Origin of the sequence: Corynebacterium sp. HMSC05D08 (genome assembly GCF_001807215.1) — a bacterium.
Classification (GTDB): domain Bacteria; phylum Actinomycetota; class Actinomycetes; order Mycobacteriales; family Mycobacteriaceae; genus Corynebacterium; species Corynebacterium striatum.
The window spans coordinates 1-228,903 of sequence record NZ_KV788340.1; the positions used below are offsets into that span (position 1 = coordinate 1).

Annotated in this window: 211 protein-coding genes, 1 pseudogene and 1 riboswitch (1 of these 213 only partly in view); of the genes and pseudogenes, 76 read left to right on the forward strand and 136 right to left on the reverse strand. The window is 59.7% G+C overall.

The genetic code is table 11. From position 1 onward, the window contains the following. Nucleotides 1-241 precede the first annotated feature (241 nt). Entirely contained in the window at nucleotides 242-550 is a 309-nt protein-coding gene (locus tag HMPREF3148_RS14240) for a helix-turn-helix domain-containing protein (RefSeq protein WP_370876357.1), read from the forward strand. Nucleotides 551-608: 58 nt separating this feature from the next. Beyond that, a complete protein-coding gene (locus HMPREF3148_RS07670) occupies nucleotides 609-1,757 on the forward strand; it encodes an ATP-binding protein (protein WP_070508963.1) in 1,149 nt (382 codons plus the stop codon). 201 nt (nucleotides 1,758-1,958) lie between these two features. Here the strand turns inward: HMPREF3148_RS07670 and HMPREF3148_RS07675 are convergent, their stop codons facing one another. Beyond that, complete coding sequence (locus HMPREF3148_RS07675) at nucleotides 1,959-3,503, reverse strand: helix-turn-helix domain-containing protein (protein WP_246818807.1); 1,545 nt, start codon at nucleotides 3,501-3,503, stop codon at nucleotides 1,959-1,961. A gap of 130 nt (nucleotides 3,504-3,633) precedes the next feature. Between HMPREF3148_RS07675 and gabT the strand changes: the two genes are divergently transcribed. The 4 genes from gabT to HMPREF3148_RS07695 all read left to right on the forward strand — a co-directional run bounded on the left by gabT (nucleotide 3,634) and on the right by HMPREF3148_RS07695 (nucleotide 8,910). Then, on the forward strand, nucleotides 3,634-4,959 hold the full coding sequence (gene gabT / locus HMPREF3148_RS07680) for a 4-aminobutyrate--2-oxoglutarate transaminase (protein WP_070508965.1): 1,326 nt from the start codon (nucleotides 3,634-3,636) through the stop codon (nucleotides 4,957-4,959). 35 nt (nucleotides 4,960-4,994) lie between these two features. Beyond that, nucleotides 4,995-6,455 carry a flavin-containing monooxygenase gene (locus HMPREF3148_RS07685; RefSeq protein WP_070508966.1) on the forward strand — a complete coding sequence of 487 codons (1,461 nt, stop codon included), beginning with the start codon at nucleotides 4,995-4,997 and terminating at the stop codon, nucleotides 6,453-6,455. Next, nucleotides 6,455-7,441: an alpha/beta hydrolase gene (locus HMPREF3148_RS07690; RefSeq protein WP_049145312.1), complete on the forward strand. Its 987-nt coding sequence runs from the start codon at nucleotides 6,455-6,457 to the stop codon at nucleotides 7,439-7,441. Before HMPREF3148_RS07685 ends, HMPREF3148_RS07690 begins: the two co-directional genes overlap by 1 nt. 116 nt (nucleotides 7,442-7,557) lie before the next feature. Continuing rightward, nucleotides 7,558-8,910 (forward strand): YkvI family membrane protein, encoded by a 1,353-nt coding sequence (locus HMPREF3148_RS07695; protein ID WP_046645345.1) that lies wholly within the window; start codon nucleotides 7,558-7,560, stop codon nucleotides 8,908-8,910. Nucleotides 8,911-9,250: 340 nt separating this feature from the next. Here the strand turns inward: HMPREF3148_RS07695 and HMPREF3148_RS07700 are convergent, their stop codons facing one another. From HMPREF3148_RS07700 to HMPREF3148_RS07735, 9 genes and pseudogenes are all read right to left on the reverse strand, one after another. Then, a complete protein-coding gene (locus tag HMPREF3148_RS07700) occupies nucleotides 9,251-10,816 on the reverse strand; it encodes a hypothetical protein (protein WP_049063028.1) in 1,566 nt (521 codons plus the stop codon). A 96-nt stretch (nucleotides 10,817-10,912) separates the two neighbouring features. Then, complete coding sequence (locus tag HMPREF3148_RS07705; protein ID WP_005529092.1) at nucleotides 10,913-12,031, reverse strand: alcohol dehydrogenase catalytic domain-containing protein; 1,119 nt, start codon at nucleotides 12,029-12,031, stop codon at nucleotides 10,913-10,915. A gap of 113 nt (nucleotides 12,032-12,144) precedes the next feature. Continuing rightward, nucleotides 12,145-13,959 (reverse strand): helix-turn-helix domain-containing protein, encoded by a 1,815-nt coding sequence (locus tag HMPREF3148_RS07710; RefSeq protein ID WP_070508967.1) that lies wholly within the window; start codon nucleotides 13,957-13,959, stop codon nucleotides 12,145-12,147. A gap of 278 nt (nucleotides 13,960-14,237) precedes the next feature. Then, a pseudogene (locus tag HMPREF3148_RS14245) lies at nucleotides 14,238-14,354 on the reverse strand (FAD-binding oxidoreductase); the annotation flags it as partial. Nucleotides 14,355-14,640: 286 nt separating this feature from the next. Further along, the gene (locus tag HMPREF3148_RS07715) at nucleotides 14,641-15,978 is read right to left on the reverse strand and encodes a GntP family transporter (protein ID WP_049151855.1); all 1,338 of its coding nucleotides are present in this window, start codon (nucleotides 15,976-15,978) and stop codon (nucleotides 14,641-14,643) included. A gap of 2 nt (nucleotides 15,979-15,980) precedes the next feature. Further along, nucleotides 15,981-16,877, reverse strand: a complete 897-nt coding sequence (locus HMPREF3148_RS07720; RefSeq protein ID WP_070508969.1) for an NAD(P)-dependent oxidoreductase — start codon at nucleotides 16,875-16,877, stop codon at nucleotides 15,981-15,983. 68 nt (nucleotides 16,878-16,945) lie between these two features. Then, a complete protein-coding gene (locus tag HMPREF3148_RS07725; RefSeq protein ID WP_070508971.1) occupies nucleotides 16,946-18,397 on the reverse strand; it encodes a four-carbon acid sugar kinase family protein in 1,452 nt (483 codons plus the stop codon). Nucleotides 18,398-18,598: 201 nt separating this feature from the next. Next, nucleotides 18,599-19,297, reverse strand: coding sequence for a FadR/GntR family transcriptional regulator (locus HMPREF3148_RS07730; protein WP_070508972.1), 699 nt, complete (start codon nucleotides 19,295-19,297; stop codon nucleotides 18,599-18,601). A 344-nt stretch (nucleotides 19,298-19,641) separates the two neighbouring features. Then, nucleotides 19,642-20,871 (reverse strand): NAD(P)/FAD-dependent oxidoreductase, encoded by a 1,230-nt coding sequence (locus HMPREF3148_RS07735; protein WP_083287746.1) that lies wholly within the window; start codon nucleotides 20,869-20,871, stop codon nucleotides 19,642-19,644. 311 nt (nucleotides 20,872-21,182) lie between these two features. Here HMPREF3148_RS07735 and HMPREF3148_RS13700 point away from each other — a divergent pair, with 311 nt between their 5' ends. After that, nucleotides 21,183-21,338, forward strand: coding sequence for a hypothetical protein (locus HMPREF3148_RS13700; protein ID WP_160296073.1), 156 nt, complete (start codon nucleotides 21,183-21,185; stop codon nucleotides 21,336-21,338). Here the strand turns inward: HMPREF3148_RS13700 and HMPREF3148_RS07740 are convergent. The 5 genes from HMPREF3148_RS07740 to HMPREF3148_RS07760 all read right to left on the reverse strand — a co-directional run bounded on the left by HMPREF3148_RS07740 (nucleotide 21,325) and on the right by HMPREF3148_RS07760 (nucleotide 26,309). After that, nucleotides 21,325-22,530, reverse strand: coding sequence for an aminotransferase class I/II-fold pyridoxal phosphate-dependent enzyme (locus HMPREF3148_RS07740; protein WP_070508973.1), 1,206 nt, complete (start codon nucleotides 22,528-22,530; stop codon nucleotides 21,325-21,327). The genes HMPREF3148_RS13700 and HMPREF3148_RS07740 overlap by 14 nt on opposite strands. Then, nucleotides 22,527-23,264 carry a 6-carboxyhexanoate--CoA ligase gene (locus HMPREF3148_RS07745; RefSeq protein WP_239662678.1) on the reverse strand — a complete coding sequence of 246 codons (738 nt, stop codon included), beginning with the start codon at nucleotides 23,262-23,264 and terminating at the stop codon, nucleotides 22,527-22,529. The genes HMPREF3148_RS07740 and HMPREF3148_RS07745 overlap by 4 nt, the downstream gene beginning before the upstream one ends. 209 nt (nucleotides 23,265-23,473) lie before the next feature. Continuing rightward, the gene (locus tag HMPREF3148_RS07750) at nucleotides 23,474-24,064 is read right to left on the reverse strand and encodes a stage III sporulation AC/AD family protein (RefSeq protein WP_049063021.1); all 591 of its coding nucleotides are present in this window, start codon (nucleotides 24,062-24,064) and stop codon (nucleotides 23,474-23,476) included. Nucleotides 24,065-24,255: 191 nt separating this feature from the next. Then, a complete protein-coding gene (locus HMPREF3148_RS07755) occupies nucleotides 24,256-26,037 on the reverse strand; it encodes a DEAD/DEAH box helicase (RefSeq protein ID WP_049063036.1) in 1,782 nt (593 codons plus the stop codon). A gap of 20 nt (nucleotides 26,038-26,057) precedes the next feature. Next, nucleotides 26,058-26,309: a DUF3039 domain-containing protein gene (locus HMPREF3148_RS07760; RefSeq protein ID WP_005529078.1), complete on the reverse strand. Its 252-nt coding sequence runs from the start codon at nucleotides 26,307-26,309 to the stop codon at nucleotides 26,058-26,060. 51 nt (nucleotides 26,310-26,360) lie between these two features. Here HMPREF3148_RS07760 and HMPREF3148_RS07765 point away from each other — a divergent pair, with 51 nt between their 5' ends. The 9 genes from HMPREF3148_RS07765 (at nucleotide 26,361) to galE (ending at nucleotide 36,173) form a co-directional block, all read left to right on the forward strand. Beyond that, nucleotides 26,361-26,840, forward strand: coding sequence for a DUF3099 domain-containing protein (locus tag HMPREF3148_RS07765; RefSeq protein WP_168712801.1), 480 nt, complete (start codon nucleotides 26,361-26,363; stop codon nucleotides 26,838-26,840). Continuing rightward, a complete protein-coding gene (locus HMPREF3148_RS07770; protein WP_049063020.1) occupies nucleotides 26,837-28,498 on the forward strand; it encodes a DUF7782 domain-containing protein in 1,662 nt (553 codons plus the stop codon). Before HMPREF3148_RS07765 ends, HMPREF3148_RS07770 begins: the two co-directional genes overlap by 4 nt. Next, a complete protein-coding gene (dtd, locus tag HMPREF3148_RS07775) occupies nucleotides 28,498-28,953 on the forward strand; it encodes a D-aminoacyl-tRNA deacylase (RefSeq protein WP_049063019.1) in 456 nt (151 codons plus the stop codon). Before HMPREF3148_RS07770 ends, dtd begins: the two co-directional genes overlap by 1 nt. A 420-nt stretch (nucleotides 28,954-29,373) precedes the next feature. Further along, nucleotides 29,374-30,729 (forward strand): SLC5/6 family protein, encoded by a 1,356-nt coding sequence (locus HMPREF3148_RS07780; RefSeq protein ID WP_236081456.1) that lies wholly within the window; start codon nucleotides 29,374-29,376, stop codon nucleotides 30,727-30,729. A gap of 51 nt (nucleotides 30,730-30,780) precedes the next feature. After that, entirely contained in the window at nucleotides 30,781-32,157 is a 1,377-nt protein-coding gene (locus HMPREF3148_RS07785) for an L-serine ammonia-lyase (protein WP_049063017.1), read from the forward strand. A gap of 113 nt (nucleotides 32,158-32,270) precedes the next feature. Continuing rightward, on the forward strand, nucleotides 32,271-33,023 hold the full coding sequence (locus HMPREF3148_RS07790) for a helix-turn-helix transcriptional regulator (protein WP_049063016.1): 753 nt from the start codon (nucleotides 32,271-32,273) through the stop codon (nucleotides 33,021-33,023). Between the two features lie 178 nt (nucleotides 33,024-33,201). Then, nucleotides 33,202-34,215: a sigma-70 family RNA polymerase sigma factor gene (locus HMPREF3148_RS07795; protein ID WP_005529064.1), complete on the forward strand. Its 1,014-nt coding sequence runs from the start codon at nucleotides 33,202-33,204 to the stop codon at nucleotides 34,213-34,215. 290 nt (nucleotides 34,216-34,505) lie between these two features. Next, the gene (locus tag HMPREF3148_RS07800; RefSeq protein ID WP_049192095.1) at nucleotides 34,506-35,186 is read left to right on the forward strand and encodes a metal-dependent transcriptional regulator; all 681 of its coding nucleotides are present in this window, start codon (nucleotides 34,506-34,508) and stop codon (nucleotides 35,184-35,186) included. After that, nucleotides 35,187-36,173, forward strand: a complete 987-nt coding sequence (gene galE, locus HMPREF3148_RS07805) for a UDP-glucose 4-epimerase GalE (RefSeq protein ID WP_049063015.1) — start codon at nucleotides 35,187-35,189, stop codon at nucleotides 36,171-36,173. A gap of 1 nt (nucleotide 36,174) precedes the next feature. On the opposite strand, the gene HMPREF3148_RS07810 is transcribed toward galE, so the two are convergent. Continuing rightward, on the reverse strand, nucleotides 36,175-37,293 hold the full coding sequence (locus tag HMPREF3148_RS07810) for a DUF4192 domain-containing protein (protein ID WP_065420401.1): 1,119 nt from the start codon (nucleotides 37,291-37,293) through the stop codon (nucleotides 36,175-36,177). A gap of 339 nt (nucleotides 37,294-37,632) precedes the next feature. Between HMPREF3148_RS07810 and HMPREF3148_RS07815 the strand changes: the two genes are divergently transcribed. Next, nucleotides 37,633-38,727, forward strand: a complete 1,095-nt coding sequence (locus tag HMPREF3148_RS07815) for a PAC2 family protein (protein WP_070508977.1) — start codon at nucleotides 37,633-37,635, stop codon at nucleotides 38,725-38,727. A gap of 63 nt (nucleotides 38,728-38,790) precedes the next feature. After that, complete coding sequence (locus tag HMPREF3148_RS07820) at nucleotides 38,791-41,334, forward strand: DEAD/DEAH box helicase (protein WP_070508979.1); 2,544 nt, start codon at nucleotides 38,791-38,793, stop codon at nucleotides 41,332-41,334. 162 nt (nucleotides 41,335-41,496) lie between these two features. Here HMPREF3148_RS07820 and HMPREF3148_RS07825 read toward each other — a convergent pair whose 3' ends face one another. Then, nucleotides 41,497-42,021: an alkylhydroperoxidase, AhpD family gene (locus HMPREF3148_RS07825; RefSeq protein ID WP_005529058.1), complete on the reverse strand. Its 525-nt coding sequence runs from the start codon at nucleotides 42,019-42,021 to the stop codon at nucleotides 41,497-41,499. Nucleotides 42,022-42,156: 135 nt separating this feature from the next. Then, nucleotides 42,157-42,750, reverse strand: coding sequence for a peroxiredoxin (locus HMPREF3148_RS07830; protein ID WP_005529057.1), 594 nt, complete (start codon nucleotides 42,748-42,750; stop codon nucleotides 42,157-42,159). 158 nt (nucleotides 42,751-42,908) lie between these two features. Here HMPREF3148_RS07830 and HMPREF3148_RS07835 point away from each other — a divergent pair, with 158 nt between their 5' ends. After that, nucleotides 42,909-43,871, forward strand: a complete 963-nt coding sequence (locus HMPREF3148_RS07835; RefSeq protein ID WP_049063414.1) for a hydrogen peroxide-inducible genes activator — start codon at nucleotides 42,909-42,911, stop codon at nucleotides 43,869-43,871. Nucleotides 43,872-43,970: 99 nt separating this feature from the next. Here HMPREF3148_RS07835 and HMPREF3148_RS07840 read toward each other — a convergent pair whose 3' ends face one another. Beyond that, nucleotides 43,971-45,026 (reverse strand): hypothetical protein, encoded by a 1,056-nt coding sequence (locus tag HMPREF3148_RS07840; RefSeq protein WP_070508980.1) that lies wholly within the window; start codon nucleotides 45,024-45,026, stop codon nucleotides 43,971-43,973. Between the two features lie 120 nt (nucleotides 45,027-45,146). Between HMPREF3148_RS07840 and hrpA the strand changes: the two genes are divergently transcribed. Next, nucleotides 45,147-49,052: an ATP-dependent RNA helicase HrpA gene (hrpA, locus tag HMPREF3148_RS07845; protein ID WP_070508981.1), complete on the forward strand. Its 3,906-nt coding sequence runs from the start codon at nucleotides 45,147-45,149 to the stop codon at nucleotides 49,050-49,052. 17 nt (nucleotides 49,053-49,069) lie between these two features. Here hrpA and nrdR read toward each other — a convergent pair whose 3' ends face one another. Beyond that, nucleotides 49,070-49,528, reverse strand: a complete 459-nt coding sequence (gene nrdR, locus HMPREF3148_RS07850) for a transcriptional regulator NrdR (RefSeq protein ID WP_034656841.1) — start codon at nucleotides 49,526-49,528, stop codon at nucleotides 49,070-49,072. A gap of 156 nt (nucleotides 49,529-49,684) precedes the next feature. Next, entirely contained in the window at nucleotides 49,685-50,080 is a 396-nt protein-coding gene (locus HMPREF3148_RS07855; RefSeq protein WP_046645330.1) for a hypothetical protein, read from the reverse strand. Between the two features lie 286 nt (nucleotides 50,081-50,366). On the opposite strand from HMPREF3148_RS07855, the gene lexA reads away from it, so the two are divergent. Both lexA and HMPREF3148_RS07865 read left to right on the forward strand, forming a co-directional pair. Then, nucleotides 50,367-51,092 carry a transcriptional repressor LexA gene (gene lexA / locus HMPREF3148_RS07860; protein ID WP_049145084.1) on the forward strand — a complete coding sequence of 242 codons (726 nt, stop codon included), beginning with the start codon at nucleotides 50,367-50,369 and terminating at the stop codon, nucleotides 51,090-51,092. 308 nt (nucleotides 51,093-51,400) lie between these two features. Continuing rightward, the gene (locus HMPREF3148_RS07865) at nucleotides 51,401-52,186 is read left to right on the forward strand and encodes a DeoR/GlpR family DNA-binding transcription regulator (protein ID WP_034656840.1); all 786 of its coding nucleotides are present in this window, start codon (nucleotides 51,401-51,403) and stop codon (nucleotides 52,184-52,186) included. Nucleotides 52,187-52,317: 131 nt separating this feature from the next. On the opposite strand, the gene ptsP is transcribed toward HMPREF3148_RS07865, so the two are convergent. Beyond that, nucleotides 52,318-54,009 carry a phosphoenolpyruvate--protein phosphotransferase gene (ptsP, locus tag HMPREF3148_RS07870; protein ID WP_049063420.1) on the reverse strand — a complete coding sequence of 564 codons (1,692 nt, stop codon included), beginning with the start codon at nucleotides 54,007-54,009 and terminating at the stop codon, nucleotides 52,318-52,320. Between the two features lie 203 nt (nucleotides 54,010-54,212). On the opposite strand from ptsP, the gene HMPREF3148_RS07875 reads away from it, so the two are divergent. From HMPREF3148_RS07875 to HMPREF3148_RS07885, 3 genes are read left to right on the forward strand one after another with little or no spacing between them, the layout of a single operon-like run. Then, complete coding sequence (locus HMPREF3148_RS07875; protein WP_005529040.1) at nucleotides 54,213-55,175, forward strand: 1-phosphofructokinase family hexose kinase; 963 nt, start codon at nucleotides 54,213-54,215, stop codon at nucleotides 55,173-55,175. Nucleotides 55,176-55,210: 35 nt separating this feature from the next. Next, entirely contained in the window at nucleotides 55,211-57,310 is a 2,100-nt protein-coding gene (locus tag HMPREF3148_RS07880) for a PTS fructose transporter subunit IIABC (protein ID WP_070508982.1), read from the forward strand. Between the two features lie 51 nt (nucleotides 57,311-57,361). After that, complete coding sequence (locus tag HMPREF3148_RS07885) at nucleotides 57,362-57,631, forward strand: HPr family phosphocarrier protein (protein ID WP_005529038.1); 270 nt, start codon at nucleotides 57,362-57,364, stop codon at nucleotides 57,629-57,631. Between the two features lie 102 nt (nucleotides 57,632-57,733). On the opposite strand, the gene HMPREF3148_RS07890 is transcribed toward HMPREF3148_RS07885, so the two are convergent. Together HMPREF3148_RS07890 and hflX are read right to left on the reverse strand one after the other, a co-directional pair. After that, on the reverse strand, nucleotides 57,734-59,014 hold the full coding sequence (locus HMPREF3148_RS07890) for a uracil-xanthine permease family protein (protein ID WP_034656838.1): 1,281 nt from the start codon (nucleotides 59,012-59,014) through the stop codon (nucleotides 57,734-57,736). Between the two features lie 30 nt (nucleotides 59,015-59,044). After that, a complete protein-coding gene (gene hflX / locus HMPREF3148_RS07895; RefSeq protein ID WP_049063425.1) occupies nucleotides 59,045-60,505 on the reverse strand; it encodes a GTPase HflX in 1,461 nt (486 codons plus the stop codon). A 136-nt stretch (nucleotides 60,506-60,641) separates the two neighbouring features. Here hflX and HMPREF3148_RS07900 point away from each other — a divergent pair, with 136 nt between their 5' ends. Beyond that, on the forward strand, nucleotides 60,642-61,433 hold the full coding sequence (locus tag HMPREF3148_RS07900; protein ID WP_070508983.1) for a hypothetical protein: 792 nt from the start codon (nucleotides 60,642-60,644) through the stop codon (nucleotides 61,431-61,433). A gap of 23 nt (nucleotides 61,434-61,456) precedes the next feature. Further along, on the forward strand, nucleotides 61,457-62,053 hold the full coding sequence (locus tag HMPREF3148_RS07905; RefSeq protein WP_070508984.1) for a hypothetical protein: 597 nt from the start codon (nucleotides 61,457-61,459) through the stop codon (nucleotides 62,051-62,053). 54 nt (nucleotides 62,054-62,107) lie between these two features. On the opposite strand, the gene dapF is transcribed toward HMPREF3148_RS07905, so the two are convergent. The 3 genes from dapF to HMPREF3148_RS07920 are packed head-to-tail and all read right to left on the reverse strand — an operon-like array spanning nucleotide 62,108 to nucleotide 64,454. Continuing rightward, nucleotides 62,108-62,938 (reverse strand): diaminopimelate epimerase, encoded by an 831-nt coding sequence (dapF, locus tag HMPREF3148_RS07910; RefSeq protein ID WP_070508985.1) that lies wholly within the window; start codon nucleotides 62,936-62,938, stop codon nucleotides 62,108-62,110. Next, a complete protein-coding gene (gene miaA / locus HMPREF3148_RS07915; RefSeq protein ID WP_070508986.1) occupies nucleotides 62,935-63,837 on the reverse strand; it encodes a tRNA (adenosine(37)-N6)-dimethylallyltransferase MiaA in 903 nt (300 codons plus the stop codon). Before miaA ends, dapF begins: the two co-directional genes overlap by 4 nt. After that, nucleotides 63,831-64,454, reverse strand: a complete 624-nt coding sequence (locus HMPREF3148_RS07920) for a hypothetical protein (protein ID WP_005529024.1) — start codon at nucleotides 64,452-64,454, stop codon at nucleotides 63,831-63,833. Before HMPREF3148_RS07920 ends, miaA begins: the two co-directional genes overlap by 7 nt. 97 nt (nucleotides 64,455-64,551) lie before the next feature. Between HMPREF3148_RS07920 and HMPREF3148_RS07925 the strand changes: the two genes are divergently transcribed. Continuing rightward, complete coding sequence (locus tag HMPREF3148_RS07925; RefSeq protein ID WP_070508987.1) at nucleotides 64,552-65,859, forward strand: DUF349 domain-containing protein; 1,308 nt, start codon at nucleotides 64,552-64,554, stop codon at nucleotides 65,857-65,859. A gap of 62 nt (nucleotides 65,860-65,921) precedes the next feature. Then, entirely contained in the window at nucleotides 65,922-66,959 is a 1,038-nt protein-coding gene (locus HMPREF3148_RS07930; protein ID WP_246818808.1) for a GNAT family N-acetyltransferase, read from the forward strand. Here HMPREF3148_RS07930 and HMPREF3148_RS07935 read toward each other — a convergent pair. Then, nucleotides 66,956-67,567 carry an Rv2732c family membrane protein gene (locus tag HMPREF3148_RS07935; RefSeq protein WP_070508989.1) on the reverse strand — a complete coding sequence of 204 codons (612 nt, stop codon included), beginning with the start codon at nucleotides 67,565-67,567 and terminating at the stop codon, nucleotides 66,956-66,958. The genes HMPREF3148_RS07930 and HMPREF3148_RS07935 overlap by 4 nt on opposite strands. 19 nt (nucleotides 67,568-67,586) lie before the next feature. Then, nucleotides 67,587-69,200, reverse strand: coding sequence for a tRNA (N6-isopentenyl adenosine(37)-C2)-methylthiotransferase MiaB (miaB, locus tag HMPREF3148_RS07940; RefSeq protein ID WP_256364831.1), 1,614 nt, complete (start codon nucleotides 69,198-69,200; stop codon nucleotides 67,587-67,589). Between the two features lie 266 nt (nucleotides 69,201-69,466). On the opposite strand from miaB, the gene gluA reads away from it, so the two are divergent. From gluA to HMPREF3148_RS07960, 4 genes are all read left to right on the forward strand, one after another. Continuing rightward, nucleotides 69,467-70,195, forward strand: a complete 729-nt coding sequence (gene gluA, locus HMPREF3148_RS07945) for a glutamate ABC transporter ATP-binding protein GluA (protein WP_049145056.1) — start codon at nucleotides 69,467-69,469, stop codon at nucleotides 70,193-70,195. Nucleotides 70,196-70,223: 28 nt separating this feature from the next. Beyond that, nucleotides 70,224-71,111, forward strand: coding sequence for a glutamate ABC transporter substrate-binding protein (locus HMPREF3148_RS07950; RefSeq protein WP_070508990.1), 888 nt, complete (start codon nucleotides 70,224-70,226; stop codon nucleotides 71,109-71,111). Nucleotides 71,112-71,173: 62 nt separating this feature from the next. Further along, the gene (gene gluC / locus HMPREF3148_RS07955; protein ID WP_049063442.1) at nucleotides 71,174-71,860 is read left to right on the forward strand and encodes a glutamate ABC transporter permease GluC; all 687 of its coding nucleotides are present in this window, start codon (nucleotides 71,174-71,176) and stop codon (nucleotides 71,858-71,860) included. Further along, a complete protein-coding gene (locus tag HMPREF3148_RS07960) occupies nucleotides 71,860-72,798 on the forward strand; it encodes an amino acid ABC transporter permease (protein ID WP_005529012.1) in 939 nt (312 codons plus the stop codon). The genes gluC and HMPREF3148_RS07960 overlap by 1 nt, the downstream gene beginning before the upstream one ends. 45 nt (nucleotides 72,799-72,843) lie before the next feature. Here HMPREF3148_RS07960 and recX read toward each other — a convergent pair whose 3' ends face one another. From recX to HMPREF3148_RS07975, 3 genes are all read right to left on the reverse strand, one after another. Beyond that, nucleotides 72,844-73,443 carry a recombination regulator RecX gene (recX, locus tag HMPREF3148_RS07965; protein WP_049063444.1) on the reverse strand — a complete coding sequence of 200 codons (600 nt, stop codon included), beginning with the start codon at nucleotides 73,441-73,443 and terminating at the stop codon, nucleotides 72,844-72,846. Further along, nucleotides 73,444-74,577 (reverse strand): recombinase RecA, encoded by a 1,134-nt coding sequence (gene recA / locus HMPREF3148_RS07970; RefSeq protein WP_005529010.1) that lies wholly within the window; start codon nucleotides 74,575-74,577, stop codon nucleotides 73,444-73,446. Nucleotides 74,578-74,817: 240 nt separating this feature from the next. Next, nucleotides 74,818-75,033: a DUF3046 domain-containing protein gene (locus HMPREF3148_RS07975; RefSeq protein ID WP_049145047.1), complete on the reverse strand. Its 216-nt coding sequence runs from the start codon at nucleotides 75,031-75,033 to the stop codon at nucleotides 74,818-74,820. Nucleotides 75,034-75,179: 146 nt separating this feature from the next. Between HMPREF3148_RS07975 and HMPREF3148_RS07980 the strand changes: the two genes are divergently transcribed. From HMPREF3148_RS07980 to HMPREF3148_RS07990, 3 genes are all read left to right on the forward strand, one after another. Further along, nucleotides 75,180-75,770, forward strand: coding sequence for a biotin transporter BioY (locus tag HMPREF3148_RS07980; protein WP_046645313.1), 591 nt, complete (start codon nucleotides 75,180-75,182; stop codon nucleotides 75,768-75,770). A 5-nt stretch (nucleotides 75,771-75,775) separates the two neighbouring features. Then, a complete protein-coding gene (locus HMPREF3148_RS07985) occupies nucleotides 75,776-76,468 on the forward strand; it encodes an energy-coupling factor ABC transporter ATP-binding protein (protein ID WP_070508991.1) in 693 nt (230 codons plus the stop codon). 75 nt (nucleotides 76,469-76,543) lie between these two features. Beyond that, the gene (locus HMPREF3148_RS07990; protein WP_070508992.1) at nucleotides 76,544-77,158 is read left to right on the forward strand and encodes an energy-coupling factor transporter transmembrane component T family protein; all 615 of its coding nucleotides are present in this window, start codon (nucleotides 76,544-76,546) and stop codon (nucleotides 77,156-77,158) included. Between the two features lie 151 nt (nucleotides 77,159-77,309). Here the strand turns inward: HMPREF3148_RS07990 and HMPREF3148_RS07995 are convergent, their stop codons facing one another. From HMPREF3148_RS07995 to pgsA, 4 genes are all read right to left on the reverse strand, one after another. Beyond that, entirely contained in the window at nucleotides 77,310-78,170 is an 861-nt protein-coding gene (locus HMPREF3148_RS07995) for a PspA/IM30 family protein (protein WP_005529001.1), read from the reverse strand. Between the two features lie 141 nt (nucleotides 78,171-78,311). Further along, complete coding sequence (locus HMPREF3148_RS08000) at nucleotides 78,312-78,683, reverse strand: helix-turn-helix domain-containing protein (protein ID WP_034656969.1); 372 nt, start codon at nucleotides 78,681-78,683, stop codon at nucleotides 78,312-78,314. 44 nt (nucleotides 78,684-78,727) lie between these two features. Next, on the reverse strand, nucleotides 78,728-79,207 hold the full coding sequence (locus tag HMPREF3148_RS08005) for a nicotinamide-nucleotide amidohydrolase family protein (protein ID WP_005528999.1): 480 nt from the start codon (nucleotides 79,205-79,207) through the stop codon (nucleotides 78,728-78,730). Further along, nucleotides 79,207-79,809 carry a CDP-diacylglycerol--glycerol-3-phosphate 3-phosphatidyltransferase gene (gene pgsA, locus HMPREF3148_RS08010; RefSeq protein ID WP_172453515.1) on the reverse strand — a complete coding sequence of 201 codons (603 nt, stop codon included), beginning with the start codon at nucleotides 79,807-79,809 and terminating at the stop codon, nucleotides 79,207-79,209. The genes HMPREF3148_RS08005 and pgsA overlap by 1 nt, the downstream gene beginning before the upstream one ends. Nucleotides 79,810-79,856: 47 nt before the next feature. On the opposite strand from pgsA, the gene HMPREF3148_RS08015 reads away from it, so the two are divergent. Beyond that, nucleotides 79,857-80,150 carry a YciI family protein gene (locus HMPREF3148_RS08015; protein ID WP_046645309.1) on the forward strand — a complete coding sequence of 98 codons (294 nt, stop codon included), beginning with the start codon at nucleotides 79,857-79,859 and terminating at the stop codon, nucleotides 80,148-80,150. 108 nt (nucleotides 80,151-80,258) lie between these two features. On the opposite strand, the gene HMPREF3148_RS08020 is transcribed toward HMPREF3148_RS08015, so the two are convergent. The 7 genes from HMPREF3148_RS08020 to dapB form a co-directional block, all read right to left on the reverse strand. Then, nucleotides 80,259-81,377 carry a TerC family protein gene (locus HMPREF3148_RS08020; protein ID WP_049063452.1) on the reverse strand — a complete coding sequence of 373 codons (1,119 nt, stop codon included), beginning with the start codon at nucleotides 81,375-81,377 and terminating at the stop codon, nucleotides 80,259-80,261. A 235-nt stretch (nucleotides 81,378-81,612) separates the two neighbouring features. Continuing rightward, nucleotides 81,613-85,077, reverse strand: a complete 3,465-nt coding sequence (locus HMPREF3148_RS08025) for an FtsK/SpoIIIE family DNA translocase (protein ID WP_080970055.1) — start codon at nucleotides 85,075-85,077, stop codon at nucleotides 81,613-81,615. Nucleotides 85,078-85,240: 163 nt separating this feature from the next. After that, nucleotides 85,241-85,879, reverse strand: a complete 639-nt coding sequence (locus tag HMPREF3148_RS08030) for a TIGR03085 family metal-binding protein (RefSeq protein ID WP_049063453.1) — start codon at nucleotides 85,877-85,879, stop codon at nucleotides 85,241-85,243. Nucleotides 85,880-85,942: 63 nt separating this feature from the next. Beyond that, entirely contained in the window at nucleotides 85,943-88,087 is a 2,145-nt protein-coding gene (locus HMPREF3148_RS08035) for a ribonuclease J (protein WP_083287743.1), read from the reverse strand. 2 nt (nucleotides 88,088-88,089) lie between these two features. Then, complete coding sequence (gene dapA, locus HMPREF3148_RS08040) at nucleotides 88,090-88,998, reverse strand: 4-hydroxy-tetrahydrodipicolinate synthase (RefSeq protein ID WP_005528992.1); 909 nt, start codon at nucleotides 88,996-88,998, stop codon at nucleotides 88,090-88,092. Between the two features lie 87 nt (nucleotides 88,999-89,085). Then, complete coding sequence (thyX, locus tag HMPREF3148_RS08045; protein ID WP_005528990.1) at nucleotides 89,086-89,835, reverse strand: FAD-dependent thymidylate synthase; 750 nt, start codon at nucleotides 89,833-89,835, stop codon at nucleotides 89,086-89,088. A gap of 52 nt (nucleotides 89,836-89,887) precedes the next feature. Then, nucleotides 89,888-90,634, reverse strand: coding sequence for a 4-hydroxy-tetrahydrodipicolinate reductase (dapB, locus tag HMPREF3148_RS08050; RefSeq protein ID WP_049145034.1), 747 nt, complete (start codon nucleotides 90,632-90,634; stop codon nucleotides 89,888-89,890). Nucleotides 90,635-90,768: 134 nt separating this feature from the next. On the opposite strand from dapB, the gene HMPREF3148_RS13560 reads away from it, so the two are divergent. Both HMPREF3148_RS13560 and HMPREF3148_RS08055 read left to right on the forward strand, forming a co-directional pair. Next, the gene (locus tag HMPREF3148_RS13560; RefSeq protein ID WP_110301985.1) at nucleotides 90,769-90,906 is read left to right on the forward strand and encodes a VOC family protein; all 138 of its coding nucleotides are present in this window, start codon (nucleotides 90,769-90,771) and stop codon (nucleotides 90,904-90,906) included. An 81-nt stretch (nucleotides 90,907-90,987) separates the two neighbouring features. Next, nucleotides 90,988-91,701, forward strand: a complete 714-nt coding sequence (locus HMPREF3148_RS08055) for an AMIN-like domain-containing (lipo)protein (protein WP_049151828.1) — start codon at nucleotides 90,988-90,990, stop codon at nucleotides 91,699-91,701. 132 nt (nucleotides 91,702-91,833) lie between these two features. Here the strand turns inward: HMPREF3148_RS08055 and HMPREF3148_RS08060 are convergent, their stop codons facing one another. After that, nucleotides 91,834-94,074 (reverse strand): polyribonucleotide nucleotidyltransferase, encoded by a 2,241-nt coding sequence (locus HMPREF3148_RS08060; RefSeq protein WP_005528983.1) that lies wholly within the window; start codon nucleotides 94,072-94,074, stop codon nucleotides 91,834-91,836. A gap of 149 nt (nucleotides 94,075-94,223) precedes the next feature. On the opposite strand from HMPREF3148_RS08060, the gene HMPREF3148_RS08065 reads away from it, so the two are divergent. Continuing rightward, a complete protein-coding gene (locus tag HMPREF3148_RS08065; RefSeq protein WP_049145725.1) occupies nucleotides 94,224-94,736 on the forward strand; it encodes a CPBP family intramembrane glutamic endopeptidase in 513 nt (170 codons plus the stop codon). A 13-nt stretch (nucleotides 94,737-94,749) separates the two neighbouring features. On the opposite strand, the gene HMPREF3148_RS08070 is transcribed toward HMPREF3148_RS08065, so the two are convergent. From HMPREF3148_RS08070 to HMPREF3148_RS08085, 4 genes are all read right to left on the reverse strand, one after another. Beyond that, nucleotides 94,750-95,064, reverse strand: coding sequence for a DUF4288 domain-containing protein (locus HMPREF3148_RS08070; RefSeq protein ID WP_046645302.1), 315 nt, complete (start codon nucleotides 95,062-95,064; stop codon nucleotides 94,750-94,752). Between the two features lie 108 nt (nucleotides 95,065-95,172). Further along, nucleotides 95,173-95,442, reverse strand: a complete 270-nt coding sequence (gene rpsO / locus HMPREF3148_RS08075; protein WP_005528980.1) for a 30S ribosomal protein S15 — start codon at nucleotides 95,440-95,442, stop codon at nucleotides 95,173-95,175. Between the two features lie 166 nt (nucleotides 95,443-95,608). Continuing rightward, nucleotides 95,609-96,541, reverse strand: coding sequence for a nucleoside hydrolase (locus HMPREF3148_RS08080; protein ID WP_049151827.1), 933 nt, complete (start codon nucleotides 96,539-96,541; stop codon nucleotides 95,609-95,611). Next, the gene (locus HMPREF3148_RS08085) at nucleotides 96,542-97,567 is read right to left on the reverse strand and encodes a bifunctional riboflavin kinase/FAD synthetase (protein ID WP_005528978.1); all 1,026 of its coding nucleotides are present in this window, start codon (nucleotides 97,565-97,567) and stop codon (nucleotides 96,542-96,544) included. It lies immediately after the preceding gene. 37 nt (nucleotides 97,568-97,604) lie between these two features. On the opposite strand from HMPREF3148_RS08085, the gene truB reads away from it, so the two are divergent. Continuing rightward, the gene (truB, locus tag HMPREF3148_RS08090; RefSeq protein WP_049145720.1) at nucleotides 97,605-98,498 is read left to right on the forward strand and encodes a tRNA pseudouridine(55) synthase TruB; all 894 of its coding nucleotides are present in this window, start codon (nucleotides 97,605-97,607) and stop codon (nucleotides 98,496-98,498) included. Between the two features lie 30 nt (nucleotides 98,499-98,528). Here truB and HMPREF3148_RS08095 read toward each other — a convergent pair whose 3' ends face one another. From HMPREF3148_RS08095 to rimP, 9 genes are all read right to left on the reverse strand, one after another. After that, entirely contained in the window at nucleotides 98,529-99,197 is a 669-nt protein-coding gene (locus HMPREF3148_RS08095; RefSeq protein ID WP_005528976.1) for a 4'-phosphopantetheinyl transferase family protein, read from the reverse strand. After that, a complete protein-coding gene (locus HMPREF3148_RS08100; RefSeq protein ID WP_005528975.1) occupies nucleotides 99,197-100,024 on the reverse strand; it encodes a metallophosphoesterase family protein in 828 nt (275 codons plus the stop codon). The genes HMPREF3148_RS08095 and HMPREF3148_RS08100 overlap by 1 nt, the downstream gene beginning before the upstream one ends. A 30-nt stretch (nucleotides 100,025-100,054) precedes the next feature. Beyond that, the gene (locus tag HMPREF3148_RS08105) at nucleotides 100,055-101,329 is read right to left on the reverse strand and encodes an MATE family efflux transporter (RefSeq protein WP_049063465.1); all 1,275 of its coding nucleotides are present in this window, start codon (nucleotides 101,327-101,329) and stop codon (nucleotides 100,055-100,057) included. 77 nt (nucleotides 101,330-101,406) lie between these two features. After that, the gene (locus HMPREF3148_RS08110; RefSeq protein ID WP_005528972.1) at nucleotides 101,407-102,399 is read right to left on the reverse strand and encodes a DHH family phosphoesterase; all 993 of its coding nucleotides are present in this window, start codon (nucleotides 102,397-102,399) and stop codon (nucleotides 101,407-101,409) included. 1 nt (nucleotide 102,400) lies between these two features. Continuing rightward, entirely contained in the window at nucleotides 102,401-102,844 is a 444-nt protein-coding gene (gene rbfA / locus HMPREF3148_RS08115) for a 30S ribosome-binding factor RbfA (protein WP_034656829.1), read from the reverse strand. Between the two features lie 167 nt (nucleotides 102,845-103,011). Beyond that, on the reverse strand, nucleotides 103,012-105,837 hold the full coding sequence (gene infB / locus HMPREF3148_RS08120) for a translation initiation factor IF-2 (protein ID WP_049151826.1): 2,826 nt from the start codon (nucleotides 105,835-105,837) through the stop codon (nucleotides 103,012-103,014). Between the two features lie 162 nt (nucleotides 105,838-105,999). Next, nucleotides 106,000-106,299, reverse strand: a complete 300-nt coding sequence (locus tag HMPREF3148_RS13285) for a YlxR family protein (protein ID WP_005528961.1) — start codon at nucleotides 106,297-106,299, stop codon at nucleotides 106,000-106,002. 104 nt (nucleotides 106,300-106,403) lie between these two features. Beyond that, a complete protein-coding gene (nusA, locus tag HMPREF3148_RS08125) occupies nucleotides 106,404-107,420 on the reverse strand; it encodes a transcription termination factor NusA (RefSeq protein ID WP_005528959.1) in 1,017 nt (338 codons plus the stop codon). Beyond that, a complete protein-coding gene (rimP, locus tag HMPREF3148_RS08130; RefSeq protein WP_005528957.1) occupies nucleotides 107,417-107,983 on the reverse strand; it encodes a ribosome maturation factor RimP in 567 nt (188 codons plus the stop codon). Before rimP ends, nusA begins: the two co-directional genes overlap by 4 nt. A 50-nt stretch (nucleotides 107,984-108,033) precedes the next feature. Between rimP and HMPREF3148_RS08135 the strand changes: the two genes are divergently transcribed. The 3 genes from HMPREF3148_RS08135 to HMPREF3148_RS08145 all read left to right on the forward strand — a co-directional run bounded on the left by HMPREF3148_RS08135 (nucleotide 108,034) and on the right by HMPREF3148_RS08145 (nucleotide 111,509). Next, nucleotides 108,034-108,909, forward strand: coding sequence for a hypothetical protein (locus HMPREF3148_RS08135; protein WP_005528955.1), 876 nt, complete (start codon nucleotides 108,034-108,036; stop codon nucleotides 108,907-108,909). A 70-nt stretch (nucleotides 108,910-108,979) separates the two neighbouring features. Next, nucleotides 108,980-110,959 (forward strand): MMPL family transporter, encoded by a 1,980-nt coding sequence (locus HMPREF3148_RS08140; protein ID WP_005528953.1) that lies wholly within the window; start codon nucleotides 108,980-108,982, stop codon nucleotides 110,957-110,959. Nucleotides 110,960-111,173: 214 nt separating this feature from the next. After that, complete coding sequence (locus HMPREF3148_RS08145) at nucleotides 111,174-111,509, forward strand: transglycosylase family protein (protein ID WP_049063472.1); 336 nt, start codon at nucleotides 111,174-111,176, stop codon at nucleotides 111,507-111,509. Between the two features lie 440 nt (nucleotides 111,510-111,949). Here the strand turns inward: HMPREF3148_RS08145 and HMPREF3148_RS08150 are convergent, their stop codons facing one another. Then, nucleotides 111,950-113,725, reverse strand: coding sequence for a proline--tRNA ligase (locus HMPREF3148_RS08150; RefSeq protein WP_049151825.1), 1,776 nt, complete (start codon nucleotides 113,723-113,725; stop codon nucleotides 111,950-111,952). 31 nt (nucleotides 113,726-113,756) lie between these two features. Between HMPREF3148_RS08150 and yaaA the strand changes: the two genes are divergently transcribed. Continuing rightward, nucleotides 113,757-114,503: a peroxide stress protein YaaA gene (gene yaaA / locus HMPREF3148_RS08155; RefSeq protein WP_005528947.1), complete on the forward strand. Its 747-nt coding sequence runs from the start codon at nucleotides 113,757-113,759 to the stop codon at nucleotides 114,501-114,503. A gap of 15 nt (nucleotides 114,504-114,518) precedes the next feature. Here the strand turns inward: yaaA and HMPREF3148_RS08160 are convergent, their stop codons facing one another. Beyond that, on the reverse strand, nucleotides 114,519-115,838 hold the full coding sequence (locus HMPREF3148_RS08160) for a DUF4921 family protein (protein ID WP_188093099.1): 1,320 nt from the start codon (nucleotides 115,836-115,838) through the stop codon (nucleotides 114,519-114,521). 38 nt (nucleotides 115,839-115,876) lie between these two features. On the opposite strand from HMPREF3148_RS08160, the gene HMPREF3148_RS08165 reads away from it, so the two are divergent. Further along, nucleotides 115,877-116,692, forward strand: a complete 816-nt coding sequence (locus HMPREF3148_RS08165) for a PhzF family phenazine biosynthesis protein (RefSeq protein WP_049151863.1) — start codon at nucleotides 115,877-115,879, stop codon at nucleotides 116,690-116,692. Nucleotides 116,693-116,745: 53 nt separating this feature from the next. Next, nucleotides 116,746-118,065 carry a protein adenylyltransferase SelO family protein gene (locus HMPREF3148_RS08170; protein WP_049151862.1) on the forward strand — a complete coding sequence of 440 codons (1,320 nt, stop codon included), beginning with the start codon at nucleotides 116,746-116,748 and terminating at the stop codon, nucleotides 118,063-118,065. Nucleotides 118,066-118,148: 83 nt separating this feature from the next. On the opposite strand, the gene mqo is transcribed toward HMPREF3148_RS08170, so the two are convergent. Continuing rightward, on the reverse strand, nucleotides 118,149-119,651 hold the full coding sequence (gene mqo, locus HMPREF3148_RS08175) for a malate dehydrogenase (quinone) (protein WP_049063475.1): 1,503 nt from the start codon (nucleotides 119,649-119,651) through the stop codon (nucleotides 118,149-118,151). A 359-nt stretch (nucleotides 119,652-120,010) separates the two neighbouring features. Here mqo and HMPREF3148_RS08180 point away from each other — a divergent pair, with 359 nt between their 5' ends. Both HMPREF3148_RS08180 and mtr read left to right on the forward strand, forming a co-directional pair. Continuing rightward, the gene (locus HMPREF3148_RS08180) at nucleotides 120,011-120,997 is read left to right on the forward strand and encodes an alpha/beta hydrolase (RefSeq protein WP_034656964.1); all 987 of its coding nucleotides are present in this window, start codon (nucleotides 120,011-120,013) and stop codon (nucleotides 120,995-120,997) included. Nucleotides 120,998-121,052: 55 nt separating this feature from the next. After that, on the forward strand, nucleotides 121,053-122,444 hold the full coding sequence (gene mtr, locus HMPREF3148_RS08185; RefSeq protein WP_005528935.1) for a mycothione reductase: 1,392 nt from the start codon (nucleotides 121,053-121,055) through the stop codon (nucleotides 122,442-122,444). Nucleotides 122,445-122,743: 299 nt separating this feature from the next. On the opposite strand, the gene map is transcribed toward mtr, so the two are convergent. From map to dxr, 5 genes are all read right to left on the reverse strand, one after another. Then, the gene (map, locus tag HMPREF3148_RS08190) at nucleotides 122,744-123,613 is read right to left on the reverse strand and encodes a type I methionyl aminopeptidase (RefSeq protein ID WP_005528933.1); all 870 of its coding nucleotides are present in this window, start codon (nucleotides 123,611-123,613) and stop codon (nucleotides 122,744-122,746) included. 59 nt (nucleotides 123,614-123,672) lie between these two features. Continuing rightward, nucleotides 123,673-125,523, reverse strand: coding sequence for a penicillin-binding transpeptidase domain-containing protein (locus tag HMPREF3148_RS08195; protein WP_049151824.1), 1,851 nt, complete (start codon nucleotides 125,521-125,523; stop codon nucleotides 123,673-123,675). Between the two features lie 90 nt (nucleotides 125,524-125,613). Then, the gene (ispG, locus tag HMPREF3148_RS08200) at nucleotides 125,614-126,777 is read right to left on the reverse strand and encodes a flavodoxin-dependent (E)-4-hydroxy-3-methylbut-2-enyl-diphosphate synthase (RefSeq protein ID WP_049151823.1); all 1,164 of its coding nucleotides are present in this window, start codon (nucleotides 126,775-126,777) and stop codon (nucleotides 125,614-125,616) included. 87 nt (nucleotides 126,778-126,864) lie between these two features. Beyond that, nucleotides 126,865-128,073, reverse strand: coding sequence for a M50 family metallopeptidase (locus tag HMPREF3148_RS08205; protein ID WP_049151822.1), 1,209 nt, complete (start codon nucleotides 128,071-128,073; stop codon nucleotides 126,865-126,867). Between the two features lie 15 nt (nucleotides 128,074-128,088). After that, on the reverse strand, nucleotides 128,089-129,255 hold the full coding sequence (gene dxr, locus HMPREF3148_RS08210) for a 1-deoxy-D-xylulose-5-phosphate reductoisomerase (RefSeq protein WP_049151821.1): 1,167 nt from the start codon (nucleotides 129,253-129,255) through the stop codon (nucleotides 128,089-128,091). Nucleotides 129,256-129,412: 157 nt separating this feature from the next. Between dxr and HMPREF3148_RS08215 the strand changes: the two genes are divergently transcribed. Then, the gene (locus HMPREF3148_RS08215) at nucleotides 129,413-129,853 is read left to right on the forward strand and encodes a DUF2631 domain-containing protein (protein ID WP_034656824.1); all 441 of its coding nucleotides are present in this window, start codon (nucleotides 129,413-129,415) and stop codon (nucleotides 129,851-129,853) included. Between the two features lie 111 nt (nucleotides 129,854-129,964). Here the strand turns inward: HMPREF3148_RS08215 and rlmN are convergent, their stop codons facing one another. Then, the gene (gene rlmN / locus HMPREF3148_RS08220) at nucleotides 129,965-131,071 is read right to left on the reverse strand and encodes a dual-specificity RNA methyltransferase RlmN (protein ID WP_049063522.1); all 1,107 of its coding nucleotides are present in this window, start codon (nucleotides 131,069-131,071) and stop codon (nucleotides 129,965-129,967) included. Between the two features lie 94 nt (nucleotides 131,072-131,165). Between rlmN and HMPREF3148_RS08225 the strand changes: the two genes are divergently transcribed. Continuing rightward, a complete protein-coding gene (locus HMPREF3148_RS08225; RefSeq protein ID WP_005528917.1) occupies nucleotides 131,166-131,549 on the forward strand; it encodes a LapA family protein in 384 nt (127 codons plus the stop codon). Between the two features lie 78 nt (nucleotides 131,550-131,627). On the opposite strand, the gene HMPREF3148_RS08230 is transcribed toward HMPREF3148_RS08225, so the two are convergent. The 5 genes from HMPREF3148_RS08230 to rpsB form a co-directional block, all read right to left on the reverse strand. Beyond that, the gene (locus tag HMPREF3148_RS08230) at nucleotides 131,628-132,509 is read right to left on the reverse strand and encodes a phosphatidate cytidylyltransferase (RefSeq protein ID WP_172453512.1); all 882 of its coding nucleotides are present in this window, start codon (nucleotides 132,507-132,509) and stop codon (nucleotides 131,628-131,630) included. Nucleotides 132,510-132,592: 83 nt separating this feature from the next. Beyond that, nucleotides 132,593-133,150 carry a ribosome recycling factor gene (gene frr, locus HMPREF3148_RS08235; protein WP_005528913.1) on the reverse strand — a complete coding sequence of 186 codons (558 nt, stop codon included), beginning with the start codon at nucleotides 133,148-133,150 and terminating at the stop codon, nucleotides 132,593-132,595. A gap of 102 nt (nucleotides 133,151-133,252) precedes the next feature. Then, nucleotides 133,253-133,993 carry a UMP kinase gene (gene pyrH, locus HMPREF3148_RS08240; protein ID WP_049063482.1) on the reverse strand — a complete coding sequence of 247 codons (741 nt, stop codon included), beginning with the start codon at nucleotides 133,991-133,993 and terminating at the stop codon, nucleotides 133,253-133,255. 140 nt (nucleotides 133,994-134,133) lie between these two features. After that, nucleotides 134,134-134,946 carry a translation elongation factor Ts gene (gene tsf / locus HMPREF3148_RS08245; protein ID WP_005528911.1) on the reverse strand — a complete coding sequence of 271 codons (813 nt, stop codon included), beginning with the start codon at nucleotides 134,944-134,946 and terminating at the stop codon, nucleotides 134,134-134,136. A gap of 152 nt (nucleotides 134,947-135,098) precedes the next feature. Beyond that, nucleotides 135,099-135,905 (reverse strand): 30S ribosomal protein S2, encoded by an 807-nt coding sequence (rpsB, locus tag HMPREF3148_RS08250; RefSeq protein ID WP_049063486.1) that lies wholly within the window; start codon nucleotides 135,903-135,905, stop codon nucleotides 135,099-135,101. Between the two features lie 382 nt (nucleotides 135,906-136,287). On the opposite strand from rpsB, the gene HMPREF3148_RS08255 reads away from it, so the two are divergent. Next, a complete protein-coding gene (locus HMPREF3148_RS08255) occupies nucleotides 136,288-136,815 on the forward strand; it encodes a M23 family metallopeptidase (RefSeq protein WP_049063487.1) in 528 nt (175 codons plus the stop codon). Here the strand turns inward: HMPREF3148_RS08255 and HMPREF3148_RS08260 are convergent. From HMPREF3148_RS08260 to rplS, 9 genes are all read right to left on the reverse strand, one after another. Beyond that, entirely contained in the window at nucleotides 136,778-137,677 is a 900-nt protein-coding gene (locus HMPREF3148_RS08260; protein WP_049063490.1) for a tyrosine recombinase XerC, read from the reverse strand. The two genes, HMPREF3148_RS08255 and HMPREF3148_RS08260, sit on opposite strands and share 38 nt — an antisense overlap. 22 nt (nucleotides 137,678-137,699) lie before the next feature. Then, complete coding sequence (gene dprA, locus HMPREF3148_RS08265) at nucleotides 137,700-138,878, reverse strand: DNA-processing protein DprA (RefSeq protein WP_049063492.1); 1,179 nt, start codon at nucleotides 138,876-138,878, stop codon at nucleotides 137,700-137,702. Continuing rightward, nucleotides 138,875-140,395 carry a YifB family Mg chelatase-like AAA ATPase gene (locus HMPREF3148_RS08270; RefSeq protein WP_049151820.1) on the reverse strand — a complete coding sequence of 507 codons (1,521 nt, stop codon included), beginning with the start codon at nucleotides 140,393-140,395 and terminating at the stop codon, nucleotides 138,875-138,877. Before HMPREF3148_RS08270 ends, dprA begins: the two co-directional genes overlap by 4 nt. After that, a complete protein-coding gene (locus HMPREF3148_RS08275) occupies nucleotides 140,382-140,750 on the reverse strand; it encodes a YraN family protein (RefSeq protein WP_049151819.1) in 369 nt (122 codons plus the stop codon). Before HMPREF3148_RS08275 ends, HMPREF3148_RS08270 begins: the two co-directional genes overlap by 14 nt. 197 nt (nucleotides 140,751-140,947) lie before the next feature. Beyond that, the gene (locus HMPREF3148_RS08280) at nucleotides 140,948-141,253 is read right to left on the reverse strand and encodes a DUF2469 domain-containing protein (RefSeq protein ID WP_005528899.1); all 306 of its coding nucleotides are present in this window, start codon (nucleotides 141,251-141,253) and stop codon (nucleotides 140,948-140,950) included. A 63-nt stretch (nucleotides 141,254-141,316) separates the two neighbouring features. After that, a complete protein-coding gene (locus HMPREF3148_RS08285) occupies nucleotides 141,317-141,958 on the reverse strand; it encodes a ribonuclease HII (RefSeq protein WP_049063497.1) in 642 nt (213 codons plus the stop codon). Continuing rightward, nucleotides 141,945-142,637 (reverse strand): signal peptidase I, encoded by a 693-nt coding sequence (lepB, locus tag HMPREF3148_RS08290; protein WP_100621956.1) that lies wholly within the window; start codon nucleotides 142,635-142,637, stop codon nucleotides 141,945-141,947. The genes HMPREF3148_RS08285 and lepB (HMPREF3148_RS08290) overlap by 14 nt, the downstream gene beginning before the upstream one ends. 70 nt (nucleotides 142,638-142,707) lie before the next feature. Beyond that, on the reverse strand, nucleotides 142,708-143,403 hold the full coding sequence (gene lepB / locus HMPREF3148_RS08295; protein ID WP_046645404.1) for a signal peptidase I: 696 nt from the start codon (nucleotides 143,401-143,403) through the stop codon (nucleotides 142,708-142,710). A gap of 319 nt (nucleotides 143,404-143,722) precedes the next feature. Then, complete coding sequence (rplS, locus tag HMPREF3148_RS08300; protein WP_049063501.1) at nucleotides 143,723-144,067, reverse strand: 50S ribosomal protein L19; 345 nt, start codon at nucleotides 144,065-144,067, stop codon at nucleotides 143,723-143,725. 175 nt (nucleotides 144,068-144,242) lie between these two features. Then, nucleotides 144,243-144,358, forward strand: a riboswitch (TPP riboswitch). Between rplS and thiC the strand changes: the two genes are divergently transcribed. The 6 genes from thiC (at nucleotide 144,355) to HMPREF3148_RS08330 (ending at nucleotide 150,048) form a co-directional block, all read left to right on the forward strand. Next, nucleotides 144,355-146,112 carry a phosphomethylpyrimidine synthase ThiC gene (thiC, locus tag HMPREF3148_RS08305; RefSeq protein ID WP_049151817.1) on the forward strand — a complete coding sequence of 586 codons (1,758 nt, stop codon included), beginning with the start codon at nucleotides 144,355-144,357 and terminating at the stop codon, nucleotides 146,110-146,112. It overlaps the preceding riboswitch by 4 nt. Continuing rightward, on the forward strand, nucleotides 146,105-146,746 hold the full coding sequence (locus HMPREF3148_RS08310; protein WP_080970054.1) for a thiamine phosphate synthase: 642 nt from the start codon (nucleotides 146,105-146,107) through the stop codon (nucleotides 146,744-146,746). Before thiC ends, HMPREF3148_RS08310 begins: the two co-directional genes overlap by 8 nt. Further along, complete coding sequence (gene thiO / locus HMPREF3148_RS08315) at nucleotides 146,743-147,867, forward strand: glycine oxidase ThiO (RefSeq protein ID WP_049151816.1); 1,125 nt, start codon at nucleotides 146,743-146,745, stop codon at nucleotides 147,865-147,867. The genes HMPREF3148_RS08310 and thiO overlap by 4 nt, the downstream gene beginning before the upstream one ends. 45 nt (nucleotides 147,868-147,912) lie before the next feature. After that, nucleotides 147,913-148,110, forward strand: coding sequence for a sulfur carrier protein ThiS (thiS, locus tag HMPREF3148_RS08320; RefSeq protein ID WP_005528881.1), 198 nt, complete (start codon nucleotides 147,913-147,915; stop codon nucleotides 148,108-148,110). 4 nt (nucleotides 148,111-148,114) lie between these two features. Continuing rightward, nucleotides 148,115-148,894 carry a thiazole synthase gene (locus HMPREF3148_RS08325; protein ID WP_049063504.1) on the forward strand — a complete coding sequence of 260 codons (780 nt, stop codon included), beginning with the start codon at nucleotides 148,115-148,117 and terminating at the stop codon, nucleotides 148,892-148,894. Further along, entirely contained in the window at nucleotides 148,894-150,048 is a 1,155-nt protein-coding gene (locus HMPREF3148_RS08330; protein WP_049151815.1) for a ThiF family adenylyltransferase, read from the forward strand. The genes HMPREF3148_RS08325 and HMPREF3148_RS08330 overlap by 1 nt, the downstream gene beginning before the upstream one ends. Before the next feature lie 14 nt (nucleotides 150,049-150,062). Here the strand turns inward: HMPREF3148_RS08330 and HMPREF3148_RS08335 are convergent, their stop codons facing one another. From HMPREF3148_RS08335 to rimM, 6 genes are all read right to left on the reverse strand, one after another. After that, nucleotides 150,063-152,186, reverse strand: coding sequence for a YhgE/Pip family protein (locus HMPREF3148_RS08335; protein ID WP_100618701.1), 2,124 nt, complete (start codon nucleotides 152,184-152,186; stop codon nucleotides 150,063-150,065). Nucleotides 152,187-152,287: 101 nt separating this feature from the next. Then, a complete protein-coding gene (locus tag HMPREF3148_RS08340) occupies nucleotides 152,288-154,594 on the reverse strand; it encodes a Tex family protein (protein WP_049062758.1) in 2,307 nt (768 codons plus the stop codon). 182 nt (nucleotides 154,595-154,776) lie between these two features. Next, a complete protein-coding gene (locus tag HMPREF3148_RS08345; protein ID WP_049062759.1) occupies nucleotides 154,777-155,355 on the reverse strand; it encodes a hypothetical protein in 579 nt (192 codons plus the stop codon). Nucleotides 155,356-155,506: 151 nt separating this feature from the next. Next, complete coding sequence (locus HMPREF3148_RS08350; protein WP_049062760.1) at nucleotides 155,507-155,869, reverse strand: hypothetical protein; 363 nt, start codon at nucleotides 155,867-155,869, stop codon at nucleotides 155,507-155,509. After that, nucleotides 155,859-156,725, reverse strand: coding sequence for a tRNA (guanosine(37)-N1)-methyltransferase TrmD (trmD, locus tag HMPREF3148_RS08355; protein WP_049151814.1), 867 nt, complete (start codon nucleotides 156,723-156,725; stop codon nucleotides 155,859-155,861). The genes HMPREF3148_RS08350 and trmD overlap by 11 nt, the downstream gene beginning before the upstream one ends. Beyond that, nucleotides 156,722-157,222 (reverse strand): ribosome maturation factor RimM, encoded by a 501-nt coding sequence (gene rimM / locus HMPREF3148_RS08360; RefSeq protein ID WP_049062762.1) that lies wholly within the window; start codon nucleotides 157,220-157,222, stop codon nucleotides 156,722-156,724. The genes trmD and rimM overlap by 4 nt, the downstream gene beginning before the upstream one ends. Nucleotides 157,223-157,353: 131 nt before the next feature. Between rimM and HMPREF3148_RS08365 the strand changes: the two genes are divergently transcribed. Then, a complete protein-coding gene (locus HMPREF3148_RS08365) occupies nucleotides 157,354-157,764 on the forward strand; it encodes a cupin domain-containing protein (RefSeq protein WP_049062763.1) in 411 nt (136 codons plus the stop codon). Between the two features lie 95 nt (nucleotides 157,765-157,859). Here HMPREF3148_RS08365 and rpsP read toward each other — a convergent pair whose 3' ends face one another. Further along, on the reverse strand, nucleotides 157,860-158,357 hold the full coding sequence (gene rpsP, locus HMPREF3148_RS08370) for a 30S ribosomal protein S16 (RefSeq protein ID WP_005528863.1): 498 nt from the start codon (nucleotides 158,355-158,357) through the stop codon (nucleotides 157,860-157,862). Nucleotides 158,358-158,799: 442 nt separating this feature from the next. Between rpsP and HMPREF3148_RS08375 the strand changes: the two genes are divergently transcribed. Further along, a complete protein-coding gene (locus tag HMPREF3148_RS08375) occupies nucleotides 158,800-161,070 on the forward strand; it encodes an acyltransferase family protein (protein WP_049151813.1) in 2,271 nt (756 codons plus the stop codon). A 1-nt stretch (nucleotide 161,071) separates the two neighbouring features. On the opposite strand, the gene HMPREF3148_RS08380 is transcribed toward HMPREF3148_RS08375, so the two are convergent. The 18 genes from HMPREF3148_RS08380 to HMPREF3148_RS08465 form a co-directional block, all read right to left on the reverse strand. Further along, the gene (locus tag HMPREF3148_RS08380) at nucleotides 161,072-162,256 is read right to left on the reverse strand and encodes a TIGR04053 family radical SAM/SPASM domain-containing protein (protein WP_049151812.1); all 1,185 of its coding nucleotides are present in this window, start codon (nucleotides 162,254-162,256) and stop codon (nucleotides 161,072-161,074) included. 137 nt (nucleotides 162,257-162,393) lie between these two features. Then, nucleotides 162,394-164,019, reverse strand: a complete 1,626-nt coding sequence (ffh, locus tag HMPREF3148_RS08385; RefSeq protein ID WP_070508995.1) for a signal recognition particle protein — start codon at nucleotides 164,017-164,019, stop codon at nucleotides 162,394-162,396. 47 nt (nucleotides 164,020-164,066) lie between these two features. Then, the gene (locus HMPREF3148_RS08390) at nucleotides 164,067-166,178 is read right to left on the reverse strand and encodes a [protein-PII] uridylyltransferase (RefSeq protein WP_049151810.1); all 2,112 of its coding nucleotides are present in this window, start codon (nucleotides 166,176-166,178) and stop codon (nucleotides 164,067-164,069) included. Between the two features lies 1 nt (nucleotide 166,179). Next, complete coding sequence (locus HMPREF3148_RS08395) at nucleotides 166,180-166,518, reverse strand: P-II family nitrogen regulator (RefSeq protein WP_005528853.1); 339 nt, start codon at nucleotides 166,516-166,518, stop codon at nucleotides 166,180-166,182. Nucleotides 166,519-166,521: 3 nt separating this feature from the next. Then, complete coding sequence (locus HMPREF3148_RS08400; protein WP_049062768.1) at nucleotides 166,522-167,934, reverse strand: ammonium transporter; 1,413 nt, start codon at nucleotides 167,932-167,934, stop codon at nucleotides 166,522-166,524. Nucleotides 167,935-168,011: 77 nt separating this feature from the next. Further along, nucleotides 168,012-168,380 carry a Na+/H+ antiporter subunit G gene (locus tag HMPREF3148_RS08405; protein ID WP_049062769.1) on the reverse strand — a complete coding sequence of 123 codons (369 nt, stop codon included), beginning with the start codon at nucleotides 168,378-168,380 and terminating at the stop codon, nucleotides 168,012-168,014. 2 nt (nucleotides 168,381-168,382) lie between these two features. Then, nucleotides 168,383-168,673, reverse strand: a complete 291-nt coding sequence (locus HMPREF3148_RS08410) for a hypothetical protein (protein WP_005528847.1) — start codon at nucleotides 168,671-168,673, stop codon at nucleotides 168,383-168,385. After that, complete coding sequence (locus tag HMPREF3148_RS08415) at nucleotides 168,673-169,203, reverse strand: monovalent cation/H+ antiporter subunit E (RefSeq protein ID WP_005528845.1); 531 nt, start codon at nucleotides 169,201-169,203, stop codon at nucleotides 168,673-168,675. The genes HMPREF3148_RS08410 and HMPREF3148_RS08415 overlap by 1 nt, the downstream gene beginning before the upstream one ends. Then, nucleotides 169,204-170,745 carry a monovalent cation/H+ antiporter subunit D family protein gene (locus HMPREF3148_RS08420; RefSeq protein WP_049151809.1) on the reverse strand — a complete coding sequence of 514 codons (1,542 nt, stop codon included), beginning with the start codon at nucleotides 170,743-170,745 and terminating at the stop codon, nucleotides 169,204-169,206. Further along, entirely contained in the window at nucleotides 170,745-171,188 is a 444-nt protein-coding gene (locus HMPREF3148_RS08425) for a cation:proton antiporter subunit C (protein ID WP_005528840.1), read from the reverse strand. The genes HMPREF3148_RS08420 and HMPREF3148_RS08425 overlap by 1 nt, the downstream gene beginning before the upstream one ends. Further along, a complete protein-coding gene (locus HMPREF3148_RS08430) occupies nucleotides 171,188-174,166 on the reverse strand; it encodes a DUF4040 family protein (RefSeq protein ID WP_049145651.1) in 2,979 nt (992 codons plus the stop codon). The genes HMPREF3148_RS08425 and HMPREF3148_RS08430 overlap by 1 nt, the downstream gene beginning before the upstream one ends. A 285-nt stretch (nucleotides 174,167-174,451) precedes the next feature. After that, on the reverse strand, nucleotides 174,452-176,050 hold the full coding sequence (gene ftsY, locus HMPREF3148_RS08435; protein WP_070508997.1) for a signal recognition particle-docking protein FtsY: 1,599 nt from the start codon (nucleotides 176,048-176,050) through the stop codon (nucleotides 174,452-174,454). A gap of 49 nt (nucleotides 176,051-176,099) precedes the next feature. After that, nucleotides 176,100-179,642 carry a chromosome segregation protein SMC gene (gene smc / locus HMPREF3148_RS08440; RefSeq protein ID WP_049152203.1) on the reverse strand — a complete coding sequence of 1,181 codons (3,543 nt, stop codon included), beginning with the start codon at nucleotides 179,640-179,642 and terminating at the stop codon, nucleotides 176,100-176,102. A gap of 28 nt (nucleotides 179,643-179,670) precedes the next feature. Then, complete coding sequence (locus tag HMPREF3148_RS08445; RefSeq protein ID WP_005528834.1) at nucleotides 179,671-179,949, reverse strand: acylphosphatase; 279 nt, start codon at nucleotides 179,947-179,949, stop codon at nucleotides 179,671-179,673. Further along, entirely contained in the window at nucleotides 179,950-181,467 is a 1,518-nt protein-coding gene (locus HMPREF3148_RS08450; RefSeq protein ID WP_049152202.1) for an alanine/glycine:cation symporter family protein, read from the reverse strand. A 37-nt stretch (nucleotides 181,468-181,504) separates the two neighbouring features. Then, nucleotides 181,505-182,326 (reverse strand): bifunctional DNA-formamidopyrimidine glycosylase/DNA-(apurinic or apyrimidinic site) lyase, encoded by an 822-nt coding sequence (gene mutM / locus HMPREF3148_RS08455; RefSeq protein WP_049152201.1) that lies wholly within the window; start codon nucleotides 182,324-182,326, stop codon nucleotides 181,505-181,507. Continuing rightward, nucleotides 182,326-183,096: a ribonuclease III gene (gene rnc, locus HMPREF3148_RS08460; RefSeq protein ID WP_005528828.1), complete on the reverse strand. Its 771-nt coding sequence runs from the start codon at nucleotides 183,094-183,096 to the stop codon at nucleotides 182,326-182,328. Before rnc ends, mutM begins: the two co-directional genes overlap by 1 nt. Continuing rightward, on the reverse strand, nucleotides 183,093-183,647 hold the full coding sequence (locus HMPREF3148_RS08465) for a YceD family protein (RefSeq protein ID WP_236081488.1): 555 nt from the start codon (nucleotides 183,645-183,647) through the stop codon (nucleotides 183,093-183,095). Before HMPREF3148_RS08465 ends, rnc begins: the two co-directional genes overlap by 4 nt. 335 nt (nucleotides 183,648-183,982) lie before the next feature. Between HMPREF3148_RS08465 and HMPREF3148_RS08470 the strand changes: the two genes are divergently transcribed. Continuing rightward, nucleotides 183,983-184,390: a hypothetical protein gene (locus HMPREF3148_RS08470; RefSeq protein ID WP_049152200.1), complete on the forward strand. Its 408-nt coding sequence runs from the start codon at nucleotides 183,983-183,985 to the stop codon at nucleotides 184,388-184,390. Between the two features lie 9 nt (nucleotides 184,391-184,399). On the opposite strand, the gene HMPREF3148_RS08475 is transcribed toward HMPREF3148_RS08470, so the two are convergent. Both HMPREF3148_RS08475 and gdhA read right to left on the reverse strand, forming a co-directional pair. Then, the gene (locus tag HMPREF3148_RS08475) at nucleotides 184,400-185,095 is read right to left on the reverse strand and encodes a DivIVA domain-containing protein (protein WP_005528822.1); all 696 of its coding nucleotides are present in this window, start codon (nucleotides 185,093-185,095) and stop codon (nucleotides 184,400-184,402) included. A 138-nt stretch (nucleotides 185,096-185,233) separates the two neighbouring features. Next, nucleotides 185,234-186,580 carry an NADP-specific glutamate dehydrogenase gene (gene gdhA / locus HMPREF3148_RS08480; protein ID WP_049152199.1) on the reverse strand — a complete coding sequence of 449 codons (1,347 nt, stop codon included), beginning with the start codon at nucleotides 186,578-186,580 and terminating at the stop codon, nucleotides 185,234-185,236. Nucleotides 186,581-186,707: 127 nt separating this feature from the next. Here gdhA and HMPREF3148_RS08485 point away from each other — a divergent pair, with 127 nt between their 5' ends. Then, nucleotides 186,708-187,796 carry a glycerate kinase gene (locus HMPREF3148_RS08485; protein ID WP_049062406.1) on the forward strand — a complete coding sequence of 363 codons (1,089 nt, stop codon included), beginning with the start codon at nucleotides 186,708-186,710 and terminating at the stop codon, nucleotides 187,794-187,796. Here HMPREF3148_RS08485 and HMPREF3148_RS08490 read toward each other — a convergent pair. After that, complete coding sequence (locus tag HMPREF3148_RS08490; protein WP_070508998.1) at nucleotides 187,793-188,191, reverse strand: hypothetical protein; 399 nt, start codon at nucleotides 188,189-188,191, stop codon at nucleotides 187,793-187,795. The two genes, HMPREF3148_RS08485 and HMPREF3148_RS08490, sit on opposite strands and share 4 nt — an antisense overlap. A 36-nt stretch (nucleotides 188,192-188,227) precedes the next feature. Here HMPREF3148_RS08490 and HMPREF3148_RS08495 point away from each other — a divergent pair, with 36 nt between their 5' ends. Together HMPREF3148_RS08495 and HMPREF3148_RS08500 are read left to right on the forward strand one after the other, a co-directional pair. Further along, nucleotides 188,228-189,430: an amidohydrolase gene (locus tag HMPREF3148_RS08495; protein WP_005528816.1), complete on the forward strand. Its 1,203-nt coding sequence runs from the start codon at nucleotides 188,228-188,230 to the stop codon at nucleotides 189,428-189,430. Nucleotides 189,431-189,517: 87 nt separating this feature from the next. Further along, on the forward strand, nucleotides 189,518-191,905 hold the full coding sequence (locus HMPREF3148_RS08500; protein WP_049062407.1) for a glycogen/starch/alpha-glucan phosphorylase: 2,388 nt from the start codon (nucleotides 189,518-189,520) through the stop codon (nucleotides 191,903-191,905). A gap of 67 nt (nucleotides 191,906-191,972) precedes the next feature. Here the strand turns inward: HMPREF3148_RS08500 and HMPREF3148_RS08505 are convergent, their stop codons facing one another. The 15 genes from HMPREF3148_RS08505 to hisD form a co-directional block, all read right to left on the reverse strand. Then, nucleotides 191,973-193,010, reverse strand: coding sequence for an HNH endonuclease signature motif containing protein (locus tag HMPREF3148_RS08505; RefSeq protein ID WP_005528814.1), 1,038 nt, complete (start codon nucleotides 193,008-193,010; stop codon nucleotides 191,973-191,975). A 167-nt stretch (nucleotides 193,011-193,177) separates the two neighbouring features. After that, nucleotides 193,178-194,590 (reverse strand): pyruvate kinase, encoded by a 1,413-nt coding sequence (pyk, locus tag HMPREF3148_RS08510; protein ID WP_034656957.1) that lies wholly within the window; start codon nucleotides 194,588-194,590, stop codon nucleotides 193,178-193,180. A gap of 209 nt (nucleotides 194,591-194,799) precedes the next feature. Beyond that, nucleotides 194,800-195,696, reverse strand: coding sequence for a prolipoprotein diacylglyceryl transferase (gene lgt / locus HMPREF3148_RS08515; RefSeq protein ID WP_005528812.1), 897 nt, complete (start codon nucleotides 195,694-195,696; stop codon nucleotides 194,800-194,802). 29 nt (nucleotides 195,697-195,725) lie between these two features. Beyond that, nucleotides 195,726-196,556 carry an indole-3-glycerol phosphate synthase TrpC gene (locus tag HMPREF3148_RS08520; protein ID WP_005528811.1) on the reverse strand — a complete coding sequence of 277 codons (831 nt, stop codon included), beginning with the start codon at nucleotides 196,554-196,556 and terminating at the stop codon, nucleotides 195,726-195,728. A gap of 70 nt (nucleotides 196,557-196,626) precedes the next feature. Next, nucleotides 196,627-197,259, reverse strand: a complete 633-nt coding sequence (locus tag HMPREF3148_RS08525) for a TIGR02234 family membrane protein (protein WP_005528810.1) — start codon at nucleotides 197,257-197,259, stop codon at nucleotides 196,627-196,629. Beyond that, nucleotides 197,260-197,622 carry a phosphoribosyl-AMP cyclohydrolase gene (hisI, locus tag HMPREF3148_RS08530; protein ID WP_005528809.1) on the reverse strand — a complete coding sequence of 121 codons (363 nt, stop codon included), beginning with the start codon at nucleotides 197,620-197,622 and terminating at the stop codon, nucleotides 197,260-197,262. Beyond that, on the reverse strand, nucleotides 197,619-198,383 hold the full coding sequence (hisF, locus tag HMPREF3148_RS08535) for an imidazole glycerol phosphate synthase subunit HisF (protein WP_049152198.1): 765 nt from the start codon (nucleotides 198,381-198,383) through the stop codon (nucleotides 197,619-197,621). Before hisF ends, hisI begins: the two co-directional genes overlap by 4 nt. A 36-nt stretch (nucleotides 198,384-198,419) precedes the next feature. After that, entirely contained in the window at nucleotides 198,420-199,181 is a 762-nt protein-coding gene (locus tag HMPREF3148_RS08540) for an inositol monophosphatase family protein (protein WP_005528804.1), read from the reverse strand. A 3-nt stretch (nucleotides 199,182-199,184) separates the two neighbouring features. Beyond that, on the reverse strand, nucleotides 199,185-199,967 hold the full coding sequence (gene priA / locus HMPREF3148_RS13870; RefSeq protein WP_049152197.1) for a bifunctional 1-(5-phosphoribosyl)-5-((5-phosphoribosylamino)methylideneamino)imidazole-4-carboxamide isomerase/phosphoribosylanthranilate isomerase PriA: 783 nt from the start codon (nucleotides 199,965-199,967) through the stop codon (nucleotides 199,185-199,187). Nucleotides 199,968-199,982: 15 nt separating this feature from the next. Next, nucleotides 199,983-200,618, reverse strand: coding sequence for an imidazole glycerol phosphate synthase subunit HisH (gene hisH, locus HMPREF3148_RS13875; protein WP_070508999.1), 636 nt, complete (start codon nucleotides 200,616-200,618; stop codon nucleotides 199,983-199,985). 3 nt (nucleotides 200,619-200,621) lie between these two features. Beyond that, nucleotides 200,622-201,866, reverse strand: coding sequence for an MFS transporter (locus HMPREF3148_RS08555; protein WP_053085014.1), 1,245 nt, complete (start codon nucleotides 201,864-201,866; stop codon nucleotides 200,622-200,624). Beyond that, nucleotides 201,863-202,021: a hypothetical protein gene (locus tag HMPREF3148_RS13705; RefSeq protein ID WP_046645250.1), complete on the reverse strand. Its 159-nt coding sequence runs from the start codon at nucleotides 202,019-202,021 to the stop codon at nucleotides 201,863-201,865. The genes HMPREF3148_RS08555 and HMPREF3148_RS13705 overlap by 4 nt, the downstream gene beginning before the upstream one ends. 14 nt (nucleotides 202,022-202,035) lie before the next feature. Continuing rightward, nucleotides 202,036-202,638 (reverse strand): imidazoleglycerol-phosphate dehydratase HisB, encoded by a 603-nt coding sequence (gene hisB, locus HMPREF3148_RS08560; RefSeq protein ID WP_049062411.1) that lies wholly within the window; start codon nucleotides 202,636-202,638, stop codon nucleotides 202,036-202,038. Beyond that, nucleotides 202,638-203,768, reverse strand: a complete 1,131-nt coding sequence (locus HMPREF3148_RS08565; protein ID WP_049152195.1) for a histidinol-phosphate transaminase — start codon at nucleotides 203,766-203,768, stop codon at nucleotides 202,638-202,640. Before HMPREF3148_RS08565 ends, hisB begins: the two co-directional genes overlap by 1 nt. A gap of 4 nt (nucleotides 203,769-203,772) precedes the next feature. Next, nucleotides 203,773-205,098 (reverse strand): histidinol dehydrogenase, encoded by a 1,326-nt coding sequence (gene hisD / locus HMPREF3148_RS08570; RefSeq protein WP_049152194.1) that lies wholly within the window; start codon nucleotides 205,096-205,098, stop codon nucleotides 203,773-203,775. Nucleotides 205,099-205,317: 219 nt separating this feature from the next. On the opposite strand from hisD, the gene HMPREF3148_RS08575 reads away from it, so the two are divergent. Next, nucleotides 205,318-206,265, forward strand: coding sequence for a YbjN domain-containing protein (locus HMPREF3148_RS08575; protein WP_049152193.1), 948 nt, complete (start codon nucleotides 205,318-205,320; stop codon nucleotides 206,263-206,265). Nucleotides 206,266-206,455: 190 nt separating this feature from the next. Here the strand turns inward: HMPREF3148_RS08575 and HMPREF3148_RS08580 are convergent, their stop codons facing one another. Further along, nucleotides 206,456-207,010, reverse strand: a complete 555-nt coding sequence (locus HMPREF3148_RS08580; RefSeq protein ID WP_236081489.1) for a hypothetical protein — start codon at nucleotides 207,008-207,010, stop codon at nucleotides 206,456-206,458. Nucleotides 207,011-207,080: 70 nt separating this feature from the next. Next, entirely contained in the window at nucleotides 207,081-207,812 is a 732-nt protein-coding gene (locus HMPREF3148_RS08585; protein WP_236081490.1) for a hypothetical protein, read from the reverse strand. Between the two features lie 358 nt (nucleotides 207,813-208,170). Here HMPREF3148_RS08585 and HMPREF3148_RS08590 point away from each other — a divergent pair, with 358 nt between their 5' ends. The 5 genes from HMPREF3148_RS08590 (at nucleotide 208,171) to HMPREF3148_RS08610 (ending at nucleotide 214,322) form a co-directional block, all read left to right on the forward strand. Beyond that, nucleotides 208,171-208,710 carry a TetR family transcriptional regulator gene (locus HMPREF3148_RS08590; protein WP_005528780.1) on the forward strand — a complete coding sequence of 180 codons (540 nt, stop codon included), beginning with the start codon at nucleotides 208,171-208,173 and terminating at the stop codon, nucleotides 208,708-208,710. Nucleotides 208,711-208,808: 98 nt separating this feature from the next. Next, entirely contained in the window at nucleotides 208,809-211,028 is a 2,220-nt protein-coding gene (glgX, locus tag HMPREF3148_RS08595; protein WP_070509001.1) for a glycogen debranching protein GlgX, read from the forward strand. Between the two features lie 31 nt (nucleotides 211,029-211,059). Further along, nucleotides 211,060-212,415 (forward strand): exonuclease domain-containing protein, encoded by a 1,356-nt coding sequence (locus HMPREF3148_RS08600; RefSeq protein WP_049152190.1) that lies wholly within the window; start codon nucleotides 211,060-211,062, stop codon nucleotides 212,413-212,415. A gap of 116 nt (nucleotides 212,416-212,531) precedes the next feature. Beyond that, the gene (locus tag HMPREF3148_RS08605) at nucleotides 212,532-213,245 is read left to right on the forward strand and encodes a hypothetical protein (protein ID WP_005528774.1); all 714 of its coding nucleotides are present in this window, start codon (nucleotides 212,532-212,534) and stop codon (nucleotides 213,243-213,245) included. A 69-nt stretch (nucleotides 213,246-213,314) separates the two neighbouring features. Beyond that, on the forward strand, nucleotides 213,315-214,322 hold the full coding sequence (locus HMPREF3148_RS08610) for a GTP pyrophosphokinase (RefSeq protein WP_049152188.1): 1,008 nt from the start codon (nucleotides 213,315-213,317) through the stop codon (nucleotides 214,320-214,322). Here HMPREF3148_RS08610 and HMPREF3148_RS08615 read toward each other — a convergent pair. From HMPREF3148_RS08615 to ilvA, 4 genes are read right to left on the reverse strand one after another with little or no spacing between them, the layout of a single operon-like run. Continuing rightward, entirely contained in the window at nucleotides 214,319-214,705 is a 387-nt protein-coding gene (locus HMPREF3148_RS08615; RefSeq protein ID WP_005528770.1) for an RNA-binding S4 domain-containing protein, read from the reverse strand. The two genes, HMPREF3148_RS08610 and HMPREF3148_RS08615, sit on opposite strands and share 4 nt — an antisense overlap. A 19-nt stretch (nucleotides 214,706-214,724) precedes the next feature. After that, complete coding sequence (locus tag HMPREF3148_RS08620) at nucleotides 214,725-214,961, reverse strand: hypothetical protein (RefSeq protein ID WP_005528768.1); 237 nt, start codon at nucleotides 214,959-214,961, stop codon at nucleotides 214,725-214,727. A gap of 21 nt (nucleotides 214,962-214,982) precedes the next feature. Beyond that, nucleotides 214,983-215,624 (reverse strand): YigZ family protein, encoded by a 642-nt coding sequence (locus HMPREF3148_RS08625; RefSeq protein WP_049152187.1) that lies wholly within the window; start codon nucleotides 215,622-215,624, stop codon nucleotides 214,983-214,985. 15 nt (nucleotides 215,625-215,639) lie between these two features. Continuing rightward, nucleotides 215,640-216,923: a threonine ammonia-lyase IlvA gene (gene ilvA, locus HMPREF3148_RS08630; protein ID WP_049152186.1), complete on the reverse strand. Its 1,284-nt coding sequence runs from the start codon at nucleotides 216,921-216,923 to the stop codon at nucleotides 215,640-215,642. A 226-nt stretch (nucleotides 216,924-217,149) separates the two neighbouring features. Here ilvA and HMPREF3148_RS13710 point away from each other — a divergent pair, with 226 nt between their 5' ends. From HMPREF3148_RS13710 to HMPREF3148_RS08640, 3 genes are all read left to right on the forward strand, one after another. Continuing rightward, nucleotides 217,150-217,302, forward strand: a complete 153-nt coding sequence (locus HMPREF3148_RS13710; protein WP_157801682.1) for a hypothetical protein — start codon at nucleotides 217,150-217,152, stop codon at nucleotides 217,300-217,302. Nucleotides 217,303-217,501: 199 nt separating this feature from the next. Next, nucleotides 217,502-218,068: a choice-of-anchor I domain-containing protein gene (locus tag HMPREF3148_RS08635; protein WP_174775573.1), complete on the forward strand. Its 567-nt coding sequence runs from the start codon at nucleotides 217,502-217,504 to the stop codon at nucleotides 218,066-218,068. Between the two features lie 97 nt (nucleotides 218,069-218,165). Next, entirely contained in the window at nucleotides 218,166-218,666 is a 501-nt protein-coding gene (locus tag HMPREF3148_RS08640) for a hypothetical protein (RefSeq protein ID WP_049063117.1), read from the forward strand. A gap of 92 nt (nucleotides 218,667-218,758) precedes the next feature. Here HMPREF3148_RS08640 and HMPREF3148_RS08645 read toward each other — a convergent pair whose 3' ends face one another. After that, nucleotides 218,759-219,961, reverse strand: coding sequence for a cobalamin-independent methionine synthase II family protein (locus HMPREF3148_RS08645; RefSeq protein ID WP_070509003.1), 1,203 nt, complete (start codon nucleotides 219,959-219,961; stop codon nucleotides 218,759-218,761). A 225-nt stretch (nucleotides 219,962-220,186) separates the two neighbouring features. Continuing rightward, complete coding sequence (gene dnaE / locus HMPREF3148_RS08650) at nucleotides 220,187-223,759, reverse strand: DNA polymerase III subunit alpha (RefSeq protein ID WP_049063115.1); 3,573 nt, start codon at nucleotides 223,757-223,759, stop codon at nucleotides 220,187-220,189. Nucleotides 223,760-223,866: 107 nt separating this feature from the next. Between dnaE and rarD the strand changes: the two genes are divergently transcribed. Continuing rightward, on the forward strand, nucleotides 223,867-224,754 hold the full coding sequence (gene rarD / locus HMPREF3148_RS08655; protein ID WP_049063114.1) for an EamA family transporter RarD: 888 nt from the start codon (nucleotides 223,867-223,869) through the stop codon (nucleotides 224,752-224,754). Here the strand turns inward: rarD and HMPREF3148_RS08660 are convergent. From HMPREF3148_RS08660 to lspA, 4 genes are read right to left on the reverse strand one after another with little or no spacing between them, the layout of a single operon-like run. After that, nucleotides 224,751-225,014 carry a hypothetical protein gene (locus tag HMPREF3148_RS08660; protein ID WP_005528752.1) on the reverse strand — a complete coding sequence of 88 codons (264 nt, stop codon included), beginning with the start codon at nucleotides 225,012-225,014 and terminating at the stop codon, nucleotides 224,751-224,753. The two genes, rarD and HMPREF3148_RS08660, sit on opposite strands and share 4 nt — an antisense overlap. Before the next feature lie 2 nt (nucleotides 225,015-225,016). Further along, nucleotides 225,017-225,592 (reverse strand): hypothetical protein, encoded by a 576-nt coding sequence (locus HMPREF3148_RS08665; RefSeq protein WP_049063113.1) that lies wholly within the window; start codon nucleotides 225,590-225,592, stop codon nucleotides 225,017-225,019. After that, nucleotides 225,589-226,512: an RluA family pseudouridine synthase gene (locus tag HMPREF3148_RS08670; RefSeq protein WP_005528748.1), complete on the reverse strand. Its 924-nt coding sequence runs from the start codon at nucleotides 226,510-226,512 to the stop codon at nucleotides 225,589-225,591. The genes HMPREF3148_RS08665 and HMPREF3148_RS08670 overlap by 4 nt, the downstream gene beginning before the upstream one ends. Next, nucleotides 226,496-227,011: a signal peptidase II gene (gene lspA / locus HMPREF3148_RS08675; protein WP_049152181.1), complete on the reverse strand. Its 516-nt coding sequence runs from the start codon at nucleotides 227,009-227,011 to the stop codon at nucleotides 226,496-226,498. Before lspA ends, HMPREF3148_RS08670 begins: the two co-directional genes overlap by 17 nt. A 33-nt stretch (nucleotides 227,012-227,044) precedes the next feature. On the opposite strand from lspA, the gene HMPREF3148_RS08680 reads away from it, so the two are divergent. Continuing rightward, nucleotides 227,045-228,004, forward strand: a complete 960-nt coding sequence (locus HMPREF3148_RS08680; protein WP_049063110.1) for a hypothetical protein — start codon at nucleotides 227,045-227,047, stop codon at nucleotides 228,002-228,004. 119 nt (nucleotides 228,005-228,123) lie between these two features. Here HMPREF3148_RS08680 and HMPREF3148_RS08685 read toward each other — a convergent pair whose 3' ends face one another. Further along, nucleotides 228,124-228,735 carry a WKL family lipoprotein gene (locus HMPREF3148_RS08685; RefSeq protein ID WP_049063109.1) on the reverse strand — a complete coding sequence of 204 codons (612 nt, stop codon included), beginning with the start codon at nucleotides 228,733-228,735 and terminating at the stop codon, nucleotides 228,124-228,126. Nucleotides 228,736-228,875: 140 nt separating this feature from the next. On the opposite strand from HMPREF3148_RS08685, the gene HMPREF3148_RS08690 reads away from it, so the two are divergent. Further along, nucleotides 228,876-228,903, forward strand: partial view of an asparaginase gene (locus HMPREF3148_RS08690; RefSeq protein ID WP_005528740.1) — the beginning only. The gene runs 890 nt beyond the window's last position; 28 of the gene's 918 nt are visible here — the first part of the coding sequence; the start codon lies at nucleotides 228,876-228,878; the stop codon falls past the right edge of the window.

Consider the following 228,903-nt stretch of genomic DNA (forward strand, 5'->3'; position numbering starts at 1 on the left):
GTAAAAGAAGCGGAACTAAACCCAGGACGCTTCATTCCCTTCGGGACTGGAGAAACTAGTCGCTGGCTTCGGCATGGCTCTTATTCGCCCTGTTAAGAAAATGATCCGGGGGTGTTCCTATCTAGTTAGTCAAGTCCGCGGGTGGAGTTTTCAGGGGCGTCCGAGGTGCTTGACTAACTAGATAGGAACACCCCCTCCATTCATTAAGAGACACGACCTAGAAGGGGCACCGCTCCCCGGGATCGCCAGCCAAGCTCTCGCGGTAGAACTCTCCCTTCCTAAGAAGGATGTCGCCCCATTACTGGGCCCAACACTCGAATCTTTGTCCCGCGCGCTGCATCGCCTACACAAGACGGGCATCCTCGACCCACACGGAGCGACCATTGTCATCATGGTTCCCAGCGCGCTGGGGCAAGCTGCGGAAAGCTTACGGATAGCCGCACGGGCACAGCCAAATCTCCCGAAACACATATCGCGGCAGACGCAGCGAAGTGCAAAGAAGTACACCGGATTACATTGGATTACAGCGAAGTACATCAAAGTACAGTGAAGTACACTGAAGTACATCGAAGTACATTAGTTCTCGGTATAAACCAGTGGAGAAACTCATGGACCGAATTCGTAACCCATTCACCGCCGCCCTCGGCGTTAGTCCGGCAGTTCTTGCGGGCCGTGAGGAAGAGCTCGATCTCATCACCATGGCAATGCTCGACGGCCCTGGCGCCCACGAACGGGTCAGCGTCGTCAGTGGTGCTCGCGGCAGCGGCAAGACGGTCTTTCTCAACGCTGTCGAGGACCGTGCTTCCCAACTTGACTGGACCATCATCTCCGAAACAGCTACACAGGGCGTCGTCGAGCGCATTCGCAATACAGCCGAGCGCAATCTTCAGGAATTCTCCCCTGCGGACAAACGTCGCCTCTCCGGCATTTCAATCGCTGGTATTGGCTCCATCAATTGGGAAACTGATCCAATCTCCCCCACACAATCATCACTGCGTACCGCCCTTACCGCGTTGCTCGACGCTAAGGCACAACTCGATTCCATCACCGGTCAACCGCCCAGCGGCGTGCTGATCACCCTGGACGAGCTCCATTACACAAATCGCGACGAAATCATCGAATTCGCTACAACGATTCAGCATCTCCTCCGTGAGAATCGTGAAATCACAGTCATCATGGCGGGTATCCCCTCGGCTGTGAAGCCCTTGCTTTCTAGTCCGGACGGTTCCAATCCCATCACCTTCCTTCGCCGCGCTAACCGCATCGATCTCGGAGCAATCCCGGATCCCGATGTCAGTTCCGTTCTGGCTGACACTGCGAAAATTGCTAATTTCAGCTGGCACGAGTCAGCTCTGCGCACCGCAACTGAAGAAAGCGGCGGCTACCCCTTTTATTTCCAGCTGATTGGGCTGTGGTCCTTTTTTGAGGCCCAAAAGTCTGGTCGCACAAATATCACTGGCCAGGACGTCGCTGTGGGCATAAAGCGCGCAACAAATAAGCTCCATCAGCTCGTCCACGAACCCGCCATCGCCGACATCACCCCTGGTGAACGGGATTTCCTCATCGCCCTTGCCCAGTGCGACCTCCCCGCTCGGAATATCGATGTGCTCAGCATCATGGGGACCTCGCCGCAAAACATCAGCAACTACCGGCAAAAGCTCCTAAGCCTCGACCTCGTTATCGAAACGGCAGACCGGAAAATGACCTTCCAACTTCCACGACTCGAGGACTATCTCCTAAGCATTCAAGAGAAATAGACTCCTGATGCGCCCTATGCCGCAGATCACTCGGGGCAAACGCAGTCAACAGTCAGGGGAACGCTGCTGCGCTCGAGCTCGCCGGTCAGGAGGCGCTCACGGATAAGACGTTGCTTGATCCTTCCGACACTTCCATAGCCGCGCGCTCACGGACGCGGTGTACCAGCATCTCATCGATGTCGGAGGGACAACAAAGCGCGGCTAGAACGAGGATGCACCGGCGCCGGCGACGCCGAGCACCACGAGCTCCGCGACCGCGATGGGATCGTCGAGGTCAATCTCGAGAATCTCGGCGGCGTCGGCAATGCGCTTACGCACGGTGTGTCGGTGGGTCTCAAGCGCATCAGCGGTGCGCACATAGTGCCCGCCGTTGCGCAGATAGGCCTGCAGCGTCTGTTCATACTCGCTGCCGTGGGCCGCGTCGTACTCGCGCAACTTACCCCAGGTTTCAGCGAAACGGTGGGCGACGGCGGCACCAACGGCTTCGTCGCCTAGCCAATTGAGCGTGCGCGACTCGGGGCCCACGAGCGCGCCAGGTTGCAAGCCGAAGGCGACTTTCTCCAAGTCACGGACAGTGGATTCGCGCAGGCGCGACCACTCGAGGGGTGAGCCGACGACAATGCGTTTACCGCCGCGGATGTCGAGGAGAAGTTCCTGAATATTGCGCATGGAACGGTTGCCGCGCAGCAGGAATAACCAGGTGAGGTCATCGACCTCCACGGCGAAGAGCAGGCGGCCTTGTTCCGCGAGATTGCGGTCAAGCGCCTCAATGAAGCGCGCATGCGCTCGTGCCGACTCGGATTTGACGAGGACCGGACGGACTCTGCCTTCCGTATCGCTGGCTTGGCGGAAGATGCGTTGCATCGATTCGTCGCGGCCTGTGAGACCAAGCTGCATAGACACGGCCAGCGTGGTGAGCTCGCGCTGTGCGCGACGCAGCTCCTGTGGGCGTCGAATGATGAGCTCAGCAAGGCCGGCGGCGTGTTTGAGCAAGGCGCGCTGATTGGCGTCGAAGTAGTGGTCGGCTATGGCCACGAGACCATGCGTATCATTGCCGCTCGGAGAAAGACGGTGCGCCAGAACATTGATTTCGCCCACCTTGCCGGCGATGCCAAAACCACGATGACGCGCGTCATCGATAACGTGGGTGAGCTCGACGTTTTCAAAGCCAGGCAAGACCGCCGCTGCAGACACACGCCCGTCCAAGTCCACAAGACAAACGCTCGCGTCGAGGGCCTGCGCCGTGCGGGTGACGAGCCCGTTCAGGCCCTGGCCGGCCGCGAGGTTGAGACAGCCTTGGAGCTCAAGAAGAACCTCGAGACGGCGCTCACGGCGTTGCGCGAGCTCGCGGTGCACGGCCGTGGAGACCGAAATAAACGGCACGTCAAGGGGGATAGTGAGAAGGGAGACGTCGTGGGCGAGGGCGGCGTCGGCAAGCTCGTGCGGGACCTCGGGGAAGACGACGCCCACGCCGAAGCCAATGCCAGCGGCCCCGGCGGCAGAGAGGCGGGCGACATAGTCGCTGAAAGCCTCCGGTTGATCGCGAAAAGCGATGCCGGTGAGCAAAACGAGGGTGCCCTCACCGACATATTTTTCGGGATTTTCAAGCTCGCACGGGTGCACCATGCCAAAAGAACGGCCCGAATCATGGACCACGCGCAGGCCCAAATTTCGACGGCTTGCAAGCCACGAAATTGAGAGCGTATCGCCCATTTCTGCATCCACGTGCGCTGATGACCGAGTCATCACACCCCACCTTCCTATATACATTGTGTACAAATTAGCGTTTTCATTTCGACACAATGTTTATATGCCACGCTACACTCCGTCGGCACAATGACTCCCATCACATTTGTATTTGAATCGGAGGAGTGACATGCAGGACTTCAATCACCGCATTCCGCAAGAGCGGAAAGTTGTGACCACCATCCCTGGCCCGCGCAGCCAGGAACTCGAGGAGCAGCGCGAGCAAGAGCTCGCCCGTGGCCTCGTGCCGGGCTTGCCTGCGTACATCGTGGACGGTGACGGCGGCGTCCTCGTGGACGTCGATGGCAACTCCTTCATCGACTTCGCCTCGGGCATCGCGGTGACCACCGTCGGCGCGTCCAACCCGCGCGTGACCGCGGCCATCGCTGAGGCGGCGTCGCACCTCACCCACACCTGCTTTCTCAATGCACCCTACGAGGGATTCCTCCAGGTCTCGAAGAAGCTCAACGAACTAACCCCGGGCGACCACGAAAAGAAGACCGCACTGTTTTCGACCGGCGCGGAGGCCATTGAGAACGCCGTGAAGATTGCACGTAACTACACGGGCAAGAACCGCATCGTCGTCTTCGACGGCGCGTTCCACGGCCGCACGAACCTCACCATGACGATGACGGCGAAGAACAAGCCGTACAAGTCTGGCTTTGGCACCCTCGCCTCTGATATCTACCGCGTGCAGGGTTCCTACCCGCTGCGCGACGGCCTGAGCGGCGCAGACGCGGCGGAGCGCACCATCCGCTCCATCGAGCAGGTCATTGGCGCGGAGGACATCGCAGCACTTGTCATCGAGCCGCTGCAGGGCGAAGGCGGCTTCATCGAGCCAGCCGAGGGCTTCCTTCCGGCGCTGCTGGAGTGGTGCCGCGCGAACGACGTCGTCTTCGTCGCAGACGAGATTCAGGCCGGCATGTGCCGCACGGGCGACTGGTTCGCGAGCAATCACGAGGGCCTAGTCCCGGACCTCATCACCACGGCAAAGGGCGTGGGCGGCGGTATGCCGCTGTCAGCCGTCACCGGCCGTGCCGAAATCATGGACGCACCGGGACCGGGCTCCCTGGGCGGCACGTACGCCGGCAACCCGGTGGCGTGCGCGGCCTCGCTCGCGGCCATCGCAGAGATGGAGGAGCACGACCTCGCGGCACGTGCCCGTGAGATCGAAGCGATTGCCCGCGAGATCCTCGAGCCACTCACCGAGCTGCCCACCGTCGCCGAGGTCCGCGGCCGCGGCGCGATGATTGCCCTCGAGTTCGTCGACGAGAACGGTCGCCCGAACCCAACGCTCACCTCCGCCGTCGCGAGCGCCTGCAAGGAGCAGGGCGTCCTCATCCTCACCTGTGGTCTGGACGGCAACGTCATCCGCCTCCTGCCGCCGCTGGTCATCAACGAGTCCACCCTGCGTGACGGCCTCGAGGTCCTCGCCGCAGAAATCCGTAAGAACTAAAGCACACCCCCACTTACCCTGCAAGGAGAACCAACATGTCTGACAAGCACATCTACGACTGCATCATCCTCGGCACCGGCTACGGCGGACTCGGCATGGGCGCCCAGCTCGCTAAGGACAACATTGAGAACTTCCTCATCCTCGAGGCCGCGGACGAGGTCGGCGGCGTGTGGCGCGACAACACGTACCCGGGTGCAGCCTGCGATACCCAGGCTCTCATCTACTGCTACTCCTACTTCCTCAACCTCGGCGTGTCCCGCATGTTCGCCGGCCAGGACGAGATGCTCGGCTACCTCAAGGCGCTCGCCACCGAGTTTGGCCTCTACGAGCACATCAAGTTCAACAACCGCATCGTCCGCTCCGAGTGGAACGAAGAGCTCAAGGCCTGGGAGATCGCCACCTCCACCGGCGATATCTACTACGGCCGCGTCTTTGTGGGCGCCTGGGGCCAGCTCTCCAAGCCGAAGGTTCCAGACTTTGCCGGCCGCGAGACCTTCGAGGGTACGCAGTTCCACTCCGCCGAGTGGGACCACGCCGTCGACCTCAAGGGCAAGAATGTTGCCGTGGTGGGCAACGCGGCATCAGCTGTCCAGCTCGTGCCGGAGGTCGCTAAGGAGGCCGGACACCTCGCCGTCTTCCAGCGCTCCGCGAACTACATCCTGCCGCGTAACCAGGTCATCTTCACCGACGAGGAGCTGCGCGAATTCCAGGAGAACCCGGAGTCTTACCGCGCCATTCGCCAGGAGATCCACGACACCCGCGAGGACGGCTTCGAGCGCACCCGCAAGGGCACCGACGCCGCTCAAGAAGGCGTCGAGCAGGCCATGGAGCACCTCACTTCCCAGGTCAACGACCCGGAGCTGGTAAAGAAGCTCACCCCGACCTTCGCGTTCGGCTGCAAGCGCATCCTGCGCTCCGATGACTTCTACCCGACTTTCAACCGCGACAACGTCTCGCTGGTCACCGAGAGCATCGAGGAAATCACCCCGCAGGGTATCCGCACCGCAGACGGCGTGGAGCACGAGTTCGACGTCATCATCTACGCCACCGGCTTCTACTCCCAGGAGTTCCAGGGAGACCTACCAGTCATTGGCCGAGGTGGCCTCGACCTGCGCGAGCGCTGGGGCAACGCGCCGGAGGCTTACCTGGGCATGACCGTAGACGGCTTCCCCAACTTCTTCATGCTCTACGGCCCGAACACGAACCTCAACCACCACTCGGTCGTGGCCATGCTCGAGGAGCAGGACAAGTACATTCGCCAGGCCGTCGAGTACCTCCGCGACAACCCGGACAAGGTCCTGGACGTCGACCCGCAGGTCCTGCGCGAGTTCAACGACCGCATCCAGGCTGAGCTCAACGAGTCCGCCTTCTCCGCCGACTGCTCCTCCTGGTACAAGAACGAGGACGGCAAGGTCATCAACAACTGGTCCGGCAACGTCGCCGAGTACCAGGACCTCACGCGCACCCTCGAGCTGGCTGACTACGGGGTGGCCTAATGCACACGCTCGCTGACGAATTCACTGGCCGCCCCATCACGGAGGACGCGTGGAAATCCGTGGGTCCCTTCCGTGCCGGTGGCGGGGTGTCCTTCCACCACATCGAGATTCCCACGGTGCGTGAGAGCTACATGACTTCGACCGCCAAGAACGGACTCACGGAAGCCACGGAGCCGTTCACGCAAGACTTCGAGGTAGGCGAGTTCCGGGTCCGCCTCACGGACCCTCGCCCCGCCAGCGAGCGTGACGCCCCCACCCCCGCCATCCTATTCATCCATGGCGGTGGCTGGCTCATGGGCAACCTGGACACGCACCACTCCGCGGTACGCCGCCTCGCGGTCGAGTCCGGGCTGCCGGCGGTGGCGGTCGATTACCGCCTCGCGCCGGAGCACCTCTACCCCGCTGCCATCGATGACTGCCGCGCCGCGTTGCGTTGGCTTTCCGACGCCGCCGCTCCGCACGGTCTGCACGTCACCAACGTCGCCATCGCGGGCGACTCGGCGGGTGGTCAACTCACGGCCATCCTGGCGAACGAGTTCTCCGGGGACGACTCCGTCGCCCCCATCTCCAGCCAGGTGCTCATCTATCCCATCACGGATATCTCGGATCAGCGCACGGAGTCTGGCGCCTCGTACCAGCGCGTGACCGAGGGCTTCCCCATGGTGGCGGAGACCATGCGCTGGTTCATCCGGACCTACCTGCCGGAGGGCCAGGACAAGACGGTCGCCGACCTGTCCCCGCTGCTCCACGAGCTGCCGGAGAACCTGCCGCCCGCCTACGTCATTACGGTGGACAACGACCCGCTCGCGGACGAGGGCGGCGAGTACGCCCTCAAGTTGGCCAAGGCCGGCTGTGACGTCCGGTACGAGCACCTGCGCGGGTACCACCACGGCTTGTTCACGTCTGCCGGCGTGATGCAGTGTGGCGAGGAAGGCCTGAGCGACATCGCGAAGTTCATCGCCGTCCACGCTCGCAAGCACGCGTAACCCCGAAGCCCCAGTGTGAAGTGCTTCTTCGCGCTGGGGCTTTCGTGAACCAAACTCTAGGAATTTCCCTTCACTCATCCCTACAATCAAATATCTATCGACCGAAAGGTAAACCAATGATTCAACGAGCTTTAGGCATCTCCATGGCCTTCATTGGCGTCCTCGTCGGCGCGAGCTTCGCCTCCGGCCGCGAGGCCCTCCAATACTTCGTTGCGTTCGGCAACTGGGGCATTGTTGGCGCCATCGTGACGTCCATCTGCGTCATGATTGCCGGCATCTCCATGCTGCAGCTGGGCAGCTACCACCGCGCGAAGGACCACAACTCGGTGTTCACGGTCATCTCCGGCCCCGTGACCTCCCGCGTCCTCGACATCGCGACGATGACGTGTCTCTTCTGCATCGGCTTCGCCATGTTCGCGGGCGCTGGGTCCAATATGAAGCAGCAGTTCGGTTGGGACATCTGGATCGGCGCGGGCATCATGCTGGCCCTCGTCCTGCTCACCGGCCTCCTCGACGTGGACAAGGTCACCAAGGTCATCGGCGCCGTCACTCCGTTCATCATTATCCTCATCACCATCGGCACGATGTACACCATCTTCACCGCGCAGCCCGACTTCACGCACCTCAACGAGCAGGCACAGGAGATTCCCACGACGCTGCCCAACTGGTGGGTCTCGGCCATCAACTCGGTCGGCCTCCAGGTCATCGTCGTAGTGTCCATGGCCATCGTCATCGGCGGCAACTTCCTCGACTCTCGCGAGGTCGGCCTCGGCGGCATCATCGGCGGCTTCATCTTCCTCTTCCTCCTCGCCGTGCTCGTCGGCTCCATGTACATCTCCGTCGAGACCGTCCTGGAGACGGACATGCCGACCCTCGCTATGGTCACCAAAATTCACCCGGCCCTCGGTACGCTCATGGCATTTGCCATCTACGGCATGATCTACAACACGGCCATCGGCATGTTCTACGCCTTGGCCAAACGCCTCACCCGCGACCACCGTCAGCACTTCTACAAGGTCTACGTCGCCATCGTCCTCGTCGGCTTCGTCCTGTCCTTCATCGGCTTCTCTGAGCTCATCGGCTGGGTCTACCCCATCCTGGGCTACATGGGCATCCTCTGCATGTTCGTCATCGGTTGGTCCTGGTGGAAGAACCGCCGCGAGCTCGAGAGCGAGACCCAGCTGCGCCGCCGTGCCCGCGAGCTCATGGCCAAGCGCTTCGAAGGCGAAGAGGCGCTCACCCAGGACGAGGAGCAGGAGATCATCGCCATCGCCCGCATCTCCAACATCCCGGAGCACACCTTCATCGAAGAAATCGCAACGGAGATCAACGCCCGCGAGGACATCACCGTCGCCTCGACGCTACCACTGTCCACTGCAGATGACAGCGTCGACATCGCCGATCTCGAGTCCGCAGCCTCCGTCACCGACATGAAGACCGCCGAGAAGAAGGCGCGCACCCGCTCGTAGGCACGCCGAGTTGCCCGCTTCCCCCTCGTGGGGAGCGGGTCTTTCGCGTCTTGGCGCTAGTGACACGGCACGTCGGGGACCGAATTCGCGCCGCTTGTAAATCCTGCCGTCGTTGCCTTTGTAGTAGACGTCCCCGTCTCCCTTTTTCATGTTGTGGCATTCGCAAAGCATGAACAGGCTATCGAGGTTCGTCTCCCCGCCTTTGATGGCTCATGCCGCGAGCGCTCACGCTGTGCACGTTGTCCCACATCGGTTCGCCGCGGCTCAGACAAGAGAAATGCCACAAGCGCTCAGTTCTAGTAGCTGGGCGCCTGTGGCGGTAGGCGTGAGTCGATACGGACTAGGAACGGTCCTCGCGTGATACAGAGGTATCGGTCTTTACATCCTGAGTGTGGAAGTGCGGGGTCGGACGGCCTTGCTCGTCCACGTCATTGAGTTGGGCGAGCTCAGTGAAGTCCGCCTGAGCATCCGCGAAGCCCTCGTTGGGGTCAATCTCGTCGAAGTTACGGATCGTGCCGTCGCGCTCATCCTTGAACATGTCCTTGCCGTAAATGACAAGCACCATGATGATGCCCGCAGCGAAGCCCCAGGCCGCGCCCTGCGTGGCGAGGACACCAGCAGTAATGCCTGCGATGCCGAGGTCCTTCTGATTCTTTGCCTCCATGATGCCCACACGGACGGAGACGAAGCCCTGAATGATGAGAGTGAGCGCCAAGCCGATGGGCAGGATGGGCTCAACGAAGGAAATAATGGGCAGAAGCAACAAGCCGGTGTTTGTTCCCCAGCGGAAAGAGCCAGCACCGCCGAAGACGGAGCGCATGGCGCGCTTACCCTGCTTGTAGCGCTCAACAATGACGACGTGCATCGCCGCCCAGAGCGGACCACACATAGCGACGTCAGGGCCGATGATCGACATGATGATATTGCGTCCGCCGAAGAGGAGGTGGGCACGCGACGGGCTGTAGACCACGGCTTCATCGGTACGAACGTGGTCCGCTTCCTTAAGCACCGCGTTGGCTTGGAGGACGTCACCGAACACCACGATGTAGGCGGCAAGCACGGTCGGAATAGCTGTGAGGAACATGTGCGCAGGCGGTAAGCCAAGACCGAAGATGGTGTACTCGCTCCACAAGGTAGCGAAGTCAGGGCTGGAGAAGCCCCACTCGATGTCCGGCCACGGTGCCTCGCCGACCAGTGGTGCAACGAAGATGGCTACGAAGATAGCTGGCAGGATGCCCAACGAAGCGATGAAGCGCCAACCGGCCGCTTTCTGACGCAGACCAGCGAAGGACCGCGAGTACATCAGGTAGAACGCGATGGCCACCGCGATGGTGATGGTCACGGGGTACGAGTGGAAGCGACCATCTTCCTTGAATACGGAGAAGATAGCGGCGATACCTGCGCCGAGGACGATGCCCGCGCGCAGTCCGGAAGGAATGACGCGCACAACCTTCGACGCCAATCCTGTGACGCCGAGAGTGATCGAAAACATGCCAAGCAAGAGCTGGAAACTGATGAGCGCCCAGACGCGTTGTTCGCCTTCGGGGAAGGTCTGCACGTACACGGTAAGCAGCGGGATAGCCGGGGTGATCCAGCCCGGGACGACGGGGTCGCCAAGCAGGTGGTGCGTGAGGTAGAGCAGACCGTTGAGCATGACCACGGCGAGGGCAACCTCGAAGGGCATGCCGAGTGCCTCGGTCATGAGCGGAATGGCGCCAAGGTCGACGACGCACATGAACAAACCTTGGGCGTAGTCCGGCCACTCAATGCGGTAGTGGACAAACGGCAGGCGAATGTCGAAAGGACCGGCCTTCCAGTGCGGAGATTCTTGGCCGATACCCTGTTCAGGCTCAGCCAGTGCCTTCGATGCCTGATGATCTTCAGGCTGGGATGCGGAACGAGACATGAGATACCAATCTGATGAAAAATATGAAGCCCGGCCACCGCGCTCGAGGCGCGGTTCCGGGGTTGGCGAACGCCCCGAGCTGGGGCTGGACGAGAATTAGTCGAACTCGATGATCTGACGCAGCGCCACGCCCTCAGAGAGGTTGTCCATGGCCTGGTTGATATCGGCAAGCTTGATGTGGCTGGAGATGAGGCCTTCAGCGTTGAGCTTGCCGTCGCGCCAGAGCTGCTCGTACTTCGGGATGTCCTTGGTCGGGACGGAAGAACCGAGGTAGCAGCCATGGACGCGACGGGCCTCGCCAGTCATGACGAGAGGGTCGATGGCGATGGTGGAGCCCGGCGCCGGCAGACCGACGGTGACGGTCAGACCGCCCGGACCGGTGAGCTTGTAGGCAGTTTCGAGAGCCTTGGGGTGACCGGCGGCCTCGACGACGGCGGTGAACTTCTTGCCGGAGGCTTCGGCCTCAGCCGGGGTCATGGCATCGGTGGCGCCAAGCTCGATGGCCTTGGCACACTTGTCAGCCTGCATGTCGATGCCCACAATCTCCTTCACACCGAGTGCTGCGGCGGTGATGATAGCGGACATGCCCACGCCACCGAGGCCGACAACGGCAATGGAATCTTCCGGCTTCGGGTCAATCTCGTTGAGGATGGCGCCGCCTCCCGTGAGGATGGCGCAGCCAAAGATGGCGGCGATGTCGGCAGGGACGTCAGAACCGATGGGAACAACGGAGAGCTCAGAGACGACCGCGTGCGTCGCGAAGCCGGAGACGCCGAGGTGGTGCTGGACGGTCTCGCCGTTGCGGGTGAGGTGGCGGGTACCGCGGATGAGCGTGCCCTCGTTGTTGGTCTTGGAACCGACCTCACACGGCATCTTTCCGTCGGTCTTGCAGCCATCGCACTCGCCGCAGCGCGGGAGGAAGGTCATGACGACATGGTCGCCGACCTTCACCTTGCTCACACCGGGACCGACTTCCTCGACGACGCCAGCAGACTCGTGGCCGAGCAGCATGGGCAGCGGGCGCGGACGGTTGTTGTTCACCACGGACAGGTCCGAGTGACAGATGCCGGCCGCGGTGATCTTAACCAGGATTTCGCCTTCGCCCGGCGCGGTGAGCTCAAGCTCGCTGATGGAAATCGGCTGCGAATCCGCGTAGGGACGCGCGGCATCCGAGCGCTCGAGCACAGCGCCCTGGATGGTGATGGTGTCAGACATGTGGACTCCTTCGAGGTTGTGTGATGTGCAACTCAATCTAGTCAGAATCCAGCAGGACGCCAGAGGTTTCCTTAGGAGAATAATCCACCATTCAGCGTGACGGGTGTGTAAATCTACACACCCGTGTGGCTGCGGCCTCGCGCTAGCGCACGAATCCGGAGCGCAAGCTGGGTATCGAGGCTTCGCTCCCCTGTTGCCCAATCCTCCCCAAGGACCCGGCTAATGCGCTCGAGGCGCTGGCGCACGGTATTAACGTGGAGGTACAACTCGCGTGCGGTTCCGGGAATGCTGTGTCCGCTCAAGAAGAACTGGTAGGCCGTCGCCTCGAGCTCCGTGTCATGCGCGGCGTCGTACTCAACAAGCGCGCCCACACTACGCCTTACGAGCGTCGCCAGTGCACTCGGGTCCGCTCTCAGGATGAGCCCCACTGCACCGAGCGTATCTTCGGTGACGAGCTCGCCGCTCATGCCCAATGTGATCGCGGCATCGAGGTACGCCATCGCCGAATCGTGTGCCTCGTGCGCCTCCGTCACACCGGCAACGGGTGCGGCCGCAACGAAGACGGGCGCGGACGACTCCGCGACGAGCCGACGCACGGACGTTGCGACATCCCTATCCGGCTGAAAGAGCACGCAGTAATGCTGCTCATGACGCGTGACTGCCGACGCCCCATCGAGCAACCCATCCAGACGCATCCGGGACAGTGCCGGGTCGGCGCAGTTGATGCCGAGGAAATACAGCGACTCTGGTTGCGCGAGGTCGATGCCTGTCAGCCGTTTGAGACGCAACGCCTCTTCATTTCCGGCGGTGCCCACTGCGACGGAGTAGACAAGGTCATCAACCTTGCGCGCGGTGGCATCGACAAGCGCCTCGTTGAAGAGAGCGATGGCGGCGAAAGCCGCGGAGGCATGCCCCACGACGCGCAGCTCCACGTCGTTAATACCTTTGGGCACGCAGATCGCCCCAAGGAAACGCCCATGGAACTCGACCGGAAGCACGCTGCGATTATCCACGCTCCTCGTGTTGTTGTGCTTGCGTGCCGCGGCGATGGCATCCGCCCACTCGTCGCGCGTACCATCGCCCACGAAGGTAGATGATTCTTCTAGCCACAGCTCGACCTGCACGCCCAAGAACTCGCTAAGCACCTCCGCAAGTTCCTCGAACCGTGCATCGCCGATGAGGACTGCGAGCAGCCGGGAGTCGGCATCGGCAAGCTTATGCAATTCCTCGACGTGGGTGCGCAGTTCCAACTGCGAACGGCTGAGCTTCGCGACAGACTCGCCCTGGGCCTCGATGACGCGCGCCGTATCAAGTGCTACCGCCGTCATCGCGCCGAGGAGCTCGATAGCCATAATTTCATCACGCGAGTAATGCCGCGGGTGGCGGTCGCCGACGAGCAACGCGCCCACAGTCTTGCCACTGATGCGAATGGGCGCACCCAGAATGCCTCGTATGCCCTCGGCTTCCACCGCCTCATCCACGTAATCGACGTGACTGACCTCCGGATCCTCAGCGTGATCATATGTCCAGGCGGGGCGATTCGTGGCCGCCACTATACCCAAGATGCCAGTGCCGATGGGCATGCGGATATTCCTAAATTCCTCCGTCACAACGCCAGCCGTAGCAAGGATATTGGTAAACCCCGACTCGTCATCGTTAAGACTGATGTACCCAATGTGCGCGCCAATGATAGAGCGCGCATGGCGCACGATGGCGTCAAGCACGTCATTCGACGCGCGACCCGCATTGAGCATTTGCGAGACTTCCAAAATCTTCGTCGACATGACGCGCCACGTGCGGTTGGAATCGATGGTGTTTTCCAGCATGCGCAGCGCCGAAAGCTCGTCCTCCTGCAAGGGCGCGAGCAAATGATCAGGGATGGTCACCGAGCTATTGAGTCTGCGCAGGATTTCGCTCAATGCTGACACGGCGTCCTCCTTTCCCTTCGCACACGCCTGTGATACGTGTCCATCTTGGCACACGCAGAGACTACGCACTGGCGTTTTCGCAGGCCCACGTCAGGCGTGCCGGGAGCTGGCGCTTTCGACACATTCCCAACCAATGTCGACTCCGGGCTACTACATGCTCTCGCTTGAACGGGCCTGACCCCCGAAAAGTGGACACGTCGGGGGTCAGGCCTAGGCGCGCCGTTGGAAGATTCCTACGACGCCCCTTTCGGTTCAAAGACGATGAAGCTCGTCTTCGACTAGCGCAGCGGGCCAAAGTCCTCAATCTCCGGCAGGGTCTCCCCTGTCTCGATGAGGTGGGCCAGTGCGCGGCCGGAGGCTGGGCCGAGGACGACGCCCCACATGCCGTGGCCGCCCTGACTTAGTTCATTGACGGGTGCATGATCCGGTTAATGAGGGACTCTGCGGTGACTTGGTTGGGTATAAATATGTCCCAGTCACTCGCGCCGGTCTGTGAGATTTCCTCGAAGGGTGTGCCCTAGCCGTTGCGAACGGCGCCTTCGGCCTCATGGACAAAGCCCTCGGCCTCCAGCTCGTATTTGAAGTCGATGATGAACGGGCTTCCTCGTCCATCCACGAGTCGACACCGCCGTCGACCACCTCGTCGTAGACGTCGAAAGGTAAAAGGCATCTACCGGTTTCTTAAACGATGGCGTAAACGCCCCACGTCAGAAGGAATCCGGTTACTCCAAATACAGTCGAAAGAAGCGTCCACGACTTAAGCCCCTGTTTCACTGACAGCCCCAAGTACTTGGTAACAATCCAGAAACCAGAGTCATTGATGTGCGATAGACCAAGAGCACCAAAACCGATTGTCAACATGACCAACGAAGTCTGAGCAGTGCTAAGACCGGCATCAATAATCGGCTGATTAATCAAACCCGCCGTTGTAAGCATCGCTACCGTAGCGGATCCTTGTGACGCGCGAAGTGCCAGCGAGAGCAAGAACGCCATGAGAATCAACGGCATATGTGCGTTCACAAGGATGTCTGATAGAACTTTTCCAATACCGGATTCCACGAGAACGTTGGCGAAGCCACCGCCAGCACCAGTGACAAAAATAATGACCGCCACTGCCGGAAGCGCTGAATCCATAACGCTGGCTCCCCGTTCGAGGTTCCAATGCTGCTGGCGACCGATGAAGAACCACGCAACGATCACAGCTATCAGGAGCGCGACCGGAGAGCTGCCAATGAAGCTTACGAAAGCATTCACCGTCGTACCTTCTTTTGTCAGCATCGCACCGGTAGTTCCCACCATGATCAGAACAATCGGAAGTAGGATCAGACCGAGGATGAGAAACGGCGACGGTGCCACTCCAGTCGGGCCCATGTCCTCGAGCTCGACAGGAGACTTGTCGCGCTCAATCTTCTCAACTTTCAGTAGCTTGGCTGCAAAGAAACCGATCGCAGTAGTGATTGCCGCGATGGGCAAACCAAACGTAAGCATCATGCCCACATCCGAGTCTAAGACCCCAGCTACCGCGACTGGTCCCGGGTGCGGTGGAAGCGTGACATGGACAGTTAACAACGCGCCAGCAACCGGCAGACCGATCTTGAGAGGATTTTGCTTGGCTACCGCCGAAAATCCAAATATTATCGGCGCGAGAATAATGAATCCAACGTCGAAAAATACGGGGATGCCTAGGATGAACGCAGCAAGCGTCACCGCGCCGGCGACTTTTGCGGGACCAAGACGAGTCGTAAAGTATTGAGCAACCGCCTCCGCACCACCGGATACCTCTATCATCTTGCCGAGCATGGCACCAAGGCCGACCACGACAATTACTGATCCAAGCGTTTTTCCGACACCGTCGGTAACGGTGGAAACCGCGTCTCCTAAAGGGATACCGGAGCACAAAGCGGTGGCGATAGATACACCGATTAAAGCCACGAAGGCCGGTACCCGTAGCCAAATCACGAGCAATAGAAGGACCGCGACTGCTACGACGCCGAGTCCTAGGAGCGCCATGCCCGTCACGGTTATGCGTCCTGTGCCTTGGCCGGAGCCACGATACGGATAATTGAGGAATCATCCATAGCACCTTGTCCACGGACAAGGCCAGCGAGGTACTGCTGTTCAGCAGCTGCCGCAAGCGGCACACCAATTCCCGCCTTCTTGGCTGCAGCAGTCACAATACCCATGTCCTTAACAAAAATATCCAGGCGACTCTTCACCTCAGCCCCGTCACCGTCATAAGCCTCCAGCATTCGCTGGCCACGATCGCCGAGCATGAACGAGGAAGCAGCGCCGCTCATCAATGCATCAAGCGCCGCGGCTGGGTCAAGCCCCAAACGGTCCGCGAGAGCTAGAGCCTCTCCTGCAGCAGCTATGTGTACGCCACACAAGAGCTGATTGACAGTCTTTAGCGCCTGCCCTTTACCTGGGGCATCTCCAACGATGACCAAGTTAGAAGCCATCTCTTCCAGTACCGGACGAATCTGTTCTACGACGGTAGGTTCTGCGCCAGCTGTCACCAGCAAGTCGCCTTCTCCTGCGCGGACTGGACCACCAGAAACCGGAGCATCCACGATATTCAGGCCGATTTCTTTTAGCCGTTTTGCGGCATTTTCGACAGCTTCGATACCGACTGTAGAAGTCAACAGCACTACAGCACCCGGGGTCATGTGGGAAGCAATATCTCCGTCACCGAAGAGGGCATCAAGAAGCTGTGCTTCGTTTCGGACGGCGAGAAGAACGACATCCGCGCCCTCGGCGGCATCTGAAGCGTTTGTATAGGTCTCGATACCGGCGGCCTTAGCGAGCTCCAGACGCGGTTGAGCGATGTCGACGCCTCGAACCGTGAAACTCTTGGCAAGATTCGTGGCCATAGGAAGTCCCATAGCTCCCATGCCGACGACAGTAACAGTGAAAGACATTGTATTCTCCTAAAAAGTGTTGAGATAATTGCTTATTTGCGTAGAGATCCAGTTAGAGCATCGAAAGACTAACTGGAAGTACTCGCAGACAACGTGTCCACGCCCTCAGCAAGCGACGCATCAGTTCCGACATTGCCTGCGAAGACAATGTATGGGACACCTGTCGCCGGACCTTCCTGGGTGGTCCAGAGTGAGATGATGCCGGGTTGCATTGGTCCGATGACTATCGCACGAGTCATTTCGAGTCCCTTGGAAGCCACATCCGATGAGGTGATTCCGCCTTTGGCGATAACGAAGCGTGGAGTAACTCGGTGAACGACTTGATTTACGGTGCCGACTAAGGCAGCAGAGACGGCACGGGCGATGGCGAGCGATTCGTCGCCATCTTCGCCCTTAACCAGTTCACGGGAGGTATGAAACACAACGTTTCCAGCGGCCAGCTTGGCAGTGACGGTATCAACAAGCTCTGCGAGATAGACTTCGCTCCCGTCACTCAAGACACGGCGAACGTCGAGCTCGACCACGGCAGGATTGTTCCTCTCGAGAAGTTGATGAAGCTGTCGTGTCGTCGTTGGCACGTGAGACCCCACCACGATGAGTCCGCCCTCTGCAAATTCTCCTTGCGTGGAGGAATGTCGTGCTGCTTCTATCCGTGCCGGGGTCAACGGGGCCGGAACACCCTGACCAATTCGAGCTCGGACAAAAGGAGGGCCGACGCGGTAAATGAAGTGCTTCCCTTGCGCCTCTGCTTTGATGAGCCCGAGCGAGAGCAGTCGTAAATCATCCTCCGTCACAATGTCTGGGACGACAGGCTGGCGATCGTTTGCTTGGACAAGAACCTCAGCGATTGCGTCAGCACCGGCGCGGATCACGTTCAAATCAAGACGTAGTACTTGGGTTGCTTTCACTGCACCGCTAGTCTTCTCTTCAATCCACTCAGGGAGGCGGGAGTTGGTATAACCGAAGGTCGCGTCTTCCGCAAACTCGGTCTCGCCCACCGGCTTGAAGCCTTCTGCAGCACTCCCCGCGTAATGAGTTGAACCGACCGTAATACGACCAGCATCTCCGAAAGCCGGGACAATAACGAACCCATCGACGGTCGCACCATGAGCTTCAACTTTGTCGGCGAGGGTATCTGGCTCAAGCGGGTAGTGCCCACGCAATGTCGAATCGCTGCGTGAAACGAATGAGATACTAATGCCACGAGCATCGGCAGCCGCGAAAGCAGCATCAGCGACTTCCCTATTGATAGCCTCCGCGTCGACTGGTGCCAACGAACGAGAATTGGTCATGACGTAAATGGCTGGTGCATTTTGCTCAAATGCCCATGCAAGATCAGCTTCAGTCCAGCGCGTCAATACCGGTAAGCCCGCAACGGATTGCGTACCAGTTGGATCATCATCCAAGACAATCAACACTTGATGCGGGGCAGCATCCACGGCTTCACGAACCTCATCTGCAGAAACCTCGACGCCTGATGCGTAGCCTGCTGTAATCTCCGCAAGTGATTGAATGGTCACTCTAACTCCTTAGTGCTTAGACCTCTGAGGACTTGAGGTTAAGACTAATGCCCGCGGCAGGAACAGGGAAGTACTTTTCTGTTTTTCACCCCCGCCAACCCGCCGCATCAAAGGGTTAAATACGGTGAAACACTACGTAAACAGCTGATTGTCGTTACAAACTTTCCACTTGCAAACGGCCAATAGTGGCCCCCAAATGGGTTAATATTCTCCCACCAACCGCTGCAAATCATCAAAAGTCTGCGCCATGTGCGCGCGCATCGCGTTCTTTGCTCCTTCTTCATCACTTGCCTTGATTGCAGAATAAATTCGGCGATGATGTTCTTGCGCACGTTCGGCGACCTCCAATACTGCGCTTGTCCGCAGGCGCGATGTCGCCAGCTCCCCCTCGAGAGGGATCATAAGCGCAGTAACGACCGGGTTCTTGGTGGCTTCAAAAACTGCATTGTGGAATTCGACGTCAGATTTCGCTATGCCAGCGACATCATGAGCTTCCAAGGCCGCGTCATAAGCATCAAGTGCCGTCTGCATTCGATCTAAATCACTATCCTCAGCACGCGCTGCTGCATGACCACAAGAACCAACTTCGATCATTCGACGCACCTCGGTGAGATGGAAACCGACTTCACCGGGAGATAAAGTTCGAGAAATGAAGTCGACGCGGCTGCGCACATCGCTCCAATGATCAAGCGGAGCAACGAAAGTACCTCGGCCATGGACTACTTCCAGCACTCCACGATCTGCAAGTGTGCGAACGACCTCACGCATTGTTGGGCGCGAAACGTCAAGAAACTCCGCTAGCTTCGCTTCACCCGGAATCACTTGTCCTAGCTCGAATTCTTTGTCAGCAATAGCTTGCATTATGCGATCAACGCCCTGAGTGACACGGTCCTTACGCATGATGACAATCTCCCCTACACTGCAGTCCTCTAAGGTTTGCGTCCAATGACAACAACTACTTATACATCATACAAACAACTCCTCAGAGGACCGGGGTTTCCGTCTAGTTGTTGAAAGGTGCATACCTCTTCACACCTCGCACGCTCTCCTAAATTGGCGCAGGCGAGTCTTCTCCGCTGAGTTTGCCGGATAAGATCCGGTGCCCTACTCAAACTCAGTCCCCGTGTGTTCCGGAACGAATGTTATAACAGCAGTCGCATGATTTGTCAGATTAAAATCTAACTTCCGGAGCAATGTCAAAGAACACCGTATCTCGCGCGGTGAAGTCGATGGCAACTTGTCTACTAACGCAGCGGGTCAAAGTCCTTAATCTCCGGCAGGGTCTCCCCTGTCTCAATGAGGTGAGCGAGGGCGCGGCCGGAAGCTGGGCCGAGGACAACGCCCCACATGCCGTGGCCGCCGGCGACGTAAACGTTCGGCGCCTTGGTTGCACCGATGAGAGGCAGGCCGTCTGGGGTGACTGGGCGGCTGCCCACCCATTCGTCCTGACGGTCATCGAAGTTGATGCCAGTGAACATCTCACTTGCGTGCTTAATCATGGACTGGACACGCTTGGGGTCGAAGGGAGCGTCGGCATCGCGGAACTCCATGGTTCCGGCGATGCGGAAGCGGCCCTGGTACGGGGTGCAGGCAAGACGCTGGGCTGGCAGGTAGACCGGATAGTCGATGGATTTCTCGCCGGTGTCGACGCTGAAGGAATAGCCGCGGCCTGCTTGTACGCGGGTACGCACGCCAAGGCGGCGAGCGAGCTTCGGCAGCCATGCACCAGTTGCGATAACCACGTTATCCGCCTGCAGGCGCTCACCCGTGGAGAGCTCAACTACTGGCTTGCGGGTGGACTGGACATCCACCACGGAAGCACCGGTGCGGATTTCGACGCCGCGGGAGCGGAGGGCGTCGGCAAGCTTGTGTGCAAACGGGCCCGGCTCGAAGTAGCGCTGGTTGCCCAGCTTGAATACGAGGTTCACCGAATCAGACAGGTGGGGGACAAAGTCGCGAGGATTGGAAATCTCCTCGAAAGGCACTTCCTGGCCGTGGCGTACGGCGCCTTCGACCTCTTCGATGAAGCCGGCGGCCTCAGCCTCATTCTTGAAGGCGATGATAAAGGGGCTGTCCTTGGTCCAGGATTCCACGCCACCCTCAACGAGCTCGTCGTATGCGCCCAGCGCCTTCAGGTTGATGGGAGTAAGCGCCTTCATGGTGCGGTCCCAGGCGCGCTGGTTCGCGTTCGCCATGAACCGCACACCAAAGTCCACGACCTTGGGGTCCGGAACCAGCGGCACGTGCAGTGCTGCGTTCGGGTCGAGGAATGCCTGAGGGGTGTAGCGCCACAGCTCACGATTTGCCAGCGGGATGGTCTTACCCGGGCTCAACCAACCGGCGTTGCCCCACGAGGAGCCGGCTGCCACGCCGTCGCGGTCAATGACCGTGACCTCGTGTCCGGCTTTACGCAGGAACCAGGCGGTGGACAAACCCACCATGCCCGCGCCGATAACGATTGAATGATTTGCCACCACTTTCTGCTCCTTAAATAGTCACGGTTTTAGCCAGCCCCTGCATTGGCGCAAGCTAGGTTCTATGTCACATATTAAGACAATTGTGGGAAATGCTACTACATCCCATAGACCGCGACACCCGTTATGAATAGGCACAGTTAAATAACCAGAAACATTAGAAAGCTGAGCAAGAATGAGCAGTGACAATAATTAAATAGCGCCTCCCTATTAGCTCTAGAAATCTCGAAACTTGGGCCCAAGGTAAGGAATGGCAAATAAGCGAATCGGCTTGACCCAAGCACCGAAGGCTGAAGCAAAGAGGAGCAGACATGAAGGACATCAAGGTCAATCGACTCATCACCCTGCTTCTGGGAATCGCTCCAGCCACCGGCGAAGTGATGAGACTTCCGGCCTTGCACATCGGTATGTGGGAGGTTCCGCTCGTTGTGGCTTCGGCGCTCTTTGTGATGGTCACTTTGTGGTGAGCACCGCGGTCGCACTATTGAGGCAGGGGCCTACGGCATCGACAATGAGCGCAATATCTTCCTCGGAGTAGTCAGCATGAGCCGTAAGTCTTAGCAATGCCTGTCCGAGCGGTACCGACGGATAGCGGATCGGAGAAACAATTACTCCCCTTTCAGCTGCCTGTGCCGCACACTCCATAGCTGCGCCCTCAGCGCCTACCGGCAAGACGATAATAGGTGCGGGCGAGTCCACCACTTTCCAACCGTTCGCCCGCAGACGCTGCCGAAGGTTGCGCACGACGCGGGCAAGCCGTTGCACTCGCGAAGGAACGAGAGCTAACGCCGCACTGATGGTGGCTGCCTGCGATGGCGGCATGGACGTTGAGAAGATGTAGCTGCGGCAACGTTGGCGGCATAGCTCGATAAGTGGCTCACTGCCCGCGACGAAAGCGCCCGCCACACCTAAGGCTTTGCTCGCGGTACCGATATAGATATCCGGCAAGGGCAAATCGAAATGCTCACAAACGCCGCGTCCATTTCTGCCAAGTGTGCCGATCCCGTGCGCGTCATCGATCATCAACCAGGCGTTGTAATCCTGAGCAAGTTTCTGAAGCGCATGGAGATTCGCAAGCTCGCCGGACATGGAAAATACGCCGTCACTGACAATCAATCGGCGCTCCGATGCATCGGCAGCAAGCTGCTCTTCTAAGGTTTTCACGTCAAGGTGCGGATAAACAGATGACCGGACCCCTTGGTAGCTCGACTTGGCCAGCCGGATGCCGTCGATGATGCTCGCATGATTATCAGCATCAGAGAAAATAGAAAGTCTCTCGCCACAATCTCGCGCAGCTGCAGCAAGCGCAGGGATTACTCCCATGTTGGCGTGGTAACCCGAACCAAACACGAGCGCTGCCGGCGCACCGACAAACCCAGCCAGATCACGCTCGAGCGCGACGTGATAGTCACTCGTACCCGTGGTCAGACGCGATCCTCCTGACCCCACCCCGGCGCGCAACGTTGCTTTGTGGGCTGCGTCGGCAAGCGCGCGATTCGCCCCGAGCCCCAGGTAATCAGACGATCCCGCAAGCAGCGTTTCACGCCCATCGACCACGGTGTGCGGACTTTGACTACCGCTAATGATCCTTTCGGCTCTTTCCAGACCACGCTCACACCACGAAGTATTGGAACTGAATGCCCAGTCTTCCAGGCTCATTGCCAAGAACCTTCCACGAGGACCGGCTTTTCACGCAGCCACTGCTCTGTCGCCGGAAGTACACTAAGTGCGCCTGAATAGAACAAGACACGTCCTCCTTGTTTCCCGCCTTCAGCCTTGACGTTGCGCAAAGCCGTATAGGAACCTTCGACTGCAACATAACCCGTGGTGTAGCTCGGGTCATCGGAAATACAGACTTCCGCGACAATGCCCGGCGCAGCAAGAGCCTTGGATGCTAAAGCAACGGCATCAGCCCGATGGTTCTTCGACTCGGCACAAAGGAAATCAGCCCAATCAAATGTTCCCACCCGAACGCCACGTTGCCCATGAGTGTCTAGACGCTCACCGGTTTCAGCGCAGACAATGCTCGCACCGCGCATATCGCGGGTGCGGTACAGAAGCTCGATACCTCGGCGGGCTGCGCTCTCGGAAACACGGTTGTTCCTAGTGAGCACGGTTATCATCGCTGTTTGCGCAGACTCCGGGTTCTCGCAGTCCCGTGCACTAACCTTCAAGGCGCTGACATGAGCAATGTCGCTTGCTGCTACCGCCCGCGTAGCAATGTTGATGGAATCCGGCACGCCCTTCTCGTGCCGCAACGCACGAGTAGCAAGCTCTGAGCTCACGCGAGGAACAAGGTGCGGTTCTACGATGCGTTCTGCACCCGAGATATGCCTACCTTCAAGGCTTGCACGCATCTTAATACTCATCAGCACAGTCGAGGTTTCTGCCATGCAGGTATCGTAGCCCAGCATCTTGAACACCGTTCAATAATTATCGAAACAGGGTTAATCCCCTCTCCTCGTTCCGCTCGGAAACGCACTTACCGATGCCAAGTGACAGTGCGACTTCCACGAGACATTAAGAACCCCCACGTGCCTTCCAACCACGTATGTGGTCGGGGCTCGTGGGGGTTGCTTAGTGCAGTGTGTGGGTATTTCCCCTACTGCTGCGATGCGGTGCCCAGGGTTTCTTCCATGCAGGCCTGCTGCTGGGCAGGGTCCTGCAACTCCAAGCACTTGGCGGCGCCGGTGTCGCCGAGGATCTTCACGCCGAGGGCCATGATGACGATGGTTCCAGCGAGGGCCAGGATGGAAGTAATCAGGCCGACGATGGACATCCAGGTGCGGCGCAGCTCCTGCGGGCGATTGCGGCCAACGATCAGCGCGATGATGGAGACGATGATGCCGATTGGGCCGAGCAGCAGCGGCGGAACAATCAGCAGCAGGGACAGCAGCGCGATGATGCCGATGACCATCGCCCAGATAGCAACGGCGTTCTTCTTTGCTGGCTGGCTATCGGCACCAGCGTAGGCCGGGTAGCCGGCGCCAGCGGCGGTTGCGTTCGTGCCGTAAGCATCGTGGGAGGCGTGGTCGTGAGCGGTGTTGTCTACGCCGTAGTTGTTTGCGTCGTGGGCGTACTCCTCGTTCGCCTTGGAGGTTGCCTCACCGTAGGAGGGCAGCTTGCCGGTGCTGTCGCTGCTAAATGGGTTGTTTGCGTTGTACGGGTTCTCTGGGTTGTTCGGGGTGGTCATGTGGTTGGCCTCCTTGGGGCAGCCCTAATTGCGTGCCCTTTATCCAATATGTGCGTTTAAGAACTTATGCGTTTGCAATCGCTTGCGGCCACGTTACTGACGGAACCTGTGAATTCACTGACAAGTGTGCTGTGGCTTGTTTTGTGACGTGGCGGAGTTTGTGGCGCGGCCGAGGTTAGACCGCACCACTGCTACCACTTGCGCAGGTAATCGATGCGCTGACGCAGTTGCTCGGCGTCGCAAAGCGCGGTGGGTGGGCCGCCGCAGGCCTTGCGGACCTCAGTGTGAATGGCGCCGTGGGGGCGGCCGGTGCGCTGCGCGGTAATGGAGACAACGGTGTTGAGCTCCTTGCGCAGGTTGCCAATCTCATCCACCACGCCGGTGGATTCTTGGTTGTTGGCTGGTTCCTCACGGCGCTTCGGGGCGTACTGCATGCCGTAGAGCTTGCGGCGCTGTTCCTCAGCAGCCTCAGCAGCCCGGCGCGCCTTCTCCTCTGCTTCGCGGCGGTCGAGTTCCTCCGACTGCTTCTTGCGCAGCAGGTCCTTGACCTGGTCGGCGTCGAGAAGCCCGGGGATGCCCAGGAAGTCCGCATCGACGTCTTCGGTGATGTCGCCGGTGTTGAACTGCGAGCCGTTAAAGAGCAGGCCGGAAAATTCCGCCTCCGCGCCGAGGGCCTCGTAGGAGGGCTCGAGCATGTCGGGCTCAGACTTCTTACTATTGGCCTCCGCTAACAGTTCGTCGTCCCAGCCCTCTTTATCGGGGCTCTTCTCCTCACCCAGGACATGGTTGCGTTCTTTTTCCATGTTCTCAGCAAGGCCCAGCAGCACCGGCACGGAAGGCAGGAACACCGAGGCGGTCTCACCGGGCATACGCGATCGCACGAAGCGGCCGATTGCCTGCGCGAAGAACAGCGGAGTCGAGGCCGAGGTGGCGTAGACGCCCACCGCCAGGCGAGGGACGTCGACGCCCTCAGACACCATGCGCACTGCCACCATCCACTCGTCGGTGGACTTGGAAAACTCTTCAATGCGGTCCGAGGAGCCCGGGTCATCGGACAAAATCACCGAGACCGGGGTCGAGGAAATCTGCTTCAGGATCTTCGCGTAGGCACGCGCGGTCTGCGTATCGGTAGCCAGCACCAGGCCGCCGGCGTCCGGCATGTTGCGACGCATCTGCAACAGACGCGTGTGTGCGGCCTGCAGCACCGCCGGGATCCACTCGCCCTTCGGGTCCAGCGCCGTCTTCCATGCACGGGCTGTCTGCTCAGGGTTCAAGATATCGCCCAGGCGGGCCGCATATTCCTCACCCGCGGAGTCACGCCAGCGCGCCTCGCCAGAGTAGGACAAGAACACAACGGGGCGCACGACGCCGTCGCGAAGCGCATCGCCATAGTTATAGGCGTGATCCGAGCGCGAGACCAGGTGGCCCTCGCCGTCTTCCTCGTAGCGCACGAAAGGAATCTGCGAGTCATCCGAGCGGAAAGGCGTACCTGTTAGCGCCAAGCGGTGTTCGACGTCGTCATAAGCCTCGCGCACGCCGTCGCCCCAGCTCTTGGCGTCACCGGCGTGGTGGATCTCATCCAGGATCACCAACGTACGGCGCGCCGAAGCCACCGCGCGGTGCTTGAACGGGTGCATGCCCACCTGGGCATAGGTCACCACGATGCCGTCCATCGCCGGGTTCACGGCAGAAGAATTCGAGAAGTGCGGATCCAGCGCCAAGCCCACGCGCGCGGCCGACTGGGACCACTGAATCTTTAGGTGTTCAGTAGGCACCACGACGATGACGCGCTCGACCGTGCGGTCTTCCATCAGCTCCGTGGCAATGCGCAGCGCGAAGGTGGTCTTACCCGCGCCAGGCGTTGCCACGGCCATGAAGTCCTGGGGCTTTTTGGCCAGGAACTTATCGAGGGCGGCCTGCTGCCAGGCACGTAGCTTTCCGTTGTTGGCGAATCTTCTGGGGTTTCGAGACACAGAATTACCCACCGGGTGGCTCACTTGCGTCGCAGCCCCTTGTACACGCGCTCACAATCCGGGCACACCGGGGAGCCGGGCTTTGCCTGCTTGGTTACGGGGAAGGTCTCGCCGCACAGTGCAACGACGTACTTACCGTTGACGGCGGAGTCCAAAATCTGGTTCTTCTTCACGTAGTGGAAGAACTTTGGGGTGTCATTATCAGTCGTCGACGAATCCTCACGGATGTCGGGACGTTCAATCGTCTTAGTCGTCGTACTCACCCCACCCATAATGCCGCATTGGTGTCGAACTTCGCACCTCGCACGTCTACCCTTGTACGCATGTCCTCAAAGAACTCGCGCGATAGGTCCGGTTATAGGCCGAAGGCCACCCCACAATCGGGGCGTTGGTCTCCCCGCCGCGCTTTTCGACGCCGCGAAGCTCACCTCATCACGGACGCTCAGCTCTCCCCAGGCCAAGACCGCCACAGACGTGAGGTCATCTACTCGATCCTGCAGTTTCTGCGCGTTCCTTCTCTGCTGGTAGGCGGCGTCCTCATCTATTTCTACGATGCGTGGCTTGTCGCGACGCTCATCATTGGCGTGACATTCCCGCTGCCGTGGATTGCGGTTGTCATTGGCAATGGCAAGGGGCAGCCGAAGGACAAGAGGGAAAAGAACGTCTACAAACCGGCTCTTGCCCGCCAGATGGCACAAGCTCAGGCGCAGCAGATTGCCAATCAACAACGCAGGGCGATCGAAGATCAGCCAGTTGAGACCATTGACCACGACATAGATTTCGACGAAAAGGACCCACGATGACTATCTTTGGCCCTGCTTTCCAGCCCGAGTACCCAGTGGCCGAGGTTGCCGCAGAACTCAGCGAGTTTCTCACCACGCACGGCTTCACCGCCGATGGCATCGCCGGACATTTGGGGCCGGAGTACACGGAGGCTATGCACCGTGGCGAGCCAGCGGCCGTAGCCTTAGGTGCTGCAGGCGATACCACTCTCGACGCCCTCATCCGCCTGTTTATCCTGCACGATGCTGTCACGCCGGAGCAGCTTTCCGTCGTCCTGAGTGCCAGGCTTGCCACCAAACTACTGGATGCAGGCATCGCCCAGCGCAACGACGTTGGCGAGGTCTACATTGCCTATGACATCCGGCCGCACATCATTGTGGGTGAGAATCGACTAGTCTTTTCCGACGTCGATGCCGGGCTCGTCGATCATGTACCCGGCCCAGGCCACGTCCTAGGCGTCGGTGCGGCTAGCCTCTCGCTTCTCCAGTCGACTCCGCTGACTCCAGTCGAGTCCGCCTTGGACTTGGGAACGGGTTCAGGTGTACAGCTACTGGGTCAGCTGTCGACCGCAGAGCATGTCACGGCGACCGATCTGCACGAGCGAGCCCTTGAGCTGGCACGCGCGACAATCGCAGCGGCAGGCGCAGACGCAAGTGACAAGGTAGAACTCCTGCAAGGCTCCTGGTTTGAGCCGGTTGCAGGAATGAGCTTCGACCGAATCGTTGCTAACCCTCCCTTTGTGGTGGGTTTGCCTGAGGTTGGCCATATTTATCGTGACTCGGGGCTCAACCTCGATGGCGCCAGCGAACTCGTGGTCTCCCAGGCAGTTGAGCACCTCAATCCGGGTGGCAGCGCGCACGTCCTTGCTGCCTGGGTGCATCAGGGCGAACAATCCTGGCAGCAGCGTGTGGCATCTTGGCTGCCCGATACTGGTGTTGCCGCATGGATCATCCAGCGTGACGTGGCTGATCCTGCGCTTTATGTATCGACGTGGCTCAAGGACGAATCCGTAGACGTTCGCTCGCTAGAAGGACGCGAACGCGCCCGGCTGTGGCTTGAGCACTTTTCTGCACACGATGTCACCGGAATTGGATTCGGATTCGTGGCCATCCATAAAATCGGCGACGACGAGCCCTCCGACATCCTTGCCGAATACATGCCACAACCGTTCACAGATCCACTGGGACCAGAGGTAGAGGAATATTTCGCGCGCATCGCATGGCTGCGCAACCTCGTCCCTGGCGAAATCGAGACCAAGCACTTCCAGGTCCGCCCTGGCGTAGCACGAGAAGACATCGGTCTTCCAGATAGAGAGCTCGGAATGGGTTTCTCGCCGGCAGCGTTGCGTTTAACCCGCACGGAAGGACCACGGTGGTCCCACGACGTCGACAAGCACATCGCGTCCATCGTTGCAGGACTCAACCCGCACGGTCTGAGTTTGGGAGAAACAATCGAGCTCTATGCCGCAGCCCAGGGCTTCGACGAAGAAGAACTCGTGGCCTCGGCGATTCCCGCAATGGTCGATCTCATCCGCCATGGGCTTATCATCCCGACAGATCTCTTAGCATTCACCAACGTTGATACCGCTTCTGCAAGCGGCGTCACCACTGAAGGAGACCGCGACGATCTCCAGGGAGATGCCCGCTCCGACAACTCGACTGACCAACAGGGGGATTAATGCGAGCCGTTCTCACGCGTGTTTCTCACGCATCCGTAACCGTAAATGGTGAGGTCGTGGGGGAAATTGACTGCCCAGATACCGGTGGAATTCTGGCTCTGATTGGAATTTCTCGCATTGATACCGAGTCCTCGGACAGTGAGCTCGAGGCTGCTATTGAGAAAATGGCACGCAAGATCGCCGAACTGCGCATTCTTGAAGGTGAAAGAAGCGTTGAGGAAGCTGGCGCTCCAGTGTTGGTCGTCAGTCAATTTACTTTGTACGGAAAGACTGCCAAGGGCCGTCGTCCTTCCTGGTCCGATGCCGCGCCGGGAGAGAAGGCAGAACCCGTAATTGAGAGAATCACTGCAAAACTTCTCTCACGGGGACTCCATGTTGAGACCGGAAAATTCGGGGCAATGATGGATGTTTCATCCGTAAATCAGGGTCCATTCACCGTTCTCGTGGAGGCCTAAAACTTTCCCAGAGCCCAATCCCCTAACGCGCGCAGGCTTTTCACCTGCGCGTTTTCTATTCGACTATGTGACACCTCACTCCACCCATCAGGTTGTTGAACAACGCACAGACTGACGCAAAAATCAAATTTTAGAAGAGTGATAAAAAACGTGCTTGCAATACGATAATTTATTATCACTTCTCACCGATGCGGGTTTATGATGGAATTACAGCGAAGCAAAAAGGGCTGAAACTGCAGGACAAAGAGCAAAACGTCCGAAGGCAGTTGCAGAATTGCAACCGAGAGAAAATTCTCAAGGCTTGCAAGGTTGCACCAAGCTCTAAAGCTTCGGTCGACCATCTAGAGACGCAGGAGAAAGAAAATGTCTCACTCAGTCTTGCGGAACAACACCGCGAATCACCCCGAGAATAAGCCCAACATGCCGGAGAGCCTCAAGACCTCCAAAGCATTGAAGGCCGAACAGTCCACTTCCGCTGACTCATCGCAGTCACCATTCTCCGGAACCACCGGCGCCCCAAAGTGGAACAAGACAGACCTCACCTGGATGCTGTCACTCTTTGGCACCGCAATCGGCGCCGGCGTCCTGTTCCTCCCCATCAACGCAGGCATCGGCGGCATCATCCCACTGCTCATCATGACGGTCGTGGCACTGCCAATGACCTACTGGGCGCACCGTGGCCTCACCCGCCTGGTGCTCTCTAGCTCCAAGCCAGAAGGCGACCTCACCGACGTCGTCGAGGAGCACTTCGGAATTAAGGCAGGCGTGTTCATGAACATCCTGTACTTCCTCTCCGTCTACCCGATTCTCTTGGTTTACTCCGTGACCATCACCAACACGGTTAATTCCTTCCTCCAGAACCAAATCGGTATTACCCCGCCGGCACGCTGGCTGACCTCCCTCCTGCTGGTCGGTGGTCTCATCCTCATCGTCCGCATGGGCAAAGATGTCATCGTCAAGGTCATGTCTTGGCTGGTCTACCCGTTCATCGGCGTTCTGGTTCTGCTATCCGTCTACCTCATCCCGAAGTGGAACACTGCACTGTTCGATTCCTTCGACCTGAACGTTGCTCGTGAAGCTTCCGGCCACAGCTTGGGCGTCACCCTGATGCTCCTAGTTCCGGTTATGGTCTTCTCCTTCAACCACTCCCCGATGATTTCCTCCTTCGCAGTTGACCGCCGCGAGACCTACGGCAAGTTCGCTGAGGTCAAGGCACGTAAGACCCTGCTGCGCGCAGAAATCCTCATGGTCGTCGTCGTCATGTTCTTCGTCTTCTCCTGCGCTCTGGCGCTGTCCCCAGCTGACATGGCAGAAGCAAAGTCCCAGAACATCACCATCCTGTCCTACCTGGCTAACCACTTCGATACCCCGATCATCCAGTGGATTGCACCGATTATCGCAATGGTCGCTGTTGCAAAGTCCTTCCTCGGCCACTACCTCGGCGCTGCTGAAGGCTTCGAAGGCCTCATCCTCAAGGGCAACAAGAACCTCGAAAAGGACGACGCTGCAACCGCTCGCAAGCTTGGCACTATCACCCTCATCTTCATGCTGGTTACCGCATGGCTGACCGCTTGGGCAGACCCATCCATCCTGGGCATGATTGAAACCCTGTGTGGCCCGACGATTGCACTCATCCTCTTCCTCATCCCGATGTGGGCAATCCACAAGGTTCCCGCACTGGCTCGCTTCAAGGGCAAGGCTTCCAACTACTTCGTCTTCTTCATGGGCCTCATCGCCCTCGCCACCATCATCTACACCATCGTCCAGGCCTTCTAGGTCAGAGTACGAACCGGAAATCTGGAAACTCTGAGGATTCAAGGAAAAGCAATGTTCATCAGCATCTTCGATATGTTCAAGATTGGCATCGGCCCCTCAAGCTCACACACGCTTGGCCCAATGAAAGCTGGCAAGGCGTTTGTTGATGAGCTCAAGGAAAAGGAACTGTTCGAGCACGTCACTCGCATTCAAGCTAATGTCTACGGCTCCCTGTCTCTAACAGGTATCGGCCACTCCACCGACAAGGCCATCCTCCTGGGCCTTGCCGGGGAGGAGCCGGAAACCGTTGACATTGACGGGATCTCCGAGTTCGTCAAGAACATCCACGCCTCCGAAAAGCTCATGCTTGGCGGTACCCGCGAAGTTGACTTCCCGAAAGAAGGCGGCTTCTTCTTCCACAATGAATACCTACCGATGCATGAGAACGGCATGTGCCTCATCGCCTTCGACGGCGACGAAGAAGAACTCCTGCACAAGACCTACTACTCCATCGGCGGCGGGTTCATTGTCTCCCAGGAAGACTTTGCCAAGCGCGGCGAGGACAACATCAAGGTTCCTTATACCTACGCCAGCGCTGCTGAAATGCTTGCCCTGTGTGAGACAAACAACATGACCCTCCCAGAGTTGGGCATGGCTAATGAGCTTGCGCTTCGCTCCGAAGAAGAAGTTCGTGAGCACCTTCGCAAGGTTCGCGACGTCATGTACACCGGCATTGTCCGCGGCTCCTCCTCCGACGGCCCGCTGCCTGGTGCCCTTCTCGTTCCGCGCCGCGCGGCTGCCCTAAAGCGTCGCTTGGAAAAGGAAGAGCCGCATGACGGCTTGAACATCCTCAGCTGGGTCAACATGTTTGCACTGGCAATCTCAGAGGAAAACGCATCATGTGGCCGCGTTGTCACTGCCCCAACCAACGGCGCCTGCGGCGTTGTTCCAGCAGTGCTTGCGTACTACGACAAGTTTGTCGAGCCGGTTACCGAGGATATGTTTGCGGACTACATCTTCGCTTGCAACCAAATTGCTTCGCTGTACAAGATGAATGCATCCATCTCGGGTGCAGAGGTCGGTTGCCAAGGCGAAATCGGTGTTGCCTGCTCAATGGCCGCAGGTGGCTTGGCTCAACTCATGGGTGGCACCCCAGAACAAGTGTGCGTAGCTGCCGAGATTGGCATGGAGCACAAGCTTGGCCTGACCTGTGACCCAGTCCTCGGCCAAGTACAGGTCCCTTGCATTGAGCGTAATGCTGTGGCTGCAGTTGACTCAATCACCAGTGCCCGCATGGCCCTCGAACGTGAGAGCAAGCCATGCGTCAGCCTCGACGAGGTCATCTGGACCATGTACAAGACTGGCAAGGACTTGAATGCCAAGTACCGCGAGACTTCACAAGGCGGCCTCGCGTTGGCTGTTCATCCTCCAATTCCGGTGTGCGGCTAGCATTCCGAAGTCACCCAAAGGGCGGGTGAACACAGCGCTACGCCGCTCGTGTTCATCCGCCTTATCTTGTGCTAATATCTATCCATCTATCTAAATGTCAGGAACACAAGGACATGCTTCAACTGATGAATGAGCTCAACAGTCACGGCATTGACCAAGATTTCCTCGGGCAGTATGTACCTCTCGTCGAATTTCTAGGCCAAGCCTTGGGCCCAAACACTGAAATCGTCTTGCACGATCTCGATGTACCGGACCAGTCCATCATTGCAATCGCAAATGGCCATATTTCAGGACGCAAAATCGGCGGCCCGGTCACGGACTTCGCTTTATGGTTTATGAAGCAAGGCGACGCAGCCGCAGTACCCATGATGACCGGTTACCGGGCTGTCAATGCTGAGGGAAAGATTTGCCACTCCTCCAGCTATTTCCTCCGCGATTCGACTGGCCACATGCGCGGCATGCTGTGTATTAATGTGGACATTTCGGATCTTGTTGCTATCCGCAACGCTGCCAACTTCCTCATTGGCAACACCGAAGAAGCCAAGGACAAGACCCAAGCCTTCGGCGGATACCCAGGCACTCAGGTCGCTCAGACCATTGTCACCCAGCCCGCTGCCGAGGAAGAAGCGGTCAGCGAATCTCTCCGCGACAACGTTGAGAATTTGCTCGAATCGATGCTCGATGCCGCTATTGCAACCCAAAATGCCCCCGTTGATCGCATGCAACGCGATGAACGCATCGAGGTTGTCCGCACCCTGGAAGAAAACGGGTTCTTCCTCCTCAAAGGTGGCATTAGCGCAGCAGCACAACGCCTTGGGGTCTCCGAACCCACCATCTACCGTTATCTAGTCAAGGTGCGCAATTAGGTACCTCGCTCCACGCTTCTAGCGCCTTTGGGCAAGCCCCTCCCAGACCCTCCCCCATTTGCGGGGAGGGTCAGCCCCTTTCCGGCATAGAACTCGAAAAATTTTTAGACACGGGAACTAAAAGGGTCCGAGGGCCGTTGTACATGTTGTAACAAGCCGCAACCTCAGGAGGCTCGACATGGCCAACAAGTCCGACAGCACCGCTGCTGACCTTGGTAAAGACTCACTCGCAGAAGAGCAGGAAGTTGATCGCGGTTCGCGTCGTAATCAAACCAATGACAATCCGTCCGCCGATCTGGTTCGCGTTTATCTCAACGGCATCGGCAAAACTGCTCTGCTCAGCGCCGAAGACGAGGTAGAGCTCGCCCAGCGCATCGAAGTTGGCCTTTACGCAGAGTACAAACTCGCGAATGCAGAAAAGATCACCCGCGCCGAAAAGCGCGACCTCAAGATCTTGGTTCGCGAGGGCAAGAAGGCTCGTTCCCACCTGCTGGAAGCAAATCTTCGCCTCGTCGTTTCATTGGCCAAGCGCTACACCGGTCGCGGAATGCCGCTCCTCGACCTAATCCAGGAAGGCAACCTTGGCCTAATCCGCGCCATGGAGAAGTTCGACTACGCCAAGGGCTTCAAATTCTCCACCTACGCAACGTGGTGGATTCGCCAGGCCATCACCCGCGGCATGGCAGATCAGTCGCGCACCATCCGCCTCCCAGTCCACTTGGTCGAACAGGTCAATAAGCTCTCCCGCATCAAGCGCGAGATGTACCAGTCCTTGGGCCGCGAAGCCACCAACGAAGAGCTCGCTGAAGAGTCCGGTATCGAGGAGTCGAAGATTGAGATGCTTCTGCGCCAATCCCGCGACCCTGTTTCCTTGGATATGCCAGTCGGCACCGATGAAGAAGCACCACTCGGCGACTTCATCGAGGATGCAGAAGCAACGGATGCTGAAACCGCAGTCGTTGCCGCAATGCGTCACTCCGACATCCGTGGCGTCATCGAAACCTTGGAAGAACGCGAGCAGGATGTCATCCGTTTGCGTTATGGCTTGGACGACGGTGTCCCGCGCACGCTCGACCAGATTGGCCGTAAATTTGGGCTTTCCCGCGAACGCGTCCGCCAGATCGAGCGCGAAGTGATGGCAAAGCTGCGAGACGGCAATCGTGCGGATCGCCTCCGCGAGTACGCGCTGTAGACTTTCCCACGCATTTAAGCCCACAAATCCTGAGATGACAGACCCTGCCTGAGAAATTCCCATTTATAGGGAATACCCGGTAGGGTCTTTGCGTTTAATAGGTAGGTGGGTAACCGCCCATACTGCCCGGCTAAGTAGTAAATGCGATTAGACCTAAGCTACTTAGATCACAAAGTGCGGTATTGTTTAGTTATTGTTCGAAGGCACCGAGCTAGGTGGCCACTCTTCTCTCCGAGGAATGGTCGGCAGCATTTTCGGCGCTCCCTATCATGCAGAAAGGGTTTGCCCACGTGAGGGACCTCGTTGATACCACTGAAATGTACCTGCGTACTATTTATGAGCTTGAGGAAGAAGGCATCACGCCGCTGCGCGCCCGTATCGCTGAGCGTCTCGAACAGTCAGGTCCTACGGTGTCCCAAACTGTCGCTCGTATGGAACGCGATGGTCTGCTCCGCGTTCGCACTGACCGCAGCCTAGATCTCACTCCCGCAGGTCGCGAACTAGCCACCGCTGTTATGCGCAAGCACCGACTTGCAGAGCGCCTGCTTACCGACGTCCTCGGGCTCGACATCCACCAGGTCCACGACGAGGCCTGCCGCTGGGAACACGTCATGAGTGAAGAAGTGGAAAAACGCGTTGTTGCTGTACTCCCTGATTCCACCCGCTCCCCTTTTGGTAATCCAATCCCAGCTCTTGATCAGCTCGGCGCTGAAGACAAGGATATTCCAAGCGGCACCCGTGCCATCGATCTGCCCAACGGCGAAGAGACTCCCGCAACAATCATGCAGATCAATGAGATTCTGCAGGTAGATACCGAGACCTTCCGCCAAATCTACGAAGCAGGAGTCGTTGTCGGCGCGCCCGTCACCGTCGTGAACAACAATGGCACAGTCACCCTCACCACCGAGTCTGGTGCCACCATCGAACTACTTGATGATCTCGCACACGCAATTCGTATTGAGGTGAAATAAGTGAAGCTTCTAGTCACCGGCGGTGCCGGTTACGTAGGTTCTGTTTGCGCGGCAGTTCTGGTCGAAGAAGGCCACGACGTCACGATCATTGACAATTTCAGCACCGGCAATCGCGAAGCCGTCCCCGCCGGGGCACGCCTTGTTGAAGGTGACGTAGCCGATGTTGTCGAAGAGGTACTTGCCGAAGGTGGTTTTGAAGGCGTAGTCCACTTCGCTGCCCGCTCGTTGGTCGGCGAGTCGGTAGAGATTCCAGCAGACTACTGGGAGCACAACGTAGTCACCTCCCTCAAACTTTTGAACGCCATGCGTGCGCACGGCGTAAAGAACCTTGTTTTCTCTTCCACCGCTGCGACCTATGGTGAACCAAAGCAGGTTCCAATCACGGAGGATATGCCGACTCAGCCTACTAATCCCTACGGTGCGTCAAAGCTGTCCATCGACTACATCATCACGTCTTTCGCCAAGGCCTACGGTCTCGGCGCTACCTCGCTGCGTTACTTCAACGTCGCCGGTGCATACGGCTCTATTGGTGAGAACCGCGCCATCGAGACCCATCTCATTCCGCTGGTACTCCAGGTGGCGCTTGGCCACCGCGACAAGATCTTCATGTTCGGCGATGACTACCCCACCGCCGACGGCACCGCGGTCAGGGACTACATCCACATCCGCGACCTCGCAGATGCCCACGTTCTGGCGCTGAAAACCAACACCGAAGGCACCCACCGCATCTACAATTTGGGCTCTGGCGACGGTTATTCCGTCAAGGAAGTCATCGAAATGTGCCGCAAGGTCACCGGCCACGAGATCCCTGCGGAGATCGCACCCCGGCGAGCCGGCGACCCAGCCACCCTGGTTGCGTCCTCCGAGAAGATCAAGGCAGAGCTCGGATGGAACCCCACTCGTACTGACCTGGAGACCATCGTCACCGACGCGTGGAATTTCACCAAGGAACTGGGCGACAAAGCACACTCCGCAAAGCGCGTCTAGCTCAAGCCACCTCCCCAGCGCCTTCAGCGTCGTGCCGCGCCTGCCCGACCATCTGACGCGCCACGTCGGACGCTGTACGCAATACATCCACCAGTTTCTCCGAAAGCCCAAGGCGGAAGATCTGATGCACCAAACCACCCAGCGAATGTTCTGGCGCTTCCTCGGTTAAGACGTTTAGAGCAGGGCCAGCTAGTTGACCGCGATCAAGCTGCATCTGAATAATGGCATACAGCGCGAGCGCGTTATACCGGATGACGCCCTCAAAGGTGCGGGCAGTGGCAAGGAGGAGCACGCTTGCCTTGTCTGGCTGTTGGCACAACTGCGCGATGACTAGGTCCCTGGACCACGTGGTAGCCATCCAGGTGGCACATGTCTCGAGAGCCTCGACGTCGCCAAGCGTGGCGTCTAAATCGTCGAGACAGCGCAGCTGCCACCATGCATCACCCAGGAAGTCCTCAATGGCAGAGTCCGGGTCATCATCACTCAGCTCTACCTCCGCCCGAAACTGGCGCGCGTGGGCTAAAGCTCGTTTCGCGATCCGCTTAGATTCCTCGCGCGACAGACGAGGATTATCACGCGCAAACTTCTGATAGAGCTCTTCCCTACTAAGCTCAGGAATGAGCTCCTTGCCCACGCAATGCTGCATGGTCGGGGCGTCGGTAAGCGCTGGGATCGGCCCCTCCCGCCACTTCTTCATGGGACCATTCCCCTCGTGGTTTACCACCCCGAAGAGAATCTCGTAGCGCGCGCCCGTAACAATCTCAGTGGTGTGCCACGCTGCATCGATATCCATTCCGTGCGTGTGCTTATGCAGCGCATACATCCATTCAGCGAGCGCTTCCACCTCGTCCATGGGGCGTTCAGTGATAAAGAACGCGAACACGCCCTCGGTTTGGGGCGAGACAATGGTCTCCCAAATTTCCGGCAAGGCTTCCTGGGCATCGTCAAAATCGATTCGAGCAACGGGTCCCATTGCCATCCCCTGTGGGCAAGGCTCGAAGGTCATGAATATGACGGAATCCGTGGGATAGAAACCTAGAGCTCCAGGTACGTTGGCAAGGAGATGTCCCGGCGTATTGATGGGTGCAGATGATTTGCGTTGGTTCAAGTAGTTGGTCATGCACCTAGGGTGCGGGAAGCATGCAAGCTACTTCTAGGTTCATTTTGGCCAGCGCCTAAGTTTTGTGGATAACTCACCGCGAGGCCACGCCAATTTCAAGGTTATCCACAGCCATTTGGCGAATTTCTAGCGTAACTTGTCTGTATAGGGCAAGATCAAGAAACCAACCTTTCAGCACAGAGCTAATCCTTAAGGCTCATCCTTAGGCTTAGGTCTCCGGCTTCACCATATCTACTGGTGAAAATCCAGTGGGAATACTTGCCTGCAGGGTGGTGTTGAAAGCGATAAGTGCACGCCAAGTCTGTATTGTCGGGCACAGGTTTAGGAGGTATCGCAAGCATGCATGAAGAACAAATGCGCATCTACGAATTGGAATATCCGGCCCCAGTGGTCAAGGATTCTTCCAACGCAGACAAGGGTCCGACCATGATCGTTGCAATGCACGGCTATGCAGATGCCGGTCAGGCTGTAGAGGCTTCTGCGGACCACCTGAAGGCCGCACTCGAAAGCCGCCAGTTGGCGTCCTTTAATGGCGATGAGCTCATCGATTACCGTTCTCGTCGCCCAATGGTCACCATCGACACAAATCGCACGGTAGAAATTGAGCCGACCGACTTAGGGATCAAGGTCCTGCGGGACAATTCCGGCAAGTCTTTTCTGCTGCTGTCTGGCCCTGAGCCGGACCTGCGCTGGGAAGCTTTCACCGACGCCGTTGTGAACATCGCTGAGAAGTTTGATGTGCACAACACCATCGTCCTTTACGCCGCTCCGATGCCTGTGCCGCACACTCGCCCCACGGTCATTACTGCTCACGGCAACTCCCAAGAGCTAACTGGGCGCATGATGAAGATGGAACAGACCATGATGGTCCCAGGCTCCGCTGCCCTTTTCTTGGAAAAGGCGCTGGATAAGAAGGGCCGCAACGTGGCTGGTTACACCGTCTCGGTTCCCCATTACCTGGCTTCTTCGCCGTACCCCCAAGGCACGTTCTCGCTGCTCAACTCGGTATCAAACACCGCTGGCCTGAACCTGCCGCTTGGCAGCCTCGAAGCTGACATCGCTCGCGTCAACCAGCAGCTGGAGGAGCAGGTGATGGACTCCGATGAGATCACGGGCGTCGTCCAGCAGCTCGAGCAGCAGTATGACTACTATCACGAGCGCTACCGCGAGAAGCACCCGAACGCCCTCTTGCCGGGCGAAGAAGGCGTGCCTTCCGGCGACGAGATTGGCGCCGAGTTCCAGGCCTTCCTCGCAGGCTTAGACGAGGATTCTTCGCAGCTCCACGATATTCTCGACAGTGAGATTGATGACCGCGAGGACGCCGCTGAGCGAGCAGCTGAAGAAACATCCGGAGAAGCTGAGCGCCACGAGGACAAGGGCTCCAGTGAACAGAGCCCCAATGACCGCAGGAACAACTTGGGCGACGATATCTAGCGCCATCCCAGCAGTGCGACGGGCTTGTCGCCACCCACACCCTCATCACCTAAGGTGGTGAGGGTGAACCTTTCTCAGATGCTGCCCGATCTTGCCGAAGTCCCAGAATCCCTCGTCGATGAGGCCATCTGGGATACCTTCCTCACGTGGACCAATCAGCGTGGAATCTCGCTTTATCCCGCACAGGAGGAGGCCTCGCTCGGCATTCTCGCGGGCGACAATGCCATCCTTGCCACGCCAACGGGCTCAGGTAAGTCGATGGTGGCCAACGCTGCGCACTTCATTGCGCTCGCGCGTGGGCAGCGCAGCTTTTATACTGCTCCCATCAAGGCGCTGGTCTCCGAAAAGTTCTTCGCTTTGTGCGAGATCTTTGGCGCGGAGAACGTGGGCATGATGACTGGTGACGCCACCGTCAACGGCAATGCTCCCATCATTGCGGCAACAGCTGAGATTGTGGCGAACATTGCGCTTCGCGACGGCGCCGAAGCCAACATTGATCAAGTGGTCATGGACGAGTTCCATTACTACTCCGAGCCAGACCGCGGTTGGGCCTGGCAGGTCCCGTTGCTCGAGCTGCCCAAGGCGCAGTTCCTGCTGATGTCCGCCACGTTGGGAGATACCAGCTGGCTCGAAAAAGACCTCACCGAGCGCACTGGGCGCGAAACCACCCTCGTGGCCGGCAGCACCCGCCCTGTACCCCTAGATTTTTCCTACGTATTCACTGCCGTTCACGAGACGATTGAAGAGATTCTAAAGTCTGGGAAAGCTCCGGTGTACGTAGTGCACTTTTCCCAACGCGAGGCGTCGGAGCGCGCCCAGGCGCTGACCTCCCTTTCTGGAATCATCACACCTGAGGAAAAGGAGGCGATTGCCGCGGAGCTTTCGAGCTTCCGCTTTACGACGACCTTCGGCCGCGACCTCTCCAAGCTCCTGCGCCGTGGCATTGGTGTTCACCACGCAGGCATGCTTCCCAAGTACCGCCGTTTGGTCGAGCGTTTAGCGCAGAAGGGCTTGCTGAAGATTATCTGCGGTACTGATACTTTGGGCGTGGGCATCAACGTCCCTATTCGCACCGTGCTCATGACCGGCTTGGCCAAGTATGACGGTCAGCGCCAGCGCATCCTTAAATCCCGCGAGTTCCACCAGATCGCGGGCCGCGCGGGGCGTGCGGGTTACGACACCGAAGGCACGGTCATCGTCGAGGCCCCCGAGCACGAGATCGAGAATGCCAAGGCCCGCCGCCGGCTCAGCAATGACCCAGCGCGCCTAAAGAAGCTGAAGAAAAAGTCGGCGCGTGAGGGTGACGTGACGTGGTCGGAAAAGACCTTTGCGCGTCTTACAGAGGCTGAACCCGAACAACTCACCTCGCAGTTCCGCGTATCCAACTCGATGTTGCTGAATGTCCTGGCCCGTCACGGCAATGGCTACGAGCACATGAAGCACCTTCTGCGCACCAACCACGACACCCGCACGAAGCAGAACCAGGATATTTTGACGGCTCTGGATCTCTTCCGCGGGCTGTTGAACTCAGGTGTGGTGCAAAAGTCCACGAAGGGGCTCGACATCTACGGGCGTCCCTATCACTTGGTCCGCGAGCTACCGCGAGACTTCGCGCTAAACCAGCCTTTGGGGCCATTTGCGCTGGCCGCGCTGAGTCTGCTTGATCCGGAATCGGACACGTATACCCTTGACGTGATTTCGGTGTACGAGGCGATTCTGGATGATCCGCGCCAGGTCCTCATCGCGCAACAGAAGCAGCGCCGCGGCGAGGAGATTGCGGCGCTCAAGGCAGATGGCGTGGATTACACCGAGCGCATGGCAATCGTTGAGGAGATCACGTGGCCCAAGCCGCTTGAGGAGCTGTTAGAACAGGCCTATGACACCTTCGCGGAGACGAACGCCTGGGTCAAGGAATTCGAGTTGCGTCCGAAGTCTGTAGTTCGTGACATGCTCGAAAACGCCATGACCTTCTCTGACTTGGTGGCGACCTACGGTTTGGCGCGCTCGGAGGGAGTGATTCTGCGCTATCTGACCGATGCGTGGCGCACCTTGAAGCAGTCCGTTCCGGATGATTACTTCACTGAGGAGCTTTCCGACGTCGTGGTCTGGCTCGGGGAGCTCATCCGGCAGGTGGATTCCTCCCTCGTGGACGAGTGGGCTGAGATGGCCGGCGAGGATTCCCCTATCTCGCAGGAAGATCTGGAGCGCGAGCTTGCCTTTGGTGTGGAGGACCCAACCGCGCTGACCTCCAACCGGCGTGCGTTTAGCATTATGGTGCGCAACTACATGTTCCGTTTGGTACAGCTATTTGCGTTAGAGAAAGAAGAACGCCTTGCAGAGCTATTGGATTACCTTGAGGAAATCCCCGATTTCGGTGCGGCGCTCGATGACTACTTCGACGAATACGACGACATCGATTCTGGCCCCGCTGCACGTGGCCCTGAGTTCTTCCGTCTTTCGGGCCAGGACACCCGCTTGTGGCAGGTCCGGCAGATCATCAAAGATCCGGAAGGCGACCATGGTTACCAGTTCGTCGCCGTGGTTGACCTCGATGCTTCTGATGAGGCCGGCGAAGTGCGACTGTCTAGCTTAATTATCGAACGATAACGACATTCCACCCCACCCCTGCTATTTATTCTGACGACCAGTCCGCCGAAGTATCAGGCACCCCAGGCAAAGCTAGAAACAGCACTTGTGCCCAGACGGAAAATGACCCGCACGATTGTGCGGGTCATAAATCTCTTAGCGAGGCTTTAAACCAGTCCTAGACTAGCGAGCAGCCTCGACCTGAACGGTCTGAGCAACTGCCTGGATAACACCAGCAATCTTGATGCCCTCCCAGACCTGCTCCTTGGTCAGGCCCTCTTCAGCCAGGGTCTTGGAGTGTGCAACGAGGCAGTGCTCGCAGCCGTTGATTGCGGAGACAACGGTGTTCCACAGCTCGAAGTTGGCCTTCTCTACGCCTGGCTTGGAGATGATGTTCATACGCAGACCGAACTTAACCTGAGCGAAGTCATCGCCGAGCCAGCCCTTAGCGCGGTATGCAACGTTGTTCATAGCCATGACGGTTGCGGCACCGAGAGCAGCCTCAACAGCAGCCTCAGACAGGTGCTCCTTTGCTTCCTCGATGATCTCGGAAAGAACGGTGTCGTTGCGGGTTGCGGCAGCAGCAGCCAACATGGAGCCCCACAGCTGCTCCTCGTTCAGCTCGGTGGAACGAGCCAGGGTGCCCAGGTTCAGCTTCTGGTCCTTTGCGTACTCCGGAAGGGAAGACTTCAGGTTATCGATAGACATATCTTGTGCTCCTTAGCGTTTTTAATAAGTGATTTTCAGAAGAAGTTCAAAGGAAAGCCCCTTCGGTTGCCCGAGGGGGCTTTATCATCCCGCGTGATTACCACGCGTGGCCTAGCACGCGCGGTTTAGTCACCCTTAGAGAGCAGACTGAACGACGTCGAGCTTGTTGATGTTCTTGGTCGGATCGTTTGCCTCCCAGTTGCAGGCGCAAACTTCTTCGGACTGCAGTGCGTCGAGGACGCGGAGAACCTCGTCAACGTTACGGCCAACAGCGTCCGGAGTAACGGAAACGAACTGGATGATGCCGTCCGGGTCGATGATGAAGGTTGCACGGTCTGCAACGCCAGCAGCATTCTCAACGCCGAGGGCGCGGATCAGGTCGTGGCGAATGTCAGAGAACATCGGGAAAGGAATTTCCTTCAGCTCTGGGTGAGTTGCACGCCAGTTGAAGTGAGCGAACTCGTTGTCGGTGGAGCCACCGAGAATCTGAGTGTCGCGATCCTGGAACTCTTCATCCAGCTTGCCGAAGGCTGCGATCTCGGTTGGGCAAACGAAGGTGAAGTCCTTCGGGTAGAAGAACACGACCTTCCACTTGCCCTGGTACTTATCGAGGGAAACCTGCTCGAAGTAATCCTCCGGCTGGTTTGCGTTGACGTCGTGGAGGTCACCGCCCTTAAGTGCAGTGAGGTCGAACTCTGGGAACTTCTCGCCAACAGTCAAGATAGGCATGGAAACTGACATCTCCTTATAGGTGAAGTGCTAATACGTCAATAAAAGTAGTGGATTTTATCCCACTGCCAGGGCTTTTGCCCAACACCGTCAAGTATGCCAATTAATTCTTCCGGTGTCAATAGGAAATCCTATTTATAAATGTTAGAGTTATAGGCATGCACAATAAAGAGTATCGCCCTACACTCGCCCAGCTGCGTACCTTCGTCACCATTGCGGAAAACAAGCACTTTGGCACCGCCGCAACCAAGCTTGAAATCTCTCAGCCTTCCCTTTCCCAAGCATTAGTCGCACTCGAACAAGGCCTTGGAGTGCAGCTCATCGAGCGCTCCACGCGCAAAGTCATCGTCACTGCCACGGGAGAAAAGCTTCTCCCCTACGCCAAGGCAACCTTGGAAGCCGCTGACGCTTTTCTCGCCCATGCACGGGGCGCACACGGTACGTTAACCGGCCCCCTCACCATTGGCGTTATCCCCACGATTGCGCCATATATTCTCCCCGCGCTTTTGGGCGAGCTTTTGGAAATATATCCGGACTTGGAGCCCCGATTCGTGGAGGAACAGACGGAACACCTTCTCGAAAAACTACGCGATGGACAGCTTGATCTAGCCATCATTGCGCTGCCTTCCGAAGCTGCCGGCATGGTTGATGTTTCCTTGTATTCCGAGAACTTCGTTGTCGTTACCGATCCCGAGCACCCACTGGCTGGCCGTGATGATCTCAAGCTGAGCAATCTTGACCATCTCAACCTGCTCCTCCTCGATGACGGCCACTGTCTGCGTAACCAAGTCCTCGACCTGTGCCGGAAAGCTCGCGTCAACCCGTCAGAAGCTACCAATTCGGTCACTCGAGCTTCTTCATTGACCACGATCCTACAACTGGTCATGGGTGGCCTAGGCGCCACACTCGTCCCAGAGTCTGCTATTGCCACAGAGTGCATCAACCCTCGCCTCAAGGTCGCACACTTCGATTCTTCGGTCACTGCAGAACGCAACGTTGGTCTCGTATTCCGCAACTCTGCCGCACGCGCTGACGAGTTTCGCGAGTTCGGAAACCTAGTCACCAAAGCTTTCGAAGATGCTCTGAAACGCTCCCGGTCCGTCGAAACCCCAGCTAAGTAGAGGCCAGGCGATCGCAAATCCCCGGCTGCACGGTTCATCAAAGAACGTGCAACCGGGGAGTTTGTTCTGACTTCTGGGAGAAGCGATTAGCGAATATGCTTAGACGCTTTCGGGCGCATAACGGTTCGCGCACTGGCGCATGATGTGCGCTTGGGCCAGCATGCTTACCGGCATAATGACCAGCATGCCCAATCCCAGCGTCAAGATAGTGGCGAGAGCCAAAAGGAGCATCAAGAAGCTGAACAGAAGCAGCTGACCGTAGTTCGCCTTGCCAGCCGCAAAGCCCTTCTTGAAAGCATCACCAATAGACTCACCGTCGGCGGCAAACCACTGCATAAGAACGTACAGCGGCTGAATCAACCAGCTAATCAACATGCCTACAGCCACGAATCCCAGGAACGTAGACACAGCCTTCATGATGCCAGCATCTGATTCAATATCGCCGTTGAACAGTGCAGCTTCGATATCGCCGTTGAACAGTGCAACGAAGGTTGCACCGCCAAAGATAAGCAAACCAATGAGCATCAGGCCGCCAATAACAATGTTGACCACCAAGCCAACCACAAACGGCTGCACCCAGCGCACGTTTTTACCCACGTATCCCCACGACGTAGCGGGATCGTCAATCTGGTAGAACGCCAATCGCATCACTACCAGGCTAACGATGAGGCTGAACAGAGTTGACAAAATGTTCACGGCCATACTGGACAGGCCCGCAGCTACAGTTGCTTCCTCAGAACCGCCAGACAATCCACCGGTGATTACTCCACCGATTAAGGACAGCACCAGGGTGACAGCAATTACCGCAAAGGCACCAAGAATCCATAGTTGCCAATTGGCAAAGGTTGCACGGAATCCCCAGCCGATGGCTTTTGTTGCGGAGACGGGGCCGGTGTAGGCAGGTGCGGCATGGTTGCGTCCCGAAAGATTTCCTGCCCCATAGGGGCCATACGAGCCATAAGTATTGCCGTTTGCTGTGCCTGCATAACCAGGCTCGGAAGATTGCGCGCCGTAGCTACCGTAGGAAGGCAGCCCATAATCGGGGCGGTCTTCTGGGTGATTAGTGGGTTCGTAGCGAGGCAAGTCGTTATTCCCGGTGGGGTTGTTGAACTTATCGTCACCGCTCGAACCATCTGCACCGAATGGGTTGGACACTGTGGCTTCCTCCTTGATTCCGGTTAATCAAAATCACTCGACTAAACTTTCGTAACAATCAGCATTAGCTTATCAACGTTTTCATGCCTCACGCTGGACGGGTAGAATTTCCCACCAGCTATGACTAATCTTTCACAATCCTCATCCCCGACCCGCGATGAGCTTTTTGCAGCTCTCGATGAGGTTACTTTAAAGGACGCACGCGCTTTCCGACGCCGCCTGCGCAAGGCACGCTCCCCCCAAGCACTCACCGCAATCGGGGACGATATCCAACAAGCCCGCGAACGCGTCGCGCTAATCGACGCCGCCGTCCCCGCCATTTCCTACCCCGAGGCACTGCCGGTTTCGGCACGCAAAGACGATATTGCCGACGCAATCCGCGATAACCAAGTGGTCATCATCGCGGGTGAGACTGGTTCTGGCAAGACAACACAGATTCCAAAGATCTGTCTTGACCTAGGCCGGGGGCGTCGCGGGCTCATTGGGCATACCCAGCCCCGCCGTCTTGCGGCCCGTACCGTGGCAGAGCGCATCGCAGATGAGCTGGACCAGACGATCGGCGAATCCGTAGGCTATGCCATCCGCTTCGACGACCGGGTTTCAAATACGACCGCGATCAAGCTGATGACGGACGGTATCTTGCTGGCAGAGATGCAACGTGACCGCTTCCTCAATGCCTACGACACCATCATCATCGACGAGGCCCACGAGCGTTCCCTCAACATCGACTTCCTTCTGGGCTATCTCAAACGCCTATTGCCGAAGCGCCCCGATCTCAAGGTCATCATCACCTCTGCAACCATCGACCCAGAGCGCTTCGCCACCCACTTCGCAGATGCCGAAGGCAACCCAGCGCCGATTATTGAAGTATCCGGTCGCACCTATCCGGTAGAAATTCGCTACCGGCCGCTCGAGTTCGAGGCCGGGGGCAAAGTCGTCGATCAAGACCCTATCGACGGACTCTGCGAGGCAATCGAAGAGCTCATGGCCGAAGGAGAGGGAGATATTCTCTGCTTCTTCCCCGGCGAGCGTGACATTCGCGACGCCATGGAGGCAATCGAGGCCCGCAAGTGGAGCGGCGTTGAGGTCACTCCCCTGTTTGGACGCCTTTCCAACGAAGAGCAGCACCGCGTGTTCTCTGGGCACCGTGGCCGCCGCATCGTCCTGTCCACCAACATTGCCGAGACCTCTCTGACCGTTCCCGGAATTCGCTATGTCGTTGACACAGGTACGGCACGCATTTCTCGCTACTCCACCCGCACCAAAGTCCAGCGTCTGCCCATCGAACCGATTTCACAGGCAAGCGCCAACCAGCGCTCAGGACGCTGTGGCCGTGTTGCGGACGGCATCGCGATTCGCTTGTACTCCGAGCAGGACTTCCTCTCCCGCCCTGAGTTCACCGATCCAGAAATCCTGCGCACCAACCTCGCCAGCGTCATCTTGCAGATGATCTCCTTGCGCTTGGGAGACATCTCGGAGTTTCCATTCGTCCAGTCGCCAGAGCAAAAGGCCGTGCGCGATGGCCTCTTGCTCCTCCACGAGCTTGGCGCTCTGAGCCCGCAAGAAGAAAAGGACGGGCTTCCGGTACTGACTGACGTCGGCCGTGTCCTCTCGCGAATACCAGTCGACCCGCGCATGGCACGTATGCTCGTCGAGGCACACCGCTCCGGCTGCCTCGAGGACATCATTGTCATCGTTGCCGCCATGACAATTCAAGACGTCCGCGAACGCCCGCTCGAGTTCCAGGCCCAAGCAGATCAAGCGCATGCGCGCTTTAAAGACAAGTCTTCAGACTTCTTGGCCATGCTTAATCTCTGGGACTTCGTGCAGGATGCCCGCAATGAGCTGAGCGGCAATGCCTTCCGCAAGCGCATGAAGAAGGACTTCCTCCACTACATGCGTATCCGCGAGTGGTTTGACTTGGTGCGCCAATTACGCGACGTCGCCAAGCAGCTCGGGTGGAACCATGAGGAGGCCACCGAACGCCGGCCCGATGACATTCATATGTCGCTGCTGTCCGGGCTCTTGTCCAACATTGGTGCCCGCGATGGCAACTCCAAGGAATTCCATGGCGCCCGCAACACCCGCTTCCTTGTGTTTCCAGGTTCTGCACTGGCCAAGAAGCCCCCGGAGTTTCTCATGGCGGCAGAACTCGTGGAGACCTCCCGCCTGTGGGCACGCGACGTCGCCGCGATCGACCCTGCCTGGGTGGAAAAGCTCGGCGCCAACCTGCTCAAGCACAACTATTCGGATCCGACGTGGTCACGCAAGCGCGCGGCCGCTGTAGCAACGCAGCGTTCGACGCTCTATGGCGTGCCCATCGTCACCGACCGCACGGTGCCCTATCATCGCGTCGACCCCGTAGCAGCACACGATATGTTTATCCGCAACGCTCTCATTGAAGGCGAGTGGAACACTCATCACCACTTCTTCCACGACAATGTGAAAAAGCTTGAGGAAGCAGCACAGTATGAGGACAAAGCACGACGTCGCGGACTCGTGGTGGACGAGGATACTCTCTTCGACTTCTATGACCAACGCATTCCAGCAAAGGTTACTACCGGACGTCATTTTGACTCTTGGTGGAAGAAACAGCAGCACCAGACTCCGGATCTGCTGGACTTCGATCCAGACAAGCTCATTGAGGACACCCATGATGTCACCGAGGAGGCATTCCCGGATCGCTGGCTGAAAGGCTCTATAGATTACGACTTGACCTACAAGTTTGAGCCAGGTGACCCACTCGACGGCGTGACGCTGATGGTCCCAGTACCGCTGCTTGCGGGTCTGGATACTGAAGGCTTCGATTGGCTGGTTCCGGGCCTGCGCCTTGAGCTGGTGACGGAACTTATCCGTTCCTTGCCAAAGGCGATTCGCCGCACGGTGGTCCCGGCGCCTGAGTTCGCGGAGCGAGCGCTGCCGCGGCTTATTCCATATGAGGGATCGATTACGCAGCAGCTTGCCGACGTCCTCCGTGAGCTCGGTGGCCAGGGCATCGACTCCACAGATTTCAAGACTTCCGCCCTGCCGGCACACCTGCGGATGAACTACGCTGCCGTGGATAAGCGCGGCAAGATCATTGATTCTGACAGGGACCTAGCCGCATTGGTCCGCCGCCAGGCCGGGCACATCAAGTCCTCGGTCTCCCGCGTGGGACGAAAGTCGGAGTCGAAGGCAGTGAAGGAATGGACCACGGATACGTTGGGCACCATTGATGAGGAAGTAACGACCGTGGTTGATGGCCACGAAGTCACCGCATATCCGGCACTCGTGACTTCTGCTGAGGGTGTCTCTTTGAAGGTTCACCCGACTAAGGCTGCGGCAGATGCGGCGATGATAACTACGACGTTGACGTTGCTAATGCGGGAGATTTCGGTCAACCACCAGCAGATGGTTAAGGGGCTGCCCTTGCAGCAGCGCGTAGCGGTGGACGCCTATCCACACGGTAGCGCTGAAGGATTGGTCAACGATGCTCGAGTGGCGGCGATCCGCGATCTCATGCTTGAGGAAGGCGGCCCGCAGCGTTCCCCGGAGGGATTCCGCACGCTTCTCGACGCCATCAAGCCGCAGGTTGCCGGCCGGGTTCGGCAGTCGGTGGTGGCAATTGCACCGGGACTTGCGGAGTACTCAAACCTGCGCGCTGAACTCGCGCACTGGGATGGCCCTGCCATTGACGACATGAAGGCACAGATGGAGTTCTTGCTGCCGAAGAACGCCATCACCATCCATGGCATGACGCACCTGCGCCATCTTCCCCGCTACATGCAGGCGATCCGAATCCGTTTGGAGGAGATGTCCCTCGACCCGGACAAGGACGCTGACCGTCAAGCAGAGGTCGAGGAGGCCAAGGCCTATCTGGCCAACCGCTTGCGGACTCTCCCAGCCGGGCGCGCAAAGACGCGGGAGGTCAAGGACATCTATTGGATGATGGAAGAGCTGCGGGTTTCGCTCTTCGCGCAACGCCTCGGCACGGCGCACCCAGTGTCGCTGCGCCGTATCCAAAAGGCAGTAGACAAGCTGCGCTAAGTCACATAGCCAATGGCTTAAAAGCTATCGCGGTCGCGGCGACGCATGAGTCGGATCTCTGATTCAAAGTCGTCCGCGCTCTCGAAGGATTTGTAGACCGATGCGAAACGCAGGTACGCAACCTCATCCAAGTCACGTAGTGGCTCGAGAATCGCAAGACCGATGTCATTGGCATTGACCTGGGAGGAACCGTGGCTACGCACGGTCTCCTCTACTTCTTGGGCAAGCTTCTTCAGCGCGTCATCCGTTACGTCACGGCCTTGGCATGCGCGACGCACACCGCGAATCAGCTTGTCCCTGCTGAAAGGCTCAGCCAAGCCATTTCGCTTGACGACTAACAAGACAGCTTTCTCGACTGTGGTAAAGCGGCCTTTGCATGAGGCACATTCACGGCGGCGCCGGATTGCTGTTCCTGCATCAACCACACGGGAGTCAATGACTCGTGACTGTTCATTATGGCAAAACGGGCAATACACCGTGCAGTTCCTTCCTCTTCCACGTCATCCGCCACTCACATGTGAGAGGCGGGCGTTGAGACCGCATTTAGTGTACTGCCCGATTCCCGCACGATGCCATTTATGCTCATCTGCTGGGCCCGACACCTAGGCCCAGCAAAGGCTTTACACGGATGACTAGTTGTTCACGCTGGCTTGCACAACCTGCTGAGTTCCCTGTGGCGCAGCGCCCCCATCAGCCGTGAGACCACCAAACACAGTTCCGATGAACACTGCCACGCCGAACACCGCACCAAGAAGATAGTTTCCGCGATTCGAGTTTTCACGCGAATTTTCCACCTCGCGCTGACCAGCATGATCGGTGCGTGGACGACGCTGAGGAACACCGCTGTATGTTCGATTATCCACACTGAGTGTTCGAACATCACGCACATGTGGACTCCGTGTAGCACCGTAGCGTGCAGATGCATCAGCATCCCAAACAGACGCCGCTGGCACAACGCTGGCGCGGTACGCACGGGATGAGTTGAAGTAGTTAACCTGCTTGTTGTTGGAGTTGAGCACGATTGCCATAATGTTTCCTTAAGCGTTTTAATTTGCCGATTAGTTTGCGGCTACAGCCTATTCAAACGCTACGACACGTTCGAAAATTCCCATCGCCAATTCGTTCGAATTAGTTGCTATGTTCGATTTATAACAGATTTTCGAAAGTTTGTCCATATCGAAGCGAAAATTCTCGAACATTTGCCCGCAACGTGATAGAAATGAAGAGAAGCTTTTCGAAAATTCGAACAGATAGTAGCTAACCAACCCACCCAAGCAGATTCGACGCCATATCTATCCCACCCAAGGAGACCCGATGCCACGCAAACCCGCCAAGAATTCTGGGAAGCCGGACATCAATTCACTCTCTGCGCGCCAGCGCCGCATCCTGGACGTCATCCACGACGCTGTGATGCTGCGCGGCTACCCGCCTAGCATCCGTGAAATCGGCGACGCCGCCGGACTGCAATCCACCTCCTCCGTGGCCTACCAGCTCAAGCAACTCGAGGAGAAGGGCTTTCTGCGTCGCGACCCTAACAAGCCACGAGCCGTAGACGTCCGGCACCTCAATAATGAGGAAGACACCAAGAAGCCGGGCCGCAAGACAGGAGCCAAGGCAGATAAACCAGAACCTGGTTCATCTTTGACGCCTGAAGAGGCTTCTGAGGTTGCTTACATTCCAGTTGTTGGCCGTATCGCTGCGGGCTCCCCCATCACGGCTGAAGAAAATATTGACACTTATTTCCCGATGCCAAACGACGTAGTGGGAACCGGTGAGCTATATATGCTGCAGGTTGTCGGGGACTCCATGCGTGATGCCGGTATCCTCAATGGAGACTGGGTCATTATCCGCTCCCAGAATGTCGCTGAAGAGGGCGAATTCGTAGCAGCGCTGCTGGACGGCGACGAGGCAACTGTCAAGGAATTCCACCGCGATTCCTCGGGCATCTGGCTCCTGCCACACAATGACGCCTACTCCCCAATCAAGGGTGACGATGCGGAGATCATGGGCAAGGTTGTTTCCGTCTTCCGCAAGCTTTAGCAGGCGATGTAACATCTTTTCTAGCGGGCATTACCCTCTAATTCCACCCCCTTAAGGGACAGAATTCCACTTCTCGGGTTTTAGCGCCCAAAATCACACATTCCAAAAGTGCAGGCAGTGACTTTAAATTTCACTGCCTGCACATTTTCTTATATGTGTACACCTTTGGTTTATTCCGATTCGTAGGGTTTTCTGGAAAACTAGGGTTAAGTCAGTTCTATTACTGCGAAAGTACCGCCCCCAACCCCGAGGGCGGAACGGAATACCCAATGCCCCACCCCGTTACGGGCATATTGTTGGAGGACTCTATGTACGCAGAGGAGCGTCGCCGCCAGATCGCATCCCTCACTGCTGTTGAGGGACGCGTTAATGTAACTGAGCTTTCCGAGCGGTTCGATGTCACCGCCGAAACCATCAGACGAGATCTCGCCGTCTTGGATAGAGAGGGCGTGGTTCATCGTGTGCATGGCGGCGCAGTGGCGTCCCAGTCTTTCCAAACCGCTGAGTTCACCTTGGACACGCGCCAGCGTTCAGCCACGGGCGCAAAAATCGCCATTGCGCGCGCCGCGATGCAATTCTTGCCTGAAGCCGGTGGCAGCATCTTCCTTGACGCGGGTACGACCACCAATGCTCTTGCCGATCTGATCGGGCAACAGAATGCGGCGGGTCAGTTCTCTATTGTGTCCAATAGCTTGCCCATCGCTTTGTCTTTGGCTAGCAACGGCGTCCCCGATGTGCAGCTTCTTGGCGGTACCGTGCGCGCTATCACCCAGGCAGTAGTGGGTGATACCGCACTGCGAACCATGGCGCTCATGCGCGCGGACGTTGCCTTCATCGGCACCAACGCCCTTACATTAGATCATGGACTGTCCACAGCCGATTCCCAAGAGGCCGCCATCAAGACCGCCTTCGTGACCAACGCCCACAAGGTTGTAGTTCTCTGCGACTCTTCCAAGCTCGGGAATGATTACCTAGTTAGCTTCGCATCCATCGCCGACATTGATGTTGTGGTCACCGACGCCGCTGCCCCTGAAAGCTTCGTCGAAGCACTGCGTGAACAAGAGATCGAAGTCGTCGTCGCAGCCGAGAAGTAGCTTCCTGCTTAATTACTCCATTCTCAGCTGAGTTTGATCCTCAGCTGAGTTTGTCAGCAGGAGGACAGGGCAGAATCTAAAACGAATCGAAGCCCCCAAAACCGTTGGGGGCTTCCTCGTATCTCAGACTCTTAAGCCTTGAACTCTTCCAACAGATCCAGGGCTGCGGTGCGAGCCTCAGACGGACCTTCAGCGTTAATTGCAGCTTCAGCCAGCTTCTGGCACTGCTCGAGGGTCAGCTCGGAAATCTGAGCGCCAACGCCTGCAACAGCAGTCGATGCAGCGGAAAGCGAGTTGACGCCCAAGCCGGTGAGTACGCAAGCAAGCAGCGGATCAGCTGCAGCCTCGCCACAGACGCCGACCGGCACGTTGTTGTCGCTGCCAACCACGCAGGTGTGCTGGATGAGTCGCAGAACAGCCGGCTGCCACGGATCTGTCAGGTAGGCCAACTGTGGGGAGAGACGGTCCGCCGCCATCGTGTACTGGGTGAGGTCATTTGTACCGATGGAGACGAAGTCGAGGTGCGGCATGATGGTGTCAGCCATAAGCGCAGCTGCAGGGACCTCAATCATGGCGCCAGCAGTCAGGCCGCGTTCGCGGCACAGACCCGCAAACCACTTTGCCTCAACTGCGGTTGCCACCATTGGAGCCATGACCCACGTTGGGACATCGTCGCCACGGTCAGCTGCAGCCTGTGCGATTGCATCCAGCTGGCGAGTCAGCAAAGACTCATTGTCTCGCGCAATACGCAGGCCGCGAACACCCAGTGCTGGGTTTTCTTCCGAAGACAAAGTTGCGTAGGAAATTGGCTTATCGGAACCAGCGTCGAGGGTGCGAACAACGACCTTCGACTCGGGAAAAGCGTTGAAGACCTTGGCATAGATACGTGCCTGCTCGTCCACGGTTGGCTCTTCACTAGCTGAAAGGAAGGACAGCTCTGTGCGGTAGAGGCCAATACCTTCTGCCTGAGAATCGGACGCAATACGAGCTGCGTTGCCGTCAGCAACGTTAGCCAGCAGCTGCACACGGTGACCATCCTTGGTCTGGGCCGGGCCACGCCACTGAGCAACGCGAGCAGCCTTTTCGCGGTACTCCTCCACAGCCTTCAGGGATTCTGCACGGTTAGCGCCAAGGCTGACGGTGCCGACGGACCCATCAACAAAGAGCAGGGTGCCGGACTCGATGTTGCGCAGATCCGCGCCCACCGCCACGATGCAAGGAATGTCCAGCTGACGAGCGATGATCGCGGTGTGGCTAGTTGGGCCACCGAGCTCAGTAACGAGAGCCTTGATGTGTGCAGTATCGAGCGTTGCGGTGTCTGCCGGCGCCAAATCATCGGCCAACAGGACTGCTTCGCCGCTGACCATCGGCAGACCAGGCTCCTGCTCGCCACGCAGCTGTGCGATAACGCGATCGCGGACGTCCTTCAAGTCAGTGGTGCGCTCAGCCATCACGCCACCGGCGGCTTCAAACAGGGTGACAAACTTTTCGGTCGCACTGGCAGTTGCATACTCTGCTGGACGGCCACTGCGGATGCTCTTACGTACTGCCTTGTGCCAGCCACGGTCCTTAACCATGCCTGCAGTAGCTCCCAGCACTTCAGCGGCCTGCCCCTCAGCCCCTGCTGCACGCTGCTCCAGACGACTTGCAACTACGTCGACAGCTTCGAGGAAGCGGTCGTACTCTCCGTCGCGCTTCTCCTCATCGATAAGCTCACCAGCAGTGGGCAGTTCTGGGCGCGGGCGAACCCACACAGCCTCGGCGTATGCGACACCAGCGACAACGCCGGTGCCCTTGATGGTTGATTGAGATACGTTTTCCATCACACATTTCCTTCAGAAGGGGATTTTGCTCTCATCCTAGATCATCACAGACCGGACAAAAAAGCAACGAATACCACAGTGATTTGATTGACTTTCGGACACATTCGGACAACAATCAAAAGTGAACAGAAAACTATGCTTGGCCATCGTCCGGCGCGTTTTCTCCCAATATACGCAAACTGCGAAAGGGACGAGTTTCCACAATGATTCTCACACTGACCCCCAACCCCAGTATTGACGCCACGCTTGCCCTTAACGAGACCATCAATCCTGGTGCAGTCCACCGCGCTTCCCAGGTTTCCCAGGTCGCAGGCGGCAAAGGCGTCAATGTCACCCACGCCGTCCATTTGGCCGGAGTAAAAAGCGTCGCCCTTCTGCCCGCGCACAAAGGCGATCACTTCCTCAACCTGATGGAAGAAGCACACATTCCATTCGACGCCGTCGCAATGCCTGGCACCGTCCGGATCAATACGACGGTCACCGAACCAAACGGTCGCACCACCAAGATCAATGGCCCGGGACCAGTCCTCAACGAATCCGTGCAGTCAGCAATAACCTCTTCTCTCGGCGCGCTCGCAATCGGCGCCGATTGGGTAGTACTTGCTGGCTCCTTACCTAAGGGTGTTCCTACTGAGTGGTACGCCATGCTTGTCGACGCAATCCGTGCCGCAGCGCCCCAGGCCAAGGTTGCGGTGGATACCTCCGATGCCCCGATGGTCGCACTCAGCGAGCGTCTTGAGACCTCTGCGCCGAACCTCATCAAGCCCAATGGCTTGGAACTTGGTCAGCTCACAGGAACCGACGGCGAAGCATTGGAAGCGGCAGCGGAAAAGGGCGACTTCAGCGGAGTCGTGGAAGCTGCTCAAGTCGTTGTAAAGCGCGGCATTGGCGAGGTGCTCGTAACGCTCGGCGGCGCAGGCGCCGTGCTCGTCACTGCTGATGGTGCATGGGCTGCGACTCCCCCACCAACCAAAGTTATGTCTACGGTGGGCGCTGGAGACTCCTCCCTGGCTGGCTACATTCTGGCTCGCCGTGCAGGCAAAGACTTCGCAGAATCACTGCGGCAATCGGTGGCTTATGGCTCCGCAGCGGCAGCGCTTCCTGGCACCCAGATCCCGACCCCCGAACAAATCAATATCGACCAAACAATCGTCTCTTCCTTGTAAAGACTGAATTTTCTCATTAATCGAAGGAGTGTCTCATGGCATCCGATCTCATCGCGACTGACCTAGTCGCGTTGGACGCCGATTTCGGCGATAGCATCGAATCAGTCATCACTAATCTGGCCACTTTGGTCCATGGCACCGGTCGCGCTTCCTCTATCGAGGGCTTGGCGCAACCAGCCATCGACCGCGAAGCCAAGGCTGGCACCGGCGTTCCCGGCGGCGTTGCCATTCCGCACTGCCGCTCTGAGGTCGTCACCGAACCAACCCTGGCTTTCGCTCGCCTGAGCCGTGGCGTGGATTTCTCCGGCCCAGACGGTGACGCACAGCTCGTCTTCCTCATCGCCGCACCAGCTGGTGGTGGCAAGGCTCACCTGAAGATTTTGTCCAAGCTAGCTCGAGCTTTGGTCAAGAAAGACTTCTTGGAAGCCCTCCGCTCGGCTCAGAGCAAAGAGGAAATCGTCAAGCTGGTTCTCGACGTAGTCAACGCCGAGAAGCCAAAGAAGCCTGCTGCTGAGGCAGGTGCCGCCGCTGGCGCAGCAGGTGCTTCGGTGGCTTCGGCCGAGCCAGCTACGGCAAAGGCCGGAGCCACCAACATCGTGGCGATTACCGCGTGCCCTACCGGCATTGCGCACACCTACATGGCTGCCGACGCACTGACGCAGACGGCCGCGGAGCGCGACGACGTCAACCTCACGGTGGAAACCCAGGGCTCGTCCAACAACACCTCTGTTTCCCAGTCCGTCATCGATGCGGCTGATGCCGTCATCTTCGCCACCGACGTGGGAGTTCGTGACCGCGAGCGGTTCGCGGGTAAGCCGGTCATCGAGTCCGGTGTTAAGCGCGCTATTAACGAGCCAGGCGTCATGCTCGACGAAGCAGTTGCCGCTGCCAAGAACCCGAACGCTCGTCGTGTTGCTGGCGAGGCGGGCGCGGCGTCGTCAAGCGCTGCTGAAGAAGGCGACTCCCTGGGCTGGGGCAAGCGCATCCAGCAGGCCATCATGACCGGTGTTTCCTACATGGTGCCTTTCGTTGCTGCCGGTGGTTTGCTCCTCGCTTTGGGCTTCCTCTTCGGCGGCTACGACATGGCTAACGGCTGGCAGGCCATCTCTACGAACTACTCGCTGACGAACCTGCCGGGTCACGAGGTTGAGGTCGACGGCACGATGATGACCTTCGACCGCTCCGGATTCCTCCTCTACTTCGGCGCCGTACTTTTCGCTATTGGTCAAGCCGCGATGGGATTCATCGTCGCTGCACTGTCTGGCTACATTGCCTTCGCGTTCGCTGGCCGTCCTGGCATCGCACCGGGCTTTGCTGGTGGCGCCATCGCAGTCACCCTGGGTGCTGGCTTCATCGGTGGTCTGGTTACCGGCCTCATCGCGGGGCTCGTGGCCATGTGGATTGGCAACTGGAAGGTTCCACGCTGGATCGGCTCCCTCATGCCGGTTGTCATCATCCCGCTGCTGACCTCGCTCATCACCGGCCTGCTCATGTACCTGCTGCTCGGCGCTCCGCTGGCTGCACTTATGGAAGGCCTGCAGAACTGGCTGTCCTCCATGTCCGGCTCCTCTGCAGTGCTGCTGGGTATCATCCTCGGCCTGATGATGTGCTTCGACTTGGGTGGCCCAGTCAACAAGGCTGCATACTTGTTCGCTACTGCGGGTCTTTCCACTGGTGACCAGGCTTCCATGGAAATCATGGCTGCGGTTATGGCTTCCGGTATGGTTCCGCCAATCGCGCTGTCCATCGCCACCTTCGTTCGTAAGAACCTGTTCACCCCTGCTGAGCAGGAGAACGGTAAGTCTGCATGGCTGCTGGGGCTGTCCTTCGTTTCCGAAGGCGCTATCCCGTTCGCTGCTGCTGACCCGCTGCGCGTCATCCCTGCGATGATGCTGGGTGGCGCAACCACCGGTGCTCTCTCGATGGCGATGAACGTTGGCTCCCGCGCTCCGCACGGCGGCATCTTCGTCTTCTTCGCAATCGACCCGGCCTGGGCTTACTTCCTCGCAATCGCTATTGGCGTGGTCGTCTCCGCGGCCGCCGTCATTGCGCTGAAGCAGTTCTGGCCAAACAAGACGGTCGAAGAGGCTGCCGCCAAGGCGGAAGCTGCCAAGACTGCACAGGCCGCTGCATAACGCGTACACTTGTAATCACGAAAACACTTACAGTCGAAAGGACTTATCATCATGGCATCTAAGACCGTCAAGGTTGGATCTTCCGTTGGCCTGCACGCTCGTCCGGCTTCCATCATCGCGGACGCTGCTGAAGCTTACGACGAGGACATCTTCCTGACCCTCGTGGGCAGCGATGACGATGAAGAAACCGACGCCGCTTCCTCCCTGATGATCATGGCTCTGGGCGCAGAGCAAGGTGACGAGGTTACCGTTACCTCCGAGAACGCCGAGGCAGTCGAGAAGATTGCCGGCCTCATCGAGCAGGATCTGGACGCTTCCTAAGGCTCCAGAGTCTCCCGACTTAAAGACTTAACTCCCGGGCTCTTTTAGAAGAGCTCGGGAGTTATTTTTATGTTTAATTCTTATGCGCCGAGGCAGCTGTACTTAGTACTTCGCTCCCTTGCCCTCACCGAAGGTTTCATAGAGCCACTTGGCGGCTGGGTAGACCACGATGACGCCGATGGAGCCCCAAGCGATGCCCTCGAGGGAGATGGAGCCGATGTTAAGTGTCAGATTGCCGATGCCGGCGATAAGGGCCACAGCAGCGCAGGTGAGGTTAACCGGATTGTTGAAGTTAACCTTGTTGTCCATCCAGATGCGCACGCCCAGCATGCCGATGAGGCCGTATAGAACCAGAGTGGCACCGCCCAGCACGCCTGTAGGGATGGTGAAGATCAATGCGCCAAACTTCGGTATGAAGGCCAAACAGATAGCGAAGCTTGCCGCGACCCAATAGGCTGCCGTGGAGTAAACACGAGTAGCGGCCATGACGCCGATGTTCTCAGCGTAAGTCGTGGTACCAGAACCACCGAAGCCGCCGGCGATGGCGGTGCCCAAGCCGTCGGCGATGAGGGCGTCACCAGCAAGGTCATCGAGGTCTCGTTTGGTCATCTCAGACACGGCCTTTACGTGGCCGATGTTTTCCGCAATGAGGACCACCAAGACTGGCAGCGCCACGGCAATCGCAGAGAACTTGAATTCAGGGGTGTGGAACTGCGGAAGACCAATCCATGCCGCCTGGCGAATGGTCTCGGCTGTTCCTTCAGCAAGGTTGCCAGTCACCGCCGCGAAGACCCAGCCAATCACAACGCCGATAAGGATGCCCAAGCGCGCGACCATGCCGCGACCGCCCACGGTCGCAACGATGATCGCCACGAGAGTCACCACGGCCACCAGCGGCTGCGTCTGGAAGTTGCTCGTGGCAGCAGGCGCCAGGTTAAGGCCGATGAGCGCAACAATTGCGCCAGTCACCGCCGGAGGCATCACAGCATCAAGCACGCGGCGTCCCGCAGCCTTCACTACAAAACCGATGAGCACCAGCACCAGACCGGTCACCAGAATGGAACCTGCCTGCGCACCAATGCCGTACTGCTGCGAGGCAGACAGCGGCGCGATGAACGCAAAGGAGGAGCCCAGGTACGAAGGAAGGCGGTTGCGGGTGATCAGCAAGAAGAGAATCGTGCTGATTCCGGAGAACAGCAGCGTGGTGTTGACCGGGAAGCCGGTCAGTGTCGGCACCAGCAGAGTCGCGCCAAACATGGCGACCACGTGCTGCATACCGATACTGATGGTGCGGCCCCAGCTCAGTCGTTCTTCGGGCGCGACAACCGCGCCGGGTTCAATATTTTTACCATCGCCGTGCAGGCGCCAACCAAAAGTACTCACGAGCTTTCATTATTACCCACAAGCACGATTTTAGGAAACTTCCTCCACCACGAACTCCGAAAGCTCACGTGCGATGGACGCAGGAAGGCGGACGTCGACAAGCGTGCCCTCGTTGGTGTACTCCTCGTCGCGCACCGTGCCCTCGGCATGCACGCGAGATACGACGTCGCCGCGGGTAAACGGAACCAGTAGGCGGACGTGGCTGTCGCGAGAGTTAAGGAAGAGCTCAATGCGCGAGGTCAGTTCGTCAATGCCCTCGCCGGTGTGCGCAGAAACATACACCACGTTTTCGTGGTCGAGGACGTGGCGAATCTCTGCCAACACCAGCGGGTCCGCCTGGTCAATCTTGTTGATAACAATGATTTCCGGCGGTGCCTGCTCCCCTGTCTCCTTAACAATGTCGTAGATGACCTTGTTTACGGCCTCAATCTGCTTAATGGGGAAAGGATCGGATCCATCCACCACGTGCAGCATGATGTCCGCCGCCAAGACTTCCTCGAGCGTGGACTTGAAGGCCTCAACCAGCTGCGTGGGCAGGTGGCGCACGAAACCGACGGTATCGGTGAACACCACCTGGCGGCCGTCTGCAAGCTCAGCGCGGCGCGTGGTGGGGTCCAGGGTTGCGAACAACGCGTCTTCCACCAGCACGCCCGCTCCAGTCATCGCATTAATCAGCGAGGACTTGCCCGCGTTGGTGTAACCCGCGATGGCAATCTGTGGAATCGTTGAAGACTGACGCTTGGAGCGCTTGACCTCACGCGCTGTCTTCATACCGCGCAATTCCTTGCGCAGGCGAGCCATTTCGGTGCGGATGCGGCGGCGGTCCGACTCAATCTTGGTCTCACCAGGGCCGCGCAGGCCGACGCCGCCGTTGGAGCCAGCTCGGCCACCGGCCTGACGGGACAGGTTGCCGCCCCAACCACGCGTGTGGGTGTACAGGTATTCCAGCTGCGCGAGCGAAACCTGGGCTTTGCCCTCTTTGGACTTCGCGTGCTGCGCGAAGATATCGAGAATCAGCATCGTACGGTCAATGACCTTGGTATTGAGCTCGCGCTCCAATGCGGAGAGCTGACCTGGCTGCAACTCACCGTCACAAATGACGGTATCCGCACCCGTTGCCTCAACAATCTCTTTGAGTTCCTGTACCTTGCCGCGGCCAATGTAAGTACCAGGGTCCGGCTTGTCACGTTTTTGGTAGATAGCCTCAACGACCTCGGCGCCCGCGGTCTCAGTCAGCGCCGCGAGCTCAGCCATGGTGGCCTCGACCTCGGCAACCGTACCTTCGGTCCAAACTCCTACGAGAACGACCTGCTCAAGGCGGAGTTTTCGGTACTCAACCTCGTAGCCGTCGGTGGTGTCTTCGGCGCGAATTGTGGTGGAAACGCGGCGGAAAGAATTACGCTCGGCTAGGTCGAGGTCACCCGTTGTAGGGTCTTGCGGCTGATAGTCGCCAAATGCCTGTGCGAGAAGTTCTTCGTGATTTTCGTTCATGTTCCCTCCATTCTTGCACGTCGTTGGCTTAAACCCCCAATTCGCGCTGAGCAAATATAGTTGCCATCTTTTCTCCGGCTTATTCCTTTAATATTCTTCCGCGGCAGCTTTTGGCCAGCACTAACGGCGGGATACAATGGCCACCATGACCGAGAATCCCACCGCCACTAAGGCCAACGCTGAAATGGAGGCCATCGGCCTCAACTTCGAGCGCTGGCAAGATGCCGTCGAGGCAGCCATCTCCACTAATCTGCTCACCGTCACTGGTGAAATCCGCGACGGCCAGCTCATCCAATTCGCAGACCCTTCAGGCGCCCAGATCAACATCTTGGCCGTAGAGCCGTTTGCCACCTACATCGGTTTCGAGTCTGTAACCCAGGCCTTCGCCCACGTATCCATGGTCAACGACGTTCTCGCTTTCTTGGAGATCCTCGATCCGTTCGGCACCGTGCTGGCACAAGCCACCGCCAACCTCGCCCAGGGCCCACTCCTCGTTGACGAGGAAACCCAGCCCTGGCAGCAGATCGGCCTGACTGCTATGGGCCTCAAGGTCCAGCGCTACGCCACTGCGGAAGCCTACGAGGCCGAGTTTGGAGCATACCCGGCCGCCTTCGAGTCCGAGGGGGCGGAAATCGTTTCCTCCGGCTCCGGTGCCGCGGCCCCTACTCCAGGATGCCGTTTCGCAGCTCGCGTTATGGAATCCTCGTGGCGCCACAACCAACTGACCGGTGAAAAGTTCATGCACTTGGTCATGGACGGTGCTTTCCCGTTCGATCTGTGCCTGCCAGCTTCCTTTGGCGAGCTCCCTGCGAAAGATGAAGTATTAGCCGGAACTGCTATGCTGACTGCTTCAATCGAAATGCCGACCGGTGGCTGCGGATCCAGCGGCGGTTGCTCCTGCGGCTCCGGCGGCTGCGGCGGACACTAAGTAGCAAAGCAGAAAGGCCAGGTATGGGTTCAGGCAGTCGTCATGCGCTGGCCATCGCCCTTGCGGTGGTGGCTGCCGTTGCGCTCATCGGGACGCTAAAGCTATCTGGTCTTTTTATTGCCCTTTTGGTTGCGGGCGCCATGTGGTTGCTCGCCTCAAGACGGCCCGATGCTTCCGAGCATTCCGCGCTGCGTACCTCCATCGATCTTTCCGCGGACGATATTCGTGACGTGATCGCTGAATACGACGATTTCTGTAACTCAGAAAGCACCGACTCCATCGCTGATCGCACCATGTACCGTCCAGCGCTGTTGGATCTCGATTGCGTGGATCCCACAATCGAGGCCTTTCACTACGAGCTGGGCGGCGCCAAGCGTTTCCTGCGCCGGCTCGAAACCCGCGTCTACCGCAACGACATCGAGACAGATGAACTCGAATCGCTCCTCAAGGTCACCGATGAGCGCGCCACCGAGCTGCGCGAGACCTGGCTCGCGGCTCGGCGCGCGGCCCATTCGTTGGGCACGAAATATGACCGCCGCCCGCAGGAGAACCGCGAGCTGCGTCGCACTGAGTCCCCTAAGACCCCTGAGGACCCTGAGACTCCTGAGGACAAAGCCTAAAGCTGCGTCAGCCTAAAGCTGTGTCTGCAAAGACTGCAACTAAACAGCCATGAGCTAGAGAACCGTGGTGCCCTCAGCCACGATGCGCGAAGGCCCAGTAAGACGTGAACCCCCGTCGAAGATTTCTACCTGCACCTGGCCGCCAGGAACATTGACGGTGACGGTTCCGGCACCCTCGCCGGCGTCGGCAAGCGCAGCTCGTGCCGCGGCCACCGTACCGGTTCCGCAAGACCGGGTCTCCCCCACCCCGCGCTCGAAGACGCGCATGGATACCGCGCCGTCGACAAGCTGTGTCAGTACCTCAACGTTGACGCCATGCGGGAAGAACTCGTGGTCGAACTCCGGCTGCGCGAAAGCCATATCCTCCAAAGACTCCGGCGTGAGGCCCGGAATCACTGCAGCCAAGTGCGGGTTGCCCATGTCAACGCCCAAGCCGGCAAAGTTTTCTCCAACCATCGAGGCAGTGGACACGCCGGTAACCTCCGCAGGGCCCATCTCCACGCTGACCTGCGCATCATGCTCGTCGAAGGAATGCACGGTGACCTGCTTTGCCCCTGCGCGAGTGCCGACGACGAAGCTCTCGCTGTCCACCAAACCGCGGGAGCGCACCCAGTGTGCGAAGACGCGCGTGCCATTGCCGCACATCTCAGCCACAGAGCCATCGGCATTGCGGTAATCCATGAACCAGTCCGCAGGGGCAATGCCCTCAGCCAGTGGCTCACCCAGTGCGCCAGCGCGCACCACGCGCAGAAGGCCGTCGCCGCCGATGCCGGCGCGGCGATCGCATAGAACGCGGACCCGCTCTGGGCTTAGTTCTAGAGTGCCCTCGTGATCCTCGATGATGACGAAGTCGTTTTCAGTACCGTGTCCCTTGGCAAATTTCATGCCTCAATAATACGCAGCGCCTGCTCGTAGGTATCACCGGCTGCGTCCAGCCAGTTAATGCGCTTGTCACGGTTGAACCAGGCCCGCTGCCGGCGCACATAGCGGCGCGTTCCAGTAATCGTGCGCTCAACGGCCTCTTCCCACGTCAACTCGCCGCGTTGGGCCTGGAATACCTGCGCGTATCCGATTGCGCGGCCCGCCGTGGAATCCTCCACTAAGCCTGCGTCCTGCAGGGCCTCGACCTCTGCCACAAGCCCGCGCTCGAACATGCGCCGGCTACGCAGCTCAATGCGTGGATTGAGCCATTCTGCCTCGGTGCGCAGCCCCAGCAACAACGTGTCCCAGCGCGGCGGCGCATCTTTGGGCGGCTGGCTGGCTTTGAAAGGCTTGCCGGTCAGCTCGATGACTTCCAGGGCGCGAACAGTCCGGCGCGGGTCCTTGTCCTCGATGATCGAGGCTGCGGCTGGGTCAATCTCCGCGAGCTCCGCGTGCAGCTTCTCGATGCCGATATCTTTACGCCGCGCCTCATACTTCGCGCGCACTGCCGGATCAGTGGGCGGAAACTGCCAATCGTCCACGAGTGCTTGCACATAAAGCATGGAGCCCCCGACCAAGATGGGCGTCTTGCCGCGGGCCATGATGTTCTCGACGTCAGCGATGGCGTCTTGCTGGAAGCGCGCCACGGAAGCCGTCTCTGTCACCTCCCACACATCGAGTTGGTGGTGCGGGATGCCTTCCCGTTCCTCTACGGTGAGCTTGGCAGTGCCGATGTCCATGCCACGGTAGAGCTGCATTGAGTCGACGTTTACTACTTCGCCGTCTAGTTCATGGGCCAACTTGACGCCCAGGTCCGATTTACCGGATCCGGTGGGCCCCACGACTGCGATGGGCCTTAGCATTGCCACCCCGCAACGTAGCGCCCTACGCCCAGCGTGGAATCGGCCGCACGCAATTCCGCTTGCGTGGGCCGCAAAGCTGCAAGCTCAGCCCACAAGCGGGTTTCAAGCACGCCCGTCTCCGCCAGCAAAGACTCGTCGCAGTCCACGTCCACGCCGGAGAGCAGGGACTCGCACCACAGGGCGGTGTCTGCCGCGCCGTCGACAAGCGCAAGCGGCGCCCGCGCTGTAAGCCCCGCACTGCCATCCACGCACACCATGGTGAGGACGCCGGCACGCGGGGTACCCACGTGGTCTCGGGTATCGGCGACGCGGTGCTTAACGACGCCGTCTAGCACATACCGCGCCATGAGCTCCGGGAGATAGTTTCCCGCACCAAGCTCGACGCTGGGTGCGCCCCATGCCCGCAGTGAGCCGCTGAGGTTAGTATGCCAACGCGGATCGCGCGAACCGACGATGTCCACCTCGATTTCCGCTGCTTCCTCCCCTAATCTTGAGGCCTCCGCAAACTCCACAACCAGTTGGCGAGCAGCGGCAAGAAGGGCCCGGCTGGCGCCATCAGCAGGCGAAAGCTCAGCCGCGAGGGCGGGGGAAGAAGGCATTACCAAAAGATTTAACATTGCTTCCTCATCCTAGTGTAGGAGAAGGTACTGTAAGGGAGAACACTCTAGGCAGCCGTGACGCGCGGCGCGACTTTTCACGAAGGCGGTTTCAACCATGTCGATCCCAACCCCAGGTTCAATGCCCAAGAAGGGTGCTCGTCCAGGCCCTCGTCCTGGTGCGCAGCCGGTGAAGCAGACTCCTCACAATGATCCGGCCAAGTGGGGCCGCGTGGAAGAAGACGGTTCGGTCTACGTCAACGCCCCGGAGGGCGAGCGCAAGATTAGCGAGTGGAAGGCTGGTACCCCGGCCGAGGGCTTGGCTCACTACGGCGCACGTTACGACGATCTCTCCACCGAGATCGAGCTCCTCGAGGCTCGTCTCAAGGCGCATCCTGGCGAAGCTGAGTCCATCAAAGCCACCGCTGCTGAGCTGCGTGAGACCTTGCCTACCGCTGCGGTTATCGGCGACATTGCGGCACTCGATAAGCGCTTGGGCGCTGTCATCGAGCACTCCGTAACCGCCGGTGAGCAGGCACAGGCAGACAAGGCACGCCGCCGCGAGGAAGGCATCGCTGCCAAGGAGAAGCTGGCCGCCGAGGCAGAAGACATCGCAGAAAACTCCACCGACTGGAAGGCCGCGGGTGACCGTATCCGCGCCATTCTCGAAGAGTGGAAGCAGATCCGCGGCATTGACCGCAAGACTGACGACGCACTCTGGAAGCGCTACTCCCGTGCGCGCGATTCCTTCAACCGCCGCCGCGGCGCCCACTTCGCGGAGCTCGACCGCAACCGCGCCGCCGCACGCAAGCGCAAGGAGGAACTTGTTGAGCGCGCCGTAGCACTTCAGGACTCCACGGAATGGGGTCAGACCGCTCGCGCTTACCGCGACCTCATGACCGAGTGGAAGGCAGCCGGCCGCGCACCGCGCGAGGCTGATGACAAGCTCTGGGCGCAGTTCCGCGCCGCACAAGACCACTTCTTCTCTGCACGCAACGCTGTCAATGACGAGCGCGACAAAGAGTTCGCCGCCAACGCTGCGGCCAAGGACGCACTCATCGCTGAGTACGATTCCCAGATCGATCCTTCCAAGTCCATCGAGACTGCCAAGGCAAAGCTGCGTGAGCTGCAGGAAAAGTGGGAGGAGATTGGCTACGTTCCGCGTAACCAGGTCCGCGAGTACGAGGCAAAGATCGAGGTACTCGAAAAGCGCGTCGCTGAGGCCGAGGACTCCGAGTGGCGCCGCACTGATCCAGAAGCACAGGCACGCGTAGCCCAGTTCCAGTCCAAGGTTGATGACTTGACGGCTCAGGCTGCAGCAGCCGAGTCCAAGGGCAATGCCAAGAAGGCCGAGGACCTGCGCGCACAGGCTGCGCAGTGGCAGGAATTCGCCGACGCAGCTGCCGCTGCAGTCAACGACAAGTGACGGTCACCCGCAAGTAATTGCTCGTTCAGATCGTACCCGGCCGCGGGGAGCCCGCCGACTGCGTGCGCAGTTTCGTCTTCGACGCGAACCTTTACGCACAGGAGGCCTCCGGCGATCCCGCGGCCTCTTCCGCGCCTTCGCGGGTGGTACAGCGCCTACAAGGTTCCACCGAATCTGTCACCTACTTGTTTGGACTGACTGAGGACACCCCGCTGGAGGTCGGTAAGCTAGGCTTTCCCACTATTCCAGCAGTAGAGCCCAGCCCGGAGCTCGACTTTGACGGCTTTATCCATATCTCCCTTCCGCTGCTCGAGGAGACCCAGAATGCCGAGATCGAATGCGTGCTCGGCGCTGATTACCTGCCCCTGCCGGGCGAAGAACTTGAGCCCGAGGCGCTGGCCGTAACGCATCAGCTCGCCGAACACGCAATGGCCTTGGCCCGCCAGTTTGGTCGCAGTGTGGCGCAAATCGGCATGCTCTACCCGGCTGAAGCGGACTACTCTTACGATCCTTTTTCCACCGCTTACACGGAGCTGGGATTCCAGCCCAAGCATTCAGAACACCAGATGTTCATTGAGTTCCCCGACTCCCCTGCCCGGCCTTTCCCGGTGGCGGGCCGCAGCTTCCACGTGTTCGCGGACTATGACATCCCAGAGCATCACCTCGACGACATCTTGGACCTTCTAACGGTCGCATCCACGGATGCGGTCTACGGGGATCTCAACACGGAGCCTATTAATTGGACACGGGAGCGCTTGGCCGAAGCCCACTCCCGCCTGCGGGCGCGCAAGTCACACACGCTTCTCATCGCAGTGGAGGAAGAAGGCCGTATCGTGGCGCTCACCGAGTTGGCACGCCATCACGACGCAGATCCCGAGGTATGCGAGTGGACGCTCACGGTCACTGCGCGCGATAGGCGGCGCGTGGGACTAGCCACGTCAGCGAAGCTGCATGCACTGCACGAGGTGGCTCAGTGGTGGCCTGATACCCGCCGTGCTTATTGCTCGGTAGCCGACGCCGATCCGGCCATGAACCGCATCTACCAGCACCTTGGTGCAGAGGTCATCTCTACATCGTCGGCGTGGGAGCTCAAGCTTTAGGACTTCTTGTAACGCCGCGCTGCTTGGCGACGCCGATCGTCGATGAGCAGCGGGTTCTCCTCCGGCGCGAGGGTGGTTGCTGCCTCGGTTTGCAGGATTCCCACCTGGTCCAGCTTGCTGGCTTCGCGGCGGGCCTTCTCAGCAGCTGCGACCTGCTCTGGGCTGCGCTTGAACGCCACTTGGCAGTATGCAAGGAAGGCGATGAGGCTCGCGAGGATTCCTACCCACATGCCGATGGAAGGGCTATCAACGGTGGAACCGCGGAACCAGAAGCTCCACAGGCTAATGAAGAGGGAAATGGCCACCATCATCCACGCGGCGAGCGCAAAGTTGGTGCGATGTGTGGCCACAGTCAGGGTGGTCAGCACGCCAATGCCCACGAGGGAGAACCATGCAGAGACAGTTTCCATGATGGAGATCCGCACGCCGTCATCCGTGGTGCCCAGTTGCAGCGCTTCCCACCCATGCGCCGGGCCGGCATAGGGCAGAACCAAGTACGCAACCCACACCACGATAGCGATGATGAGAGTGACCTTGTGGTTTCCCAGTTCCATCTTCTTGGCAGCCGCGCGTTCAGCGGCGTGGGCTTGTTCGTACTGATTACTCATGGTGGTCTAGCGTACTCCTCTAGCAGCCGCAGGCGTCATCTTGCTGGCGCGCAGGCTTGCCAATCCGCGGCAGTCCCAGGCCCACACCAATCGGCGCGGTGGTGGGCGTCTGACCGGCTGCGGACATATCGCCCGCCTTGGTGCGGCGGTGCGAGGTCACGCCGGAGTCAGCCACGAGGAAGAAGGAGCCAGCATCAGTCACGGTGGTGTGAACAACGTCGCCAGGGCGGATGTCCGCGGTGATGTCGGTGCGGGTGCCAGCGGCGTCGACAAGCACGGGCGCAAAGTGCACCAGGCGCCCATCGCGGGAGCGGCCCGTCAGGCGGTGGGTCTCCCCTGCCTTGCGGCCTCCCTCGGCCTGGACCAGCAGCTCAGCGTCGGTGCCGATGAGCTTGGCGTTTTCTTCAGCCTGAATGGAATCCTGCAGGGCAACCAGACGCTCGAAGCGCTCTTGCACGATGTGCTTGGGTACCTGCTGCTCCATCTCGGCAGCCGGAGTGCCCGGGCGCGGCGAGTACTGGAAAGTGAAGGCGGAGGCGAAACGCGCGCGCTTGACGACGTCCATGGTGGCCTCGAAGTCCTCTTCGGTCTCGCCCGGGAAGCCGACGATGATGTCGGTGGTGATCGCCGCGTGTGGCATTTTTTCGCGCACTTCGTCGAGGATGGCCAAGAACTTCTTAGAACGGTAGGAACGGCGCATCTCTTTCAGGATGCGATCGGAGCCAGACTGCAAAGGCATGTGCAGCTGCGGACACACGGCCGGGGTCTCAGCCATGGCGTCGATGACGTCAGAGGTGAACTCAGCTGGGTGCGGCGAGGTAAAGCGCAGGCGCTCGAGGCCCTCAATCTTGCCTACCTCGCGCAGCAGCTTGGAAAAGGCGAACTTGTCACGCGGCAGATCTGGGTCAGCGAAGTTCACTCCATAGGCATTGACGTTCTGTCCAAGGAGCGTGACCTCGGAAACACCCTGGTCAACCAGGGCTTGAACCTCAGCGAGGATGTCACCTGGGCGGCGATCCTCTTCTTTACCGCGGAGGGAAGGAACGATGCAGAAGGTACAAGTGTTGTTGCAGCCCACGGACACGGATACCCAGCCGGCGTAGGCGGACTCGCGCTTGGCCGGGAGCACGGACGGGAAGGCCTCTAGAGAATCGACGATTTCCACCTGTGCCTCGTCGTTGTGGCGAGCGCGCTCGAGCAGCGTGGGAAGTGCTGCCATGTTGTGGGTGCCGAAGACTGCATCGACCCACGGTGCGTTGTCGAGGACGGTATCTTTGTCTTTCTGCGCCAAGCAACCGCCCACGGCGATCTGCATGCCAGGGTGGTTTTCCTTGGTCTTCTTCAGCGCGCCCAACGTGCCGTACAGGCGCTTATCGGCGTTCTCACGCACCGCGCAGGTATTGAAGACGATGAGGTCAGGCTCTTGTTCCTCCGCGGCGGCAACATAGCCAGCCTCTTCGAGCAGGCCCGAGATGCGCTCAGAATCGTGGACGTTCATCTGGCAGCCGAAAGTACGCACCTCATAGGTGCGGGCGGAACCATCCGGGTTGGTGCCGGCGCTCTGCGCGATCTGGCCGAGGGCGACCTCCGGATCAACTCCGGTGACGGCGTTCTTGGGGTTTCTAGTGTTCATGGGGGCGCTCACGTCGGTTCATTCTAACGACGCTCGGGGGTAACTCATAACCGCGCTCTTCCCCTGTTTACCAACTTCGCCGCATGAATATTTCTCCTCATTTACCAGGTATTTCTATATTACGACAGATAGAATCCTCTTTACAGACGGGTGAAGCGTTATCAAAACGTGACCCTATTGCCCAACCTTGTGACACAGCGCACCCTATTATCCCAACATGACCCGTTCAACATACAGAAGGAAGTAATGATGTGAGCGACTCCCCAATGATTCGCATCAGCGACGTACAAAAGTACTTCGACGATTATCACGCATTGCGCGACATTAATCTCGAGATCCAGCGCGGCGAAGTCGTTGTCGTGCTCGGCCCCTCGGGATCCGGTAAGTCCACGCTGTGCCGCACCATCAACCGCCTCGAGACCATCGAGTCCGGCTCCATCGCCATCGACGGCACCCCACTGCCGGAGGAAGGCAAGGCCCTGGCCACGTTGCGCGCCGACGTGGGCATGGTCTTCCAGCAGTTCAACCTCTTCCCTCACTTGACTATCAAGGACAACGTAACGCTGGGCCCCATCAAGGTGCGCAAGATGTCCAAGTCCGCCGCGAACGACCTAGCACTCCAGCTCCTCGACCGCGTGGGGATTGCCAACCAGGCAGACAAATACCCGGCGCAGCTCTCCGGTGGCCAGCAACAGCGCGTCGCCATCGCCCGCGCGCTCGCGATGAAGCCGAAGGTCATGCTCTTCGATGAACCGACCTCCGCTCTCGATCCGGAGATGGTCAACGAGGTCTTGGACGTCATGACGGACCTCGCCAAGGAGGGCATGACCATGGTCGTCGTCACGCACGAGATGGGATTCGCCCGCAAAGCCGCAGACCGCATCTTGTTCATGGCCGACGGCGAGATCGTCGAAGATACCGACCCTGACTCTTTCTTCACCAACCCGCAATCGGGTCGCGCCCGGGACTTCCTGGGCAAGATCCTCCACCATTAATCCCATCCTCATCTCAAGGAGAAACACCATGTCTGGTTCCCACATCACCCGCGTTATCGCCGCCACCTCCGCCGTCCTTGCCTCTGGCGCCCTGCTCGCTGCCTGCGGCGGCTCCTCCGACTCCGCCTCCGGCGAAGGCGAGGGCCTACTCGCCCACATCGAGTCTGGCAACGTCACCCTCGGCACCAAGTTCGACCAGCCGGGTCTCGGCCTGCGCGAGGGCGACGGGTCCATGTCCGGCCTGGACGTCGACGTCGCGACCTACGTCGTCAACCACATCGCCAAGGAGAAGGGTTGGGCTGAGCCAAAAATCGAGTGGAAGGAAACCCCCTCCGCGCAGCGCGAGACCCTCATCGAGAACGGCCAGGTCGACATGATCGCCGCGACCTACTCCATCAACGCCTCCCGCGCAGAGAAGGTCAACTTCGGTGGCCCATACCTTGTCACCCACCAGGCCCTGCTCGTTTCTGCTGACAACGCGGAAATTAAGGGTCTCGACGGTCTCGACGGCAAGATCCTCTGCTCTGTCACCGGCTCTACCCCGGCTCAGAAGGTCAAGGAGGCTCTGCCGTCCGTCCAGCTTCAGGAGTTCGACACCTACTCCTCCTGCGTTGAGGCACTCTCCCAGGGCACCATCGACGCGATGACCACGGACGCGACCATCCTCAACGGCTACGCCGCCCAGAACGAGGGCAAGTTCAAGGTCGTCGAGCTCGAGAAGGACGGCAAGCCGTTCACCGACGAGTACTACGGCATCGGCCTGGCCAAGGACGACCAAGAGGCCACGGAAGCCATCAACGCTGCGCTCAAGGAGATGCACTCCTCCGGCGAGTTCGACAAGCTCGTCTCTGCCAACCTCGGCAAGGGCGACGCCATCGAGCCGGGTACCCCGGGCGACCTGTCCTTCGTGGAATAACGCCCCCTTAGGCCGGGCACAAAAGCCCGGCCCCTCCCATCCCCAATGAACGAGGAGAAACCATGAGCTCCATGTGGAGCCAGCTGGGTCCAGAACTCTGGCCCGCGTTTTGGCTCACTATCAAACTCACGCTGTGGTCGGCGTTGGGTTCCATGATTCTAGGCACCATCCTGACCGCGATGCGCGTCTCCCCCGTCGGCATTCTGCGCTTCCTGGCTACGACGTACATCACGATCGTGCGCAATACGCCACTCACGCTGGTCGTGCTGTTCTGTTCCTTCGGCCTGTACCAGACCCTCGGCGTCACGCTCGCGAGCCGCGAGTCGGCGACATTCCTCATCGACAACAACGTGCGCTTGGCCATCGTGGGCTTTATCCTCTACACCTCCGCCTTCGTCGCCGAGTCGTTGCGCTCCGGCATCAACACCGTGGACTTCGGTCAGGCAGAGGCCGCCCGCTCGCTCGGGCTGTCCTTTACCCAGACATTTAGCACCATCGTCTTCCCACAGGCAGTCCGCGCGGCTATCGTCCCGCTGGGCAATACACTCATCGCGCTAACGAAGAACACGACCATCGCGTCCGTCATCGGCGTCGCCGAGGCCTCGCTGCTCATGAAGTCGACCATCGAGTTCCACGCCAGCCAGCTCTTTGTCATCTTCCTCATCTTCGCAGCAGGCTTCATCATCCTCACCCTGCCCATGGGCCTTGGCCTGGGCAAGCTCTCTGAAAAATTGGCGGTGAAGAAATAATGTCCGTACGCGCCACAGTGCTTTACGATGCCCCCGGCCCCAAGGGCCGACGCAACAACGCCATCTATACAGTCATCACCGCCATCGTCGCCACCGCGGTCCTCGCGTGGGTGTTTATGAAGTTGAACGAGCGCAACCAGCTCAGCCCTGAGCTGTGGACGCCGTTCCTCAACTCGCAGACATGGACGACGTATCTGCTCCCGGGTCTCAAGGGCACGATATTCTCCGCCGTCGCCTCCATTCTGTTGGCCATCGTCTTTGGCGTGGTCTTCGGTCTGGGACGCCTGAGCGAGCACCGCCCCATCCGCTGGGTGTGCGGCGTGGTCGTGGAGTTCTTCCGCGCCATCCCCGTGCTGCTGCTCATGATTTTCGCCTACCAGCTCTTCGCGGTCTACGACCTCGTGCCGTCCAAGCACCTCGCTTTCGGTGCCGTTGTCTTCGCGCTCACGCTCTACAACGGCTCCGTCGTCGCCGAGATTCTGCGCTCCGGCATCCGTTCGCTGCCCAAGGGCCAAACCGAGGCAGCTAAGGCGCTGGGACTGAGCCACCAGCAGACCATGTTCAAGGTGCTGCTCCCCCAGGCCGTCGCGGCGATGCTTCCTGCGCTCATCTCGCAGATGGTCATCGCCCTCAAGGACTCCGCGCTCGGCTACCAGATCGGCTATGTCGAAGTTGTCCGCTCCGGTATCCAGTCCGCGTCCTTCAACAAAAACTACCTGGCTTCGCTCATCGCCGTCGCCATCATCATGATCCTTATCAACTGGGGACTGACAGTGCTGGCCCAACGCATCGAGCGCCAGCTGCGCGCCGGCCGCGCCCGCAAGAATATCGTGGCCGCCGTGCCGCACCATCGCTCGCAGGGCCTCGACACCAAGGACGAGGTCAACGCCGATTGGCACGCACCCGGCTACAAGGAAATCCGCAACCCCGCGGAATAAACACCTCACATGGGCAAGCCGAACCCTCAGCAACCAGCTGGGGGTTTACTCGTTTTCCAGCTCCGCGCAGCGCGCCTCGAGAGCCGCCTTCGCCACGCGCAACGACGCACCCTCGTTAAAGCCGCGGCGGGCAAGCACGCCCACGATGCGCCGCAGCGCCTTGTCGCGCTCCGCACGGTCTTCCGGGATCGTCTTCACCGAGCGAGCCTTCTTAGCAGCGAGCTCCTCCATGATGGACTGCTCGGACTCCTGCGTCACCTGCTCGAGCGCCTCCGCGCGGTCTGCTTGCGCTACCCCCTTGCGCTGCAGCTCGCGGTCGAGCACCCGCGCCGACTTGCCGCGACGCGCATGGCGTTGGCGCACCCATTCACGCGCGAATGCCGCGTCATCGAGCAGGCCCACGTTCGCAAGATCGTCAAGCACCGACTCGACGACCTCCGGGTCAAACTCCAACCCAATGAGACGATCGGAGAGTTCCTTTCGCGAACGCGCGCGCTGATCCAGTAACAGCAACGCACGATTGCGTACCTTTGCTTTAGCTTCTTCTGCTTCGACATCAAAAAGCCCGCCTCCAGTGGCGCCGGATTCATAATCTTCCAGCGCCCGGCGTAGCTTCTCGAGCTTCTCTGGGGCGGGCTTGTTCATTTATTCGTCGTCAAAGTCGACGTTTGGCACCAAGTCGACTGCCTCATCAGTTAGCGGATCATCCGCACCTGGCACGTCCATTGGAATGTCTTCGTCGGTAGTCGCACCAGAGCCGATCCCCAACTTGTTGAAGATCTTTTTCTCGATCTCGTCAGCGAGGTCCTTGTTTTCCTTCAAGAAGTTACGCGCCTTCTCCTTACCCTGACCGAGCTGGTCACCTTCATAGGTAAACCAGGAACCGGACTTCTTGATGAAGCCATGTTCCACGCCCAAATCGATGATGGAGGACTCCCTAGAGATGCCCTCGCCATACATGATGTCGAACTCGGCAATCTTAAATGGTGGGGAGACTTTGTTCTTCACGATCTTGATCTTGGTGCGGTTACCAATTGCATCCTGGCCGTCCTTCAGGGTCTGAATGCGGCGGATGTCGCAACGGACAGATGCGTAGAACTTCAGCGCCTTACCACCAGTGGTGGTCTCCGGCGAACCGAACATGACACCAATCTTCTCGCGCAGCTGGTTAATGAAGATTGCGGTAGTGCCGGAGTTATAAAGCGCACCGGTCATCTTGCGCAATGCCTGGGACATCAGACGAGCTTGGAGACCCACATGGGAGTCCCCCATCTCGCCCTCAATTTCTGCCTTCGGGGTCAGCGCTGCCACGGAGTCAATAACGATGATGTCAATAGCGCCGGAGCGAACAAGCATGTCCGCGATTTCCAGCGCCTGCTCACCAGTATCCGGCTGGGAGACCAAGAGGTTGTCGGTGTCTACGCCCAGCAGACGGGCGTATTCCGGATCCAATGCGTGCTCCGCATCGATAAAGGCAGCAATGCCGCCGTCCTTCTGCGCAGAAGCAATGGCGTGCAACGCAACAGTTGTCTTACCGGAAGACTCAGGACCGTAAATCTCAACGATACGGCCGCGCGGGAAACCACCGATACCCAGAGCAATATCGATCGCGGTATTACCGGAGGAGATCGCCTGGATTGGCGGGCGTTCGTCATCACCCAGACGCATGACTGCGCCTTTACCAAAATCCTTCTCAATCATCGCCATTGCGGCGTCAAGAGCCTTTTGGCGGTCATCACCTTTAGCTGCCGCGGCAGTGGACTTCTTCTTGGTTGCCATTTATTTCCCTAACTTTGATTATTTACGCAGAATGATTCACGCGCCGATGAGCGCGAGTTCTTCTTTTTAGACTGTTATTGCGCAACACTGGTTCCGCCGACAGACAAAAGCTATCGAATCAGCTTGACATCCCCCACAACAATACACACACAGATGTTCGAATTTCCACTCAAATTCAACGTGTCTGTTCTATTTTCAGGCCATAAAGGTTTCAACGCGTTCGAAAGGCCGAGCTAACGATTACAAGGTTGGATAGTCGACCCCAAGGCGCCTTTCTTCGGGAACGTCAAAGTCATCGCACAATCCGTCCCACACGTCGCCCGGGTCAACACCTCGCTCTATTAGCTCGTCGGCGGTCTCACCATATTTTGCTAGTACATGGGAATGGCTAATCCACTTCCCCTCGGACTCGCCGAACTCGTCGACAACCAGTTGGTGATATTCCGTCAATCGCATGCCAGCCATCCTACAGGGCGGCCTTGCACACCCTCCCTAGGACAAGTCCCCCATCTAGGGCATAGAGCGCCGCCGAAACCCCACGTTGAACGCTGTTCAAAACTGCCGGTTTCCTGCTTCGTTGGCAAACGTGTAATCTCCCCACCATGAAAAAGAACTCTGTCGCGACTGACATCGCATATGTTGCAGTCTTTACCGCTCTCATCATCGTTTTTGCGTTCGTTTCCATTCCAAGTCCTGTCTCCGGTGTTCCCATCGTTATCCAGAACGCCGTCATTACCCTGGCGGGTCTAGTTCTCGGCGGTCGCCGCGGATTCTTCGTGGGCCTGCTGTTTATCGTTCTCGGCCTCGTAGGCCTTCCGGTCCTTGCTGGCGGACGTAGCGTCATCAGCGCCCTGCCTGGCCCAACCGTTGGTTACATCGTGGGCTACCTCATCTCCCCTGCCATCGGCGGCGCTGTGGCCTACCGTGCACCGCGCAACAAGACAGGCCTTGCCATCATGATTACCGTCGCCGGCTTTGTCAGCTTGCTCATTCAGTACGCTTGCGGCACCGTCGGCCTGGCGCTGCGCGCGGGCATGGGCTGGGGCGAAGCTGCCCTGGCACAGATTCCATTCCTCGGCCCAGATGCGCTCAAGCTGGTGATCATGATCATCATCGCCATCGGTGTGCACTCAGCTTTCCCTGATCTCATGGGCCGCAAGCCTGTGACAAAGAAGGCTGAATCCGCGGCTTAAGCACTATGCCAACAATTGAATTTCAAGGGGTCTGCGTCTCTTTCGAGGACAAGGAGATCCTTTCTGATATCAACCTGACCCTCAGTGAGCAGCGCATTGGAATCATCGGTGCCAACGGTGGGGGCAAGTCCACGCTGACGCGTCTCATCAATGGTTTGGGTGAGCCAACTACGGGCACAGTGCTTGTCGACGCCGTCGATGTAGCGAAGAGCGGCAAAGAAGTCCGCCGCAAAGTGGGCTTCGTATTCTCCGATGCAGAGAACCAAATCGTGATGCCAAATGTGCGTGACGACGTCGCCTTTTCCTTGCGTCGCATGAAACTAGCTAAGGAAGAAAAGAAGGCGCGTGTCGACGCCGCCCTCGAGAGATTCGGGCTCTCACATCTAGCGGAGCAATCACCACACACGCTGTCAGGTGGTCAGAAACAATTGCTTGCGCTGGCGGCTGTACTAGTCATGGACCCGTCGCTCATCATCGCCGACGAGCCGACAACCTTGCTCGACCTACGCAACCGTGACCGCATCCGGCGTGAGTTCGCGGCACTTGAGCAGCAACTCATCGTGGTCACCCACGACCTCGAATTCATCAATGACTTCGACCGCGTCATCTGCATCGATGACCACAAGATTGCTGCCGACGGCGCACCCGAGGAGGTCATCACTTTCTACCGCAAACTCATGGCCTCACGGCCGCTCTAAAGAAGTCAGCTTAAAAGAACCGACCCACTCAACAATCACCCCAACCGAAACCCTTTGTGAAGTAGGAAGCCAGCCGTGCCGAAAAGCATCCCCCTTGGCTATTACGTTGATGCCGACACCATCATCCACCGGTGTCCGACGCGGGTGAAGTTTGTGGTTCTCATTACATTCATTGTGGTCACCACACTGTGGGCTAAATCCATTCCCACCGCGATCGGCGCCGCCGCGATAGCAGTGGCTTACTACCCCATTGCACGTATCCCTATCAGTGTGGCATGGGGCCAACTTTTGCCGCCTCTTTATCTCTTGCTGGCCCTAGCCGCGTTTCAGTGGTGGCAAAAGGACTTTGTCACCGCAGTGGTGATGTTTTTTAGTGTCTATGCCTCAATCATCGCGGCCGTTTTGCTGACCTTGACTACCAAGGTTTCAGACATGATGGAGTCTTTCGAGCGGGCACTACAGCCTTTCGCGAAACTCGGACTGCCGGTAGAAAACCTCAGCCTTGCCATGTCGCTGACAATCCGTCTGTTGCCGCTAATGCTCGGCACAGTCAATGAAGTCCTCGACGCCCGCAAAGCACGCGGCGCCGGCACGTCACTGCTCGCCTTCGGTACACCGGTGGTCATCCGCTCTATCCGCCGCGCCCAGGCCATGGGTGAGGCCCTGCAAGCCCGCGGCGTCGGCGATTAGCGCTAGCAAGAGTAGCTCCATGAATTTGGAACCCGAGTTTCAGTCCCCAGAAACTCACTACATGCAGGAAGGGCCTCACCCGGCGGATGCCAAGGGTGAGGCCCTTCCTATGCTCGAGGCTATCGGCTACTTTCGTAGCGTCAATTAAGGCTTACTCGCCGCGCAACTCGCGGAGACGAGCCTGGACAGCATCATCAGCTGCAGCATTTGGCTGAGCTGCCTTGTCAGCAGCGGAACCAGCAGTGCGGTTGCCCTCGATTGCCTGCTGGGGGTTGCCCTCCACAGCCTTGGTGGTGTTCATTTCAGCACGAATCTGCTCGAGACGGGAGTGGCCTGCGAGCTGAACGCCAGCCTGCTCAATCTCGTGCATGCGATTAGAAACGGAGTTCTCGGCGAGCTCAGCCTGGCCCAATGCCTTGGTGTAGCGGCGCTCAATCTTGTCACGCACAGAATCCAGCGAAGGGGAGTTGCCGTTCGCGGTCAGCTCGTTCATGGAGTTAAGCGACTCGGAGACCTTCTCCTGCATCTTGGCCTGCTCAAGCTGAGACAGCAGCTTGGAGCGCTCGTTGACCTTCTCACGCAGAGCCATGCCGTTGCGCTCGACAGCCTTCTTAGCCTGCTCAGCCTGCTGAAGTGCCTGATCGTGAAGCTTCTTGGTGTCCTCTACAGACTGCTCAGCAGTAACGAGCTGTGCAGCGAAAGCCTCCGCAGCGTTCTCGTACTCGGTGGCCTTGGTTGCGTCACCTGCAGCACGAGCTTTATCAGCGAGCTCTAGAGCCTGGCGGGTATTGCCCTGCAGCTTCTCAATTTCGCTCAGGCGACGGTTAAGCTGCATCTCCAGCTGACGCTGGTTACCAATGACAGCAGCTGCCTGCTGCGAAAGCTCCTGGTGCTGACGCTGTGCTTCCTCGATAGCCTGCTCGATCTGAACCTTCGGATCAGCATTTTCTTCGATCTTGGAATCGAAGAGTGCCATCAAGTACTTCCATGCCTTTACGAATGGATTCGCCATTGTATTCTGGGGCCTTCCTAATTAGCTTTCAAAATTTTCTGAAAAAGTATTTCTCCGGTTCTCTATACTAGCGAAGCCCGCGCTTCACTGCGTTGCCTAGGGCATAAAGTTCGCTGTGGAGCGCGGGCTATTAAAAGCTAGTTAGAGCTCAGATGCTGCAGGGGCAGTCGACGCCAGTTCCTCATCCATCGACGGCAGTGCCATGTAGCCCGCTGCCTCAATGAGAACGTCAGCAACGCTTACCTCGAGCGCATGGCAGACAGACGCCAGAAGCTCTGAAGATACTTCCTTGCGTCCACGCTCTAGCTCGGAGAGGTAACCCGGGGATACACGGGCCACGCCGGCGAGCTCGCGGAGAGTCACGCCCTTGTCAGCGCGGAAGGCGCGGAGCGTGAGCCCCAAAGCCTCACGAAGGAGCGGTTCCGGAGCGCGTTTAGGGGTTTCGACGGCACCCGGTACCCGCGCCTGGGTGGCGTTTAAAGGCTTTTCAAGAAGTGCTGTTGTAGTGTTCATCATCCTGTATAACGTGCTAAGTCAGCACTTTGTTCCCGACAGTGCTAATTTTCTTCCAAAGTTGATAGAAGCAGGCTCAATGCTGCGGCTACAGCACCCGTTCGAATCTCGTCGCGCGAGCCAGAAAGGTGCTCCGTCTGAATCGCCGTTGGTTCAACGCTGGGACCCACAATCCCTACGAATACCGTGCCCGCGGGTTTGCCCTCCTGAGTATCAGGGCCTGCGACACCAGTTAGCGAGACCGCCCAATCCGCGCCAGTCTCACGGGCGGCAGCCACGGCCATCTCCTGCGCCGTCGACGCGGAAACCACGCCCCGTTCCTCCAGCTGCTCCAGAGGAACGTGCAAGAAATGGGACTTTACCTCGGTTGCGTAGGTAACCAATCCCCCGCGCAACACTGCAGAGGCGCCGGGCACGGTGGCCACGGTGGCCGCGGCTAGGCCAGCAGTCAGAGACTCGCAAAACGCCACAGTTTCCCGGCGCCGCTTGAGCGTTTCAACTACTTGGCTGGCCAGAGAATCCATTAGGAATTCTGCTTCCGACCGTCAATGAGGTACTGCACACCGGTGACCACGGTGACCACAACTGCCGCGAGCATGACCGCAAAAGTGGGGATATCCATCCAGCTCGGTAGCGGGCACAGATACATGGCAACGGCGATGGTTTGGAGAACAGTCTTTAGCTTGCCGCCCTTAGATGCCGGGACCACCTTGCCCTGGCGCAGCAAAGCCATGCGCCACAAGGTAATGCCGAACTCGCGCACCAGGATAACCACCGTCACCCACACAGGCAGCACACCGATGATATTAAGACAGACGAATGCAGCCGTCATCAGTGCTTTATCTGCGATGGGGTCAGCAATCTTGCCAAAGTTTGTAATCAGACCGCGGGAACGAGCAATGTCGCCGTCCAGCTTGTCCGTGATCATCAAAGCCACAAATAGGCCAAACGCCCACCACTCATGGTCCGCCAGGACAAGCCATGCAAAGACTGGGATAAAAAGAATTCGCAAGCTGGTCAAGACGTTGGGCAGATTCCAGTTGGAAACGTTGGGATTTACATCCGACGCCGCTGCTGCCTTTTGCTGAGCTTGAGAATCATTCACGGGACTAATCCTACCTGCCATGTTGAAGCTCCTGCGGCTGACTCCCCCAACTCCCTAAGATGAGGGGCATGAAGTACATTGCAACACTCTACGAATATGACCCTGAAAATCCGGCCATCGCTGATAACCGTCCGGCGCACCGCGAATTCATCAACGGCCTCAATGCCGAAGGCAAGATTCTTGGCTCAGGCCCATTCCCAGATGCCAAAGGCGGCGCGTTGATTGTCCTCCAGTTCACGGATGAGACGGCCACCATCGAAGACGCTGCCGCAACCATGGACAACGATCCCTTCTTTACATCCGGCGCAGTCACCGCCCGCGACTTCCGCGAGTGGAATCCAGTCATCAACTCGTTTAGCTAGTAGCTAGTAAGCGCCCAACCTCGATAAATGCTAAGACCCGGAGAGGAATGCACAGTGTTTCTCTCCGGGCCTTTATGATGCGGTGTAAACGCCTCTTAAACTTGTGGTTTAAGGCAATTCTGACTGCGGTAGGTCCGCAGCTTTGCCTACAAACTCGCCGCTCTTGGTGCGAACTATCTTGTTACCCTCTTCGTCCCAGTCATAGTGGTTGTGAGATATCGAGATACCACCCTGGGCCTCGTCGCGCTTGCTCTTCAAAACAGAGGCGGCAACGGTCACCGCGAGGACGCCCACGATAACCAGCAGGGACATCAAGGTCGGAATCTCTGGAATGCCGCCGACGTTTTCGCCGCCATTCACGAACGGCAGGTTGTTCTCGTGCAGCGCGTGGAAGAGGAGCTTCACTCCGATGAAGCCCAAGATGATGCCCAGGCCATAAGGCAGGTAGACCAGACGCTCCAAGAGGCCATCAATCAGGAAGAACATCTGGCGCAGGCCCATCAAAGCAAACGCGTTAGTAGTAAAGACCAGGAACGGTTCTGAAGTAATGCCGTAGATAGCCGGGATGGAGTCAAACGCGAACATAACATCGATGAGGCCAATAGCGGTCAGTGCCACGAACAGTGGCGTCAGAGCCAGCTTGCCCTTCTTCGGGCCGGATTCCTCGCGGTGGGTGAGCTTGTCACCGTGGTAGCGCGGCGTCACGTGAATGACCTTGCGCAGCCACTTGATGACGAGCATGTCGTTGGGGTCCGTCTCCTCAGCGTCGCGGATCTCATCGACGATGAGTTTGACTGCGGTGTAGATAAGGAAGATTGCGAACAGATAGAACACGTCGGACCACGCCTGGATGATCGCAGCACCGAGCATGATGAAGATGAGGCGGAATAGCAGCGCCAACACGATGCCGATCAACAGCACCTTCTGCTGGAAGCGGCGAGGAATCTTGAACGAGCCCATAATCAGTGCGAACACGAAGAGGTTGTCCACGCTCAAGGCCTGCTCAGTCACCCAGCCTGTGTAGAACTGAATGGCGTGCTCGTGATCCCACAGCACCCAGACGATTCCGCCGAAGATGACGGCGAGGCCCATATAAAACAGGGTCCAGGAGCCGGATTCCTTGATGGAAGGCTCGTGCGGGGATCGCACGTGGCTGTAGAAATCAAAGATGAAAAATCCGAGAATGACGACGATGGTGATCGCCCAGATCCACAATGGGACATGCATATATAAATATCCTCCGGTCGGGTTACGAAATTGACCGGAGGTCTCCCCCACCCGCTCGACGCGGGCCAGCGAGACCGGGAACCCTGGTAATAAAACCGAGCTGCCGTGTTGACGATCATCGCTGTGGAGCGGGGTACTCCCCTCCAAGACTCGTCCTATATTACACAAAAGAAAATGCCCTACCGCATTTAAATCGGTAGGGCATTAAATCACCAGCGCAACTTGAGTCCGGTTCTTAGAACGCCCCAGAAGATGGGTTGTAGGTGGCCTGCACGGTGCGTGTGTCGTCGGAGGACGCGGCATCGTCAAGCGCTGCGTCGCCACCGTCAGCAGACTGCGCCATCTCCTCCTGGATTTCCTTCGGGGCTTCAGCCGGATCCGCGCCCTTAATCATCCAGATTATGGTGTCGAGTTCTTCCGGCTTGACCAGAACCTCACGTGCCTTCGAGCCCTCGGAAGGACCCACGACGCCGCGGGATTCCATCAAATCCATCAGGCGACCAGCCTTAGCAAAGCCGATGCGGAGCTTGCGCTGGAGCATCGACGTCGAACCCAACTGGGAGGTAACCACAAGTTCGACGGCCTCAAGCAGATCATCCAGGTCTTTTCCGATGTCCTCGTCGATTTCCTTCTTCGCCTCGGACTTCTTTTCTTCCGTGACGCCTTCAGTGTAGTTCGGCTGGCCTTGTGCCTTCGCGGCATCGACAACAGCCTGAACCTCTTCGTCAGAAACGAACGCGCCCTGCATACGCACCGGGCGTCCGCCTTGCGGGATGAACAGACCGTCGCCCATACCGATGAGCTTCTCGGCGCCACCCTGGTCCAAAATGACGCGGGAGTCAGTCAGCGACGAGGTAGCAAAGGCGAGGCGGGAAGGAACGTTGGTCTTGATCAGACCGGTCACGACGTCCACGGAAGGGCGCTGGGTTGCTAGGACCAGGTGGATACCCGCCGCACGTGCCTTCTGAGTAATACGGACGATGGACTCCTCGATTTCCTTCGGGGCGGTCATCATGAGGTCGGCCAACTCATCCACCACGCACACGATGTATGGGTACGGGCGCATCTCACGCTGGGAGCCGGCAGGTGCCTGGTGCTCGCCGGAGATGACCTTGCGGTTGTAATCCTCAATCTTGCGCACGCGGGCGGACTGCATGTCCATGTAGCGCTGCTCCATCTCCTCGACCAGCCACTGGAGGGCGGCTGCCGCCTTCTTCGGCTGAGTGATGATCGGGGTAATGAGGTGTGGAATTCCTTCGTACGGGGTGAGCTCCACCATCTTCGGGTCAACGAGAATGAGGCGCACCTCCTCCGGGGTCGCGCGGGTGAGCAACGAGACGAGCATGGAGTTCACGAATGCGGACTTACCGGAACCGGTAGCACCCGCCACCAAAAGGTGTGGCATCTTCTTCACGGAGAAGGACGAGTATTCACCCTCAATGTCCTTGCCCAAGCCGATGAGCATTGGATCGTCGGAGCCAGCGATGGCCGGGGAATCTAGCACGTCGCGCAGACGCACCATCTCTCGGTCTGCGTTCGGCACCTCGATGCCCACTGCGGACTTGCCCGGGATCGGGGTCAGCAGACGCAGGTTGTCCGTGGCCACGGCGTAGGCCAGGTTGGACTGCAGGTTCGTAATCTTGGAGACCTTGACGCCTGGTCCAAGCTCGATTTCGTAGCGCGTAACTGTTGGGCCACGGCTAAAGCCGGTGACCTGGGCGTCGACCTTGAACTCCTCGAAGACATCAGTGATGGCCTCGATGATGCGGTCGTTGGCCTCGGTACGAGCCTTGGCAGGCTTGCCCGGGGTCAGCAGGTCAGTGGTCGGCACGTCGTAGTCGGATTCGCTAGCCACACCAGGGGCAGGTGCCGGGGCCGGTGCAGCAGAAGCCGCCTGTGCGGGTTGCGCCTGTGGTGCGGACTGCTGGGACTGCGTTGCTGGCTCTTCGACGGACTTGCCGGTCGTGGCATCGCGCCCGGATCGCTGTTGGAACAGGCGCACTGCCTCAGCGTGTGCCGAGGAGACCACGTCTGCTGCGGAGTCGAGAGCAGCGCTTGGCGACGCCGCTCCTGCCGCAGCACCCGCAGCCGCGCCAGCGGCAGCACCGGCGGCACCGCCGATTGCGGCACCGGCTGCGCTGGCAGATGCCTGGGAAGTACGGCGCGGGGTTGCCGAGCGCGGAGACGCTGGGAGCACGGTGGTTGACACCTCGTCGCGGACTACTGGAATCTCATCGGTGTCGTCGACGCTGCGCGGGATAGCTGAATTGAATTCTGGGCGGCCATGCTGCACTGGGTGCGCCGGCGTGGCCGGTTGTGAGATAACCTCGGTCGGCTGCCCCGCATCATCGAGCAGCGCGGACTGCTCGGCGCGCGCTGCAGTAGCTGCGGCGTCCTCATCAGCGTCCTGCATCGGCGCTTGAGCGGAGTCGAAGGAGACCGTTGCGTTTGCGTCTGCCGGGTAGTTATCCATCGGCGTCGACAGGCGGCGTGGGCGCTGGCGGCGTGCGCGGCGCGGCTGCTGCGCCTGGCGTTCCTCACGCGGTGCGCGTTCACGCCCCTCGGCGATGTCGTCGATATCGTCATTGACGTGACCATAGGCGTCGTCGTGGAGCTCCTCGTCGTAGTCCTCGTAGCGTCCGTCCTTGCGCTCGCGCAAGCCGGCCATGAGGTCGTTGAAGACCGCCGAGATGTAGTCGAAGGCCTCGCGCAGGGTGATACCCGTGATGTTCAGGGCACCGTAAATTATCAACAGGAACAGCAACGGGACCGCAACATAAGCAGAGAACGCCGCCTCGAGCAGCTGGCCCACGACAAAACCGATGGCGCCGCCGGCGTCACCTGCAGCGTTGTTTGACCACGACAGGGCAGGCAGTCCGGCAAAGATGTGGATGAGGCCCAGCATGCACACGATGATGAGGGTGGTACCGCCCACGACGCGTGGCTTGAGGTGACCGGCCACGCCGGATACCCCCATCATGAGCGCCATGGCGAGGGCCACCAGCGCCACTGGTAGCACGTACGCACCTGCGCCGATGACGTAGCGCACCGCATTGGTGAGGTAGGCACCGATGACGCCCACGATGTCGAACCACACCGCACACGCGAGGACAATCGCGATGCCAATCAGGGTCAGCGCAACCGCATCCGGATTGGAAATCTGGATGGTGCGTTCCTGCCGGGCGACGCGGCCCTCAGGATCGACAGAGCGGTCCAGCGCAGTCTCAGGATTATTCGCGACGTCCTCGCCCCGACCTTTGCCATTGTTCTTGGCGCGGGTTACCTTGCTCTTCTTGGTTTTGCCCCGAGTAGAAATTTCCTCCGGCTCCCTTACATCATCGTAATCTTCAGTGTCATAGTCGCCGTAGATATCGCGATCATCCGCACCGCCGTCACTCGGTCGCAGATTGTTCATTCCACGGCCGACGCCGCGTGCCATATCGCCCATGCCACGCGCTGTGGCGCCAAAAACCGCGCTTAGCCCACGACCGACAGCACGGAATGCGCTGCCGGTCCTCTCGGAAGAGGTCTCAGCAGCGCGGTTTGCGGAAGTCAGCGTGAGATGCTCGGAGTTTCCCCGGCTCGAGGACTTACCTGTACCGGTACGGCCAGACGGCCGCGATCGGTTCGCAGGGCGGGCGCTTCCCTTTGAGGAGCGGCCACGGTGCGAGGCGCGTGACGGTGCGTTTTTGACAGACATATCCGCCACTCTAGTAGCCCTTGCACCACTATTCACATACGCCACACTAGTTTCGGGTGGATATTTTCCTTAGTGAATAAGGCTTCTACACGCTTTTGCATCCTCAATGGGCAGCAAATCGCTAGTTGCTGCGCTTATTCTAGTCTAAGGGCTTGACGCAAAGTTAGAAGCCGGATCGGACGATAGCATTGTTATCGCCCTCAATCCTGACGTCACTGGCGTCACGGCCGTAGGTCCACAGAACCAGTTCGGAGACTGGGCCCAGGACGCGGACGACGTCGTCCCCGCGCTCAGCCACCTTCTTACTATCGCCCACGACGATGCGAGCAAGGCCCTCCGGGTACAAGACAACCGGCTTCGCGGACTTGCTCAACATGCGGGGAGCCAACATTTTCAACCCCTTGTGGAGTTCCTTCTCCACTGCCTTTGAAAAGTCGCGCGGCTCGGTCATACCGTTGGCACGGCGAATGTCCTCATGGTGGATGAAGTGCTCAGTGAAGTTTGCCAGTGAATCAACGTAGCGCATTGGGTTCGTCTTCTTCGCTCCCCTCCCCCAAGCATCAACCAGCTCATCGAAGTCACGCGCTGCTGCTTTCTGCATCGCCGACTCAAGGCGCTTTTGCAGCTGCGGGATGAACATCCCAGCGGCCGCGTCAGGGCGGTTTTCCCTTACCCACAAGTGCGCGGCAAGGTCGCGAGTGGTCCAGCCTTCGCACAGCGTAGGGGCATCCGGACCGAGTTTATGGAACAGCGCCACCATCTTGACGCGCTCAGCAGAAGAAAACGACATGTGCCCCAGCATAGACTGCCGGGGCACATGTCGTTTGAGAGGTTTAGCCTAAAGCTCCTAAAGCTACTGCCTCATTTAAAGAGACTCGCGGGAAGCCTCTACCTCTTCGTCATCAGCCAAGAGTGGACCAGAGTTTGTCGGGATGATAGTCGGCAAGATGACTGGCTCGCGCTTGTACTTGGAATCCATGAGCTTGGATACCTTGCGGCGCAGCTTCTGCACCATGCGGTAGGTATCGTTCTCGCCCTCAGCGGCGAGATCGTTCATCGTGGACTCAACCAACTTGGCAACCTCCGGCACGATGCCGCGGTCATCGTCAGAGAAACCAGTGGTGGATACAGCCGGATGCTCAAGCAGCCGGGACGTGCGGTTATCAATCACACAGGTGATGGAAACGACGCCGCCAGAGCCGAGGTTGGTGCGGTCTGCCAGGGTATCTGCGTCGACGTCACCCATGGAGACGCCATCGACGTAGAGGTTACCCACGGTAATCTGGCCAACAACCTCTGCACGGCCGTTGCGCAGATCAACGACAACGCCGTTCTGTGCCAGAACCACGCGGTCGCGGTCAACGCCAGTGGAGACTGCCAGTTCCTTGTTTGCACGCAGGTGACGCCACTCGCCGTGGACCGGCATAACGTTCTTCGGACGCGCAGCGTTGTACAGGAAGAGCAGCTCGCCGCCGTAGCCGTGGCCGGAGGCGTGAACCTTGGCTTCCTTGTTGGTGATAACTTCAGCACCAATCTGGGAGAGCATGTTCATGACACCGTAAACGGCCTCTTCGTTGCCCGGAATCAGGGACGAGGAGAAGATGATGAGGTCGCCGTCGCGGACGGTGATCTGACGGTGCTCACGGCGTGCCATGCGTGACAACGCAGCCATTGGCTCGCCCTGGGTACCGGTGGTGATGAGCAAGACCTTGTGCGGTGCCATCTTGGCAGCCTCGTCGATCGGGACGATGGTTCCGCGCGGAACCTTCAGGAAGCCCATCTTCTCGGCGATTTCCATGTTGCGCATCATCGAGCGGCCGTTGAAGGCAACCTTGCGGCCAGCATAAACGGCGGCGTCGATAGCTGCCTGTACACGGTACACGTTGGACGCGAAGGTTGCGATGATGACGCGCTGCTTAGCATTGGACACCAGGCGGCGGAAGGTAGCCGGGATATCTCCCTCGGATGCGGAAACGCCCGGGATGTTCGCGTTGGTGGATTCGCAGAGCATCAGGTCGACGCCCTCATCACCGTAGCGAGATAGCGCCGGAAGGTCGGTCGGACGGTTATCCAGCGGGGTCTGGTCCAGCTTGATGTCACCGGTGTGGATGATATTGCCAGCCGGGGTGCCCAGCATGATGCCCAGTGCATCCGGAACGGAGTGGTTAACTGCCCAAAAACGGCAGCGGAACGAACCGTAGTTCACATCCGACTTCTCGTTGACCTCAACGAACTTCGGCTTCTGGCGGTGCTCCTTACACTTCGCCGCAATCAGCGCGATGGTAAAGCGCGATGCCACGATTGGAATATCCGGGCGCAGCTTCAGCAGCCACGGGATAGCACCAATGTGGTCCTCGTGAGCGTGGGTGACAACGAGTGCCTTGACCTTGTGAATCTTCTTCTCGATCGGGCCAAAGTCCGGCAGGATCAGGTCGACGCCCGGCTCGCCAGAGGACGGGAAGAGCACGCCGCAGTCGATGATGAGCAGCTCATCCTGGTACTCGAAGACGGTCATGTTACGGCCAATTTCGGAGATACCGCCCAGAGCGTAGATGCGCAGGGCATCCTTCGGCTGCTTTGGTGGTTCCGGCAGACGCTTAGTCAGATCCGCGCCCTGCATCGACTTCGGCACGTTGCGGCGACCGCGGTTGTTGTTACGGTGGCCGCGGCCACCGTTGTTGCCGTTGCCATTGTTCTCATTACCGCCATTGTTTCCGTTGCCGCCGCGACCGCGACCACGGCCGCCACGGGAGCCACGGGAACGGGAGCGACGGTTGTTGCCGCCCTCGTTGTTGCCCGATTTATCGGAATTGTTGCCACCGTTGTTGCCGTTGCCAGAGGACTGGCCATCGGAGGTGTTCTTGGAATTGTTCTCACCGGATTCCGTGCGCGCCGAATTGGTCGGTGCCTGAAAAACCGGCGAAGCCGCCTCATTCGAGGCGGTCTCAGTTTCCGCTGGTGGGCCCGCCTTGCGGGTAACCTTGCGGGAACGGTTACGGGGTTCAGTCATTCTTAAAGGACTCCAGCCTTTTCCATATCACGGCGAAGCTCCTCGATCTCCTGCGCGGAGGCCGCGACAACTGGGAGACGAGGGTCGCCGACTTCGATGCCCTGCAGACGCAGGGCAGCCTTTGCGAGTGTTGCTCCTCCCAGACGCGCTTGCGCCTGGATGAGCGGGGTCAAAGTTTGTGCATTGATCTCCCTTGCGCGTGCAAGGTCGCCTTCTTCGAAGGCAACAAGGAGATCCGCGAGAGCACGCGGAGCTGCGTGGCCGACGACCGAAATGACGCCGGAGGCGCCCAAGGTCAGCCAAGGCAGGTTCAGCGGATCATCGCCAGAGTACCAAGCCAAGCCGGTCTCCTGAATAAGCGGTGCGGCCGCGCCAAGGTCGCCTTTAGCGTCCTTGACAGCCTTGATGTTCGGCAATTCCGCAAGGCGGCGGATGGTCTCCGTCGCAATTGGAATGCCCGAGCGGCCAGGAATGTCATAGAGGCAGATCGGAAGATCGGTTGCCTCGGCAATTGCTGCGAAGTGGGCGTACACACCTTCTTGAGAAGGCTTGGAGTAGTAAGGAGCCACAACGAGCAGGCTGTCTGCACCCGCTTCTGCGGAAGCCTTGGCCAACTCGATGGACACTGCGGTGTTGTTGGTACCTGCACCTGCGCAGAGCTTTGCGCGGTCCCCTACTTCTTCCTTGACGGCCTTGAGCAGCTCTAGCTTCTCATCCAGCGTTGTCGTCGGCGATTCACCCGTGGTACCAGCCAGGATGAGGGAATCTACGCCGTTGTCAACGAGGTGAGCTGCTAGACGACGCCCCGCGGCTACATCGAGTTTGCCATCGCGGTCAAACGGGGTGACCATGGCTACTCCGACGCGGCCGAAGGTTTCTACGCCTGTCTTTGCTGTCATACCTGTGCTCATAGCCGTCAAGATTACCCGCTTCCCGCGAAAATTTGTTCATCGGGGTCGCGTGGCGGAACAAGCTATGGCCACCGCCACGGACTTGAACTAGGCGTATGGGCTCGATGCCATTTCGGTGCCGTCGGCAAGCTGGGTGATGTGGAAGTCATCGAATACCACCGGCGACTGCTCGCGCAACAGCTTGAGGCAGGCAATCGCTAGCTCACGCATCTCGGTGTCCGCTTGCTCGGTGGCACGCGCGCCGATGAAATGGCGCCAAGCCCGGTAGTTTCCGGTAACCACGATGCGGCTTTCCGTCAGGTTGGGCAGCACGGCGCGCGCCGCTTGCCGCGCCTGCTTCTTGCGCAGTAGTGCGTTGGGCTCATCTTCCAGCTTGCCCTCCAGCGCGCTGAGCAGCTCGTTATAGACAAAACGCGTCTCATCCACTGCCTGCATGGTAAGCCGCGTCAGCTGCTCGTCTTCAGCAATGAGCTTGGGCAGTACCACCTGTGTTTCCTCCGGATGCACGTAGCGTTGCGAAAGCTGCGAGAAGGAAAAGTGGCGGTGGCGCACCAGCTCATGACTGGCAGAGCGCGACAGGCCGCGGATGTAGAGCGTAGCCGTGGCGTGTTCCAGCAGCGCATCGTGGCCCACCTCAAGGATGTGACGCAGGTACGCGGGGTTGCTGGCGGTGCGTGGATTCGGCTTATCGAAGGACTCGTAGCAAGCCCGGCCGGCAAATTCGACGAGAGCCTCGCCATCGGAGGCTGCCTGCTCCCTCTCCCACTCGATGCCCTGCGGCGGGTGGAACTGCGTTGCCGCGATGAGCTGGACGTCCAGTTCGCTAATGCGTGCCATATTTTATGCCTTATGTCTTCTTTAATGCCTTATGTCTTCCCGATAGTCCGACTTATAGGCCCAAGTACTTCTCAAGACCCACGGTCAGCCCGGGGTGCTCTGCAATCTGGCGAACGCCAACCAGCACGCCTGGGGTGAAGGAAGAACGATCATAGGAATCCTGGCGGATGGTCAAGGACTGCCCCTGGGCGCCGAAGATGACCTCCTCGTGGGCAACCATGCCGCGGGTACGCACGGCGTGGACTGGGACACCGTCGACGTCGGCGCCGCGTGCGCCTTCGAGAGCCTGCTCGGTAGCGTCCGGCATCTCTCCTAGGCCTGCTTCCTTGCGGGCTGCCGCAATGCCTTGCGCGGTGTGGATGGCGGTGCCAGAAGGCGCATCCAGCTTGGTTGGGTGGTGGTACTCCACAACCTCGGCGGTCTCGAAGTACTTCGCAGCCTGTGCTGCGAAAACCATGGTCAGCACGGCGGAGATAGCAAAGTTTGGTGCAATCAGGACGTTGCCGGCGCCATCTTGCTTGGTCCACTCCTCGACCTGTGCCAGGCGGTCTGCGTCGAAACCGGTGGTGCCCACGACGCAGTGAATGCCGTTGCCAATGCAGAACTCGAGGTTTGCCATCACCGAAGACGGCTGGGTGAAGTCAACGATAACCTCGGCGTGGTTATCCACCAGCACCTGCAGGTCAGTATCGCGGTCAACCTCAGCGACCAGCTCGAGGTCATCTGCCGCATCAACGCCTTCTACAATCGCCTGGCCCACGCGGCCCTTCGCACCCAAGACTCCCACTTTGATAGCCATAAATGCTCCTTGCCCTGTTCAATGTTCAATCTAAATTTAAATACGTATAAGCACGCTACATCTAGCGCAGGCCTTATTGCCTGCCCCAACGCCGACCAGTCTAACGCGCCAGTTCGCAACGTAGGCTTTGTGCCATGCGTATCTATACTGCTTCCTTGCTTGTCGACGACGTCGCTCGCGCCCACGATTTCTACGTCAACACCTTGGGTTTCAAGGTTAAAGACGATGACACCGTGGGCAACCTCATCCAAATGGTGCAACTCAAGCTTTAGCGTCGCTGTGTCTGGCGGGCAGTGCAGGAATGATTTAAAGATTGTGCACAAGCGTGAGCCCGTTTTCTTAGACTGGTCAGCATGATGCCTCTCAAACTCTCTGCGCCTTCCTATTCGCTTTCTCATCGCCGCCGCCTGTACGTTGTGGCCGCCACCTTAACCACGGCCACGCTTACGCTTTCCGCCTGCACCGGCAGTGCCTCCAACGACAACAGCCACAGCGCGCCGCTATCTACCGTGGCGCCTTCTGAGACTACGCCGCCGACGAGCAGTCAAACGTTAGAGGAGACCACAAACCCGCAGCCGACAAGCACCGAACAGAAATCAGATGGGCTTCCAGAGGGCTTCCTAGGCACTCCAGATACGGCAGACATCGACTTCGACGGAACCTCCGAAGGCGAACTAATCCCAACCACTATGCGTGCTGGTAGCCATCAAGGCTACGACCACGTTGTCATAGAGTTCGCGGGCGCCGGCATTCCGCGGTGGTGGGCACACTACACCGAGTCCACAAGCGCACCAGGGTCGGGGTTCCCCGTGCCCTACTCCGGCAATATCGCTCTCGAAATAGGCCTCGAAAGCACACCGTGGCCCGATAGCCAAGAGCTCCGAGACGCAATGCTCAAGCCCCATGCCCAAACGCCTGGCGCGGGTGTCGTGCGCAGCGTGGAATTTGTCAGCGCATTCGAGGCCCAGTCTCACTTCGTTATTGGGCTCGATAAGAAAGTGCCCTATTCCATCACGTACTTGGACGGTCCACCTCGCATTGTCATTGACTTCCTCACCAACTCTTAGGCTTGCCCCTAGTCACCGATGACGCTAGAGACAAGGAAAGGCGCCCTCGCTAGCAGCCGGCATAGTTGCGACTGCCAAGCGAGGGCGCCGTTGTGAGACAGCCGCATCACACGGCTTGTCGGGAGGGTGCGACTAGTCTTCCTCGACTGGAACCAAGGAGATCTTGCCGCGGTTGTCGATGTCTGCGATCTCCACCTGGATCTTATCGCCGACGTTGACGACGTCCTCGACCTTCTCGATGCGCTCGTCGCCGCCGAGCTTGGAGATGTGGATGAGGCCATCACGGCCTGGGGTCAGGGAGACAAACGCGCCGAAGGCTACGGTCTTAACGACGGTGCCTAGGAAGCGCTCGCCGACCTTTGGCAGCTGCGGGTTAGCAATAGAGTTAACCTTCTCGATTGCAGCGTCGGCAGCCTCACCGGTAGCGGCGGAGATGTAGACGGTGCCGTCTTCCTCGATAGAGACCTCAGCGCCGGTCTCCTCAGTAATCGAGTTGATGGTCTTGCCCTTCGGGCCGATGAGCTCGCCGATCTTGTTGACCGGAATCTTCACAGAAGTGATCTTCGGAGCCAGACCAGACATCTCGTCTGGGCCTTCGATGACCTCAGCCATGGTGTCCAGGATGGTGGCGCGGGCGTCGCGAGCCTGCTCCAGGGCCTGTGCCAAGACCTTGGACGGGATGCCGTCCAGCTTGGTGTCCAGCTGCAGAGCGGTGATGTACTCGGAGGTACCTGCGACCTTGAAGTCCATGTCACCGAAAGCGTCCTCAGCACCGAGGATGTCAGTCAGAGCGACGAACTTCTCCTTGCCGTCTACCTCGCCGGAGACAAGACCCATTGCGATACCTGCAACCGGTGCCTTCAGTGGAACGCCAGCGTTGTACAGGGACAGCGTGGAAGCGCAAACGGAGCCCATGGAGGTAGAACCGTTGGAGCCGAGCGCCTCAGAGACCTGACGGATGGCGTACGGGAAGTCCTCACGGGAAGGAATAACCGGAAGCAGTGCGCGCTCAGCGAGTGCACCGTGGCCGATTTCGCGGCGCTTCGGGGAGCCAACGCGGCCGGTCTCACCCGTGGAATACGGCGGGAAGTTGTAGTGGTGCATGTAGCGCTTGCCCGTGACCGGGGTCAGGGAATCGATCTGCTGCTCCATCTTGAGCATGTCCAGGGTGGTAACGCCCAGGATCTGGGTCTCGCCGCGCTCGAACAGGGAGGAACCGTGGGCGCGTGGGATGAGGTCAACCTCAACGCCCAGGTCACGGATGTCGGTAACGCCACGGCCGTCGATACGGAAGCCCTCGGTGAGGATCTTCTTACGCACGATGGCCTTCATGACAGCGTTATACGCAGCGCGGATCTGCTTGGAGGCATCCTCGTCCTCGAACTTCTCATGGAGATCCGCCTCGACCTGCTCCATGTACTCGTTCGTTGCGTCGTCGCGGTCCTGCTTGCCCGGGATGGTCAGCAGCTTCTCCAGCTTCTTGGAGGCTGCCTTCTCAACTGCGGCGAAGACATCATCGGTGTACGGCGGGAAGAGCGGGAACTCCTGAGTTTCCTTAGCAGCGCGCTCAGCCAGACCTGCCTGAGCCTCGCACAGGGTCTTGATGAACGGCTTGGCTGCTTCGAGGCCCTCAGCAACAGTGGATTCCTGCGGTGCCGGTGCGCCTTCCTTGATGCGCTCAGCAACGTTGGTGCCTGCGCCAGCCTCGACCATCATGATGGCAACGTCTTCCTTGTTGCCCTTCTTTACGATGCGGCCGGCCACGACCATCTCGAACAGTGCACGCTCGTGCTGCTCGTGGTTCGGGAATGCAACCCACTGGCCCTTCGGGTGCTTGTCATCAGCGATGAGTGCCATGCGCACGCCGCCGACAGCGCCGGAAACCGGCAGGCCAGACAGCTGCGTGGAAGCAGAAGCGCCATTGATGGCGATGACGTCGTAGTACTCCTCCGGCGCCATAGAAAGCACGGTAACAACGACCTGTACCTCATTGCGCAGACCCTTGACAAAGGTCGGGCGCAGTGGACGGTCAATCAGGCGGCAGGCCAGGATGGCCTCGGTGGAGGGTCGGCCCTCACGGCGGAAGAAGGAGCCCGGAATCTTTCCGGCTGCGTACATTCGCTCCTCGACGTCCACGGTCAGTGGGAAGAAGTCAAAACCTTCACGTGGCTGGTTGGAGGCGGTGGTGGTGGACAGGAGCATGGTGTCCTCGTCCAGGTAAGTGGTGACAGAGCCGCCCGCCTGACGAGCCAGCAGGCCAGTCTCGAAACGGATGGTGCGGGTGCCAAAATCGCCATTGTCAAGGGTGGCGATTGCTTCGGTGATACCGAATTCTTCATCAATGTTGAACTCAACAGCGTTTCTAGCGCTCAAAGTTTTCTACTCCTTGTAGCCCGGCGATCATCGGTGCCGCCGGTGAAAAATGGTGGGGTTTCTACAACGAGTAGCGATTTTAGCAGCTTTCCTGGGATTATGTCGAACATCACGCGCCCCGACTCGCGGTACAGACTTAGACTTAAGCCATGGCCATGTTGTTGCTGTGGTCGCTTCCCACACTCATCTACCTGCTCCTGCGCCACCAGCCGGCAGTCGCCGTCTGCGGACTGGGACGTCCATGGGCGCGCGGGTGGGCGTGGGCAGCGATGATGCTGCTCGTGTTGCTGGTGCTGAGCTACCTCGCGTTGTTGCCTGTGTCGGCGGAGGTTGTCGCGCAGGCCACGACTGCAACAACGGCAATGGGATTCCTCGCGATGGCGCTGCGCGCGGTGGGCGAAGAAATCTTCTTCCGCGGTTTCCTACAAGGAATTATCACCCAGCGCTGGAATGCCGGCGCGGGAATTACAGTGCAGGGCCTCCTCTTCGGCCTCATCCACCTACCGCTGGCCATGCTGGATATCAGCCTCATCCCGCTCTTTGTTTTGCAGATTGCCACCGGCTTCGCCCTGGGTTGGCTGCGCGAGAAAAGCGCTTCTCTATGGCCCGGCGCCGCCGTGCACGCTACCATCAACGTCCTCACGGCAGTGCTCCTCGTGTAGCCCACGCGCGGGACTAGGCGAACGGGTCGCGCCCTCCCAGCATCATTTCGAAGCGCGCATAGTCCTCAAGCGACGCAAAGTGGCGCGCATAGAGGTCCACGTCTCCCTCGACCGTGCCGTCGAGTGCGGGCGCGACATCCACGATGTGGCGCATCACGATTGTGGGATGCTCTGCCGATTCTTGGCTACGCGCCAGCGCCTCGACCTTCGCGCGCGCCTCATCGTCGTCTGTGGCACGGACGAGGACAAAATCTTCCCGGAAATACGACGGCTCACTGGGCTCTACCGATTCAAGTTCAAAAACGACAATGCCGATATAAGGTTCCATGGTGCCAAGCTACCGCCTCCAGGGCCGCGACACCTGCTTCGCGATCAAGATGGCCCTAAAACGCAACAAACCCCGTCCGAAGACGGGGTTTGAAAGCTACCGAAAGGCTTAGCGGCGCAGGCCCAGGCGGGAGATGAGGTCACGGTAACGATCAATGTCGTTAGCTGCGAGGTACTTCAGCAGGCCACGGCGACGACCAACCATCAGCAGCAGACCACGACGGGAGTGGTGATCGTGCTTGTGGAACTTCAGGTGCTCGGTCAGGGTGTTGATACGGGAGGTCAGCAGAGCGATCTGTGCCTCTGGGGAGCCGGTGTCGGTCTCGTGCAGGCCGTACTCCTTGAGGATCTCTGCCTTCTTCTCGGTGCTCAAAGCCATGTTGGATTTCTCCTATTGTATTTCAGTCCGCATGAAATTCTTAGCGCCTTTAACTGCTGCGGACCGCAGTCACAAAGCCAAGCGATAACTTTAACAGCTTTTCTGCCCCAAACCCAAACTGCGGCTTCTTGGCACAATTCGCAGAAGACATGTCACTTGCTGCACGTCAATGCTGTTGCAGGAGCGAATTGAGCTTGTCCATCAGCTCAGCCGCAAAGCGCGGGGCATCCACCTCTACTGCCACGTGGGCAGCCTTGTGTGGTTCTTTCATCCTGGCAACATCGCCGATGGTGCGGCCCGGGGTCGTGCCAGTGGTTTCGCAGGCCAGGTTGGTATCGAAGCAGGTGACCAGGCGAGGGTCTGCCGCCACGGCCACCGCGAGCGGATCGTGCAGGCCACAACCGCCAAGGTCCGGTTCGATGTCGGCATAGGCACGGATGTAATAGTCCAGCATGTCCGCATAAACGCGTCCGGCCTGCGTACCGAGCCCACGCCACTGCCTGGTCTCCGCAGCGGTCAGAAGCGTTTGCAACGTGACATCCAAGCCCACCATCGTGACATCGCGTGCAGTGCGGAAGAGGAAGTCCGTGGCAGCGGGGTCCTGCGCCACATTGGCCTCAGACCAGGTGGTGACGTTGCCCGGCACGGTCAGCGCCCCGCCCATCATGACGATGCGAGTATCCGCCAGAGCCGGCTCAGCTTTCAGCGCCGCCGCGATCGTGGTGGACGGCCCAGTCGGGATAATCACCAGTTCCTGGCCGTGCTCCCGCGCGGCGCGGCACAGAAACTCCACCGCAGATTCTTCCTGTACCTGCCCGCGCGGCGGCGGAAGCAGGACGTCGCCAATGCCATTGCGGCCATGGATGAATGCGGAAATTGGCTTAACCTGGAACCCCGCCGGCTGCGCACCGGCAAAGACCGGGACGTCGCCCGCACCGAGCAGCTCCAGCAGAACCAAGGTATTGCGCACGCCGAGCTCCACCGGCACGTTGCCATAAGTCACCGTCACGCCGATGAGCTCAAGGTCTGGGTGCGCCAGCGCATAGGCCAGCGCCAGGGCATCGTCGATCCCGGTATCGAGATCCAAAATGACCTTCATTTAGCCCTCCTGCAGGAAGTACTGGTCCTTCTCCCAACCACATGCCTTAGCATCCTCGGCGAGGACCTCACGTGCCTTGGCCACATCTGCCGCCATCGCATCCAGCAGCTCCTCCACGGAATTGAACTTCACCATGTCGCGCAGATGATCCACGAACTTCACGGTGGCCACGTGCCCATATAGATCAGCATCGCGATCCAGCACGAAGGACTCGATGGAACGCTCCTCGTCGCCGAAAGTCGGGTTCGTGCCCACAGAGATCGCCGCCGCATAAGCCATGCCGTGGTCCATGTTGCCCTCGACGGGCGCCTCAGCCGGCTCCAGGATGAACCAGCCCGCATAGACGCCATCGGCCGGAATCGCCACGCTGTCCGGGAAGTACTGATTGGCGGTCGGGAATCCCAGCTCCTTGCCGCCGCGTCCGGCACCGCGCACCACCGGGCCCGTCACCGAGAAGTGGCGGCCAAGCGCCCAATTAGCCTTGGCAATCTCACCTGCTGCCAAGTTGGCGCGGATATTTGTGGAGCAGATTCGCACCCCGGCGTCGTCAAGCAACGGCACCACGTCGACGCTAAAGCCATGGGTTTTACCGAACTCCACCATCGCGTCCGCCGTGCCGCTCGCGCCCGCACCGAACGTGAAATTCTCCCCCACGACCACGTGACGCGCATGCAACTTTCCCACAATCAGGTCTTCGACGTAGTGCTGCGGAGTCGTGCCCACGAGCTCCTTGGTGAAGTCGATGACGAGGACCGCATCGATGCCCATCTCTTCCGCCAACTGCAAGCGCCGCTCAAACGTCACCACGGACAGCGGCGCGCGTTCCGGGAGGAAGACCGCGACGGGGTGCGGATCAAAAGTCACCATCACCGTGCGCAATTCCTCCGCGCGCGCATAGCTCACCGCATTATTAATCAGCTGCTGATGGCCGCGGTGTACGCCGTCAAAGACGCCGATGGTCACCGCAGTCGGGCCAAAGTCACCGGGGATGCTGTCGATTCCGTACCAAATATCCACGGCCACCATGCTAATGCACGGCGAGGCGTGGAATAGACTGCAGGGCATGACTGATGCGCTCGCAAATTCTGGCCTAGTGGTAGTGGACAAGCCGCAAGGCATGACCTCACACGATGTGGTGGGCCGCCTCCGCCGCATATTTCACACCCGCAAAGTGGGCCACGCAGGCACCCTCGACCCGATGGCCACCGGCGTTTTGGTGGTCGGTTTGGAACGCGGCACCAAGTTCCTCGCGCACATGGTCGCGTCAACCAAGTCCTACGCCGCCACCATTCGCCTTGGCATGGCAACGCATACTGACGACGCCGAGGGCGAGCGCACCTGGGGCGAGCCTGCAAGCGAACTCGATATGGAGCAGGTTAATAAAGAGGTCGCAGCTCTCACCGGTGACATCATGCAGCGCCCCGCCGCGGTCTCTGCAATCAAGATCGACGGCAAGCGCGCCCACGAACGCGTGCGCGAGGGCGAGGAGGTAGAAATCCCCGCCCGCCCGGTTACGGTCAGCCGCTTCGACATCCTCGCCCACCGCATCGAAGGTGAGTACCTGGACCTCGACGTCACCGTTGATTGCTCATCTGGCACCTATATCCGCTCCCTCGCCCGCGACTTAGGTGAGGCGCTCGGCGTGGGCGGTCACCTCACCGCTCTGCGCCGCACGGAGGTAGGGCCATTTACGCTTGGCGACGCCCGGACCCTCGACGAGCTCGCTGATGCTCCGGCGCTTTCGCTCTCCCTCGACGAGGCGCTCGCCCGCTCCTACCCTGTCCTTCAGGTCACCGAAGGCGAGGCAAAAGCGCTCGCCATGGGCAAATGGCTCGAACCGCGCGGGCTAAAGGGCACCTATGCGGCGGTAGATCCTGATGGTCGCTCGATTGCGCTCATCGAGGAGAAAGGAAAGCGCCTGGCCACGGTCTTCGTGGCGCGGCCGTCGACGCTTTAGGCCCGTGGGTGGGCTATTGAGAGCCCGCCACTAAAAGCCCACCGCGGGCACCACCGTGGAAACGATGACGAAGCCATCGCGGATCATCCAACGGCCGCTAATCAGCGGCACGGGGGTCGGCCGGGCCAAGATATAGGAGATCAAGGTGCCGTCGAGGCGCAAGTCGATCTCTGCTTGGTCGAAGTCCAGCCAGCGATGTGTCATGGGAAACCACGCTTTGTACGTGGCTTCCTTGGCGCAGAACAATAAGCGATCGGGGCAGCTAATCCCGGCGTCGGCAAGCCGCGTTAACTGCGTCATCTCCCCTGCGCGCGCAATCATGGTCAGCACGTGATCGGGCAATGGCTCGGCAGGTTCGGCATCCAGGCCCATGGAGCGCACGTGTTTACTCGGAGCCGCTACTGCCGCGCGCAGGCCCTCTGTATGCGTCATGGAACCGGTATAGCCGTGCGGCCACAGCGGCATGCCCCGCTCGCCGCGCATGATGGGCTCCTGACTTTCACAGCCCAGCTCCTGCAAAGCGCGATGCGCGCACCAGCGGACGTCTCCGAATTCCGCCTTGCGCACGTCAACTGCCTGGGAGACCAAGGATTGCTCCTGCGGGTCCAGCTGCGTGTAATTCATCAGATCCGTAATCGCAGCGTCGGTGCGCACGTAGCAGTAGCGGGCAGTATCTGGGAACAGGTTTGGTTCCAGCATTAGCGCACCTCCTCAAGCGCCGAGGACGCAGACTCATCACTGTGTAGGACCGGATAGGGCCACTGCTGGAGATGGCCGTGCGCCTCCCACTCGCGGGGATAGCCCAGTGAGACCTCGATGTGGTCTACCCCATCGACGTTGATGCAGCCGGGCAGATGCAGGTGACCGTAGATGACCGCCTGCGCGTTATAGCGCCGCGCCCACGAGCGGGTATGGCGAGTGCCGCACCACAGGGCGATTTCCGGCCACGCCATGCGCAGCGTGGGTTCTTGAACCAGCGGCCAGTGATTGACCAACACCGTAGGCCCACTTACCCGGGAAAGGCGCTTGATGGAATAGGCAAGGCGATCCCAGCACCAGGCGCGAATGTCGACGAAAGGAGCGATGGCGAAGTCATCGGTCATGACAATCTGGTGTTCACGGGCACGCTCTAAGGCGCCCTCGACGGTAGTGCCGGGTGGGCGAAAGCTGTAATCATAAAGGGTAAACAGCGGCACGATGGTCACCCCGCCGAAGACGGGATATGGGTCTTCCGGAGTCACCACGCCGATTTCGCGGCAGCCCTCCACCAGCTCGTCATACTTGGCGCGGCCCTGGCACCTATCTTGGGAACGCGAGAAGAGCTCGTGGTTTCCCGGCACCCAGATCACCTTGGCATAGCGCCGCGAAAGCTTGGTGAGGATGCGCAGTACGAGTTCGGTGCGCTCGGCCACGTCACCGGCCACGATGAGCCAATCGGCAGGATCTTCCGGGTAAAGCTCATCGATGCGGCTGGAATTAGCGCGCACTGCCGCGTGGAGATCTGACACCGCCCATAAGGTGGCCATGGCATGCTCCTTTCTTCATTTTCCTTCAGATTAGACCACAGCCCAGCGCATCGAGCGGAAGCGATAGACCACGCCGAGGAAACGGATGAAAACAAACAGCGCAAGGCCGCACCACACGCCGGGCAGGCCCGCTCCCAAGGCGTAGGCCGCCCACACACCGGGCAGGAATCCGCAAAGCACCGAAACGATGGTCAGTGTGCGCAGGAAGGCGGCATCGCTGGCGCCGAGCAGGACGCCGTCGAGTGCAAAGACCACGCCTCCCAGAACCACCATGGCAATCATGATGAGCCACGGCACACGGATGACCTCGAGCACCACTGCATCGGTGGTGAAAAGCGCAGGAATGATGCCGATGCCCAGGGCTAGAACTGCGCCGAGCCCGAGCGCAAAGGCTGTGGAGTAGAAAGTGACCTTGGTTCCGACGCTGCGCGCATGCTTGGCCGAGCCCGCTCCGAGCGCCGCGCCGGTCAGGGCCTGGGCGGCAATCGCCAGAGAATCCAGCACGAGGGATAGGAAGTTCCACAGCTGAATCATGATCTGGTGCGCGGCAAGCTGGGCCGTACCGAAGCGGGAGGCCACGGCGGCGGCCGAAAGGAAGGCCACCTGGAAGCTGGCAGAGCGCACGATGAGATCGCGGCCCAACACGAGCTGGCGCTTAACGACGCCCCACTGCAGCCGCCAAGAGCCCACGTGCTCACGGTGAAGTTCCCACAGGAAGAGCGAGGCCATGATAACCATGCCCAGCACCGTGGCCCAGGCGGAGCCGGCAAGGCCCCACTGGTGGACAAAAAGCGGCACCGCGATGGCGCCGGGGATGAGGCCGGCCAGGGTAAAAATCAGCGGCTTTACTGTGTTTTGAACGCCACGCATCCAACCGTTGCCTGCCATCTCGATGAGATTGAGCGGGATAGCGAAGGCGGCGATGCGCAGCCACAGCGCGGTGTCCTGGGCGGTCTCGGGGTTGCCGGTCAGCCACTGGGCAAAGTGGCCGGCACCGATCCACATGATGACGGCCAGGGACATGCCCACGCCAAGGGCTACGTAGGTTGCCTGCACGCCCTCGGCTACGGCTTCGTTCTTCTTGCCCGCGCCGAAAAGCCGCGAGGCGCGCGCCGTGGTGCCATAGGAAAGGAAGGTCAGCTGGGTTGTCACCACCGTATGGATGGTGGCAGCAGCGCCGAGTGCTGCGAGTTGGTGCGCGCCGAGGCGGCCCACCACTGCGGTATCGAGCAGCAGGTACAGCGGCATGGCAGCCAACACCCCCAGCGCCGGAAATGCGAGGCGAAATACCTCACCAGCGCTCACGCGGGTGACTGCCTTATCTGGCTTCGAAGTATCTTCTGCTTCTGCCGAAGCATTGTCCTGTTCGCGCCGCGTGATGGTTACTCCCCTACAGCATTTTCTTCGTCGTAAGCGGCAAGTGCGTCGACGAGATGAGCAATGATTTCTTCTGGCTTGCCCAGGGCCGTATAACCGGCCGCCGGGATGTGCCCGCCGCCGTCGAACATGAGCGCCACCTGCGCGCAGTTAACGGTGGAAGAACGCAGCGACACCGCCCAGACTCCCGCGCGTTGCTCTTTGAACACCACGCCCATGTCGGTGCCTTTGAGCGCGCGCACGAAGTCCACCATGGATTCCACGGCGGAATCGGAGTGTGACTGTACTTCTTCAACGGGAACAATAAGCGTGCCGAGGCGGTGCTCGCCAGCTTCGATGATACGCAGACCAGACAGCACGCGGCCGACCATCTGCACGTCGTCTGCAGTATTGGAGTCCATCAGATCCACTGCGATCTGCTTGGTATCGAGCCCGTAAAACATCAGGCGGGCAGCGATGTCGTGCATGGCTGGCCGGCCCCAGCGGAAGCTGCCGGTGTCGGTGACCAGACCGGCATAGAGGCAATGCGCAATCCCGCGGTCGATCTGCACGGAGAGCATATCGAGGACGTCGAGAAGCACCACAGTGGTGGACTCGCACTCCGGATCAATCAGGTTGATGGAACCGAAACCGCGGTTCGATGCGTGATGGTCAATGCACAGAACGCGGCCGGTGCCCGCCATCTTCTCCAACTCCCGCATGAGAGCTCCGGTGCGGTCGATGGAACCGCAGTCCACCGTGACATAAAGGTCATAGCCTTTGGGCAGGGTGTTAACGAGCTCAATCTCGTCGGCGGCAGGGATGGTGAAGAGATTGTTCGAAATCGGGTGTTCCTGGCCGATGACGGTGCGGGTCTGCTTGCCTCGCTGGCGCAACGCCAGGTTCAACGCGGCGGCAGAACCGATAGCATCCGCATCGGGGCGCAGGTGCGTAATGATGCAGATGCTGCTCGCTTCTATCAAGGCGTCGGCGGCGCTTTGATAATCAGTGCGGCGCACCCTAGGCCTCTTCCCGAGCGGAATCCTTGTATGGGTTCGCGTCTCCAGCGGGCTTAGCATTGGCCTTCAGCTTGGCAAGCTCCGCATCGCGGGCGCGGGCGCGCGCCAGCAAATCCTCCATGTGGGCGGAAGCCTCCGGAACGGTATCGACCTCGAAGGCGAGCGTCGGGGTAAAGCGCACGGAGAGCTGATCGCCCACAATCTTGCGCAGTTGGCCCTTCGCGCGATTGAGTGCCTCTGCTGCCTTGTCAAAGTCCGGCTCGGAGTCGATGTCCTTGCCGCGCACGGTGTAGTAAACGGTGGCATCGTGGAGATCACCCGTGACGCGAGTATCGGTGATGGTCACCATCTCGAGGCGACGGTCCTTGATCTCGCGTTCGATGGCACTCGCCACGATTTCCTGAATACGCTTAGCCATTCGTGCAGCACGCGCGTGGTCAACCATGGTGCAACTCCTTCTCCGTCGAACTAGCGATCTCTACCAAGATCTATAAAACCGTGTTCATCTTACATTACTCCGCATCCATGTCCTGCAGCAGAAGCTGCAAATAGAATCGCCAGGGCTTCCCCATCGGGGAAACACCTGGCGATTCTATTTACTCCGCTTGCGGACTAGGTACGCGGAACCTCGACCTCTTCGTAGGCCTGGATCTGGTCGCCCACCTGGATGTCCGGGTAGGACAGGACCATACCGCACTCGTAGCCGGCGTTGATCTCGTTTGCGTCGTCCTTTTCGTGGCGCAGGGACTCGATCTTGGCGTCGGAAGTGATGACGTTGCCATCGCGAACGATGCGGACCTTGCCGTTGCGCTTGACCTTGCCCTCGGTGACCATGCAGCCCGCGATGGTGCCGACGGCGGAGGACTTGAACAGAGCGCGGATCTCCGCAGCACCGGTGTCGCGCTCCTCGTAGATTGGCTTAAGCATGCCCTTGAGAGCAGCCTCGACCTCTTCGATGGCGCGGTAGATAACCGTGTAATAGCGGATATCCACGCCCTCGGCGTTAGCTTCCTCAGTTGCCTTACCCTCAGCGCGAACGTTGAAGGCGATGATGATGGCGTCGGAAGCCGCTGCCAGGGAGACGTTGGTCTGGGTTACAGCACCGACGCCACGGTCGATGATGTTGAGCTGTACCTCGTCGTCGATCTCGATGTCCAACAACGCATCTTCCAGGGCTTCCACCGAACCGGCGTTGTCGCCCTTGAGGATGAGGTTGAGGGTCGAGGTCTCCTTGAGAACTGCATCCAGATCCTCGAGAGAGACGCGCTTGCGAGCCTTTGCCTGCAAAGCGGAACGCTTGCGAGCATCACGCTGTGCAGCAATCTGGCGGGCCACGCGGTCGTCTTCGACCACGAGGAGGTTGTCGCCAGCGCCTGGCACACCGTTGAGGCCCTGGACCTGAACCGGACGGGACGGACCTGCCTCTTCGACGTCGTTGCCGAACTCGTCGAGCATGCGGCGGACACGGCCGTGAGCGTCACCGACGACAATGGAGTCACCAACGCGGAGGGTACCGCGCTGAACGATGACAGTGGCAACTGGACCACGGCCACGATCGAGGTGAGCCTCGATGGCTACGCCCTGTGCGTCCATCTCTGGGTTAGCAGTCAGCTCGAGAGCTGCATCGGCAGTCAGGACAACTGCCTCCAACAGACCATCGATGTTGATGTTCTGCTTTGCAGAGATGTCGACGAACATGGTGTCGCCGCCGTACTCCTCCGGAACCAGGCCATACTCGGTGAGCTGGCCACGGATCTTGTCCGGGGATGCCTCCGGCTTATCGATCTTGTTAACAGCAACCACGACTGGGATGTCCGCAGCCTTGGCGTGGTTAATAGCCTCAACGGTCTGCGGCATGACGCCGTCGTCCGCTGCGACAACCAGGATTGCCAAGTCGGTGGACTTTGCACCACGCGCACGCATAGCGGTAAACGCCTCGTGACCCGGGGTATCCAGGAAGGTGATGGTGCGCTCGCCATCTTCCAGTACAACGGTGGTCTGGTATGCACCGATGCCCTGGGTGATGCCGCCGGCCTCGCCCTCGCGCTCGTTGGTCTTACGGATGGAGTCCAAAAGGCGGGTCTTACCGTGGTCAACGTGACCCATGACGGTAACGACTGGAGGACGCTTCTCAAGAGCCTCTTCGCCGCCCTCGTCCTCACCGAACTGCAGATCGAAGGACTCGAGCAGCTCACGGTCCTCGTCCTCTGGGGAGACGACCTGAACGTCGTAGTTGATCTCGGCGCCGAGCAGCTGCAGGGTTTCCTCGGAAACGGAGGCGGTAGCGGTGACCATCTCACCGAGGTTAAACAGAGCCTGTACCAATGCTGCTGGATCTGCACCAATCTTCTCAGCGAAGTCAGCCAAAGATGCACCTCGGCGCAGACGTACAGTCTGGCCCTTGCCGTCAGGCAAACGTACGCCGCCTACCTCATGCTTCTGCTGCTCTTCGAACTCATGACGCTTCTGACGCTTGGACTTCTTGCCCCTGCGTGGTGCGCCACCTGGACGGCCGAATGCACCGGCGGTGCCGCCGCGACGACCGCCGCGACCGCCACCACGGAAGCCGCCCGGGCCGCCCTGGCCTGGTCCACCCTGGCCACGCCCACCGCGGCCACGGCCACCGCCGCCACCGTTGGAGGACTTAGATGGCATGGCTGCCGGGTTCGGATGCGAAGGCATCATGGCCGGCGATGGGCGGCGTCCCCCGCCCTGCCCCTGGCCTTGACGCTGGTTGCCTTCACCCTGGCCGGAGCGTCCGCCGCCCTTGCCACCACGGTTATCGCCTGGCTTGCCGCCAGGACGTGGGCCCTTGGAACCGCCCGGACGAGGTCCTGGGCGGTCGCCACCGGCACCGCCAGTGGAGAACGGGTTGTTGGCCACGCGGCGGGAGCCGCCTGGCTTCGGCATCGGACGAGGCATGGAGTTACCCGGAGTCGGGCGCTCGCCGCCCGGCTTCGGTGCTGACTTAGCCTCTGCGTTTGCCTGGGACTTCTGTGGAGCCTTCGGAGCCGGCATCGATGCGCCCGGCTTCGGACCTGGCTTAGCTGCAGAAGCGGCAGGCTTCTGGGAAGCCTCGGCCTTTGCAGTCGGTGCAGCTTCCTTTGGCGCGGACTTTGCAGCACCGGACTTGGCAGCTGCTGGCTTCGGCGCACCTGGCTTTGGTGCAGACGCCGCTGCGCCTGGCTTTGCGGAGGTCTTAGCTGCAGGCTTTGCGGCCTTGTCAGCCGCTGCCGCCTTGGCAGGCTGATCGCCGGATGGCTTCTCTCCGCCGGACTGCGCCTCATAGTGGGCGCGCATCTTCTTCACCACTGGGGGTTCAATGGTCGAAGATGCGGTTTTAACGAATTCGCCCTGCTCCTTGAGCGTGGCGAGTAGTTCCTTGCTGGTTACACCGAGCTGCTTTGCGAGCTCGTGAACACGTAGCTTTCCGGGCACTTGTCTCCTTGTGATTGTGACTAGGAGCCAAGGCCAGTGTGGCTTGACCCCTAGTTAATGGCTATGGACTTTCATCGCTGATGCTTCATCGTTGTGCGCTCATCAGTGTTCGGTCTTCCTTTAACTCTGCCTCGTGGAAGCGCGGTGCCTCCACGAATGCACCTAGGTTGCGCCGGCTTTCGCCTGCGTTTCCAGGTACTCACGTACGTGACCTGTATCCACGTCAGTGGATAACCGAAGCGCGCGTCGAAAGGCTCGGGTGCGCTCCGCCAGCTCTAATGCAGTGAGATCCGGGGTAATCCAAGCTCCCCTTCCGGGAAGCCGGCGAAGTGGATCTGCCACGACACGGCGGCCAGTGGGATCGGCGCTATCAACGACGACCCGCAGTAGCTGCGTGTCAGGAAAGCGGCGGCGCGTAGCGATGCACGTACGGAGTCTTGTGTGTGGTTGTCGAGGTGACATCCAACTCCCTACATAAACGATCACTTGAAAAACGCCCCAGCTTTTCTGCATGTGGGCCGCTATCTAGCTTACGCGAAAATGCGGCAAATCCTTAATTAGGTCTTTTAGTCCTGTGCAGCGTCCGAGTGGATGTCGATCTTCCAACCGGTCAGGCGCGCGGCCAGGCGTGCGTTCTGGCCTTCTTTACCGATGGCCAAAGACAGTTGATAGTCCGGCACGGTTACGCGTGCGACCTGCGCATCTGGGTCAACAACCTCGACGCGAACCACCTTCGACGGTGCCAAAGAATTGCCAACGTAAACCGCAGGATCTTCGTTGTAGTCAATGATGTCAATCTTCTCGCCACCAAGTTCACGCATGATGTTGTTGACGCGCTCGCCACGTGGACCAATGCAGGCTCCCTTGGCGTTAAGCCCCTTGGCATGGCCGATGACGGACACCTTCGAACGGTGGCCAGCCTCGCGGGCAATAGCAACGAGCTCCACGGCGCCGTCGCCCACCTCAGGGATTTCAAGCTCGAACAGGCCGCGCACCAACTCCGGGTGGGTACGCGACAAAGTTATCTGCACCTGTGCACCGTTGCGGGTCACGCCGACAACGTAAGCCTTGATGCGGTCACCGTGCTCAAGCTTTTCACCTGGTAGCTGCTCAGCTGGCAGCAGGATGGCATCCTGCGAATCCAGCTCGGTACCCAGCTGAACCACAACCACGCCACGCTCGTTGGCGCGCACGTCACGCTGCACGATGCCAGATACAACACGGCCGGTCAGCTCGGAGTAGGACTCGTAAGTTACCTCAGCCTCTGCCTCACGCAGCTTGCGGATGATTGCCTCACGCACGGCCTGGGCGCCGACGCGGCTGAAGTTTTCTGGAGTGTCATCATATTCGCTGATGACCTCGCCGGTCTCCGGATCAGATTCGGTGACGATGACGGTGACCGCACCGGTGTCTGCATCGATATCAACGCGGGACTTGGTTCCCTCGGATTTACCCGCAGCCGACTGCTCGCGGTAATCCAGGTACGAATACAACAAGGCACCCGCGATTGCTTCAAGCAGGTCCTTTACTTGGATGCCACGCTCAGACTCAATCGTACGGAGTGCCTCTAGATCAATATTCACTTTTCATCCTCTCGGGTTGCCGAGTTCTGCTCGGCGTATTCAAACGTCTGTTGCGCTGCCTCCTGCTCAACGGCAGAAGGTTTAGCAAACTCAATTTCTACCACCGCGCGGGCAATATTTTCCAATCGCTCGATGCGAAAGTACACGTCCTTCTTCACCGTTGTGATGAGCGCTACGGAAGAAGCGTCGTCGGAAAGTGCGCCAATGCGCGCCACTTCGCTCTTGCCTGGGGTCAGCTCGAAAGCGACCAGACGCCCACGGTTGCGGCGCCAATGACGGGGCGCGGTCAGTGGCAGATCGACGCCAGGCGTGGAGACCTCCAGGGTGTATCCGGCACCGAAGTTCAGTTCACCGGACTCCTCCTTGGCGTCGAAGAATTCAGAAATCTGGTTGGAGACTTCCTCCAAAACGTCCGAGCTTGGGCGCTGGTCGCCGTCGATTCGGATAATAACCTGGGACTTCTTACCAGCCTTGGTGGTCTTTACGTCCTCCACATCGAGTCCGCGGGGCTCCAGCAGTGGCTGGAGTAATTCAGTAAGTTGTGCTGCATCTGGAAAAGCCATGCGTTCTAGCCTAACTGCTGCGCCCAGCTGTTGCGTGTAAGGTCTTTTGAGTGAATCACCGCGCCTTGACCCCCGTCGCAACCCTCACCGCACTTGCAGCACTCGTGCCCGCGTTGAGCGGGTGCCAGGCCGTGGACTCCGTCGTGGATTACTTTGGTCCTCGGCCCGACGAGACTCTAGTAGCCCTCGCCCGCAGCGCGGACAATGATGCCCAGAATCTTGCCGATGTCGACGCCAATGCTTCATCCCTGCGCACTGACCAGGCCGACGCACTTTACGCGGAGGTGAAACGTCTGTGCGGCCTCAATAACGAAGGTAACGCTCCCCGCTCGTGCACGGTAGAGCGCACGACTGACGCGCCGCTTTCCGACGTCGATGTGGCTAAAACCCTCAACGAAGCTGCGCATCGCACCCGTGACGCGTTGAGCGAAGTCAGCTCTGAGTCCCGCGCATTAGTGACTAACCAGGCCATTGTTTTGGATGCCTGGGACGGCGCCGAGTTGCCCGCAATCCCGGAGCTCGAGGCAGCAGATCTGGAAAGCGCTACCAGCTTGTTGAACTGGGAGTACGAGCAAGTCTTCGGCCTCGACTTCGCGCGTAGCTATGCATCACCGGAGATAGAAGCAGACATCGACAACCGTTTGTCGCTGCACGAAAAGCGCATTGAGGCCCTGCAAGGCGCAATCGGGGAAGTCGCTAAGGTTCCGCAACCGGCGGTGGCTTATCAACCGACGGCAGTTGCTGGCGTCGCTCTTCCCACCGACGCTTCTTCGGCCCAGAGCTACGTGGACAAATTGGGGTGGAATGACACTCTGAAGTGGGAGGATGCCGCTTCGAAGGCCGCCGCCCCCACCGCCGAAGGCGAGGAGCGCGTGGCATGGCGCAACTGGCTCATCGCCGTCGCCGCTCAATCACGCGGTCTCTAGAGCATCCAAGCACCCTGTCAGCGCGCTATCTTTTAACCCCGTACATTGGGTAGCTCGTAAAGTGGCGTAAGTGAATTCTCAAAAGATGCGCCACTTTCGGTGGCTAGCGCTCGTCCTCGTCATCCTCGCTATCGGGGCTATCGGCCTGGGCGGCCTCGACCAACCTGAGTCCTCGACTGCCTCGCTGCCCAAGGACATGGACTCCACCACGGTGGCCCAGCTACAGGAGGAGATCTCCAAGCAGGAATCCGAGGGCGAGTCAGCGCAAGCTGCCATCGTCTTTTTTGATTCGGATAAGCCACTCGATGTCAATGCCCTGCGTGGTGTGGCAAAGGAACTCGGCGGCCCGCTCATCCCGAGCGAGGATGGGCAGTCTGCCATCGTCCCGGTTCAGGTAGAGGCGGGTACGCCTACCGAGAATGCTGACAAGGTCACGCAGCTACGCGAGGACGCCGCTGCTGATCTTCCAGAGGGCGTGACCTCCCAGGTCACCGGCCCTGCTGCAATCAAGGCGGACCTCGCGGGTGTCTTCCAAGGCGCTAACTTTATGCTTCTGGCAGTAACCGCGGGCATTGTGGCGGTGCTCCTCATTGTTACGTACCGCTCCCCTGTTCTGTGGCTGCTTCCGCTGCTTGTCATCGGTGTCGCTGACCGTGTGGCCGCGACTGTCTACACTTACGTTCTCGACGCATTCGGCGTGACGTGGAACGAGTCCACCTCGGGCATCTTGTCCGTGCTTGTTTTCGGCGCGGGCACCAACTACGCACTACTGCTTATCTCCCGCTATCGCGACGAACTGACCTCTACCTCGGACCGCTACGCGGCCATGGCGCGCGCATGGGTACCGACGCTGAAAACCGTTTCGGCCTCGGCAGGAACCGTGGTGCTGGGCGTTCTCTGCCTCTTGCTTTCCCTCATCCCAACCACGCAGGGGCTCGGTGCGGCCGCTGCGGTGGGCGTCTTCGTGGCTTGGTTGTTCGCTATGTTCGCGCTGCCTGGCGTTCTGGTTGCTTTTGGCCGCTGGATCTTCTGGCCACGCCGTCCGCGGCAAGGCGATACTCCGGATCACAAGCTGTGGGACAAGATTGGCGGACTCGCGGCCAAGGCTCCGAAGCGTATTGCTGCGGTGTCGCTGCTCATCCTGGCTATCTGCTCCATCGGTTACTTTCAGACCTCGACGGGTCTTACGCAGTCGGACCAGTTCATCGATACCCCTGAATCCATCAGCGCAGGCGAGGCCCTCGAGGAGGCCTTCCCTGATCAGTCCTCTACCCCGCCGCTCGTAGCAACCCAGGATCCGGCTGGCACCACCAGGGACATCGAGGCAATGGGTGCTAGTGCGCAGGAACAAGGCAGCGCTGAGGGATGGAGCCTCCTGCAGGTCTCCGGCGCGGACTTCCTACAGCTGCGTGAGAAGTTCGGCGACCACCAAGGTGAGCGCGCCGATGGCGCCGTGCTCGTAGGCGGTGCCGATGCGCAGCTGGTTGATGAGGAATCAGCCGCGGAGCGGGACCGCAAGATTATCTTCCCGCTGGTCTTGGCCCTCATCTTTGGCGCTCTCGTGATCATGCTGCGTTCTTTCCTGGCACCGGTCATCATGGTCGCTTCCGTGTTGCTGACCAACGTGGCGGCCATCGGCCTGGGGTGGTGGCTCTCCCACTACCTGCTGGGCTTCGACCGCTTCGCGTCCAACACCCCGTTGTTCGCTTTCGTGTTCTTGGTTGCATTGGGCATCGACTACACCATCTTCCTCATCACCCGCGCCCGGGAGGACGCCGGTGAGATTGGCACCCGCCGCGGCATCTTGACGGCGCTTTCAGCAACAGGTGGCGTGATTACCTCTGCCGGTATCTTGCTGGCGGCAGTGTTCGCTGCACTCGGCGTGCTGCCGCTGGTGGTTCTGGCCCAGCTGGGCATCACCGTGTTCATCGGCGTGCTTCTGGACACCCTCATCGTCCGCACTGTCTTGGTCCCATCGGTGGTGCAGATCCTCGGCGAGAAGTTCTGGTGGCCTGCGCACCCATTCGCAGAAAAGCACGATGCGGATTAGCTCCCCCCCTCCTTGGAATCCCCTGCACGCGGCCAGCAAAACCTCAGGGGATTCTACGGTGCATTTCATTGCATGTGCACCACCGCAGCTTTTACCTTGGACGGTCATGAACTCACCGGAGATACCGCGTGTAGATCGTGTAGATACCGCGTGGATATTCCGGGTGTTCGGCTTGAGACCTTTAGAAGACACAAAGAGAAGGAGTACTTTCTCAATGCGTTCCAAGAAGAAGTTTGCAACCCTATCCGCTACCGCTGCATTGGGCGTCGCAGCACTGGCTACCCCGGCAGCCAACGCCGCACCGGTCTCCGCGTGGGACCAGGTGGCAGCGTGCGAGTCCGGCGGCAACTGGCAGGTTAACACTGGTAACGGCTACTACGGCGGCCTCCAGTTCAGCGCCCAAACCTGGTCAGGATTCGGCGGACAGCAGTACGCACCGACCGCAGACCAAGTAACCAAGGAGCAGCAGATCGCTGTTGCTGAACAGGTGCTTGCCGCCCAGGGCGCTGGCGCTTGGCCCAACTGCGGTGGCCCAGTCGGCGGCTACTAAAGCCACACCCATACGTGCCATAAGGCCCTGCCCTCTAGCAGGCTTCACGAAAGCAGCTAGAGCGCAGGGCCTTAGTGTGTTCCCAGCAACCCACCGCTTTGTATCCCAGCAACGTACTTCTGTATGCAAATAGGCCCCCTAAAACACGGCAAACAGCTGCCCTATTTACACAGAGCGGTACTCGCCCTCTAACGGCTCGCCTCAACCCCGCGCACCGCACCCAGAAGCAGCACCCCACAAACCGCCCCCCACTCGGAAACGCCCCGCGAACCCGCGCAGCCGGTGAGGCCCCAGCTGCCAGGTACCTATATACGCAAATAAGGCCCCCAAATCACAAGATTGGAAGCCTTATTTACATGCAGCGGTACCTGCGCCTTACCAGCACGCGCTAACAGCGCACCCTAACAGCACGCGCTAACAGCGCACCCTAACGGCACGACTCAACCGCGCACGAGCTCGAGGAGCTTGTCTACGATCTCATCGGCTGGGACCTCAAGGGTCTCGCCGCCGCGGATGCGCAGCTCAATGATTCCGTCCGCGAAGGAACGGCCGAGAATGGCGATGAACGGCATACCGAGGAGCTCAGCATCCTTGAACTTCACGCCTGGGGAAACCTTGGGGCGGTCGTCGAAAAGCACCTCAATGCCCGCAGCATCCAGATCCTCCACCAGCTTCTGACCTGCCTCAAGTGCAGCGGCGTCCTTGTTCGCAACGGCGACGTGTACCTGGAACGGCGCGACGTCGACAGGCCAGCGCAGGCCCTTCTCATCCGCCTGCTGCTCAGCCAGAACAGCCATCATGCGGGAAACACCAATGCCGTAGGAGCCCATGGTCGGAACGGCGCGCTTGCCGTTCTCGTCCAGAATCTGGACGTCGAAAGCCTTGGTGTACTTGCGGCCCAGCTGGAAGATGTGGCCGAGCTCAATGCCGCGCTCCAGGGTCAAGGTACCCATGCCACCTGGTGCTGGATCGCCTTCCTTGATCTCAGCTGCCTCAATGAACTCGTCGACCTCAAAGTCGCGGCCAGCCACGCAGTTCACCACGTGGTGGTTCTTCTCATCCGCACCGGTGATCCAGGAGGAGCCCTTCACCACGCGCGGATCCGCATAAACCTTGACGCCATTGGCGTTGAGAGCACGCGGGCCTACGTAACCGCGGACCAGGAATGGGTTTGCCTTGAAGTCCTCATCCGTAGCCAGCTCAAACTCGGCAGGCTCCAGGGAAGCTTCCAAACGCTTCTCATCAAGCGCACGGTCACCCGGGATGAGAACTGCAGCCAGCTCCCACCCCTTCTCGGTCTCGCCGTCGTTGACCGTTGGGTGAGCAACCTTGACGACCATGCACTTCAGGGTGTCCGCACCGGTCACAGCGCGGCCATTAACCTGAATGCCCTCGGAGTTCGCCCACTCCACCAGGGTGTCAATGGTCTCAGAATCCGGAGTCTCGTAAACCTTAGCCTCAGCAAGGCCCTCCAGCGGGGTCTCCTCCGGAGCTGGGGTCACCACTGCCTCAACGTTGGCCGCATAATCGCCCTCGGTGGCGCGCACGAAGGTGTCCTCGCCTGCCGGGGAAACAGCCAGGAACTCTTCGGAAGCAGAGCCGCCCATGGCACCAGACGTTGCCTTACAGATGGCGTAATCAATCTCCAGACGGTTAAAGATGTTCTGGTAAGCCTTGCGGTGGCGCATGTAGGACTCATCCAAACCCTCGTCCGTCATGTCAAAGGAGTAAGAATCCTTCATCACGAACTCGCGGCCGCGCAGGATGCCCGCACGCGGGCGCTCCTCGTCGCGGTACTTGGTCTGGATTTGGTACAGGGTAACTGGGAAGTCCTTGTAGGAGGAGTACATGTCCTTCACGGCACCCGCGAACATCTCCTCGTGGGTTGGGCCGAGGAGCATGTCAGCGCCCTTGCGGTCCTTAAGGCGGAAGAGGTTGTCGCCGTACTCGGTCCAGCGATCCGTCAGCTCATAAGGCTCGCGCGGCAGAAGTGCCGGGAAGAGCATCTCCTGGCCGCCAATGGCGTTCATCTCCTCGCGCACGATGTTTTCAATCTTGGTCAGGGTGCGCAGACCCAGCGGCAGCCAGGTGTACACGCCCGGCGCGGCGCGGCGCACGTATCCTGCACGAACGAGAAGCTTGTGGCTGAGGACTTCGGCATCTGCCGGATCTTCGCGCAGAGTGCGAAGGAAGAGATTTGAAAGGCGAGTAATCATGCTTAGCACTCTACATCGCTAGTATTTACCTATGCTCATTCTCCTCCCACCTTCTGAAACAAAGGCCCATGGCGGCACCGGCGCCCCACTGAATTGGGACGAGCTTTCTTTCCCCGCGCTCAATCCTGTCCGCCAGGACATAGCCGCGGACCTGGCACAACTCGACGTCGACAAGGCGCTCGAGGTGCTCGGTATCTCTGAGAAGTTGCGGCCGGAAGCAGAATCCAACACCGAGCTTTTCGCCTCTCCCACGATGCCCGCGATTGAGCGTTTTACGGGCGTGCTTTACGACGCGCTCGATGCCGCCACGTTGCCGCCTGCCGCACGCGCTCGGCTCGCCATTGGCGACGCATTATTTGGCATTACCCGCGCCAGCGACATGATTCCGCATTACCGCCTCTCCGGAGGAACGAAGCTGCCGACCAAGGACGGCGAAACGCCGACGTTGAAATCGCGCTGGGGGAAGGCCATCACGGAGCAACTCGCTGAGGTTGCGCAATCAGGTGAGCTCGTCGTGGACATGCGCTCGGGCACTTACCAACAGCTGGGCAAGTTTAAACAGGCGGTCACCATTCGCGTGGAGTCGGTCCAGGAGGATGGCTCGCGCAAGGTCGTCTCGCACTTCAATAAGCATTACAAGGGCCAGCTGGCACGAATCTTGGCGCTCTCCCCCGCTGATGCCTACGCCGTTGACGACGTCGCAGCAATCGCCTCGGCGGCAGGCCTCACGGTCGAGGGCCCGCAGCCGGGCAAACTCGAACTCACTCTCGTGGTCTAGCTTTTGACAAGCGGTCTAGCTTTGGCGAGATGAGAGATAGCGCAGGCTGTTGCGCTCCAGCCGGCATTCGGTGGCAATCGCGATGCCCGAAGCCAGCTTCCCGCGCCCGCGCAAGCTGTACATTGAGTCAACGATGCGGTCGCGCAGGTCCCACGGAGAAATGGTGTTGATGTAGACCTTGGTACCGCCCTCGAAACCGGCGAGCGTCGACACGCGCAGCTTAATCATGACGCGCCACGGCTGCGCCACATCAACCGAAGGTGCCTTGTGGTGCCATTCCTCATTGCACGCAACATCTGGGCCCACGGCCGCGTGTGCGGCGTGCATGAGGTCTGACATTCCGCGGATCTCACCCGGAGTTTGCTCCCAGGGGGCGCAGTGCCTCGACTTGGAGAAGAGCTCCAGCGTGGGATAGCGGTGACCAAAGCCTGCGAAGAGCACCGCGTAGTCATTCTCAGCGATAACCAGGTTGTGCTGTGCGGCGTACCCCACGGCCCAATCGTTGTACATATTGGGATGCGAGCGCAGGATGTCATTTTCCCGCATGGCAGACATACTGAGGTCATCGATGGCGACGAGCTGCTTGTGCAGGTGCTCGAAGGACGCTCCGGCGGGTGCCAGCCAGTTCTGAAAGGCCACTACGTAATCGGCATAGCGGTTACGGGCGTAGAGATCCCGCATGGAGTCCGCGGTAAAGGAAGTCAGCAAGAAGTGCTCGTCTGGGCTCAGCGTGCCTGAGGACGCCAGCTGCGAGTCATCCGTAGCGCCGTCGACAAAGTGGCGGGAGCCAATGATGACGTCGTGCCCACCGCCGAAGAAGCAGCCGGCCTGCGCGAGCAGTTCCTCCTCCCTCACCTCAGCGTCCTTGCCCGCGGCTTTCAGCTTGGTGCGTACGGTCTTGAGAACGTGTTCGCGGCCTGCGGGGTCGGCGATATAGGCGTGCATTCGCTCGGCCGACTCGTCATCCATCTTGTACTGGTAGTTCGCGGTCCAGTAGTCATAGGAGACGATCTCGAAGAGATTGGGCACTCGACGAAACGCAGGCTCAGTATGGTCCAGGTCCGCTGCGCCCACGCCACGGAGCACCTCGCCGGAGCCTAGGATGCGTGACTTTTCAGGCGGGGTATCAAGTTTGCGGTCGGAGCAAAACGCACACGTGGAGGTATGCGCCCCTACTGCTAGGGGCTCGGGACTCTCCGGGGCGTGGGAGAACGGACGGTTTCCCCTGCCGGGTACGGTCCACACTTCAGTGCCGGAAAAAGGGTTGACCTGTTTGACGGTTCCGTCAGCCATCACTTGGATCGGTTCGATGCGGCTAAAGAGTGCTTCGCTCATGCCTTTTAGGATAGCCCCAGACCCGTATGCTGGTGGCCATGCGTCACGAGTACTTCGAAGTAGATGTCTTTGCCACCACTGCATTTTCTGGCAATCCGCTAGCCGTCATTGCCGGTGCTGATGAGCTCAGCAGCGAACAGATGCAGCACATAGCCAACTGGACCAACTTCTCTGAAACGACCTTTCTGCTGCGCCCCACAACCCCCGATGCGGACTACCGCGTCAGGATTTTCACGCCGCACGAAGAGTTTCCTTTTGCTGGGCACCCAACGCTTGGCACAGCCTGCGTCTTCGCTGAGCTCACTGGCAAGGAAGGCGACTTGGTCCAAGAGTGCGGTGTTGGTTTAGTGCGTATCAAGCAAGAGGATCGCGTCTTTTCCTTCGCCACGCCGGAGCTCCAGCGCTCGGGTGCGCTCGGCGAATCAGAACTCGCGGAGACAGCAGATGCACTGGGGGTGAGCAGCGACGACATCGTTGATGCCGCATGGGTGGACAACGGCCCGGGATGGCGCCTCGTGCAGCTTACCGATGCGGACACCGTGCGCGCGTTGCGTCCCTCTTACTCCCGCGATATCAAAGTCGGCGTGGTGGGCCTTGCGGCCAATCCCACCGAAGGCCAGCCCCTTTACGAAGTTCGTGCCTTCACCCGTGAATTTGAGGACCCAGTCACTGGTTCTTTCAACGGCGGTGCCGCGCAATTCATGCGTGAGCGCGGGCTCGTTCCTGCTCGCTACACCGCACGCCAGGGCAGCCAGTTAGGACGCGATGGCCTGGTGCACATTGCTGACGACGGCGCGAACATCTGGGTGGGCGGCTCCATCCACATCCGAGTGCGCGGCGAACTGGAGTCATAGGAGTGAAGATTCCTTTCGAGCTTTCCCATACTTTCGCTCGCAGCCTGCCGGGGATGGTCCGCCCAAGCCGCGGCGAGGAACAGCCCCAGCCGCAGGTAGTCATCGTGAACGAGGCATTGGCCGCCGAGCTTGGGCTGGACGTCGACTGGCTGCGTTCCCCAGCGGGCATTGAGTTCTTGCTGGGCCGCAGCACCGATGAGCAACCCCACGCCATGGCATATGCGGGCTACCAATTCGGGCAGTTCAACCCCACGATGGGGGACGGCCGCGCGCTGTTGCTCGGCGAGATAGAAAACGAATCTGGCCGCTGGGACCTCCATACCAAGGGCACTGGCCCCACCCCGTACTCGCGCCTTGGTTCTGATGGACGCGGCACCTTACGCTCGATGCTGCGCGAATACCTCTTTTCGGAAGCCATGCATGCGCTGGGAATTCCTACGACGCGCTCTCTGGCGGTTATTTCTACCGGCCGCAAGATCCAGCGCCAGATGGTGGAGGAAGCAGGCGTTTTAGTGCGCGTGGCTGCCAGCCACATTCGTATCGGTTCATTCCACTACGCTGCGCAAACCGGTCAGCTGGAGGACCTTGCCAACTACACCATCGCGCGGCATTATCCCGGCAGCGACTACAAAGAGCTGTACTCGCGTGCGATGGACGCACAAATCGCTACCGTTGCCGCGTGGCAGCACGTGGGCTTTATTCACGGCGTGATGAACACCGACAACACCACGCTTTCGGGCCAGACCATCGATTACGGGCCGTGTGCCTTCATGGAGTCCTACGACCCTGACACGTGGTTTAGCTCGATCGATGCGCAGGGACGCTACCGCTTTCGCAATCAGCCAGAAATTCTCGGGTGGAACTTCGCCCGGCTGGCGGAGAGCATGCTGCCGCTTTTCGACGCCTCCCCCGACGCCGCTATCGCCTATGCCCAAGAAACCATCAATGGCTTCTACAAGCGCTTCGAGGACCAACGCAAGCGTGACTTCCAGCAGCGCTTTGGCTTCGAAGAGGGTGGCGAGTACTTCGCGGCGCTGGCGCAATCGGGTGCTGACTTCACTCTTGCTAATCAGGGCCTGGCCAAGGCTTTGCATGGTGAGCCTGATGCGCTGGACCACCTGCTTTGTGATTGCACAGATGCGCCCGACACTTCTTTCCTCAAGGACTACCGCAAACGCGTCTCAGGCGCCGCGGCGGCTGCGGTGCCTCCGCTGCCGCGCGTCATTCCGCGTCCACACAATGTTGAGGCGGCCCTGCTGGACTTGGATTTGTTCCAAGAGTTCCTCCACGCAGTCACGCATCCAAGGCAGCCGAACGAAAAATTTGAAACTCCCGGTGATACCGAGGGCTACCTGACTTATTGCGGCACTTAAGGCAGCTGGAGCGGAACGCCGCGCACCCCACCAATTTACGTTTGTAATGTGGTGGGGTGCGCTTGTGAAGCAGCCGGAATGGCTTACTTTTGGTCGAGCTTCAGGGTCTTCTGGGTGTAGTCCCACATCTCGTTGTAGAGCTTCTTGTCCTTGGACAGCTTGATGCCGTAGGAAGGAATCATTTCCTGGATCTTGTCGCCCCACTGAATCATGTGCTCACCGAAGCAACGCTCCAGCAACTCGACCATGACGGCCGGGGTGATGGAAGCGCCTGGGGAAGCACCGAGCAGACCGGCGATGTTACCCTCTGGGTTGTTGATCAGGGTGGTGCCGAACTCGAGGGAGCCGAAGTGCGGTGCAGCTGCTGGCTTGATGACCTGAACGCGCTGGCCAGCGATGACGGTCTCCCAGTCTGCTGGGTCTGCGGAAGGAACGTATTCCTTCAGGGTCTCGACGCGCTTGTCGAAGTCCTTGAGAACCTCAGAAACCAGGTACTTGGTCAAACCAAACTCTTGAGCTGCAACGCCCAAGTAGGAAGGAATGTTGTCCAAGCGAATGGACTTGAAGAGGTCGAGGTAAGAACCCTTCTTCAAGAACTTCGGGGACCAACCACCGTATGGGCCGAAGAGCAGGCCCTGTTCACCGTCGATAACGCGGGTATCAAGGTGCGGAACCGACATTGGAGGAGCGCCCACAGCAGCCTTGCCGTAAACCTTGGCGTGATGCTGCTTAACCAGCTCAGGGTTCTTAGCGCGCAACCACAGACCGGAAACCGGGAAGCCTGCGAAACCAGAAACCTCGCGAACGCCAGCCTTACGCAGAAGGTCAAGAGCGTATCCACCAGCACCGACGAAGACGAACTTCGCGCGGACAACGCTGTAGTCGCCGGTGTGCAGGTTCTTGGAGTAGACCTTCCAGGTAGAGCCATCGCGCTTAATGTCGACGACCTCATGACCGTAGCGGATCTCGGTGCCGGCGGCCTTAGCAGCGGTGAAGAACTGCTTCGTCAGGGCGCCGAAGTTTACGTCAGTACCTGCTTCAGTCCAGGAGATAGCAACCTTCTGGGAGTTGAAGTCGCGGCCCTTGGACATCAGTGGCAGCATTTCCTGGAAGGTAGCGTCATCGTCAGAGAACTGCATGTTCGGGAACATGTGGTTGTCCTTCAAAGCATCAAAACGACGCTTGAGGTAATCAACCTGGATGGATCCCTGAGCGAAGGAAACGTGCGGAACCGGGTTAATGAAAGCCTTTGGGTCGGTCAGGATGCCGTTGTTGAGCTGGTGTGCCCAGAACTGGCGGGAAACCTGGAACTTCTCGTTAATGCCCAGCGCCTTGGAAACGTCGATGCGACCGTTCTTCTCTGGGGTGTAGTTGAGCTCGCACAGAGCAGAGTGGCCGGTACCAGCGTTGTTCCATGGGGAGGAGGACTCAAGTGCAGGTCCGTCGAGACGCTCGAAAACCATCTGGGTCCAGCTTGGCTCCAGCTCACGGAGCATGGCACCCAGGGTGGCGCTCATGATACCTGCGCCAACGAGGGCTACATCTACCTCATCTACAACTTGTGCTGTCTTCTTGTCGGAGGACACCTTGCTATTACCTCTTCAGATTGAAAATTATCACTCGCTCGAACAGCCCAGAGCCGTCGAACGCAGTCTTCTAGCGTTGCACGTTTTCGCCTACCTTTTACGCTCCGCTGTCTTAAACATGCTGGCTTAAACACAAGCACAGCATCTCTGGCAACGGCACATAACAAGGGACGCGTCACGCATTACCTACCCACCTTACGCCTTTAGCATCAAAATGGGGATTCCGTATGCGGGAAAAAGTCCGGTTTTCACACACGGCTGCCCCCTACGCATCTTGTCTCCTTCGGTGAAATTCTCCCCAGCCACATCACTACGCCACCGCAACACCGGATTTGCATTGTATGCCTAAACTGGTCGGTATGACTGAGTCAACCTTGCAATGGACTGATGACATCCTGGGCCCAGGATTTATGGCCGCGGATCTGCCCTTGGGTGCGGATCCTGACGGCGAAGGCGACGTCCACGCCACATTGATCCGTTACAACCCAGATAACGAGGATCTCAGCGACCGTGTCGCAATGATTTGGGTGCACGGCATGACCGACTACTTCTTCCATAAACACGTAGCGGAGCATTTTCATAACAAAGGTTATGCATTTTACGGAATTGATTTGCGTAAGTGTGGACGCTCTCACGAGCCCCACCAAAAGTGGCACTACATCTCCGACATGCACTTCTACGAGAAGGACCTCAATGCCGCTCTCGATGCCCTGCCACAGCGAAAGGTCATCATGGTTGCGCATTCAACAGCAGGCATAATCGTGCCGCTGTGGCTCGATGCCTTGCGTCGCACCGACCCCGCTCGACACGAACGAATCGCAGCGCTAGTACTCAACAGCCCATGGCTGGACATGATGGGCATTCCACCCCTCGCCTTCAAGGCCGCGAAGCCTTTGTTCTATTTCTTCGGCAAGGTCACCCCGCATATTGCGCTCCACGGCGGCAATCTCACCGCCTTTGGCGATTCGATCCATGCCAGCCGCTACGGCGAATGGGACTACGACCTTGAAAAGAAGCCGTTGGGCGGTCATAAGAAATACATCGGCTGGGCACGCGCAGTATTCAAGGGGTTCGACATTATTCATTCTGGCCGTGTTGATGTCGGCGTACCGATCCTCACACTCACCTCAACAAAGTCGATGTTCTCAGCTCCATATTCGGAAGAGCTCAACTACGCCGATGCGGTCATTGACGTCAAACAATCACAAAAATGGGCCAAAGAGCTTGGCTCTCATTACACCCTTCGCCCGCTTAAAGGAGCTCGTCATGATGTTTTCCTATCTCGCGAGCCGATCCGGAACGAAGCATTTCGAGCAGTCGACGAATGGCTACCCACGGTGCTCTAACAACTATCCCGCCCACCACAACACCTAATCCAACCCCCTATAAATAAGGAGAACTATGTCTACGACAACGCCGCAGAACGCACAAGCAGAACATTTCGATCTGATCATCATCGGAACTGGTTCAGGAAACTCGATTCCATCCGAGGATTTCGAGAACAAAAAGATAGCCATCGTTGAGGAAGGCACCTTTGGCGGAACGTGTCTTAACGTAGGCTGTATCCCCACTAAGATGTACGTCTACGCAGCAGACCTTGCATACGCCGCCAAGGAAGGTCAGCGCCTCGGAATTGACGCCCAGGTAAACAACGTCGACTGGCAGTCCATCATCGAGCGAGTCTTTGTCAATCGCATCGACAAGATCGCGGAGGGCGGCGAGGCTTATCGCCGTGGCGACGAGACCCCCAACATTACGGTGTTCGACAAGCACGCAACTTTCGTTGGCCCGAAGACCATTGCGGTTGGGGATGACGTCATCACGGGCGATCAAATCGTCATCGCCGCGGGTTCCCGCCCCACCATTCCTGAGGTATATGCAGAATCCGGTGTTAAGTACTACACCAATGAAGACATCATGCGGATGCCTAAGCAGCCAAAGAGCCTCATTATCGTGGGCGGCGGTTACATTGCGATGGAGTTTGCGCACGTGTTTGACGGACTGGGCACCAAGGTTACGGTGGTCAACCGCTCGGAGAAGCTGCTTCGTCATTTGGATGAGGACATCGTTTCTCGGTTCAACGAGATTGCACGCGAACGCTTCGACGTGCGTATCGCGAACGGTACACAGCTGACCCAAAACGACAGTGGCGTGTCCTTGTCTCTCGACGACGGATCTACCGTAGAGGCTGAAGCTATCCTCGTGGCGACTGGCCGCAAACCAAATGCAGACCTCCTAGGCTTGGACTCGGCAGGCATTGAGCTGCGCGAAGACGGACGTATCAAGGTCGACGAGTACGGCCGTACTTCGGTCGCGGGCGTTTGGGCGCTTGGCGACGTCTCCTCCCCCTACATGCTCAAGCATGTGGCCAACGCCGAAACCCGCGCAGTGCAGCACAATCTCCTACATCCTGAGGATCTGCAGAAGATGCCACATGATTTCGTTCCAGCCGCAGTTTTCACCCATCCGCAAATCGCCTCTGTAGGTCTCACTGAAGCAGACGCACGCGAGCAAGGCTTCGACATTGCTGTCAAGGTCCAAAACTACGGCGACGTTGCATACGGTTGGGCTATGGAAGACTCCACGGGGATTTGTAAGCTGGTGGCCGACAGGAAAACTGGACGCCTCCTAGGAGCCCATTACATGGGCCCGCAGGCTTCGACGCTCATCCAGCAGCTCATCACAGCAATGGTATACGGCCTTGACATGCGCGATTTCACGCGTAAGCAGTACTGGATTCACCCCGCGCTCCCTGAAGTGACTGAAAATGCTCTCTTGGGACTGGACTGGTAAAGCAAACATTGACCGCGGCCAAATCCACATTCGTCTTGCCAGGAAACTTTCCGGTTAATAGTTTCACTACTTGAGAGATGGTTTATCCCCGACCAACTGCAATTGACGTAGCATTCGGCCGTACCGCTGTGGCTTCTGCTGAGTCCTCTTTCTCCGGTTCCTCCCCTAGTTCTCGGTAGAAGTTTCTAGAGCTTTTTCATATTGATGGCAGTAAGCCCATCGACCAATGCCACAATGAGTAATAGGGCGCTCCTCCTTACACAGAGGCGCGCCCTATTCTTTTGCTTAGGCCTGTCGCCTTAGGCTTCGTCCGGCAAAGTTAGGATCTCGGCACCATCGTTAGTTATCACAAGGGTGTGCTCGAACTGAGCCGTGAACTTGCCATCGACGTTCTGAACGGTCCAATCGTTGTCCCAGATCTCGTAGTCTAACGAGCCCAGGTTGATCATCGGCTCAATGGTCAAGGTCATTCCTGGTTCTAGGATGTCGCGGTAGGTCGTGGAATCGTAGTGCAAGACAACCAAGCCGTTGTGGAAGGTGGGGCCAACACCATGGCCGGTGAAGTCGCGCACAACGTTGTAGCCGAAGCGGTTGGCATAAGACTCAATAACGCGGCCGATGACATTAACCTCACGGCCTGGCTTTGCCGCCTTAATGCCGCGCATCATTGCCTCGTGGGTACGCTCAACCAGCAGCTTGTGCTCCTCAGAGACATTCCCGGCCAGGAAGGTCGCATTAGTATCGCCGTGTACACCATTCTTGAACGCAGTGACGTCGATGTTGACGATGTCTCCGTCCTCAATCACGGTGGTGTCCGGAATACCGTGGCAGATGATCTCGTTCAGCGAGATGCAGCAGGACTTCGGGAAACCCATGTAGCCCAGCGTGGATGGGTATGCACCATGGTCCAGCATGTACTCGTGCGCGATGCGGTCAATCTCATCTGTGGTCACGCCGGGTGCCACAGCCTTACCGGCCTCCTGCAGCGCGTTAGCCGCAATCTTAGATGCCTCGCGCATGGCCTCAATGACCTCAGGGGTCTGGACAAAAGGCTCACCCATTGCTTCCTGGACGGAGTCCTTCCACACGTACTCCGGGCGCTCGATAGAGTCCGGAACGGTGCGGATTGGGGTGGGCTTTTGGGGGGTTAGTTTTGCGCGATTACTCATGGTTGACCATGGTAGTCCCCTCCCCCACGTGGCCGCTAACCAGACCTCTCAGTTGTGAGCTAGCCTTCTTGTCCTGTAGGCGCAGCGGGATGTCCCTGTGCTCGATAGCTATCGAGCTTCTGCAAGAAGTTATCTGTCACTTGCACTGAGGTCTCAGAGTCTCCGCCCAATACCACCAGAGTTGCGAAGGCGATGTCGTCGTCACGGTAGCCGGTAAACCATGCGTGCGAACCACCATTGATCTCCGCCTCACCGGTCTTGCCGTAAATCGTGCCGCCAGCCTGCATTCCGGCTGCGGTACCGCCCGTAACAACTGCGCGCATCATCTCTCGAACATTGTCGAGGACATGCGGGGAAGGCGGCTGCACCTCTTCTGAGGCCTTCGTCTTATGCGTTGAGATCAGTGTAGGAAGCGGGGTCTTACCCGCAGCGACAGTAGCCGAAACCAGCGCCATTCCAAAGGGGCTGACAAGGTCGGTGCCCTGTCCATAGCCGGACTCAGTACGGTCCAACGGAGTCTTGCCCTCCGGGATGGAGCCTGTAATGGTGGTCAAACCAGGGATTTCGTAGTCGAGCCCAAGCCCAAACTCCTTGCCCGTATTCTTCAGCTCGCCTTCCTTCAGATTCGTAGAAACTTCAGCGAAGGTCGTGTTACACGACTGCGCGAACGCCTGACGCATCGGCACCGATCCCAGCGAAAAGCCATTGTAGTTGGTTACGGTTCGGCCGTAAAGGTTCATCGTGCCTGGGCACGGAACAATAGTGTCAGCAGTCGCACCCTGTTTGTCCACAGCCGCCGAAGCCGTGATGATCTTGAATACCGAGCCCGGCGGGAACTGGCCCTGCAACGCGATATCACCCTTCTCATCGGCGCGCTCGGTCTGCGCAACCGCCAAAATCTCTCCGTTAGAGGGGCGAATGGCAACCAGCATCGCCTCCGAGTCGGCGCGCAGGTTTACAGCCTCCTGCGCCGCGCGCTGAACGTTGTAATCCAAGCTAACGCGGATCGAAGGGGATGCCTCCGGCTCGTGGAGCTCGACGTCGCTAAGCGCCGCACCATTTTCGTTAACCACGGACACAGACCATCCGGACTTGCCATCAATCTCATCTGACACCAGGGACCGCACACGCGCCAAAATATCAGGCGCCAAACCAGTCTCCCGTGTAATCAACGCTGGCTCTTCGTTGAAGCGAACCCCTTGCGGCTCACCAAGGCGGGCACGCACTGCTTCTACCTGCTTTTCATTGAGCATCACCACGGAGTAGTCGCCTTCAACTTTCTCCAGCTCTTTCGCCAACTCGCCGGCTTCTTTCTCCGGCACTGAGTCATCCTGGGTATGTGCTTCGCCCAGAGCGCTGGATATCTTGGCAGCTAATGGACGCACGTCTCCCACCTCAGTGGTATTGACCACCAAGCGATACTGCAAGCCGGGCGACATCAACTCCACTCCATCGGAGGACACCACGCTCGCACGTTTTGCCGCAATCGCGCGCAGCTCCAAGTGCTGGTGGGCTCCGAGGTTCGGATGCACCAAGCTCGGCTGCCAACGTACCTGCCAGTCTTTGTCCTTTTTGGTCAAGGTCATCTCAGTGTCGTAACTGAGCGTGCGGTCCTTCGGAAGATCCCACGTCACCTTGTACTTCGCGGTGGCATGCGTCTCGTCCTGTGTTACCTCGCCCAGCTCGATGTCGAGTCCTTCGGCCTGCAGACCGGAGAAGGTAGCGTCGAGCGTCGATGTGGTGGCATCGGGGTCATCGACAAGTTCAGCCAATGCCTCGTTGTTGCGGGACTCCATCTCTGAAATGAATTCTTCCGCAACCGGCTCCGCCGAGACGGGCTTGGGCGTGCACGCCACAAGCGACGACGCCCCTACCGAAGCCACACACAACAGCGCCACCATCTTCTTCATGGTTGGGCATCGTAGCAGCCTAGAGACACAAAAAGTCCGCCCCACACCGGAGTGCGGGGCGGACAAAACTGTGAATTTATGGCAGCGATACTAGCGGGTCACGCGAACCTCAGCCTTGGCGCCTTCGACAGCCTCCAGGCCCTGCTCGTCGGCGATACGCATTGCTTCCTCGATAAGAGTCTCCACGATCTGCGACTCGGGCACGGTCTTGACCACTTCGCCTTTAACGAAGATCTGGCCCTTACCATTACCGGATGCAACACCGAGGTCGGCGTCGCGAGCCTCGCCTGGGCCGTTAACAACGCAACCCATGACGGCGACACGGAGCGGGAACTCCATGCCCTCGAGGCCTGCGGTTACTTCCTCGGCGAGCTTGTACACGTCGACCTGAGCGCGGCCACAGGACGGGCAGGAGACGATCTCCAGCTTGCGCGGACGCAAGTTGAGAGACTGCAGGATCTGGTCACCGACCTTGATTTCCTCAATCGGATCAGCGGAGAGAGAAACACGGATGGTGTCACCGATACCCTCGGCCAGAAGTGCGCCGAAGGCAACGGAGGACTTGATGGTGCCCATGAACTTAGGGCCAGCCTCGGTCACACCGAGGTGCAGCGGGTAGTCAGTCTTTGCAGCCAGTTGGCGGTAAGCCTCAACCATCAGGACTGGGTCAGAGTGCTTTACGGAGATGGCAATGTCGCCGAAGCCGTGCTCCTCGAAGAGTCCAGCCTCCCAGATAGCGGACTCGACGAGAGCTTCAGGGGTGGCCTTGCCATACTTCTCCAGCAGTCGCTTATCCAAGGAGCCGCCGTTAACACCGATACGGATCGGGATGCCAGCGTCGCCGGCTGCCTTAGCAACCTCCTTGACGCGGCCATCGAACTCCTTGATGTTGCCTGGGTTCACGCGGACAGCGGCGCAGCCAGCGTCGATAGCCTGGAAGATGTACTTCGGCTGGAAGTGGATATCAGCGATAACCGGGATCGGAGACTTCTTGGCGATGGCCGGAAGTGCCTCGGCATCGACAGGCTTTGGGCAAGCGACACGAACGATGTCGCAGCCGGTGGCCGTCAGCTGTGCAATCTGCTGCAGGGTGGCGTTAATGTCGTGGGTTTTGGTGGTGGTCATCGACTGCACCGAAATCGGGTGCTCGGAACCTACACCGACTGGGCCCACGAAAAGCTGACGGGTTTTGCGACGCGGAGCCAAGGTTGGTGGTGGGCCGTCCGGGATACCGAGACCGATGGGGTTCGACATGTGCGCTCCTTGTTAAAGCATGGAATTAGATGGGGGCTTAACGTCCCCACTCTAGCACCGAGCACCAAATTTCCCCTGCCCTGGCTCCTAGCCGAAGAGGCGAATCGGGTTGACCACGTCGGCCACGATGACGAGCGCGCCAACAGTCATCAAGAGGGCCGCGATGACATAAGTTACCGGCATTAGCGCAGTGTAATCGGCCGGCCCCTTAGGCTCCTTGCCCAAAAGCCTGCGGATACCATCCCGGATTTTCTCGTAGAAAATCACCGCAATGTGACCGCCATCAAAAGGAGGCAGCGGGATGAGGTTGAACAAAGCGAGGAAGAAATTCAGCGTCGCCAGCATCATGAAGAAGGTCGACCACAAACTGCGCTCGACGAGCTCACCGCCCACGCGGGAAGCGCCGACCACAGACATCGGGCCATTGACGTCACGCTCGTGGCCAAAGATGGACGCCACCACCCCAGGAATTTTCGCTGGAAATTGAATGATGCCGTCAACAGTGGCGTCCAGAACGTACGTGGTGTAGCGCGCTGTTGCGGGGAAAGCGCCGATGAAGTCATGCTTCTCGACGATATCGATGACTTGGTTACTCAGGCCGATGGATCCGGCGTCGACAAGCTTGCCCTCACCGTTGAGGCGCTTGACCTTGTCGAGTGTGACGTCGAAGTTCTGCACAGCACCATCGCGCTCGACGCGCAACTGGACCGTCTCCCCTGGCCGGGCCATGACTTCCTCGCGCAGCTGGGTGAAGCTCTCCAGCGGCTTGCCATCGATCGCGAGAACAATGTCGCCCACTTCCACGCCCGCTTCACCAGCTGGCCCCTTACCTTGGCACTTCTCGAGCTCACCCTGCAGGTTCTGGTCAGCGGAGCACACAACCTCGCCCACGCGCGGGCGCACGTCAGCGTCTGGGTTAGGAAGGCCGGTAGTCATGGCAATGAGCAGCAAGATGATAAAGCCCAGAAGAAGGTTCACGGCGATGCCGCCGACCATCACGATGACGCGCTGCCACGCGGGCTTCTTATACATCGCATAAGGCTCTTCTTCCTCGGTGAGGAAATCATCCTGAGCAGTCATTCCAGCGATGTCGCAGAATCCACCCACGGGAAACGCGGCCAGACCATACTCGGTGTGACCGCGGGTAAACGCCGCAATCTTAGGGCCAAAACCAATGTAGAAACGGCGCACGCGCATGCCAAAAGCACGGGCACTAAACATGTGTCCCGCCTCGTGTAAGGCAACGGTAATGCCGATTCCTAGGGCGAACAGGAAAATGCCCAGGATGTTTGCCATGGTGGTGAAAGCTTTCTATTGAGCCAAAGAATCCACCAGCACATTTGCGCGCCGGCGGGCCTCGCCTTCGACGGCGATTACTTCATCGACGCTTGAGGGTACACGAGCAAACTGGGAGGCTTCCCCTAACACCTGCCCAACCACATCAACGATTTCTGGGAAATGAATGCGGCCAGACAAGAAGGCTGCGGCAGCCTCCTCATTGGCGGCGTTGTACACGGCTGGGTGCGTGCCGCCGGCAGCTGCAGCCTCACGGGCGAGCTGGACGGCGGGGAAGGCGACGTCGTCAAGCGGCTCAAAGCGCCAGTCATGAGACTGGGAGAAGTCCAGTGATGGCTGCGCACCGGGGACGCGATGTGGCCAATCCAGCGCCAGCGAAATCGGCAGCTTCATCGAGGGCGGCGATGCTTGCGCAATCGTGCAGCCATCGGTGAAGGTGGCCATCGAGTGAATGATTGACTGTGGATGTACGGTGACGTCGATGCGCTCGGGCTCGATATCGAAGAGCAGCGTCGCCTCGATGAGTTCTAGGCCCTTATTGATGAGGGTGGCGGAGTTAAGCGTGTTCATCTGCCCCATAGACCAGGTGGGGTGCTGCGCGGCCTGCTGTGGAGTAACGTCCCACATCTCTTCGCGGGACCAGCTGCGGAAAGGACCGCCGGATGCGGTGAGGACGAGCTTGCCGAGCTCTACGTCCTCACCCGCGCGCAGGCATTGCGCCATGGCGGAGTGCTCGGAATCGACGGGGATAATCTGCCCCGGCTTAGCCAGCTGAGTCACGATGTGACCGCCCGCGACGAGGGATTCCTTATTCGCTAATGCGAGGTACTCCCCCTTTTCTAGCGTCGCAATCGTGGAGCGCAAGCCCATCGAGCCAACTAGTGCATTGAGCACCTTGTCTGCTTCGATGGAGCGCACAAGCTGTTCTGCGGCATCTGCACCGGAGCGAACCTGTCCGCCAAGGGCTTCCGAGACCTGGTGCGCGGCCTGCTCATTCGCCACGGCAACGTGGTCAAACGAAAGGTTGAGGCGCTGCGCTTGCTCGATGACCAGCTGCGGATTAGAACCGCCGGCAGCAATGCCTACGACGGTAAATTTATCCGGGTTATCGGCGATAACTTCCAGTGCCTGGGTGCCGATGGAGCCCGTGGATCCGAGAATAAGAATGCGCTGTGTACTCACCTCTCCAACCCTAGCGGGTGGGTCAGTAATTGCGTGAACGAAACTGCCGGGGGTGTTTCTTCGCTAACGCGGCGAGGATGATTTAAACTACTACACAGAATAAATGGCATTTCATGCGCGCGCGCAGAGTGCGCCATGTACACGCAAAGGAGAGCAAGTGTCTTCCCACAAGCCGGCACCGCAGGTTTTCGACGGCGTTTCCACTGAGGACGTCCCGTCCGCAGGTTTTGGTTGGTCCCGCATCAGCCGCTCTGGAGTTCAGATCGCCGGCTGGATTTCCGTGATCTTCCTGGTTGCTTACAACTTCGGTAACCACAAGGGCCACGTTGAGACCGTGTGGCTCGCTGTACTGGCTATCGTCATTGCTCTCGGCTTGGTGCTCTTCGCACTTCGCCCGAATCTCTCCCAGGTTCGCACTGTTACCGCTCGCAACCAGCCTGTTGGCCACGTTGAGCCGGACTGGGTATACGACCAGAAGACGGTTTCCGGCGCCTACGCTGAGCTTAACGACGGCGAGCTGCGTGCCCTGAACATCGAGCCTTCCCGCGTTTCCCACCTGCGCGTCGAGCGCGGCACCGCGCGTAAGGCTGTTCGCTAAGTCTTAGGACCCTGAAGCCCCCTTGTCCTTTGGGACGAGGGGGCTTCGTTGTGCTTGAGGGGCGGGGGAACATGAGCTGGGGCGGCTAGGCGCGAGCCAGTGCCTGAATGCTTAGGCAGACTCGCGTTCGTCGGCAGCCAGCTGGCCACAGGCGGCGGCGATCTCGTCGCCCTTGGTGTCGCGAACGGTGCATGGCACGCCTTGAGCAATGACGCGGCGGACGAACTCGTCCTGGCGAGCCTTTGGCGCGGCGTCCCACTCGGAACCCGGCGTCGGGTTCAGTGGAATGACATTCACGTGGACCTTGGAGCCAAGCGCGCGGTGCAGCTTCTGGCCGAGCATGTCTGCGCGGAAGTCCTGATCGTTCTTGTCACGGATAAGCGCGTACTCAATGGAGACGCGGCGGCCGGACTTGTCGGCGTAGTAGCGGGCAGCATCCAGCACCTCCTCCACCGGCCAGCGGTTGTTGACTGGTACGAGCGAGTCACGGAGTTCGTCGTCCGGGGTGTGCAGCGATACTGCCAGGGTGCAGGACAGGTCTTCGTCGGCAAGCTTGCGAATTGCTGGGGCCAAGCCAACGGTAGACACAGTGACGTTACGCTGGGAAAGGCCGAAGCCTTCCAGGTCCTGGCCGGTAATCTGGCGCACTGCGTGCACAACGCGCTTGTAGTTAGCCAGCGGCTCACCCATGCCCATGAATACGACGTTGGTCAAGCGGCCGCCCTCGTCCTCCATGAGCTTGGCTGCGAGGCGGAACTGCTCGACGATCTCAGCTGTGGAGAGGTTGCGATCAAGGCCACCCTGGCCGGTGGCACAGAACGGGCATACCATACCGCAGCCGGCCTGGGAGGAAATGCACAGCGTGGCGCGGCCCGGGTACCGCATGAGCACCGACTCCAGCATGGTGCCGTCGTGCAGGCGCCACAGCGACTTCGTAGTCTCCCCGTCGTCAGTGGAGGTCTGACGGATGGGTTCCATAAGATTTGGGAAAAGCCGTTCCTGCAATTCGGCACGCTTATTCGCCGGGATGTCAGTCATCTCTTCGACGTCTGCGGTGCGGTGTACATAGTAGTGCTTGGCTAATTGGTTGGCGCGGAACTTGGGCAGGCCAAGTTCGGCGAGCGCAGCGATGCGCTCGTCCTGAGTCAGATCCGCAAAATGCTTCGGCGGCAAACCGCGCCGAGGGGCGGAGAAATTAAGTTTCAAAGGTTCAGCCATGGTTCCGCCCATTTTTCCACGTTTTCAGTACTTTTACCCAATTGAGACTGGTCTAAAGTGGCGCAACCGACAGCCCACAGGATTAAATGGTTACATGACAAATCAAGAATTTCCCGCCAATGAGCCCACCGCCGAGCACACCGGTGATTACGTGACGGAGACTGCCCCGGCAACGCACTCTGAGGTTGAGACTACGTATTCCTCGAGTGAAGACGCCAAGGTCAAGGGCTCCTTTGCAGCCAGCACCTGGGTTGCGCTGATCGTGGGATTCCTGCTGCTCATCGTTCTCATTGTGTTTATCCTGCAGAATCAGCAGAAGGTGCCGATGAACTTCCTCAACTGGTCCGGTGAATTCCCTGCCGGCATTGCCTACCTCATCTTTGCTATTGCAGGCGCGCTCATCATGGCCCTCGTCGGCATGTGGCGCATGTTCGAACTGCGCCGCCAGGTACGCAAGCAAGCCAAGCAGCACCGCTAAAACAACGAATCTCCCTGCCCTCAAGCTTCTTCGCTTGTGCGGTAGGGAGAATATTTGTTTTGGGCTTCGGGGTGACTTCTAGAAACCGTGGAAGTTTGCGAGGAAGTTCACAGCCACCCACGTCACCATGGCTGAGGGAAGCATTCCGTCCAAGCGGTCCATGAGTCCACCATGACCGGGCAGAATTTGGGACATATCTTTGATGCCAAGCTCGCGCTTGAACTGGGACTCCACCAAGTCGCCGAGCGTTGCGCAGAAGACAAGGCCCAAGCCCATGATTGCGCCTACCCAGGCGTCATGATGCAGAAGGAGCTTGACGCTGAGTGCGCCTGTTATGACGCCGAAGATGACGGAGCCGAGGAAGCCCTCCCAGGACTTCTTGGGGCTGACTGCAGGCGCCATCGGGTGCGCGCCAAACATCACACCTGCCACATAGCCGCCGGTATCGGAAGCCACCACGCACAGCATGAACGCGACAATCGACGCCGCGCCTGACGCAAACGGAGTCTCCACGCGAGACAGCATCGCCGCAAACGTGGCGAAGAGCGGAATCCAGGTCAATACGAACAGACCCACGGACATGTCGCGCAGATAGTTGATTGGCGGGCGATGGCGTCCGTTGTGGAACAGCCTCCCGAACATCAAAACCAACACAGCCACGACGTAGACCGCCACGAGGCCAGGGGCGCCGAGCGGCCACGAAATCCATACCATGGCTTGGCCAAGGATGATAAGCAGGGTGCGCGGAATGAAGAAAGAGTGCTCACGCAGGCGCGTGAGGACCTCCCACATAGCCACTGCCACAGCTCCCGCCACGACGAGGTACCACGCGAAGGGTCCTAGCCACACAGCAAGGACTACGAGCGCACCGAGGCCCACTCCCACGCCCACTGCTGCCGGCAGGTTGCGGCCGGCGCCGTTCTTGGGCTTGGGCAGACGACGATTCGACTCGCTAGTCACGCGCGCTCCTTCCACAGGAAGATGGGATACTCACAAAAAAGCGCCGCCGAGCTGATAGCGCCCGGCGGCCAGGTTCGAGGTGCTTAGACCTCCATCAGCTCGTTTTCCTTGTTAGCAACGAGCTTGTCCACCTGGTCGATGTAACCAGCGGTGGTCTTCTCCATTTCCTTTTCAGCTGCAACGACTTCGTCCTCGCCGGCGTCGCCGTCCTTCTGCAGCTTCTTCAACTGGTCCATGGCCTTGCGGCGAATGTTGCGGATAGCAATCTTTCCGTCTTCGCCCTTGCCCTTGGCCTGCTTCACGAGGTCGCGGCGACGCTCTTCGGTCAGCTGTGGAATGGTGACGCGCAAAACCTGACCGTCGTTGGTCGGGTTAACGCCGAGATCCGAGTTACGGATTGCGTTCTCGATCTCGTGGATCATGGACTGCTCGTAAGGCTTGATGAGCATCATGCGTGGTTCTGGAACCGAGATGGTTGCCATCTGCGTAATCGGGGTTGGCGCACCGTAGTACTCGGCAACAAGGCCATTGAACATTGCTGGGTTTGCGCGACCGGTACGGATGGTGATCAGCTGCTCGCGGGTGTGCTCCACCGAAGCGGTCATGTGCTCTTCTGCTTCGAGCTGGATCTCGTCAATCATTGGGCTATAACTCCCTTTTCGAATATAAAGTAACTGGAAAAGAATCTAGCAGGTAAAGGCGCCCTCTGTGGGAGGACGTGACCTTAATTCCTATTGGAATTCCTATTGCGATTTTACGAGGGTGCCGATCTGCTCACCGTTGACGGCGCGCTTGATATTACCTTCGGTCAGAAGGTTGAACACCAAAATCGGCATATCGTTGTCCATACACAGGCTGAACGCGGTAGCATCTGCGACCTTAAGGCCCTTTTCGATGACCTCTCGTGGGGTGATCTCGGAGTAAAGCTCCGCATCTGGGTTGGTGCGTGGGTCGTCGGAGTAGACGCCGTCGACAGCCTTGGCAAGGAAGAGCACCTCTGCCCCGATCTCGAGGGCACGCTGTGCCGCCGTGGTGTCCGTGGAGAAGTAAGGCATACCCATGCCTGCGCCGAAGATGACCACGCGGCCCTTCTCCAGGTGGCGATCTGCACGCAGCGGCAGGTACGGCTCCGCAATTTGTGCCATGTTGATGGAGGTCTGGACGCGGCAGTCGACGCCCTGCTGCTTGAGGAAGTCCTGTAGCGCAAGGGAGTTCATGACCGTGCCAAGCATGCCCATGTAGTCCGAACGTGCGCGGTCCATGCCGCGCTGGGACAGTTCTGCACCACGGAAGAAGTTTCCGCCACCGATAACCACGGCAACCTCAGTGCCCTGCTTGGCAATGTCTGCGATCTGCTGAGCAACGTTTTCCACGACGTCAGGGTCGATACCGACCTTGCCACCTCCGAACATTTCACCGCCCAGCTTCAGCATCACACGCTTGTATCCGGTTCGCTTGGTGTCAGGGTTAGTCACGGCCTTCATCGTCTCCTTAATGCGGCTGTTTTTGAGTCCGTTCCATCTTACCCACACATGTTCGCTGGCTCATATTCCTTGCTCAAGCAAGCAAAAAGCCCTGCTGCAAACAAGTGCAGCAGGGCTCAAGCGTGAAAGCCGATTAAAGCTTAGGCGCCAACCTCATAACGGACGAAGCCCTTGATGGTGGTGCCAGCTTCCTTGGCAACCTGCTCAACGGTCTTCTTGGAGTCAGACAGAGCAGCCTGCTCGAGAAGAACGACGGACTTGAAGAAGCCGTTCAGGCGACCTTCGACGATCTTCGGCAGAGCAGCCTCCGGCTTGCCCTCCTCACGGGTGGTAGCTTCAGCGATCTCGCGCTCCTTCTCAACGACCTCAGCAGGAACGTCCTCGCGGGTGAGGTACTCAGCGTTCATAGCTGCGATCTGCAGAGCAACAGCGTGTGCGCCCTCTGCATCACCCTCGTAGGAAACGAGAACGCCAACTGCCGGCGGCAGGTCAGCGGAACGCTGGTGCAGGTAGACAGCGACGTTGTCGCCCTCGAGAGTGACTGCACGGCGTGCCTGCAGCTTCTCGCCGGTCTTTGCGGACTCTTCGTCAACGATCTCGGAGACCTTCTTGCCGTCGATTTCGAGGTTGTTCAGCTCCTCACCGGAGTTGATCTTAGCCTCGCCAGCAGCCTCAGCGATCTTGGTAGCGAAAGCCTTGAATGCCTCGTTCTTTGCAACGAAGTCGGTCTCGCAGTTGATTTCGACCATGGTATTGCCGGAAACAGCAACCAGGCCCTCGGTAGCCTCGCGCTCAGCGCGCTTGGAAACGTTCTTTGCGCCCTTGATGCGCAGGAACTCTACGGCCTTGTCGTAGTCACCGTTGGACTCGTCGAGTGCCTTCTTGCAATCAAGCATGCCGGAGCCGGTTGCCTCGCGCAGTGCCTTAACGTCTGCAGCAGTGTAGTTCGCCATAGTTGGGGCGATCCTCCTTGGTTTCAAACAGTATTCGATGGAACAGAGTACTCGACGCAGTAATTTTGCGCCGCCCTTGGGGGTGAGTTTGTGCAGAAGAGTAAACCCCCGCGGCCGTGATCCAACGGTAGCGGGGGCGGACTCTAGAATTTTTACTCTGCGGACTCAGCAGATGCTGGGTCGGAAGCAGCAGCAGCCTCAGCTGCATCGCGTGCATCCTTCTCAGCGGAGTCGCCGGCAGCTTCCTTAGCTGCAGCCAGCTGACGCTCCTCGCGAGCCTTCTTACCTTCCTCAACTGCGGTGGCAATGATGCCGGAGAGCAGCTTGGTGGCACGGATTGCGTCGTCGTTGCCCGGGATCGGGAAGTCGACCTCATCCGGATCGCAGTTGGTGTCGAGGATTGCGACAACCGGGATGTTCAGCTTGTGAGCTTCCTTGACTGCGATGTGCTCCTTGTTGGTGTCAACGATCCACAGTGCGGACGGAGCCTTGGACATCTCAGAGATGCCGCCGAGGACGCGCTCGAGCTTGATGCGCTCGCGGGTGAGCATGAGGATTTCCTTCTTGGTGCGGCCCTTGTAGCCGTCCTCAGCTGCGTCCATTGCCTGAAGCTCCTTCATGCGCTTCAGACGCTTGGAAACGGTCTGGAAGTTGGTGAGCATGCCGCCCAGCCAACGGTGGTTGACGTAAGGCATTCCAACGCGAGTTGCTTCCTCAGCAACTGCTTCCTGAGCCTGCTTCTTGGTGCCGACGAAGAGGATGCTGCCGCCGTGTGCAACGGTCTCCTTGACGAACTCGAAAGCCTCATCGATGTAGGTCAGGGTCTGCTGCAGGTCGATGATGTAGATGCCGTTACGGTCGGTGAAGATGAAACGCTTCATCTTCGGGTTCCAACGACGGGTCTGGTGGCCGAAGTGCACACCAGCGTCGAGGAGCTCGCGCATGGTTACAACTGCCATGATTCGCTCGCTTTCTATAGCTGATTTAGGTTTTGCATGAAAAATGTGCGGTGTTTTATTCCGCACCCTAGCAACGAAGGCGCCGGTCAACACCCCAATTTCTTGGGGACCACGTCGACACGACGCTGTCTTTTCCTTAACCCAGGAAGCGACGACTTCGCCGCGCGTAGTCAATGCGCCTGGCAAGCCGGACACACTGCTGGGCCAAATTCTAGCCACACCCAGGGAAGAAATCCAAAACGACGTGCGAATTCCACAGTTTTAGCGTGACTTCTCCCCTACAACCGCCACATCTTCATCACTATTATCTCGCGTCGCACTTTATTCACAGCGAGATTTCTCGTTCTTCCAACACTGCAAGCGGCGCCTCCATACTGCCATCATGAAAATGTTTCGCTTGCCCAAAGTCCCGCTCATTGCTGTCATTCTCACGCTCTGGTGCGTTGCCCTATCCGCCATGCCAATAGCCTTCGCCTACGTCGACCCCACTACTGGCAGTCCAACCCCCAGCCGGGTTCTGGAGGGATTTGATCCACCGAAGGAGAAATGGAGCGCCGGTCACCGAGGTGTGGATTTGGATCTACCCATCGGCGGCGAGGTACTGGCCGCAGGCGAAGGCACGGTTTATTTCGTGGGCAAGGTGGCCGGCAAACCGGTGGTCTCGATCGCCCATGCGGATGGTGTGCGGACGACGTATCAACCGGTATTCGCGCACGTCAACAAGGGCGATCACGTACGCGAGGGCCAAGTCATTGGGAGGCTAGCCCCGCCTGTTGACGGTAAGCCGGGTTTGCATTGGGGCGCGCTTATCGACGGTGTGGAAAAGACCTACATCGATCCGCTTTCGCTTCTCGACGCCCCGGTCATCCGGCTCAAGCCCGTGGATGGGCGCGGGAGTAGACGTCCTTGAGCCGCTTCGCTGATACGTGGGTGTAGACCTGTGTGGTCTGCAGAGAGGAGTGCCCCAGCAGCTCCTGGACCACCCTCAAATCCGCACCACCTTCAAGCAGATGCGTTGCGGCAGTATGGCGCAGCCCGTGCGGGGTAAGGCCAGTAGCGCCGGTGATCTGCGCAGCCTTTTCTACCACGCGGCGGACCTGCCGCTGGTCGATACGCCCGCCGCGAGTCCCGACGAACACCGCATCAGTGTCGCCGGCTAGTTGTAGACGCCCCTTTTCAATCCAGGTCGCAAGCGCATCAGACGCCGCGTCGCCAAAGGGTACGACGCGCTGCTTGTTTCCCTTACCCGTGACCAGTGCGGTCCGGCGGTGCAGATCAAGGTCACCGACATCAAGGCCCACCAGTTCCGCAACACGCATGCCGGTGGCATAGAGGAGCTCGAGCATAGCGCTGTCACGTAGGAAATGAACCTCGTCGTGCGAGGCAGCGTTGCCTACAAGCTCACCAGCCTCGGTTGCAGCAAGAACCTTGGGAAGATGTTTGCCCACCTTCGGGCTAACGAGTCGCGCTGCCACATCAGCCTGCAGATGGCCTTCGCGCACCGCCCAGGTGGAGAACGCTCGGGCGGCAGCAGTTCGGCGCGCGAGGGTAGCTCGCGACTTGCCCTGTGCAACCGCTTCGCCTAGCCAGGCGCGCAGAGCATTCAGGTCAAAGCTTGCGAAGTCCGGTACGCTACGCGCGAGATCGCGCAGGTCCGAGCGGTAGCCCTTGACCGTTGCAGCAGAGCGCCCACGGACTAACAACTGATGTTCGGCAAAATCCTCGATTGCCTCGGCCAGTTGCCCCGTGGGCTCCTCCACTCGTTTACTCATGTCACAGCAGTGTACTCCAGCATCACTCGCTGCGTCTCCACCGCTTTCCCTCGCGCACCACGAGGCCAAGCTTCTGCAAAGCCACCAACAGGTGCACCGTCAGCGCCACACGCATTCCTGCCTCCGCCGCGATATCCTCTGCGCTCACGCCTTCCTCGTCCAAAGGCGGAGTCGAGTCATAAACCTTGAGCTCATTCCGGGAAAGCTGCTGCACTTTGTCAGGAGCGAAGTCGAGCTCATACTGCCCAGCAGCGTCCACGCCTCCCACAGTTCCAAGTAATCCGCGGATTTCATCGACCGAGGTGACCAGTTGCGCACGCTGCTCCTGAATCCGCATGTGGCAACCCAACGACCCCGAAGTCGTAACCGGGCCGGGGACAGCCATGGCCACACGACCCATCGACTCCGCCCAGTTCAACGTGTTCAAGGCCCCAGAACGGAAGGCCGCCTCCACCACCACAGTGCCTGCAGAAAGCGCCGCAACCAAGCGGTTGCGCGTCAAGAAGCGATGCCGCTGCGGTGTAGTGCCCAGCGCGAATTCAGAGATGAGGCAACCGCTGCGCGTTATCTGATCAAAGAGTTTGCCGTTACGTGCGGGATAGGCCCGGTCGATGCCGCATGGCGCCACGGCCACGGTGAGCCCGTTGTGCTCCAGCGTCGCCTCGTGGATAGCCGTGTCTACTCCCAGCGCGCCGCCCGACACCGTAGTCCACTGATGGCGCGCCAATCCCGTTGCCAGCATGCGCGAGACCTCCCAGCCATAGCGGCTTATAGCCCGCGTTCCCACCAGCGCAACGGACTGAGCCACCGTCTGGCGCACATTGGCTCCGCGCACCCACAACGCATGAGGTGGGAAAGCCTGACTATCGAATGTAGACGGCGCATCGGAGAACCCCTGATGATAGAAACCAAAGGCCCGAGTGAATTCCTCCTCCGGCCACTCCGCGTCCTCCGGGGTGATAAGGCGTGCTCCTACGACTTCTGCCGTGGCAATGTCCTCTTCTTGCCGCAGCCAATCCCGCCTCCCGGCAGTTTCAGTCTTCAACGGTCCAATCCAGTCGGCCGCGTTGTAGATTCCGTGCGCAATCTCCTCTGCTGGGTACTGCGAAAGCAATCCGTGCAACGTGCGGGATGGACCCTCCACCACACGGTTGAGATAAACCCAGGTGTGCAGGGGCGTCGATAAGTTCAGCTCGCTCATGCCGCCAGCCTTTCCAACACACCGACGCCGCGCAGCTCGAGCGCTCTGCCCACGTGGTCGATGTCCGGTTGCGGGCTTGCGTCCAGATCCGCCAGGGTCCACGCCAAGCGCAGCACGCGGTCCACACCGCGCTGGCTCAACTCCCCGTCTGCCAAATACGCTGCAAGCATCGCCATGGCAGTTTCCGTAGCTGGGCGGTGTCGCCGCAGATAGGAGGCTGGAACAGCACCGTTATTGAACACCGGCAGCTCGTCTTCACGCCAGCGGGCAGCTGCCCGCTGGCGCGCCTGCGCCACCCGCTGCGCAATCGTGGCGGAGTCTTCTTCACCTTCCGCGCTCAGGGTTGCGGCTTGGCCCGAAACGTTAACCACCATATCGAGGCGATCCCGCAATGGCCCAGAGAGATTGCTCAGATAGTTGCGTCTGTCCGACGACCGGCACGTGCACTTCGAAGCATCCTCCGCAGCACACCTGCAGGGGTTCGCCGCCAGCACTAGCTGGAAGCGCGCCGGGAACGTAATCTCCCTGCGCGCACGAGAAATCCGGACGTGCCCCTCTTCCAGCGGCGCACGCAGGCCATCGAGCACTCGTGCAGAGACCTCACTCGCCTCGTCGAGGAACAACACTCCGTGATGCGCCAGGCTCACGGCACCAGGACGGGGATTGCCCGAACCGCCACCCAGCAAGGCCGCACGCGTTACCGAGGAGTGCGGCGCGATAAACGGCGCGCGCATGATGACCGCGCCGGGTGTTCCCGCGAGCGAATGGATGGCTGTCGCCTCCACGCACTGATCAGCGCTCAACGCCGGCAAGATAGACGGCAGCCGCGCCGCAATCATCGACTTGCCCGAGCCAGGTGGGCCCACCAACATCAGGTGATGGCCACCGGCCGCAGCGACTTCGGCTGCCCACTTGGCCTCCCGTTGCCCGGCGATGTCGCGGTAGTCCGGGCCGTCACCAAGCGTATGCGCAGGGGCATCTACCGCTCGAGCACTCGGCAGATCGCGCCCACCACAGGCCCATGCAAAAGCATCGGTCAGCGTGGCCGCGACCACCACATCCATATCGGGCACCAGCGTAGCTTCAGCCGCGTTACCTGGCGGGATCACCAGCGTCTCGAAACCTTGTGAGCGCGCCGCCAACAAGGCTGGGATGATTCCAGAGACTGGGCGCACGCTGCCGTCCAGCCCCAACTCCCCCAACACCAACGCACGCTCCAGGCGCTCCGAGGGCGGCATCTGCGCCGCCAGAATCGCCAAGGCCATGGGCAAATCGAAGTGCGCACCCGACTTCGGTAACGCTGCAGGCGACATCGAAACCACCACGCGCGTTTTTGCCCACGGCAGCCGCGAGTTAACCACCGCGGTGCGAATGCGGTCACGCGACTCCGAAATGGCCGTATCCGCCAGGCCCACCACGTGCACGCCGGGCAGCCCGGCCCCCACGTTGGCCTCCACCGTGACCACGTGCGCAATCACGCCCTCCAAAGCCGTGGTCATGCATCTACCAAGCGCCATCTTCGACCCCCTCATAGTGCGTGACCTCGAACTCAGCGCCCTGATCCACCAGTGCCAGCACGTCGAAGCGCACATAACACCGCGGCTTTCCCTCAAGCCACCGCAACGCCGCCTTGCGCATGCGCGCCAACTTGCGCGCAGTCACCGCCTCGGCCACCCCGTAAGCATCCGACGCCCGGGTCTTGACCTCGACAAAGACGTACGTGTCACCCTCCCGCACGATGAGGTCGATTTCCCCCACGGCGTAGTTGACGTTCGCTGCGATAATCTCCGCACCGCGCTGGCGATAGAACAAAGCCGCATAAGCCTCGCCCCGCTTGCCCAGCGAGTGCCGTTTATTCATTTTTCCGTACATTTTCTCTCCCCCGAATCCGGTCCATGCAGCACACCTGCACACGCCAGTTCAGCCGAGAGAGGACAGGACGCGCTAGCCCCAAAACGCGCACAGCGCCCCTTTTGTGGATAACTCATCGCGATGGATGAAGAAATCCCGCATGGGGCGCGACTTTAGGGCGAATTTCTGGCGGAGGTGTGGCCGCTCCGCGGAGGCTTCTACTCCGGCAGGACGAAGTCTGGCTTGTCCAGCTCTTCGATGTTGACGTCTTTGTAGGTGATCACGCGAACGTAGCGCACGAATCGCGCGGAACGGTACATGTCCCATACCCAGGCATCGGACATGCGTACTTCGTAGTAGACGTCAGGGCCCGAAGTATGCGGAATAAGCTCCACTGCATTGGCGAGGTAGAAACGACGCTCGGTCTCCACCACGTAGGAGAACTGGCTGACGACGTCCCGATATTCACGGTAGAGGGAGAGTTCTACTTCTGCCTCGTAGTTGTCGAGTTCCTCTGCGCTCACTAGCTTTCCTCCAATGTCAGGGTCAACGTGAATCAGCTTAACGCGGAAACTTCGTAATCAGATTCAGGCGCGCGCGAGAAATTCCGCATGAGCGTTCGCCACGTTGGCATAACCCATCCGGTGCTCTGGGGTTGCGCCTAATTTCACAATCGCAGCCTGATGCGCCGCGGTGCCGTATCCCTTGTGCCCCGCCAATCCATAGCCTGGGTAGGCCACGTCGAGTACATCCATGATGTGGTCACGGGAGACTTTGGCCAGCACGCTCGCCGCGGCAATGCAGCGCGCTGCCGCATCACCACCAATAATCGGCAGCTGGGGTGCAGGCATGCCGGGAACTTTCAGGGCGTCGCTAAGCACGTAATGCGGGCGAACATCAAGCCGCGCTACCGCCCGCCGCATCCCTGAAACGTTGGCGTGCTGGATGCCGCGCTTGTCGATGTCCCGCGCGTCAATATGCACCACGGACCAGGCCACAGCCTTGTCCTTGATGATGGGAAAGAGTCTTTCGCGCGTGGCCGGGCTGAGCTTTTTGGAGTCCGTCAGCTTGTCGAGCTCCGGGATGATTTTGTCCGGGAGGATGCAGGCGGCAATAGTAATCGGCCCGCAGCAGGCTCCGCGCCCTGCCTCATCAACGCCGGCGACAGGACCCAAACCTGCCTTGCTCAGCGCCACCTCGTAGGTGCGTTGTTGTTTAAGACGCCGCATTTTGAATGTCAGGGTCATCGACCAGGTGAGCACGCGGAATAGGAAGAACAACGGCCTCTACCTTGCCACGGACGTTGTCCACGGGGATGGTGCCCTGCAGATGATCGCCCAAGTGCGCACGCGAGTCGAGCGAGTTAGTGCGATTGTCCCCCATGACCCAGATGTTGCCTTCCGGGACGGTCACGGGACCAAAGTAAGCACCGCCGCAAGCATCCGAGCCTACGGCTTCATCGACGGGTATTTCGGCGGGTGTTTTCACGTAGGACTGGTCGATGGGTAAACCATCGACCATGACGGCGGGATCCCCTGCTTCGCAGGACACCGTCTGGCCTTCTGTGGCTATGACGCGTTTGACCAAAATGTTCTCACCGTTGGGCAGCAAGCCGATTGCGGCACCTGCATTTTCCAGTCCGCGTACCAACACGTTGTCGGAGCGCTGAACCTGGAAAGAGGCGTTCCAGGAATCCTCACCGGCAAAGACCACGACATCGCCAGGGCGTGGATCGGAGAAGTAGTAGCTGAGCTTTTGGACCACAATGCGGTCATTCTTACACCCCGCACAGCCATGCAACGTGGGCTCCATGGAGGCCGAAGGAATGAGATACATCCGGCCCACGAAAGTCTGCATTAGAGCCAAGAACACAAACACGGCCACGACCGTGGGCAGCAAATCGCGCATACGGACGCGCTCTTCCTCCGCCCGCCGCGGCTTTGCAGCACGAATGCGGGGACTGTTAGCCCCAGACCCCCTAGGCTTGGATGTCTGGGTCATCGATCCCACCGATGCGGCTAAACGGGAACAGCACAAACATGACCTTGCCGCGAACGTTTTCTACGGGAATCGTGCCATGGTACCGATCTTGCATGTGGTAGCGGGAATCCGCGGAGGCAGTGCGGTTGTCACCCATGACCCAAATGTTGCCTTCTGGAACGGTGATTGGGCCAAAGTATGCGCCACCGCATGCCTCGGAACCGGTGGTTTTATCCACAGGGTACGTTGGCGGATCCATGACATAGTCCTGCTTGATGGGCTTACCGTCAACCATGACTGCTGGATCACCTTCCTGGCAGGAAACGGTCTGGCCACCAGTAGCAATGACACGCTTGACCAGAGTGTTCTCATCTGGCGGGGTCAAAGACACATAGCTTAGTGCGTCCTGGATTGCGTGGATCACGCTATTGTTCGAGCGCGGCGACACGTAGTTACGGTTCCAGTCTTCGGTGCCCTCAAAGACCACGACGTCGCCAGGCTCTGGGCCCTTGTCGCCGTAGTAAGAAATCTTCTCGGTGAAGATGCGGTCATTGGTGCAGCCATCGCAGCCGTGGAGGGTTGGTTCCATCGAACCAGAAGGAATGACATATTGGCGGCCAATGAAGGTCTGTACCAAACCGACGACCGCAAGCACACACACGATAACGAGAAGTGTTTCCAGAATCCAGGGCATCTCTTTCTTCTCGCCCTTGTCAGAGTCTTTCTCTACCGGCGTGACCTTCTCGGCAGCGACCCGGCGGCCAGTGACTTCTTCGTTTGCACCGGAGTTACCTGGCCAAGCAGAATTATCACTGTTTTGATTTTCGAATTCCTTCTCGTTATTCACGCGCTAAATCCTAGCAACAAAACCTCTCAACTCCCGCACCACACCGAGCACCAAGCTGCTGTTCCCATCCAACTCTTATCAGCGGATTCCTTGCAATCGCAGCGAGAGGATATAAAAAAGGCCTCCCCTTTCGCCGAAGCGAAGGAGGAGGCCTGAACGCCTAAAATTAGCGGCGCTCCTTGATGCGAGCCTTCTTGCCGCGCAGGTCGCGCAGGTAGTACAGCTTTGCACGGCGGACGCGGCCGCGGCGCACAACCTGGATGGACTCGAGGTTCGGGGAGTGAACCGGGAAGGTACGCTCAACGCCGATACCGAAGGAGACCTTACGGACGGTGAAAGTCTCGCGGATGCCAGAACCCTGGCGGCGGATGCAAACGCCCTTGAAGAGCTGAACACGCTGGGTGTTGCCCTCGATAACCTTTACGTTTACGTCGAGGGTATCGCCTGGGCGGAAAGCCGGGACGTCGTCGCGCAGCTGGGCTGCATCTACCTTGTCAATGAGGTTAGCCATTGTTTTTCCTTTTCAGTTTAAGACAGAGGACCCTGGCGCTCCTTCAACCTTGGAGAAGCTGACCGGTTCGTGCCTGTTACATAGAACAAGAGGATTCTTCCATACCCACCGCGCGAACAGCAAATTCTTGCAATTCCAAGACAGACGCGCATCACAGGGCTTATGGTGTGTAATGCAAGTACCCCACGGGTGCCCATGAAGAAGTGGGCTGAGATAGGCGCAGATACCGCACCTAGACCGTTTGAACCTGTCTGGTTAGCACCAGCGAAGGAAGAGAGGAAGGCGCCATGACGGCTACTCCTAATGAGATCCACCCCAAGCATTCTTACTCCCCTATCCGCGCAAACGGACTGGAAGTTCCGGAGACCGAGATCGCTCTAGATGATTCCCCGACGGGGCCCAACGAACCTTTCCGCGTCTACCGCACCCGCGGCCCCGAGTGCGAGCCGGAGGTGGGCCTGCCGGGTCTGCGCAGCGAGTGGATTGCCGGCCGCGACGACGTTGAGGAGTACGCCGGCCGCGAACGCAATCTGGCCGACGACGGCAAGTCCGCGCAGCGCCGCGGCGCTGCCTCCCAGGAATGGCGCGGGCAAAAGCGCACTCCTTTGCGCGCCAAGCCGGGCAAGCGAGTCACCCAGATGCACTATGCACGCCAGGGAATCATCACCAAGGAAATGGAGTTCGTGGCGCTGCGCGAGCACTGCGATCCCGAGTTTGTGCGCGCCGAGGTCGCCCGCGGACGTGCGATTATCCCGAATAACATCAACCACCCTGAGTCCGAGCCGATGATCATCGGCCGAAAGTTCTTGACCAAGATCAACGCCAACATCGGCAACTCCGCCGTGACTTCCTCTATCGCAGAAGAAGTGTCCAAACTGCGCTGGGCCACCCGCTGGGGAGCCGATACCGTGATGGATCTTTCCACCGGCGATGACATCCACACCACTCGCGAGTGGATTCTGCGCAACTCCCCAGTACCGATTGGCACCGTGCCTATCTACCAGGCGCTGGAGAAGGTAAACGGCGTGGCCGAGGACCTTACCTGGGAGATCTTCCGCGATACCGTCATCGAGCAGTGTGAGCAGGGCGTGGACTACATGACCATCCACGCCGGCGTTCTGCTCCCATTCATCCCGTTGACCACCAAGCGCGTCACTGGAATTGTCTCCCGCGGCGGTTCCATCATGGCGGGCTGGTGCTTGGCTCACCACAAGGAGTCCTTCCTCTACGAAAACTTCGACGAACTGTGCGAGATTTTTGCGCAGTACGACGTCGCTTTCTCCTTGGGCGATGGCCTGCGCCCTGGCAGCCTGGCCGACGCCAACGACACCGCGCAGTTCGCCGAGCTTAAGACCATCGGCGAGCTCACCCGCCGTGCCTGGGAGTACGACGTGCAGGTCATGGTGGAGGGCCCCGGCCACGTCCCGCTCAACATGATCCAGGAAAACAACGAGCTGGAACAGGACTGGGCATCCGACGCCCCGTTCTACACGCTCGGCCCCTTGGTCACCGACATCGCGCCTGGTTACGACCACATCACTTCCGCCATCGGCGCCGCGCACATTGCAATGGGCGGCACCGCGATGCTCTGCTACGTCACCCCAAAGGAGCACCTGGGCCTTCCCAACCGCGACGACGTCAAGACCGGTGTTATCACCTACAAGCTGGCCGCGCATGCCGCCGACGTGGCAAAGGGCCACCCCGGCGCGCGGGCGTGGGATGACGCGATGAGCAAGGCCCGCTTTGAGTTCCGGTGGCACGATCAGTTCGCGCTTTCGCTCGACCCGGAAACCGCGCAGGAATACCACGACGAGACTCTGCCCGCCGAGCCTGCTAAGACCGCGCACTTCTGCTCGATGTGCGGCCCGAAGTTCTGCTCCATGCGGATTAGCCAGGATATTCGCGATACTTTCTCAGATTCCCTGGGCATGCCGAGCTTCCCCGTCGATGCCAAGGCGGGCGAGGCAATGATATCAGCCGAGTTCAAGGCGCAAGGCTCCAAGCTCTATCAAACAGCAGACGAGGAGCCAGCCGGCCGTGCTTGATCTGCGTTGTTACTTCGTCACCGGCACCAATATGACACCGGAGATTGCCGCGGCCGCCGTGCGTGGCGGCGCGGGCGTGGTGCAGGTGCGCTCAAAGCCTATTTCTGCCCGCTCGCTCTATGATTTGGGCGCCCGCGTGGCCGAGACGGTGCACGAGGTAAATCCGCGCACGCACGTGCTTATCGACGACCGCGTCGACGTCGCCCTAGCTCTGCGTTGCGCGGGCGCGCCCGTACACGGCGTGCACATCGGCCAGGACGATCTCTGCCCACGTGCCGCGCGTGAGCTGCTCGGCCCCGATGCCATCATCGGCCTGACCACGGGAACACTTGAGTTAATTAGGGACGCGAACCAGTACGCGGATGTCCTCGACTACGTCGGCTGCGGCCCCTTCCGCGCTACCCCGACGAAGGATTCCGGGCGCACCCCGCTGGGGCTCGAGGGCTATCCAGAGATCGTCGCCGCCTCGCAGCTGCCCGTAGTCGCCATCGGCGACGTCACCGCGGACGATGCCGCCGAGCTCGCTGCAACCGGCGTCGACGGCCTGGCCGTCGTGCGCGGAATCATGAATGCCCCGGACCCGGCCGCCTACTGCGAGCGTCTCCTGAGCGAATTCGAGAAAGGTCGCGCATGAGCACGGCCAGCACTGCCAGCTCAAGCGTTGCCATCGTCGGCGCCGGGATCATTGGCCTTGCCACCGCAGTAGAGATGGCGCAGTCAGGGATCAATGTCGATGTCTTCGACCCAGCGCCGGCATCCGGCGCCACGCACCATGCCGGCGGCATGCTGGCTCCCGCCGCGGAGGTGGTCTATCAACAAGACCCGCTCTTTCCGCTGATGCAGGCCTCAGGCAAGTGGTATCCGGAGCTCATCGCGGCCGTCGCCAAGCACAGCGACCTCGATACCGGCTACCGCGACGAAGGCACGCTCGTGGTAGCCGCGGACCGCGCCGATTCCCAGCATTTGTCAGAGCTCATGGACTACCAGAATGCGCACGGCATGCAGGTCGAGCGCATCACCGTGCGGCAGGCGCGCTCCCTCGAACCGGGGCTGAGCCCACGCCTGGCCAGCGCCGTCTCAATTCCTGGGGATACGCAGGTCTTCCCCCGGCAATGGGCGCTCGCGCTATATGACGCCGCGGAAAACTTAGGCGTGCGCTTTCACCGCACAAAGGTCACACACATCGACGATGGAGTCGACGGCGGAATGGTACACACCGAAGAAGGTACCTTCGCCGCAGACCAGGTGGTGCTGGCCGCCGGACTGGGGGCGAATGGTCTTAGCGGATGGTCGCAACCGCTGCGCCCAGTCTATGGCGACATCCTGCGCCTACGTGTGCCAGAGCAACGCCGCCCGCTACTAAACCGCGTGGTGCGCGGATTCGTGGAAGACCGCCCTATCTATCTGATTCCACGCGGCGACGGAACCATCGCCGTGGGCGCGACCAGCCGCGAGGATAGCCTCCATGCCCCGCTGGCCGGCGGTGTCTATGACTTGCTGCGCGATGCCATCCGGGTGCTGCCGGGCATCGAGGATTGCGAGTTCCTAGAAGCCACCACCGGCGCCCGCCCGGGCACGCCTGATGATCTTCCCTACTTGGGGCGCGTGAGTGACAGGCTCATTGTCTCCACTGGGTATTTCCGCCATGGCATCCTGCTGGCCGCCTTCGGCGCACGGTGTACGCGCGAGCTCGTCCTCGGCGAGGACCCCAGCATCGACCTTTCGGCCTGTGACCCGCTGCGCTTTGCGCGCTAGAGCCGAAGTACAGACAGCTATATCAAGACAGGTAAAAGGAACACGATGACAATCACCTACAACGGGCAGAAGATGGATACCACCGCAGCAACAGTGGCAGCACTGATTGCCGAGGTCAATGCACCAGAAGCGGGCACTGCGGTGGCCATAAATGGCGCGGTGGTTCCGCGCTCGGCGTGGGAAGACACCCGCCTCGAAGAAAGCGCGGTCATCGATGTTCTTACTGCAATCCAGGGAGGCTAGTAAAGTGCTGACAATCGCGGATAAGAGCTTTGAATCCCGGCTCATCATGGGCACAGGAGGCGCAAGCAGCCAGGACGCGCTGGAAAAAGCGCTGGTAGCCTCCGGCACGCAGCTGACCACCGTGGCGATGCGCCGCCACAGCGCGCAGGCAGGTGGCGAGAGCGTCTTTGACTTGCTGCGCCGGCTTAACATCGAGCCGCTGCCGAATACCGCGGGCTGCCGCACCGCGCGCGATGCCGTGCTCACGGCGCAGCTGGCACTCGAGGCGCTAGGCACCAATTGGGTCAAGGTAGAAGTCATCGCGGATGAACACACGCTGCTTCCCGATGTCGTAGAAACCATCGACGCCACCGAGCTCCTCGTGGCAGAGGGGTTTACGGTCTTGGCCTATACCAGCGATGACCCAGTGGCGGCGCTGCGCTTGGAGGATGCGGGCGCTTCCGCCGTGATGCCGCTGGGCGCGCCGATCGGCACGGGGCTGGGTATCTTAAATCCCCACAACATCGAGCTCATCGCCGCGCGCGCCAGTGTGCCCGTGCTTGTCGACGCCGGCATCGGCACCGCCTCCGACGCCGCCCTCGCGATGGAGCTAGGCTGTGACGGGGTTCTGCTGGCCAGCGCTATCAACCGCTGCCAAGACCCCGTGGCCATGGCCCACGCTATGCGTCATGCGGTGGCCGCCGGGCACTATGCCCGCCAAGCAGGACGCATCCCGCGCCGCGAGCATGCCCAAGCCTCCTCAACCTTTGAAGGCCTTGCCAGCTGGGCCGATGAGGTGCTCTAGTGGGCCTTAGCGAACTCGAGTCTGCCCGCACCGCACGCCAACAGGTGCTAATCGGACAGGATGCGCAGGTTGCGCTTAACCGCGCGCACGTGCTCATCGTGGGCGCGGGCGGATTGGGCTGCCCGGTCCTGCAGCAGCTGGCCGCCGCGGGTATCGGGCACATTACGCTCATCGACGATGACGAGGTAGCGCTGAGCAATATCCACCGCCAGGTGCTCTTCGGCGTGGATGACGTGGGCCAGCCCAAGGCCGCGGTCGCCGCCCGGCGCGCCCGCGAGCTACAGCCAGAGATACACATCGAGGCGAAAGTCGCCCGATTTAGCGCAGACAATGCACTGCATCTGTGTCAGGACACAGACCTCATCATCGACGGCACAGATACCTTCGACACGAAGTACCTCATCGCCGACGCCTGCGAGGCAACCTCGACTCCGCTGGTCTGGGGCACCGTCTTGGGTTTTCGCGGCGACGTAGCACTATGGCATTCAGGCACTGAGACCCCGGATGGCCGCGGCTGCGGTTTGCGCGACCTCTTCCCTGCCGCTCCCACTGCCGATACCCTTCCCGATTGCGCCAGCGCCGGTGTTCTGGGAGCTACCACCTCCGTCATCGGCGGGCTGATGGCCACCGCCGCGATTGGCTGGTTCACCGGAATCGACACCACCGTGGGCCAGGTATCCAGCTACACCGCGTACCCAGCTAGTCTGCGCAGCTTCCGCGTCAGCGCCGATCCCGGGCGCGCACTATGCACCTCACTGGGAGCTCATGCCGAGCTCAATTCCAACGCCAGCGTTGCTGCTAGCGCCAGCGTTGCTGCTAGCGCTGGCGTTGCTGCTAGCGCTGGCGAAGCTGCGGAGTCTTTCCTCGACATCCGCGACCCGTCCGCACTGCTTTATAGCTCGCTGCCGGCGAACTTGCGCCAGCGCGCTTTGCCTTTTCACACGATTGCCGCAGGCACCGCTGGCGATGAGATGGTGCGCGAGGCGCTGGGCTTCTTAGATGCTCCGGCTGGCGGCACCGTCTGGGTAATTTGTAATTCTGGCAGCCGCAGCGCCGGGTTCGCGCTGCGCTATGGCGAGCTCGCCGCAGGGCTTGGACTGCGGCTGCGCAGCTACCCCGGCGGCGCGGAGCGCCTACACCGGGAGCTTGGTTAGCTCGCGCACGCCGCTTAAGCCGTGGCCGCTGTCATGACCTTGTGCTCGTCCAATAGGCGCGCGGTACCGTGGTGGCGTGCGCGGAAGATGAGGTAGCTGGCGGCTACTGCCAAGACGGTGACGCTGAGCAAGACTACGATGCCGCCGGCGAAGGTGCCGTCATGAATGCCATCGGTGGCGCGGGTGAAGGCATTCTTGGCATAGGTCATCGGGTGCAAAGGATGCAGCAAACGCAGCGGTGCCGGGATGGCCGCCGTGGGCCACACGCCGCCGAAGACCATGACGCCCATGGCAAAAACGCCGACCGCGAAGATGGCGCCAATCCTGCGCCCGAAGGTCACCAGCAGCAGCTGGTAGGTGGCAGCACCCACCATCGCGATTGCTGCGAGCACTCCCAGCATCATCGGCCAGCTTGCCGGGTGCCAGCCCATAAGCGTGGACATCAGCGCCATACCCAGCAACAACAAGAAGTTGATGCCGCTAACCAGCGCGAATGCGGGCAAAATGCCACGCAGATAATAAGGCAGGGTCATAGCGAGCAGCAGCATGGCTAGGAAGCCAAAGACGAGCACCAGAAGCATCGAGACGCCGCCCGTGATTTCCTTCTTGGTTGGGTCGACGGCACTAACGCCGGTCTGCACCGGATGGACGTTGGATTCAGTGAAGTTGATCGGCACCGCCATATTCTGTGCGGTCACATCCGGCTGGGTAATACGCGGGGCCTTCTCAGCGCCCTCGCCCAGCTTCGTGGCGAGCTGACCCGAACCATCCTTGAGCCTATCGATGCCGTCTTTCAATTGGGCACCGCCACTCTTCAACTGACCGGTACCATCCTTGAGGCTCGTGGTGCCCTCTGCCAGGCGTCCCGCGCCTTCATTCAGCTGCACGGCACCGGTCGATAGCTTGCCCACGCCACTTTTCAGCTGGCCGGTTCCCTCCGCCAGCTGATGCGTGCCCTGGTTGAGCTTGAGCATGCCACCTAGGTACTCGGAATTCGGGTCGGACAAGTTGTAATTCAACTGCTTCGTACCATCACGCAGCTTCTCCAGCTGGGAGACCATGTTGCTGCTATTTGCCGGATCCAGCTTCGTCAGCAAAGCGGAAAGCTGGTCTGCCTGGTCCGTCATTCCCATTCCGCGCAGCATGTCCACCAAGCCGATGAGGCTCGGCACCACTGACTGTGCTTGCTGCAGGAGTGGGATGAGCATGCCGGTCAGCTGGCCGACGCCGCCTTCAATTTGGCTGGCGCCTTCGCCAAGCTTGCCCGTGCCCTCCAGCAACTTATCGGAGCCCGTCGCCAGCTTATTCGCGCCGTCGTCAAGCCGGCCCGCGCCCATGGAAAGCTCGCTTACGCCCTGGACTAGCCGGCCAGTGCCATCGTGCAGCTGCCCCGCACCGTTGTTGAGCTCGCCCGCTCCGGCATCCAGCTTGTCGATGCCGGTCACAGCCTTCTCGCCGCCAGCCTGCAGCTTGCCCACGCCCTCGTCAAGACGGCTTGCGCCTGCGGCTGCGGCACCGATGCCATCGCTGAGCTTGACCATGCCCTCGATGACTTGATCCGCATACTTTTTGGAAATCGCGTTCTCAACGCTGGTCTGCACCTGCGGAACCAGGCTCGAAGAAATCACCGAGCCATTCGTTCCGTAATAGTCGTTGCTGGCGAAGTGGATCTGCGGTTTGACCGGCTTATCGCTGATGATGGTGACCGCTTGCTCCGAGAAATCCTTTGGGATGGTCACCACCATCAGGTACTTGCCCTTTAACAACCCATCGTTTGCCTCCTGGGCGTTCATCTCGGAGAAGTTCAGGTAGTCAGTTTCCAGGAGGCCTTCTACTACTTGATCGCCGTAGTTGACGTATTTGCCCTGCTTTTCCACGCCTGCGTCCTCGTTGACCACCGCCAGGTCAATCTGCCGCATGTACTTGGAAGGGTCCCACATCGCCCACATCATCGTGGCTGCGAGGATGACTGGCGCTACCAGCAGGAAAACAATCAGCACCCGCGAGAGTGTGCTCCGCGGGCGCCAGTCCAGGATGCGATGCCACCCTTCCGCTTCCGTTTCTTGCACGGCATGGGCAGCCGGCTGCGTGGCGTGGAACGGTGTTTGTTTCTGATGCAAGGCGAAAATCTCCCTCATGAAGGCATGGTGACTGCAGCCACCCTTTTGTTTGTTTCGCCAAACTTATCATTAACTCGCCGCACTGCACTAACGCGCCACGAAGCAACATTTAATAGATTTTATTTGCCGAAGCCGGCCTTCTTCAGTGCATCCGCCATGGAGCCGCCGGCGGGACGTCCACCGGAATTGCCGCGGCCGCCACGCGCTCCACGGCCACCTTTGGCGCCTTTGCCAGTGTTGCCACCACGCTTGCCGCCACCCTGGCGTTGTGCAGGCTGGCCGGGCTCGTCATCCAAGCGGAGCGAGAGGCCGATGCGCTGACGCTGCACGTCAACCTCCATGACCTTAACCTTTACTACCTGCCCGGAGCGCACGACCTCGTGCGGATCGGAGATGAACTTATTGCTCATCGCGGAGACGTGTACCAGACCATCCTGGTGCACTCCGACGTCCACGAAGGCGCCGAAGGCCGCAACGTTGGTGACGGTCCCCTCCAAAATCATGCCCGGTACCAGGTCTGAGACTTTGTCCACTCCTTCCTTGAAAGTAGCGGTCTTGAACTCAGGGCGCGGATCGCGGCCTGGCTTATCCAGCTCAGCGATGATGTCCGTGACGGTGGGGACACCGAAAGTATCGTCAGCGAAGTCTGCCGGCTGCAGTTTCTGCAGCACTCTGGAGTTACCGATAAGTTCAGCCACACCGAGCCCCGTGGACTCCGCGATACGCGCCACCACCGGGTAGGCCTCAGGGTGAACTGCCGAGCTATCGAGCGGATCGGTTCCGCCATTGATGCGCAAGAAGCCTGCTGCCTGCTCGAAGGCCTTTGGCCCCAAGCGCGGAACCTTCTTGAGTTCCTTGCGGGATGCGAAGGAACCGTTCTCATCACGGTAGGCCACGATGTTGGTGGCGATGGTGGCGTTTACACCTGCGACGCGCTCTAGCAGCGGCACGGAAGCAGTATTCAGGTCCACGCCCACACCGTTCACGGCGTCCTCAACCACGCCATCGAGGGTGCGAGCGAGTGCGGTCTGGTTAACATCATGCTGATACTGGCCAACGCCGATGGCCTTCGGATCGATCTTTACCAGTTCAGCCAGGGGATCCTGGAGACGGCGAGCGATGGAGACCGCACCACGCAGGGAGACGTCCATGTCTGGGAACTCCTCCGCCGCCAACTGGGAGGCCGAGTACACCGAAGCGCCGGACTCGGAGACAACGACCGGAGTTGGACGCTGACCGCCGGCTTGCTTGAGCATGTCAGCGATCTCGTTGGCCAGCTTCTCCGTCTCACGGGAAGCGGTGCCGTTGCCGATGGCCATGAGGTCCACAGAGTGCTTCGCGCACAACGTTGCCAAGGTGCTAACAGCTTGGGACCACTGGTTCTGTGGCTGGTGCGGATAGACAATCGCAGTGTCGAGCACCTTGCCGGTGGAATCAACTACAGCGCACTTCACGCCATTGCGGTAGCCCGGATCCAAGCCAATGGTGGCGCGCTGGCCAGCCGGCGCGGCAAGGAGAACGTCCCGCAGGTTGGTGGCAAAGACCTTCAAGGCGCCCTCTTCGGCGATCTCCTTCAGGCGCATGCGCACATCAAGGCCAGAAGAGATGTAGAGCTTGGTGCGCCAGCCCCAATGCACGGCGTCGGAAAGCCACTTGGAATCCTTAACCGCAAGATCAAAACGCTCGGCAATCATGCCCTCATAGACTTCGTCTTCACCGGCATCCAAGTTGAGCTGGAGAACGCCCTCGTTTTCACCACGCAGCAAGGCCAAAATCCGGTGCGAAGGCAGCTGATCAAAAGGCTCAGAGAACTCGAAGTAGTCCTTAAACTTTGCGCCCTCAGCTTCTTTTCCGGCCACCACACTGGCCCCCATGGTGCCCTGGCTAAACATGCGCTCGCGCACGTCACCCACAAGGTCGGCGTCGAGTGCAAAGCGATCGATGATGATGGAACGCGCGCCCTCGAGAGCCTTCTTGGTGTCTTCAAATCCTTCAGTCAGGAACTGCCCCGCCATCTCTTCTGGATTGGCCGTGGGGTTCTCAATGAGCTTGTCCGTCAACTCTTCCAGGCCGGCCTCGCGAGCGATGTCGGCCTTGGTCTTGCGGCGCTTCTTGTATGGCAGGTACAGGTCTTCCAAACGCGCCTTGGTCTCGCACGCGAGAATCTGTGCACGCAGCTCGTCAGTGAGCTTTCCTTGCTCATCGATAGCCGCCAAAATTGCCTCTTTGCGCTCTTCCAATTCGCGCAGGTACGTCGCGCGCTCCTCAATGGTGCGCAACTGCGAATCATCCAAACCACCAGTGGCTTCTTTGCGGTAACGTGCGATGAATGGGACGGTGTTTCCCTCCGCCAGAAGCGTCAAAGCAGTCTCAACCTGAGACTCCTTTACACCAATCTCTGCGGCAATGGTAGCTGCAATCTTCAAAAGAAATCCTCACCTTTGTGGCTGATTTTCTGGACTCAACAAAGGTACCGCACTGCCCTTTCATCCCAGCGATGAGCGCTCCAACTCCTCAATTACTTTCCCCTCATGCAGTAACGCCCCAACACATTCGTGTCGGGGCGACTCGTTCAGGAAGCGCAACGCTTTGATGTGCTCGCGGGGTGCTAGTAGATGAGAACTGCTGCGTTGTCGCCTCCAGAACAGCGGACAGAGGAGGACGTGCCGGAGCAGTACATGTAGTAGTTGCCGCCGGTAACCGGAGAATAAACCTTCAGCGTTGCGTTCGGGGAGCCGGTCGCGGCGTAGTTGCTTACAAAGGATGAATAAACATTTGCTGCAAAGCTTTGCGAGGTGTTGCCGGTGAGCGCTCGATAGCTGGTGTATCCAGAGGAGTAGGACGGAGCTTGTGCAACGCGCTGAGCGGGTACGACAGGTTCTGGCGCCTGCACGGTCACGGTAGCCGGGCGCTGCTCAGTGACAGTTACTGGAGCGACGTCCTGTGCAGAGGAGACAGGCACTGGGGAGGCCGCACCAGCAGCAGCATCAGAGCCGCCGCTTTTGCCCATGAACGCCATGACGCCCGCCACGATTGCAGCTAGGCAAAGAGCAACGATGGCCGTAATAGCCACTGCCAAGCCGGCTGAAATCCCGCCGCGCTGCTCTGTGGGTGCCAGGTAGTTATCTGCCGGATAGGTGAAACCAGCGCCGTTGTTGGCCTGAGGGAAATTGTTGGGGATGGACATGCGGTGCACCTGCCTTGTATCGAGTAAAGAGAGAAGGAAGTAAGGAAACTTCCTTTTGATGACTTCACAATAAGACAGGTACTACCAGCGACGATTGATTTCGGGGAACATTCCCCTTTCCGCAGCTCACAAGATGGCTCGGCCTAAAGATTTATGATTGCCACGCGCAGGCGGTGCCCAACCCGAACTCAGTGTGACCGATCTCGGAGGTGCCGTACCACAGAATGTGTGGTGGCAGGCAGTCCACCACTGCCGCGGTCACCTTGGTCAGCGGCAACGTTGAGGTTCCATTGACGATGACGCGCCAGACATTCTCACTAACCGGCGCGGAGCCATGCCTGTCCATGTACTCGTTGACGAGCACATTATCCGGCTCGCAAGTGAAAGAGACGACCTCAGCGCTAATATTCGCTGGCTCATAACCGTTTGCAGCCAGCTGTTCTGGCATGCCGTCGAGAATCTCGTTCCACTCTTTTTCCGTCATCAAAACTGACAGGTCAGTACTAACTTCCATTACGAAGACTCTCCAGGAACTTCTTGTCTTTCTTATCCAGCTCAACTTTTTCGAGCAGTTCCGGACGGCGTTCCAGCGTACGTTTTAGCGACTGTTGCCGGCGCCATTCATCCACCCGCGCGTGGTTTCCAGAGGTCAGCACCTCAGGCACGGCCAGCCCACGCCACTCGCGTGGTTTGGTGTAGCTCGGGCCCTCGAGCAAACCATCGGAGAATGAATCTTCCTCATGAGAGCGCTTATTGCCGAGCACGCCTGGGATGAGGCGCACGATGGCCTCAGCAATAACCAGCACCGCCACCTCCCCGCCGATGAGCACGTAGTCCCCGATGGAGACTCCTCGCACGCGGTAGCGCTGCGCTGCATCGTCAATGACACGCTGGTCGATGCCCTCGTAGCGGCCACAGGCAAAGACGATGTGTTCCTCGTTGGACCACTCGCGCGCGTCTGCTTGGCTAAAAGGTTTACCCGCGGGGGTCGGCACGATCAGCAGCGGCAAGGACGGATCCTCAGCAACGCCGTCCTCCCCTACCGACCGCTCGTAGCCGATGGCCTCCACGCCCTCGACGTCGTCGTGGCGCGGCCTATTGAGGTGCGGAAGGGAGGATTCCAGGTCCGTGGTGCGCGCGGCACCACTGGCGACGTCGTCAAGCGCAGGGCCCCAAACTTCCGGTTTCATGACCATGCCTGGGCCGCCACCAAAGGGGGAATCGTCCACAGATTTGTGGACATCCGTAGCCCAGGCACGCAGATCGTGGACGCCTACAGATAGCTTGCCCTGCTCGATGGCCTTGCCCAGCAGAGCATGACGCAGCGGGTCCAAGTACGCGGGGAAAATCGTAATGACATCGAGCCTCACAGGTCCAACAATCCTTCCGGTGGAGTGATGGTGCAGGTGCCTTCGTCGAGATCGACCTCGGGAACGATTTCTTCAACGAAGGGAATCAAGGCTTCCTTGCCAGATTCCAATCGCACCTCCAGTAAGGACTGGGTTGGCCCATGGGTAAGCCCGGTGACCTCGCCGATGTCGTTGCCATCATGGATGACGCGCAAGCCTTCCAACTCATGGTCGTAGAAACCGTCATCGTCAGGGTCATCGAGCGGCGGGGCGAAGAACTGTGTGCCGCGGAGCGAATCTGCCGCGGTGCGGTCCTTTATCTCTTCAAAGGTGATGAGAAGGCGCCCCTTGTGCACGCGAACTGCCTTGATGGTGAGTTCGTGTTCCTTCTTTCCTTGGCGGCCATGGAGCACCTCGCCCACCGCGAAGCGGATTTCGGGCTCGTCGGTGGTGGCTTCGACGCTCAGCTCGCCTTTGATTCCGTGCGATTTGATGACACGGCCGATCATTAGTTCCATTTGCTCAACTTTAATCGCTTCCAACTGACGGCACGAACTACGATATTTTATACGATTTTAGACTTATTAAATCCGATATTTTTGGGTAACGTTGAGAATGAAACCACCGCTTTTAGATAAAGGAGAAGCCCATGGCAGAGCTTCCAATCAATGACGTAACCACCTTCGGTAATGCCAGCCATCGCGGCAAGAAAATGCTCAATCTGGACCTCCTGGCGGAGGCGCCAGAACCAAACGCGCAGCGCCCGCGCCCGGCCGTCAAACGCGTGTTGAGCGCCGATGGCGGCAACCTCATCCTATTCACCTTTAACGCGGGCCAAAGTTTGCCGGACCATAAGGCCGCACATCCGATTACCGTGCAAACGTTGCGCGGAGAAGTCTTGTTTACGTGTGGAGGCAAAGAAGTCCCCCTCCGGCCAGGCCAGATCATCCACCTGCCAGCCTATGTTCCACACCGGGTTGACGCGGTGGAATCGGATGGCGATTCACCGGCAATTATGCTGCTCACAATGTTGACAGGAGAAACAATAGCCAGCGCTTAAAACGGTGATAGCAAAGGGGCGCCTGTTACCGTTCCCCTTTACGGGAGGTAACAGGCGCCCTTTAGAAGATCTAGTTACGCAAAAGCGCAGCGAGATTACTCTGCGGACTCCTCAGAAGCCTCAGCGGACTCTGCAGCAGCAGCCTCAGCAGCAGCAGCTTCTTCTGCAGCCTTCTCAGCAGCAGCCTTAGCCTCTGCCTCTTCCTTGGCCTTCTTCTTCTTTTCGGTGATGGCCTCGATGGATGGGCCGTTGTTAGCCTCAGCCAGTGCAGCGTTGAACAGCTCCAGCTTGGAAGGCTTCGGCTCAGCAACCTTCAGGGTGCCCTCAGCACCTGGAAGGCCCTTGAACTTCTGCCAGTCACCGGTGACCTTCAGCAGCGCGAGAACCGGCTCGGTCGGCTGTGCGCCAACGCCCAGCCAGTACTGTGCGCGCTCGGAATCGATCTGGATGAGGGAAGGCTCCTGCTTCGGCTGGTAGATGCCGATGTTCTCGATAGCCTTGCCGGAGCGGCGGGTGCGTGCATCAGCGATGATGACGCGGTACTCAGCGTTGCGGATCTTACCGATACGCTGCAGCTTGATCTTTACGGCCATGATTGGCTCCTTTTCTAGTCACCGGGCAGTTCAGACACGCACAACCTGATAGCGGTGCGCCGGTTCAGCCCTTGGATTTACCCTGCGCGTGACATGCCGGCCGTCCGTAGGCGGTACCGGCGTTACGCAGAATTTTAAGTTTGAGGTGCAGTCCGCACGTGTGCATACTTTTCTCCAAAAGAAGCACGCGACAGACAACCTAAACGATTCTAGCGTCATGCGAATGAAAAAAGAAATCTGCACAACGGCCCAAGCAACTGCTGCCTCTAAGTAGCCGCGCCGTTATGCCCTTGGGCGCACAACAGAGTAATCTGTTTGACGCTAACCAATGACCCTTTCAGGCCTTACCTTAAGCGATTGAGCACTGCGCCCTCCTCTAGGGCGGTCCCACACAAGAGTATTCAAAATATTTTTGCAGTTGCCCGGCCTGCTGAGAGAGAATATGACTGAAGATTCGCCACGCAGCTTCCGCTACCGCTACGACCTAGACGGTCTTCGCGGCATCGCTATCGCACTCGTGGTTATTTATCACGTATTCGTCGGGCGAGTGTCCGGCGGCGTCGATGTCTTCTTGCTGCTTTCTGGCTACTTCTTTTTGGGCTCGCAGCTTCGCTATGCCGCCAAGCCAAATGCATCCCTGAATCCATGGTGGCCGATTTGGCGCACGCTCAGGCGCCTCGTACCAAGCCTCGTTCTAGTTATCGGCGCCACCTGTTTCTTGGTACGCACTTTCACGCCGGAACTCATGCGCACCGAGCTGGCTCAGCAAATTACAGCCACGATGCTCTACTTCCAGAACTGGGAACTAGCGAGGCAAAACGCGGATTACACGGCCGCCTCTGCAAGCACCTCGCCACTGCAGCACATGTGGTCAATGGCTGTGCAGGGCCAGTTCTACATCATGGGCATCGTTTTCGCGCTGATTCTCGCGGCCATCATGAAACTGCGCCCAGCTGAGGACCCTAAGCGTCTCAAGCAGGTGCGCTTCCCCACTGTCAATCAAATCGCTGGCCCCATTCTTATCGTCGCTACGATCGCATCCTTTGCCTATGCATCTCGGGAGGGGCTGTACGGTTCGCCCGCTAACTACTACTCCACGTGGTCCCGCGCATGGGAGTTAACGCTCGGCGCCGTTCTCGCGATTTACGGCTCGAAGTGGAATATCCCGACTCGATTCTCCAATTTCTTCACCGGGCTCGGCCTCGTATGCTTGGTTTTTACCGGCGCCGTTATCGCCGAGACCACCGCTTACCCGGGACCGCTTTCCTTGCTTCCGCTCGGCGGCGCTGTCCTAATTATCTTGGGAGGCGGCGGGTCTATTTCCCGCCACATGGCTTCCCCAAAGGCACGCTGGCTTGGCGACGTCGCGTACCCGCTCTACCTCTGGCACTGGCCACTGTTGATCCTGTCTACAAAGGCATTGGATTTAGAAACCCCGCCGTGGTGGCTGGGCATTATTATCATCGCAATTTCCTTGGTCCTCGCAGACCTCACGCACCGCTTCCTGGAAAAGCCTCTGCGCCAGGCTCGCAAGCGCCCGACCAAGGATGATCTTCCAGTCAACAGCGCTATTGCATCGATGAAGCACACCCCTGGTTCCTTGCGCGCTGTTGGTGGTGTGCTTATCAGCGCCTGTGTAGCTGGCCTGCTATTAATCCAACCAATGTGGATGAGCACCATTTACTCAGAGAATGCGGAAAACCTCGATCCAAAGCTGTACCCAGGCGCAGCCGCATTTGCCATGAACGCTGACACCCCGAAGGGCGTGGAGTTTAAGCCAGACCCTATTTTGGTCGGCGGCATTATGCCTCCAACTGCTGTGGCCTTCTGTTTCATCGGCCAAGACATGCCTGCGGATTACTTGCCTAGCGCACGCCTCGACGGCACACCTTGCACATTCGGTGACCGTGAAGCAAAGACTGAAGTCTATGTGGTTGGCGGTTCTCACGCAGAGCAGTGGATAGCTGGCCTTGACCGCCTAGGCCGCGAAATGCACTTCAAGATTGTCCCGATGCTGCGACAGGACTGTCCGATTGAGCTTGGCGACGACCTTACAGTCACCCCTGAGTGCAATAAGTGGGGCGAGATGGTCACTGACCGCATCGTCGACGCCAAGCCGGCCCTGGTCATTTCCAACACCACCCGCCCTTCGGGCCCGCTTGGTCAAGGTCCGGACTACGTCCCAGCCGGATACATCGAATTCTGGAACCGCTTGGCTGAGGAGAAGATACCTTTCCTCGGTCTGCGTGATAACCCCTGGGGCTTCGATGACGCCGGTAAAGGCCGCGAGTTTGATGAATGCTACGTAGCTACCGAAGACATTGAAGGTTGCGGCATGACTTTTGACGAGGTTTACGCCCCTGTTGATCCAGGCGCCGAGATCTTGTCTGAGTATGACAACATGATTTCCCTGGACACCTCTTCTTGGTTCTGTGACAAGGACGGCGCTTGCCCCGTTGTCATCGGAAATACCATGGTGTACCGCGATATGCACCACATCAGCAATGCTTTTGCCGAGTCCGCAGCCCCCATGCTGCGCAAGGCTATCGCTCCCTTCCTCGAAGGCAAGAAGCAAAAGCAGGACCCGCCTGAATCCCCATCATCAACTCCGAAGCCCACGCCGCAGTCTTCGACGCCGAAAACTGTGTCCCCTACTTCGGAAGCGCCTCAGCCGGTTCCCTACCCTTATTACTTCGACAACGACGCCGTCTAAGTTAGCTGCTTTTAACGTGGGTGGCGGCGTCAAGCTTGTCCTTCTGCCTTTCCCATGCAAGCGGAACATAAGCACACGTGGGATCGGAGGCCAAAGGATCGCCCGTCATCGCGAATGCGGTCGAGCGCGAGCCGCCACAGACGCTTGCATACTCACACACCGCGCACTTGCCCGACCACTGGGCAGGATCGCGCAGTTTCTTAAACACCGGCGAATTGGCATAGATATCCGGCAGAGTTTGCTCCTTGACGTTGCCGCAATGCATGGGCAAGAAGCCGTTTGGGTAGACGTCGCCCAGGTGATCAATGAAGACGAACCCGGAGCCAGCGTTGATGGCCATCGGCGGGCGGGGGCGGCGCGTATGTGAGGCATCCGCGGGCCTGAGAACTCGCTCGGTTTCCTCGGTGAGGTACTTATAGAGCTCGCCGCCCTCGTATTCGCTCCCCCGCTGGGCTTCGATGACGATGCGTCGATACTGCGGGCCTTCGGTGGTCTTGATGGCGACGCGATTGGAGACGTCGTGCAGCCAATGCATGGCGTCCTCGCGCTCGAGCGGCGTCAGCGCTTCCAAACCAGTGCCACGGCCGGTGGGAACGAGGAAGAACACGCTCCACAGCTTCGCGCCCATTGCGATAACGCGCTTGAGCAGCTGAGGTGCTTCCCTGACGTTGTTCTTGGTGATGGTGGAGTTAATCTGCAGACGATAGCCTACGTCCGTGACTACTTCAGCCATCTTGATAGTTTGGTCGAAAATGCCCGAAAATCCGCGAAAATAGTCGTGGGTGTCCGCGGTAGCACCATCAAGGGAAAGAGACAATGCGCAACCGCCAGCGGCGCGCAGCCCTTCCAGGCGCTCACGCGTGAGACGCGGTGTCACCGACGGCGACAGCGACACGTTCAGTCCGAGGGAGGTGCCGTATTCGGTGAGCTCTTCGAGGTCGCCGCGTTCAAAAGGGTCGCCGCCGGTGAGCACCACGATGGGGCGCGGTTTGTCATAGCTCGCGATGGAGTCCAGTAGCGCCTTGCCCTGTTCCGTGGTCAGCTGTCCAGGCGCTGGCTCGTGCTGCGCATCGGCGCGGCAGTGCTGACATACCAGCTGGCAGGCGCGTGTTACCTCCCAAATGGCGATGAAGGGCTTCGCGTTGATGTCATGGTGGACTTGGCGGAAAACTGGGGTGGGCTTCATGGCGCGTTCGGTGACCTTTGGACTCGGAAGTTCTTAAATCCAACTTTAGCCGTAGAAAATCTAGGGAGCCAAACCGGCGAAGACAAAAAAGGGGCGGACACGCAACGCGCATCCGCCCCCTCGTGGTGGGAATCTATTTACTTCTTGCCCTGCCCAAAGTCGAGGTTGTTGAGATCGATGTTTTCCATTCCCTTGGGCATCTTCGGCATGCCCGGCATTCCTGGCATTCCACCGCCGCCCATCTGGCTCTGCAGCTTCTGCAGTTCCTCCATGGACGGCATTCCACCAGGCATTCCCGGCATACCTCCTGGCATGCCCGGCATGCCGCCGCGTGGACGATTCTTGGCAGGCTTGCGCTTGCCGTTCTTGCCCTTGCGGCCCTTGGCCTTCTTCTTGGTCGCAGAACGGCCCATGCCTGGGCCCATGCCGAACTGGCCAGCCATCTTGGACATCATCTTCTTGGCTTCGTTGAAGCGCTCGATGAGCTGGTTGACCTCAGAGACCGAAACGCCGGAACCGTTCGCAATACGCTTGCGGCGGGAGGCGTTGAGGATCTTCGGATTCTCACGCTCTTGCGGGGTCATGCCGCGAATGATGGCCTGGATGCGGTCGAGCTGCTTCTCATCGACCATCTCTGCCATCTGGTTCATCTGCTTGCCGCCCGGCATCATCTTCAACAGGTTGCCGATTGGGCCCATGCGGCGGATCATCAGCATCTGATCCAGGAAGTCATTCAGGGTAAGCTCACCGGTGCCAAGCTTGGCGGCAGCTTCTTCAGCCTTCTGGTGGTCGAGAGTGGCCTCAGCCTGCTCGATGAGCGAGAGCAAGTCACCCATACCCAGGATGCGCGAAGCCATGCGCTCAGGGTGGAAGACGTCAAAGTCCTGGAGTTTCTCGCCCGTGGAGGCGAACATGATGGGCTTACCCGTGACCTCACGGATAGACAGCGCCGCACCACCGCGGGCGTCGCCGTCGAGCTTGGTCAGGACCACGCCGGTGAAGTCGACGCCGTCGCGGAAGGCCTCGGCGGTCTGGACTGCGTCTTGACCAATCATGGAGTCGATGACGAAGAGGACTTCATCTGGGTTCACGGCGTCGCGAATGTTGCGTGCCTGAGTCATCAGGGTCTCATCAATACCGAGGCGGCCCGCGGTATCGATGATCACGATGTCGTGCTGGGAGCGCTTGGCTTCCTCAATACCCGCCTGGGCGACGGCGACTGGGTCACCGTGGGAGGTGCCCATCTCGTGCTCATGGGATTCGATGGAGGTACCCGGGTCCGGAGCAAAGACTGCGACCTCCGCGCGCTCGCCGACGATCTGGAGCTGCTGGACCGCGCCTGGACGCTGCAAGTCACAAGCCACCAGCATTGGGGTGTGGCCCTGCTTGGACAGGTGCTTGGCCAGCTTGCCGGCGAGGGTGGTCTTACCAGCACCCTGCAGACCGGCCAGCATGATGACCGTAGGTGGGTTCTTGGCAAACTGCAAGCGGCGGGTCTCGCCACCGAGGATGTCAACGAGCTCCTCGTTGACGATCTTGATGACCTGCTGCGCCGGGTTCAGCGCCTCGGAGACCTCTGCGCCAGCGGCGCGCTCCTTGATGCGCTTGATGAAGGCACGGACGACGGTGAGCGAGACGTCGGCCTCCAGCAGCGCGAGACGAATCTCGCGGGCGGTGGCATTGATGTCGGCCTCGGTCAGCTTGCCCTTGCCACGCAGACCTGACAAGGCTGTTTGCAAGCGATCGGACAGTGACTCAAACACGAGTGAGTGCTCCCTCAGAATCTCGGGTAATTTTTAACTCCCCCAGCTTAGCCGCTCACAAGCGCTTGGGTCACATTACTGACCAATGTCGCGCGGGGGACGTCGCCAAGCGGCTTCGCGTGCAGGACCATCGTGGCGCCCGGAACATAGCTGGTGATCCACTCACAGTCCGGTAGCTTCGCCAGCACGTGCCCCAGCACACCGGTGCGCTCCACTGTGCGAACCTCGAACACCCCGCCGGTCCACATCGCAGTGGTCGGCGCCCCGTCAATCTCCGGTAGTACCGTGAATACGCCTGATTTATAAGACTGGATAAACCGCGCCTCGTCCGCCGCGGCATCGAAGCTCTCCGCCACGGTGCGCACATCGAACTCCGCGGCAAACCCCTCCCCTTGCGCATCCGAAACGCGCGCCATCCGCGAAGACACAATGGTCCAGCCCAGCGCCGCGATGAGCGCCAAAGGACGAACGACTTCGCGCTGGTATTTGCCCCGCCACGTCACGGTGAGCGTGCGCTCTTCATAGTCAGTGCTCAAAGCTATTTCCTCTTCGGCATAAACCACCGGTTTAGTGGGTGTGAGCGCTTCCAACTGGTCAAAAGCACGCTCGCTCAAGACCTTTATTCCGGACTCTAAACGCGGGTTCCATACATTAGGCCCTGTAGATTCGGCATCGGCTTTGGTCAAGACGAGGAGCAGGGACAGCGTGAGGTAGTCATAATGGACTGCCGCGAGCAGCTTATCGCGCGCCTCATCTGAGTGAGGATCCATTCGAGAAACCAGTTTGGCTAGCGTCGTGTGCTCAGCTACTAGGGTTTGCACTCGAGAGCGATCCGCCAAGTTTAATCGCATCTTAGCGGCAGCTTTGGCCACCATCTCCGCTCCGACGGCGGCATGGGGGCGGTCGTAGCCCTTGCCAATGTCGTGGTAGAGCGCCGCGAGCAGGAGAAGGTCTGGGCGGGCGACAGTGGTACGCACCTCGGCGCACCGCGCCACCGTCAGCATCGTGTGGTAGTCCACCGTGTGTGCGTGGCTCCGCTCGCGGGGCAGCATGCCACGAATATGAGCCCATTCGGGAACGAGCTTCTCCCACATCCCTACCCGATCTAATTCCTGAATCAGACGAGGTGTGTCTGTGGGGGAAGACAAGATGGTAAAAAAGGCGTCGGTAGTGGCAGCTTTCCACCTCTGCGGTAGCTCAGGCGATGCAGGCAACAACTTCCATACACCTGGTTCGATAGGGCGGTTGGTCCGCGCTGATGCCGCGGCCACGCGCAGCCCCAGGCCCGGATCATCGAGATCTGCATTACGGGCCAATGTGACGTAACCGCCACTATCCACAACACCGACATCCAGTGGTTTGCGGCTACCGAGGCGCTGGCGCCTGCCCACGACGCCCCGTGCTGTGGCCAATGCCCTCTCCATGGCCTTATCCACTGTCGACGCCGCCTTGACCACCGCAGCCGAAAGCTCGTAGCGGTCTACAAAGCCCAGCTCCTCCGCAATTTCGGCCGCAAACTCAGGGTCGAGCAGGTCGCGGTGCCGATGGGCGTGAACATGCAGCAGAGTGCGAACATCCAGCAGCAGGTCGCGCTCAGAATCCAAGCGCGGGGCATCTGCCAAGTTACCCAATGCCAAGGCCCTGATGAACTGAATATCGCGCAAGCCACCGCGGCCGTTCTTGATATCCGGGTTGGTCATCGTTGCCAGCGTTCCGGACCGCCGCCACCTCGCGATGGCAGTGTTGAGAAAAGAATCAAAATGCTTCTGCAGCAAAATCCGCCACTGGGAAATAATCTTGGCGCGCGCTTCGTCGACAAGCGCCTTGTTCCCCGCCACGTAGGACAGATCCAGTTGCGCGAAACCTGCCGCGGGATCGGCCCCAGCGATTTCCGCACACTCGGTGGGGGTGCGCAGGGCATAATCCAAGTGGTATTTAGCCTCCCAAATGGGGTACCAAATATCTGCCACCGCGTCCTCATCGACCTCCGTGCCATCGGCGTGAATGAGGAGGAAGTCGAGGTCGGAATACGGCGTCATCTCGCGGCGCGCAAAAGACCCTGTAGCTGCGAGGGCGGTCCCCTCTGGCAACTCCAGGGTCTTGGTTAATGCGAGCGCCGCTTCGTACGCTTGTGCGCGAAGCTGGGCGGCGTTGTGCATCTTAAACAGCAGCTTCGCCGCGCTCGCCGGTACGGACTCGGATGACGTCCTCGACTGGGGTTACCCAGATCTTGCCGTCGCCAATCTTGCCGGTGTAGGCGGCCTCCACGACGGCGTTAATAATCTCGTCGACGGACTCATCGGAGACCACGATCTCCAGCTTGACCTTCGGAACGAAGTCGGTAGCGTATTCGGCGCCACGGTAGACCTCGCTGTGGCCGCGCTGCTGGCCAAAGCCCTGGGTCTCGGTAACGGTAAGGCCATGAACCTCGAGCTGCTCCAGTGCTTCACGGATATCGGGCAGCGTAAAAGGCTTAACAACAGCGGTAATGAGTTTCATGTCTTACTCCTTGACTTCGGTACGCGGCGGGATAACGGGCGCAGTGCCCAACGTGGAAGTGTTTCCCTGCCCGTTAATAGTAGCGCCCATGCGCCCACGGGAGGAGTCAGCACCACTGCTTAGGTCATAAGCGGACTCACGGTGCTGCGCAACATCGATTCCGCCAGACTCGTCTTCTGCATCAATTCGCCAACCAATGGTCGTCTTGATAAGCAAGGCAATGAGATAGGTGCCAATAGCAGAGACAGCCATGGCTACCACCGCGATGACAGCCTGGACAGCCAACAACTTGAGGCCGTAGACGACGTCGCCGGTAAAGACGCCAGATCCGTCAGCAACCAGCGCCAAGCCTACGGTTCCCCACAGGCCAGCAATGAGGTGCACGCCGACAACGTCGAGGGAGTCGTCGTAGCCAAACTTGTATTTCAGGCTCACGCCGAGGCACGCTGGGACTCCGCCGACAGCACCGAGGAAAATCGAGGTCAATGGGGTCAGCGCTCCAGCGGCCGGAGTGATGGCCACGAGCCCGGCGACGACGCCCGACGCCGCACCGAGAGAGGTGGCGGCTTTGTAGCGAACTGCTTCCGTAGCCATCCAACCGAGCATCGCGGCCGCGGCGGCCACGGTGGTGTTGAGCCACGCCAGGCCCGCCACACCGTCAGCGGCGAAGGCGGATCCACCGTTGAAGCCGAACCATCCGAACCACAGGAGCGCGGCGCCGAGCATCACCATGGGCAGGCTGTGCGGACGCGCGAGCTTGCCTGGGAAGCCCGCACGCTTGCCGACGACCAGCGCTAGGACCAATGCAGCCGTGCCAGCGGAGATATGGACCACGGTGCCGCCTGCGAAGTCAATCGGCGCAACGGTGGCTCGACCGTCGGTGGTGCCGAAGATCCACGAGGAAACGGAAGCCTCGGCGTGGGACAGGATGCCGCCGCCCCAGACCATGTGTGCCAGCGGGAAGTAGACGATGGTGGTCCACAGGCCAGCAAACAAGAGCCACGCGGAGAACTTCACACGGCCAGCCAGCGCGCCAGAGATGAGAGCGGTGGAGATGATGGTGAAGGTGACTTGGAAGGCAATGTCGATGACGTTCGGGTAGCCAGAGGCGCCCTCGACGTAGTTGCCCGCGTCGTCTACGATTTGGCCGCTGAGACCGAAGAATTGGAAAGGGCTGCCGAAGAGTCCAGCGACGGACTGGGAGCCGTAGGACATGGACCAGCCCCACAAGACGTAGATGACGGGGACCACGGCCATGACTCCGAAAGACATCATCATCATGTTGAGCACTTGGCGACGCCCCGACATTCCGCCGTAGAAGAGCGCCAAGCCTGGGGTCATAAGGAGAACCAGGGAGGCACTGACCAGCATCCACGAGGAGTTGCCGGAAGCGGCAATTACTTGATCTGTCGTCATCTTCCACACCTTTTCTATAGATCGATAGATACCCAAATGCGGTTACCTGTCGATCTATAGAAAAGGCAAGAGGTCAGTTAGAACTCGTCTTCGTCGGCCTCGACAGTGCGCAGTTCTTTATGGACACGGCGTGCGTACTTCACGTCCGTGACGGTGACTCCATAAATCGAACGGCCCATGTAGAACGAGCCCACGGAGCCGATAATCCAGACACCGAAGCACGCGATGAGCACGCGCACCAGCGACCACAGCGAAAAGCCGTTTTCCGAGAAGTCCACGATGAGTTTCGCCACGAGCAAAAGCGGCACAGCCAGACCGACGGTGGGCCCAAGCAGATTGACTCGGGTCAAGGCGTCAGGAGCGCGCCAGAGTGCAATTGCGGTGGCGACCACGAGGATGGTGGCCACGATGAGCAGGATGGATGCGACAATCTCATAAATCGCCATGCTTATCGACGTCCCTTCGAGATGATGCGCGCCATTGACAGCGTCGGGAGCACGCCGGCCGCGATTGCCGCCAGCATGGCGATGTCGTAGAGAATCGACGCGTGGTTCGTGAACGTCCACGTGATGTACATGCAAAGCATGCCGTAGAAGGCCATGTCTGACATGACCGTGCGGGTCAGCTCGTCGCGGGAGCGCAGAGCTAGAAGCAACGCGGAAGCAAGGGCGCCGCCCATGATGAAGATGCAGACGAAAATGACCCATTCGAAAGCACTAAAATGCGCGAAATCCAGCATTATTCGCCTTTCCTTTCAGGGCGCAATGGCCACACGGAATACTTCTCAGTCTCGTCGGCAGGAAGCGGAGTGTCCTCAACCTGCGCAATGTCCGGCGCGCGCATGTGGCGACCGAGCGTCTCGAGTGGGTACTCGTAGAAAGCCGGGTCGAGTACCTTGGTGTCACTCTGGCCGGGAACGCCGTAGTCCAGCTCTTTAACGTGCGGCGCGAGGCGCTCTTCCATGTCGGCCAAGGATTCCATGATCTCAACTGGATCGTCGCCCATGACGGCTTGGACGAGCACAATGCGCGGCAAGCCCTCGGCCACCGGCTCGCGCAGGCCCAGCGATAGCGTGCCAGGGGTAGCGGTAATGGAGGATGTAAACCAGAAGATTTCCCACGCGCCCGTCACGCGCAGCGGGTAGCGTACGACGACTGGGTGGTAGTTGTTCTTTGGCTTGAAGGACTCAGCCGCCAGCCCAAAGCCAGCGACGAAGATTTCCTTCACCAGCCACAGCGCATACACGCAGGAGTGGAAGAAGAGTTTCATTTAGCGACCTCCCTGGATGGAGTCGATGTCCGGCAGGGCAACGGGGGCGTCGCCAAGCACGGCTTGAGTGTAGGCCTCGGTGTCGAGCAGGTCCTCGGCGGCGTGCATCGTGACGTCGATGACTGGGCCCGCCAAAATAAACATGGTGAGCGAGCCCATGATGAGCGCAGCCGACGGCGCCATCAGCTTCTTGCGGATGATGAGCTCAGCGGGGACCTTTTCCTTCGGCAGATCCTTGCCCCAGAAGACCTCGCGCCACACGCGCAGCATCGACAGGAAGGCGGCGAAGGATGCAATGATGATGACGGCGATGACAATCCATGCCCATAGGTCACCGGTGCGCGCAATCTCGACGACGATGAGGACCTTGCCCCACATACCGGAAAATGGCGGGAAGCCCACCACGGAAAAGGCACCGGCTGCGAAAATCCAGGCGATGATCGGGTCGCGGCGAGCCAGGCCCGACAGCTTGGAGAGCAGGCCCGTGCCGTAGGTCTCCTCGATGGCACCCGAGGCCAGAATCAACGAGCCCACGGTGAGCATGTGGTGGATGGTGTACAGGATGCCCGCGCCCAGAGCGCGCTGCGGGTCGTGGGTGGTAAATGCCATCATCACGAGGATGAACGGCATGCCGTTGAGCATTTGGTAGCCCAGCACGCGGCGGATCGAGTTCTCTGCCATACCGCCGAAGGCGCCGATGATCATGGAGACAATCATGACCACGATGATGAGGGTGCCCCAGCGCTGGTCCATGTCAAAGAGGTGGACCCAGAGGCGGTAGAGCATGTAGACCGCGACCTTAGTGTGCAGGCCCGAGAACAAGCCCATGACAGCGGCGGAGGTTCCGGGGTACGTGCGTGGCAGCCAAGACTGTACGGGGAACACGCCGGCCTTCGCCGCGATGGCAATGACCACGATGCCGGAAGCGACGGTCACTGGTCCGTTACCCGCGGCCGCGCCCTCGAGGGCTGCGAGGTTCACCACGCCCGTAACCGAGTAAATGTAGCCGACGCCGACCACCAGCAAAGTGGATGCAAAGAGATTGACCAACACGAACGCACGGCCCGCAGCAAGGCGAGACCACGTACCCGACATGGTGATCAGGCCATAAGACGGCAACAGCATGACCTCGATAAACACGAAGAAGTTGAAGAGGTCCGCAGTCAGCAAGGCGCCACACACGCCGGTGACTAGGATGAGGGTCAGCGACGCGTAATAGCGTGACTTGGTCTCGCCGCCCACGATGGCGAACCAGTTGGCACCGAAGGCCACGATCATCGTGGTAACGATCATCAAGGCGGAGAAGGTATCCGCAGCAAACGCGATACCGGCGTTGCCTGGATACAAACCAACCGCGTGCGCCACAACGCCATTGTTCATGGTGTATAACAGCAACGCGAAGCCCGCGAAAATACCCACGCCGGGGATGACAAGCATGATGGAATCGCGCACGCCGCGCCACGGCGCGAGCAAAGCCAACGCCGCAGCGACGAGGGGCACCGCTGGGAACAGCGGCAACAGTGCACTGACGAGTTCAGCCATTACTTCTCCCCCTCCTCGGCTTGGTCAAGTTCCTTCAGGCGATCCATCTTGTTGGCAGAACGCTGCAAAATTTCTCGATTCTTAGAATCACGACCCAGCGTGGAGAACGCGTGGTCAATGGTGTTGTCATCAACCGGCTCCACGATGTCCGTGTCATCGTTGGCGCCCATAGCGGCCATGGTGAGCAAAATCGTCGAGGTCGCCATGGAAATAACCACGGCGGTCAGCACGAAGGCCTGCGGCAGCGGATCCGCCATCTGGTCAGCTGGTACTTGCGATGGGAAGGACTCACCGCGGTAGGAGTACACACCCGTTGCCAGAAGAGTCAGGTTCGCGCCGTGACCGAAGGCCATCATGCCCAACACGATGTGGACCAGGCCACGCTGCTGAATGAGATAGACAGCAGAGCCGATGAGCAGAGCAATAGTCAGTGCAAGAATCATTAGTTATCCTCGCCCCTCTTTCGAATAGAGCGAGGGGATTCCTTCTTGGTTCGAGCTTCCGATTTGTTGAGCAGCGCCAAGGGGTTGCTCGAGGGATTGATGGGCTCGGGGTAAGGATCATCGACGTCGTCAAGCACCACGCGTGGGGTCGTAGGCAACGCGGAATCGTCGTCGTGGACCCACGGCAGGTAGTCACGTTCAGTACCTGGGCGCAGGTAGCCACCCAAAGCGTTGATGGCCATGGTGAGCATACCCAGCACTGCCAGGTAGATACCAAGGTCGAAGATGAGCGACGTGGTCCAGTGTTGCCCCAGAGCATGGCCGTGGATGGCGGTGAGGAAGCCGCCCGGCTCGCCGTGATGCGGAATGTAACCGATGAAACCGGCTGTCAGCGCAACGATGATGCCGATGCCTGTCAGGTGAATCGGGGTCATGCGACCGAAGACAATCTCGTCCGAACCGCGCGAGAGATAGGTTAAGCCGATAGCCGCGCCCATAATCAGCGCCGCCGGGAAGCCACCGCCCGAGGTCTGGTGGCCGCGGTAGAACACAACCACGGACATGATGACCAGAATCGGGATAACAATCGCGATGCCCTTGCGCAGCGGAACGGAGTTGAGCTGGGACTGTCCAAACGGCGCTGGACGAGTACCCGAGGTGAACGGGAAACGCGGCAGCGTCGAAGTGACCGCTGCGATAACCACTGCGGCCATACCCAGAACCGAAAGCTCACCCAAGGTATCGAGTGCACGGAACTCAACGATGATGGTGGCCACGACGTTGTCGCCGCCGGTGATATCCGGAGCGTTGTTCAAGTACCACAGGGCAAGGTCCGAGCGCTCGTGGCGACCCATCAGGCCCCAAACGCCGAGGAATGCGGCGACACCAGCGAAGACTGCGATCACAACCGAGCCAGCCTTACGCGAGGTGTCCTGCACTGGGTGGAACTTCTCCGGCAGGTAGCGCAGGACCATCATCATGACGATGACCGACAGTGCCTCAACGGTGAACTGTGTGAGGGCGACGTCGGGCGCGCCCAGCAGGAACATCTGCAGGGTCACGCCGGTACCGGCAATGCCGATCATCACAGCACCCGTAAGACGGTTGCGGGTGCGGACGAGGCCAATCATGGACAGCGCCACGATGGAGAGCGGCAGCAGATCCCAAGGGTTGTCCAGGCCATCGACGCGGGGCGCCAGAGCGACGCCGTCGACGCCCTCGCTGATGAGCCCCGCGGCCGCCAAGATGATGAGCAGCAAGACGATCGGAAGCATGAGGCGCGAAGGGTTGTGAGTATCCGACATGCGGCCTACAAAGCGGCCGATGGAGGTGGCCCACTTCTGCACGAGGTTGAGCATTTCGTTACCGGTGCGCGGCACCAGCTTGGTGCCCTCAAACGCGGCCCACAGCTGCTTGCGCACGAAGACTCCCGCGATACCCGCGAGTAGGACCACAGTGGAGATGATCAGCGGAACATTAATGCCGTGCCACAAAGCCAGGTGTGCGTGGGAATGCAGACCGACAGAACCGGCCATCAAGTCCAAAGGCTTGTCGAAGGCGCCCAGGAAGAACACCAGCGGCAGGGACATAAAGCCCGGCAGCGCAGCCGGAAGCCACAGGCGAACAGGCGCCTCGTGGACCTTGGACATGTTGCGCGGGCCGTCGAAAAAGGCGCCGAAGACAATCTTCGCGGAATACGTGAAGGTAAAGAACGCGCCAATCGCGGCGACGAGCAGCAAGATGACCTGCCCCGCCCCACCGATTGGAGCCTCTTCAAAGGCAGTCAGCATGCCTTCCTTCGAGACAAAGCCCAGAAGCGGCGGAACTGCGGCCATCGACGCCGCGCCGATAGCCATCGAGGCAAACGTGAATGGCATCTTGTTCCACAACACGCCCAGACGGCGGATGTCGCGGGAGCCGGCCTCGTGGTCGACTACACCGATCAGCATAAAGATAGAGGACTTAAACAGCGCGTGAGCCAGCGTGTGCACGAGGGCCGCGGTGATAGCGAATGGCGTTCCAACGCCGATGGTGGCCACAATCCAGCCCAAGTGCGAGACCGTGGAATAAGCGGTGAGCTTCTTCAGGTCCGTCTTCTGCACGGCAAAGACCGCGGACATCACCGCGGTGCCCATGCCGACCACGATCAGCAACCAGTTCCATACCGCCACGTCATGGAAGATAGTGGAGAAACGAATAAGCAGGTAAACGCCCGCCTTAACCACTGCGGCCGCGTGCAGGAAGGCCGAGACCGGGGTCGCAGCTGCCATGGCTTCGGGAAGCCAGAAGTGGAAGGGGAACTGCGCTGCCTTGGTAAACGCCGAGCACGCAATCAGGACGGCAACACCGGCAGTTAGACCAGGGCGCTGTGCCCACACGCCGGAGGCAAGGATCTCCTCCAGATTCGTGGTTCCCGCCGCGGTCGCGGCAATCGCCACGGCAGCAAGCAGGGTCAGGCCGCCGATGAAGGTAAGAATCAAGGTGCGCTGCGAGCCTGCCTCACCTGCCTTGCCGGAGCGAGCAATGAGCATAAACGACGCCAAGGACACCAGCTCCCAGGCGAGGAACAGCAAAATGACGTCGTTCGCCAGAGCTAGCAGCAGAATGGACATTGTAAAGGCAGTCATCAGCGTATAGAAGCTGACGTTGCCTTTGCCCGCAGGAAGGTAGGCCGCCGAATAGGTAAATACCACCGCACCGATAACGAGTGCCAGCATGGCGAAGAAAACGCCGAGGGCATCGCCGCGGAGGGCGAAATTGACGTCGATACCTAAGTCCACGACATCGCGAACCCAGGTGCGGCTAAAGGAAATTTCTTTGCCCTCGGATAGAGTTCCGAATTCTTTGGCAAGGAGAACTGCCGCCACAACAAAAATGCCGGCTAGCGGATAGCCGGCGGCGCGATCGGCGACCCGGACGGTCACCGGGGCAAGAACCACTGCCAAAGCTGCGAGGAGGACAACATAAAGAAGTGTCACGAAAGATGAGCCTCACGAACCATTGTTTAGAGATTTATAACTTTGAGCGTGCAAAAATAAGACGTATCCACCGTACCATTGTGGTTTAGGTCAAAGCACATTATTTCTGTGCCTAAGGTGACGCTGGAACGTCTTAGGTAGCCAGAAAAACACCGCAGGAGCTGCGCTTTTCGACGCCCCCTTTCCCAAAATTCTAACGGCTACTCGATATTAGAAGCGAAATAGGTACAGAAAAAGCCGCCGGGTTTTCCCGGCGGCTTTTCACGCATTAGCGCAACGACGCTACTACTTCTCCCCTAGCAGGGCGTCGACAAAGCCCTCGACTTCGAATGGAGCCAGGTCATCGGCACCCTCGCCAAGGCCAACCAACTTGACCGGCACACCGAGTTCCTCCTGAACTTGGAAAACAATGCCACCCTTGGCCGTGCCATCAAGCTTGGTGAGGACAACACCGGTGATGTCCACGACCTCGCGGAAGATGCGAGCCTGGGTCAGGCCGTTCTGGCCGACGGTAGCGTCGAGCACCAGCAGCACCTCGTCTACTTCGGCCTTCTTTTCGACGACGCGCTTGACCTTACCCAGCTGATCCATCAGGTCGACGGAGGTGTGCAGACGACCGGCGGTGTCGACGAGTACCACGTCGACGCCCTGGTCGACGCCGGCTTCCACGGCATCGAAAGCAACGGATGCGGGGTCAGCGCCTTCCTTGCCGCGAACGGTCGTGGCGCCGACGCGGCGCCCCCAGGTCTCCAGCTGATCGGCGGCAGCAGCGCGGAAGGTATCGGCCGCGCCCAGCAACACCTTGTGGCCCATGGCGACGAGAACGCGAGCCAGCTTGCCTGTGGTCGTGGTCTTGCCGGTGCCGTTGACGCCGACGACCATGATGACGGCCGGCTTGCCCTCGTTTGGCATGGCCTTGATAGAGCGGTCCATCTCTGGGTGGCCGGCCTCGATGAGGGACTCACGCAGCATCGCGCGTGCTTCTTCCTCGCTGGACACGCCGCGCTCAGCGATCTTGTCGCGCAGGGACTCGGTGACCTTCAGCGTGGACTTGGTGCCCAAGTCTGCCATGATGAGGGTGTCTTCGATTTCTTCCCAGGCGTCCTCGTCGAGGTCGCCTGCAGACAGGATGCCCAAGAGGCCCTGACCAATAGCGTTCTGGGACCGGGACAGGCGGCCACGCAGGCGGCCCAAACGGCCGCCTGCCGGCTCGATGTCAGCATCTGGTTCGGACGGCGCTGGAATAACTTCAGCGTCCTCGGAGACCTGCAGATCCTCCGGCTCAGCATCAAGCGCGGCCTCAGCGCCCGCAGTCTGCGCTTCCGCAGCGACAGCCGCTTCCTCAGCCTCTGGAAGGTCTGGCACGTCTTGCGCGACTGGCTCATCTTCCGCCACAGGTTCGACTGAAACCGTGTCCTCTTCGACGGTATCGGTGGAGTCAACCTCTGGAGTCTCCTCAGCCTCTGGCTCAACAGCCTCTGGCTCAACCGACTCAGCTGCCGGCTCAGTGGTTGGCTCGGCTACAGGAGCCTCAACGTCCTCGTCTGCGAGCTGGGCATTGGCGAGCTCGGTTGCATCGCGGGTATCGCTTGGCTCGGCTGACGCCTCTGCAGGCTTTGCCTCAGGCTTGGCTGCAGGCTGAGCAGCAGGAACCTTTTCTGGCTGCTTGTCGGCATCGCTACCGGCCGGAGCGAAGTTAAAACCGGATTTAGCCTGGTAGTTGCCAGACTTCTGCTCCTGGGTCAGCTGCTTTGGTGCTTCCTCGGCGGGCTTTTCGAAGGAAACCTTCTTCGAATCACCACGCTTCTTACCAACAACGATCAGCACGATCGCCAGCACCACAATGACAGCTACGGCAATAAGAATCCACGAGATAGTATTCATGTCCTCTATAGTGCCAGGCTTAACCCCATCGGGCACCACTTGCCGTACATTAATTGCCGTCAGTATCTCCTGTGCCGTCAACAGCGGCAGCTCCGCGCGGCGCATCGACGCCCAGGCGGGTCGCGTCCTGGGCCGCAGCGTCAGTTCCCGGCGCAGCGCCAGCTGGACTCATGCGCTGGGAAATCACGCGCGTGACACCGTCGCCGCGCATAGTCACGCCGTACAAGACGTTAGCCACGTCCATCGTCGGCTTCTGGTGCGTGATCACAATCAGCTGCGAGTCCTTGCGCAGCTCCTCGAAGAGGGCGATGAGGCGTCGGAGGTTGACGTCGTCAAGCGCGGCTTCAACCTCATCCATCACGTAGAACGGGCTCGGTCGCGCGCGGAAAATCGCCACCAGCATCGCCAACGCCGTCAAGGACTTCTCACCACCAGAGAGCAAAGACAGACGCTTGACCTTCTTGCCCGGCGGACGCGCTTCCACCTCAATGCCGGTAGCCAGCATGTCGTCCGGCTCCGTCAAAATCAGGCGTCCCTCACCGCCTGGGAACAGCGTCTGGAAGACCTTCGGGAACTCCGCTTCCACGTCTTTCCAGGCATCAGTGAACAGCTGCAGTATCTGCTTATCGACATCCTCAATAACCTCCGAGAGATCCTTGCGGGCTTGGATGACGTCGTCAAGCTGCGTCGACAAGAAGGAGTAACGCTCCTCCAACGCCTTGTACTCCTCCAGCGCCAACGGGTTGACCTTGCCCAACGAGTTGAGGTCCTTCTCCGCCTGTTTCAGGCGCGCGGTCTCGGCGCCGCGGTCGAAGTCCTCGCCCGGGGTGTAGTCCTTGAGCAGGTCCGGGATGGCGATCCCCAGCTGTTCTACAATCTTCGCTTCCGCCTCATCGGCACGCACCTGCGCCTGGGAACGCGCAATCTCCGAGTCATGCGCATTGGAGGTCAGGCGGTCGAGCTGCTGGCGGGTGGCAGAGACGTGCTGCTTCGCGGACTGCAAGCGGGCGTTCAAGACGTTGCGCTGGTTGACCAAGTCATCGCGCTCGGCGGTGGCACGCTCCAAGGCATGGGCCGTGCGGGTAGCCAGGTCCTGGGCATGCTTGGACACCGCGGCAGCCAGGGCAGCTTGCGCTTTGCGACGCGCCATCGCCTGCTCATGGCGAGCTTTTGCCTGACGTTCATGCTCTGCTTGGCGACGCAGCGCGTCCCCCTTGCCCGCAGCCTGGCCCACCCTATCCTGGGCGGTGCGGGCCGCGAGCTGAGCTTCCATCTCCATCGCTTTGACCTGCTCGAGTATCCTCGACGCGGAGTCACGCTCGACGGAGGAAGGCTCGTTGTCGTGCTCGTCATCGTCGACGCGCGCAAGGCGATCCCGAGCTTCGGCAAGTTGCTCGCGCAGCTCCGCGAGTTTGACCTCGATGTCGGTTGCGCGCGCGGCGGCCTTCTTGTGCTCGGCTTTGTTGACCTCGTGCTGCTTGATAAGACGCTGGTGGTCGCGGCGCCAGGCCTCGACCTCAGTGTCGTGCTCGCGGAGAGCAGCTTTAGCCGACGCCGCGGCAACGCGGGCTTCGTCAGCTGCAATCTTGGCGCCTTCCAACGTGCCGGAGAGCTCCGCGAGCTCCTGCGTCGCGGACTCCAGCTGGGACTCAGCCTCTGCGATGCGGGCTGAGACCTCTACCGTGGAGGAAGCGCCGGTGCCGGCCTCGACCCAGCCCTCGCCCACCAGCAGGCCTTCCGGGGTCACGGCGCGCAGGCGCGGGTCCTCGCGCACCACCTCGCGGGCGACGGAGAGATCCGGGACCAGGACGACGTCGGAAAGCAGGCGTGTGACCGCAGCCTGCACCTCCGGCACCAGCACCACTTCGTCGAGCAACCACGTGACTGTAGAGGGAAGGTCGGAGTCCAAGCGCCACTGTGCGGCAGCGTTGCTGGCGATGTCAATGAGCGGGGTGCGCGTGGCGTTGTTGAGGCTTTCAACGACGCTGTCGGTGACCTCGCCGGCTTGGGCCTCAGCAAAGGCACCCAATGCTGCCGCGACGGCGGTCTCGTGTTTGGTGGAGATGAAGTTTGCCAGCGGCTGGAATTCCTCGCCCAGGTCGATGTGCTCAGGGGCCGTCTGCGCCAGGGTATCGATACGCGATCGCAGGGTGTAAACGGCGCGCTCGCGTTCGCGTTGGCCGTCGCGTAGCTGCTCGAGACGCTTGTCGGCGGCGCTCGACTCGCTGGCCGCGCGCAGGTGCGCCTCTTCGAGAGGCTCGCGCTCAGCATTGAGCGCTCGGAGTTTGTCGGCGACGTCGTCTGCCTCGGCCTGCGCCGTGCGCGTGCGAGATTTGGTAAACTGCAGGGTCTCTTCCTGGCGCTGCAGCTCTTCTTCTGCTGCGGTGACCTGGCTTGCCAGGTTCTCCTCAGCGGCGATGAGCCTGACGACGCCCTCTCTGCGGTCCGCGATGGCTCGCAGCTGCGCCATGTGTTCTTTTTCGGCCTCTTCGAAGGCTGCGCGGCGCTCCGCGACTTCCTCGCGGATGCCCTCGAGACGCTCAGCGGCCTCCTCGGCGACCATGAGCAGCTCCGCGTGCTCCTCATCTGCGCGGAGTGCGCGGGCCTCGAGTTCCTCGGGGTCTTGACCTGCATAGGCGACCTGCGCGCCGACATTGCTGGCACGCTCGGCGGCGATGCGCTGGGTCGCGGAGATTCGCTCGGAAAGGGTCGAAAGGTCAAACCACAGCTTCTGAGCGGCCTCGGCTTTGGGGATGGTCTCGCCGAGCTCAGCCTCGATTTCGAGCTGCACGCCGGAGGCTTCCTCAAGCTGCTCGGTGATTTCGGCGACCTGCTCCGCCAGCATGGCAGCCTGGTGCTTGGCGTCGGCGAACTTCTTGCGCAGTTGGACTACTTGGTCGCCGGCGATCCGCAGGCGCGCGTCGCGCAGATCTGCTTGCACCGTGGCGGCGCGCTTGGCTGCCTCTGCTTGACGCGCCAGCGGCTTGAGTTGTTTTCCCAGCTCGTCGGTAAGATCCTGGAGGCGATCCAAGTTGGCCTGCATGCCGGTAAGCTTGCGCTGCGCCTTCTCCTTGCGGCGGCGATGCTTGAGCACGCCGGCGGCCTCTTCGATGTAGGCGCGGCGGTCCTCAGGGCGCGATTCAAGAATCTCCGCCAACTTTCCCTGGCCGACGATGATGTGCATCTCGCGGCCGATGCCTGAATCAGATAGCAGCTCCTGAATGTCCATCAAACGGGCTTTAGAGCCGTTGATTTCGTATTCGCTGGCGCCGTCGCGGAACATGCGGCGGGTAACGGAGACCTCAGAATAGTCGATGGGCAGCGCGCCATCCGAGTTATCGATGGTCAGCGTGACCTCGGCGCGCCCCAGCGCCTTGCGGTCGCCCGCTCCGGCGAAGATGACGTCCTGCATCTTGCCGCCGCGCAGGGTCTTGGCGCTGCCTTCGCCCATTACCCACGCCAAGGCGTCAACGACGTTCGACTTGCCCGAGCCATTGGGCCCCACAACGGCACAGATACCGGGCTCGAATTTTAGGTTCGTCGCAGACGCAAAAGACTTAAAGCCTTTGAGCGTGAGCGATTTGAGGTGCATTCGTGAAATTTTAGCAACTACTACGGCGCTAGCGTTCGATGAATCCGCTTTCGCCCCGCGGCGTCGACCATTGCTCCACCACGGTGGTGACCACGCCCGGGCGGCGAGTGGTTGAAGGCTCCTCGCGCAGCAACTCGAGCAAACGCTTGCAGTCGACGCATGGGCCCTCCGCCACCACCTGCACGCGGCCATCAGCCAAGTTGGTGGCATGGCCGGCAAGGCCTAGCTCCAAAGCGCGCGAACGCGTCCACCAGCGGAAGCCCACACCCTGGACCGAACCGTGGACAAACGCAGTCATGCGCTCCATTTAGTACTCCCTCAAGTTGGAGTGGTCGCCCAGGTCGTACTGGTGCTGCAGGCGCTGGCGGTCCTCCGGACTGCGGCGGGTAACTGGGTCAGAGCCGTCCCAGCACTCAACGTTCTTGAGCTCCGGCAACATGTCGCGGTGGAAGACGGGATCGATGCCCTTACGGCGCTGCTCGTTGTAGTTCTTGAGCAGCTTGATGGCCACGCCTGAGAGCGGAACGATAGCCAGGATGTTGAGGAAGACCATCGTCGCAGCGCCGGTATCGGCCAGTGCGAAGACGAACGGGAGGGAGCCGACCGCACCGAACCACACGAAGAAAAGCACGACCAAGCGGAAGATGTTGAGGACAACCTTGCTGCGGGTCAGGTACTCAACGTTGGCCTCGGCCAAGTAGTAGTTGCCGAGAATTGAAGAGAAAGCCAGGAAGAAGAGGATGAAGGTCACGAAGTGAATGCCCCAGTTACCGACCTCAGAAGCCAAAGCCGCCTGGGTCAGGGAAACCCCCTCAGCCTCCTCACCATAAGCAATGGACGGGCCGAGCAAAATAATGAACGCCGTGATGGAACAGACCACCAAGGTATCGAAGTAGACGCCCAAGGTCTGCACGAGGCCCTGCTTAACCGGGTGAGACACCGTTGCGGTAGCAGCTGCGTTAGGAGCAGAACCCTCACCGGCCTCGTTGGAGAACAGACCACGCTGGATACCCTTCATCATCGCGGTACCCAAACCAGCACCGGCGATCTCCTTGAAACCGAGGGCGTGGCCGATGATGTCGCCAATCATGCCCGGCACCTTGTCGAAGTTCATAATCACCACGAAGCCACCGATGAGCAGATAAGCAATAGCCATAAAAGGAACGATGACCTGGGTGATGTTCGCGATGCGCTGCACGCCACCGAAGATGATGAGTGCAGCCACAGCAGCCACAATCAGGCCGACGATAGCGCGGAACATGGTGTCCTCGCGGCCGAAGGAGAACGCGATGGAGTCAGCAATCGCGTTGGTCTGGAAAGCGTTGTAAACAAAGCCGAAGGTAAACGCGATAGCCACGGAGAAAATCGCAGCCAGCGGGCCCCAGCCTAGACCGCGCTTCATGTAGTAGGCCGGGCCACCGCGGTAAGCGGAACCCTCGCGGACCTTCCACACCTGCGCCAGGGTGGACTCGACAAACGCAGTCGCACCACCCAGAATCGCAATGATCCACATCCAAAAGACAGCACCCGGGCCGCCAACGGAGATGGCCACGGCCACACCAGCCACGTTGCCGGTGCCCACGCGCGACGCCGCCGAAATGGTGAAGGCCTTAAAAGCAGAAATGCCGCCGTAGTCCTCGTCTTCGTCGCGACCGACGCCCTTCGGGCGCTCGACCACGGCCTTGAACATTTCCGGCACCATTCGGATTTGCACCAAAACGGTACGGAAACCAAAAAAGAGTCCGGCAGCGATCAAGATCCACGGGATCAGATAGGTCCAGACCGAGTCATTGAACGTTGTTACAGCGTTCTCAAGAAATTCCATGGAGAATATTTAACGCTATGTATCCCCTATCGATCCATTAATAGGTCTGGCAGCGGGGGCAAAAATGGGTGGATCTACCACCCACTACGACGCGCACCAACTCGGTTCCGCACCTGTCGCACGGCGCTCCGGTGCGCCCATACGCGTGCAGGGATCGCTCAAAATACCCCGACTCACCATTGACGTTGACGTACAAGGCATCGAAGCTCGTGCCACCGACCTTGAGGGCGGCGCGCATGACGGAGGCGGCGGCGTCGATAAGCGCTATAGCGTCACGTTGCCGCAGTGTAGAAGCCTTCTTTTGGGGCTGCACCTGCGCGGCCCACAAAGCCTCGTCGGCATAGATGTTGCCGATGCCCGAAACCACCGTCTGGTCCAGCAGGGCGGTCTTCACCGCGGTTTTCTTTGCGCGAATCCGCCGCGCGGCCGCGACGATGTCGAAGTCAGGTTCGAGGGGGTCCGGGGCGATGTGCGCAATCTTCAGCCACGGGGCCAACAACCAGTAGCCAAAAGTACGTTGATCAATAAAGTACAGGTTCACACCGCCGCTTAACGACGCCCTGATCCGCACATGTTTCGAGTTCGTCTCCCCCACCCGCATCTGGCCGGACATGCCCAAGTGCACGAAGAGGACGTCGCGACCGGGGTCGTGGAGATTCTCGTCGGCGAACTCAATCCACATGAATTTGCCGCGCCTTGCGACGCCGCCTATCTCCCGCCCCACCAACAGCTGGTCGAGAGGACCTTCCTGCCCACGGTTCGCGCGCGGGTGCAGGACTTCAACGCGCTCGAAAGTCCGCCCGGGAAGGTAACCCTCCAACCCGCGGCGGACTGACTCAACTTCGGGCAGCTCCGGCATTAAAGCTCGCGGTTGGCGGTGCCCTGTACGAGAAGCGGAGTCTCGCGCAGCGTTTGGCACGCTTCTTGCGCGGCCTGCTGCTCGGCCAGCTTCTTGTTGTGGCCCACACCATTTCCTACGGTCAGGCCGGCGACGGTAGCCACAGCGGTGAAGGTTTGATCATGCTCAGGGCCCGTCGACGTCGCGGTGTAGACCGGCATCGGCGCCTTGAGCTCAGCGCAGAGTTCCTGCAGGTTGGTCTTCCAGTCCATGTGGCGACCGGAGACGACAGCGTTGTCGATCTTCTTCTGGAACAGACGCAGGATGACGTCGCGTGCGGTTTCAAAGCCGTACTGGCGGTAGATGGCGCCAAAGATGGCCTCGGTGGTATCCGCAAGGATGGAATCCTTGTCGCGACCGCCCGTGGACTGCTCGCCCTTGCCCAGCAGAATGTGCTGGCCAAGCTCGATCTCGCGGGCGATATCGGACAAGCCGTAGCGAGACACGATGGAAGCACGCATCTTCGAGATATCCGACTCCGGACGCGACGGGTACTGCTCGTACAGCTTCGAAGCCACAGACAATCCGAGGACTGCATCGCCTAAGAACTCGAGCCGCTCGTTGTTGGGAAGGTAGCCGTTTTCGTTGGCAAAAGAGCGGTGCGTCAGGGCCAGACGCAGGTTTTCATCGGCCAGCTCGACGCCCAAAGACTTCAGAAGCGGCGCATGGTCGACCGCAGCATATGCTTGCTCGAGAGCCTCTTCACCGGTTAGCTTATTTTTCTTGCTCACAGGAACTTCTCCAGTCCGGACCATCGAGGATCGACCTTATCTTCCTCCTCACCGGATACTCCGGTGGTGACACCCTCTGGGGTTTCGATGTCGCAGCCGTTCTCGCACACCGGTGCGAAGGGCAAGCCGAGGCCCGCCTCATCAATGACGGTCTGCAGAAGGTCGAGCTCGTCGTTGACGATTTCCGGGACTTCGTCGCCCGAGCCTTGGTCCTCGGCGTCGGCTTCGTCGCCGCCAATGAAGTCCTCATCCGCGGCGAATACTTGCGATACGTGGAGGTCCAGGTCCGGATGGAGCTCCTTGAGGCACCGCGCGCACTCCCCGGTGAGGGTGCCGGTAACGGCGGCATCGACAAGCACGCCCGATCCCAGCGGCGTCAAGGTGGCGTCAACGGTGATTTCGTCGCCCTTTTCGACGGCGATCATTTCCACACCGATGCGCTCCGGCGCGGGTCCCTTCTGCACGCGCTGCTCAGGCATCGCGGCAGCGCCCTGGCTGCGCAGCAACTCGGCCACATTAAATTTCAGCGGTGATTCCAATACATCTGCCATAACGCCTCATAGCCTACCCTGTGGGGCGTCATACTCTTAGCCGACGCCGCACCTAGCCGCCGTAACCATACCTGGGGATTGCCTGAAACCCACCGCACAAGCCCCTATGCACCATGTTTATAGGGTTCACACATGACCTAAACGCCCCTACGCTAGATCTTATGAATTTCGACACCGCAGGCCTGCCCGGCGAATTGTCCCAGCTTGGTTGGGCGTTTCCCCTCTACTGCGTCGCTCCCGTGTGCCTGCTCGTTGGTGTCGCAGCTTATTGGCATCGCCATGCCAAACGCACTACTCAGGGATACCCGCTGCGCTCGGTCGCAAGGCGCGGATTGATGCTCGGGATGATTCTCGGAGCGTTCTTCGCGCTGCCACTGCCTTTCGACGTCACTATCATCGTCGCCTCCGCCGCACTCGGCGTTGGTGTGGGCTGGCTGACGTGGTATTCCCGCGAATCGGTGGCGGGCGTATTCATGACTACCGCCTCGACGATTGCCGGAATCAGCACGATGGTCGCCCTGATGTACGTCGTCGAAGCGTTCACGCAGTTCGACGCCTTCGCATCCAGCCCGTCGAGCATGTGCCCGCTTCTTTGGGCCATCTTCGGGCTCCCTGCCTTCGTGAGTGCCGCTATTGCCGCCGCAGCAAAGACAACGACCCCTGCTGATGGCCAGGCGGTGTACGACAGACCGTCTGGCCACCAGCAGGGGCCACTGGCGACGTCCCTAGCAGAACCCCGCTAGGGACAGGATTTAACGCTCGTAGCGTTCCGAGCTGCGCTCGGTGCCGCGCGCACGCACACCGGCGCCACGACGCAGCGCCTGGCGGTCAGAATTAACGGTGCGCAGCAGGCCAGACAGCGTGGACTCGAACTCGCCCAGCTTGGAATCAACGAACTCGTCGCACTCGGTGCGCAGGCGGTTGGACTCGGTGTGGGCGGTCTCGACGATGCGGTGTGCCTCGTCGTTGGAGCGGCGAACCACCTCAGACTCGGAGACCAAGCGGTCCTGCTCGGCCTGGCCGGCAGCGACGCTGCGCTCGTACTCCTTGTTGCCCTGTGCGATGGTGCGGTCCGCGTCGGCACGGGCGCTTTCGATCATGGCACTGGCGTCGTCTTCTGCCTGAGCCACCATGGTGGTGGAACGGTGCTGGGCGTCGGAAAGCATGGCGTCAGAGTCTTCCTGCGCGCGGGACATGATCTCATCAGCCTGTGCGTTGGCGTCGGCGACAATCTGGGCGGCGCGCTCCTCGGCGCCAGCCAGGATTTCGTCCTGCTTATCGAGGACGTCTTGGGCGTCGTCCATTTCGACAGGTAGGGCGTTACGAAGGTCGTCAAGAAGCGCCAGCATTTCGTGGCGCGGGACCATGCAGTTGGCGGTCATGGGAACGGAGTAAGCCTGCTCCAGGTTGCGAACAAGTTCATCGAGGGACTCAAATACGCGGTACATGCGCTCAGAGTAACCAAAGAAACTTTCGTCACACGTATCCCACGCGGCACTTTAGACAAAAATCTCAAGTTCGACTTGAAGTTGACATGAAAAAAGAGCCCCGGAGAGCTCTTTCTACTTATGCAGGTACCTTAAGTCTTAGATGACACCCTGGGCGAGCATCGCGTCAGCAACCTTCTTAAAGCCGGCGATGTTCGCACCAGCGACGTAGTCGCCTGCCATGTCGTATTCCCTGGCAGTCTTGTCGATGTTCTTGAAGATGTTTGACATGATCTCGTGCAGGCGCTGGTCCGTGTAATCGAAGGACCAAGAGTCACGCGAAGCGTTCTGCTGCATCTCCAGAGCAGACGTTGCAACGCCGCCGGCATTAGCGGCCTTGCCCGGCGCGAAGTTCACGTCAGAGCCCAAGAAGTAGTGGACAGCATCCGCGGTACACGGCATATTTGCTCCTTCAGCGACGTAGCGGACGCCGTTCGCTGCCAGGACCTTAGCAGAGTCGACGTCGAGTTCGTTCTGAGTTGCGCAAGGCAGGGCGACGTCGGCAGCAACCTCCCAGATGTTGCCACCTGCGTGGTACTCCACTCCCTCGCCGGCTTCTGCAGCATAGGCGGAAATGCGCTCGCGGCGGACTTCCTTAATGTCTTTAATCAGCTCGATGTCCACGCCATTCGGGGTGGTAACGTAACCAGCGGAGTCAGACATCGCTACGACGGTGCCGCCGAGCTGTTGAACCTTCTCTGCGGCGTAGATGGCCACATTACCGGAACCGGAGACGATGACCCTTGCCCCCTCGAAGGACTCGCCGTGGGCCTTCATCATCTCGGAGGTCAAGTAGACCAGGCCGTAGCCGGTAGCCTCGGTGCGCACCAAGGAACCACCCCAGGTCAGCCCCTTACCGGTAAGGACGCCGGATTCGTGCTTGTTTTCCAGGCGACGGTATTGACCAAACAGGTAGCCAATCTCGCGGCCGCCGACGCCGATGTCGCCCGCAGGAACGTCGCGATATTCGCCGATGTGGCGGTGCAGCTCAGTCATGAAGGACTGGCAGAAGCGCATGACTTCGGCGTCGGACTTGCCCTTCGGGTCGAAGTCAGAGCCACCCTTGCCGCCGCCGATGGGCAGGCCGGTCAGGGAGTTCTTGAAGATTTGCTCAAAGCCCAGGAACTTGATGATCCCTAGGTTCACGGACGGGTGGAAACGCAGGCCGCCCTTGTACGGGCCAAGCGCGGAGTTGAACTGAACGCGGAAGCCACGGTTGACGTGAATGTTGCCCTGGTCGTCGGTCCACGGAACACGGAAAATCAGCTGACGCTCCGGCTCACACAGGCGCTCAACGAGGCCGTAATCAGCGTAGTGAGGATCCTTATTCAAGACTATCTTGAGGGAATCCAAGACCTCGAACAATGCCTGGTGGAACTCTGGCTCACCGGCGTTGCGCTTGAGGAGCTTGTCGTAGTATTCGGAGATTTGCTGGTCGATCGACACGTGGGTCACCTTTCGCTGCGGCCGCAGGGCGGCTGATGTCTTGCAGAACAAGAAATAGTTTTCTATTAATCGACCAAAAATGCAACTCGGTATGAGCAGAAACACCCCTACGCCTATACTTTTCCGCATGCATATAATCGTCGCACCAGACTCTTTCAAAGGAACGGCAAGCGCAGCCCAAGCCGCCGCAGCCATCGCTGGGGGCTTGCGCGCCGCGCTTCCCGACGCCACCATCACCACCCTCCCCATGGCCGATGGCGGCGAAGGCACAGCAGAAATCCTCGCTAACGCCGCCGCCCTTTTCGGAGCTGAAGTGCAGACCATCACGCTTCCGACTACCGACGCCGTGGGCCGACTCACCGAGGCCAGCTACTACCTGGCCGGCGAGCAAGCGCTTATCGACGTCGCCTCCGCCACCGGTTTGCCCGCCGTCGCCGACGCGTTGAACCCGCTGCACTCGGATTCCTACGGCACAGGTGTACTCATCGCTGACGCGGAGTCGCGCGGCGCCAAGCAGATCGTGCTGTGCCTCGGCGGCAGCGCCACCATCGACGGCGGCATGGGCATCCTTGCGGCGCTGGGCGCGGCGGCTCACGATGACCGTGGCTATGCCCTGCCAAAGGGCGGAGCCCCGCTGGTGCGCCTGGCAAGCATCGATACTGCACAGCTCAACATCAAGGCGGGCGCGCTCGACTACACGCTCCTCGCTGATACCCGCGCCATCCCTGTCCAGGCCGCCACCATGTACGGCCCACAAAAGGGAGCCGAGGGCGAACAAGTTGCATTGCTCGCGGGTGCGCTGCTGCGGCTGTGCGAGGTAACGGGCGTCGACGAAAAAGCCGAATCCTTCGGCGCCGCAGGCGGCATCCCCATCGCGCTGCGCTGGCTCTCGGAAACGCTGTGGGGCAACGACGAGCACTTCGAGTTGCTTGCCGGCGGAGCTTATGTGGCAGAAAAAATGGGCCTGCCCGAGAAGATTTCTCAGGCAGACCTCATCGTCACCGGTGAAGGCCGCTTCGACGAGCAGTCGCTCACCGGCAAGGTCGTGGGAACCCTCACGGACCTGGCGGACGAGACTCCCCTAGGCATCATCGCCGGTAGCATCGACGCCCCACTGCCCGACGGAGCGATAGGCGTGGAGCTGGGTGAGGAAGGCGACGTCATCGAGCAACTGCGTGAAGCAGCCATCCAGCTAGCAGCTAAGTTTGCAAGCTAGGGCTGCACCTGGACGGACCATGGGAAGATAGCAGGACGCTCGTGTGCCACCTCGTCTTCCAACAAGACGTGGTCCTTCGGGAGCACCGCGTGCGGGGTAAGCAGGCGCGCGAGCACCATCGTCAGCTGATTGACGGAGCCTTTTACTCCTTCGACGTTGATGTCGTAGCGGTAAACGTTAGCGTCTTCTAGCTCGCGATCCTCGTGCTCATCGCGGTAGGTCTGGCGCAGCTGCGCATCAAGGCCCTCTGGGATTCTGGGATCGGCCACGCGAGTAACGTTTGCGGCAGACAGAGTTCCGTTATCTAGGAGCTTCTGAGTGGCGGTGCTAAAGACTTCGGCGACGCGCTCGGCTTGGGTATCCGGCACAAGGACATCAAACTGAATAATTGGCATGTAGGTAACCCTACCCAAACTAGAAGAAGATTAGCTATGGCAGACTCCCTTAAAATCGCAGACCTCCTCACGACCAGCGGCGTTGATCTAAGCTGGCAGCGCGAATTCTACGAAGACCTCCACCGCCATCCCGAGCTCTCCCACGAAGAGGAGCGAACCGCGGGCCGCATCCTGGAGAAGTTGCGCGCTTTCGACTGCGAGATTGTCGACTCCATCGGCGGCCACGGCATCGTCGCGATCTTCCGCAACGGCGACGGCCCTACGGCACTGATGCGCGCGGACTTCGACGGGCTGCCTGTCGCGGAGGAAACGGGTGTCGACTTTGCCGCCACGAACGGCAAGATGCACGCCTGCGGCCACGACATGCACACCACGACTCTGCTGGGAGCATGTGCGCTTCTCGACGCCCACCGCGACGCCTGGACCGGCACCTTCCTCGCGCTATTCCAACCGGCGGAGGAGTCGTCAATGGGCGCAAAGTTCATGATTTCCGACTCACTGACCTCCCGTGTACCGAAGCCCGACATCTGCCTGGGCCAGCACATCATGCCGGGTAAAGCGGGCGACGTGCAGTCGCGTCCTGGGGCTATCATGGCTGGCTGCGATTCGCTCCGCATCCGCGTCTTTGGCCGCTCCGCGCATGCATCCATGCCCCACGAGAGCATCGACCCGACATATATAGCGGCAATGATCGTCACTCGCCTGCAAGCCATCGTGGGCCGCGAGGTTGCTCCACATGACTTCTTCGTTATTTCTGTCGGCGAGTTGCATTCAGGCGATAAGAACAACATCATCCCTGAGACCGCCGAGTTGGTGCTCAACACGCGCTACTACAAGCCGGAAATCGCCACCCGCGTCTACGCGTCGCTGGAGCGCATGGTGCGCGCCGAGTGCGAGGCCTCTGGGGCTCCTACTCCGCCGACCTTCGAGTACTTCGCCCACGGCGAGGTCACCGACAACGACTTAGCCGCCCACGAAACCGTCCGCAGCATCTTCGACGCCGTCTTCGACGAACAGTCCGTCACTGCCTCTCCTTCCACTGCATCCGAAGACTTCTGCTACCTACCGCAGGCTTGGGGAGTTCCCTACTACTTCTGGTTCATCGGCTCCACCCCCGCAGAATTCGCGGACAATCCACCAGTCAACCACCAGTCGACGTTCCTGCCGGACTATGCCCCCACCGTTCAATCCGGTACCCGCGCAGCCGCCGCGGCGGTGCTGGCCTACTTGGGGAAATAGCGGCGTCGCCAAGCGCATGCCAGCGCAACTGAACCGATACCGTTAAGCTGACACACGGAAATTATCTTCTTAGGGATAGGTGAAGCATTGAGCCAGCCAAAGCACTCCGCTTTTCAGTCCACTGTTCCTGCGCACGTGCGCTCCGCAGCCGGCGTACGCCCCACCACGGCGACCGACCGCAAGTTCTGGTCCGGTCTTTCCTCTGCCGTCATGGCGCAAATCGCCGACAACTGGGAGGCCACCCGCGCCGCTTATGCCGCTACCCGCCAGCAGCACTACTTCTCCGCCGAGTTCCTGCAGGGTCGCGCGCTCCTGAATAACCTCACGAACCTGGACCTCGTCGACGAGGCAAAGGCCGCCGCCAAACAGGGCGGACGCGAGCTTTCCGACGTCCTCGAAGCCGAGCACGATGCGGCCCTCGGCAACGGTGGCCTTGGCCGCCTGGCAGCGTGCTTCCTTGACTCTGCGGTCACGCAGGATTACCCGGTGACCGGCTATGGCCTGTTGTACCGCTACGGTCTGTTCCGCCAGTCCTTCGAGAATGGCCACCAGAAAGAGGAGCCAGATGTGTGGATGGAAAATGGCTACGAGTTTGTGATTCGTCGCGCTTCTGAGCAGCGCCGCGTTCACTTCGACGACATGGACGTCCGCGCGATTCCTTATGACATGCCAATCACTGGCTACGGCACCGACAACGTGGGTACGTTGCGTTTGTGGAAGTCTGAACCGATCAATGAGTTCGATTACGATGCCTTCAACTCCCAGCGCTTCACCGACGCGATTGTCGAGCGCGAGCGCGTCATGGATATCTGCCGCGTGCTCTACCCCAACGACACCACCTACGAGGGCAAGGTGCTGCGCGTTCGCCAACAATACTTCTTCGTATCTGCGTCCTTGCAGGCGATGATCGATAACTACATCGAGCACCACGGTTCCGACCTGCGCGGGTTCGCTAAGTACAACAGCATCCAACTCAATGACACCCACCCGGTTCTGGCCATCCCGGAGCTGCTTCGTTTGCTGCTTGATGAGCACGATTTGTCGTGGGACGACGCGTGGAAGGTCGTGACCGAGACCTTTGCCTACACCAACCACACCGTGCTGGCCGAGGCGCTGGAGAGCTGGGAAGTCTCCATCTTCCAGAAGCTGTTCTGGCGCATCTGGGAGCTCGTGGAGGAAATCGACCGCCGCTTCCGCGAGGACATGGCTACCAGGGGCCTCGATCAAGGGCGCATAGACTACATGGCGCCTGTGTCCAATGGCCAGGTGCACATGGCATGGATTGCCTGCTACGCCGCGTACTCCATCAATGGTGTGGCTGCACTGCACACGGAGATCATCAAGGCCGACACGCTGTCCGAGTGGCACGAGCTGTGGCCGGAGAAGTTCAACAACAAGACCAACGGCGTTACCCCGCGTCGCTGGTTGAAGATGTGTAACCCGCGCTTGGCCAAGCTTTTGACCAAGCAGTCCGGTTCGGATGAGTGGGTCACTGACCTCACCAAGCTCGCTGAGCTGGCTGAGTTGGCGGAGAATGAGAAGGTTCTGCGCAAGCTCATGGAGATCAAGCACAAGAACAAGGTGGACTTCGCCCAGTGGGTAAAGGAGCACCAAGGCGCCGAGGTAGATCCGGATTCGATTTTCGACGTTCAGATCAAGCGCCTGCACGAGTACAAGCGCCAGCTCATGAACGCCCTGTACATCTTGGACCTGTACTTCCGTATCAAGGAAGACGGCGAATCCGTACCGAAACGTACCTTCATCTTCGGTGCCAAAGCGGCTCCGGGTTACGTGCGTGCCAAGGAAATCATCAAGCTCATCAACGCCATTGCGGAGTTGGTGAATAACGACGAGGACACCCGCGACATCATTCGCGTGGTCTTCGTAGAGAACTACAACGTCTCTCCTGCCGAGCACATCATCCCAGCGGCGGATGTTTCCGAGCAGATTTCCGTTGCTGGTAAAGAGGCTTCCGGCACGTCCAACATGAAATTCATGATGAATGGCGCTTTGACGCTGGGCACGATGGACGGCGCGAACGTTGAGATCGTGGAGGCCGTTGGCGAGGACAACGCCTACATCTTCGGTGCACGAAACGAGGAGATTCCGTCCCTGCGCGAATCCTACAACCCTGGCGAGCTGTACAACACGGTTCGAGGCCTCAAGCGTGTCCTCGATGCGCTTAACAACGGCACGTTGGGCCACGAGAATTCCGGCATGTTTGGGGACCTGCGCTCTTCGCTTCTCGACGGCCAGGGAGTACATGCCCAGGACACCTACTACGTCCTCGGTGACTTTGAGTCCTACCGCGAAGCACGCGACCGTATGGCCAATGATTACGTCGCCGCCCCACTCGACTGGGCGAAAAAGGCATGGCTCAACATCTGCCTGTCTGGCCGCTTCTCTTCCGACCGCACGATTGCCGACTACGCCAACGAAGTGTGGAAGCTCAACCCCGCTCCGATTAACCGCTAACCGCAGGCACGACTAGTAGGCGCTAGGGATCTTCCCTAGCGCCTTTTGCGCGTGTGGTGGTCGAATCTTAAGGCGGCGGCCGCAGGTCTTGTTTGATAAACACCGGCTTGCCTGACTTGGGCGATATCCAGGCCAGCCGGCCGCCCACCCGGCCGATACGTCCGCGGTGGGCTGGTCCGGCAGGGTCGTCTTGGTTGAGGCCATTGTGATAAGCGCACAACGGAACCAGGTTGTCGAGGTTAGTCATCCCACCACCTCGCCACGATTCGATATGGTGGATCTGACATTCGTCGAAAGGCACCTTACAGCCTGGCCATACGCAATGGCGGAAGCGTGCTTTGAGGATTGCACGCTGCTTATCGTTGGCCACGCGCTGAGTCCGGAAAGCGTCTATGGGCCCTTCCAGCGGATGCACCAGCACGGCCTCGCCATGGTGGGAAAGCGCTCGTTGAATATACTGCGCCCCAGACATGACCGCACCATTGCTGAGCTCGATGGTGACTTCCTCACCGTCGCCGTCAACGATGCGGTCGAGCTGGTCCAGATACACAATCGCCGAGGTATGAACTTTTACTACCCCGCTATCGCTTCCTCCTGCGACCAAAGCCCGGAATCCTTCCAGCTCTCCTTCTGCATGACGGAGCAGGGCGCGGAAGTCGGCAATGGTTAGCGCAGTGTCGGTGATGCGGATGGACCCGAGTCCGTTGGCGTGACGGGAGTGTGTAACCTTCGGAGCCGGTTGCGGTGGGGTGAGGATTTCGCGCAGTCGCTTGCGGGCGACAAAGTCGATGCGGTTGCCCGGAGTCTGGCACAGCTCGACGCGCAGGTCCCACGCTTGTCGCTGGCCGCGCACCCGCGAGACATACTTCTCAATCTGCCCCAGCGTGCTGAGACCATGGCGCTGGCGCCGCGCACCGGCGACCGCCCGCGCTTGTTTGCGGCTAAAAGGTGTCTTGCCATAGTAAACCGCTGTAAGGGTGAGCAGGAAGTCGGCGTCGTCAGGCGCGGCTCCCATGGAAACCATGTCAGACTTACTCAGCGCAGCTGCCTCGGCGAGGAGTTCCACGCCGAGGGCACGCGCCTGAAAATACGTCTGAAGGTTCATACCTCACACGCTAGAAGCATCTCCCAGGCCCCTACAAGAGCGATTTCTAAGCCTGTGGATAACTCCCGCAAAAATCTGCTTTTTCACAGCCTCAGATGACCCGACAACAAAGTTATCCCCAAAACCACGAAACCCCCTGCGCGAGGCAGGGAGTCAACGAGTGAGAATTAGTTGCTCTCACCAAGCATGTGGCACTGAATCATGTTGGTGTTGCCTGCGATTCCCGGAGGAGTACCGGCGATAACCACGATGAGGTCGCCTTCCTTGTAGTTTTCCATAGCAAGCAGAGAACGATCGATGGTGGCCATCATGTCGTCAGTGGAGTCGACAGCGTCGCTCAAGAAGGTCTGAGCGCCCCAGGTCAGGGCAAGCTGCGAACGGACAGCTGGGTCCGGTGTAAAGGCCAACAGCGGCAGCTTGGAGTGCAGACGAGCGACGCGCTTTGCGGTGTCACCGGAGGTGGTGAACGCAACGATTGCCTTCGCGTTGAGGCGCTCTGCGATATCGCGAGCCGAGTAGGACACAACGCCGCGCTTGGTGCGTGGAACGTGCGACAGCGGCGGAACCTGTCCGCCAGACTCAGCGTTCTGGACAATGCGACTCATAGTGCGGACGACGTTCTGCGGGTCGATACCAACGGAAGTTTCTCCGGAGAGCATCACGGCATCGGCGCCATCAAGGACGGCGTTGGCGACGTCGGAAGCCTCGGCACGGGTCGGGCGCAAGTTGCTGATCATGGAATCCAGCATCTGGGTAGCCACGATGACTGGCTTGGCGTTCTCGCGTGCAATCTGGATAGCGCGCTTCTGGAAGAGCGGAACCTGCTCGAGCGGAACCTCAACGCCGAGGTCGCCGCGAGCAATCATGATGGCGTCGAAAGCCAGAACGATGGACTCCAGAGCATCGACTGCCTCTGGCTTCTCCAGCTTCGCGATGACAGGAATGCGACGGCCTTCCTCATCCATGATGGCGTGAACCAAGTCCACGTCAGCTGGCGAGCGCACGAAGGAAAGCGCAATCATGTCGACGCCCAGCTTCAGGGCGAAGCGCAGGTCGGCGATGTCCTTCTCGGACAGGGCAGGCACGGAAATGTCCATGCCTGGCAGGGAAACACCCTTGTTGTTAGACACTGGGCCACCCTCGGTGACCTCGCATACGACGTCGTTGCCGTCCACTTCCTTACAGACAACGGCGACCTTGCCGTCGTCGATAAGCAGGCGGTCACCTGGCTTCGCGTCGTTGGCCAGGTTCTTGTAAGTGGTGGAAACTCGGTCGTGAGTGCCCTCGACGTCATCCACGGTGATGCGGACGATTTCGCCGTCTGCCCACATCTCTTCGCCATTGACGAAGCGACCGAGACGGATCTTTGGCCCCTGCAGGTCGGCGAGGATGCCGACTGCCCGGCCAGTCTCGTCCGTTGCTTCACGAACCCAACGGTAGTTGGCTTCGTGATCGGTGTGATCACCGTGGGACATATTGAGGCGTGCTACGTCCATACCCTCGCGCACGAGGCCAAGGATTCCGTCCTTGCTTGCCACGGCCGGTCCCAGAGTACAAACGATTTTGGTTCTTCTATCCAGCATTGAAAGCCCTATTCACGTCGGAAATGCTAACGCCACCCAACGTACCCGCGTTCGCGCTCAACGGCCACTGCAAAAGCCAACACAAAACCTCACGCCCACAGAAAAATCTTTGGGAAACCGGGTAAAAAGGACCTTAAAACGGTCACAAACGGGCGTGAGCGGGCAGAATGGCCACGCGTCAAAGAAGCATAAACGCTGCCAAATTCCTAGTGTGATTCAGCCGACGCTCTTGACGACGCCCCCTCATCCCCGCGTGGATTGACTTCCTCCGGGCTTTCCTGCCCGCGCGGCAGACGGAAGAACACAATGAGCGCCACCACAAACAGAACCACCGAAACAATGACGTTGATGCGCAACCCGAATACCAACGTGGCCTCGTCGGCTCGCATGTTCTCCACGAAGAAGCGGCCCAACGTATAGCCCGCCACGTAGAGGGCAAAGAGACGACCATGGCCCAGTTTCCAAGCTTTTTGCGCCCACAACAGGAACAGGCACACGAGCACGTTCCACACCAGTTCGTAGAGGAAGGTCGGATGCACGGAGGTCATAACCTCGCCCGTGGAGTGCCCGGAGACTGGTGCGTACTCCCCCGCCTCGTTAACGCGGTAGAAGATATCAAGTGCCCACGGAACGTCGGTAGGGCGCCCGTAGAGTTCCTGGTTGAACCAATTACCCAAGCGTCCGATGGCTTGGGCCAGGATGAGGCCGGGGGCGACGGCGTCGGCAAACGGCGCCATGGGCACCTTTTTGACCTTGAACATGACCCAGATAGCAAACACGCCAAGCGCCACCGCGCCCCAGATGCCGAGTCCACCGTTGGTGACTTTCAGCGCATCGACCGGGTTGCAGTCCGCGCAGAAGTACTTCTCGTGGTCAGTGATGACGTGGTACAAACGCCCACCAATGATTCCGGCCGGGATGATGACAATCGCGGCATCCCACACCACATCTGGGTTGCCGCCGCGCGCTACGTAGCGCCGGTGAGTCATCCACATCGCCACCAGAATGCCTGCAATGATGCAGAATGCGTACGCACGCAGCGGAATTGGACCAAGATGCCACACGCCTTGCGGCGGGGAGGGGATATTCGCGAGGATTTGCACGCTAAACAGTTTGCCCTATGTGACGCCGCCTAGTCCATCTTGCGCGAGGGACACGCAGGGTGTTGGCCCGCCGCCACCAAGGAACGTGCCGCAGCCGCTGGGTCTTGGGCGGCCATGATCGCCTCGCCAACCAACACCGCATCCGCCCCCTGCGAAGCATAGGAGAGCACGTTGCGCGGCGAATTCACGCCACCAATCGCGATGCGGACAATCGATTCCGGCAGGCCCGGCACAATCTCCGAAAAGGCCTCGCGGTTAATCGCATCCGAGACCACCGACCACGCATTAATGGCCACCACGCTGCCGCCGGCTTTGATAGCGCGGTCGACCTCGTCGCAGGACCGGACCTCCAAGATGGCCGTCATCCCTAAGGACTCGATGCGGTCGAGCAGAGCCTCCAAACGTGCCTGTTCCAAAAGCTCCACCTGCAGCGGCACGGCGTCGGCGCCGTAACAGCGCGCCTCGTGAATCTGATATGGGTCCACCACGATGTCACGGCAAATCATCGGGATATCAATGGCTGAGCGCGCCGCGCGCATGTCTTCCAAAGAACCGTGGAAACGGCGCCTATCCGTCTGGCACGCCATCAAATGCACGCCGGTATCCGCCAGCTGGCGCGCCATCGCCGCCACCGATTCCGGCGAGTCCAAGTGAGCGATTTCGCCCGCATAGGGAATGGCGCGTTTGATTTCAGTGATGATCGAGCAGCCGTTACGCAACAGCGCAGCGCGTACGTCACGGGGCTCTTCCATGGAGCGGGAGCGAGCCTTGATGTCCTGAAAGGAGACACGGGCCTCGCGCACGGCGACGTCGTCAAGCACACCTGCTATCAGGTGGTCTACCGCGATAGGTGTGGACATCAGCACCTCCCTCCATAAGGGCGTTTTAGATCACACTTAGGCTATCGCGTCAACACCTCGAATCTAAAATCTAGTCCCGTTTTACATCCGTGGGATCAATGTCATTGTCGAGGGCGTCCCACATCACGCGGCCGGAGTCGGTGGTGGTTTCCAGTTCCTCGGCGATCATCTCCTGGCGGGCGGCGGGGGTTTCGTACTTGGTGGAGCGCGGCTTATCGACGCCCGGCTTACGCACCAGGAGGACCGCTCCAAACAGGGCCACTGCCGCGCCGATAATCGCGATGACCGGCCCGACCTTGGAGACCTCGGTGCCAATCACGATAGCCCAGTCCGAGATGTGTGCGCCGTTGACGGCATTTTCGTCGGAGGAGCCGGCGCGCAGGAGTTCCTGGGCGCGGGCGGCGTCCGCGCCGTAGGTCAGCAACGACACTGGGTTCCATGCCACGGCGGCGGCCGCGACGGCGCATACGGCAGCCACCACGCGGCGGGCTGTACGACGCAGCGCAGCACCCGCGACAGCGCCCACGAGGAGCACCAAGGTCAACGCGATAAGCTCCAGCGACCAGAAGGAGCCGATCATGTCCACGATGCTGAAGCCGGATTTATCGTCCTCCACTGACGCGATGGCCCAGGTCATGCGAGATGAAAGCCACAACAGGATTGCTCCAACTGCGATAAGGAGCGGGCCGATACGGCGTGCCATCTAAAAAGCGCCTCCCAAAAGGTCACGAGAATCAAAGCAGGTGCGGTCCCCCGTGTGGCAAGCCGCGCCTTCTTGGCGAACTGTAATCAGGATGGTGTCGCCATCGCAATCCAGACGGACGCCGAGGACCTGTTGGGCATGCCCCGAAGTCTCGCCCTTAATCCAGTAGGACTGGCGCGAGCGCGAATAATACGTGCCCTTACGCGTGGCCAGGGTGTGGGCCAGCGCGTGGTCATCCATCCACGCCATCATGAGGACCTCGCCCTGCTCGGATTGCGCGATGGCGGGCACCAGACCTGCCTCGTTGCGCTTGAGGAGCGCCGCGATGGCAGGGTCGAGTTCGTAGTCTGCGGGGTTGCTCACTGGCGCACCTCGTAAGAGGCCTCGGCAAGCGCGTCCTTGACCTCCGCGATCGAGACCTCACCGAAGTGGAAGATGGAGGCGGCCAGTACTGCGTCGGCACCCGCGGCTACGGCCGGCGGGAAGTGCTCCGCCTTGCCCGCCCCGCCGGAGGCAATCACAGGGATGTTCACCGCCGCGCGCACCTTTTCAATGAGCTCGATATCGAAGCCGGCTTTGGTGCCGTCGCCGTCCATGGAGTTGAGGAGGATCTCCCCCACGCCCAGCTCCGCACCGCGCACAGCCCATTCGATAGCGTCAAGGCCCGCCGACTTCGTGCCGCCGTGCGTAGTGACCTCGAAGCCGGAAGGCTGCTCAGCACACCGGCGGGCGTCGACGGAAAGGACGATGCATTGGGAACCGAAGACGTCGGCAAGCTCGCGGAGCAACTCCGGGAGCGCAATCGCGGAAGAATTCACGGAAACCTTATCCGCCCCGGCGCGCAGGAGCTCGCGCACGTCGCCCACGGAGCGCACACCGCCGCCCACGGTCAGCGGGATGAAGACCTGATCCGCAGTGCGCTTGACGACGTCGATCATCGTTCCGCGCCCATCCTTCGACGCGGAGACATCGAGGAAGGTCAGCTCGTCTGCTCCGAGCTCGTCGTAGCGAGCCGCAAGCTCGACTGGGTCGCCTGCATCACGCAGGTTCTCGAAGTTCACGCCTTTGACGACGCGGCCATTGTCTACGTCAAGACAAGGAATAACACGCACGGCCAGCGCCATTGCGTCCTCCTAAAAGATAAAGGTTGGAAAGCTAAGCTAGCGGTGGCGAGCCACGATGTCGAGGAGCGCGGCATGCACCTGCGGGGTGCCAGCCACAAGGCCGCGGGAGGACGGAGTCCACTCGTTGCCTTCGGGATCGGTGGCGATACCACCAGCTGCCTTGATGAGCAGGGCACCCGCAGCGTTGTCCCACGGGTGCGGCGAGAAGTTGACCACGCCGTCAAACACTCCTTGGGCCACAAACGCGGAGTCCACGCCCACAGAACCGGTCATGCGCGGGCGCAGGCCGGTCTCGCGGATCTCGTGGAAGATGTCCGTAGGCAAGTGCGAGGAGCAGCCGACGTGGCCGCGGGCCTCGTCGAAGCCGGTAGCGGGGCCGCCGATGGAGCGCAGCTGCATGCCGTCGGCCGCCACGAGTCGGCGCCCCAGCAGCGGGAAGTCCGCGACCGCCACGACGGGCGCGCCCTCGTGGATGAGGCTGACCAAGATGCCGCACAGCGGATTGCCCGCGGAGTAGTTGGCCGTACCGTCGATGGGGTCGACGACCCACATGGTGGAACCAAACTCTGCCGCATCATCACCGCCGAAGCTCGTGGATTCCTCGCCATAGACCTCAATGCCCGTGAGCTGCGTGAGGTGCAAGCGCAGTTGTTGCTCAATCTGCAGGTCTACCTCGGTGGCAAAGTCGCCTTCGCCCTTAAAATGGGCAGGCGGCGCACCTAAGCCGGAGCGGAAAAGCTCCTCTACTTGGTCAACGGCCGCCTCGGCAAAGGCCACCAGCTCACGGGGTTGGGTCATGGCTTAGCGCTCCTCGATGGGGTCAATGTAGTCCTCTTCCGGCAGCGGTTCCACCTCGGCCACGGCGGCCAAGGCTTCCTCGAGGCTAAACCGACCCTCGTAGAGCGCCTTGCCGATAATCGCGGAGTCGATGCCCTCGTTCTCATAAAGTGCGAGCTCGCGGAGGTCATCGAGGGTAGAAATGCCGCCCGACGCCGTTACCTTGGCGTCGGTAGCCGCGGCGACCTCGCGCAGCAGCTGAACGTTAGGGCCTTCCAGCGTGCCGTCCTTGGACACGTCAGTGACCACAAAGCGCGTGCAGCCCGCAGCGTCGAGGCGCTCGAGCACCTCCCAGAGGTCGCCACCGTCGGACACCCAGCCGTTGCCGCGGGTACGCCATTCGCCATCCTCCAAACGCACGGCGAGGTCAACGGCTATCTTGTCGCCGTGCTCTGCCAACACCTTTTCGATCCACTCCGGATTCTCCAGCGCCGCAGTACCGATGTTGACGCGGCGTGCGCCGGTAGCCAGCGCGCGGGCCAGCGACTCGTCGTCACGAATGCCGCCGGTGAGCTCGACCTGAATATCGAGCGAGGAGGTAATCTCGGCCATCAGCTCGTAGTTAGAGCCGCGGTTAAACGCTGCGTCCAGGTCCACGAAGTGCAGCCACTCCGCGCCCTGCGCCTGCCACTTCTCCGCAGCTTCGCGGGGTGCGCCATAGGACTTTTCGGTTCCGGCTTCGCCCTTATCTAGGCGGACGGCTTGGCCATCGACGACGTCGACAGCGGGCAACAAAGTAAAGCTCATAGTTTCAAATCCTATTTAAAGCGTGTTCATCCAGTTGCGTAACAAACGGGCCCCTACTTCCCCGGACTTCTCCGGATGAAACTGGGTAGCCCACAACGCGCCGTTTTCTGCTGCGGCCACGAAGCGGTCGCCCCCGTGCTCGGCCCAGGCAACCTTGGGCGGCTCGGTAATTTCGGTGCTCAGCTCCCACGAACGCGCGCCATAAGAATGCACGAAGTAGAAGCGTTCGTGCGGGTCAATACCGGCGAACATCTGGGAGCCCTCCGGAATCTCCACGACGTTCCAGCCCATGTGCGGCAGCACGTCTGCCTGCAGCTTCTCGATTCGGCCTGGCCACTCGCCACAGCCGGCGGTTTCAATACCATGCTCGTTACCGGCGTCGAAAAGCACCTGCATTCCCACGCAGATACCTAGTACCGGCCGGCCGCCCGCCAGGCGCTGGCCGATGATGCGCGGACCCTGTGCCTTCTTCAGCCCTTCCATGCAGGCGGCGAAAGCGCCGACTCCGGGCACCACGAGGCCGTCTGCCTCCACGGCAACTTTTGGGTCTGCAGTCACGGTGACCTCGGCCTCCGCGTGCTCCAGCGCGCGCTGCGCGGAACGCAGGTTACCTGCACCGTAGTCCAGCAGAACAACATTCTTCCGTGTCATGGGCTATACCTTACGCAACCTTCTCAACCGTGTTTGGATATCGTGAGTTTCGCTCACGCGGGTCTTGCCCAGCACCATATCTGTGACAGTGAGCAGCAGTCCGCCCGCGATAATCGCCGCGCCCACCCCGAAGGCGCCGCTATAGCCGGAGCCTGCGACGATGGCGCCCAAGACGGTGGAACCTAGGCCGGTGCCGGCGTCGTAGAAGATGTTCCACACGGCGGAGGCCTCGGAAATCTTTTCGCGCGGCACGCGGTTAAACATGGACAGCAGTGCCTCGTTTTGCGCGATGCCGAAGGAACCACCATAAATCACCGCGCCAAGCACAAGCAGCCACAGGGACCAGCCCTGTCCCAGCGTCAGCGCGATAAGCCCCACGCCCAGCGCCGCAGCGACCTGCGCCGGAATATAGAGGGTTCCGGGCCTGCCGAGTCGATCAGCGACCACGCCCGCCAGGTAGCGCAGCACCATCGCCGCAGCACCCACGACGGACAGCAGGAGTCCGCCGACGGCCGCGCCCTTTACCGGGTCCAGTTCACGGGCGGCAGGAGCGATGAACGTGGACACCACGCCGTAGCTCATGGAGAAGGTGGTCAACGCGAGCGCCGGCACGGCGACGAGTTTCCACATCGGCGCCACCGCGTATTGCTGCGGCGCCGCGCTTGGCCGCGCCGCCTTCAGCCGCGGCACCCGCAAGCACATGAGAAAGCCCACGATGCCGATGATTCCAGCAGTGATGTAGACGGTACCGAATCCCCACGCCTGCCCCATGGCGATACCAGCGGGCAGGAACAGCATCTGCGAGAAGCCGATGAATACGCCGATCATGCCGGTGGCCTTGCCGAGCAGGCGGGGCGGGGTGATCTCCGCAATGAGCGCGTTTTCGGCCACAGTCAGCGCGCCGAAGCCAATTCCGCGCAGCGCGGAGAAAAGCAGCACCACCCAGGCCTCGTTACCGAGGAGGTGGCCGAAGGCGGGCACGCCAAGCAGGAGTGCGGACGCAGCCATCACCGGACGATAACCAAAGCTGCGCAGCATTCGCGGGGTCGCGATCTGGGTCATGACCGTCGTAGCCATGAAGGCACCCGTGGACGCGCCGGCGAGGGTGGCCGAGCCGCCGGATTCAAGAACCGCGAGCGGAACTACCGGCAAGAGGATCGACCACGCGCTAAAGGCCGCCGCCACAGCCACCATCGTTGCTGCGTATCCAGGCACCGACCACACAGACGCCTGTGTCTTGCGGCTCACTGCCCCATCACCCCAAACATCCACGCTAAAGCCGCCGCTGCGGAGACCGCCCCGAGAACAGCTGCGACAAGCGTAAAGAACTTAGAACCCTGCTGGTACGCCGACCACGCGCCGCCAAAGAGCAGGCCCGCCACGAGGAACAGGATCAGGATCATGATGTTGCCAGAAATCAGAGCGCTCCCTTCGTGGAAGGAATTCCCTTCACGCGCGGGTCAGACTCCACGGCCTGGCGCAGCGCGCGGGCCACGGCCTTGTACTCCGCTTCGGTGATGTGGTGGGGGTCGCGTCCGTAGCGCACGTTGAGGTGCAGCGTGGTCGCGGAATGGGTAGCCAAGGTCTCGAAGAAGTGGCGGTTAATCACGGTGGCGTAGTGGCCACCGATGACCTGCCACTGCATGCTCTCCGGCTCGCCGTTCATGACAAAATATGGGCGGCCAGAGATGTCGATGACAGCCTCGACGAGGGTCTCGTCCATCGGCAGCAACTGGGAACCGAAACGGCGGATGCCGGCCTTGTCACCGAGGGCGTCGGCAATAGCGCGTCCCAGCACAATCGCGGTGTCCTCGACCGTGTGGTGAGCGTCGATCTCGATATCGCCTTGGGCGTGAATTTTCAGGTCGAAGCTGCCGTGCGTGCAAAACGCACCCAGCATGTGGTCAAAGAACGGCAGCCCAGTGCTGATGTCTGATTTGCCGGAGCCATCGAGATTGATCTCGATTCGGATCCGGGACTCTGAGGTCACGCGTTCGGCGGTACCGATGCGATCTGCCATTACCTGTCTCCTTCGCTTTCAGCCGGTGTAGAAGCGCCTAAGACTTTACCGGCAAGCTCTTCTGCGGCGGCAAGGAAGGCATCGTTTTCCTCCGGCAGGCCGATGGTGGTGCGCAGAAAGCCCGTTTGGCCGACGTCGCGAATGAGCACCTGACGCTCCAAGAATTGCTCCCACACCGTGTGCTGGTCTGCAAAGTGTCCGAAGAATACGAAGTTGGACTCGCTGGGCACGACGAAGTAACCGAGCTCCTGCAGCTTGGCGACGACCCTGTCACGCTCAGCCGCCAGCTTGGCCACTGTGGCAAGCGTGTCCTCGCTATAGCGCAGAGCGACGGTGGCGGCCGCCTGCGACAGAACCGACAGGTGGTACGGAAGACGCACGAGCATGACTGCCTCGACGAAGGCTGGGTCAGCCACGAAATAGCCCAAGCGGCCACCTGCGAAGTCGAAGGCCTTGGACATGGTGCGGGAGACCACGAGCTTGGTGGGGTACTTCTGCAGCAGTGTGATGGCCGAGGGCGAGTCGGAGAATTCCATGTAAGCCTCGTCCAGGATCACGATTCCGGGAGCGGCCTGGATGATCTTCTCCACGAGCTCGATCGGGGTGACGTCGCCGGTGGGATTGTTGGGCGTGGTCACGAAGACAACATCAGGCTGGTGCTCCGCGATGGCTGCGAGCGCAGCGGACTTATCGATGCGGAAGTCCTCACCGCGGGGGCACGCGATGAACTCCGTCTGGGTGCCCGCACACAAGATGGGGTGCATGGAGTAGCTCGGGGTAAAGCCCAATGCCTTGCGGCCTGGGCCGCCGAATGCCTGCAGCAGTTGCTGCAAAACCTCGTTGGAGCCATTGGCGGCCCACAGGTTTTCCACGCCCACGCGCACGCCGGTCTGCTTGGTGATGTATTCAGCAAGCGCCGTGCGCAGCTCTACCGCGTCACGCTCTGGGTAGCGGTTGAGGCTCGTCGCCTGCTTCTCAATGGTGCGCACCAAGTCGTTGACCAGCGCCTCGCTCGGTGGATAAGGGTTCTCGTTGGTATTGAGCTGGTTGTCCACCCGCAGCTGCGGAGCACCGTAGGCGGACTTTCCGCGCAGTTCTTCGCGCAGCGGAAGATCGTTGAGTTCAGCCATGGTTCTAGTTCTCCTTAAAACGGGCTGCGATGGATTCGCCGTGAGCGGGAAGCGCCTCGGCGTCAGCAAAAGCAATGACGTTAGCGGAAATGTCTTCCAGCGCAGCGCGGTCATACTCAATGAGGTTGACCGGGCGCAGGAAAGTGTGGGTGGACAGGCCCGCGCTAAAGCGCGCGGTGCCGGAAGTCGGCAACACGTGGTTAGAGCCCGCCGAGTAGTCGCCCAGCGGCACCGGCGAGTAATCACCCACAAAGATGGCGCCGGCGTGTTTGATGCGCTCGGCTACCTCACGGGCATTCGCGGTGTGGATTTCTAGGTGCTCTGCGGCGTAGGCATCCGCTACGGCGATGCCGGCCTCGAGGTCATCTACCAAGATAATTCCGGACTGCTCACCTTCGAGAGCCTCCCGCACACGATCGGCGTTGCGAGTGACCTCGAAACGCGAGGCAACCTCGGCGTCGACAAGCGCGGCGAAATCCGCGTCATCCGTAATGAGCACGCTCGCCGCCAGCGGATCGTGTTCTGCCTGGGAAATAAGGTCATAGGCCACGTAGATAGGGTTCGCCGTGGAATCCGCCAAGATGGCAATCTCCGTGGGGCCTGCCTCGGCGTCCGTTCCCACCACGCCGCGCACTAGGCGCTTGGCGGCCGTGACGAAGATGTTGCCCGGACCAGTGATGATGTCCACCGGCTCCAACACAGCCTCGCCCGTTTCGGGTTCGTCGTCGCCGTAGGCCAAAAGTGCCACAGCCTGGCCACCCCCGACGGCCCACACCTCGTCAACGCCGAGCATGTGGCAGGTTGCAAGAACGGTGGGGTGCGGCAGACCGCCGAACTCCTTTTGCGGCGGCGACGCCACTACCAGCGCGGAAGCACCGGCCTCCTGGGCTGGAACCGTGTTCATGATGACAGAGGATGGGTACACCGCCTTGCCGCCCGGCACGTATAGACCCACGCGTTCGATGGGCTGGAACACCTCGGTGACCGTGGCGCCTGGGGCAAGCGTCGTGGTGTGCGAGCTAGGCTTTTGTTCGGCGTGCACCTTACGAACGCGCTTGATGGATTCTTCGATTGCTGCGCGTACCTTGTCGTCGAGTTCCGTTGCTGCCTTGGCCAATTCCTCAGCAGGCACACGCACCGTTGCGGGGCGCACGCCGTCGAATTGCTCGCCGAAGCCAAGTGCGGCACCAGCGCCACCGTCACGGACCGCATGGACCATCGGAGCAACCTTATCCACATAGGCGGCAACGTCTGCACCTCCGCGCGGAAGGACACGACGCAACTGGGATGCCGTGAGCTGCTTTCCGCGGAGGTCGATGGTGTGCAACATGCTTGAATCTTCCTTTTCGGTTGGTTTTCTAGATTCCGCTGGCCAATTAGGGGACCACTGTGGCCTCATTGTAGGCCACAACTTCTTGGACTTTTTCTATAGCCAAACCAATATACTAACGCCAAATTCGCAGCGCGGGGCCATGTTTAGGTAATAGAATTAAGCAGCACCATATCCACGCATCATCGGTACGTAGATTAAGGAAGGCAGGGCTCGCGCATGGACGAATTCGATCCGGAAGCCGAACTGAGCCCTTCTCCGGGCGAGCTGTTGCTCATGAGCGTTGCACGCATTGCGGCAACCAACGGCATCCATTGCATTCACGTCAGCGATGAGTTACTCATTTTCCCCCATTCAGTACTGGGAGAGACCCGTGTATGCATGGATCCGGAGGGCGAACCGGTGTTGCGGTTTTATACGACACCGAGCGGCCACCTGAGCTTCGCGGAGGTCTCCGCAGCAGGCGAATTCGCCAACGACTGGAACCATGACTGCATTTCCCCACGCATAGTGCTCGACTATGACGACCCCACCGCAGTGACAGTGTGGGGCCACACGTTCTTGGTGGTCCAAGACTCCCCCACCACCGAACAGCTAGAGGCTACCTTGACCCCGGCGTTGCGTAATTCGGAGCTGTTTTTAGAAGCGCTTGGCGACGCCTTCCCTTCCCTCCGGCAGGCACCACCCTCACTGTCGATTACGTCGTTAGAGATGGACCATACGGACGAGGAATCAGATACGGTTCGTCCGGTCGACGTGGAACGAATTGAGGAGATTCTGCGCAAGCTCGGGATAAACCGCTTTCAAACCGATTCTTCGCAGTCCATCTACGCGTGGATTAACGACGTTTTGTTCGCATTCGTAGTCGACGTGGGGCCGAGTTTCATTATCAAAGGCCACTGGGATCCGAATTTCCGCGGCGAAGACTTCACCCGCATATTCCTGACCTGCAATGATTGGAATCGCACCAACCACTCGGCGGCGGCATTTTGCCACTCAAACTCCGATGGCTTGCAGGTCCGCTTGGACTACGCGGTCATGACCGGTGGCGGAATGAGCGACGCGCAGATGCTCACCACCTTGGGACGAGGCATCAAGCACATCTTGCACGGAATCGATGACATTTCGCGGGAGTCGGTGGGCAATTCTCCTGTCGAATGGCCTTAAAACGTAAGCTAGGGCCCCACGAGGGCCCCGGCATGCACGAATACGGGGATTCGAACTAGGTTTTATTCCACGCTTGCGTACTTACCTGTCTTGGCAAGTGTCTCATTCTGCAAAAGGCTGTCAAAACCCAAAAGCGCAGAATAGCAGCAGGAACTTCCGACCCTACGCTCTTAAATAATTGACCCCGAAATCAGCTTTCCACCGAAGCGGCCTTCCCGGACCCGGCTGACGTTGGAACGTCCACGAACACCGCCGACCAATAGGCAAAGACAGCCATAAACGGCGAAACTATCCAGGCCACCCCCGGCGCGAACTTGGGAACAAACTCGACTAACTCCCCAGGATTTTCCGGCGCAGCCTGTGCCGTGACACCACCCACCACATAGAGTGCAGCGGCACCCGCCAAACAGGAGATGCCCACCCATAGTAGCTGCCCAACCCCACGGTATGCTTCGCCCCGCATATAAGAAATCATGCCAAAGACAAGCCCCAGAAACCCTACGAGCAGCACGTATACGATAAATGATGAGAACTGCACGTCCGCGACGTTCTCGATTGCATAACCGCCGCCTTCAACTCGACGCCCAGACAATGTGGGGCGCCACAGACCCCACAGAGCCCCAACCGCGGAGTAGACGACGAGAATTAGAGCTAGCAGCCCCGCACCAAAACCGAAAGGGCGCGGGATTGAAATCTGAGGATGGGACACCATACGTGACGAGGCCTGACTGTAGACGCGAGACATGAAAACCAAAAGAGGAAGTGCCGGAGCACTCCCCCTTTTTCTAAAGGACTTCGATACTTAGCTTTAAAACTTAAACCTCGCCGCAGAAAGTCCAGTTACCACCCTCGCGACGGAAGCGCATGGTAGAGCTGTCCACGCCCTGGTTAGTCTTGACGTTCACCGTTGCAGAGGCGTCATCGCCATTGACCACAACATCGTTAATGGATTCCACACCAACAGCATTCCAATCGAAGCCATTGAGCTGGCTTGTATCCTGGCCAGAAGCAGCGAGCATGTTCTTCAAGTCGTTCATTGGAACGTCCGGAATCTGGTTGTAGTCCATGTTGGCCATCTCAGCTCCCTGAGCATTCAGCACTGCAGAGCAGGTGTGATCCGGCATGTACTTAAAGAACTGACGCATCGTGGTGGTTTCGTACAAACCACGGACCAGCTGGTTAATGCCATCGACATCAGCCTGGCTTGCTGGCTCGCCCTGAACCGGTGGTACCGGAGCAGCGTTCTCGAGTGGGTTAGCGCCGCCTTCAAAAGGGTTCACCAAGGTCTCTGGAGCAGCAGCGGCGTCCGCGCCTTTCTTTTCCTTGTTTGCATCCTTCTCATCGCTAGCCTTAGCGTCCTTGCTTGACGCAGCCGACTTGTCTGCACTCTCGGAAGATTTGGATTTTGCGGATGGGGCTGCGGATGTTTTCTTATCGCCAGACTGAGCGTTGTTCGATTCATCGTCGCTTCCACACGCTACCAGTGCCATAGGCAGCACCATTGCTACGGCAACGAGGGACTTCTTCGCAGGGGTTAGAAAAGACAAGGGTTGGGCTCCTGAGATATACGGCTTTGCTCGATTCATCACAACGTGCCTCAACACGACGTGATGATAGACCTTGTGTTCAAGTGTCCAAGCAAGTTTCTGTTCTGGCCAATACTAACAAGCCGACGGTGAATATTACATGGCGGCAACCTTAAAGAAGTCTGTGAAACTTTGCCGCTTCTTGGAGATTCACTGTCAAATGTTAGCCCCATCACCCAGTTCGTCGAGTTACCTCCAATAATCACCCCGCATTTCACGCCCTATCAACCTTGCGGGCCAACCCTAGATTCGACGTCGGCACAAGCACTATCTATCTGGAATAACCAAAACCCAAGTTTCAAGTAGGTAAGATGATGCCGTGCAACTACACCGAGACCGCATTTTGTCCACAGCCCTTGAGCTCCTCAATTCTTATGGGCTTGCAGACGTAACGATGCGCCGAGTTTCCACCACGTTGGGCGTTGCCCCCGGTGCGCTGTATTGGCACGTTGCCAACAAACAAGCCCTCATCGCTGGAATGGCAGAGGAGATCCTCTCCCCAGTCGAGGGTTCCAACCCAGTTGATTTTGCCATGAACCTGCATGCCACCCTGATTAGCTGGAGGGACGGTGCGGAAGTAGCAAGTGCGGGTTTGGCTTTCCCCGATTCTCACGCGTGGGACGCCCTCATCAACAAGCTGTCGGCATCGTTTGATTCGATCAGCGACCAAACGGTTTCAGATGACAGCATTCATGCCGCAGCCTTAGCAATCGCGCATTTGGTGCTAGGAGCTACGCAGATGGAGCAATCCCAACAACAGTTGTTGGCCACCGCAGGCGAAGGTCAAACAATCGACCATGTCCCAGACATTCGGCGGGGCGTGGAAATCATCGTCAAAGGCCTCCGCGCCCCCATTTAAGCCTCTACTTTGCTCCCCTTGCCCGCTTTTCCTGCGGGTTTGCCGCTACATCCGTTCACGCCACGACCGTGTCCGCTTGATTCATTAAGCTCTAATGCATGACTGAAACCTCTGTTTCCCCGGTTGAAGCCTCGTCCAACGCTGACACCACGGCTGATGCAATTTCCCCGACTCAAGCATGGCCCGGTAAAGCTGCCCCACTGGGTTCAACCTTTGACGGCTCTGGCACCAACTTCGCTATCTTCTCTGAAATCGCAGAGCGGATTGAATTGTGCCTCATTGATCGCGATGGCTCCGAAGAACGCGTTGAGCTAACCGAAGTCAATGCTCACGTCTGGCACGCATATTTGCCAAACGTCGGACCCGGCCAGCGTTATGGCTACCGCGTCTACGGTCCATATGATCCAGACAATGGCCTGCGGTGCGACCCCAACAAACTCCTTGTGGATCCTTATGCGCGCGCTTTCGATGGCGACTTCGACGGTGATGCTTCCCTCTACTCCTACGACATCCATGCCGAAGAACCAGGCACTGGCCGCAACGAGGAAGACTCCCTCGGCCACACCATGCTTTCCGTAGTCATCAATCCATTCTTCGATTGGGCGGGTGACCGTCGTCCGCGCACTCCAGACAATGAAACGGTCATCTACGAAACCCATGTCAAGGGCATGACGATGACCCACCCGGACGTACCAGAAGATCTCCGCGGTACCTACGCAGGTATGGCGCACCCAGCCATCATCAACTACTTCAAAGAACTCGGCGTTACCGCAGTGGAGTTGATGCCGGTGCACCAGTTCCTGCAGGATGACCGCCTGCGCAATCTCGGCCTGCGCAACTACTGGGGCTACAACACCTTCGGTTTCTTCGCACCGCACCTGGACTACGCCCATGCCAAGAAGCCAGGCGAGGCGGTCGCCGAGTTCAAGGCCATGGTCCGCGCATTCCACGAGGAAGGCATCGAGGTCATCCTCGACGTGGTGTATAACCACACCGCCGAAGGAAACCACTTGGGCCCAACAATTGCTTTCCGCGGCATCGATAACCACGCTTATTACCGCTTGGTGGATGACAACAAGCGCCACTACATGGACTACACCGGCACGGGTAACTCCTTGAACGTGCGCCACCCTCACTCCCTGCAGCTCATCATGGACTCCCTGCGCTACTGGGTCACGGAGATGCACGTCGACGGTTTCCGCTTCGACTTGGCGTCGACGCTGGCGCGTGAGCTTGACGACGTCGACAAGCTCGCCACCTTCTTCGACTTGGTACAGCAAGATCCCGTGGTCAGCCAGGTCAAACTCATCGCTGAGCCGTGGGATGTGGGACATAATGGCTACCAAGTGGGCAACTTCCCACCGATCTGGAGCGAATGGAACGGCAAGTACCGCGACACGGTCCGCGACTTCTGGCGTGGCGAGCCCGCCACGCTGGGTGAGTTTGCGTCCCGCATCACCGGCTCTTCCGACCTGTACGCCAACAACGGCCGTCGCCCAACCGCGTCGATCAACTTCATCACCGCACACGATGGCTTTACGCTGCGTGACTTAGTCTCGTACAACGACAAGCACAACTCCGCTAACGGTGAGGACAACCGCGACGGCGAGTCCCACAACCGTTCGTGGAACCACGGCGTTGAAGGTCCCACGGATGACCAAGAAGTCAAGGCACTGCGTCGGCGCCAAGTACGCAACTTCCTAACCACGTTGCTCCTGTCCCAGGGCACACCGATGCTGTGCCATGGTGACGAATTTGGCCGCACCCAGGGCGGGAACAACAACGTCTACTGCCAGGACAATGAAACCTCCTGGATGGACTGGTCCTTGTTGGATGAGGAAAAGAGCGCCACAATGCTTGGGTTTACCAAGCGTGTACTCAACATTCGCCGCAATCACCCGGTGTTCCGCCGTGAGCGCTTCTTGGCCGGTGGCCCGCTGGGCTCGGACGTACAGGATCGCGACATCGCCTGGCTCGTTCCTTCCGGCAAGCTCATGACGCAGAATGACTGGGATCATGATTTTGGCCGCGCGCTGATGGTTTACCTCAATGGCAACGCGATTACTGAGACCACTGCCCGCGGCGAGCGCATCACCGATGATTCCTTCATCATGATCTTCAATGCCCACCACGGTGGCATTGAGTTCACCCTGCCCACCAAAGACTTGGGTGCACGCTGGCGTCTCATCGTCGATACTGCCGATTCCGGCGGATACCCCGCGGAGGAAACCTACATTGATGCGGAGGGTACGATCACAGTTCAACCGCGCTCGACGCTGATCCTTCGCCAAGAAGAGCCACCAGTCTTCGACGCTTAAGAATTTGTCCGCTTCCTCGGAAAGGTAGTTCGTGTCTTTTCACGCCCACGGCACCCATGTCGATGTCACCACTAAGGAGCTCGTGTTTTCTGCTTCATTGCTCGCGGCTTCCTTGGGGCATGCCAAGCAAGAGCGCATCGAGCTTGCCCAAGTCACCGGTGTGACCGTCGCCGAGCCATCGGCGACGAGCTTTGGGTACGTGGAGTTAGACGGCGTCGACAAGCGCGTGCTCTTCGCACCGAATCAGGATGCCGCTGCTTTTGCACGAGCGGTGGAGGCGGCGCTCAAGGGCGAGGCGCCCGCGGGCAGTGCTGGGGTCACCGGGCTGAACTTCACGGCAGTTGACGTGGAAACGGCCAACGACGACTGGGGCTCGGTGTGCCAGATCGGTGCGGTGCGTTTCCGCGATGGCCAAGAAGTGGAGTCACGCACCTGGCTGTGCACTCCCCCGCCGGGGCTTGAAGAATTCGCCGACATCAATATCTCCATCCATGGCATCAAGCCAGAAGATGTCGCGGATGCCCAACCTTTTGCTGCGGCCGCGGCGGAGCTTTTTGAGTTCCTGGGCGAGGATGTTCTCGTGGCCCACAACGCGCAGTTTGATTCGACTGCACTGCGCAGCGGCCTGCGCAAGGCCAGCGCCTCCATTCCGGAAATCACTCTGGCTTGTTCGTTGGCTTTGGCTCGTGACGCCTCGAAGGCCGGCGTGATCGACGTGGCTAACCACAAGCTGCCCACGGTGGCATCATTCTGCGGCGCGGAGGATTTCCAGCACCACGAGGCCACCGCGGATGCGCGCGCTGCTGGCGTCATCGTCGTGGACTTGGCTCGCCGTTTCGGGCACACCGGCTCCATCCACGAGCTGTTCCGTGGCCGCGAATTCACGCTGGGCAAGCTAGATTCCACGGCGATCATCCCGGTGCTGCGTGCACACACTGCGCCAACTTCTGCGGCTGACCTCGGAGCCGGAACAGACTTCCGCGACAACACCCGGCGCGCAGGCACGTCCAGCAAAAAGAGCTCGTCTGCAAAGAAGACCAACCGCGGTCCCGCCCCGTGGCAGTCCGTGGCTACTCCGGATACCATCCCAGAACCGAATCTTGATGCCGATCCCGAAGGCGCGCTGTTTGGCCAGAACGTTACCTTGACCGGTGAGTTCGAGCCCTTCGACAAGGGCTTGCTGTGGCGCGGCATCGCCGAACGTGGCGGTCAGGTGGGCAAGAACGTCACGAAGAAGACCACCATCTTGGTGTTGGGCGAATGGGCCACGAAGACCTCCAAAGAAAAGCGTGCGGAGGAGCTCATCGAGAAAGGCCAGGAAATCCAGCTGTGGCCTGCTTCCAAGCTTCTTGAAGAGCTGCAGCTCGACGCCCAGCCGCCCTTCTAGGCCTTCTTGCGCGGGGATTTAAATAATTCCGCCGGTTTAGGGAACCATTTGCGGGCGAGCACAGTCCAACAAAGGCAGACTCTCACCAAGATTTGCTCTCAAGGAATGTTCTCGCCATGACCACTACAATCACCGCACCACTCTCCCACCAACACCGCCACTTTCATCCCAAGTTCCCGAACTTGGATTCTGGTCCCGATTTTGAGGCGATCACTCTTGCCGGACTGTTGCCTGCTCTTGCACGGCGCAGGGACTTCAACGGCGTTACTCTCACGGACCAAGGATTCGGCGATACGCCCGCAGGGGTGCAGCTTTCGCGGGAGCTATCGATGTTATTCCTGCACTGCGATGAGTATTCGACGGACCCTACGGGCGCGGCGTCGTCAAGCGGCCCATTGGCCTGGGTATCGCATCGCACCCTTGGTGAGCTCAGTCTGTCCACACGGCAGGCATGGGACCTTGCAGCGGCGAACCTACAACGCCGGGCGCTAACGGACCAAGGACTCGAGTTTCGCACCCGCCGCGCCACGGAGCTGCTGCCTGGTTGCACCGAAGGAGTCCAGGTCGAGGCCTTGGGCGCACCAACGAGCTCGTGGTTGGCGCACCCACAGACCTTCGCCATCCTGGACCAGCATCTGCGGCGTCTCATCCGCGCGCAGAAGATTACCTACCTCGTCCCGGATCGCCGCACCGTCATCGCGCTCAACGATGCACCAATCGAGCGAGCGCGTTACTGGTCCCAGAAGCTGTCTGAGCAAAGGCGGTTGCGCGGCGCGGTATTGTCACCGCAGCCACTAGTATGGGCTAATGGATTTCCTCTCGAAGTGTAGAGGAACATTATGCCCGCGCTACCGTCTGGCCGCGGGCCCGTATCAAGAGGCGTCAGGAGGCCGGCGAGGGTGAGCGAATCCACCATCTCTAAGTTGAGCAACCAGTACCACGATTGGGTCCGGCAGCATCCCCAGGCCGCGGACGAGTTCAACGACGCCATCGAGGACTTGCTTAACGACGCCGGCGTCATCTTCGACCGCGTCTCTACCCGCGTGAAGCGCTGGCCTTCGCTGAAAGCCAAAGCCAAGAAGCGCCACGCTAACGGCGAGGCCTACTACCCCAATCCCTGGGACGATATTCACGATATCCTCGGCGTGCGTGTGACGGTCTTCCACTCCACCGCGATTCCGCAGGCGCTGGAGGTGCTCGGTGATTCTTTCACCGTGGTCCGCTCAGTAGACAAGGCGGCAGAGACCCGCATCTCCGGCGGCTTTGGCTACGGTTCCCACCACTTGGTGCTGCGCGTGACTAACGCTATCGAGGAGCTCGCGGCCTACGAGGGCTGGACTTTCGAGGTCCAGATCCGCACCGTACTGCAGCACGCGTGGGCTGAGTTTGAGCACGATATCCGTTACAAGCAGGGCACGTCCGCGCCTTCGGCGCAGGTGGACCGTTTGTTTACTCTGGCGGCGGGTCTCATCGAGCTCGCAGACCAGCAGTTCGACGAGATCGCTGCTCTCAAGGATCCTTCCACGGATACCAGTGAGGACGTGGAGCTTAGCCCAGAGACCCTCCCCGGCGTTCTGGCAGTGTTGGTAGGCGGCCGCTTTCCGCGTTCGCGCTCCGAGCATTACCGCTTCCTGTTGGAGATTCTCGAGCTCAACGGCATTACCACGATGAGCCAGCTCAAGGCGCTGCTCAACGCAGGCGACATTGCGTTCGTCCACGACGCCATGCGCTACAGGTTCCGCCCGGGCCACGTGCGCCTTATCGACGACCTACTGCTCAACAAGTTCGGCAGGCAACACATCGACGCCACTGCCGACGTCGGCGACCGCAACGATCGCAAGCGCCGCCTAGCTGGCCGCTTCAAGGCGCTACAAAACTACCGCGCGCATACGGCAAAGCAGGACTAGCGGAAGCCGCCGCGGAACTTATCCATCTCGCGGCGTTCCTTCTTGGTGGGTCGTCCGGAGCCGCGCTCGCGCACCGGAACCGAAGGCATGAACTCTTTAGGCGGTGGCGGCGGCGCGTGATCGACGTAGCAGGTGCGCGCGATGGGAGCACCCACGCGCTTCGACACGGTTGCAAGAACCTCGAGGTCGTGCTCGTGGTGGTTGCGCCAGATTCGCACGCGATCCCCCGGAACCACCTGCTGCGAGGGCTTGGTGGCGTTCCCGTTGAGTTTGACGTGCCCGGCCTTGACTGCGTCTGCGGCCTCCGAACGAGTTTTGGCCATGCGGACAGACCACACCCACGCATCAATGCGGACAGGTTTGGAGTCAGGTTGGAGGGGCATGGCTAAAGGAAAACCGCGCTTAACGGTTGTTGTTCTCGTTGACGATCTTTTGGACCTTGGTCCAGTTGTAGACACCGCCGACCACAGCGACGATGAGGCCCAAGGTCATCCAGGTCCAAAAGCCCGTCAGCGCCCAGCCGAGCAGCACGCCACCAGCAACACCGCCCACCACGGAAACCACCGCATTGCGGGAGTACTTGCGTACCTGTTGCTTCTTAAGCTCGATCGGATTGTTAGGGCGTCGCTGCATAGTCATAGCGGCTATTCTAGCGCAGCATCAGCTAGCCAGCTCCACCCACGCGGTACCGGCTTCCTTTGCCTGACCCACGCCTTGTGTCAGCGCCGCAATCGTGGCATCCAGGTCTTCTTTGCCGCCCGGCTCAATGGCGAGCGTGTAGACCACCGCTGCCCCATAGGCGGTATCAGTGATGTCGTATCCGCGGTTGCGCAGCTCCGCCTCCAATCGCCCGGCATCGGCATGAGAAAACTCCACCGTGTAGAGCTCGCGCAGAGCACGCGTACTCCGTGAGACAAGCTCGATCGCCTCGCTCACGGAGCCGCCATAAGCATGGACCAAGCCGCCCGCGCCCAGCTTGACGCCGCCGAAGTAGCGCACCACGACCGCGCACAGGTCCAGCATCCCGGAGCCTTTGAGCACATCGAGTATGGGCTTTCCGGCGGTTCCGGAGGGCTCGCCATCATCGGAGGAGCGCTCCACGGGGTTCGCCCCATCCACGTGGTAGATATACGCCGAGCAATGGTGACGGGCGTCCGGAAAGCGCTCCCGCGCGGCGTCGATAAACGCGCGTGCTTCCTCCTCATTCGTCACGCGGTCCACAAGCGTGATGAAGCGCGAACGCTTAATCTCAATCTCGTTTTCCACCTGCCCCAGCGCGGGGCGCTCATAGCTAGTCAGCACAGCTAATTAGCGTACCTAAGCCACGAGGAAGTCATACTCCGGGGTGCCCGGCTTGAGCTGCTGCACGTTAATCTTGGAATCGGCCATGCGCTGCAGCAAGCCCTCGATGTCCGAGGCGCGTCCAAGCTCCAAGCCCACCAGCGCTGCACCCGTCTCACGGTTATTGCGCTTTAAGTATTCGAAGAGCGTGATGTCATCATCTGGCCCCAGGATGTCCTGCAGGAAGTGACGCAGCTGGCCCGGTTCCTGCGGGAAGTTGACCAGGAAGTAGTGCTTCAGACCACGGTGGACCAGGGAGCGCTCCATGATTTCCGCGTAGCGCAGGACGTCGTTGTTGCCGCCCGAGATAACGCACACGACCACACTGCCCGGAGCCAGCTTCAGCTCGCGCAAACCCGCCACGGACAAGGCGCCCGCAGGCTCGGCGATGATTCCTTCGTTCTGGTAGAGCCCCAGCTGTTCCGTGCACACCAGGCCCTCGGAAGCGATATCCCAGTGCAGGCGCCCCTGGTTTGCCTCCAGTATTTGGAAAGGCAGCGCTCCGATGCGCTTGACTGCGGCACCATCGACGAAGGGATCGACGGTTTTCAAGGTCACGGGTTCACCTGTATCAAACGCCGCGCTTAGCGACGCCGCGCCCGCCGGCTCAATCCCCACGATCGCCGTCCGCGGTGCCATGTCCGCGAGGTAAGAGGTAATGCCGGAGATGAGCCCGCCGCCACCAACAGGAACGACGATGGTATCGAGGGACTTGCCTTGGGCGGACAGCTGCGAGAGGACCTCTGCGGCCACGGTGCCTTGGCCGGTGATGGTGTCGCGGGCGTCAAAGGGCTCGATGAAGATGGCGCCGCGGGCGGCGGCGTCGGCATGCGCGGCAGCTGCCGCCTCGTCAAAGTTGGCGCCGGTGACCACCAGCTCCACCATGTCCCCACCGTGGACCATGATGCGGTCGCGCTTCTGCTTCGGCGTTGGCTCTGGGACGAAAATCTTGCCCTGGATTCCCATGGAGCGGCAGGCAAAGGCCACGCCCTGCGCGTGGTTGCCGGCAGAGGCGGTCACTATGCCGTGGGAGCGCTGTTCCTCCGACAAGTTGGAGATACCAAAGAGCGCACCGCGGATCTTGTAGGAGCGCACGTCTTGCAGGTCCTCGCGCTTGAGATAGACCTCGTAGCCGGTCTCAAGGGAAAGACGCGGGCAGTACTGCAGCGGGGTGGGCGCAATTTCCGAGCTAATTCGCGCCTGCGCCATTTGAATATCAGAGGCATGGATGGGCTCAAAAGCAACGGAGGTATCAGTCATAGGCGCCAAGTTTAGCGCGCAGCGCTGGGCGCGGAGCACATTACCTAGCAATCGACCGATTAACCGGAATTTAACTTAAAACTTCCCTCACCGTTGCGTTAATTTTCTGCCCCGCTCATCTTGAGTAGCAAAGGTATCTCGAGGCGCTTTGAGCCCACTATAGGCCATTGCGCGGCCTGCTTTTCTCATGCCTTCTCTCCAACTTTCTTCAAAGGAGCGCACAACCGTGATTCACGCTGACCGTTTCCCTCTTCGCCGCCGCGTCCTTGCACTGCGCGTAGCCGCAGCTACCGGGGTTCTCCCCTGGCAGTTCCAGCTAACGCTGCAGTCGTGGCCAAGCCAGTCGAGCACTCTGCCGAAAATGCCGGCCTCGAACTGACGCCGCGAATCCACAGAAGGGTTCCACTGTCTCCGCAGGCGGAGACGAAGAGATCAACTCCGTCGCCGTACGCCGCGATGGCCTGGCAGTTGCTGCCGTACAGCAAGCCGACAAGACGCAGCCGGGCGAAGCCCTCTTCTTCGATGTCACCACCGGCAAGGAGTTAGGCCGCGTCGGCGTTGGCTCCTTGCCTGGCAACGTGCACATCACTGCAGATGGCTCCTACGCGCTGCTGACGAACGAGGGCGACGCGCGTGAATGGGGCGTTGCCGAGGACGAGGGCGGCACCGGTGTCTACACCGACGAGACCGAACTCAAGGACCTCATCAAAGAAGGCAAGGTGTGCGAGGGCACGCTTGGCGACGTCGCCCTCAATGAAGTTGCCAACAAGAAGGTCGCTGGCAACTTGAAGGTCACTAACGCTTCTGGCTGGAACGAGGAAATCAGCGCCAAGCTGCATGCTGAGGGCGTTCTCAACCACAACGCCGACAACGAGTCCGCGGAGTTCGACGACCGTTCCGATAACAAGGGCCCTGAACCAGAAGCACTAGCCATCGGCAAGGTGGGTGACAAGACCTACGCGTTCGTTGGTGCTGAGCGTCTTGGCGGCATCTTTGTCTACGACGTCACCGACCCCGCAAATGCTAAGCTCACCACCTACGTCAACAACCGTGACTTCAGCACCGATGAATTCTCTCAGGCCGGCGACCTCATTCCGCGAGTCTTGTCTGAAAATCTGCGTTCCGAACTGGAAAAATACTTTTAGACAATTAGATTTCTCCAAGTTATAAAGACCTTGCTATGGTATAGGAGATTTAAATCCCATCGGCTTTGATGCCAACTCTCAAGGAGAACTAACTCTTATGCGACTTTCCACGACTTTGGTCGCCGCTTGCGCCACCGGTCTTGCTCTCATCACCCCTGTCGCCGCTAACGCCGCTCCAGTCGCTCCTGCACCGGAACTGTCCGCTGAATGCCAAGCTCAGGTTGATAAAGCTAAGCAGGCCCACAAGGATGCTGTTGAAAACGGCACCGCTGGTTCTTCTTTTATGGGCCCACAGGAGCTGCTCAAGGGAATCTTCAACGGCTACGGTTCCTCCGGCATGCCGAAGACCCCGGACTGCGTTGCTGCAGAGCAAAACGCTGCCGATAAGGCCAAGGAAGAGGAAAAATGGTCGAAGATGCCGGAGTGGGCACAGTCCGCTCGCCCGTCTGAGGGGACCAAGGAAGTCTTCTCTTGGATCTCCGTCGCCCTGACCGGCGTCGCTGCGGTTGTCCAGGCTCTCGCAATGGTCGCTAAGTCTAACCCGGCCCTCCTCGAGCCGGTCAAGGAGATGCTGCGCAACGCAGGCGTCAATGTCTAATACCCCTTAAAACACAAAAGCAGCACGTATCCCTCCCGTAAGGAGAAGGGTACGTGCTGCTTCTGCATTCCCGGCAACAGCCAGGGCGCGTACTAGAACAGCTCCTTGGTGGCGATTTCGGCGCCGTCGACAAGCGACTGCAACTTCGCCCACGCAATCTGGTAGTGCAGACGCCCGCCCAGGCCGCAGTCCGTGGAGGCCACGACGTTCTCCGGGCCTACCAGCTCGGCGAACTTGATGATGCGGTCGGCCACGAGCTGCGGGTGCTCCACTGCGTTGGTGGAGTGCGAGACCACGCCTGGGTAGATGACGGTGCCCTCCGGCAGCTTGTGGTCCTGCCACACACGCCACTCATGAGCGTGACGCGGCGAGGCTCCCTCGAAGGAGAAGCCGCCGACCTTCGCCTGCAGAATCTCCTCGATGATGTCACCGAAAGGAATGTCGGTCACATGCGGGCCATGCCAGGAGCCCCAGCAGATGTGGAGACGGGTCTGCTCGCGCGGGATGTCCTTGATGGACTCGTTGAGGATCTCAATGCGCTCATGCAAGAAGGCCTGAAAGTCCTTCACGGTCGGCTCTGGGACCACGCTGTCCCATGCCTCGGCCAAATCCGGGGCATCGAACTGCACTGTCAGGCCCGCATCGGTGATGGCCTTGTACTCGGACTTCAGCGCCTCGCCACAAGCGCGAACAAGGTCAGAGTCCTCCTCGTAGTACTTGTTAGGCAGGCGCGCTGCAGATCCCGGGGAAAGGGCCGCAACGAAGCCATCCTTCGCTCCAGCCTTGTCCATTGCGTTCTTGAGCAGCTTCACGTCCGCATCGACCTGATCCTGGCCGATGTAGGTAACCGGGCCGGTGAACTCTGGGTTCGCAACCTTCTTGCGGCCGGTGAAGATGCCGGAATCTGGATCATTGTAGGCGTCGGCAAAGAGGGCGCGGTCGCGGCGGTCCTTCATGGAGGACAAGCGAATCTTGCCCGGCTCAGAGCGAATCTTGTCACCAATCTCCCAGCGGTCCTTATCGGTCATGGTCAGGCCACCCAGACGGGTGAAGGAGTAGTTCCACCATGCGCCGTAGTCCACCGCGCCGGAGGTGATGTGGCCGTACTCGCCTTCGTTGAGGATGTCGATGCCCATGTCGACCTGACGCTTGACCACGTCGTCGACGGAGCGATCCAGAATCTCGTGGAACTTCTCATCGGAGATGGTTCCTGCGGAGCGCTCCAGGTTCGCCTCTAGCAGTTCCTTGGTGCGTGGCAGGGAGCCAACGTGGGTAGTGCGAATCTTATTGACCATGAGCGTTTGGGCCTCCAGTGTCGATGTTGCTTTGTCGATATTTTCTAGACTATGCGGTCTAGATTAGCCGACACGGCCTGCCCTCAAATGACATTCCGGGAATTAAATTCAAAAATTCAAACCCGCAGCTCAAGGCCTGCAAATAAAAGTAAATCGTACCCATTAGGCTATTTTTACCCAATAGGTACGATCTTTCAATAGTCAGAGCGGTCTATCTACAAGGTCCTATCCGAGGATTCCGGCTCCCATCGTCGCCTTCAAGTCACCCATGAGATTGCCAGAGCGTTCCACGCGCAAATGCTCGCCCAAGACCATCATCGTGGACTCCGCGCCGTCGACAAGCGTGAGATAAACATCTGACTCACCCTTGTTGTTGACCAGCACTTGCTTGAGCTTCGCAATGTTTTCCATCGTGCACTGGTCCGTGCGCATGGTAAGGCGCAGCGGCAGGCCCGCTCCCCCGCCCGGGCCCAAATCCGGGACGCGAATGTCGGAACAGAACAGGGACATGCGCTCGTCGCGAATCTTCACCTGCACCTTGGCCAGGATGATGTTGTCCTCGGCAATCTGCGGCGCCACCAGGGAATAAACCTGGTTAAACACCAAGATATCCACCTGGGCGCCGTTGTGGTCTTCCATGTTCACAATGGCCCACGGGGAGCCATCGCGCTTGGAGAAGCGGCGGTCCACGCCCGAGATGATGCCACCGATGACCAGCTCTTGGCCGTTGTAGACCTCGCCCGAGAGAATCTTCGGCAGCGGCGTATCGGTCTGCGCCTCAAGGGCCTCCTCGAAACCATCCAGCGGGTGACCGGAAACGTAAAGGCCAAGCATCTCACGCTCGAGAGCCAGCTCATGCTTGCGGTCCCAATTCTCGTCAGGGATATCGATGGCAAACGCCGAAGCAACCTCCGCCTGCTCCTCACCGCCAAAACCGGCGAAGAGATCGAACTGTCCCTTGTCCGCCGCCTTCTTCGTCGTCTGCACGGCATCGACTGCATCCTCATGGATGAGCATCAAGCCTTTGCGTGGGTGCTCCATGGAATCGAAGGCGCCGGCCTTGATGAGCGACTCCGTGACGCGCTTGGTGCAGGCGGTGAGCTCAATCTTGTCGAGGTAGTCCGAGAACGACGTGTACGCGCCCTTTTCCTTGCGCGTCTTAACGATGGATTCCACCACTTCCGAGCCCACGTTGCGGATAGCGCCCATGCCGAAACGGATGTCCTCGCCAACTGCCTGGAAGTTTTCCACCGACTCGTTGACGTCCGGCGACAAAACGTGGATGCCCAGGTGGCGGCAGTCGGACAGGTAGATAGCCGACTTATCCTTCTTGTCACCCACCGAGGTCAGCAGCGCTGCCATGTACTCCGGCGCGTAGTAGGCCTTGAGGTAGGCCGTCCAGAAGGAGACCAGGCCGTAGCCTGCGGCGTGCGACTTGTTAAACGCGTAGGACGCGAAGGGCTCAATCGTGCCCCACAGCGCATCCATGGCGTCCTTGGAGTAGCCGTTTTCCTGCATGCCGCCCCAGAACTTGTCGTACTGCTGGGCCAGGACTTCCGGCTTCTTCTTACCCATGGCCTTGCGGAAGCCATCTGCCTCACCAGCGGTGTAATTGGCCACCTTCTGGGAGATACGCATGATCTGCTCCTGATACACGATAAGACCGTAGGTCTCATCGAGGATCTCACGCAGTGGCTCCTCCAACTCTGGGTGAATAGGCGTGATCTCCTTGCGCCCGTTCTTGCGGTCTGCGTAATCCCAGTGGGCATTTACGCCCATCGGGCCCGGACGATACAGTGCCAGCGACGCAACAATGTCCTTAAAGCCCGTCGGCTTCATGCGCTTGAGCAGCTCCTGCATACCGCCGGAGTCGAGCTGGAACACGCCCAGGGTCTCGCCGCGGGAAAGCAGCTCGTATACCTTCGACACGTTGGGGTCGTCGGCGTGGATTTCCTCCAGGTGGATTTGCTCGCCGCGGTTTTTCTTGATGTTTTCCAGGCAGTCACCGATAACCGTCAGGTTTCGCAGACCCAGGAAGTCCATCTTCAGCAGGCCGATGGCCTCACATGCCGGGTAGTCCCAGCCGGTGATGTACGCGCCGTCGGCTGGGCGCTGCCACATCGGAATGTGGTCCATCAGGCGCACGGACGCCATAATCACCGCACACGCGTGCACGCCCGCCTGCCTGACGACGCCCTCGAGACCACGCGCCGTCTCATAAATCTTCTTGACGTCCGGGTCCGTCTCAATCATCTGCCGGACCTCGGTGGCCTCCGAGTAGCGCTCGTGTTCCGGGTCCATGATGCCCGCCAGCGGGATATCCTTCGCCATGATGGCGGGCGGCAGCGCGCCGTTGATGCGGTCAGCCATTTGGAAACCCGGCTGGCCAAAGTGCACCTTCGCGGAGTCCTTAATGGCCTGCTTGGTCTTCACAGTGCCGAAGGTAATCACCTGCGCCACCTTATCCTCGCCCCAGCGATCAGCGGCGTACTGAATCATCTCGCCACGACGGCGGTCGTCGAAGTCGATATCAATATCCGGTGCGGATGGACGCTCCGGGTTGAGGAATCGCTCGAAGAGGAGGTCGTGTTCGATGGGGTCAATATTGGTGATGGTAAGTGCGTAAGCCACCAGCGCGCCTGCCGCGGAACCACGCCCCGGCCCCACGCGAATGCCCACGGATCGCGCATGCTTGATGAGCTCGGCCACGATCAGGAAGTAGGAAGGGTAGCCCTTCATGTCGATGACGCTAATTTCATATTCAGCGCGCTTAATGTACTCCTCCGGCACTTCCTTGCCTGGGAAGCGATCCTGCAGGCCCTCCATCACCTCGTGGGTCAGCCAAGAAGTTGGCGTGTGGCCTTCCGGCACGTCCGCAATCGGCATGCGGTCGTGGGTATGCTCCTCCCAAATCTCGCCGTAGTCCTGTACGCGTTCGGCAATCCATAGGGTGTTGTCGCAGCCGTCTGGAATCATGTCATCCCAGATTTCGCGCATCTGCGCAGCGGACTTGATGTAGTAGCCGGTGCCGTCGAACTTGAAGCGATCCGGGTCCATGAAGGTCTTGCCGGTCTGCACGCACAACATTGCCTCATGCGAGGGGGCCTGCGACTCCAGCACGTAGTGGCAGTCATTGGTCACCAGCGGCGGCAGGTCCAGCTTACGACCGATTTCCAGCAGCCCATCGCGCGTGCGCTTTTCGATGTCGAGCCCGTGGTCCATGAGCTCCAAGAAGAAGTTGTCTTTGCCGTAGATGTCCTGCCACATCGCGGCGGCCTCGAGGGCCTCGTCGAACTGACCTAGGCGCAGACGAGTCTGGACGTCGCCCGAGGGGCAACCGGTGGTGGCGATGATGCCTTCTGCATGCTCTGCGATGAGCTCGGCATCCATACGTGGCCACTTGCCCAGCTGGCCCTCGTAGGAGGCCAACGAGGAGAGCTTGAAGAGGTTCTTGAGACCCGTCGCGTTTTCCGCCAGCATGGTTTGGTGCAGATAAGCACCCGATGCGGAAACGTCGTCTCGCTTTTGATCAGGAGTACCCCACAGCACGCGCTTTTTGTTAAAGCGTGATTCCGGCGCCATGTAGGCCTCGATGCCGATAATCGGCTTCACGCCGGCGCTGGTCATCTTCTTGTAGAACGCATTGGAACCGTACATGTTGCCGTGGTCCGTCATGCCCACGGCCGGCATCTCCTGGCGCACCACCTCATCTGCCAACATGTCCACCTTGGCCATGCCGTCCAGCATGGAAAACTCGGTGTGATTATGAAGGTGAACAAAGGATGAGTTTTTCGCCATGCGGACAGTCTAGCGGGCGCGTCAAACCCCGCCATCAGCCCTGCGCACCGCACCCGACTGATAGGAATTGTTTCCCACGATATGGCGAAGGAGTACATTGTCTCTCGATGATTTACACCGTTGCCGCCTATCTCATGTGGGGCTTCTTCCCCGCCTTCTTCCCGCTTCTGCTGCCCGCCGGACCTTTTGAGATCCTCGCCCACCGCATCGTATGGACGGCTGTCCTCGTCACCGGCTTCCTCCTCATCTCGGGCGGCTGGCGGGAGCTGCGAGCTTTCAGCGCGCGCACGTGGGCCTGGATGCTGGCCTGCGGCGTGGCCATCACCATCAACTGGGGCACGTACGTTATCGCCATCAACACCGGGCACGTGGCCGACGCGGCACTCGGCTACTTCATCAACCCGCTGGTCTCGGTGGCTTTGGGCATCATCTTCCTGAAGGAATCGCTCAACAAGGCACAGGCGGCGTCGGTTGGCGTGGCATTCATCGCCGTACTGTGGCTGACCTTCATGACCGGCCAAGCCCCGTACATTTCCTTGGCGCTCGCGGGCAGCTTCGGCATCTACGGCCTGATGAAGAAGCAGCTCAGCGTCTCCTCCACCGGTTCCGTGGCCGCAGAAACCATCGTGATGCTGCCAGTGGCCATCGGCTACCTCACGTGGCTGAGCATCCGCGGCGAATCCACGTTTACAACCGAAGGCCCCATGCACATCGTGTTGCTCGTCGCTTCCGGCCTAGTCACCGCGCTACCGCTTTTGTGCTTCGCCAAGGGTGCCAAGCAGCTACCTTTGGCCACGGTGGGCATGCTGCAATACATGACCCCCATCATGCAGATGCTGTGGGCACTATTCGTCACTCACGAGCACATGTCCACGCAGCGTTGGATTGGCTTCGGCATCATTTGGGTCGCAGTCGTTATCTACCTAGCAGACCTCGCCCGCATTCACCGCGCCTCCCGCCGCGCCAAGCGCTTGCACACCTTCAGCGAGGATTAGCGCAGCTCGCGGCGGGCTTCCTTCGCTTTCCGACGCCGCTCCTGTTCCTCCTCGGCATTCAACGCCCAGCGTGGCATTAGCACCACCATCGCGGCGCTATAGAGCACCACGAACCCGGCAACCCCTATGGACAGCGCCTCCCCGCCCCTGGCGATCTGGAGGAAAAGTGCCACGAGGCCAATGACAAGGCCCGCCCACACCAAGATGTAGCCGAAGCGATAGTTGGGCATCCAAGTGCTGGTATCGGCAAAAATCTTCATGCTTACTCCTTCAGGGACGACAACGGGCGCACGCCAAAGGTGCCCCAGGCGGCGTCGCTAGGCGCGGCTTCTACTGCTTCCACCATGTTGTTTTGCGCAATCGTGCGCAAGCTATCGCCATCCGACCACACGATAACCGCATCAATCTTCGAGGGAACTTCCACCTGACCGACTCCCTGATAGGAATCGCGAAGACGTGTGATTTCCGTGTCGATGACGTCAGCCCGGCTGGCGCCATTGACAGGCTCCGGTACCGCGATGGGCGCGGCCATGCCGATGATGATCGCATTCATTCGCGTGGCGGGCTCCACCACCGCGTTGACTTGCTGCGCGTTCAAGGATTCCCGGAAGCTCACCAGGGCGTAGGTCGGTTCGTCAGCGGTTGCCACACTGCCTGCGACGCGTTCGACGTAGTCCGCACGGGACTCGTTATCGGGCCCTAGTTGGTCGCCTTGCAGGGCCACGGTGGACTTGGTGCCGAACAGGCCAAAACACAGCAGCACGAACACGACAAGTAGCAGCGTCAATACGGCCGCCGCTATACGACGCCGCCGATAGATCTCCGGGGGGTGCTTCATCCGCGCAAAACCTCGAGTGCATGCCGCAGGTCCTCCGGGTAAGGTGCTGTGACTTCAAAGTGTTTGCCGGTGCCGGGGTGAATGAACCCTAATGACACTGCGTGCAGCCACTGCCGGATGAGGCCCACCCGCTTGGCCAGGTTCGGGTCGCAGCCATACATCGGATCGCCCACGCAGGGGTGCCCCGTGGCGGACATGTGGACGCGAATCTGGTGCGTGCGGCCAGTTTCCAGGTGCACCTCGAGCAGGCTCGCCTCGCGGAAAGCCTCAAGCAATTTGTAGTGCGTGACGGCGTGCTTTCCGCCATCGACCACCGCGAACTTCCAGCCCGAGGAAGGATGCCGCCCGATGGGCGCGTCGATGGTTCCCACGATGGGATCCGGCAGGCCTTGCACCACGGCATGGTAGGTCTTGGTGACGGTGCGCTCTTTAAACGCCGCCTTGAGCTGCGAGTAAGCGCGCTCGCTGGCAGCTACGACCATCACGCCGGAGGTTCCCACGTCGAGACGATGAACGATTCCCTTGCGCTCGGTAGGGCCGGCGTCGGCAAGCTGATAACCCGCCGCCCGCAAACCGCCAATGACCGTGGGGCCCTCCCAGCCCAACGTCGGATGCGCGGCGACACCCACGGGCTTATGCACGCAGATGACGTCGTCGTCGGCGTAGAGCACGTCCATGCCCTCAACGAGCTCTTCCTTGGGAACCAGCGGCTCTTCGGGGGCGGGCATCATGACGTCGATCCAGCCGCCTGCCTCCAAGCGGTCCGACTTGCCGACGATGGTGCCGTCGACCTCGACGTCGCCAGCCGCGCACAAATCTGCGGCCTTGCCCCGTGAGATGCCGATGAGCTTGGCCAACGCGGCGTCGGCGCGCATGCCTTCGAGGCCCTCGGGGACCGGCAATCTACGACTTTCGCGCATCCGCTGCCCCCTTTTCGCGTTCTTCGAAGAACATCGCGATGACGAACACCACGACTCCGCAGGTAATAGATGCATCTGCCAGGTTGAACACCGCAAAGCGTCCCACGGAAATGTAATCCACCACGTGCCCAAACCAGAAACCGGGCTCACGGAAGAGGCGATCGATGAGGTTACCGAGCGCGCCGCCTGCGATCATCGCCAGTCCGATGGCCTGCCATTTATCCCGCATCCGTGGCGCGGCGATGGCTACGCCCAAAACAAACGCCAGCTGAATAGTGGTAAACAGCCAGGTGTTGCCCTCGCCACCCATAGAAAAGGCAGCGCCGGGGTTGAATAGAAGGTAGAAGCGGAACCATCCGCCGATGACATTCATCGGCTCCCCCTCAGTGAGGATGGACAGCATGATTTGCTTAAACACTTGGTCGATGACAGCCACCGCGATAACCACCGCGGCCATCATGCCGACGAAACTCCTTCTTTTTTGACTCACCCGAATCATTCTAAACACCCCCTTCCGGTAATTTGGAATACTGTGTTCCGTGTTAAAGCTTTAGCCGCAGTTTCTATCCTCGCCCTTAGCGCCGCTCCGCTCGCCGCGTGCTCCTATGAAAAGCCGGCACCCAGCGTCGAAGAGCCCGTGGGCCTGCCTGTCGACGCCCCGCGCATCACCGTTGAATCCACCGGAACCGGGGAAAAGCGCGTGCTGACTTTCAATGACCTCGATGCAGAGCAAAAGATTAAGTACACCGTCTCGGAAGGTTTTAGCCAAGACCTGCTTAAGTCCTCCGCGGCAAAGGATTTCAATCCTGCCAAGGTCAAATCCGCGACCACCACTCTCCCGCTAGAGGTCAGCGTGGACAAGGCTACGAAGAACGTCGAAGGCCAGCTGCCAGCTACCCGCAATGTCTTTGGCTCAACCGGCGTGCCGGAGTACTCCGGTGATGCTGATGCAGCGAGCGGCGAGGGCTTCCAGTTTGGCTGGCGTGCGGTGGACTCAGGCCAGATGTCTTCGCTGCGTTTGGCGGCACCGCAGGGTGGCACCGACGAGGCCCGCGGCATTACTGAGCAGGCGATTATGAAGCTGACTTCTCTGCCGGTGGTGTTCCCTGAGGATGCGATTGGCAGGGGCGCGAAGTGGACCGTGGAGTCCCGCGTTGCGGGTGAGTCGACGTTGCTGCAGACCACTACCTACACGATGAAAGAGCTGGCCGGCGATGTGGTCAAGCTGGATGTTTCAGTGCAGCAGCGCCCTTCGCTGGGCGCCTTGTCTTTCGAAGGCCAGGCGGAGGGAACGGACCTAGCAAACAAGGAGCTTAAGGTCTTGAGCTCCACGACGGATTCCAAGGGCGAGCTCACCGTGGATCTGAAGCAGCCGCTGCCTACCGACGGCGATGTTTCCATCGACACCAAAATCATCTACGGCACCGAGGACTCCGATCTGCGCGTGGTGCAGTCGACCACAACGGATCTGCAGTTCACCCCAGCTGAGTAGCCGCGTGTATTCGGACCATCTTTGTGCTCGCTCCCGCCGCCGCGGGGCCTAAACGATGGTTCGAATGCACACCGGGCCACCGATCCAACAAAAGATCCGGGCCACAGCCCGGATATTTCTTACTGCGCTGGTGCCTCTGCTGGTGGGACCTCGCCCTCAGCAGGAGCGCCTTCAGCCGGTGCGCCCTCGGCAGGAGCGCCCGCACCGCCAGCAGTATCAGCGCACATCGGCGGAACCTGCTCCGGAGGGACGATGTTGGAGACCAAGATACAAGCCCAGTTCTTCGACAGCTTCCAATCGCCGTCCTCAAAGACGAACTCAACCTGGTCCGCAGTCTGTCCCTGGCCGTCAGGGGTGGAGAAGTTCACGGTGGCTAGCGCCGACTCCGGGGTGTAACCAGGCAGAACTGGGTCCACGACCTCAAAGACAGCGCCGGACTCGGCCTGCGATGCAGCCATGACGTCGAAAAGCTCCGGAGCCTGCTCCGAGCCCTGTACGGTCTTGGTCTTCTCCTCCACCGGCACGTTGGGGTCAGTTGCCTTAGCCAGGATGGCATTCAGTGCCGCTGCGTCTGGGATTTCTGCGGAGGCAATCGAGGTTTCTTCGGAGCTCGGCCTCTTCTCAATAGTTGCTGGGCCAGCTTTTTCAACTTCATCGGAAGAAGAGCAGGCTGCCAATGCGGTAGCAGCGCTCACTGCCATAATCGCGGCGCTGAGCTTGGTGAACTTCACTTTTTCTCCTCACGTTGGGTTTCGCGACGCCACACCCGACGTCGCAGTTCTTTACACCACACTACCCACGCCCCATCCATTTCAGGGCGACCCGCGCCCAGCGAGACGGCCTTTTAGGCTCAACGCTAGTGTGTAAAGCCATGACTATCGCACTCATCGCCACCGGCG

Excerpts from the sequence above, each read along its gene's own strand:
- HMPREF3148_RS07670 (WP_070508963.1), top strand. The coding sequence starts at position 609 with ATGGACCGAATTCGTAACCCATTCACCGCCGCCCTCGGCGTTAGTCCG.
- HMPREF3148_RS07675 (WP_246818807.1), bottom strand. The coding sequence starts at position 3,503 with ATGACTCGGTCATCAGCGCACGTGGATGCAGAAATGGGCGATACGCTC.
- gabT (WP_070508965.1), top strand. The coding sequence starts at position 3,634 with ATGCAGGACTTCAATCACCGCATTCCGCAAGAGCGGAAAGTTGTGACC.
- HMPREF3148_RS07685 (WP_070508966.1), top strand. The coding sequence starts at position 4,995 with ATGTCTGACAAGCACATCTACGACTGCATCATCCTCGGCACCGGCTAC.
- HMPREF3148_RS07690 (WP_049145312.1), top strand. The coding sequence starts at position 6,455 with ATGCACACGCTCGCTGACGAATTCACTGGCCGCCCCATCACGGAGGAC.
- HMPREF3148_RS07695 (WP_046645345.1), top strand. The coding sequence starts at position 7,558 with ATGATTCAACGAGCTTTAGGCATCTCCATGGCCTTCATTGGCGTCCTC.
- HMPREF3148_RS07700 (WP_049063028.1), bottom strand. The coding sequence starts at position 10,816 with ATGTCTCGTTCCGCATCCCAGCCTGAAGATCATCAGGCATCGAAGGCA.
- HMPREF3148_RS07705 (WP_005529092.1), bottom strand. The coding sequence starts at position 12,031 with ATGTCTGACACCATCACCATCCAGGGCGCTGTGCTCGAGCGCTCGGAT.
- HMPREF3148_RS07720 (WP_070508969.1), bottom strand. The coding sequence starts at position 16,877 with ATGTCTTTCACTGTTACTGTCGTCGGCATGGGAGCTATGGGACTTCCT.
- HMPREF3148_RS07730 (WP_070508972.1), bottom strand. The coding sequence starts at position 19,297 with ATGCGTAAGGACCGTGTCACTCAGGGCGTTGATCGCATAATGCAAGCT.
- HMPREF3148_RS13700 (WP_160296073.1), top strand. The coding sequence starts at position 21,183 with ATGAAGGACATCAAGGTCAATCGACTCATCACCCTGCTTCTGGGAATC.
- HMPREF3148_RS07740 (WP_070508973.1), bottom strand. The coding sequence starts at position 22,530 with ATGAGCCTGGAAGACTGGGCATTCAGTTCCAATACTTCGTGGTGTGAG.
- HMPREF3148_RS07745 (WP_239662678.1), bottom strand. The coding sequence starts at position 23,264 with ATGGCAGAAACCTCGACTGTGCTGATGAGTATTAAGATGCGTGCAAGC.
- HMPREF3148_RS07750 (WP_049063021.1), bottom strand. The coding sequence starts at position 24,064 with ATGACCACCCCGAACAACCCAGAGAACCCGTACAACGCAAACAACCCA.
- HMPREF3148_RS07760 (WP_005529078.1), bottom strand. The coding sequence starts at position 26,309 with ATGGGTGGGGTGAGTACGACGACTAAGACGATTGAACGTCCCGACATC.
- HMPREF3148_RS07765 (WP_168712801.1), top strand. The coding sequence starts at position 26,361 with ATGTCCTCAAAGAACTCGCGCGATAGGTCCGGTTATAGGCCGAAGGCC.
- HMPREF3148_RS07770 (WP_049063020.1), top strand. The coding sequence starts at position 26,837 with ATGACTATCTTTGGCCCTGCTTTCCAGCCCGAGTACCCAGTGGCCGAG.
- dtd (WP_049063019.1), top strand. The coding sequence starts at position 28,498 with ATGCGAGCCGTTCTCACGCGTGTTTCTCACGCATCCGTAACCGTAAAT.
- HMPREF3148_RS07780 (WP_236081456.1), top strand. The coding sequence starts at position 29,374 with ATGCCGGAGAGCCTCAAGACCTCCAAAGCATTGAAGGCCGAACAGTCC.
- HMPREF3148_RS07785 (WP_049063017.1), top strand. The coding sequence starts at position 30,781 with ATGTTCATCAGCATCTTCGATATGTTCAAGATTGGCATCGGCCCCTCA.
- HMPREF3148_RS07790 (WP_049063016.1), top strand. The coding sequence starts at position 32,271 with ATGCTTCAACTGATGAATGAGCTCAACAGTCACGGCATTGACCAAGAT.
- HMPREF3148_RS07795 (WP_005529064.1), top strand. The coding sequence starts at position 33,202 with ATGGCCAACAAGTCCGACAGCACCGCTGCTGACCTTGGTAAAGACTCA.
- HMPREF3148_RS07810 (WP_065420401.1), bottom strand. The coding sequence starts at position 37,293 with ATGACCAACTACTTGAACCAACGCAAATCATCTGCACCCATCAATACG.
- HMPREF3148_RS07815 (WP_070508977.1), top strand. The coding sequence starts at position 37,633 with ATGCATGAAGAACAAATGCGCATCTACGAATTGGAATATCCGGCCCCA.
- HMPREF3148_RS07825 (WP_005529058.1), bottom strand. The coding sequence starts at position 42,021 with ATGTCTATCGATAACCTGAAGTCTTCCCTTCCGGAGTACGCAAAGGAC.
- HMPREF3148_RS07830 (WP_005529057.1), bottom strand. The coding sequence starts at position 42,750 with ATGCCTATCTTGACTGTTGGCGAGAAGTTCCCAGAGTTCGACCTCACT.
- HMPREF3148_RS07835 (WP_049063414.1), top strand. The coding sequence starts at position 42,909 with ATGCACAATAAAGAGTATCGCCCTACACTCGCCCAGCTGCGTACCTTC.
- hrpA (WP_070508981.1), top strand. The coding sequence starts at position 45,147 with ATGACTAATCTTTCACAATCCTCATCCCCGACCCGCGATGAGCTTTTT.
- HMPREF3148_RS07855 (WP_046645330.1), bottom strand. The coding sequence starts at position 50,080 with ATGGCAATCGTGCTCAACTCCAACAACAAGCAGGTTAACTACTTCAAC.
- lexA (WP_049145084.1), top strand. The coding sequence starts at position 50,367 with ATGCCACGCAAACCCGCCAAGAATTCTGGGAAGCCGGACATCAATTCA.
- HMPREF3148_RS07865 (WP_034656840.1), top strand. The coding sequence starts at position 51,401 with ATGTACGCAGAGGAGCGTCGCCGCCAGATCGCATCCCTCACTGCTGTT.
- ptsP (WP_049063420.1), bottom strand. The coding sequence starts at position 54,009 with ATGGAAAACGTATCTCAATCAACCATCAAGGGCACCGGCGTTGTCGCT.
- HMPREF3148_RS07875 (WP_005529040.1), top strand. The coding sequence starts at position 54,213 with ATGATTCTCACACTGACCCCCAACCCCAGTATTGACGCCACGCTTGCC.
- HMPREF3148_RS07880 (WP_070508982.1), top strand. The coding sequence starts at position 55,211 with ATGGCATCCGATCTCATCGCGACTGACCTAGTCGCGTTGGACGCCGAT.
- HMPREF3148_RS07885 (WP_005529038.1), top strand. The coding sequence starts at position 57,362 with ATGGCATCTAAGACCGTCAAGGTTGGATCTTCCGTTGGCCTGCACGCT.
- hflX (WP_049063425.1), bottom strand. The coding sequence starts at position 60,505 with ATGAACGAAAATCACGAAGAACTTCTCGCACAGGCATTTGGCGACTAT.
- HMPREF3148_RS07900 (WP_070508983.1), top strand. The coding sequence starts at position 60,642 with ATGGCCACCATGACCGAGAATCCCACCGCCACTAAGGCCAACGCTGAA.
- HMPREF3148_RS07905 (WP_070508984.1), top strand. The coding sequence starts at position 61,457 with ATGGGTTCAGGCAGTCGTCATGCGCTGGCCATCGCCCTTGCGGTGGTG.
- dapF (WP_070508985.1), bottom strand. The coding sequence starts at position 62,938 with ATGAAATTTGCCAAGGGACACGGTACTGAAAACGACTTCGTCATCATC.
- miaA (WP_070508986.1), bottom strand. The coding sequence starts at position 63,837 with ATGCTAAGGCCCATCGCAGTCGTGGGGCCCACCGGATCCGGTAAATCG.
- HMPREF3148_RS07920 (WP_005529024.1), bottom strand. The coding sequence starts at position 64,454 with ATGTTAAATCTTTTGGTAATGCCTTCTTCCCCCGCCCTCGCGGCTGAG.
- HMPREF3148_RS07925 (WP_070508987.1), top strand. The coding sequence starts at position 64,552 with ATGTCGATCCCAACCCCAGGTTCAATGCCCAAGAAGGGTGCTCGTCCA.
- HMPREF3148_RS07935 (WP_070508989.1), bottom strand. The coding sequence starts at position 67,567 with ATGAGTAATCAGTACGAACAAGCCCACGCCGCTGAACGCGCGGCTGCC.
- miaB (WP_256364831.1), bottom strand. The coding sequence starts at position 69,200 with ATGAACACTAGAAACCCCAAGAACGCCGTCACCGGAGTTGATCCGGAG.
- gluA (WP_049145056.1), top strand. The coding sequence starts at position 69,467 with ATGATTCGCATCAGCGACGTACAAAAGTACTTCGACGATTATCACGCA.
- HMPREF3148_RS07950 (WP_070508990.1), top strand. The coding sequence starts at position 70,224 with ATGTCTGGTTCCCACATCACCCGCGTTATCGCCGCCACCTCCGCCGTC.
- gluC (WP_049063442.1), top strand. The coding sequence starts at position 71,174 with ATGAGCTCCATGTGGAGCCAGCTGGGTCCAGAACTCTGGCCCGCGTTT.
- HMPREF3148_RS07960 (WP_005529012.1), top strand. The coding sequence starts at position 71,860 with ATGTCCGTACGCGCCACAGTGCTTTACGATGCCCCCGGCCCCAAGGGC.
- recX (WP_049063444.1), bottom strand. The coding sequence starts at position 73,443 with ATGAACAAGCCCGCCCCAGAGAAGCTCGAGAAGCTACGCCGGGCGCTG.
- recA (WP_005529010.1), bottom strand. The coding sequence starts at position 74,577 with ATGGCAACCAAGAAGAAGTCCACTGCCGCGGCAGCTAAAGGTGATGAC.
- HMPREF3148_RS07975 (WP_049145047.1), bottom strand. The coding sequence starts at position 75,033 with ATGCGATTGACGGAATATCACCAACTGGTTGTCGACGAGTTCGGCGAG.
- HMPREF3148_RS07980 (WP_046645313.1), top strand. The coding sequence starts at position 75,180 with ATGAAAAAGAACTCTGTCGCGACTGACATCGCATATGTTGCAGTCTTT.
- HMPREF3148_RS07985 (WP_070508991.1), top strand. The coding sequence starts at position 75,776 with ATGCCAACAATTGAATTTCAAGGGGTCTGCGTCTCTTTCGAGGACAAG.
- HMPREF3148_RS07995 (WP_005529001.1), bottom strand. The coding sequence starts at position 78,170 with ATGGCGAATCCATTCGTAAAGGCATGGAAGTACTTGATGGCACTCTTC.
- HMPREF3148_RS08000 (WP_034656969.1), bottom strand. The coding sequence starts at position 78,683 with ATGAACACTACAACAGCACTTCTTGAAAAGCCTTTAAACGCCACCCAG.
- HMPREF3148_RS08005 (WP_005528999.1), bottom strand. The coding sequence starts at position 79,207 with ATGGATTCTCTGGCCAGCCAAGTAGTTGAAACGCTCAAGCGGCGCCGG.
- pgsA (WP_172453515.1), bottom strand. The coding sequence starts at position 79,809 with ATGGCAGGTAGGATTAGTCCCGTGAATGATTCTCAAGCTCAGCAAAAG.
- HMPREF3148_RS08015 (WP_046645309.1), top strand. The coding sequence starts at position 79,857 with ATGAAGTACATTGCAACACTCTACGAATATGACCCTGAAAATCCGGCC.
- HMPREF3148_RS08020 (WP_049063452.1), bottom strand. The coding sequence starts at position 81,377 with ATGCATGTCCCATTGTGGATCTGGGCGATCACCATCGTCGTCATTCTC.
- HMPREF3148_RS08025 (WP_080970055.1), bottom strand. The coding sequence starts at position 85,077 with ATGTCTGTCAAAAACGCACCGTCACGCGCCTCGCACCGTGGCCGCTCC.
- HMPREF3148_RS08030 (WP_049063453.1), bottom strand. The coding sequence starts at position 85,879 with ATGCTGGGGCACATGTCGTTTTCTTCTGCTGAGCGCGTCAAGATGGTG.
- HMPREF3148_RS08035 (WP_083287743.1), bottom strand. The coding sequence starts at position 88,087 with ATGACTGAACCCCGTAACCGTTCCCGCAAGGTTACCCGCAAGGCGGGC.
- dapA (WP_005528992.1), bottom strand. The coding sequence starts at position 88,998 with ATGAGCACAGGTATGACAGCAAAGACAGGCGTAGAAACCTTCGGCCGC.
- thyX (WP_005528990.1), bottom strand. The coding sequence starts at position 89,835 with ATGGCACGCATTAGCGAACTGGACGTCCAGCTCATCGCGGCAACGCAG.
- dapB (WP_049145034.1), bottom strand. The coding sequence starts at position 90,634 with ATGGCTATCAAAGTGGGAGTCTTGGGTGCGAAGGGCCGCGTGGGCCAG.
- HMPREF3148_RS13560 (WP_110301985.1), top strand. The coding sequence starts at position 90,769 with ATGCGTATCTATACTGCTTCCTTGCTTGTCGACGACGTCGCTCGCGCC.
- HMPREF3148_RS08055 (WP_049151828.1), top strand. The coding sequence starts at position 90,988 with ATGATGCCTCTCAAACTCTCTGCGCCTTCCTATTCGCTTTCTCATCGC.
- HMPREF3148_RS08065 (WP_049145725.1), top strand. The coding sequence starts at position 94,224 with ATGGCCATGTTGTTGCTGTGGTCGCTTCCCACACTCATCTACCTGCTC.
- HMPREF3148_RS08070 (WP_046645302.1), bottom strand. The coding sequence starts at position 95,064 with ATGGAACCTTATATCGGCATTGTCGTTTTTGAACTTGAATCGGTAGAG.
- rpsO (WP_005528980.1), bottom strand. The coding sequence starts at position 95,442 with ATGGCTTTGAGCACCGAGAAGAAGGCAGAGATCCTCAAGGAGTACGGC.
- HMPREF3148_RS08080 (WP_049151827.1), bottom strand. The coding sequence starts at position 96,541 with ATGAAGGTCATTTTGGATCTCGATACCGGGATCGACGATGCCCTGGCG.
- HMPREF3148_RS08085 (WP_005528978.1), bottom strand. The coding sequence starts at position 97,567 with ATGGTGGCCGTGGATATTTGGTACGGAATCGACAGCATCCCCGGTGAC.
- truB (WP_049145720.1), top strand. The coding sequence starts at position 97,605 with ATGACTGATGCGCTCGCAAATTCTGGCCTAGTGGTAGTGGACAAGCCG.
- HMPREF3148_RS08095 (WP_005528976.1), bottom strand. The coding sequence starts at position 99,197 with ATGCTGGAACCAAACCTGTTCCCAGATACTGCCCGCTACTGCTACGTG.
- HMPREF3148_RS08100 (WP_005528975.1), bottom strand. The coding sequence starts at position 100,024 with ATGGCCACCTTATGGGCGGTGTCAGATCTCCACGCGGCAGTGCGCGCT.
- rbfA (WP_034656829.1), bottom strand. The coding sequence starts at position 102,844 with ATGGTTGACCACGCGCGTGCTGCACGAATGGCTAAGCGTATTCAGGAA.
- HMPREF3148_RS13285 (WP_005528961.1), bottom strand. The coding sequence starts at position 106,299 with ATGTCACCTCGACAACCACACACAAGACTCCGTACGTGCATCGCTACG.
- rimP (WP_005528957.1), bottom strand. The coding sequence starts at position 107,983 with ATGGCTTTTCCAGATGCAGCACAACTTACTGAATTACTCCAGCCACTG.
- HMPREF3148_RS08145 (WP_049063472.1), top strand. The coding sequence starts at position 111,174 with ATGCGTTCCAAGAAGAAGTTTGCAACCCTATCCGCTACCGCTGCATTG.
- HMPREF3148_RS08150 (WP_049151825.1), bottom strand. The coding sequence starts at position 113,725 with ATGATTACTCGCCTTTCAAATCTCTTCCTTCGCACTCTGCGCGAAGAT.
- yaaA (WP_005528947.1), top strand. The coding sequence starts at position 113,757 with ATGCTCATTCTCCTCCCACCTTCTGAAACAAAGGCCCATGGCGGCACC.
- HMPREF3148_RS08160 (WP_188093099.1), bottom strand. The coding sequence starts at position 115,838 with ATGAGCGAAGCACTCTTTAGCCGCATCGAACCGATCCAAGTGATGGCT.
- HMPREF3148_RS08165 (WP_049151863.1), top strand. The coding sequence starts at position 115,877 with ATGCGTCACGAGTACTTCGAAGTAGATGTCTTTGCCACCACTGCATTT.
- HMPREF3148_RS08170 (WP_049151862.1), top strand. The coding sequence starts at position 116,746 with ATGGTCCGCCCAAGCCGCGGCGAGGAACAGCCCCAGCCGCAGGTAGTC.
- HMPREF3148_RS08180 (WP_034656964.1), top strand. The coding sequence starts at position 120,011 with ATGACTGAGTCAACCTTGCAATGGACTGATGACATCCTGGGCCCAGGA.
- mtr (WP_005528935.1), top strand. The coding sequence starts at position 121,053 with ATGTCTACGACAACGCCGCAGAACGCACAAGCAGAACATTTCGATCTG.
- map (WP_005528933.1), bottom strand. The coding sequence starts at position 123,613 with ATGAGTAATCGCGCAAAACTAACCCCCCAAAAGCCCACCCCAATCCGC.
- HMPREF3148_RS08195 (WP_049151824.1), bottom strand. The coding sequence starts at position 125,523 with ATGAAGAAGATGGTGGCGCTGTTGTGTGTGGCTTCGGTAGGGGCGTCG.
- ispG (WP_049151823.1), bottom strand. The coding sequence starts at position 126,777 with ATGTCGAACCCCATCGGTCTCGGTATCCCGGACGGCCCACCACCAACC.
- HMPREF3148_RS08205 (WP_049151822.1), bottom strand. The coding sequence starts at position 128,073 with ATGGCAAACATCCTGGGCATTTTCCTGTTCGCCCTAGGAATCGGCATT.
- rlmN (WP_049063522.1), bottom strand. The coding sequence starts at position 131,071 with ATGGCTGAACCTTTGAAACTTAATTTCTCCGCCCCTCGGCGCGGTTTG.
- HMPREF3148_RS08225 (WP_005528917.1), top strand. The coding sequence starts at position 131,166 with ATGACAAATCAAGAATTTCCCGCCAATGAGCCCACCGCCGAGCACACC.
- frr (WP_005528913.1), bottom strand. The coding sequence starts at position 133,150 with ATGATTGACGAGATCCAGCTCGAAGCAGAAGAGCACATGACCGCTTCG.
- pyrH (WP_049063482.1), bottom strand. The coding sequence starts at position 133,993 with ATGAAGGCCGTGACTAACCCTGACACCAAGCGAACCGGATACAAGCGT.
- tsf (WP_005528911.1), bottom strand. The coding sequence starts at position 134,946 with ATGGCGAACTACACTGCTGCAGACGTTAAGGCACTGCGCGAGGCAACC.
- rpsB (WP_049063486.1), bottom strand. The coding sequence starts at position 135,905 with ATGGCAGTTGTAACCATGCGCGAGCTCCTCGACGCTGGTGTGCACTTC.
- HMPREF3148_RS08255 (WP_049063487.1), top strand. The coding sequence starts at position 136,288 with ATGAAAATGTTTCGCTTGCCCAAAGTCCCGCTCATTGCTGTCATTCTC.
- HMPREF3148_RS08260 (WP_049063490.1), bottom strand. The coding sequence starts at position 137,677 with ATGAGTAAACGAGTGGAGGAGCCCACGGGGCAACTGGCCGAGGCAATC.
- dprA (WP_049063492.1), bottom strand. The coding sequence starts at position 138,878 with ATGAGCGAGCTGAACTTATCGACGCCCCTGCACACCTGGGTTTATCTC.
- HMPREF3148_RS08270 (WP_049151820.1), bottom strand. The coding sequence starts at position 140,395 with ATGGCGCTTGGTAGATGCATGACCACGGCTTTGGAGGGCGTGATTGCG.
- HMPREF3148_RS08275 (WP_049151819.1), bottom strand. The coding sequence starts at position 140,750 with ATGTACGGAAAAATGAATAAACGGCACTCGCTGGGCAAGCGGGGCGAG.
- HMPREF3148_RS08285 (WP_049063497.1), bottom strand. The coding sequence starts at position 141,958 with ATGCGGCGTCTTAAACAACAACGCACCTACGAGGTGGCGCTGAGCAAG.
- lepB (WP_100621956.1), bottom strand. The coding sequence starts at position 142,637 with ATGCGCGATTTGCTGCCCACGGTCGTGGCCGTGTTTGTGTTCTTGGCT.
- lepB (WP_046645404.1), bottom strand. The coding sequence starts at position 143,403 with ATGCCCTGGATTCTGGAAACACTTCTCGTTATCGTGTGTGTGCTTGCG.
- rplS (WP_049063501.1), bottom strand. The coding sequence starts at position 144,067 with ATGGCTAACCTCATTGACAAGGTAGATGCAGCCCAGCTGCGCGACGAC.
- thiC (WP_049151817.1), top strand. The coding sequence starts at position 144,355 with ATGACGGCTACTCCTAATGAGATCCACCCCAAGCATTCTTACTCCCCT.
- thiO (WP_049151816.1), top strand. The coding sequence starts at position 146,743 with ATGAGCACGGCCAGCACTGCCAGCTCAAGCGTTGCCATCGTCGGCGCC.
- thiS (WP_005528881.1), top strand. The coding sequence starts at position 147,913 with ATGACAATCACCTACAACGGGCAGAAGATGGATACCACCGCAGCAACA.
- HMPREF3148_RS08335 (WP_100618701.1), bottom strand. The coding sequence starts at position 152,186 with ATGAGGGAGATTTTCGCCTTGCATCAGAAACAAACACCGTTCCACGCC.
- HMPREF3148_RS08345 (WP_049062759.1), bottom strand. The coding sequence starts at position 155,355 with ATGTCCATCCCCAACAATTTCCCTCAGGCCAACAACGGCGCTGGTTTC.
- HMPREF3148_RS08350 (WP_049062760.1), bottom strand. The coding sequence starts at position 155,869 with ATGGAAGTTAGTACTGACCTGTCAGTTTTGATGACGGAAAAAGAGTGG.
- rimM (WP_049062762.1), bottom strand. The coding sequence starts at position 157,222 with ATGGAACTAATGATCGGCCGTGTCATCAAATCGCACGGAATCAAAGGC.
- HMPREF3148_RS08365 (WP_049062763.1), top strand. The coding sequence starts at position 157,354 with ATGGCAGAGCTTCCAATCAATGACGTAACCACCTTCGGTAATGCCAGC.
- rpsP (WP_005528863.1), bottom strand. The coding sequence starts at position 158,357 with ATGGCCGTAAAGATCAAGCTGCAGCGTATCGGTAAGATCCGCAACGCT.
- HMPREF3148_RS08375 (WP_049151813.1), top strand. The coding sequence starts at position 158,800 with ATGACTGAAGATTCGCCACGCAGCTTCCGCTACCGCTACGACCTAGAC.
- HMPREF3148_RS08380 (WP_049151812.1), bottom strand. The coding sequence starts at position 162,256 with ATGAAGCCCACCCCAGTTTTCCGCCAAGTCCACCATGACATCAACGCG.
- HMPREF3148_RS08390 (WP_049151810.1), bottom strand. The coding sequence starts at position 166,178 with ATGCACAACGCCGCCCAGCTTCGCGCACAAGCGTACGAAGCGGCGCTC.
- HMPREF3148_RS08395 (WP_005528853.1), bottom strand. The coding sequence starts at position 166,518 with ATGAAACTCATTACCGCTGTTGTTAAGCCTTTTACGCTGCCCGATATC.
- HMPREF3148_RS08400 (WP_049062768.1), bottom strand. The coding sequence starts at position 167,934 with ATGACGACAGATCAAGTAATTGCCGCTTCCGGCAACTCCTCGTGGATG.
- HMPREF3148_RS08405 (WP_049062769.1), bottom strand. The coding sequence starts at position 168,380 with ATGGCGATTTATGAGATTGTCGCATCCATCCTGCTCATCGTGGCCACC.
- HMPREF3148_RS08410 (WP_005528847.1), bottom strand. The coding sequence starts at position 168,673 with ATGCTGGATTTCGCGCATTTTAGTGCTTTCGAATGGGTCATTTTCGTC.
- HMPREF3148_RS08415 (WP_005528845.1), bottom strand. The coding sequence starts at position 169,203 with ATGAAACTCTTCTTCCACTCCTGCGTGTATGCGCTGTGGCTGGTGAAG.
- HMPREF3148_RS08420 (WP_049151809.1), bottom strand. The coding sequence starts at position 170,745 with ATGGCTGAACTCGTCAGTGCACTGTTGCCGCTGTTCCCAGCGGTGCCC.
- HMPREF3148_RS08425 (WP_005528840.1), bottom strand. The coding sequence starts at position 171,188 with ATGATTCTTGCACTGACTATTGCTCTGCTCATCGGCTCTGCTGTCTAT.
- ftsY (WP_070508997.1), bottom strand. The coding sequence starts at position 176,050 with ATGAATACTATCTCGTGGATTCTTATTGCCGTAGCTGTCATTGTGGTG.
- smc (WP_049152203.1), bottom strand. The coding sequence starts at position 179,642 with ATGCACCTCAAATCGCTCACGCTCAAAGGCTTTAAGTCTTTTGCGTCT.
- HMPREF3148_RS08445 (WP_005528834.1), bottom strand. The coding sequence starts at position 179,949 with ATGGAGCGCATGACTGCGTTTGTCCACGGTTCGGTCCAGGGTGTGGGC.
- HMPREF3148_RS08450 (WP_049152202.1), bottom strand. The coding sequence starts at position 181,467 with ATGGAATTTCTTGAGAACGCTGTAACAACGTTCAATGACTCGGTCTGG.
- mutM (WP_049152201.1), bottom strand. The coding sequence starts at position 182,326 with ATGCCGGAGCTGCCCGAAGTTGAGTCAGTCCGCCGCGGGTTGGAGGGT.
- HMPREF3148_RS08465 (WP_236081488.1), bottom strand. The coding sequence starts at position 183,647 with ATGGCAGATGTATTGGAATCACCGCTGAAATTTAATGTGGCCGAGTTG.
- HMPREF3148_RS08470 (WP_049152200.1), top strand. The coding sequence starts at position 183,983 with ATGCTCGGGATGATTCTCGGAGCGTTCTTCGCGCTGCCACTGCCTTTC.
- HMPREF3148_RS08475 (WP_005528822.1), bottom strand. The coding sequence starts at position 185,095 with ATGTACCGCGTATTTGAGTCCCTCGATGAACTTGTTCGCAACCTGGAG.
- HMPREF3148_RS08485 (WP_049062406.1), top strand. The coding sequence starts at position 186,708 with ATGCATATAATCGTCGCACCAGACTCTTTCAAAGGAACGGCAAGCGCA.
- HMPREF3148_RS08490 (WP_070508998.1), bottom strand. The coding sequence starts at position 188,191 with ATGCCAATTATTCAGTTTGATGTCCTTGTGCCGGATACCCAAGCCGAG.
- HMPREF3148_RS08495 (WP_005528816.1), top strand. The coding sequence starts at position 188,228 with ATGGCAGACTCCCTTAAAATCGCAGACCTCCTCACGACCAGCGGCGTT.
- HMPREF3148_RS08505 (WP_005528814.1), bottom strand. The coding sequence starts at position 193,010 with ATGAACCTTCAGACGTATTTTCAGGCGCGTGCCCTCGGCGTGGAACTC.
- HMPREF3148_RS08520 (WP_005528811.1), bottom strand. The coding sequence starts at position 196,556 with ATGTCCACACCTATCGCGGTAGACCACCTGATAGCAGGTGTGCTTGAC.
- HMPREF3148_RS08525 (WP_005528810.1), bottom strand. The coding sequence starts at position 197,259 with ATGGCACGCCGTATCGGCCCGCTCCTTATCGCAGTTGGAGCAATCCTG.
- hisF (WP_049152198.1), bottom strand. The coding sequence starts at position 198,383 with ATGGCGCTGGCCGTGCGTGTTATTCCTTGTCTTGACGTAGACAATGGC.
- HMPREF3148_RS08540 (WP_005528804.1), bottom strand. The coding sequence starts at position 199,181 with ATGACCCAACCCCGTGAGCTGGTGGCCTTTGCCGAGGCGGCCGTTGAC.
- priA (WP_049152197.1), bottom strand. The coding sequence starts at position 199,967 with ATGAGCTTTACTTTGTTGCCCGCTGTCGACGTCGTCGATGGCCAAGCC.
- hisH (WP_070508999.1), bottom strand. The coding sequence starts at position 200,618 with ATGACACGGAAGAATGTTGTTCTGCTGGACTACGGTGCAGGTAACCTG.
- HMPREF3148_RS13705 (WP_046645250.1), bottom strand. The coding sequence starts at position 202,021 with ATGATCCTGATCCTGTTCCTCGTGGCGGGCCTGCTCTTTGGCGGCGCG.
- hisB (WP_049062411.1), bottom strand. The coding sequence starts at position 202,638 with ATGGCAGATCGCATCGGTACCGCCGAACGCGTGACCTCAGAGTCCCGG.
- HMPREF3148_RS08565 (WP_049152195.1), bottom strand. The coding sequence starts at position 203,768 with ATGGCTGAACTCAACGATCTTCCGCTGCGCGAAGAACTGCGCGGAAAG.
- hisD (WP_049152194.1), bottom strand. The coding sequence starts at position 205,098 with ATGTTGCACACCATCGACCTCCGCGGAAAGCAGCTCACGGCATCCCAG.
- HMPREF3148_RS08575 (WP_049152193.1), top strand. The coding sequence starts at position 205,318 with ATGGACGAATTCGATCCGGAAGCCGAACTGAGCCCTTCTCCGGGCGAG.
- HMPREF3148_RS08580 (WP_236081489.1), bottom strand. The coding sequence starts at position 207,010 with ATGTCTCGCGTCTACAGTCAGGCCTCGTCACGTATGGTGTCCCATCCT.
- glgX (WP_070509001.1), top strand. The coding sequence starts at position 208,809 with ATGACTGAAACCTCTGTTTCCCCGGTTGAAGCCTCGTCCAACGCTGAC.
- HMPREF3148_RS08605 (WP_005528774.1), top strand. The coding sequence starts at position 212,532 with ATGACCACTACAATCACCGCACCACTCTCCCACCAACACCGCCACTTT.
- HMPREF3148_RS08615 (WP_005528770.1), bottom strand. The coding sequence starts at position 214,705 with ATGCCCCTCCAACCTGACTCCAAACCTGTCCGCATTGATGCGTGGGTG.
- HMPREF3148_RS08620 (WP_005528768.1), bottom strand. The coding sequence starts at position 214,961 with ATGACTATGCAGCGACGCCCTAACAATCCGATCGAGCTTAAGAAGCAA.
- ilvA (WP_049152186.1), bottom strand. The coding sequence starts at position 216,923 with ATGACTGATACCTCCGTTGCTTTTGAGCCCATCCATGCCTCTGATATT.
- HMPREF3148_RS08640 (WP_049063117.1), top strand. The coding sequence starts at position 218,166 with ATGCGACTTTCCACGACTTTGGTCGCCGCTTGCGCCACCGGTCTTGCT.
- HMPREF3148_RS08645 (WP_070509003.1), bottom strand. The coding sequence starts at position 219,961 with ATGGTCAATAAGATTCGCACTACCCACGTTGGCTCCCTGCCACGCACC.
- dnaE (WP_049063115.1), bottom strand. The coding sequence starts at position 223,759 with ATGGCGAAAAACTCATCCTTTGTTCACCTTCATAATCACACCGAGTTT.
- rarD (WP_049063114.1), top strand. The coding sequence starts at position 223,867 with ATGATTTACACCGTTGCCGCCTATCTCATGTGGGGCTTCTTCCCCGCC.
- HMPREF3148_RS08660 (WP_005528752.1), bottom strand. The coding sequence starts at position 225,014 with ATGAAGATTTTTGCCGATACCAGCACTTGGATGCCCAACTATCGCTTC.
- HMPREF3148_RS08665 (WP_049063113.1), bottom strand. The coding sequence starts at position 225,592 with ATGAAGCACCCCCCGGAGATCTATCGGCGGCGTCGTATAGCGGCGGCC.
- HMPREF3148_RS08670 (WP_005528748.1), bottom strand. The coding sequence starts at position 226,512 with ATGCGCGAAAGTCGTAGATTGCCGGTCCCCGAGGGCCTCGAAGGCATG.
- lspA (WP_049152181.1), bottom strand. The coding sequence starts at position 227,011 with ATGATTCGGGTGAGTCAAAAAAGAAGGAGTTTCGTCGGCATGATGGCC.